The following is a 230,686-nucleotide window of genomic DNA, read 5'->3' as shown; positions in this document are numbered from 1 at the left end:
CCGGCAAGATCGCGCTTGCCGCAACGAGCGCCAAAAGCGCGATATTCCGCCCAATCGGATACTTGTTCATCCAGCTGATAGAGCCAAAGCAAGTGCAGCTTATCGATTCATCGTGAAATAGAAACTTCTTTTTCCAAAGCAATCCCGCCGAAAATGCGCATAACAATCCGGCCGCGACGCTTCCCGTCCAAAGCGGACTTAGATCAAGAATAAATAAAACGCATAATCCGAGCTCCGTAATAAGTATCGCAAAGCCGACAAACGGAATAGCCCGTCCGGGAATAATCCGGTACGATGCAATGGAAAGTTTAAAATCGGGGAAAGTATGGCCGGATTTGCTTGTAAAAGCGATCGCAAAAATAGCGGCGAGCGACATATCAACGATGTAAGCGGAGGCTATAAGCCATATATCCATCGTCACAGCTACTCTTCCAATGCGAATAATGCAAGCTGGCCAGCCGAAAAAACGGTCGTCTCTTTCTCAATGATGCCGTTTTTGAGCCTTACAGCCATAGGGGTTTTGACTAGACCGTATTTTTTGCGGGCATCGTCGCGGTTTATCGTCAGCACAGGAAACGGGAATTGGAAGTGGCTTGCCATTACCGCATTTTCTTCGGGTGTTCCGTTGCACAGCATCATAAATTGGCCTGCAAACGTACTGGCAAAAGCGGATAATTCCGGGATCAGCGTAATACAGCTTGCGCAAGTGAGCGACAGATAGCAGATCACGGTTGTTTCCGCCAATTGCAAGTCAGCCTCAAGAGGATGGATCAAATAGGCGTCTGCACGATACTTGTATTCCTCCGGGTCGGCCATTTGATCGGCTACCGCCAGTGTGCGTTCATCAAATAAATCACGAAACGACTTTTTGCTCATGGTATGATTCCTCCATCTCCAAACGCTGTTCTCTCCACATCTCATAATATCTTCCTTTAGCTTGTAGCAGCCCTTCATGCGAACCGGACTCGGTAATAACGCCTTCATTCATGACAACAACTTGCTTGCACATCGTAGCCAGAGCCAGATTATGCGTCACAATAAGCGTCGTCAATTTCCCTCGTTCATTTAAAATTTGGCGCATTAGAGCCATTTCGGAAACGGGATCGACCTCTGATGTCGCCTCGTCCAGCAGCAAAAACGGCTTTTCTCTATACAAAGCTCTTGCTATGGCGATTCGCTGCCACTGTCCGCCGGACAATTGCCGCGCCCCCAACAATTGGTTGCCTAATACCGTTTCCAGATGATCGCGATATTCGTCCGGCACAAGCATTGGGTAACGTCTAATCAATTGATCTACCTTCGATTTGACTTCTGCGGTTGCCGTTTCCATTGCAATATTTTCATAGATGGAGAAAGGGTATTTCATATAATCTTGATTGACGACGGCGACTTGCCGGAAAAAGGGCTCTCGGGCTGTACTGCTCATGTCTTGCTGATCCATAAAAAATGTGCCGGGCCCGACATCGTGCAGCGCAAATATCATTTTCGCCAAAGTAGATTTGCCTGAGCCGTTTTGTCCAACGATGGCTATCGTATCGCCTTGCTTGACGGAAATATGGATGGCTTTCAATACGGTGAAATCAGGTGTCGCCGGATAAGAGAAATAAAAGTTTTGCAAAGAAATCGTCGCGATAGGCCGATCGCTCATCGCTCGAAGCTGTTCGGGTCGCTCATTATAGGTCGCGTGAAACAACTCGATTCGTTTCGTTATGAGAGGCAATTGTTTAAAAATCCTTCCACCGAACGCAAACATGAGCATGCTGCCTTGAATGACCGCTACAGCTGCGGTAATAGCTGCGTAATCGCCAAGCGTAATGGTTCCAGCACTTATGGAGCGTATTAAAATAAGCTGCACGGCAAAAAAACCAAGCGGTTGAAACAAGATGCTGATCGTCTTCCAAAACGCTTCCTTATCCCGCATCTGGTTCGTCCCTCGGATAACCGCTTTCGCCGCATCCATCCATTTGACAAGAAGGAAGCTTTTGTTGCGATAGATCAGCGACTCTTTAATCGCCTGCGGCTCAACCAGCAATTGACCGGATAGCCTCGATTGCACTTGATGCTGGGACACGATCTCATAATAATGCTCCATTCGAATGGATTGAATAATTTCGTGGGCAAGCGACGGGACGGAAAACAAAACGATCAGTGCAAAAGCAAGCCAGCTATGCTGAACGATTAAATACCCGTATATGGCCAACATCACGAGATGCTGCGCGATTTGGATAACGGAATTCATCATATGTTCGATATTAAACAGACTGTTGCGAATTATGTTGACGTCATTGGTAAAGGACGGAGTTTCCGAAGCGGTAATCGTATTTGGATTAATGCTGTTGTACAAATAATGCTCCAACTGATATGTGATCTTTAAAGAAAGACGACCGCCGACCAGTCTCGACAACTCGCCGATAACGAGCTCGCCCATTTTAACGACTGCGAGCGTTGCTGCAACCATCCCAATATCCTTCCAAATGAGGTCGGACATAAAACTATCGAATAGCCGCTTATTAAACGTAAAGCTTAGCCATCCCAGTACAGGCTGAAGGGCCAGCAACAGGATGGTGACAGCTACAAGCAGCTTGGATTCTCGAATCATAAGCAAGAGCCAAAACTTGAACATGGCTAACCCTCGACTTCGTGAAAAATACAAAAGGGTTCCGCTACGTCTTGATAGTGCCGGGGCTCGCTGCAAGGAAACATCGTTATGACCTGTCCTTCGGCATTGATTCCATAGGCCCAAGGATAGCCGTGCAAATTTAATTGCCGGAACACAAATTCGTCCGTCACGCGATAAATAGGCAGCTTCTCGGGAAACATGGATCTTGCTTTTTGATAGGCGGCTTCGTTTGCTTCAAGCAAAACAGTCACTCGATAGGAGGGATGCGATTCCAAAAAGATGTCCAGCGCTTCCATAGCAGGCAGACAAAAGCTGCATGTTGTGCTTAAGCTGACGAGAATGGTGTAAGGATCAAGGGGATCATAAAGAGAGGTCCCATGCCCTGGGATGATCAGATTTTCGATATAATCGCCGATATTGATCGGTTCTTTTCGGAATGGCTGAACAGCGGCAGGAATAAAGTCGGGTGTTCTCGTATTCAAGTCGGGCAACCTCCTTATGGGAGCGGGAATGCAAGTTGGCTCTTGCATTCCCGCCTTTTTGTTGTATGCGCTTACAACACTAGCTTATTTGCAGCAAAAATAGGCTCCGCAATAGCCACCTATAGAGACACAGCTTGCTATGCAGGGGGCTGTTGTTTATTCTGAAACGTTCCATATTATTATCCGTTTTTTCCGCGAGAAACTTAGTTTAAATACGCTTGTCCATCAATTGTGATTTAGCAGCAAACCGTTGGATTGATGCATTGGTAACCGTTTGCACAGACTAGCGTAACTTGTCTTCTGAATATGCTGCTGCCGCAAGGATTGGCTCCGCAATATCCGCCAATAATTTGACAATGCATCGGGCAAGGGGACATCTTTTTTCACCTCCTCTGTAGTCATAAATAGAGCATATCGTAAAAAGCAGTCCCTCATAAGTACCATAAAATATAGTACCCTCGAATGAAGGTTTTTTTGATCGATTAACCGCTTTCATTATGGACAGGACATCATGAGCCAAGCATAACTATCTATAAAAGATCAAATTTTTCTATGAAAAATTACGAATAAACCCACTAGTATTTCCAATATTTTGGTTTATAATCAAGGTGAAGTAAAAGCCGACTAAGCGCATAGGATAAGTGATAAATCTTTCTTCTCCTTGTGTTCACTCTTGCGCTCACTCCATTACCCGCTCTCGCTCTCAAATCGGCGAGGACTACACTTTGGCTAACAAGGCCGTCTAATCAAGCTGATTGCTCACCCCAAGTTGCTTTTCTCCCCCAACTGCGTACATCCTGATTAACTCACATAGAAAACAATCTGGATTTGTGGAAGGAGAGTGGATGTTCGACATTTTTCGGTGAAGCACCATGGTTGACTAGAAAAAAATTGGGTGGGAGATGATCGTATGAAAAAAGTGTTCAAACTTGTCGTGTTGGGTGCTATGTTGACGGCCGCAGCTGTTCCGGCAGCTTGGGCAGCGCCAAATGTATCGAATCCATCTGGAGATGTATTATTGCAAACGAAGGCTCCGCTAATCATTTCCCAGAAGTGGATTGCGCCTTCGAGCTTGACGAATGAGGATAAAGTATGGGCCTATTTGGAAGACAAAAAAGGCGTGCTCGGTCTAAGCGGCGATGTAAGCCAAGATTTAAAAATTGTAAAAGACGTCACGGATGCCGAAACGGGAACAAGGCATGTCAAGCTGAAGCAGTATGTGCAGGGGGTTCCAGTTTTCGGCGCGGATCAAACCTTGCATTTTGACAAACAAGGCAATGTAAGCTCGTATATTGGGAGCACATTTCCAGACAACGACGGGCAATCACTGGTTGGACTTATTCCGAGCATCAGCGCAGAGCAAGCGATTTCGATAGCGAATGAGGACGTAGAAAAGGAAATTGGCAAGCTGGGAAGCCAGCAACGCGAGCAGACAGCCGAGCTTAGCATTTATCCGTCTTCGGAGCAACAATTGCTTGTCTATATTACGGAGGTCAATGTGCTTGAACCTTCGCCAAAGCGCGTACGTTATTTTATAAATGCTGAAAATGGGGCGATCGTGGGCAAACTTAATTTGCTCCAGCATGCGGTTGGTACGGGCGTGGGCACTCTTGGAGATACTAAAACATTTAATACTACGCCAAGCGGCTCGCAGTTTGTGCTACAGGATACTACGCGCGGAAATGGAATCTTTACGTATACGGCCAATCAGTTGCGAGTTCTTCCAGGCACGTTGGTGGCAGACGCCGATAATGTATGGAACGATCCGGCTGCTGTCGATGCCCATGCGTATGCAGGCCAAGTGTACGATTATTTTAAAAACACGTTTGGACTTAACAGCCTAGATGGCAACGGACTCGCTATTCGATCGACTGTCCATTACGGCTTAAACTATAATAATGCGTTCTGGAATGGCGTACAAATTGCATACGGGGATGGGGACGGCTCTTTGTTCCGCGCTTTCTCGGCTGATTTGGATGTCATTGGCCACGAGTTGACCCACGCGGTTACAGAGTATTCGGCGGGATTGATTTACCAAGGTGAATCGGGTGCGCTTAATGAGTCGGTATCCGACATTTTTGGCAATACGATTCAAGGAACGAACTGGCTGCTTGGCGATGATATTTACACGCCAAATACACCGGGCGACGCGCTAAGATCGCTGTCAAACCCAACCGCTTACAATCAGCCGGATCACTACAACAATAGATACACTGGTACTGCCGATAATGGCGGAGTGCATATTAACAGCGGCATTAACAATAAGGCCTTTTACCTTCTGGCGCAAGGCGGGACGCATTCCGGCATTTCTGTAACTGGAATCGGCCGCACCGATGCAGCCAAAATTTTATACAGAACGCTTACGCTGTACTTGACTCCATCCTCCAACTTTGCGGCTATTCGTGCAGCATCTATCCAAGCGGCTACTGACTTGTTCGGCGCGAATTCTGTACAAGTGAACTCCGTTGCGACTTCCTATGCGGCTGTAGGGGTAGGCAGTGTACCAAATCCAGATACTCAAGCACCGACTGCGCCAACCGGACTTGCAGCTTCGGCAGTAACGAACACAAGCGTGGCGCTTGCATGGAATGCAGCTACGGATAATGTAGGCGTTACGGGTTACGAGGTATACAGAGGGTCCGTATTGGCGGCATCTACTACTTCTACTTCGGCAACGATAAGCGGATTGACTGCTGGAACAGCCTATAATTTCACTGTAAAAGCCAAGGATGGCGCGGGCAACGTATCGCCGGCAAGCAGCGCACTTGCGGTGACAACAACAGGCTCCAATCCAGTTGATACTGTGCCGCCAAGTTCCCCTACAGGACTTGCAACAACGGCAGTTACATCAACAAGCGTAACGCTTCAATGGAATGCCTCGACGGACAACGTCGGCGTAACAGGTTACAATGTATACCGGAATAACGTTTTGACAACGACCGTAACGGGTACCTCAGTTACCATTAGCGGCTTAACCGGAGGAACGACTTACAGCTTTACGGTAGCCGCAAAGGATGCGGCAGGCAATGTATCGCCGGCAAGCAGCGCTCTATCGGTGCAAACGCCAGCAACCATTCAGGCATGGGCGCCGTTTGTATCCTATCAGGTAAATCAACTAGTGACTTACAATGGCCAAACGTATAAAGCGCGTCAGGCTCATACTTCTTTGCCGGGCTGGGTGCCGCCGAGTGCTCCTGCTTTGTGGAGCGTGGTCAACTAACATTCAAGAGTTGTAAATAACAAGTAACAAACTCAAATTACACACAGGTTTTTGAGGGAGGCGCTGTTCGCGAATCTGCTGAGATTCGCGGGACCAGCGCCTTCTTTCGTATTCATACAGAAAAAATAATGGATGAGATTGAAGATGATACTAGGACTCTTCTTAATGGAATAATCAAGAAAGACAGGGAACCGATTTGACAATAGTTTAGTTAATAAACTAAACTAATAGAGCGTACCAAATACAGTTTAATGAGGAGGAGTCAAGATGATTAAAGCAACCGTGATTTGCGAAAACACAGTATTCGGTAACCTAAGAGCAATTGCCGAGCATGGCTGGGCCGTCTATATCGAGACGGATCATGGGCATTTTTTATTTGATACGGGTCAGGGGAAAGGCTTGACGAACAACATGAATAGACTAGGAAAAAATTGGTCGGATGTGTCGGGTATTTTATTAAGCCATCATCATTGCGATCATACGGGAGGGCTGCTGTCAGCGCTTCAAGCGATGCAGCAAACCGATGTTCCCGTATACACTCACCCGCAATTGTTTAAAAAAAGCTATCTTATTCGATCCGGTTATAGCTATATCGGAATTCCTCATCCAGAGGAAACGCTGCTTGAAGCAGGAGCTAAGTTTATGTATAACCGGGATTTTGTTGAAATTGTTCCTAACCTGTTTTTAACCGGAGAAGTGCCAAGAACCAATAATTATGAAATCGGGGATACGGATATCGTTTTGGAAACCGAGGGCGGTTATGTCATTGACCCGGTTGAAGATGATCAATCGGTCATCATTCGAACGGATAAAGGGCTTTTTATTATATTGGGCTGCTCTCATGCCGGGATTATTAATATCATTAACTATTCCGTGGAAAAGACCGGTGAACATCGTGTTCATACCGTTATCGGAGGCACCCACTTATGGGCGGTCAGCGAGGAACAGAAGGAGAAAACGATTCAAGCTTTGCTGGAAATGAACATTGAACGGATCGGTGTTTCCCATTGTACCGGCTTTGAAGTCAGCGCTAGATTGGCGCAAGCATTTGGAAGCCGTTTTTTCCATTGTAACGTGGGAACTGTAGTAAGCGACTAATCGATAATCGTCCTAGCCCTTGACAATGCGGCAGGGGTAATCTAACTTGAAACTAATGGAAGTTAATTGAATGTAGGGGTTAGATTTATTTTGGACAATAACCATCATGTAATTGGTCAGCTTATTCACAGACTTCGCCGGATGGAGAGGGAACCTCGCACGTTTGGCGAAGCGGGGGAGCTTAAGCCATCGGAAATGCATACAATTGAAGCGATTGGATATGGAAACGGTATTCTTATGAGCGAGCTTGCTCAGAAGTTAAGTATAACGAAGGGCGCAGCGACACAAATTGTATCCCGTCTTGAAAGAGAGGGATTCGTACGTCGGTCCGCTCATCCACTGGATTCAAGGGCCGTCATAGTTGAGCTCGCTGAAAGAGGGAAAGTAGCTTTTATATCCCATGAGAATATGCAAATGGAATTTATAAATGCACTCCGCGAAGAGCTTGGAGAAGACGGGTATCGCATTTTTGAAAAAGGTTTGGCCAAATTTATTGAGTTTTTATAACATATCGACGCAGGTAGACCGGTTTTCTTATGGGAAGGATGTGTCCTAAAGTTGAACACGGAAAAGACGACTATTCGACTGTCGGCGATTAAGCAATCCCAAGTGAAAACTTGGGCTGCATACGGCGCGGGCATATGGGCGTTTTTGTTTGCTGCAATGTGTTTTTATTGGGCTGGCGGAGGAACTTTAGGGTTGGGAACGCTTGGGGACGGAATGAAAGAGCTGGCTCACGCTAGAGCGTCTGCTTTTGTTACTGCTTTATGGGTTACCGCCTTCCTAAAATTACTGCTGGCGTTGTTAGTGCTTTCGCTTGTTCAGCCAAGGACTCGGTTCATACCGAGGTGGATACTGTTAATCTTTACTTTTGTTGCAGGTGTGGGATTGAGCTGGTATGGTGGGGCTGGCCTAATCAAGGTGGCGCTCATGGAAGCGGGTGCGACGAATATTCCAGCTGCGATTGGTCCGCAGGCCGTTCGGTGGTATCTCTGGTTTTGGCAGCCTTTATGGCTGGCTGGAGGCATTTTGTTTTTTACTGCAACTTGGCATGGCTATCGTGCGAGTCGATACCGAAATAAAAGGTAGGCCCCCAATCCCGATCTCATTTTGCTGTTTATCGATCTTCGGCTTATGCGTATGTGCTGAGCGCTCCAGCGGTTTCTGGCACAACTAAATGTCCGAAAGGTCAACGACGGATGAGCCAGCAAATGTAGAGCCAAAAAGCCTTCAAATCCACCGCTACAGTGGGTTTGAAGGCTTCCTTTTTTTTCTTGAAATCACATTACACGAGGGGCGACCTTAAGGAATAACCTTCCAAACGGTAGCTCCGGAAGTGCCTGGCGTTTCGCCTTGCGTCCACCATTTAGCCTCGTAGTTGACGCCATTATGCGTTACTTTGTTTCCAGCGACATAGACGGCTGTTGAGCTCCATGCCGGATAAGTGGTAGGAGTATTTGGCGTGGTGACGGTAAGTACATTGCTTGCTGCCGATACATTGCCCGCATGATCAAGCGCTTTTACCGTGAAGGAATACGAAGTATTTGCCGTTAAGCCCGCAACAGTGTATTGAACGGCTGGTGACGTCACAGTTGCGACATACGTGCCGCCGTTGAAGATTTGATACTCCTTGACTCCGACATTATCGGTCGACGCATTCCACATCAGCGGGACGGATGTCGGGGTGGCCGTACCCATCACATGGAGGCTGGATGGTGCGGTAGGCGCCACGGTGTCCGGGCCGGTTGTGTTTTGCGTGGTGAAGGTGACGGTATTGCTCGCACTGGATACGTTGCCTGCGGCGTCGAACGCCTTAACCGTCAAGTTGTACGTCGTGTTGGCCGTCAGATTCGTCAAATTAGCGGAAAGAGCTCCTGTTGTAGAGGCGATCTGGTTGGAACCGTTGAACACTCGGTAGCCCGAAACGCCAACATTGTCGGTGGAAGCTCCCCATGAAACCGTTGCCGTTGTCGTACCGACATTGGAGGAAGTGGCGCTGGACGGAGCGGTAGGAGCAACGTTATCGGTAGGACCGCCGAAATTAACGTCAATGACATTGTAGAACGCATTGTTTGTATCGTAAATTTCCCATACAGCCAAAATGACCTGGTATCCTGTGCGGCTAGGAATGTTGCAAGTGTCGGAATAAGATCCGCCTGGCTGAGATCCGCCTGAGCTTACGCTGCAAAATGGAGTAAGGTCGAAGGAAGCACGGGACAGTGGAGCATTAGGATCCCAGTTTTGTTTCGTAATGTAATATTTCCAGCTAGTAGTGGCATGAGGAACCTTAATGTACCAGTTGAATGTATAAGAGCCGGGGCTGATGTTTACCTTCGTCCAACGGGTAGCCGATTGTTGATCGAGCTGTGTGAACCATGTATTGGCGCTGGCAATTTTTCCATCTGGAGGTCCAGCTGCGGGGAATCCTTTTGCCCCTTCTAAACTGTACGGCTCATATATAATTTGTCCGCAATTCGTATTTTGACCGTTTGCGCATAACGCCGCCCGGCTGTTCAGAACGTTGCCGTGAGCGGAAGCTTTTTGAATAAACAACGTATTTGTCAAACCGAACACAAACGTAAAAATGATACCGATTACAAGAAATAGCTTTAGCTGTTTAGAAGTAGACAAACGTAAAGTAGACATTAATGATCCCTCCATCGTCATCGTTTTTTCAATCAGCTTGCTTCAAACCGATAATGCGACTTGAAATACCGATTCATCCAGAACGACAATTAAACACCATGTTTACGTGAAGATGACCACCACCCTTCATTTGTTAAGGTCGCAGCTTCACCATGTTGAACTTGACGAGAAAGAATATGAGACCATGAAATGTTTTAGTACTAAAGGATTCAATTCGAGGTGTGCCCAAAATGACTCTTTGTCCACAATTGTTTTTGCGTATAGGAGAGGGAATATTTCTAATAGAATTATAGCAGAAAGTGGGTCTGATAACTGAGTTTGGAACCTTCAAAATACCCTTCTTTTTCCCCTAAAAGCATAAATGGCCCTAGGGAATATAGGATAATACATAGGTGCCAGTCGGTTGATTTCAGCGTCGCTTTGCATCTGTTTGCAATAACTAGCTATTCGCGATTAGGTTGCCATTTCCTTCCTTTGTTTAGAAAAAAAAGCAACCGCTTCAATAACGGCTGCTTTTATGTATGATTCATCCTACATATTGAGCGTTTGACGACTTAAGGCTGCTGAGGGAGATCGTCAAAATCCAATGGCTCACCCCAAGGGATATCATCGGGCTGCAAAGGAGCATCGTCAGGCAGCCGAGGGAGAGCGTCGGACTGAGATGGGTCGTACCAAGGGATATCATCGGGTTGCAAGTGTGCATCGTTAGGCAACCAAGGGATATCGTCAGACTGCAAGGGTTCATGCCAAGGGGCTTCTGTTATGAGACCGAACGTTTTAAGGAGATCATATACTGAAAAAACAAGAAACAGGAGCACATTAATAATGATCGCCCATCGAATAAGCTGCCTCAAAGCTTTCGGAATTTGATTCAATCGCTTTGGATTTAAAAAGCCATTCACGGCATCATAGTGCTTAATGACATCATTAAAGCCTTCTCTGTGGGAATAAGCATCCGTATAGCTGTCTGACTGAGTGGTGTGAATCGTTTTATCCTCGAAAGGATTGTATTTAGGTTCCATTTTAAACCTCCCAAAAAATGATTCATTAAGAAAACGTTCTCAGTAGGCATTTAGTAGCAGTGAATGCAAAGAAGATTTTAAAAGAGTCGTTCATTCCAATAGTACGGATTTATTTCAAATTTCGATATTAATTTACAATTAATTTTCTATTATTGTAATATAACTATTAAATCGCATATTTTGAAGGCGGTGAAGTGCTCTATAAAATAGATTCGAATGGTCGAAAATAGTCCATAGATTGTGTTCGAATTCCTCTAGGAGTACATATAGGGCTATAGATATACATATCAGCATTAATAGATAACCGGGAGGGGTTTCGTTTGATCGAGATTACAGAAGCATACGTTGATTCGCTGGCGCTTAATGCTTCAGCCATCAAAAATGCGCAAGGACTTGTTAAAAAACGCAATTTCGTGGAGTTGCACCATTCAGAGGATCAGTCCTTGTTATTTGGCGAATGCTCTGGCAGCGGGCAGTCCAATTACAAGTGTTCGGCCGATTTTATTCGTCCGGAGAAGCCCGTACTGCGCTGTACATGCCCAAGCCGCCAGCTTCCTTGCAAGCATGCGCTAGGTTTATTGTACGCTTACGTGAGCGGAGCTGCTTTTTCAATGGGAGCAGTTCCCGACGATCTTGCAGCAAAGCGGGATAAAGCGGAGAAACGGGAAGAGAAAAAGGCGCAGCAACCTTCCGAGGACGCGGAGCCGAAGCCGAGAAAAACAAATAAGGCGGCATTAAAGAAAAAAATCGCCACTCAATTAGAAGGGCTCGATCAGTTGGAGAAGCTGGTTCTCTCGCTTGTTCGCAGCGGGTTAGGCACAGTTGACCGAAAAACGGTTAATGCCATTAAAGATCATGTGAAGCAGCTTGGCAATTATTATTTAACAGGAGCGCAGACGGAATTGCGACGTTTGGTGAATCTGCTTTCTCATAGAGTCGATCAGGAAAGCGTTTATACAGATGCCGTTCAGCAGCTAACGCTTATCCGCGCATTCATTAAAAAAGGACGCGACTACTTGACGGCAAAGCTTGACGATACGGAGCTGGCTCTGGATCATGAGTCCACCATCGAGGAATGGCTTGGTCATGCATGGCAGCTCGCTGAGCTGAAAGAATACGGGCTGATGACAGAAGATGCCGAACTGATTCAGCTTGCATTTCTAAGCTATGATAATGAGGCGCGGCAGGAATATGTAGACCTTGGCTTTTGGCTAGAAACGAAGGCCGGGGAAGTTCATCGCACGGTGCAGTACCGTCCGTACAAAGCTGCAAAGTTTATAAAAGAGGACGACAGCTTTTTCGACGTCGCTCAAATTAAGGAGCTTTACCGTTATCCGGGTGAGATGAACCGTAGAGTTCGTTGGGAAGAAATGATTCCGCGTCCTCTCTCGGCGGATGACCTAGGTGCGGTTCAAACGGCAGCGCAACGCTCCTTTCTAGATGCGGTGAAGCTGGTAAAAAATCAGTTGAAAAACCCGCTTGGCGATCGCCATCCGGTCATGCTGCTTCATGTGGCCGAAGTTCGCCAGACGGAGAATAGAAGCTTTGCAATTACCGATGCGTCTGGGCAACATCTAGCGCTTGCCGATATTAAATCGTTCGGTCACCCGACAGTCGAGCTGCTGCCAAGTGTAACGCCGGAGGGGTTAGTTGATATGACGATGCTCGTTATGTTTGAGCATGATCTTGATAGCGGCCGACTTCTTATACAGCCGCTCACAATTATTAAGGGCGCGGACATCATCCGCCTCATGTATTAGGAGGAATTGGGATGAGTACAGCATTGCTGCAAGAGCTTCATCAGGAAGTAAGGCGGCTTTTTATAGCAGGAAGCGATCTGGCAGCCGATGATTTCCGGCTGAAGAGGCTGCTGCCGCAATTCCAGCAGTTAGGCGAGCGGGCGCCGATTTTTAAGCGGCTTGGAGAAGGGATCGAATCCGTCATTGATCCTTCGGTACAAGGAACCAGTACGGCTGCGGAGAGACTGCTCGATATCGGGCTGCTGCTAGGATCTGTGTTGCGCACATTAGGAACCGTAACCCCGGAGGGGGAGCTGTCAGCTATAGTAGGTTTTTCGAATACATTGACGACAAAACATTCGTACCGCAAGCTGGCAGCGGTCCGAGAGGCAATGACAACAACAGGCGGGGGTCGCTATGAAATTATAGTGGATGCCTATAATGAAGGAATGTTTCAGGACCTACGTTTGCTGAATCATGCTATTTCCGCGCTGAGCGATCCGTATGCGGAGATTGCGGAATTTGCCGAGGCTTATATTTTACCTTCCTATGGGGAGCAAATAGTTTCGCATTTGACTGGGTCTTTTAATCTATTGGGGGGCAAGGCAGAAACGAGAAAATTGCGGGTACTGGGGAAAGTTGGAGGAGACGCCGCGCTGAAATTAATTGTTCAGGCGTCCGAGAATGGTACCGAAGAAATAAGGGCAGCTGCCATCCGGCTGTTTGGGTCCTATCCGAAATACGAGTCCGATTTGCTTGCCTGGACTAAGGATAAGAAAAAAATCATTCGTGAAGCAGCCTACCATGCTTTGGCGGAAGCGGGAACTCCGGCTGCAGTGGAGCGGCTGTACGAGGCTTTCTCCGGCAAGGATATTGACATTGCTTCGGAAGCTGCAAGGAAATGCCAATCAGCTGAGTTTGATCGAAAGCTGATTCAGCTTTTGGTTCGCGAGCTGGAGCAAATTGCCCAAGAGCTAGAAGCTGAAGAGAAAAAAGCAAAACATTGGGGAGAATCGGCAAGGATTCGAATGCAGTGCTACCTCCGCGCTCTGGACGGAAGGCAAAGCGCTGAAATGGAAGACATGTATGCCTATGTCGTTGGGAAATATGATCGGTTTTCCTCGGTCGGTTGGTCGGAACTGTTCGATCATGCGGCTGATTATTTGGAGAAGACTGGTTCAAGGGCGGCATTGGGGCTGCTTTATCAATTGGAACAATGCAACGTGACTTATTTGCCAAATGGATTCCGTGCTTCGTTCCGTATTTTATCACCTGAGGAACTATTTGAACGTTATTCGGTTATGAATGAAGACAAGCCAAAATCTAAGGTCAAGGCAACTGCTACACGCAGATATCAGATTATAACGGCGATAAGAGAACTTGTTCTTTCTTCGGAACAACGAAAGTACCCTGCGCCATGGCGCGATCGTGCAGAGCCGGTCACTGAGATTGCCAATATTCTGCTTCCTCAAGATCGGATAAGAACGGAGTGGGATGAGCGTTGGTTGAATTGGCTCATTGAAAAAAACGAACCGTTGCTTGTAAGTGTATTTGCTAAACCAGACCATAAAGCTTGTACGGAAGCCATATTGAAAGGGTTTAAAGAAACTTTGAATTTGCTGGGCTCGTCTTCAGACGATCTTGATGTAATGCTAAGTGGACTGGAACGGGCGGAAGTCCCTCCTGCTGCTAGATGGGAAGTGCTCGTAACCGTTCTGGAAGATTTGCGGAACTCCGGCTGTTATAGAATTGATGAGTTTATTATGGATCGCATTTACACAATCCCAGCGTTTTACAAAGATCGTATTGCAGTGATAGTGCCACTATACACTTACACGGCGAGAGAACAGCTTCAATACGTGCTGGATCAAATGGAGGAGATGAGCAAATGAGCAAGAGCCAAGAGCAAGACCAATTGAGGCTACCATCGGAGACGCTTTATGCAGAGGAGATAGCAGCACTGCGGGCAGCGGACAAAGGAAAAATTCCGGCCGGCTGGCAAATGTCTCCTCAGTCTGTACTGACGTTTATAACGGGAGGTATGGCAGGGAAAACCGTAATTTCGCCTAAATATATCGGCAACAAAAGGCTCGTCGAGATGGCGATAGCCACTTTGGTGACGGATCGTGCTTTGCTGCTCATTGGAGAACCAGGTACGGCTAAATCTTGGCTGTCGGAAAATTTGACGGCAGCGATCTATGGCGACTCTGGGCTAGTTGTGCAAGGGACGGCTGGAACAAGCGAAGAGCATGTGCGCTATTCCTGGAATTATGCCATGCTGCTCGCCAATGGACCAAGTCAGGAAGCTTTGGTGCAAAGTCCGGTCATGAGAGCGATGGAAGCGGGAGGAGTAGCGCGGTTTGAGGAAATTTCACGCTGCGCCTCGGAAGTTCAAGATGCGTTAATTTCGATCTTGTCCGAAAAGACGGTTTCAGTACCGGAACTTGGAAAGGAAATAAGCGCGCGCAAAGGCTTCTCTATTATTGCAACGGCTAATACGAGGGATCGGGGAGTAAACGAAATGTCGGCCGCTTTGAAGCGGAGGTTTAATATTATCGTGCTGCCAACGCCATCTGATATCGAGACCGAGATTGAAATTGTGAAGAAGCGAGTAGCGGAAATCGCAACAGCTTACGACTTGCAGGCTGCGGTTCCGAGTGAAGAGGCCATGCGCAGAGTGGTAACTATCTTTCGCGAGCTGCGAAGCGGCATGACACTAGACAAAAAAGAGAAGCTGAAATCTCCGGCGGGTGTGATTTCGACGGCGGAGGCCATTTCTCTGCTCACGAACAGCATGGCGCTTGCAGCCAGCTTCGGCAACGGCGAACTGTCAGATGAGGACTTAGCTGCCGGCCTTCAAGGGGCAATTGTGAAGGACGACGAAAAAGATAAGCTCGTTTGGAAGGAGTACCTTGACAATGTGATGAAAAAACGCGGCGCTGAATGGCGCGGTCTCTATACGGCTTGCCGGGAGATGAACGAGTGAGTGCGCCTGCGGTAGAAGCTGTACATATTTTCGGTGTGAGGCATTTGTCTCCCGGTGGAGCAAAGCATTTGCTCGACTTTCTGGATCATATTCAGCCGACAGCTGTATTGATTGAGGGACCTTCCGACGCTACGTCGGAAATCCGTCATTTGACGAACAAAGCGACTAAGCCGCCTGTTGCTTTGTTGGCTTTTACAGATGAGCTGCCTGTTCGAACGGTATTATGGCCGCTAGCCGTTTATTCGCCGGAGCTTCAGGCGATGAAATGGGCAGAGACGAATGGCGCGGCTTCAGCTTTCATCGATTTGCCATCCTCAGCGGTGCTTGCTTTTCAAGGGGGACGGCATAAGCCCTATGCAGGTGAAGAAGGGGCAAACGAAACCGAACCTGCTCATGAGCAGACCAAAGAGGATGGACGAGATGAAAGCTCGATCTATAGCAAAATTGCAGAGCTTGCCGGAGAGCATGACTATGATATGTACTGGGAGCGCCATTTTGAACAAAACTTGAATGCGGGTACATATGACGCAGCGATTAAGGCGTTTTCCATTCATATAAGAGAACTGTCAGAAGAGAAGGAGAAGCTTTCGGATCGAACGGAATACGCTTATAACGCCGTTAGAGAAGCATATATGCGTCGCAATATTATGAAGATGATCGATGCTGGTCATAAGCCGGATCGTATTGTCGTTGTATGCGGCGCATATCATGCGGCTGCTCTCGCCGATTTGAGCGAAGCGATGACGGATGAGGAATTGGCCGCGCTTCCGGCGCGCAGCACCAAACTGACGCTCATGCCTTATTCGTATTTTAAGCTGTCCGCGATGTCCGGTTATGGAGCCGGCAACAACGCGCCTCATTACTATGAAATGATGTGGGAGCGCATGATGGACGGTACGCTGGAAGATTTGCCCCATCATTATGTAACAAACGTTGCTCGCGCGCTGCGCGAGTCAGGCACTCATCGCTCCACAGCCGAAGTTATTGAGGCGGTGCGACTTGCAGAATCACTAGCTGCTTTGCATGGCGGAAGCGCGCCTACGCTGCGCGATTTGCGTGACGCATCGCAAACGCTGCTTGGTCGAGGAGAATTGACTGTTGTGGCAGAAGCTTTGGCCCGTACCGATGTAGGAACGGCTATCGGCATGCTCGCGGACGGCGTGAGCCAAACCCCCATCCAAGCAGATTTGCAACGGTTGTTTAAGCAATTAAAGCTGGAAAAGTATCGAACCGCGATTGCGACTGATTTGGATCTTGACTTGCGCGAAAATAGGCGGGTTAAGACGGAAGAGGCCGCATTTTTGGATCTTCATCGTTCCACTTTATTTCATCGGCTTAAGTTTCTTGGCATTGCCCTAGCGAAAAATAGGTCGAGCGGTCAGGAGAATGCAACATGGGCTGAACATTGGATCATTCAATGGTCCCCGGAAGTGGAAATTCAAGTTGTAGAAACAACGCTGCTAGGAGAGACGGTTGAGCTTGCTGCCGCTTATTTGCTGAAGCAGCGGCTGGAGGAATGCGTCGTAATTGCCGATGCCTCGAAGCTCATTCGTATCGCTTGCGAATGCGGAATGTTGTCGCAGCTGGAATCGGCTTGTCAAACATTGCAGAGGCTTGCAGCCGATAGTCGCGACGTCGTCCAAATCGCTGCCGCGGCACGAGAGCTTTCAATGATTATTAGCTATGGAGATATTAGACGGTTCGATACCGCTCCGCTTTTGCCACTGCTGGAGCAATTGTATACGCGGGGCTGCCTGTTCCTTCTGGATGCCAGCGGCTGCAACGATGAAGCGGCCCACGCGATGGTAGCTGCGATAAATGAGCTAAACGCCATCACGCTTGAGCATAGCGATCAAGTGGATGAGCGATTATGGCTTTTAGAGCTTAGCCGCTTGGCAGAGAGAGACGACCGCAATCCGCGATTATCCGGTTTTGCTTGTGCTATCCTGTTGGAACGAGGCGAAATTTCGATGCAGCAATGTGCAGAGGAAGTATCTCGCCGGCTTTCTCCTGGTATTTCGGCCGACATTGGCGCAGGCTGGTTCGAAGGGCTGTCGATGCGCAACAGGTACGCCTTGTTGTCTCGCTTAAGTCTGTGGGAGCAGCTGAATGAATATATTTTGTCTTTGGAAAATGAACAATTTTCACGCGCTCTTGTCTTCCTGCGGCGGGCCTTCAGCACATTTGCTCCCAAAGAGAAAACGATGATTGCCGAGCTGCTCGGCGAGCTATGGGGCATACATGCCGAGCAAGCGGAAGAACTGCTAGGCGGAGAGTTGAAGGAGGACGAAGCAAAAATGATAGATCAATTAAATGAGTTTGACTTTGAGGATTTTTAATATGAGTGCAGTTGAAGATCAGAAGGCCATATCGCGTTGGCGGCTCATCCTTGGCAAGTCTGCGGAGAAACAGCTGGAAGGCTATTGCGGGGGTGGGGGAATTGAGTTAAGTGAAGATGAACGAATTATGGATCAAGCGCTAGCCGCCATATATGATGAAACGAGTGATGGCATAGAAAGCGGCGGAAACAGTGGGGCCGGCAAGTCGGCGCCGAAGCTGTCAAAATGGCTGGGGGATGTGCGCAGCTTGTTCCCGGACGATGTTGTTTCTATCATTCAGCAGGATGCGATGGAACGTAAAGGCTGGAAGCAGCTTTTGTTTGAGCCGGAGGTGCTGTCGCAAGTCAAGCCGGATATTGCACTGGTCGGCACGCTGTTGTCCTTGAAGGGGAAAATTCCGGAGAAAACGAAAGACACGGCTAGAATGCTCGTGCAGGCTGTTGTTGACGATCTTGTGAAGCTGATGGAAAACAATATTCGCCGAGCGGTGACCGGAGCTCTCAACCGCAGGCAGCACTCGCCGCTGCCGTCCGTGGCCGGAATCGATTGGAAACGAACGATCCAGCGTAATCTGAAGCATTACAATGCCGAGAGACGCCAGATCATTCCGGAAAAATTTTATTTCTTTGACCGATCCCAGCGAAGCAAGGAATGGACCGTTATTGTCGATATCGATCAGAGCGGATCAATGGCGGATTCTATCATTTGGGCATCCGTTATCGGCTCGATTTTCGCCAGCATTCCAGCGCTGGATACACGGGTAGTTGCTTTTGATACAGAGGTCGTGGATTTGACGGAGCAATGCGGGAACGATCCTGTTGATATGCTGTTCGGCATCCAACTCGGTGGCGGTACCGATATTAACAAATCGGTTGCTTATTGCGAGCAATTTATAAAAGAACCGAAAAAGACGTTGTTTATTATCATCTCTGACCTTGAAGAATACGGCAATCGAGGGGCATTGATTAGAAGGATGCGCGAGCTGAGGGAATCCGGGGTTAGCACGCTATGTTTGCTTGCCTTGTCCGATGAGGGAAAGCCTTCTTATGACGAAGAAATGGCAAAATCATTGTCGCGTGATGGAACGCCTAGTTTTGCCTGTACGCCGGCCATGCTGCCTATGCTGGTTGAAGGGGCCTTAAAAGGGCATGATTTGTCCGCGCTCGCTAAGCGAGCTTCTAGCTGATAACCCTCTTTGTTTCGTGTTCTATATGTTGATGAATCTCTAGTGAAAGTGCGATGTTGAGCAGACATCGCACTTTTTTTATTTGATCACGAAAGGATCGAATCGAAACTTTGTTAAAAGTTTTTTTCGATAATCCAAACTTTTTTTTAAAGACCGTTCGAACATATGTATAGGAACGCAATCATTCAGGCGAGTATGAAACTATAGCACTTTAAAACATTCAAATATAGCTAGTGAATATTGGAGCCGGAAAGAAATAATGGTAGAATATTGTCGTGACTTCATAAACGAATGAAGGAGACTTTTTCGTGACCATTGGACTTCCATATATGCGTATGCTGTAAGCTCTAAAAAATGATGATTTGAAAGTTGTACAATCGCTAGTTAGTTTAGGTTTTGACTTGACTACTGTCATCTTTGCAGGCCACGGTTGATAGATGCATAGCAATATGTTCTTGACCGTGGTGCTGATATTAATGCGATTAGTCATGTCAAAACGAGTGCTCTCTGGCATACTGCATGCAACATTGATCGTATCCTTGATTGGGAATACCATGATGAGGATGATAGTGATAGTGATAGTGATAGTGATAGTGATAGTGAAGTTAGAAGTGAAGACTACTGAAAAGCACGGCCGGGAGGAGATTCATAAGCTGATTGATGGCAAGAAAAATAGAAGGGGCTGGTTTCTCCACAACTTCACACATGTAGTTTAGGATACCGAGAACCAAAACATAAACAGTCATGCCTAACATTTACTAAAGGAGTTCTTCATTGAAAAAACTACATTGGATGGCCTGGATCACCCTGTTTGCATCCTATAAAAATTTATTATTGTATTTGCTATCATTCATGTGTTGCTTGATTACGATAGAACATATGCAATTAGATATCAAACGACCGAACATGAGCAGTATGACAACCGCTGAGGTAATTAAGGCAAATGAAGCTTTTGCTCATAAAGGATCATACATTATGAAATATGAATTTTCATACACAGTAAATGGAGAGCATTATGTAGGGGGATCTGAAGAAAGAAGGGCGTCAAGCGATTTGCCTAGTTATATAGCGGGGGAAACCGTACAAATAGTATACAATCCACGTTATCCGCATGTTTCTGAAATAGTCGGCACAACGAACAAAACGCACTATCTTCCTGTTTCCATCGGAATAACCTTCCTTTTTATTATTATGCTAGCCTTTTCGATTTGGAGAGGTACGGATTGTGCACGAACATTGCGTACAGGGAATTTCTCTCAAGGATATGTCTATCGCACTAATAATCATTACAATGCGTCGCATACCATTGGAAGACAATCTTTCTATAGGATGTTCTTATACGGTTACAAATTAAAAGAAAGTAAAAGTGCAAAAATCATTTATAATCCTCTAAAACCGAGTTCCTTTTATATCCTGTCTCGATTACCCGTTAAGTACATCAAACCATCAAATACGTGGCAGCCTTCTGTCTATTCCTTTATTCTCCGAATTTTAATTACAGCATTTATACTTCTGTTATCTTATTCATCAACTCTATGAACTGCAAATGATTGCAAAAGGTACCTTGCAGGGTACCTTTATTTAATGGCCACGACTGTCCAATCATGGTTCACAGAGGCTCTCAACCTAACGAGCGAGCATGATGGTCTTTTACATTCTGAATGAAAGATTGCAATTCCTTTATAAACAGCTTTGCGGCTTGACCCATAAATTTATCCGAGCGATAGATAATGCAGATATCTTGACTCGGCGTCGGCTTTAGCAAAGTGACGGCAGAAATATTCTCATCTTTAATATAATCAAGCAGCATTTTCGGGAGAATAGTCGCTCCTATTCCTTGATTGACCAGTGACAGCAGCGTCGATAGAGTGGAGGTTACAATCGGGTTGTCAATGACAATGCCTTGCTCCTGGCAACAAGCTTGAACCACTTTGGCGATCTGATGGTCAGAACCGAACATGACCATTTTTAGATACTGAAGCTGCTCGAATGGAATGGCTTTGGACTTGGCAAGAGGATGATCCGAACGGATAGCCAAACAAAACTCCTCATGAAACAAAGGGATAACAGCAATTCGTTCATCCGTCTTGGTTGGCACGGTTGTCACTCCGAGGTCTCTTGTCCCGCTAAGAACTTGTTCATATACATCTACGGTTTCTGTCACATTTATTGAAAGTTTAGGATAGGCCTTATGAAGATCAATAAGTAGAGCATCAAACAGTAATTCTCCGTCCCCTGGCAAAATGCCGATATCAAGCCGTCCCCCATCTATCGTTTTGAGATCCGCAATCGCCTTTTTGGCGTAATCGACATGTTCAAATATAAGTTCACTTTGTTTAAGCAATACCTTTCCCGCATCGGTTAAAGTAATCCGTTTGCCGATCCGATTAAAGAGCGGGAGGCCAAGCTCGTTCTCCAGAAATTTAATTTGCTGACTCAAATTGGATTGAGTGGTGCAGAGGTTTTCTGCCGCCCTAGAGAAATGCATCTCCTTACAAATCGCAGCAAAATATTCAAGCTGTCTAAGCTCCATAATCTGATGCTCCTCTCGAAACCGTTGTTCACCGCCATTATATCGCTGAAAGTTCATAACCAGCAATTACTAATTATTGATTAGTAAAACCGATCAATTGCATCGGAATCTCGTGATTGTTGAGTGGAAGCAGTGAAGGTAAGCTAAAGGTGTGGAAGAAACAACCCCATTATGAGGAGGAGTCAACAATGACACAAGCCATTTTAAATACGGCCCAGGTGCTTCGGCAAATTGTAATCGGTACGCTCGGACAAATATCGGAAACGGGGATGGACACCCAGCCGGAAGGCTTCAATAACACGATCCGGTGGAATGTTGGACATATCGTTTATTGGATGGATAAATATAGTACGCTAAGTTTCAACTCGCCACCTCAACTGCCAGAGCTTTACGAAGCCTACTTTAATTCGGGAACGAAACCTTCGAATTGGGTAGAGGCGCCACCTTCTAAGGAAGAGCTAATGGAGCAGTTGTCGGCTCAGTTCGCCAGACTGTCCCCATTGACTCCGGAATTGCTTAATACAAAGCTTCAGTCCCCATTTGAGCTTGGTCCATTTAAATTCCATACATCGGGAGAGCTATTTAACTTCGCTTTGATGCATGAAGCGATTCATTTAGGAGTCATATCGAGCCAGCTTAAGCTCGTTTAAGCAGCATTCAGAGGACAGCAGCCAAAGAGGCTGCTGTCCTCATTTTTTAGCTGCAGGTTAATTATTCCAATAGAAATGCCAGCTTCGAGCAAAATGGAGGAAGCGGGGTGTTCGGCTAACGGACTCCGCAAAATAGATAACTCGATACCGTTTTTATGGAAATCTATTAGCAGTCCATTCACACTGCAGCTGAAAATAGATGAGATAACCAGCACAAAACGTAGCCTTCGCAATAAGCTATAGCAAGGACTTCTATGAAAACAATGCATTTTCATTCTTTTGACGCCGTTGCTCCACGGCGTCCTATTTTCAATTACTTCATTTTAAAAAGGAGGAAACTACTAATGTCGCAAGCTAATATTCCCAATATTACTCCGGGGATCACTGTAACTCGTGATGATGCGATCAACCTGTTATTGGCCTCTATTGCACTTGAAGAGCTAGGACTGAGCCATGTTATCAACGCAGAAGCGGAGAAAATACAGTATGTGCTCGGCACCCTACCAGGTTTAAGCAGTCCTGCCACGATCAGTGACATACTGGCGATTAATGAGAGTGTCAGAGATACGCTGAATGTGACGACAAAAAAAGATATTGTATTGAGTTCTATGCTCACATGTGTGCTTGATTCGGAAGTGACCATCGGAGCTACTGGGGCTACAGGAGCAACGGGAGCTACCGGACCAGGAGGTACAGGAGCGACCGGAGCAACAGGAAGCACGGGAACAACTGGAGGAACAGGTGCAACTGGCGACATAGGAGCGACCGGAGCCGCCGGAAGCACAGGAGCGACAGGGGACACAGGAGCCACTGGAGCGATAGGAGCCACAGGCGCTGTAGGTGACCCAGGAAGTACTGGGGCAACTGGGGACATAGGGGCTATAGGTGAAACAGGAGCAACTGGACTGACTGGAGCAATTGGTGATATCGGGGCTATAGGAGACCCAGGAAGCACAGGAGTCACAGGCAATACCGGCGCGACCGGAGCAGTTGGGGCTACAGGAGCAACGGGGGCAACGGGAGCAACCGGAGCAGACGGGGCTACAGGAGCTACGGGTAGTACCGGACCAACTGGGAGTATAGGAGCAGCCGGAGCAGATGGAGCTACCGGTGCAACGGGTTCGACTGGCGCGACCGGAGCTTTGGGGGCTACGGGAGTAACAGGTCCAACGGGGCCTTGTCCGATTTGCCCTCCTGGTCCAACGGGGCCAACAGGGGCCACCGGATTTGGTGCGACTGGAGCAACGGGAGCCACCGGTGCAACCGGAGCAACCGGACTGACGGGAAGTGTTGGGGCTACTGGTGCAACCGGGGCTACTGGCGACACGATTACGAGTGCCAATGCAAACTTCATTACGACCATTAGTCAAATCGTGGCGGATGGTTCGCCTATTCTTCTGCAATCGAACAACGCCGTCAACGGTACTCTCATTTCAAACACGCCCGGTACCGGGACGATTAATCTTGCCGCAAACCATACGTATTTTGTGTTCTATGCTGCTCAAGCGGTCGTTGCAGGCACTACTGCGTCCACAGTGCTGAATTTGGACGGCATAGATGTTCCGGGAACGGAGTCGATATATGTGACAACTGTAGGGACTCCTGTACAGTTGCAAAACCAAACCATTATTCAAACGGGAGGCACGCCTTCAGTTCTGCAGCTCTTAAACACATCGGGCGCCGCGACCGTGTTCAACGATACTTCGATTTCCATTTATACTCTTCAATAAATGAAGGAAAGGAGAGCTGCCCAGTGTCACAAGCGAATTTGCCTAATGTAACACCCGTAATCACATTGACTCAAGATCAGGCCATCTCATTGCTGCTCGCTTCGATTGCGATCGAGGAGCTGGGACTTAGTCATATTCTCAATGCAGAAGGAGAGAAAATTCAATATTTGGTCGGTACCCTGCCGGGCTTAACGCCCCTAGCTACAATAAGTGATCTGCTGTTAATTAACAACAGCGTTCAGAACACGATTACTGCGTTAGCCAGACAGGCTCTCTTATTGGAATCTAAGTTAGACAACATCTTGCAACTTGATGTGTCTAGAGGAGCAACTGGCCCGACAGGGGCAACCGGCGCGTCAGGCACTACAGGGCCGACTGGATCGACTGGGTCTACCGGACCGACAGGGGCGACGGGAGCAACTGGTGCTGTTGGAGCAACAGGAGCAACCGGGGCAATAGGTGCTGCCGGTGCTATTGGTGCTACCGGTACAACAGGCGGGACAGGCGCGACAGGCCAAACGGGTACGACTGGGGCAACAGGACTGACAGGAGCGACGGGAGCAACCGGTGCTACTGGAGCAACTGGCGCAACGGGAGCAACCGGGGCAACAGGTGTTACTGGCGCGACTGGGGTTGCCGGCACTACAGGGGCAACGGGCGCGACAGGTGCTACGGGTGAAACAGGAGCAACCGGAGACACAGGCGCGACTGGTTCTACTGGCGATCCGGGCGTGACAGGGGCAACCGGCGCAACTGGCGCAACTGGATCGACTGGAGATACAGGAGTAACGGGAGCAACCGGCGCAACTGGTTCAACGGGTGCCACCGGTGCCGATGGAGCGGTTGGACCCCTCGGTACTTGTCCAATCAATTGCCCGCCTGGCCCGACAGGACCAACAGGTTTACCGGGACCGACGGGGGCCACAGGGGCGACAGGAGCTACAGGTGTAACGGGAGCAACCGGATCTACAGGGGCAACGGGCGCAACAGGAGCAACGGGAGCTACAGCTCTGGCAACGGCTAACTTCTTGAGTTCCTTCTCTACAGGACTAAGCTTAGGCGGAGGAACTTTCTTGCCGTTTAATACTGTTCGATTGCAGCAGGGCTCGCTTATATCTCTAACTCCGGGCGATATTAACATTTTTGTACAACCAGGCCACACCTACTACGTTGCATTTACCAGTGAACTTGAAACGGCAACGGCTGGCAGCTCCGACTTACAGCTCTTGTTTAATGGAGCGGCGCAAGTGATCGATTATATGGCTGGTCCTGCAGGAGATACGGCTACTCTGGGAGGAAGCATGATTGTGGATGCCACAGGAGCTACAACTTCGACCATTAACGTCATTCTGGGGGTAGGTTCTACTGGCACTGCAACAAGTGTTAATGTTAGTGTCATCGCCTTGAATTAACCGAATAAATTCAACTTCTAAGCGATTGGAGTGAAAATGATGTCACAAGCCAACATTCCTAATATTACACCTACGATAACCATTGCATTAGATGACGCTTTAAATTTGTTATTAGTGTCTGTTGCCCTTGAGGAGTTGGGGTTAAGCCATATTGTGAATGCCGAGGCTGAAAAGCTTCAATATACGCTGGGGACACTTCCAGGATTAACTCCGCCCGCTACTGTAAGCGACCTGCTTAATATTAACAGCAGTATAAGGAATACGATCGCACAATCTTTGAAATATGAAATGCTGTTATCCGATAAATTAACCGCTGTTTTAAACACGCCATTGAAAGGGCCGACTGGGCCGACGGGACCTACCGGGGCCACTGGCCCGATTGGGACAACCGGGGCCACTGGAGCAACCGGCCCGACTGGTTCGACTGGAGCAGCTGGGGCAACAGGATTGACCGGAGCAACTGGCCCGACCGGGGCAACCGGTTCGACTGGAGCAACTGGCCCAACCGGAGCAACCGGCCCAACCGGAGCAACGGGAGCAACGGGAGCAACTGGGGCGACCGGGGCAACTGGGGCGACCGGAGCAACTGGGGCGACCGGGGCAACAGGACTCACCGGTCCAACTGGCATTACTGGGGCAACCGGAGCGACTGGAGCAACTGGCACAACCGGGGCCACTGGCTCGACAGGCGCTACCGGAGCAACGGGGGCAACAGGAGCAACCGGGATTACTGGCAGCGCCGGGGCTGTTGGTGCAACTGGTGCGACCGGTGATACAGGGCCTACAGGAGCTTTGGGTGATCCGGGCAACACGGGTATAACAGGCAGCACTGGAGATACAGGGGCAACTGGGGCAACAGGACCTACAGGAGATTGTGAATGTGTGACCGGACCAACAGGCCCGACCGGAGCTAGCGAAACCGGGGCGACTGGGGCAACAGGAGCAACAGGCGCGACTGGCGCAACAGGCGCGACGGGGGATACAGGCCCGACCGGAGCAACGGGAGCAACAGGTATACAGGAAACGGAAAATAATGCGTTTGTCAATAACTTGGTTGCGCCTTCTGCAATCATTGCTCCAGGCGATCCTATTCCGTTCCCTACAAACGTGACGCTTAATGGCACTGCGATTTCTCATACGGCAGGTTCAACTGATTTTATTCTCGCACCCGATCAAACTTATTATATAGATTATCGCTTGAAAGCGGAGTTGTCTGTTGCCGGAACGTTGCTTGGGAATGTTGCTCTGCAATTAAACGGAACTACAATTCCAGGCTCGGATACGATCATGCAATCGTTGCCCGGCGGCTCTCAAGCGATAACCGCCCTTATTTCAACCACGATTATTAATACACCAAGCGGAGGACCAAGCACACTAACGGTTATAAATAACGGGGCCATTCCTCAATCGTATATCGATTACGGCATTAGTATCATTAAACTTGGATAGCGAGCAGACGGAAAGGAGGAGAAATGAAATTATGAGTAGCAGCGCAGATTTTGCTTGTTCGGGGGGATGCGGAGCCATCCCCGTCAATGGATCGCCGGCTATTTTATCGACTGTCGTTCAAAACGGTTCTTCCATTCAATTGCAGGGAACGTCTAATGTCTTACTCGCTCCGAATACAGCCTATTTGGCAGAATATAACGCTCAATTTTCTACTCCAACCGTAGGCTTTGTGTTATCTTCGCAATTAACGCTCAACGGAACGCTCATACCTGGATCGCAAACGTTATCCTTCCCATCAACCATTCCCCCAGGTTTGAATGCTCCCGTTTCAAGCGTCTCGGGCGGAGTCGTATTTAATACGCCGTCTTCGCCAAATCCTAGTGTTTTGCTACTAAACGGTTTCCCGCCTTCAGGTGTGTCGGGAGCCAACTTTAGCAGCGTCAACCTGCGAATTGTCGAACTGGGGCCTGCAAACGATGGAACTTCCGTAACCGGCAATAATGCTGGCATTTATGGATACGGATATGTTGATGTTGGTTTTGATGAGCCTTTGCCTTTTCTAGAAGCGGAAACGGTTAACGGTACTGGCATTACGTTTTCTCCAAGCTCGCCAACGATCATTACATTGTTGCCCAATGCGACCTACTTTGCTTCCTACAATTTTATCGCTTGCCCTTTAGTTGTGGGGTCGGCTGTGCGTGTTATTTTATCGCTGAATAACAACTTTTTGGAGCAAAGCCTATCACTCGCACCAGCGCTTACGGATCTCACAACCGTCTTTACAAGCGCCGCAGGTTCAGCCGTCTTTAATACAGGGTCAGACCCGGGTCAAGTTTTGGAACTCATTAATAATACGAATGTGACGACCACCAAGTTTGTTTCAGCGAATATAAACATTATGCAAATCGGATAAACCGCTCATGTTTGCCGGTCCACTTCAGCGTCTCCTGCGAACAGGGAGCGTGAGGGTGGACTTTTTTCTTTTTTGACAGATATATAAGGAAGTGGCGTTTCGTGCGTTCTGAATAGATCATAAATGGTGCTTATGTCTCATATGAATCATTACTGAAACAATAAGAACGAGCGTTTTGTCGATCGGCCAGTCGAGGGGGAACTTAAGTCTTAATTCCTGAGGTTCGTTGCGGAGAAAAAGGGGACAACACCATACTAAAGCAGGGGCGGGCGTTACATGTTACACTCAAAAGCTCGGTTAAGCGGCACAGCTTTCTCCCGAATGGAGGGTGCAATATTAAATTTAATCATTGGTAACTTAGCCAGGCGCCATGCTGCCAATGAGCTGGAATGCATCGCTATTGAGGCTAACGTACATAAGCTGCTGCGGCTTATTCATGATTATCGACTATACTTTGATCGCAAGGAACAGCTGCTAAAGATTGAGCGGACCTTTGAGTCTAAGGGGCAAGCCGTTCCTACGGATATTATGAACTCCACAATAATCATTAAAGGGAAGCTGAAGGAAAAACCGTTCTCCAATGAACGGCTTTCCCATCAAGCATTGTTTTGTTTAGAGGATATTGTGACCTATCATAGTGGAAAAATGGCTCGTTCTGTTGTCGATGCCGCTTCTCCAGCACCTCCATTGCCGGATTACCCATTAAAGGATCATTCAAAAGGATTGAAAAAAGTCGTTTCCGTCAAGGTTTCATCCAAAACGAATCGTGTAATCGCAGCATCTCATTCAGCAAGTCCGCCAATTTCTAAAAAGAAGATTACGGCGAAATCCGCTCAAACGAATGCCAATACCGGATTTGTAAAAATAGGGAGCACGGTTTACAGGCTGGATTAAAACACTCTCGTATAAAAGCTCGGACGTCTCATCCTTATGAGGCGTTCGAGCTTTTATATTTTATAGGATTTTAATGGAGGGGGTCCTGCCCGGATCGTCCTGAAAACGGAACCATTTCTATTTTATATATGGAAATATAATGAAGTCTATTGTATAATTCATCAAGAAATGTTACTTAAGTCGTAGTTTTATAGAATCATTTTCCTGCCACTCTATGAAAACATTGTTGTTTTATGTTGATAGAGGCTCGCCTATTTTGTAGAGGGCAATAGGGTTGTTTTCGCGATAGGGGTCATGTGTCTCTTAACAACTCTTTGCTTTTACATAACCGCTCGTTGAGGCCATGCTCAATTGCGGTCACACATTTTATATTACACATAAGGGAGACGAGACAATGAAGTTTCGCAAAGTAATCGCATTCATGCTGGCTTTGGCCTTGTTTGTAGGTCTTTTGCCTGTATCCCCCGCTTCTGCTTCCAGCACGAAAGACAAACCGCCATTCGGTACGGTGTATCAAGATTTGGCCCCTATTTATAATGTGCCGGCAAACAAAGTATTTACGTTCAAACTAAAACTCAATACAAAAGATATTTGGTCTGAGAACAGAGTGACTGAATTAATTAAAGTTTTCGCGGATCGTGAAGCTACTGATCAATTGTTGGCTGAAGTCACCTACGATAAAAAAACAAATACCGTTACGATCCGTCCGGATAAAAGCAGCTGGGGAATGTACCCAAGACCAGGCGTAGACTCCGCAACTGCGCGAACATGGGGTGGACTGCAAAAATATTATATTGTCATCGCACTGGATGTAAAATCGGCGAAGCTGACACAACTGAAAACGCCAAAAAGATTGATGTTTACCATTGGCTCCCCGGTACCGGCTCCGAGTATTCAATATAAAGCGAATGAAGATGGAAATCTAACGTTGCGCTGGGAACCGATCAAAGGCGCAAGCGGTTATAAGATTTACTCCGGTAGTCGGTACAAAATGGAAGCCTTCGGCAAATCTTCAACGTCAGAGTTTGTCCTGACCAAAGAAGAATTCAAAGAAACGACCATGAACACATATGTTTCTAGCTCGTACGAGTATGCGGTGACGGCTATTGTCAACGGGAAAGAGTCTCGTCTAAGCAATATTATTGACGGAGAAGAACTCGAGCCGCTCGCTATTTACAATGTACATCACGATGCAAAAACGATTTTTGGATTAGGTGATTTAGAATCCTATTTGGATCTTCCAAGAACGATTCCTGTTCAAACTCGTAAATATTTGGGTAACGGCAAATATGTAACGAAAGATCATCCCGTTGTGTGGAATCTTAGAGATCCCATTGACAAGCTGGAAGGGGATGACGGCTCTTATGGTTTTTACACCTATGAAGGAAAAATTTTAGGCACAACATTCAGAACAGTTGTTCACACCGATAGAAAAACAACAGAGGAAGAGATTGCTGCATTCGAGTCCAGCGGAAGCACGCCTAACGTTGGCGCAGATGACAACAGCGATAAAATCAAAATTGATACCATTCCGGATAAGCCAGCAAATCCTTCAACGCCGACAGATATTACAAAATCGGTAGAAACAACTCCGCAACCTAAACCGCCGGCTGTCGGAGCTTTGGAAAAAGCGATTGCCGACGGACTTATGGCACGGAACACATCTATTAATTTGAGCGCATATCCAGAGGCTGGAGATTCTAGCGTTCTTAAAGACACCTTGCTAAAAGTCATTACGCAGTATCCTTTAATTTTGGATGAAAAAGAGTTCGCATTCGACTATTCCAAAAAGTCGCTGATTATTAAATATTCAAGCGCTTCGAAAGATTCGATTGTGAAGCAACAGAACGAGATTAAAGCAAAAGTCAAATCGGTAGTCGCTTCCATTATTAAGCCAGGCATGACGATCGAGCAGAAGGAAAAAGCGATTCATGATTGGATTACCGAAAATGGACGTTATCAGGATGAGGTTTTGCAGGAATATTTGGACGGCGTGGATACAGCGAAAATTTCGGCTAAATACGCAGCAGCTTTCAACCCTTACGGCATTCTAATTAATGGCGTCGGGGTTTGCCAAAGCTACGCGGAAGCATTTAAATTGCTGGCCGATGCGGCAGGCGTTCAATCCGTCGTGATGACAGGCAAACTTGGATCCGTTCCTCATGCATGGAATATGGTACAAGCGGATGGCAAGTCGTGGTTCCACGTCGATGTGACGAACAATGACGGCGAAAACGCGATTCCATATGCAGTCTATAATTCGCCGGACACATTTTTGGCTAAAGATTATACGTTTGGAAACGAGTTTGCACTAGACAAAGATATTCCGAAGTTCGCCAGCACGAGCAATAAATACGATTATTACGTCAAACAAGGGCTTTTTGCGAACAATGAGACCGAATTAATCGCATTGCTGAAACAAGGCTTTACTTCGAACCAATCATTCTACATTAAAGTTAACCCGTCATTAAGCGACGATGTTATTTATACGAGATTGAAAGAGGCTTTCGAGCAATACGCTAGCGAAGGCACCGAGGGCATCAAATATGGAAAAATGTTTAGCATTCTTGGCGTATTTTATGAATAATAAATCGTAATTGAAGGTTTGGTTCAAAAAGGGAGTGGCGGTTGCAGGGATTATCCTTGCACCGCCACTTTTGATTTTGATTCAAGACTTTGTAGTCATTTGTGATATGCTAACATCGAAACCAGGATATGAACGGAGGTGGCTGACATTGAACCATTTGCTGCTAGCTGACGATGATCCCAGTATTAGAGCGCTCGTCCGCTACGTGATGACTCGAGAAGGATTTAGCGTGCATGAAGCGAGAGATGGGGCAGAAGCGATTAAGATGATGGAACATTCGCAGATAGATTTAGCGATCATTGATGTAATGATGCCGCATATCGACGGGTTTGAGCTATGTGGACATATTCGTCAAAATTACGACATTCCCATCATTATGCTTACAGCGAAAGATCAACTGGCAGATAAAGAACAAGGCTATTTGAGCGGGACGGATGACTATGTTTCCAAACCGTTCGAACCGGAGGAGCTGCTGTTCCGGGTTAAGGCGTTATTTCGCCGTTATAATCGGGTATCGAACGACCTTATCCGGCTGCATCGCATTACCATTGATCGTAAAAACGTTGAAGTTTCCGACGGCCAATCCTTTTTTTTGCTGCCGCGAAAGGAGTTTGCGCTGTTGGCCCAACTAGCCCAATATCCGGGTCGCCTTTTCTCCCGGGATGAATTGATTCGTCTCGTATGGGGAGCGGATTTTGATGGTGACGACAGGACGGTTGATGTGCACATTAAACGGCTTCGCCAGCGATTTGCCGATTACGCCGACGATTTTTCCATTCAAACGATACGCGGCATGGGCTACAAAATGGTGGTGAGGGAGGCATGAAATCCCTTTATTATCGGGTGTTTCTAATGACGCTAGCCGTTATTGTCGCCAGTAGCGTGATTGGATTCCTTGCTTCAAATATTTATTACCATATAAAGCTGAAACCTTTTAACGATGAGAAGCTTGTTTCCATTGCGGAACAAATGAAGGGATTTATAGAGTCAGAGCCATCAGCCATGGATCGTTATCTTCAAAATGCAGCCGCGCTAGGGTATGAAATTTATATAACGGATGGGGAGAGGGAGTCTCAGTTCTACGGTAGAAGCTTCCGCAAGAAGGATCTGGATGAGCGGGACATCAGACTAGTGCTGGACGGAAACGTCTATCACGGTGTAGCGCAATTTCCGAACAAACCTTTTATTTCCGGATTTTTCGATAATCGCTTAAGCAATACGGTAGGCGTGCCTGTCCAATCGTCGATGAAAAGGTATGCCTTGTTTATGCGTCCGGACGTGCTGCTGCAATTCGGCGAGCTTCGGACTTTCTTTGCTCTGATTGGACTGCTTACTATCATCGTTAGCATTCTCCTCTTTTTAATTAGCACCCGGTACATCGTCAAGCCGATTGCGAAGTTAACCGAAGCGACCAAGCGACTTGCTCAGGGCAATTACAATGTTCGGTTAACTGCGGGAAGGCGTGACGAAATCGGCCAGCTCGCCGAACATTTTATGACAATGAGCCGGGAACTGGAGAGGGTTGATCTGTCGCGCCAACAATTTGTATCGAATGTCTCGCATGAAATTCAATCGCCGCTAACCTCGATACAAGGCTTTGCCAAAGTATTGGCGCAGAGTGATTTGCCGAAAGAGGAACGAGAACAATATGCCTTTATTGTCGAAGCGGAAAGCCGCCATCTGTCTATGCTTAGTAAACAACTTTTGACGCTATCAATATTGGAACAAGGAGAAGAGGCGCTGAACAAAAGGAGGTTCTCCTTGCGGAGCCATATACGCCAAGCTGCAGATATGCTCCAATGGCAGCTGGAGGAGAAGGAACTGCTGCTTAAGCTGTCCATTCCGGAATCTGTCTCGATTTATGGAGATGAAGTGCTGTTGTTGCAGGTGTGGACAAATTTGCTGGGCAATGCGGTCAACCATATTCCGGCAGGCCGAAAAATTGAAGTTCGCGCAACGCAAGGACAGTCCTGCACGCGCATCGTTGTTTCGGATACGGGAGAAGGGATTTCTTCCGAACATCTGCCCTTTTTGTTCGACCGATTCTATCGTGCCGACCCCGCCCGCGAGCGTGCTTCCGGGCGAACTGGACTCGGGCTTGCCATTGTAAAAAGGATTGTACTGCTCCATAAGGGGGATATTCAGGTAAGCAGCAAATTAGGAGCCGGCACTCAGTTTATCGTAACGATTCCCGATTTGTAATGATTTGTTCATCTGTTGTTCATTTTCGCTTCCTAAACTATTGGAATCAAAGGAGGGAAGCAAAATGTATTTGGCCATTCGAGAAATGAGGTTTGCCAAAGTCCGTTATTCGTTAATTGGCATAATCATGTTGCTGGTCGCCTTTCTTGTCCTGTTTGTTACAGGGCTTGCGCAAGGGTTGGCCTATGACAATGCGGCATCGATTCAGAATATGGACGCTTCACATTTTATAATGGAGAAGGATTCGAATCACCGCTTTACCCGCTCACAGATCGATGAGCAAGTGACGGTGCAAGCGGGCTTAATAGCAGGTGCAGAAAATGTCCAGCCTCTTGGAGTGCACATGACAACCGTCACCGCGGAAGGAAACTCCGGCAAAATGGATGTCACTTATCTCGGGATCAAAGCGGACGGCTGGATCATGCCTTCGGTAACAGAAGGAGAAGCACTTTCATTAGAAGGCAGAGGACAAGTGGTCGTTGATTCCAAAATGAAGGAATTGGGGATCGGTGTAGGTTCTGTTATTGTCGATCAAACTACAGGCTTGAACTGGACGGTGGGCGGATTTGTCAGCCATGAGTCGTTCAGCCATTCGCCGGTAGTGTTTTTGAACGAAAACGATTGGAGGCATCTTCAAGAGTCAGCCGTGCGCCCAGATGAAAACGGAACGGAAGGCGGATTGATTTACAATGCGATTGCCGTCAAGTCGAGCAATGAAGAGGCGAAGCAGCTTGCAGCAGCATTGCCGGATGCCGAAATCATAACGAAATCGGATGCCGTATCGGCCATTCCCGGATACAAAGAGGAGCAAGGTTCGCTGCTCATGATGATTGTATTTTTATATATCATATCTTCTTTTGTATTGGCGGTGTTTTTCTACGTTATAACGATCCAGAAGACCAGTCAGTTTGGTATTTTAAAAGCAATCGGCACACCTGCCTCGCATCTGGCACGCAGTGTTGCTTTGCAAGTGATGCTTATAGCGATAAGCAGCCTTTTGGTCAGCGTGATGGTAGTCCAGGCGGTTGAAGCGCTGCTGCCTAGCGGAATGCCGTTCCGGCTTCCTGTATCTGCACTTCTACTTACAAGCGCGGCTTTTATTGCAATGTCACTGGCCGGGTCCTTGCTGTCGGTTTGGAAAGTAGCCAAAATAGACGCCTTGGATGCCATTGGGAGGACAGCGACATGAGACACAAAATGATGCTTGAAAACATTACGCATACCTTCGAGGATGGCGGCATTCAGCGAAAGATACTGGATACATTAAACCTTGAAGTGCGGGAAGGGGAGCTCATAGCCGTTATGGGCCCCTCTGGCTCAGGAAAAAGCACGTTCTTATCAATAGCCGGAGCACTGCTTGAGCCGACAAGCGGCGATGTTTGGTTAGATGGCGAACGGGTAACCGGTAAAAGCAAGCAAGAGTTGTCCAATGTCCGGCTTCATAAGTTAGGGTTTATTTTTCAGCAGGCCAATTTAATTCCTTATCTGAAGGTAGAAGAGCAGCTCATGCTTGTCGCTAAGCTAGGCGGAATGGACAAGAGGAAAGCGATCGGACGCTCGCGGGAGCTGCTGAATAGGCTTGGCCTGAACCACCGCAGCAGCGGTTATCCCGATAAGCTGTCGGGGGGCGAACGCCAACGCGTCGCCATTGCTAGAGCTCTTATGAACGATCCGGCTTTGCTTTTGGCGGATGAACCGACAGCAAGTTTAGACGCTGCAAAAGGAATGGAAGTTGTGCGCCTTCTTGCCGCAGAAGTGAAAGAGCTAGGGAAAAGCGCTATCATGGTCACACATGACGACCGCGTTTTGCCATGGTGCGACCGTGTCCTCTATTTGGATGAAGGCCATTTAATCGAAAAAAGAATAAGTTGAAGCATAAGAAATAAGATCCCAAACTTTCAGCATGGAAAGATACGGGATCTTTTTTTGTTTAATCCATCTATTCATGAATTGCGACATAGCTTAGCCCGACCAAGGACCAGCAAAAAAAGCGACGGAGGTCGGAAGTACAACTAGCAGAGGTTCGTTTATTTTGAAAAAGGAAGGAGTTTATTTCTTAAATATGGGATTGGAGGAAACGGAATTGAATGAATTGCAACAAGCAATGAATGAACGGGTAGAATCAGGGTCTGATAACCCCGCCTTAACGGCTGTTATCCATGAATATGCTAACTATCATGCTGTGCTCGTCATTGTTGGCGCATTGATGGTGATCCTTTTTTCATGGCTTAGCATAAGGTTTTGGAGAACATTCAAACAAACGCCTAGGATGGGGAGATCGAAGTGGAGTTTTGAAAAAAAGGTATATTTTAGCTTTGGACTACTCAGTTCTATTCTCGCTTTACTTATGGTTTTGATTGCTTTTGCAAATGCTACAAACACATTTAATCCTCAACATGGATTTTCTTTGTTTGTCGATTCGTTTGGGACATCTAAGGGGGAGCCGCATAAAGAGGAATTGCGAGATGCCTTTATTGAATGGATCAGATCAGGCAATGCCAATACCCCGCTTATTTTCAAACAACCTATAGAGGAGCGTATAAAGTTCCACACAACAAAAGCTATGATATGTGGAGTTTTACTAATTCCATTAGTGGTGCTTAGCAAAAGGATCTGGAACACATTAATCAATCGGACAAAAGCAGTTGGCCCAAAATGGAAGGGAAAGGACTACAGCTATTTTATAATTGGAAATGTCACGGTCGTATTTTCGTTGTTATTGATAATAATTGTTGCAGCAAACCTACAAGGAGCATTTGCGCCTTTGGCCGCATTTTTAGTCGGCTTAATATAACCCGTTCTATGTAATTGTTTTCTATGTAAGTGTCCGCAACTTTTCAGTTGCTCGTATTGACATGCAACTGAAAAGTTGCGTATAATCGAGAAATGAACGGGGATAAAGACGCCATTTTTAAAGCGCTTGGAGATTCGACTCGGCGGCTTATTATAGATGAACTTGCCGAGCGTAACGAGCAAACGTTGTATGAGTTAACGGTACGTCTCATTACGAAACATAATCTTTCTATTACACGACAGGCAATAGCTAAACATCTTTCTGTTTTGGAAGAGGCCGGGCTTGCGACATCGGAAAAAAAAGGGAAATATCGAATCGTTATATTCAATAATGAACCGCTTAAACATTTGCTGAAAGGATGGGTAGAGTAAATAGCAAGCAGTATGCAAATTGTTCATGATCGCAATATTTAAGGGGGCAAATCAGGATGAATATTATAGTTAGCAGTCTTTTTGTACAAGATCAAGAAAAAGCGTTGAAGTTTTATACGGAAACACTTGGCTTTGTTAAAAAGCATGACGTACCCGTGGGAGCTTATAGATGGATAACGGTTGTTTCACCAAACAATGAGGACGGTACCCAGTTATTGCTCGAACCAGATGAGCATCCAGCGGCCAAAGATTATCAAAAAAGGATATTTGCCGATGGAATTCCAGCAACTATGTTTGGCGTTGAGGATATTGAAAAAGAATATGCGAGGTTATTGGAAAACGGTGTGACGTTCACTATGGCGCCAACAAAAATGGGGGAGAACACAATCGCTGTATTTGACGATACATGCGGAAATCTTATTCAACTCCTACAGAAGTAACGTTGCATTGATATAAACATAAGTTGACGTTTGCATTTCTTTCAGAAGAAGAGGCGCCTTAACGGGGCCTCTTTTATTTTGTGCTTGGAGTATATATTTTGCGAAGCACTATGTTCTTTACTGCGTTATTTTACAAATTATATAATTAATTTAGTTCATATTGAGTTCAAATAGGGGTCTTACAATATAGCTAATCAAATGGAAAGGTGGAGAGAGAAAATGCCTAAAGTGCTAGTTGTCGACGATGATTCACACATTCGTGAACTGGTACGGCTCTATCTTGAGGATGAAGGAATTGAAGTGGTACAGAAGGGGAACGGAGCGGAAGCGCTGGAATATGCCGAAAACCATTCATTGGATTTGGTTGTCCTAGATATTATGATGCCGGGAATGAACGGCTGGAGCTTATGTGCGAGACTCCGCGAGCTGGGGGACATACCGATACTTATGATTACTGCCAAAGGTGAGCCCGCCGATCGGATCAAAGGCTTTAAGCTCGGGACCGACGATTATCTTACGAAGCCATTCGACCCCATGGAGCTTACACTGCGGGTTAAGGCGCTGCTTAAACGTTATCGGATTGCCTGTTCCCAATCGCTCCAGCTCGGTCAACTACAGTTGGATCGCAAAAGTTATCAGGTGAGGGTAAAGAACGGCCAGGAGCTCACACTGCCGATGAAAGAATTTCATTTGCTCTACAAACTCGGGAGCTATCCGGGGCAGTTGTTCACTCGGGATCATTTGATTAGGGAAATTTGGGGGATGGATTATGAAGGAGACGAGCGAACTGTGGACGTTCACATCAAGAGGCTGCGAGACCGCTTTGCCGAACATGAGTCGGACTTTCGTATTGTAACGCTGCGCGGTCTCGGATATCGCTTGGAGGTGTACCGCGATTAAATCTCTCTATACTCGCATCGTGCTCCTATTTATCGGTGTCATCGTTGTCAGCCTCGTCATGGCTTCCGTTATTTCTACTGTATTGTTTCAAAAAACATTTAAACATAAGCTGGAGAACAGCTTGTTGTCGAACGGCAAGCAAATCATTGAAACCTACCACTCATCCGCCGGAACGGAATTGATTCCGTTTATGAACAATGTTGCCAACATTTCGATTTATGCGATTCAATTGTTTGACGCATCCGGCAAGCCATTGCTTGAAGAAAGGTCAGAGCTTGTCGTTCCCGATCCCGAAAAAATTCACCATGTGTTAGGTGGCAGCGTGGCCAAAGAGCTGGAAAACAAAGGGCGATCTCCGATGATCGGCCTTCCATTTACAGTTAACGGAAAATCTTATGGCTTATTTGTCATGCTGAAAAGTAATGAAATGTGGATTCAATCGAACAAAGAGGTAAGTACGGAGCTATTGACCGTCTTGCTGATCGGAAGCTTGCTCGTTCTGGTCGCTGCGCGTTACTTGATTAAGCCGCTGCTTCGTCTAAGAGATGCTGCCGGGCGACTTGCACAAGGCCGCTTTGACGTACAGCTTGAGACGAAACGCAAGGATGAGATAGGACAGCTTAACGCGAGCTTTAACGGGATGGCGCAGGAACTGGCTAAGCTGGATAAGATGCGCCGACAATTTGTGGCAAACGTATCGCATGAGATTCAATCGCCGTTGACCTCAATCACCGGTTTCGCCAAGGCGCTCAAGCAGAAACCGATGAGCGAGGAAAGCCGGATGTTTTATTTGACGATTATTGAAGAAGAAAGCGAACGTTTGTCCAGAATGAGCCAAAATTTGCTGCGTCTTTCTTCTTTACAGCATGAACGGCCCTCTGTTCAATCGACGTCGTTTCGACTTGACGAGCAGCTCCGTAAAGTGGTCATTGCTCTCGAACCGCAATGGGCGGCTAAAGAAATCTCGATTGACCTGGACCTGGAGCCAGTAACGGTTCATGGAGACGAGGATCAGCTTAGCCAAGTATGGACGAATTTGCTCGATAACGGCGTTAAATTTACGGATAACGGTGGAAGGGTGTGCATTCGCGCTTTTGTGGAGAATGGGCTTGCCGTCGTTTGCCTAACGGACAACGGTATTGGAATACCGGAGGATCAAAGGGACATTATTTTCAAACCGTTTCATAAAGTGGACAAAGCTCGTGACCGCACTGTCAGCGGCAGCGGTTTAGGTTTATCTATCGTTAAACAGATCATGGATTTGCATGGAGGGGAAATCTGGGTAGATGAAGAACTGGGCGGAGGATCGGTTTTCACAATAAAACTGCCCCTTAAAAGTTGTAGTTTAACATAGGAGCAATTAGTTTCGTCGCAATCTGGGGCTTCTTAGCCTCAGATTCTTTTTTTGTAACTCTCCGTTCATGTTCAATTCAAATAAGACGAGTATAGTGTCCCTAAATGAATGGAAGGGAGAAATCTTATTATGAAATAATCAGCTTTACGCTTGGGCCGAAGGAAAGGACATTACATTAATAAGTGGGAGGAAGAGTATGCGTCAATTTTTTAAGAAATGGATGAAACGAGCGGTTATCGGCATGATTATCTTTGTCATCGCGCTAGTTTCAATCGGCAGCATTTATGAACAATCTGCTCGCAGTCAGGCTGTTAAGGATTTCCCGGCACCGGGTCGACTTGTAGATATAGGGGGACGTAAAATTCATCTAAATTGTGAGGGTCAAGGCGCACCGACCGTTGTGCTTGAAGCGGGGGCAGACACAAGCGGATCAGCGTTATGGGAACCCGTTCAGGAAGAGGTAGCCCGTTTTACTCGGGTTTGCTCCTATGATCGGGCAGGCATTATGTGGAGCGATCCCGCAGAGGGACGGCAGAACAGCATAGCTATCGCGGAAGACATTCATAAGGCTCTTCGCGCGGCTAATGAAGGGCCGCCCTATATTTTGGTCGGTGCTTCCATGGGTGGCCCTTATGCAATGACATTCACCAAATATTACGGAAAAGAAGTCGCTGGATTAGTATTGGTCGACGCTTCTCATCCCGAGCAGACCTCGCGACTTGCTAAAGCGACCGGTGTGCCGGAAGCGAATCCGATTCCGTTTGCCTTTCGTGTTCTCGCTTCCTTCGCTTGGAGCGGTTTGCCGAGACTCGTGCTCCCCGATGCCGAAGTTCCGGAGTTGCAGCCGGAAACCGCAAAAGCGATTACGGCCTACCAACCGACATCGCTCAAAGCCGCTTTTGCGGAAGCTGCCTTATTCGAAGATTCGCTTCAAGAGGCCGGTACATTTCGCAACCTTGGGGATTTGCCGCTTGTCGTGCTTTCCAGAGGAAAACCTTGGAGCGCATTCAGTGAAATCGAGCAGAAAGCAAGCGGACTCACTCGCGAACAATTCAATCGTATGGAAGCAGCCTGGGCCAGCATGCAGGCGGAGCAAGCTAGTTGGTCCACCAACAGCACACAGCAAGTCCTTACAGATTCTAGCCATGTGATGCAGCTAGAGCGTCCGGATGCGGTCATTGCTGCTATTAAGGACATTGTAGAGAAGGCAACTCGTGCAAAATAGTTCCGGGTTCTTTAAATGATTAGCTGCATTAAATATTAATATGGTTTAAATCATTTCCTGGAGAAAGCGATACTCCTTTCAGTTGGCTTTAGGCATATTTAGGGACAAGCAAAGTGAAGTACAGAAAACCGCGAAATTCGCGGTTTTTTCTATTTGATTTACATCATCGTGCCATTGTAATGCAGAAAACGGGCGTAAGACGGCAGCGCTCAAGTAATCGAAAGGGGAAATGGAAATGATGAAGAGATGACGTCATTCGTTAAAATAGTGTTGACACGACACCAAATGGTGTCGTAATATCAAAGTGTCACCAAACGGTGTCCAATTTAAAGAGGTTCAATAGATATTGCTGCCACCCAAAGCTTTTTATATGTAAATGTAGTAAGGGAGATGGGGAAATGGGATTTTTTCAAGATATGTTCTCAATATTTAAGAAAAGGGAGCTATTATTTCTAGAAAGTCGCAAAGAATCGGAGGGCGTATATTCTTTTTTATTTGAAAAGGAGAAGGATTTGAATTGGAATGCAGGGCAGTACGGCTTGATTAGCATTACGCATAAGAAAATAAAAAATGGTACAAAACCATTTAGTTTGGCATCTGCTCCTTCAGAAAATGTGGTTAAAATAACAACGCGTATTGGCGAAAATCCGAGTGATTTTAAAAAAGCGCTGGCTGAATTAAAACCGGGAATGAAAGTTAAAATAAGTGGGCCTGTAGGATCATTTTACAAGCAAGATAATAGTCCATCGTTATGGATTGCAGGTGGAATAGGGGTTACGCCATTTCGGTCGATTCTTAAACAATTAGAGGCTGAAGGGAGCGGGTCCGAGAAACCGATACATTTGCTCTATCTCGATAGCAAGCAGTCCTTTATTTATAAAGATGAGCTTGAAGATTTGGCTAGCCGTACATCCCTCAGTTTAACTTATCTTGAATCAAGGGATGATCTGAACCAAGAGATTGATAAGTTTAACGCTAAGTATAAAAATAACGGCAAATACTTGATTGCAGGTCCTAAATCGCTGGTGGATTCGATTGCTGCCTATTTACAAGAGCACCAAGTTTCAAAACAGAATATTAAAAAGGATGCCTTTTTCGGCTATTAGTAAAATATGGACGTGAATCACCAAACGCGAGATGTATTTGCTGCGATTGCCGATCCAACCAGGCGTCAGCTCATTCAGCTGTTAGCGGAGGAAGAAGAGCTGCCGCTTCACGAGTTAACGTCACAATTTCCGATGGGTCGAACGGCGGTTTCCAAACATTTGACCATTTTAAAAGAAGCAGGGCTCATACTTGACCGGAAAGTCGGCAGAGAAACGCGATTTAAGCTGAGCGCCGCTCCATTGCGGGAAGTTCAAGATTGGGTGTCTTATTATAGCAAGTACTGGAGCATGAATATGATGCGCTTGAACCAACTATTTGAGGAGGAAGAACAATGAGTTTAATTTTATCATTGGATTATGAGTACAAAACATCAATTGAAAAAGCTTGGTTGGCCCTAACCGATTCCAATAAGCTAGCAAAGTGGATTACGGCAAACGATTTCGAGCCTGTTGTGGGACATCGATTCCAGTTTCGTCATCAACCGTCCGAATATTGGGATGGAGTTGTGGACGGCGAAGTGCTTATCGTAGAACCGCCAACCCGCTTGTCCTATTCTTGGGCCACTGGAGATGAGCGGCATACGGTAACTTGGACCTTGCAAGATTTAGGAGACGGAAAGGTTAACCTTCATCTTGAACAAACTGGGTTCACAAATGTTCATGGACTCGAAGGTGCGAGATATGGCTGGGGTGCTTGGTTTGATCATTTTGAAGCAGTGTTGGAACAATAAAGCATCCGTTTTTAAATAAGAGGAGTTTAGAGCTTGTGACAACAACCATTTATGTAACCACATGTTATATAAATGGATTTTCAAGCTTTGTGAAGAGGTGCCTTTTAAGGTATCTCTTTTTTGTTTGTATTGAATTACGAAACATGGTTGGCTAATCCAAGGTGAAATGGAGCTGGATCTCCGTTATGGTAAATAACTATTAATAAAGAAGGTTTTGGCTATTGGAAGTAGAATTATGTAATTCGGAATCGTGAATGAAATAGTGAGTACGAATAGGAAAGGGGGGATGTAAAGTCATTTCGACAACTATGTTGTCGTACCTATCTCTTAAAAACCAAAGGAGGGTATTCATTTGTTCAAGCAATCTTTAAAAAAGCTACTTATGCTCATTGCTATGTCCGCCTTGCTGATCAGCCTAATTCCCGCGTGGGGAAATAACTTGGCTTCGGCGGCGCCGCCGCCAATGATCTATGGCCAGCCAGAAGCCTATCTATGTGACTATATGGAATGCGCGATGGGCGGACTCCCTTACCAAAACCCGCCTGCGGGAGAAAGTTATCGTTTAAACGGCGGACAGTTACAATTTAGTGTTGATGTTCCCGTGACTCAAAATTATAGAGTGACCATTAACAGTACATTCAGCGGTTCAGATGCCACGATTAGAGTAAAGAATATGTATTTTTATGGCCACGGGTCTGAAGTATTGTATCACTCCGTGAAACAGCTGAGTAATTCTCTTACGTTGGAAATGACATTAAAAGCTGGTCCCGGAACTAATTATATTAGTATATCTCACCCTGGAACTAACAGTTCAATATCGATTGGCAGTAAAATTAGTGTTCAAGCCATGCCGAAAGTAAGTTACGCTGCTCACTGGGATCGAATCGGATGGGTTAGTTCATATATTGAAGGGGATATAGCCGTTGCATCGCCTACAAAACTTGAATATTTGCAAGCGGTTACATTCTCTTTGGATACGGGACTAAATATTCCTCCGGGTGCTCAATTGCAATATCGTGCTCACGTTGGAGGGCTTGGATGGCTAGATTGGGTGCCTACGGGTCGGATTGCCGGAACGACCGGGCAGCATCGTCGGTTGGAGGCTATCGAAATGAGATTGATTAATGCTCCAAACCATCAGATCCGTTACCGGGTTTTTGACCGAAATTTAACGCCTCAAGCATGGAAAGTAAACGGAGAGATGGCTGGAACGACGGGGCAGCATCTGCCGCTTTATGGCATTGAGGCGGAAATTGAGATATTGCCGAACCTCGCTATATTGCAGAATCCGCAAAGCGGCAAAAATTTAGATGTTTATGGAGCAGGAACAGCAGATGGAACACGGTTGCAAATTTGGCATATTGGTGATCTTAAACATCAAAAGTTTAAGTTTGTAGATAATGGTGACGGATATTTCCGCATCGTTGATTTGAACAGCGGCAAGCCGCTTGATATTAAAGACGTATCCACGGCTAACGGGGCCTTTGTCCATATTTGGACCTCTTACAACACGAATTCGCAGTTATGGAAAGTGATCAAAAACAATGATGGAACTCACAAGTTCATTAACAAGCTAAACGGTAAAGCGTTGGATGTAAGCGGCGGCAATACTGCAGCCGGAACGCCTGTGCATATGTGGGATGACAACGGAAGCGGTGCGCAAAAGTGGAGAATATCCCCTGTTCTTAAGTAGAAGATAACTTAAAGAGATCGCTCCTGGTGAAATGGCGGCAGATTCGCTGGCCATCCACTGAAGGAGCGATTTTTTTGTTTAAATATTAATCCGTTCCTCTAATGACTACAATCGTCTTTTCGCTGCAACTCGAAGCGATCGCCGGGCTTCAACACTTTACCCTTGATTTTACGGGATTTTAAAAGCTCTACATAAGCTTCCTCATCCTGTCGAATGACTTCAAAAGTATCGTAGTGCAGAGGCACAACTAGTTTCGCTTGCAGCCACTCGGCTGCGAGCGCTGCGTCTTCGGGTCCCATCGTATAGTGATCTCCAATCGGAAGGAAAGCAACGTCAATCTGATTACGCTCGCCAATCAGCTTCATGTCGAGAAATAAATTTGTATCTCCTGCGTGGTAGATCGTATATCCGTTCCATCGAATAACAAAGCCAGCCGGCATTCCGGCGTAAATAATTTGTTGCTTTTTGTGATCGATAATACCCGAACTATGGAAAGCTTGGACCATTTGCACTTCAGCATAACCGATTGATATGCGGCCGCCGATATTCATGTCGTTTGTTTTGGCACCTTGCCAGCTCATATAGGAAGCTAACTCAGGGATGGCCACAATGGTGGCATCATTGCTGCGGGCGATTTGCGCGGCATCCAGAATATGATCGCCATGAGCATGCGTCAGCAACACATGCTGTACGCGAATGTCTTCAGGCTTAGTGACGGCAAGTGGGTTTTGAGAAAGAAACGGATCGATAATAAGCGAATGTTCGCCGTCCGTTAGCTGGATGCAGGAATGTCCATGGAATTGAATCGTTAACATACAGCACCTCTTCACATGAAATGTAGTATTTTCCATTTTTATTATAACGGAGTTGGCAGAATGCATCAAAATAAAACTGAATAAAGGGCAAGAAAGGACATGCATAACCGAGTTTGTATTGGCCTAGTGGCTATATGAATCTTACATTGTCTAATATATACAGCTTCGATATACTAACCTTATTGATATTAGGAAAGCTGAGGAAGTAAAGGAGAGGCAAACATGACGAAACCAACGGAGTTTTCGGAATCAGGACAACCGATCTATCGCTATAACGATAAGGAGAAGGAATGGCAACCGCCAGAATATGGGGAAGAAGGATGGGTTGCGAAGATCGAAGAACATGTAAGCGAATATATCGGAGAAGTTGATTCCGTTTTCCACGAAATCATTTCGGATACCGTTCATCTTGACGTTCACCTTATTAAGCCAACTCCCGAACGAAATTATTTTACTTTATTTACAACGGGCATGAGCTTTAAGCCGATGAATACGCCGGAAGGAGTGGAAGGCCATGAATATGCGGAATTGATAATCTGCTTGCCGCCGGATTGGCCAATGGAGGAGGATGATCTGGAAAATCAGAATCACTATTGGCCAATCAGATGGTTAAAAATGTTAGCGCGTTTCCCACATGACTACGACACTTGGCTAGGCTGGGGCCATACAATGCCAAATGGCGATCCGGCTGAACCGTTATCGGAGCAAACGGACATGAGCGGAATCATTTTACTGCCTCCGGTTGATGTTCACGAAGATTTTCTTTCTCTAGAAATGGGGGATGGGCGGACCATAAGCTTTTATGCCATCGTTCCGCTCTATTCAGAAGAGATGGACTTTAAGTTGAAAAACGGAAGCGAACCGCTAATCGATAAGTTCGATAAATACGGGATTAATGAAATTATCAACCTCAATCGGCGCAATACATGTAAATCTCGCTTAAAGTTTTGGAAGTAATCCAAAGTTGTTAAAATAAAATAATGATTCAGGTCTTGCAGGTGGGAGTTTAAGCTCCCACCTGCTTTCTTTTGTAACAAGAAAGGGGAGGAAGATAAGGTCTTTTATATTTACAGACATAATGTATCTGTTATATACTTAATTCTCAACTTGACCTGAAATAACCTCACTCAAGAAGGAGGAATAGAAATGATTTATGATTGTGCAATTATTGGTGGAGGTCCAGCGGGACTGAATGCGGCATTAGTGCTAGGTAGAGCTAGAAGAAGTGTAGTGCTGTTTGATCATAATAAGCCTCGAAATGCTGTTACACACGCCTCCCATGGTTTTCTTACACGCGATGGGGTAACGCCAGCCGAGTTTAGACGAGTGGCTTATGAGGAGGTGCTGCATTATCCATCGGTAGAGCATCATCCCAAAGAGGTAACGAATATTCGCAAAATTCATGAAGGGTTCCAAATTACGGTTGGGACAAATGAACCGATTCAAACCCGAAAGCTGCTTATTGCTACGGGCTTGCAAGAAACATTGCCGGATATTGCCGGTATTAAGGACTTGTATGGCAAAAGTCTCTTTTATTGTCCTTATTGTGACGGCTGGGAACTTAGGGATCGCGCTTTATTCGTATTGGCGAGTCATGCCCACGCGTTCCATCTTGCAAAATTGCTCTACAATTGGAGCCATAATCTTGTCATCTGTACCGATGGCCCTGGCGTACTGACGGATGAGCAAAAGGAGAGGCTCACTTCTCGCAATATTGTAGTTTCGGAGAAAAAGGTTGCAGCTTTTTACGGAAATGAAGGAAGGCTGCGGCAAGTGGAGTTTACAGATGGCACGCGGATGGATCGAACAGGCGGATTCATTGCACCTCAGTGGGTTCCACGAGCAATCTTTCAACAAGAGCTTGGTTATGCTGTAAATGAAGTAGGCGGAATGATTGCCGATGGAATGGGAAAAACGAACGTAGCCGGTCTTTTTGCGGCAGGGGAAGTAACATCCGGCAGTCCCTCGCAGCTCATTGTGGCGGCAGCCGCCGGCAGTTTAGCTGCGACAAGTATAAACCTTGAATTAACGGAAGAGGATTTCAGCTTCTAGGCTAAAAAAGAATCTGGTTTGCAAAGCTCATGCGGCCCCGACAACTTGACGATCACTCCGCATAATAGATATTATATACTTCTAAAGTCTTTTATGAGGTTTGGTGATTTGGAATGAAATATTCGAAGGCTACGGATTATGCTCTGCATACGATGCTTTTTCTTGCAGCGGCCGCTCCAAATAAACTCGTCGGTGTTCAAATGCTGGCAGAGCGTCAGGAAGTATCTCCAACTTATCTCTCGAAAATATTAACTAAGCTGGCCAAGGCAGGAATGATCGAATCGGTTTCGGGCGCTAATGGAGGATATAAGTTGAAACGGGGCTGGGAAGCCATCTCATTTCTAGATATTATTCAGGCCATAGAAGGTACTGCCTCTATGTTTGACTGCAGCTTTGATCATGGGACGGAATGTCCGATACAGCGTGTAATTCTCTCAGCGGAACTAAAGATGGAACAACACTTGAAAAACCAGACCATCGCGGAGCTGGCTCAAAAACATAACGTGCAACTATAAAAAATTTGAGGTCATTTCTGAACTAAAAACAAAAGTCATGCGAAGGGAGTCGTCGCATGGCTTTTATTTAATTAAGTTCAGTACGTTTCGTACAATGAAGTTTGTGAAAAGAATACAAGTCTCAGAACTCTATTATAAATTCGATTAAACTTGTGAGATGGACAAAAAAACGAGCCCAATTTCATTTATCCATTGAGGAGACATCAGTATTTTCGTATAGTACTATATAGATAATGATAATCATTATCTATACTAGAATCGAACAGACTGATGGAGGGCAACAGAATGAAGAAGGCAAAAAAATGGTGGACGATCCTTATGGCAACTGTGCTTGTGACGGGCGCGCTGTCCGGTTGCGGGGGACAAAATGATAACGCAGCAGCTCAAGTGGAAGAGGCAAATCAAGGGAGCAAGGGATCGCCATCTGAAAGCGCGAAGCCGGAGAGCGGGGCTTCTGAACAAGCGGCAACCCAATTGTTTGAAGACTGGAACGGTCATAAGGTTGAGGTGCCGACACAGCCGAAGCGTGTGATCTTCCATGGGGAGACAACAGGAGACCTAGCTGTGCTTGGCGTTAGTCCAGTCGGCATTATGCAAAGCTCAATTGAGGGCACTTTGAGTCAGGATAAGTTCCGCGATGCTCAAGATGTTGGTTTCCCTTTTAATGTGGAGAAGGCTCTGGAGTTAAATCCGGATCTTATTATATTCGGCAATGCGGATGAAAACCAATATGAACAAATTTCCAAGGTCGCTCCGACGGTTACATTCGATACGTTCGGTTCACTTGACGAGCGCTTGACTAAGCTGGGACAGCTTCTAGGGAAGCAAGAGGAAGCCAAGTTATGGCTGGAGCGTTATCACGAGAAGGAAAATGCGATGTGGAAGGAGATTAGGGATGGTGGAATCGGAGAAGCAGAGACGGCTACCGTATTCACCATGTACCCTGGCAATCGATTGTATGCGATGGCCAATACGGGATTGTCCCAAATCTTGTACTCCGAAGGGGGAATGAAGCCGACGCCTTTGGTCCAGGAAGCTCTGGATGCAGGCCAAGGCTTCGTAGAAATCAGCTTAGAGAAGCTTTCCGAATATGCAGGCGACCATATTTTCCTGCTTACTCCCGTTCAAGCGGAAGCTGTGGGCGATTTGGAACAATTGGAAAAAAGCCAAGTGTGGGGCGGACTGGAGGCCATCAAAAACGGCAACGTGTATACGTTCGGATTGCTGGAAGCCTATAGTGACGCCCTATCACGGGAAGGGCTGATTCAGCAATTGCCGAAAGCGCTGCTGAAATCCGAATAAATAGGAAAAACAAAGCCGCTTATCGTTAGTTGATAAGCGGCTTTCGATCGTCTACAATGATAACAATTTTGTTGTGATTGATTGTCGGGAGGGCGTCAAATGGATCATTTTGGGATGGAAGGGGAGACGCTTCACTCCTTGCTGTTTCATCTATTAGAGGCTCGGTTGTGGCGGATTCAAGAAGACTGCGTGACAGAAGAACAAATCACTCTTTCCTATACGCTGCTTCTAGTCGCAGCTGGAGATTGCAGCTTGTACGCGGACGATGTTTTGATCCCTGCGTTGGAGCAGAACTGTTACATTTTGCCGCCAGGGCAGAAGTGGTATATTAGCAATTATTCTGGCAAACCGGTTCAAATCTATTTGATGAAGTTCAAAATTTTGAATGCGGAAACCGAAAGAGCTTTCCATGAACCGTTACACGAAATTCATCATAATTGGAGACTATTTCCGTATATGCGCGCGGTCAAGCTGGCCCAGCAATTGACAATGCCAGAGGGAGAGAAAAGCGAAGCTGTTTATGGGCAAGGCGTGGACAACGGATTGAAGTGGCTCAATCGCCATATGTTGTTTATGGAGTTAATCGGTATGCTGCTGCAGCATAATTCCAAAGAAACAGGTGCGGGCGGATCGTTGCCGTCAGCCGAGCAATCTATCGCGTTAATGGAGGAGCATTATATGCTTCCGCTCAGTATCAAACATTTGGCCGAGCAAGCCGGCACTCAACTTGGGCAATATACGTCGATGGTCAAGCAGTTGACGGGATTCACCCCGCTGGAGTACTTGAATCAGCTTCGAATCAAACATGCGAAAATGCTTCTTCTGACGACTGGAGACCCGCTGCGTCAAATTGCCCGCAAGGTTGGTTTCGAGGACGAATATTATTTTAGCCGTCTTTTTCGCAAGCATACAGGAATCGCGCCGAGACAGTATGCGGAATCCATGAGCGGCAGCAAGCTGGTAGTCGATGATGCCGGCCATGAGGTGCGAATACCTCTTCGTCCTCGCCGCATCCTGTATTTCGGTGAAGTGCTTGGGGATTTGCTGGCGCTTGGCGTCAGGCCGGTCGGAAGTAACTTATACGAAATGGGAAATTCTTGGCTAGCGGAAGAAGAAAACGGCTTGATGGGAATCGAGGATATCGGAATCCCGTTCCGCTTAGGAACAGCAAGAACATTAGAGCCCGATTTGATCATTCTTTCAAATATGGATGAGCGCATTTACGGAGATATTAGTGCCATTGCTCCTTCCCTTGTCTACAATTCTCATGATCCGCTTTTGCAAAGATTGCACAGATTGGGAGAATGGTTGGATAAGAAGAAGGAAGCCGACACATTTATGGATCATTATTTGAAGCGTCTTGAACAGGCGGGCTCTTTTTGGAAGCAACGAATTCAAGGTGGCGAAAAAGCATCCGTATTTATTTGTCATCGCGGTCACAAATGGTTCGTCATGGGAAGGCTTGGCCTATCCGAATTGCTGCATAGCCTGGACGAGAAATCGCTTACTAATCAAACCCGGAAGCTCATTTCTGATGGCGAGGCCTATTTGATGATAGATAGGGAGGATATCGCAGAATATGCGGGAGATATCGTAATTATCCCCCTTCCAGTGAATGCATCTTCACGTGAGACAACAGAGCAAATGATTCAAAGCGATCTATGGAAAAGTATTCCGGCTGTGCGCAACGGACGCGCGTTTGTAGTGGACGAAAGCAAATGGAATCTGTACGACGCCATTTCGCGCATTCGTCAATTAGAGCACTTGCAGTCGCTCATCGGTTGCATGTAAAGAAAAAGGAAAGCTTAGAACAGCAGAGCGGCAGATGATTTGAGAATCATCTGCCGCTCTTATTATGTGAACTTGCTTTGAATTAATAAAATGCAGTAGTCGCACTTCCAAGATATCGACGGTCAGGGGTAAGATGACCTCCAATTGCTTGTGCTCGGTATAAGGCTCCATCATAAACCATAGGAGTATAGCAGAAGCGTTGACCTTTGTTAACGACTCCGTTTCCTCCAGAATGTTGACAGGCGTACGCTTTACCATCGTGCTCCCTTATAACCATAACGTTCGCTTCCCAGTTATATGTAGCTATGCTATCCAAAATAATTCTCGCCCATGCCGTTTTGCATTTCGGGCTGTATCTTAATTCGACTGTTCCTGAACCGTCAGTCAATCTTTTAGATGCTTTCACTACTCCATCCAGCGAACAACCGGTATTTCTCGGATGTGCTCCATCCAAGTTCAAATCTTCAGCTGTTGCAAAAGAGGGGAAAGTAGACAATGCAACTAAAACATTTATTCCATGGTTGTCATCATACACCTCCTTTAATTTCCAATTTTATTCATTTAAACCTCGTGATACCATATGCTGCATGTCGAAATAAGCTGATTTTTGAAACGAACAAAACTTCCTGATTAAGTTTTTTTATTCTCCATATAGGATTATAGTACCAAACTACCTATACGAAGAAGGCACTCTAAAAAGTAAGCGTTGTCAATTAAAGAGAAATAATAAATTTTTTAAAAATATTTAAAAATGATTCCTCTTATCCGATATAGTAGTAGTGACAATAATATACATCTAACGCGATCTGCTGATTCAATAGTCTTACATAAATGGTTCGATAGCAGGCTGTTTAATCGGAAAAAGAGATGGTAGATAGGGTTGTTATTGCTATTTGCATGATCATATGATCATAGACTAATAGATAAAATGGTAAAAAAGTTGCGTAACATGCGTACTTTTTACCATGCACAATGAAAACGAGTTGTCCCTTTAAAGGGGGTGGTACATATAGGGACTGGTTCTGCCAAGCAAGAAACTTACATCATGAATACATATTAAGGAGGAAAAACATGCGTACTACTATGAAAAAATGGTCAATCTTGTTAGTGTCAACAGTGATGTGCTTTTCCATTTATGGGGCATCTGCTGGTGCAGCTAATCGTCCAACGACGATGGCGCCGAACGGAATCGTTACAACACCACATTATTTAGCTTCTGCTGCAGCTCTTGAGGTGCTTGAAGAGGGTGGTAATGCGGTTGATGCAGCGATTGCTGCACAGGCGACACTTGCGGTTGTATATCCTCAATACACAGGTATTGGCGGAGATGCATTCTGGCTTGTTTACAACGCAAAGACGAAAGAGCTTAAAGCGTTGAATGCAAGCGGTCGTTCCGGTGAGAAGACAACAATTGACTTTTACAAAAATAAGGGCTACGACAAAATTCCTTCTCGCGGCTACTTGGCAGCCAACACAGTTCCTGGCACAGTTTCAGGCTGGGGCGAAGCTTACAAATATGCAGAAAAAACGATGAAATTGTCCATGGATTGGGATGACTTGATGGAGCGCGCAATCCATTATGCGGAAAAAGGATATCCTGTAACGCCTAACCAAGAAAGATGGACCATTTCTGCTATCGATCCGACGGATAAAGAGTTAAAAGATTTGGGACGTTTTAAAACGTTCAGCGAAGTGTTTTTGAAAAAGGACGGTACGCCTTACAAAACAGGCGAAATGATGGTGCAAAAGGATTTGGCAAATACGTTGAAACGTATTGCTAAAAACGGCGCTAGTGAATTTTATAAAGGGGAGACAGGCAAAAAGATCGCTGCAGACATCCAAGCAAACGGCGGCTCCCTGACTCATAAAGATTTCATCGACCACAAAGCGGACTGGGTAAAACCAATCTCGGTCGACTATCGTGGCTACAAAGCTTACAACGTTCCACCGAACTCTCAAGGTATGGCTTCCCTGTCGATCTTGAACATTTTGAACAACTTTGACCTGAAAAAAATGGGCGAGGGTACAGCTGACTACTACCATGTAATGGTTGAAGCTACAAAGCAAGCTTTTGCCGATCGTGACAAATGGTTGACTGACCCAGACTTCGTTAAGATTCCAGTTGATGAGCTGTTGTCTAAAGAGCACGGCAAAAAGCTCGCTGCACGCATCGATATGAACAAAGCAGCTGAGAACGTGAAGCCGCTTGATCCAAAAGGCGACACAGTATGGCTCGGCATCGTTGATAAAGACGGCAACGCTGTATCGGTTATCCAAAGTCATTACTTTGACTGGGGTGCAGGCGTAGTTGCAAAAGGTACAGGCGTTCTATTGCAAAACCGTGGCAGCTTCTTCTCCTTGGATCCAAACCACATTAATGACTTGGAGCCTAAGAAGCGCACATTCCATACGCTCAACCCGGCTATGTTGATGAAAAACGGCAAGCCGTATATGCTTTACGGTACTCAAGGCGGAGAGGGACAACCTCAAACACAAGCAGCACTCGTTACTCGTTTTGTCGACTTTGGCATGACAGTTCAAGATGCAATTGAAGCACCAAGATGGCTGCATGGCCGTAACTGGGGTGAGTCTGTCAACGGATTAAGAATGGAAGGACGTGTCCCGCAATCCGTTATGGATGAATTGATACGTCGTGGCCATCCTGTGAAAAAGATTGACGACTACACGGACCAAGTAGGTCAATCCGGTATGGTTGTCATCGATCCGGTTTCAAACGTTAAGTTTGCTGGAGCTGACCCGCGTGGTGAAGGCGCGGCATTGGGCTACTAAACTTTTTAAGGCATAATTAATTCCAAATACGTATGAAGAGGTTGTCAAAAAAGCAGTTATGATTAATTGCTTTGGCGACCTCTTCACCATGCTCGAATTCGTCTAACGCGACAAGGAAAGAAGGCAGTGATCGATTTAACGCCATAAATCTGTTTACCAAATGGAGGTATGAAGTAATGAAGGAACCTGTCAAACCAAATAAGAAGGTTGCATCGGCAGCTGCTTTAGTGGGCAAGGCGTTTAAAGGTAAGCTTAAAAATCGATTAATAGCTTGGTTTCTTGTCGTCTCCCTTATTCCCCTTGTCCTTACCTCAATATTCGTATATAGCACAGCTTCAACTAAATTGATTGAGAAACAAAGTGATGCTTACGTTTCGCTTGTGAAAAGCCGGGCTGAAATGATGGATCAATATTTTAAAGAACGTATGAGCGAAATGCGGGTTCTCGCATCTACAACTGATATTCGTACAGAAGATACGACAGCTAAGATGACGTTCATTCAAAGTTTAAAAGAGAACGCTCCTCACTATGACGGCAACACGTTTATCGGTATGGATGGCCTTGTGAAAGCAGATACCTTTGAAAAGAGTGTCGGCATTGATTTAGGAATGCGGCCTTTCTTCCAAAACGCAATGCAAGGGAAAGAATCCTATACAGACGTTATTTTAGCGAAAACGACAGGCCAACGCTCCATCATTGTAGCCGTACCTGTCAAGCAAGCGGATGGAAAAGTGACGGGTGCCTTGACTGGACTTGTCAATTTTGAAAATTTCACCAATGAAATCTTTAAAACTCTGTACATTGATAATGGGGTAGGGTATCCGATCGTCGTAGACAATCTTGGGAAGATTCAACTCCACAAAAATAAAGAATTAATTGGAAAGACGGCCGAAGAAGCGAAATTGACGGCAGGACTAGTGAATATTTTGGGTCAAAAGAAGACGGAAGCAACGTCTTTTAACTACTCCGATGCTGGGAAAAAATATATGGTTGCGTATGCTCCAGTTCCAACCGCAGGCTATAACATTTACATGCACATTCCAGAAAGCACGATCACATCGGCGGTTTCTTCTATTAAATGGACGGTGTTCATTATCGTAGTTGCCGTATCTTTGATCGTTATCCTTCTTGCCTACTTTATCGCGCAGCAGATTACACGTCCGATCGTTGCGGTTGCAGAAGCAGCGGAACGTGTATCTAACGGCGATTTGAATCAAGAGGAACTAGCTGTGAAGTCGAGTGATGAAGTCGGCAAGCTGACAAGTGCTGTCAATACGATGATTCGTACGCTGCGTCAGTTTATTCAACAAGTAAGTCGCACAGCTGAAAATGTAGCGATATCGGCAGAGGAACTGTCTGCGAATGCGGAGCATACGAGCAAGGCGACGGAACACATTGCCATGTCGATTCAAGAAGTGGCAGATGGTTCGGAGCAGCAAGTACATAACGTAGAGGAAAGCGTTCGTTCCATTCATCAAGTCGCTGAAGGAGTTCAGCAAATATCAAACAACGCTCAAAGTGTTGCTCATTCTGCTTTGAACGCTTCGGAAAGCGCAGATATGGGTCACCGTAAACTACAATCGGTTATGCAGCAAATGCAATCGATACAAAATACCGTTAATACGATCAATAGTACCGTGAAGCAGCTTGGACAACGTTCGGCAGCTATCGATAATATCGTGCAAGTTATCTCCGGTATTGCGGCGCAAACGAACTTGCTGGCGCTTAATGCTGCAATTGAGGCGGCACGTGCCGGTGAGCATGGACGCGGCTTTGCAGTCGTAGCAGGCGAGGTGCGCAAACTATCCGAGCAATCGGCTCAATCAACGGAACAGATTGCTGAATTGCTTGCTTCTATTCAGAACGAGACGGGGATAGCGATTGTATCGATAGAAGAGGGTACGCGCGAGGTGGCGATTGGTATGGATGTCGTGAACCAAGCGGGTGCAGCGTTTACGGAAATACTTGAATCGGTTCAGCAAGTTGCTGCGCAAATTCAAGAAGTAACTTCTTATTCGATCCAGATGAACAGCAACACGGAAAATGCGGTTGAGCAAGTGAATGTCATTACCGAAATTGCAGGGCGCTCAGCAGAAGGTACACAAAATGTATCGGCTGCAACAGAGGAGCAGCTAGCGGCAATGGAGCAGGTTAGCGCTTCGGCAAACTCGCTCGCACAGATGGCAGAGGATTTGCAATCGTATTTGCGACAATTTAAAGTGTAAAAAGGCAGGGGGCGATCAGCCCCCTTTTGCGTACTTGAAGTTTTTGCGTCATTTCATGAAAACCCCCTCCAACGAGCATGGAGGGGGTTTGGCATTTTTACATACTTAATTAATAGAATGCAAGGTTAATGGATGCAACATAAGTCCAAGCATTTGGAGTGACATAGAGCGTGTATGTATCGTAAGGAAGATTGTTTAAGCTGCCGCTGGACGGTCCGCCAATCGAAGAAGAAAACACGGTAACGCCAGCGCTGTTTTTCACATGATATTGATACCACAAAACGGGTCCGTACTCTGGAGGAGCGTCGGTACGGGCATCAATGTGAATCGCTAATCTCCCTTGGCCTGTAATGGATTTTGAATACGCTGATGCAGAAGCGGACGACACAGGTATAATGGCAAAAACTAAAGCTAAGAGCAACATAAAAGGCACTAATTTTTTCTTCATCGTCACACAACCCTTTTCTTATAAATTTTTAAAACGCTGCAAAACCTCCTTAAATCCCCCTCTCATCACTGGAAATCATATACACTAAGTTTGTGCAAGAACAAGATATCATTTTAATTCTACGGATGAAAATAGTACCAAGCTATCATTTAGTCATATAATAGTTTCGATCTCCTTTTGACAAAAGTAGAGTTGAATCGTTTTAATTATGCTATTTTCAACTAATAGTAAGGCTTTTCTGTTAAAATCGACCCTCTTTTTATAGATAAATAGGCTTACTCACAGTTTAAGGAGCTTGTTACATAAGGAGGGATGCGTCGCATTTGCTTATGGCTTCTTTTTAAACGGTTTGCCATAAGGCTGAATAAATAATGAAAGGTACCCTAAGCAGGGTGCCTTTTTTTGTGCTGCTGGCGAAGCTGTACAAATACAAGTTCCGATTTCTTAAGCTTTGATCACTCATCTTGTATTTTATCGATGGAGGATTGAGGCAACGGATAAATTCGAACACACGGCCTAAAGAAAAAAATGCACAAAATAGAAATTATATAACTTATATCCTAATAGTATACAAATTTCCATAAATGAATGTATGATCTCGTTGTATCTAAATATTACCAATCAGGAGGGGTTTTATGAAAGCGTGTTCATTCATTCTTGTGGTGGTCCTCTTTTTTACCTCAATCTTTATTGCTCCCGATTTTGCCTCTGCCAAGCAATTACCGATCTCTCAGAACAACATCACACAATTAGTTATTACTTCTTCAATCAACAAACTTACCGTTCGGGGCAATGCTAATGCAACATCTATAAATGCACAATTAACAACTGTAAATAATTTGAATAACATGGACTTTAGCTTAACTCAAGATTTGGATATCGCCTATTTAACAATAAATTCAAAGCCTGAAAACAATGAAGTCATCGATTTATTCGTTACTGTACCGCCAACTTTAGAGATCGAAATTATGGATGAAAAAAGCATTCTTGAATTACATGATCTTTCTGGAGATGTATCGATTACGGACAATGAAAATGACATTTTTATCAAAAATATAAGCGATCTGTCCATCACAGACAAATCAGGCGATATAAAAGTGAATAATATCGACCTCTTGGATACTCCAAGTTTCAATCAAGCCTTAGAGATAGAAGACGGCTCGGGCCGTATCGACTTAACCAACATTAATACTTCCGTAGAAATTCTCGATAGATCGGGCCCTATTTTTGTAAACGGAGTCCGCGGCAGTGTGGAGGTTTTCGATGATGCCGGCCATATCCATATTAAAAATGTTAAACAAAAGGTTCTGATTAACGATGGCTCCGGTGATATAAATGTAGAAAAAGTCGGCGGTTTGATTCTTGAAGAAACGGGATCTGGAAACGTCACCTACGATAAAGAGCTTCCTGTTCCTTCTACTCCTACCTCCCAAATGTATGAAGGCATTTATATCCAAAAAGACGGCAGTGAAAAAACGGCATTCCCTTCGCCATCACCAATTGATGTAGAGCCGAATTCAAGCGTAGTCATTTCAATTTCAAACTTTAGAAACTCAACTTTCGATGATGTTCATTTTGACACAGACTCAAGCTCACTTATTCCTAGTTTAATTGGCAATGTAGGGGAAGGGGCATCCGTTACTATTAATATTGATAATAGCGCCAATATAGAGCTTTTGAATACTCTTATTGTGGGAGAAAAAAACTACGATGATAACGGGAATATAACTGAAGATTTATCGTCTATAGAGCCAGCTTTAATTAAAGACCTAATTATAGGGACGATTGCTTCTAATAGTAAAGTGAATGTAAATATCCATAATTCAGCAAATGTTACGTTGGCCAACCCAAATTCTTTATTGCATATTGGTGGTGGGAGCTTGATTGAAAGCGTTATAAACGTACCTGATTCAGGTTCCACTACAATTAGCTCTAAAGAAATTAATGTTAACATTACTGAAAGCGCTAACATTAAATCGGTATCGGGTGCAGTTAACGGGATGCTTAGAATATATAAAGGACAATTAATTAATGAAATTGTAGATGGAAGAGTCATATCGAATAGTAAAATAAACATCACGTTCAATAAATCATGTAACGTATCATCCATATCTACTACCATTATAGACGGTGAATTAATTGATGAAGCCATCGACTCTGAAGACATTAAGACAAGTAAAATCGAAGTGAAATTTGTAGAAAGCGCAAATGTGAATACACTAACGACGTTAAAAGTGGAAGATGGTGAATTAATCGACGAATCCATCGACTCCGAAGACATTGAATCAAGTGAAATTGAAGTGGAATTTGTGGATACGGGGAATGTTAATACGCTTACCAAGGTAAGTGTAGATGATGGTGAACTTATTGATGAAATGTTAGATATGGAAAATCTTTCTGCTTCAACGATAGATGTCAGTATATTAAGGACTGCAAATGTGAATAGTCCCGTACTAACTATTTATGAAGGAGAATTAGTGGATGAAATTTTAGATGGGGAAGGGTATTACACTTCAACTGTTCGAATCGATTTCAATGCTTCTTCAAATTTTTATGGAAAACAGTTAGTTATTGAAGAAGGCGAATTGATTGACGAGGCCATGGATAGTGAAATTTCTAAATCTTCTATTATAAAAATAAGTCTGAATAACACTGGAAACGTAGATAGTGAACTTTTAAAAATTACCGAAGGTGAACTGATTGATGAAACGGTAGATATTGAAGATGATTTTACCCATACCATTATGGATCTTACAATCACTTCATCCGCTAAAGTAACTGGAAAAAAACTTGAAATTATTGGCGGTGAGTTAGTTGATGAGGTTGTCGATGCGGCTAATGGAATCGGAAGCAGCGTGAATATTGTTATAAACGATACGGGAAACTTCTCCAAAAAGGGGGCTGGGTTGAGCGAGGTTCTAATTACAGATGGCGAATTGATGGATGAGATTTTGGATGTAAGTGATTCGATTTCTTTATCAAATGGAAGCATAAGAATTGAATCAACAGGAAATATAATGACTGATCGAGCTATTCTAAAAGACGCCCAGCTCATGGATGAAATAGTTGATGCATCTTATGTCAGGGGTAGTGCGCTTTTTGTAAGCGCTACCAACTCGGCTAACGCTAAAACACCTTCGCTAACTCTTCTAGAGGATAGTATTTTATTGCCGCCAATTGATATTGACACCATGGAACATTCAAATGTGATTTATAATGTAATAAATTCTGGAGTTCAAATCTCCCAATAAGGACCCTTAACCCGAAAAAACGGTCTGCTTCCGCAAGGCCGGTTTTTCAATTTATTTGAATGGTATTGCCGTCCCGTACTACTTTGCGCCATTTGTGCTAATGTCGTTTCAACAGCAATTTGGAAGCTTTAGCTAATTGGCATACTTATTTAGAAATTCAGTTGCAGCATGGCGTGAGATTTGCGAACCTAAGCTGCCAGGAGCTGCATCAAAAAAGTGATCGTTGTAGGGAATGGTTACAAATACATGAGGAACGTTATTTGATTTTAACAATTCGGCGAAAGCGACTTGACCGCTGTAGGGCAGTAGATGATCGTTTTTTCCAACGAGCAGCAATGTCGGCGGTGTGTCCTTTTGGATATGCTCTCCAATATTGATAGCATCATAGGCTTCCGGTTTTTCTAAAGGTGAGCCGCCAATATATGCGCCAAGAAATGTTTCGCCATCCATTCCAAAAAAATGAGTCCCCTCATTCCATAACGTGGTCATGTCCTGAGCGGGATACACAGCTATGACTGCTTTTGGAGTGTACAGTTTTCCGGGTTCATAGGCTTTCAAGGTGCCATCGTTTATTCCATACGCGACCTGCAAGGCTAGGCTCCCGCCCGCCGATGAGCCGGCAATTAGCAATTTATCCATATCGACTCCATATTGGCTTGCATGTTGGCCGATCCACACAATTGCAGTGGCAATATCCGGTGCGGCTTTGTCCCATGTAACATAGCCAGGGGTGGCTAAGCGATAATCCACATCAAAAACGACGTACCCTCGGTCTACATAAAATTTCGTCCAGGATGGGGATTGATTGCGTGTGCCCGAAACAAAGCCGCCACCGTGAATCAAAACGATCGGAGTGCGCTTATTTAAGGCCGACCCACTAGGCAACGAAATATCCATAAACAACTCCTTGCCGTCTACTGTTGAATAAAGAATAGATTTACTGGAATCCGGTTTTCCCATATCCACACGGATTTTCAGATTGTCTGCCCAAGATATTTGAACATGTTGTTGATGGGCAACTTCTAGTATTTTCAGTACCGGAATGCTGAAGCCAATGAAACAGATGATTGCACCAATCATGGCCAATAAACCTTGCCGCTTTCCCCCAAGCTTCATAGTCCAAATTGAGAGCAAACCAAGCACGACAGCTGCTATAACCAATTGCAACGAAAACAGGGACATAGAGATTGTACCTAACTCGCCAATATAAGGTATGCTTGGGATATGCACTCCTGCAAGAAGCAGGAGAAGAAGAAATAGAAATACAAAATTAAATCCGGATAAAATGTTTGTTTTCCAATCCATAGAGGCTCTCCTTTCAAAATCGTAATTCTTAATTTTATATATTAACGTGTATACAAAACGTAACAAGAGTTAGATACCTTGATAAAGTTAGATAGTCTACAGTTTTAGGGGGAGTGTAGCGAAATGTTAAAAAGAAAAGAGGATTTAAGGTCGCAACGAACGAAAACACATTTAACTAAAGCTCTGTTATCGTTGATAAATGACAATCAGCACAAATTTGAAGCCATAACGGTAAACATGATTTGTGAAGTCGCTATGGTTCACAGAACGACATTTTATAAGTATTTTGAGGATAAGTACCACTTGCTCCACTTTTGCGTGGAATCGATGCAGCATAAGTTTGAACAATATACACCCAAAGAACATTTGGTCAAGCCATTTCATTGTATGGTTGGTGCTTGGGACTATAAGCTTTCTTTGACAATCCTTGAATGTCTCGAAACTTCGCCATATTTTAAGAGTTCTTTTGGCAATCGGATGAAGGATACATTGTACAATGACTTATGTTCGATGGAGCAAAATGGAATAACTATCCCCATGCCAAAGGAAGTTTTGCTCGAAATCGTGGGCAATGCGATATTGGGTCTTGCTAAATGGTGGATCCAAAATGATTTTGAAATCACGTCTGAAGAAATGGACGGTTATTATAACGTAGTCATTAACACGTCCATATTTGAAATCGATTGTTAACGGAGAACTTCCGTTCAATAAAACAGCGGCAGTTTAGGACTTTATTTTGTGGTCCTTGACTGCCGCTGTTTCCATTTCAAAAAAATTTAAAAAAACGCTTTGACAAATAAGCTACTTCGTATTACTATATAGTTGTAGTAAGTAATACTAAATACCAGTAATACTGAATACCAGTGATACAGAATAGCAGGGGTGATGCTGTTGGAAAACTTAACGGAAATGCTCAAAGGGGCGCTTGAGGGCTGCGTTCTTGAAATTATAAGCCGCAAAGAAACGTACGGCTACGAAATTACGCGGCAGCTGAACGCCCTCGGCTTTACAGATGTTGTGGATGGAACGGTGTACACCATCCTGATCCGGCTCGAAAAAAACAGGTTGGTGGAGATTGCCAAGAAACCGTCTGACATAGGGCCGCCGCGAAAGTTTTTTGCACTTAGCGATGCGGGGCGTGAGGAACTGGGCAGGTTTTGGGGAAAGTGGAATTTTGTCTCGTTAAAAATTAACCAATTAAAGGAGGAGCAATAACTATGCTTGATTCGATTATTAAATTGATAATTGGCGACTTGGAAGAAAAACAGGGCTATAAGCGATTGATGAAGCGGATTGATGCTTTGCCGAAGGATTATCAGTTTGCATTTCGCAAAATTCAACATTATATGTTTAGCGTTGGTTCCCCTGTCGGTGATACGACGCTCTTTACAGACTTGACGATGTTTGCGAATTTAGTAGATTTATTTGAAGCAAGCGCGGCAGAAGGCAGAGAGGTTCTTGAGGTGATAGGCAGCGATGTCGGCAAGTTTAGCGATGAGTTTATGCGGGCTTCGGTCACTACTTCAGAAACGCTGCGAGAAAAACTTAACCGAGAAGTTTCGGAAAGATTTAATAAGGAGGGGCAATAACGATGCTGGAACTCATCAAAAAAGTGATCGGGGTTAAAAAAGAGTATAAGGAGCAATTGGCAAGGGCAGAAGCGCTGCCTGAAGACTATCGGTTCGTATTTGAAAAAATTCATGGATATATGTGGAATTTTGCGGGTGGAGACGGCTCTGACATGTTGAAGGCTCAGCACCAATTGATAGAGTTGTTTGAAGCCAGCGCGGCGGACGGCAAGCATGTTCTCGATGTGACGGGCGAAAATGTTGTCGGGTTTTGCGACGAGTTTTTGCGCGATACGAAGAAGTGGACCGATAACTTCAGCAATAAATTAAACCGCGACATGATGAACAAACTCGGAATGGGGAGCGATTCTATATGAAAGATATCGTAATTCAAGTAAAGGGTTTAAGAAAATCCTTCAAGACCATGGAAGTTCTTAAGGGAGTAGATTTCGAGGTGCGGCGCGGCGAAATTTTTGCCCTGCTCGGCTCAAACGGCGCAGGCAAAACAACGACGGTCAATATCCTCTCGACGCTTCTAAAGCCTGACGGCGGCGGAGCAAACGTTGGCGGCTTTGACGTCATGCGTCAGCCGGACAAAGTACGTGGAAAGATCAGCCTAACTGGACAGTTTGCTGCCGTGGACGGCATGCTCACCGGGCGCGAAAACCTTATGCTAATCGCTAAGTTGAGGCATATCCACAATCCTATAGAAACCGCCGACAGTCTACTTGAACGTTTCGGGTTGAAAGACGCGGCGAATAAAAGGGCAGCCTCCTACTCCGGCGGAATGACGCGCAGACTAGACATCGCGATGAGCTTAATCGGGGCGCCCGCCGTTATTTTCCTCGACGAGCCTACGACGGGGCTTGATCCGGAAGCGCGGCTTGAGGTTTGGAAAACGGTCAAAGGACTTGCCGATAGCGGCACAACGATTCTGCTAACGACGCAATATTTAGAAGAAGCGGAACAGCTCGCCGACCAAATCGCCATCCTGCACGGCGGGAAAATAATTGCAAACGGGACACTCGCAGAGCTTAAAAACCAGTTCCCGCCTGCCAAAGTGGAATATATTGAAAAGCAGCCGACACTAGAGGAAATCTTCCTTGCGATTATCGGCAAAAAGGAGAGAAACTAAATGAAAAGCAACACAGGCGTTTTGTTCGGGCGTTTAATGCGTCATATCCTTCGCAGTCCAGACACGATTATTACGGTCGCGATCACACCGATTGCAATTATGCTAATGTTTGTTTATGTATTCGGCGGCTCAGTAAAAGCGGGTATTGCCGAAAGTATGAATATTGCTGTGAGTGAAGTGAGTTATGTGAATTACCTGCTGCCAGGCATATTGCTAATTGCCGTTGCGTCAGGTATAGCCTACACCGCAGTGCGGGTATTTGATGATATGCAAAAGGGGCTTTTCGCAAGGTTTCATTCCATGCCAATCAGTCGTTCATCCGTGCTGTGGGGGCATGTTCTGACTTCTCTTGTGTCGAACACCATTACGATCGTTTTAATATTCGGCGTCGCGCTCATTATGGGTTTTCGCTCCAGTGCGGGACTATTGGAGTGGCTTGCAGTAGCGGGAATACTGGCGTTGTTTACGCTGGCGCTGACTTGGCTTGCGGTTCTGCCTGGCCTAACGGCCAAAACGATGGAGGGAGCGACAGCGTTCTCATACCCTTTGATTTTCTTGCCTATGATCAGTTCTGCCTTTGCTCCAACCGAAACAATGCCCAAAGTCGTTCGTGCATTCGCGGAAAATCAGCCCGTAACTTCAATTGTCGATACGGTACGCTCTCTGCTGAGCTCCGAGCCTGTCGGTAACGACATCTGGATTGCTCTCGCTTGGTGTTTAGGATTGCTCATCGTTGCCTACCTGTTTGCGATGCGCGCATACAATCGGAAAGCAGCTTAAACTTTCCGCTATTTTGTCCCAAATGCAAACAGGAAACGATCATCAATGTAAAACAACTAAATATTTCAGTAATCAAAGAGCCAGACGCTAAAACGCAGAGCCGATAACCGTGATGTAATTACAGTTGCCGGCTCTTTTTTTTCAATAATTAGAATGAAGGAGAGAGAGGTAAACATATGAAAACGACGAGGCATAGCAATAAAGGCTTTTCCGAAACAGGGCTTCGCCGAATGCGCGACGTACTGGCACGGCATGTAGAGTCCGGGAAAATTCCTGGGCTCGTCGCTCTGGTCAGCCGCGGCGGCCAGACGCATGTCGAAGCAATCGGGACGATGCGTCATGACGGTGGCGCACCGATGAGCCGCGACACGATTTTCCGGATGGCGTCAACGTCCAAGCCAGTCACAATGGCGGCGGTAATGATCCTGCTCGATGAGTGCCGACTGCGGTTGGATGACCCGGTAGATCCATGGCTGCCCGAACTAGCCAACCGGCAGGTGTTGAAACGGCCCGACGGCCCGCTGGATGAGACTTTGCCGGCTAGGCGTCCGATCACCGTTCGGGACCTGCTGACCTCAACGTTTGGGCTTGGAGTGGATTTCGATTTGCTAGACTCCCCGATCAGAGCCGCGACTTATGAGAAAACCGATTATAGCATTGCATCCGGGCCAGCACCCGGTCCGGATGAATGGATGCGCCGGCTAGGCGAGCTGCCGCTGTCGTACCAGCCCGGGGAACGTTGGCAGTATGACCTCAGCAACGAAGTGCTTTGCGTACTCGTCGCCAGAGTAACGGGCCAGCCGTTGGATACGTTTCTGCGTGAACGCATCCTCGATCCGCTCGGGATGAAGGACACTGGTTACTATGTGCCAGCCAGCAAGATCGACCGGTTGCCGCCCCTCTATGGTCCCGATCCGCAGACAGGGGAGTTCATCGTGTGGGACGAAGCGGCAGGCGGACGAACTAGTCAACCTCCCGTGTTCCAGGGCTGTATGCTGGTTTCTACCGTCGACGACTATTGCGCCTACTTCCAGATGCTGCTGAATTACGGGATGCACGGGAGCGAACGGATCTTGTCCCGTCCCGCCGTCGAGCTGATGACTACCAATTGCCTCACGCCTGAGCAACAAGCTGCCCGGGACGCCATGTATAGGAACATCGCCCACTTGTCGTCCGGCCTCGGGTTGCACGGCGGCTGGGGTTTCGGGATGGCGGTGCGCACTTATCACAGCAACTACGCTCCCATCGGGCAGTTCGGCTGGGACGGCGGAACCGGCACCACCGTCTACGCAGACAAGGCAAATCAGCTCACCGGAATTCTGCTCACGCAGGTAGGGATGTCCACAGCTGATTCGACCCGGGCTATCCACGATTTCTGGACCACGGTCTACCAGGCAATAGAGGACTGATATGAAGCCTCGCCTGTAAAAACATTCACACAGTGCCCTTACTATGATAAGATTAAATGGTAATTACTGGCCCCGCCCAGCCAATCGGCCAAGCGGGGTTTTTGACTTTACAAGTCTTGTTCCTGAGATAGATATGTAAGCAGTGCGACTATATTGGGCACTTTTCCTTCCAATATCCAAGTGTTTTCCGATTCACAAGATAGCGGGAGGTTGCTCGAAGAGCTGGCGATTGTGATAAGAGACAGATTTTAAAAATTGACGAAGCCTTGCAAGCTAGTATGGCTCTAAACCTTAGGGATAGGAGAGTGAATGCGTTGCGTGATACTTGTGTTCCGAGTGGTGTGCCGCTAAAAGACACTGGCTTCGGATATACGTTGTCCATAGTAAGCGGCAAATATAAAAAGATCATTTTGTATTGGCTATCGGAAAATAAAGTAATGAGGTTTAACGAACTAAAACGATGTATCGGTTCGATCACCTTTAAAACACTCAGCGTCATGCTAAAAGAGCTGGAGGCGGATGGGATCATTATACGCGAAGAATTTCCGCAAGTTCCTCCAAAGGTGGAGTACTCATTATCTCAACGTGGCTTATCTCTCATGCCGCTTCTAAATATGATGTGCGAGTGGGGAGAACAAAATATGCCGCCAAAAGAGATCGTAGAGCAATAGGAATAGCAATGAGGAATGTGCAAGAAGCATCTCCCTTAAAGGAGGAGATACTTCTATTTGTTTGCGTATCATAATTAATGCGTTAAGGGCATCTACATATTATCGATAAAATGCAAATAGTTTTGAACGCTCTTTATCACTTGGTTATCAGATTTTTCGTTTTCCGACCCTGGCACATTTTCTCCTGCTTTGTCTTCATTCCCATAAACAGCGAAGATCGAACGATAGTTTGCTTTACAGTATAGAAAAGTCGTCTCGAAAGACACCAACATTTGTTCTAACGTGTATCGGTATCGCCCATGTTCGCTATAGTTTTCTTTTTTGATTCCTGCGGAGACGCCGAGTGCGACTTTGCGGTTTTTTAATTTGTCGCCTGCGGAGCCATAAGCCCAGCCATATGACAATACCTCGTCAAACCATTTTTTAAGGAGGGGAGGACAATTAAACCAATATATAGGGAACTGAAAAACGAGGTTGCCATGCGATTCTACTAACGTTTGTTCTTTTTCTACGTCAATATTTCCATCGGGGTAAACTTTATGCAATTCGTGAACCGTATATTTTTCCGGATATTTTTGCAATTCCTCTACCCACCGTTTGTTTGTTACAGACGTTTCCAAGCTTGGGTGCGCCACGATAATAAGCGTTTTTGTCATATGAATGTTCCTCCTTCTTAATTATTTTGAGTATAAAAGAAACATTCCAATGATGTAAGTACGCACTTTCATTACAGGTACTGTTGTAAAAGTAAGTGTCAGCACCACTCTAATTGTGCGGGAGAATGTGTGCGGATATGACTGGACAAGGATAAAGATAACATAAATATAATTATGTAACTTTTTCGGGAATTAGGGTAGTCTTTTTTTGAAACAGCGCTTCAGATACTTATTTCACGACATTGTTTACGTTTCGCTGGATTTGCTGCCGTTTGTGATTTGGGCGGAACATACCTTCGAAGATTTTTGAAATACGCTGAAAGTCTTTTTTATATACAATATCGTGAATATTCATTCAACGATCTCTTACCCGCGAGAGCAAGAAGAGAACATCTTGGCCGGAGCTTTGAGGAATATAATAGAGCAACACATTCTTTCAGAAAAAAAGAGATATTTCTGGTCGATCAACACATAAAAGATAACAACTATACTTTGATATTATTGGATAAAATGAGATTCTTCCGCTCCAGAAGGCCATTCCCTCGATCTAATTTTTGATGAGATTTATCTCTGCATGAAGAGTGGGAATTGATACTAGAACCAGCACCACGAGAGCAATTGGCGAAGTGATAAAAATGAATAAAAATGCAACTGGCTGTTAAAGACCTTTATGAACACCGAGCGTCCAATCAATATAAAGACCATTTGAATGATTGCTTATAAGGAGATCAGCAAAGTCTTCACAGTGACAAAAATCGCAAGCAAATAAATTTCCAAAAAGTTCTTGACATATGGAAATACCTGAGTTTATGATTAGGGACATCAAAACAAACTAACCGAGTGAGGAGGGAAAACGATATGTGGAAAATTAACGGCATTGATCAGCATTTTAACAATCAGCCGAAAGGGTGCGAGTATGATGAGCAACCTTTATTTGAACATATCGCGATCCCAAACTCCCCTAATATGCGGTAGTTTCTTGAGGTGCAATGTATCGCCCTCATTAACACGCAAAGGGTTGTCTGGATCGTGCAACATACGATCAGGCAACCTTTTTTTGTTTGAAAACACAAAAACATTTTAGAAAAAAAGGTTTGACAGGAAAAAATAGAATGTGATACGATGCGAAACATGAAACTAAAGGAAGGAGGAAGCTAAGATGAAAATTGACGAGATTAAGTTGTATCCAGAGGATCATAAACAGCATCAGTTACCCGAGTTTTATCCGAATCCGAACGGACAATGCTTCGAATTCATCCAACTTCAAATCAGTGCCCTTTACGCAAAGCTATGTCGGAAATATTGGTTTCGCCAAGAGATTTGTCTGCAGTATTGTTGCAGCTAAACGGCTTGGTCGTGAACTTAATACTATCCACGCGTAAAGGCTACTCTCAAAGTGGCCTTTCTTCATGCCCAGTGAAGAAAGGAACGTTGATGGTGCCTTTTTATTTCGCCTACAAAACAGAACGTATGTTCTGTGAATGCATTTGTGGTGAAGAAGGCTAAACGCAAAGATTATTAAAGCCTTTAACACAACGGCTTAAATCTCATTAAGCATGGCGGCATGGTGAAGCGGAAAACACACTGCTCTTTCACAGCAGGATACGCCAGTTCGAATCTGGCTGTCGTCACCAATAATATTAAGGATGGGACGATATCAAATAGTCTGCCGATTATTCGTCGGACAACAGGTGGCGGTTCAAGTCCGCTCCTATCCACCATCGGGGTATAGCTCAGTTTGGTAGAGCACGTATTTTGGGCATACGAGGCCGCAGGTTCGAGTCCTGCTGCTCCGATTAACATTTTTGCAGTCGGAAAAGCCGAGTTTTTAGCGGTTCAAACCCGCTTCTGACCGTTATGGAGATCGTGGTGAAATGGATAACACGTCGGGTTGTGGCCCCGATACGAGCCAGTTCGATTCTGGTCGATCTCCCCAAATTATTGCCCCTTAGCCAAGCGGAAAGGCACCGGTCTTTGACTCCGTGATCCCTGGTTCGAATCCAGGAGGGGTAGCCATGCGGTTGTGATGGAATGGCAGACATGCGGGACTTAAACCCCCGCGAGCGAAAGCTCATGTGAGTTCAAGTCTCACCAACCGCACTACTATTTGAGAGGATAGCAAAGAGACTAAATGCAGCCGGCTGTAACCCGGCTCCCTTCGGGGTTCGGCGGTTCAAATCCGTCTCCTCTCACCATATCGGGATGTAGTTCAGTTTGGTAGAACGCTAGTTTTGGGAACTAGTCGTCGTCGGTTCAAATCCGGCCATCCGGACCAAAACTTTTACGGCGTGGTGGTGAAATTGGTTTAACACACCGGTCTTTCAAGCCGGGATTTGCGGGTTCAAGCCCCGTCCACGTCACCATAATGATTCCATAGTTCAGTTGGCTAGAACGCTGCATGGTCAGTGCAGAAGTCAGGGGTTCGAGTCCCCTTGGGACCGTCATATGTTTGCGTAGCTCAGACAGGTAGAGCACCGGCCTGATAAGCTGGAGGTCAATGGTTCAATTCCATTCGTAAACATCAAACTTTATAGGGATATAGCCAAGCGGTAAGGCATCCGACTGTTCATCGGCGAGCACAGGTTCGAATCCTGTTTCCCCTACCAACAGAGTGCTATTCGTAGAATAGCTATCCTACATAAAAAGGAGATGCGGTTCATCGCCAGACGCTCCGCACCTCCGCAATTGCTTTCCCGATCATTAATGCTTTGATTATGTGAATAGAAAGGAAGAGGACCCGTTGAGGTACAGGTGATTATGATGAAAAGGAATCCGAGAATACCATTGATTCACAACATGGAATTCATGAACACAACCGAAAGCAGGATGGAGATTGACACCGTCTTCTCTCGCATCGAGGGCTTCTTAAAGCAAGAGCCGCATGCAAATTACAATCTGATTATTGGTACGGATGGGCACGTCCACCGTGGGTTTACCAAAATGATCACGGGTATCATTATTCGTCGTGAGAATAGAGGAGCTTGGGCATGCTACCGCCAAGTTATCATTCCTCGCGAGATTACATCGGTACGCGATAAACTATCCACTGAAACCAGCCTTAGCGAAGAAATTGCATGTTATTTTGATGAACAGAAGCGGGGCCAATTAGAAGATATTCTTCTACCTTATGTGTACCATGGAGCTGCTCTCGATCATTTCATTCATATCGATGCCGGACGAGATAAGTCGGTCAGTAAAACGGCGCTTTATGTATCTGAAATGGTGGATCGAGTTGAATCTCTCGGTTGGCTTCCTGTCATAAAACCTGATTCCTACGGAGCATCTTCCTACGCGGATCGCTTTTCAAAAAGCAACAAAATTCCTTTGATCTTTTAAACAAGGAAAAGGGGCTTACTTCATCAGTAAGCTTCTTTATACATAATATGCGATTGAGAATGTCCTTTTTTTGTGCAGTAATGTAGAGGGATTAGAGGGAATGGTTTCGTTTTCAATGCTTATAGGGATGCATCTTGGCTCTATAAAAGACTCGTTGTTATCGTTTTTAGGGAGGGGGTGTGTAAATGTTTCAAACATTTATATGTGCTGGATAAGCCTTATCCGAAATAACTGGAGAATCGAAGTTCTTGATTCTAACTTCTAAATGATGTATATTTATTTTATATTGACATTACAGTAGGTCAAAAAAGGAGAAGCCATGTCGCCACGTACCAAGGAACAGAATGATGCGATCCGAGAAATGCGGATGAACCAAATTATGCAAGCGGCAGCGGAAGTATATTTGGAGAAGGGCATTCAATTGGAAATACGCGATGTTGCGGTCAAGGCAGAGCTCGGTTACGGAACCGTGTATCATTATTACAAAAATAAGCTCATGCTTTTGGAAGATTTACTGTGGGATGCCCTGAATCGAACGGAGTCGGCAGTGCTGCCTGCATGGACCGGGGACGGGTCTAGCTTATTTAAAGCAGAGTCGTTTTCCAAGTTGCTCTTGGGGAAATGTATCGACGATTCTTCCGTCTTTATTTTGCTAAAAACGGTTGCGGATAACTTTCATCAATTCCCGGGAAACCGGTTTATTAAATTGTTTGACGATTTTCAGAGACGAATCTATTTGCCGTTTGTAGATTTAGTTCGTGGAGGATTCGATTCCAAATCACCAGAGAAAACAGCTAATCTCATATTTGGTTCGCTTGTTGGCTGCATAGCACTGAACATCCACCATAATATGCGGAATGAGTTGGATGCGGAAGGGATCGTCCGTATGATTTTTGCGGGCATACAGTCAAAGGAGAGATAAATGGAATGGTCATCCTGAAATCGAAAACTGAAATCGAAGAGATGAGAAAAGCTGGCCAAATTGTCGCTGCTTTTCACCATGCAATCGCAGGAATGATCCAGCCAGGTGTAACGACGCTTGATATCGAGTCGTTCGCGGTCCGGTTTCTGAAGGAACATGGCGCCAAGGCTTATACGATAGGCTATAACGGATATCCATTTGCTACATGTGCGTCTATCAACGACGTCATTGCACATGGTTTTCCGAATCGGAAGCCGCTCAAGGAAGGCGACATCGTCAAAATTGACATTGTCGCGGAAGCGGATGGCTGGATTGGGGATTCCGCTTGGTGTTATGCGGTCGGCGAGGTGTCTGAAGAAGCTCGTAATTTGATGCGGGTAACGAAAGAATGCTTATATCTTGGTATCGAAAAATCTGTCGTTGGAAACCGGATTGGAGATGTGATGCATGCGGTTCAAACCCATGCCGAACGAAACGGATTCTCGGTGGTTCGCGATCTGCTCGGCCATGGGGTAGGGAGGGAGATGCATGAGGAGCCTAGTTATGCCCACATTGGGAATCCGGGCAAAGGGTTCCGATTGAAGGAAGGAATGGTTTTTACAATCGAGCCGATGCTAAATGCCGGAAAAGCGTTCATGACGATTGACGGCGACGGCTGGACTGCCAGAACTGCTGACGGATCGCTTTCCGCACAGTACGAGCATACGGTCGCCATTACTGCAGACGGCCCGATTATATTGACCGCACAATAATTTTATCCAATAAACAGCGACAGCCAAGGACAAGGAAACTATGTTTTTGGCAGCCGCTGTTTCTTTTTTGGACTCCTTCTAAATTATTTGAAGTTTTTTTGTTGCGAGGTTCTCTGCATTATTTTGCTATAATTAGCATTAGTAAATTCAGGACAATAGTTGTAAGGAGGGATGAAGATAGTGGTCATTTCTGAAAATGAGCCTTATGCGCTAATCTTGATTGAGGCAATCCGCACCGGCGATGTCCAAAGATTGCAGAAGCTGCTCACCGACAATCCAGGACTAGCTGTGACCAGACTTATAGGAAGCGATAAAGGCAACGGTTACGTGTCGCGTACGCTGCTGCATGTAGCTGCCGACTGGCCCGGCCATTTTCCAAATGGTGCAGCTACGGTGGCCGCATTGGTCAAAGCTGGCGCTGAAGTGAACGCTCGAATTGCTGGCCCTCATGTCGAGACACCTCTTCATTGGGCTGCGAGCAACGATGATATTGAGGTGCTAGACGCACTTCTTGAAGCTGGCGCTGATATTGAGGCGCCCGGTGCGGTCATCGCCGGTGGAACACCGCTGGACGACGCAGTCGCGTTTGGGCAGTGGGGAGCTGCACATCGGCTGGTTGAGCGCGGCGCAAGTTTTTCTCTTTGGCATGCGGCCGCGCTTGGACTGTTGGATGATATGGAAGCCCACTTTAACGGGACCACACTTTCAAGGAGATATCCGTGGGGAGCCGAGTACAATCCACTCCCGAATGAAGTTGTCGTCGCCTTCTGGTGCGCTTGCCATGGCGGACAGCGGCAATCAGCCGAATATTTGCTCGAACGAGGGGCTGAACTGAACTGGATTTCCGTGTGGGACGGCCTAACCCCATTGGAAGCAGCACAACGAAGCGCTGCAGGAGATTTGGTTCAATGGCTGCAAAACCGGGGAGCTAAATCCGCCAAAGAACTGCATCCTTAAAACATTAACATTTGAAGGTTCTCTCCAATTAGCTATACAGAAAGAGAAACGCTTTTAATGGTATCTGCCGCAACAAAAGAATGGAAAATATGAGAGAATTCAGGTGAAAAATTGAACTTAGCTATCATTAAACGATCTTTAATAGTAGTAGCAGTAATTTTCGTTTGGTTTATTGTTCATACAGCTTTTGTAATTATTGATGGATTGAATGATGAGTTGAAACCTGTTGACGTAGCTGTAGTGTTGGGAAATAAAGTGGAATTTAATGGACAGCCATCGAAACGGTTGAAAGCAAGGTTAGATAAGTCCGTAGAGCTTTATAATGAAGGCTATTTCTCTTTTATCATTGTCAGTGGTGGAATTGGAAAGGAAGGTTTCGATGAGGCAAAGGTGATGAAATCTTATTTAATAGATAAGGGGGTGCGAGAAGAACATATAAAAGAGGATAATAATGGTTATAACTCCTACATGACCGCCCAAAATTCAAGTAAAATTATGAATGAACTGAATTTAAAATCGGTTATGGTTATTACTCAATATTTTCATGTTTCAAGGACAAAATTAGCATTTAAAAAAATGGATATTCATGAAGTGTATTCAGCTCATGCTAGAATCTTTGAGGGTAGAGATTTTTACTCCATCATACGAGAATTCCCAGCCTATTATAAATACCTCATTAAGTTTTGATATTAATTTTATAATAATTATAGAAATATTCGATCCGGTGGTATACGAGTGGAAGGAAGGAGAAAAAAATGGATTTGGAAAAAATCAGAAAAACGTTGACATGCCCGGATTGCTCAGGAAGCGAGATCAAGATTGGACATAGCCTTAACGAGGGGGGAATCTATTCACGGACAACGATGACAAGACCGGAGCGTGCGGAATATCGGCTTCTTAGCGAACGAATTCTTTTCGTTTGCGGGCAATGCGGCTGGATTGTGCGGGAATATGCTGAAAACCCCGGAAATTTTAAATAAAACTTGAACTTGAAAATAAACTATCTTCTATTAGTTTTATTTGCCTTTCCCTTTCATTTGTTGAAGCATCTAAGGATCCAGTAGTTAAAGTATTTACTACTTTTATTGCATAATCGCTACTAACCATAGCGTGTCCTCTCATATGCCCAGTTGCAATTGCTTGAGCAAATGAACGTGCAGAATACTTACTGACGTTAGATTTAGACTCTTTAGCTAATTCATTTACAGTAAATCCAACTTTTCGCAAATCATAAGCTCTTATACTTCCCTCTATTCGTTTTTCCAAAGTTTCTATTCCTAAATTTATGCGTGGGTCATCTTTTAAATGGTTATCGAGATAATCTAAATATGGAGTGGCTACTTTTAAAGCCCATTGTGAAAGTAATTTCTGTGGCAGTCTTTCTAGTTCTTCTTCGATTTTATTTCTTAATTCAGTGTTATCATATATCTTTATTTTAGGTTTGCTGTACGAAAATTTTGTCTGTTCTTTTATTTTCTGCTCATGTTTATTCCATGCATATTCATCTATATTCATTTCATTTGCTCCTTTTTTCAATTTGTAAGCCAAGTATTTTGCCTGTAAGCTTAATCAATCGTTACATGTATAATACTTTATTTTCATAATTTGTTAAAATATAAATTTAGAAAAGTTAGATATAATAAGGGTTCCACATATTAGTCATGTATAATATGTGGAACCCTTTATGTTTAACTAACGTGTCCCGTTATTTCCTGTGAACATATATCAAGTTCATCAGTGATAACAAAATTCATATCAAATAGTTTTCATATCGTTATGGCTTCAAACGGAAAGAATAGCTTTTTACGTTTGGTTAACAAAGATTCCCTTTGAAATAAGAGATAGAACATGACTCGCCATTTCTTCGGAAGAAATGAATTTATTCCCTTTACTCCATTCTACCGCCGCTCCGAAAATAGTCTAGCTAACAGTCAATGCAATGATGTCGATTGGAATCTGTCGATTAATTTCTGTGGCAGGCACTTCAGTAAGCCATTTCTTTAGTATAGCAGTAAGTTCATTTTGAATAGTCTTCTCAAATAATACTCGAACGTTATCTAATGAATGACAAAAACGACGTGCCTCATAGTACTCTAAAACAGATTGAATTAAAATCTTTAGACTTTCTTCTCCCAGTGGGCATTTTTCACAAAGCAATGGTCCAAATGATGATGAAACCTCTCTCGGATGAGCAATTCTAACAATGAGTACTTATCGGGAAAGTGGGACCAAGCGGGTATTTGAAGTGACCGGCGGCGCGGGACTGGACGTGGTATTCGACGGTGTCGGTGGAGAGATCGGACGGGCCGCGTTCGGGGTGACTGCCCGTGTCGGTCGTTTCTCGGCCGCGGTTTACATCTGCCCGATCCACAATTTCTTGTATTGTGATATGCTCGAATTTTTTCGCTGACATTATTTCTTCGAACGACTGCCTTAATAACCTATGAGAACGTTTAATACGGCGGTCCAATTTTATGAACGCGTTATCCATCAATATTTGTCCCCCCTCGTAGGTAATAATCAACATTTTGTCTACAATGTTGAATAACGAACAAAAACAGTTTTTTACGTATACCTATTTCTCTCATTTTATCATAACATTTTTCTCAGAGACCTGGTCTCCTTGATCATGTATTTGTAATCGAATTTTAATTGAGAATGAATGAGATCGGTGGGGTAGCTTTATGTCAACAAAAAAAACATTATACCAGCTCATATTTTGGTGGATCACATCGACGAACGGAAGGGAGAGAGCGGTATGCGAGTAGTCCGGGCAATCGGTTTCGGAGGCCCCGAGGTGCTGGTTCCAGGCGAAGCGCCGGATCCCGCGACGGGGCAGGGCCAGGTCGTGGTCGATGTGGAGGTGGCGGGTATGACGTTCGTCGAGACGCAGATCCGGCGTGGTACTGACAGATGGCATGAACGACCTCAGTTACCGTTACCTCCACCTCCCTCTGGTGCGACTCCGCAGAATCGATGAGCGTGTGCTCGCCGCTGGAGGCGCCGAGCATCGGTATCGAACAACTCTTTGATTTCGGTCCTAATATAGAGAGGTGGGCGGAGCAAATTATGTCTCTGGCAGCAAAGGGAATCGTTCGGCCGATCATCGGACAGACTTTCCCGTTGGAGCGTGCCGCCGACGCGCACACCTCGATCGAAAACCGTACTGCCATAGGGAAGACTCTGCTCATAATCTAACAGACTTCCTCGACTCGATAGTTCCGATTAGGTCATCACAGGCTCGGTCCGACTGGAATACAGCACATCGTTATCTCATTCAAAATCGAACTTTTGAAAACCCACACAATTCAGCGGTCGATCTTCATCACTCTTACGAGATGAGGTCCTGATCGTGAACAGATTCAGATACTTGGCATAGCCGAAACGGAGGTACGGAGCAAGCGGGAGAGCACGAATTTCGTGCTCTTTTTTTACTGCTAAATGACGGTCGCAATCTTCAGAAATTTCCCACTTGAAAAAAGTTGGAAAATTATTGTTGACAATATAGGATAGGGGGGTATAGTATATTAACAAATAAGAAGGAGGAAACAATGATGAGTAATAAGGGGATTCAAGCACAGTCAGCTTCACAAGGGGATCCGAAACGTTGGATGGCGCTCGCTTTATTATGCTTAGCCAATTTTATGGTGATCATGGATACATCCATTATTGGTGTTGCTTTGCCAGCGATTAAAGAAGAGCTTGGCTACACGCAGGCAAGCTTGCAATGGGTTTTTAATGCTTATGTCATTTTCTTTGGCGGGTTGTTGTTATTAGGGGGAAGATTATCCGATCTATTTGGTCAACGGCGAATATTCATGTGGGGCTTTGCCATTCTTACATTAGCTTCATTACTTGCAGGGTTGGCTTGGAACGAGGAGTCGCTAAATGTTGGCCGCGCTCTGCAAGGACTCGGTTCTGCATTAATTGCGCCTTCCGCATTGACGATTGTTATGATGCTTTTCAGCGGTAATCCCAAAGAATTAGGTAAAGCATTGGGCTTTTGGGGGGCATCAGCTGCTGCAGGCGGATCAGCGGGCGTGTTTTTAGGCGGAGTCATTACCGAATGGCTTAGTTGGCAGTGGACTTTTCTCATTAATGTTCCTGTCGGCATTATTGCGTTGCTCTTATCGCCGGGGCTCTTGGCTAAAGGGGTTCGGAGGAAGGGCAGTATCGATGTGGTTGGCTCCATCTTCGTAACAGGTGCCTTGGTGCTAGTCGTATATGGCATTGTAACTGCAGAGCACAACGGATGGGGAGCACCGTCCACAATGTGGACGCTTATCTCGAGTGCTGTATTGTTTATCCTGTTCCTGATCATTCAAGCTGTTAAGAAGGAGCCGCTTGTTCCGCTGAAAATATTTAAGGCGCCGAATTTGGCTGCTGGTAACATTGCGCTAATTATGCTATCTGGTGGATGGATTCCTCTATGGTATTTCCTAAATCTCTACATGCAGCAAGTGTTAAAGTTTTCCGCTTTTGCTGGTGGGGTCGGTTTGTTGCCGATGACGATCCTAATTGCCATCTTCATGATCCTGATTACCGGTAAGTTAATAGGTAAGTTTGGGATGAAGGCTAACTTGGTTATTGGCTTGCTTGCGCTTGGCGGTTCAATGTTCCTGTTCGCTGGAAATACGCCGGTTGATGGAAGCTTTATCGCAAACGTGCTTCCAGCATCTTTGCTTGGTGCGCTTGGCATGTCGCTTGCTTATATTCCGGCCACAATGTCCGCTATGTCAGGGGCAAAACCTGAAGAAGCTGGGCTTGCATCGGGTCTCGCCAATACGAGCTATCAGATTGGATCGGCAATTAGCCTAGCCATCATGGTTGCGATTGCGGGCTCCACAACTGCGTCCCAAACTGGTGTTGACCAGGTCGTGGCGCTAAATGAAGGCTTTCAACAAGCGTTTCTGTGGTCCGGCATTGTCGCTCTTTCGGGCGCAATTCTAGCGCTGCTGTTTATCCGTTCGCCTAAACAAGGTGAAGCAAGCAACACGGCAGCGATGTAATATTCGTTGTCTAAGTGAAATCATAGAGGTGAATGATCTTGGGAGATAAGACGAAACTGGCGGTATCGCCAGCCATCCAAGTCGGGGGAAGTTTATTTACGCCGGAGCAGCTTGTTAAAATCGGCTCTCTTGTTGGCGCGGATGTCAAAATCGAAATGACACCTTTCAAGCAACTTTACGTGGAAATTCCTCTTGATAAACGAGAGGACGTCCATGATGAGCTGCTGCGCGCCGGATTGGAAGTGCACCCCGCCGGGTTTGCGACCAAAAGTCTGATCGCCTGCAACTTCTGTAAAGGTGCGGAAGAAGCTGGTCTAGAGACGGCGCGCAAAATAAATCGGGCGATTGCTGGAATAGAGACACCCACGCCGTTGAAAATTGGTTATGCGGGCTGCGCGCTTGGTACGAGTGAGCCGCTGCTTAAAGATATCGGTGTCGTCAAAATGCGAGACACATTCGATGTTTACGTCGGAGGGGAACCTAAAGGAATTAAGGCCTCGTTGGGGCGAATGCTGCTATCCGGAGTAGCGGAGGAACGACTTGTTCCTGTCTTATCTACAATTATTGATATCTACAAGAAACAGGCGAAAGAGAGAGAGAAATTCAGCAAGTTCGTTGATCGAGTTACGATAGAACAGTTGAAGCAACTTGTCGTATAAAGAGTTTTACCGTTACACCGCTTGGCGCAAATGATAGGACATGTACGGTGTAACGGTAAAAGAACATGTGTATTTAAAAAACCGCGTAGATCGCGGTTTTTTGTTTTCTGAATACCAGTTGTTGTCCCATTTAAACAACCTAGTTACTATTCGTTAACTTTACCCAATTAAGATTGTCATCGTATTCGAGTTTAAATCCAAACGCTTCCGTAACAAATCGTATGGGGACCATCGTATAACCGTCCCTAATATACGGCGCAACATCGATCTTTCGCGGTTTTCCATTCTCAATCAGTTCATTGGAATCAATTGTAAGAATGATTTCCTTGCTGAGATGTTTCAGCGTCACTTTCCTCGTCTTACTGTTCCAAGACCAATCGACACCTGTCCACTCTAATAAACTACGCAGAGGGGTCATAATTCTGTTGTTATAATATTCTGGACGGACTGCGAAAGGCTGAACCATTCCATTAATGAATATTTTAGGCGGAGAGTAATCTTCCATATGGTCTACTTTGTTGCCTGCTGCTGTCTTGAACCGTTCCAAAAATTGTAGAGACGGCTGGTCAAGCGGCAGTGAGTTGCCGATGTCTAAATACTGAAGATTATTCAAGTTTTTGAGCGGTGTCAAGTCCGCTACGTTTGAATTTGAAATGTTCAGTGAGAATATTCTAAGGTCTTGTATAGGTTCTACTGACTGTATAGGATTATGATTAACATATAGGACAGAAAGAGATTTCATATGGCTGATAGGCGACAAGTCGCTAACAAGATTTCCCGTGACGTCCAGTAAATTCAGTCTGTCCATGGCTTGCACAGCTGTAAGATCTTCAATGTAATTATCATATAGATACAAACGGTACATTTGATCAAGATCATGCAAAGGTTCGATATCGAAAATCAAATTCGCGGATAGGTTGAGAGTTTGCAATGACTTGATTGTTGCTAATGGAGATAAATCTGAAATTAGATTTTGACTTAAATCCAAATCTCTTAGTTTTTTAAGCTCTTTCAAAGGACTTAAATCGGAAATCTGATTATTGATAAACGTAATAGATTGAAGTTGATCCAACTTAGCGATCGGACTTAGATCACGGACATCACTGTTTACAATAGATAACTTTTGGAGGTTAATGGCATGCTCCAGCCCTTTCAGGCTCGTAATTTGAAGCGAGTGGGCAGTAATGTCCTTAAGCGAGGCCATATCAATCGCGGTCAATTTTCCGGAAGGCTTATTAAGCTTATTCCGAATGATCGTTTCTAGATTTTTATTTTCAAACTGTACAATCAATGGTTCGGCGTGCAGCAGGGGGTGGGGAGTAATTAGAAGGGAAATGATAATAAATGCCATCATCCATGCGCAAAGCTTTTTTGTAAAGGAGTTCTCATTCAAAAAAGTCATAAATATCCACCTTTCAATAATTAACTTAATTAGACAGACGTTGAAAAAGATAAAAAGTTACTATGAATGGTGAAATAGAAGAGGCTTTATAAGTACACATTGGGTAACCATCGCTCACAATTTAAACGCGGTCTCTTTAAGAGAACCACGTTTTTAGTACTTTGGATCATGGAGATTGAAGCGAGGGGAGTTTGGAAAAGCGTAGGGGAAATAGAAGAAGTAAAATTTGTTTATAATCAAATTTACTATGGATTTCTTGCAAAGCGATATGTCACACTATGGAAGTAAAATGGTATTTCAATTTTTTCCGCGAAAGGAGATGTTTTCAATGACTGCTTACATGGTAATGGTGGTATTACCTTAACCGAATAACGGCATAGTAAATTCCAATCTTTGATTATAGTTTGGAATGAGTGCAACCGGGAATATCACCTGTGTTTTTTATTATGCCGTAAACAGTAACCTTTCGTGAATACTGCTGTTAGCGGGATACGATGAAAGTCGTATCCCTTTTTGATTAAAAGCCAACTTTTGGCTTTTCGCCGCGAAACAGCAGCTTCTTAGGAGGCTGCTTGTTCGCGGTATTTTTATGCCCAAAAACAACTTTACATTTTAGGAGAGGGTCGGTTCAATGATTGATTTGAAACAATACGGCTATATTGAAGCCGAATCGCCGCCAGTCGGCTTCATACCCGGAAGGGTTACTGAACTCCAGCGAGATCAATATACCGTTATGACGGAACAAGGAGAAGTGACGGCTGTACTGAAGGGTGCATTTTACCACACTGTGGGGGCTCGGGATGATTTTCCGTGCGTTGGCGATTTTGTATTACTACAATACAACGAAAACGGGGCCTCGCGCATTGCCAAATTGCTGCCGCGCCGCTCGAAATTTTCCCGCGCCGACTATTCGGGACACGCATCAGCGTTTGCCAAAACCATACTGGAGCAAGTCGTAGCAACAAACTTTGATTACGTATTTATCGTGTCGTCGCTAAACTGGGATTTCAAGGTTGGCCGTATTATGCGTTACTTGACACAGACACGGCAAAGCGGCGGCCAGCCTGTCGTCATTTTAACAAAAGCCGACTTGGCCCCGGATTTCAGCGCATCATTAGCTGAGGTTCAGAAAATCGCTCCTGATGTACCGGTCCATGCTGTTTCCAGTCATACCGGGATTGGTTTAGACGAGCTCAGCCAATATTTGCAACCAGAAAAAACCGTGGTATTTCTCGGGATGTCCGGCGTTGGAAAATCTTCGCTGTTAAACGCATTGATGGATCAAGAAGTGGCGGCTGTCAAGGCTATCCGTGAGACGGACAGTCGGGGCCGGCACACCACAACGCATCGCCAGCTGTTCATGCTCCCTTCCGGTGCGATGGTTATTGATACGCCGGGTATGCGTGAACTTGGACTGTTTGGTGCGGATGATGGCATCAGCGCGGGATTTAATGATGTAGAGGAATTGTTCACACATTGTCGATTTAATGACTGCCGCCATGGGACGGAGCCGGGCTGCTCAGTTGTTGCCGCTCTTGCCGATGGATCATTGGCGCAAGAACGTTGGGAGCGTTATCAGGCGCAGAAGCGGGAAAACAAGTTTGTAGAACATAAGTCGGCGTATCTCATAGATAAACGGGCATGGCAAAAGTCAATTGCCATGAGGCATAAGGATAAAAAAGGAGGATACAAGAAATGAACAACCATGATGAAAGATATATAAAGCCCGAAATACTAGCGCTAGTTTTGAGTAAAATGCTCGATATGACGATTATCCGCGCCGATTATCAACTCAAAGAGCTGCAAGGCGGGACAGTAGGAGATGTTCAGCTTGTAACAGGTATGGCCGAAACTTCCGCTGGTGAAAGTATGCCGTATAAGGTAGTTTGGAAAACACAGAAAAAATTTGAACGTTACGGTGATCCCGATTCATGGCGTAGGGAATACGACCTCTATGTTTCGGATATAAAAAAGGTTTTCAACGATTCATTCCGGTTACCGGAGTGTTATCACGCCGAAATAGATGACGATGAAATCCAACTGTGGATTGAATGTATTGATGGTTTGTCGGGTTTACATCTGACCTCGGAAATGTATGAACGGATAGCGGAGGAATTAGGCCGATTCCAAGGCAAACTGTATATTGAACGACCAGACGTATTGCACAAGCTTTCAAATTTAAGCAAGGTAGAATTTACGAAAAGCTACTATTTGCGGTACCGGTCATGGAATGTTTTGTATGATTACATCCGCTCCGATGACTGCGACATTCCGAAACATCTGTGTAAAATGCTCATAGACATGGATAACCAAGCGGATGAAATATTTAGTCGCATTGAAAAACTACCTATCGTGCTTTGCCACAGAGATTTTTGGGTGGCAAATATATTCTATTCTGATAGTAAAATCGTACTTATCGATTGGGATACCGCTGGATGGGGCTACATGGGCGAGGACATCGCGAGTTTAATAGCGGATGAAGCGGACGTCTGTCATATGATTGAATACTACCAAAAATGCATTCCAGCGTATTACAAAGGTTTTTCGGAATATGCAGATGTATCTCCTATTTCCGATAATTGTATCTATGAACTCATTCTTGTTATGTTCGGATATAGGCTTGTAGAGTGGTACAAATTCGCTGAATCGCCTGAAGATAAATCGATGCACCTCAATACTTTGCAAAAAATCCATGAGATGAGAAATTTATAGATGATGAGAGGGCTGGAAAAGTGAGCGATACAATGAACAAGTTGATGCTGGATTTGCAAAGAATCGAGAAGGATGAATATCAGTTACGCAAAGGCGAGCAGCACCAAGATTTCTTGCCTTTGTTACTTCAACACATTGGCGACCCTCAGCCACAATTACGGGATAACCTCATTTATCCTATGTTTTATATGTGGATTAAGGAAGAAAATAGATTCAGTGATGAGGAGTTGCGCAGCCTCTTAACTGTTCTGACCGATGAGAACCATTTGTTCTATCAAATTGGCAGAGAGGAAGATCAGTCCGTTTTTACAAGGACGTTTTCTGCTTTGCCTATCGCTCTGCTTGTGGAACGGCATAGACAGAATCCATTTTTAAGCGAAGCGGAAATTGAGCAATTAATGCGCGTAATGCTCCGTTATTATAAAGAGGAGAAGGATCTGCGAGGTTATCTTTCAGTAGGAGGCTGGGCTCACAGCGCATCGCACGGTGCTGATGTTTTTGTCGAGTTAGTGCAGTGCGAGGAGAGCTGCGTCCTGATGCTTTGTGAGGTTCTTGTCGCTATTTCAGGCATGCTTCATAATGGCAGACACATTTTTAGCGATGAGGATGACGAGCGGTTGGTTAACATCGTGGATACGATAATTAACAAAGAGTTACTTCCACATCAAGAAATCGCTGATTGGATTAGCAATTTGGCTCTATGCTGCAATTTGCCGAGAAGTCGCGGTCAGGTGATTGCACGCGTAAACAGCAAAAATTTTGTGCGCAGTCTCTATTTCAGAAGGGGACATGATAGCCGGCGAAATGAGCTTAATGCTGTCATGCTTAGTACTGAGGCTAGATTGAATAGGTTTTCTATCCGTTAAAGGAGTGGATCACCACTTAATAAACTAACCCTCTTGGAAAAATATATCTTTTCATACTCCTCCTTCATTCAACATTGAATTTGAATAACATCATTATAAAAACCAACCTTATTTCGGAATTTCGTCCGTAATACGGTTGGTTTTTATTTTTCCACACACGATTTCAAGGTTAGTAACAACTTTTTTGCATTTTCATCAAACTTTAGCGACATCCAACTATTATATTGAGTTAGAGAAAAACTTAAGACATAAGGCTCTTACGCAGACAAGGAATGAATCAACATGAGTGGGAAAATCTATCAACAAAAAAACGCTACATGCCGGGAATAGACGGGTTGAGAGCCATTTCTGTTCTAGCTGTAGTTGCTTATCACTTCAATATGGAGTGGGCTCAAGGTGGGCTGCTGGGGGTAGGGGTATTTTTTGTTCTTTCAGGCTACCTTATTACCGACCATATCCTAACGGAGTGGAAGGAGAAAAAAGAGATATCTATTTTGAAATTTTGGATTAGGAGAATTCGTAGACTGTTACCTGCCATGGTTTGGATGCTCTTTGTAGTAGCACTATTGTTGCTTATTACAGACCCCGCCAGATTACTGGCATTGAAGGGGGATTTCCTCTCTTCCATATTTTACGTCAATAATTGGTATCTCATTTATAATGAAGTTTCATATTTTGAGAGTTTCGGTCCTGCTTCTCCAATTGGACATCTGTGGTCACTTTCCATTGAGGAACAGTTTTATATCGTTTGGCCGATCGTATTGCTGGTTAGCATGAAGCTGGCTCCACGACGAGGACAACTTATCGTGCTCATTTTTACTTTGGCCTTTTTATCCGCTATATCAATGGCAGTCATGTATGTGCCGGGGACGGATCCAAGCAGAGTATATTATGGAACGGATACACGAGCATTTGGCATTCTATTTGGAACGATCTTAGCAATCGTCTGGCCGAGCTGGAGGATGAACGATAAGGTTTCACTTACTGCCAGAACCATACTTGATTTCCTCGGTACGGTGGCCATCTTCATCTTAATTGTGTTGATCTATCGTACTAATGAATATGACGATTTACTATATCAATTCGGTTTTGTTATTTTGTCTTTGGTTACTGTAGTGGTCATTGCAGTATTAGTGCACCCTGCAAGTCGACTTGGGAAAATTATAGGATGCCGGCCCCTCATCTGGATTGGAAAAAGATCGTACAGTCTCTATTTATGGCATTATCCCGTTATTATTTTGACTAGACCAGAGGCCAATAGTAATGAAGCAGGATTTATACAAGTTCTGTTGCAACTGATAGTGATTGTAATTCTATCTTCATTTTCATACAAGTATGTGGAAGAGCCGATTCGTCGGGGAAATTTCTGGACTCGCTAATATGTATTTTATAAGAAAGGATGAATGGAAATGAGACAAAGAAAGAAACAAAGAAAACTATGGATGGTATTGGGGGGCGCACTCTTTTTCTTCGCTTTGGGATATCTAGGTCTCAACGCACAGTCTTCTCAAATGCCAGAACAAGTAGAATTAGGCGACCAACAAGCGAAGTCACATCAGCATGATTCAAAAAATGCTCAGCCACAACAAAACAATAAATTGGATTCTAAAGAGTCTCAAAGCATGGAACTAGAGTCACTCGATGGGGAAGGAATCACTGTCATCGGAGATTCCGTCATTATCGGAGTCGAACCATATTTAAAGGAACATCTTCCCAAAATCACAGTTGACGGAAAGGTCAGCAAACAAATGTCTCAAGCCGAAAATGTCATCGCAGAATTGGAGAAGCTCGGTAAAGTAGGTGACACAATCATCATTCAACTAGGTACAAACGGCAGTTTTAATAAAAAACAACTGTACAACTTGTTAGAATCACTTTCCGACAAACAGGTTTTTGTAGTTAACGTTAGAGTTCCAAAAGGATGGCAAGATACGGTCAATGAGAATATCAAGGATGTCGTCAGCGAATTTGATAATGCTAAAGTTGTAGACTGGTACACAGCTAGCGAAGGGAAAAAAGAATATTTCTATAATGACGGGGTGCACTTAAATTCGGAAGGCGCCCAATATTATGCTTCCCTTCTAATAGAAGCTTTAAAAGAAGAGTAAGCTTTTACAGCCTAGAAAGGAAGAACAAAATGTCGCTTAAAAAGAAAAGAATATTAATTTTTATTTCTGTAATTCTGATTATTGTTGGATCTTATGTTCTTTATTATGTCTTCTCTATTTATAGAGGATTGGATAATTTGAATAAATCTCCAGAAAACTCTCCATTTCATGAGGTTAGGGCTATTGATGAGAAGATCGTTGATCCTCCTAAGTGGACGGGAACGGAACCTGTTAATATATTATTGATGGGTGTAGATGCCCGCGGAACAAAAAAAGGGGAGATTCCTAGGTCTGACAGTATGATGGTTGTTTCGTTGGATCCAGCGAGTGCGCGTATCCATGTGTTTTCCATTCTTCGTGACACCTATACGGATATTCCAGGACATGGTCAAAATCGGATTAATACTGCCATCACACACGGACCCGAAACAGCCATGAGTGCCGTAAGTGATTTGCTGGGAATTCCGGTCCATTTTTACGTATACACAGACTTTCAAGGTTTTATAAAACTCGTGGATGCTGTGGGCGGACTCGATTTTCATGTTGAAAAGGATATGAACTATGAGAGTAAAGCGGATAAGCATGAATATGATATTAATCTGAAAGAAGGTAAGCAGCATTTAGATGGGGAAGAAGCGCTGCAATATGTTCGTTTTCGTCAAGATGCCGCGTCAGATTTCTCTCGAACGAAACGACAGCGGGAATTCATAAATGCGCTTGTCGTAAAATTAAAAAACACGACATCCATAATGAAATTACCTTCCATTCTTGAGGAAATCGCTCCTTATGTAGATACTAATTTATCGGTTAACGATATGTGGAAACTGGCTACGGTAGGATATGAAAGCAAGCTAGAGGGGAGTGAGCAAATCCCTCCAATGAATTTGCTGAAGGGGACAAGGGTAGGTCAAGCATCGGTACTGGCCGTAACAAGTCATGCTGAATTAAAAGAATATGTTCGAGATCAGATTGAACCGGATGAGTCCGTTTCAGTAGATAATGAGGACTCCATGCAACACTGATTAATACTTAATGACATTAATAGAGATGACCCCTGATGAATACAGGAGTCATCTTTTTAACTGTATTGTTTAAGCATATTAATAAGTATCTACAAAACTACAAATAGTGTCACAGTTCATCAATACTGCGCAGCCAATTTAGTTGTGGAAGGAGTAGTTATTTCCTGTAAAGCGCTTTAAAAGATGAGCTTTCTTTAATATTGAGCTAAAAGGGGGATAGTAATAAAATAGGAGTATTGATAAAATATCCAATGTTCTTAATCATCAAAGAGAAGAGTGGATTTATGAGAATAGGATTTTTTGATTCCGGCATAGGTGGAATCACGGTACTTCATCAAGCATTGAAGATATTGCCAAACGAAGATTATCTTTTTTACGCAGATACTGCCAATGCTCCCTACGGAGAGAAAACAGAAGAAGAAGTAAGAGAATTCATCGTAAATGCTGTGGATTTTATAGCTAATCAGAAGGTTAAGGCTTTGGTTATTGCCTGTAATACAGCCACGAGTCTTGTTATTGAGGAACTTCGAAGTCAATATGACTTTCCAATACTAGGTATCGAGCCGGCTATAAAGCCTGCCATTGAACAGTTGAAAGGAAGAAAGAAAAAGGTTTTAGTCGTAGCGACAAGTCTAACTTTAAAGGGGAAGAAATACAATGATTTGGTTCATCGAATCGATCAGAGGGAGATTGTAGACAGTCTACCGCTTCCAGGACTTGTTCGGTTTGCGGAAAGCTTTGAATTTGATGAAAATAAAATTATACCTTATTTAGAAAAAGAATTGTCTTCTTATGATTTAGATCAGTACGGCACGGTGGTGCTCGGCTGTACACATTTTCCTTATTTTGAGGGTGCGTTAAAAACGTTTTTTCCGAAAGATGTGCATTTTATTTCTGGAAGTATTGGAACGGCAAAAAATTTGAAGCGAATACTGGAATTAAAACCTCCGACTATAGAAGGTACGGGCAACATCATTTTTTATAGAGCTGGTGTAGAGGTTGTTGATCCATTCCTGTTATCTAAGTACCACAACCTGTTTAAAGTATTAGATGAAATTTAAAAATAAAGCTCGACGAACCAAGTTAATATTCAGGTTCATCGAGCTTTATTTTGTTGAAGAAACTGAAATGGAACGTTTCAGTTGGAACATGGCTTTACTTGTAGAGGTTCTAGTGTACAAATAAACTAACATTATATATACTATAGGGGGGTATGGTAAGTTTCATTCAAAATAAGGAGGTGAGTCCATTTCTGTGATATCAGAAAGTCTTATTAAAATGGGCAAAATCGATCACTATTGCCTATAAGACGAAAAATGAAGTTATATATAGAAAGGGATGAAATTGATGAGTTTAGAACAATTAAATGTACAAGTAAAAAGAGACCTTTCGTATCTTGCATTTGGAGGAGAGGATTGGGTAAGCCAAGTCCATCATCGTGAGGGGCATGTCTACGATACAGTGATTATAGGAGGCGGCCAATGTGGCTTGGGTGCGGCCTTTGGGCTTTTGCGAGAACGAATATCTAATATCCTCATCATCGACGAAAACGTTGAAGGATACGAAGGGCCATGGGTCACTTTCGCTCGTATGATGACATTGCGCACGTCTAAACATTTGACATCCATTGATCTGGGAGTTCCTTCTCTCACTTTTCGCTCCTGGTGGGAAGCCCAATTTGGACCGCATAGTTGGGAGGAAATCGATAAGATTCCACGGAACGATTGGATGAACTATTTGCGTTGGTATCGAAAGGTTCTTCAATTACCCCTTGTTAATGAGGTAAAGGCGACGCTTATTGAGCGGGCAGGGGAAGGGATTTATCGACTGCACATTGAAGGCGCTGGAGCATCGTCTCACTCATTACTTGCCCGTAAGGTTATATTAGCAACTGGTATTCAAGGCGGCGGAGAGTGGCATATACCGTCTATCATTTCCGAAACCTTACCTCGCCACCTCTATGCACACACCTCGGAAAACATTGACTTTGGTGCTCTTAAAGACAAGAAGGTGGCCGTTTTGGGCGGTGGAGCTTCAGCTTTTGACAATGCCAATTTTGCATTAACCGAGGGTGCCGGATCAGCTCAAGTGTTTGTACGCCGTACAGAAATGCCACGTATTAACGCGATTCGACAAATGGCGGCGTCAGGTCTAATCGAACGGTTTCATGTTTTATCTGATGCCGATAAATATTCCGTTATGATCCATTACTTCAATCATCAACCTCCTACAAACGACACATTTGAACGTGCAGCTGCACACCCCGGATTTAAGCTGCACATAGGTGCGCCATGGCTTGCCGTACAATATGAAGCTGAAAAGGCTGTTGTCACTACTCCACAAGGTAAATTCACCTTTGATTTCCTCATTATTTCCACAGGCGCAGTAACCGATCATTCTTTACGTCCAGAGCTCAAGCTTTTTGAACGACATATTGCCCGTTGGGACGACTATTATAAAGCGCCTTCTGAAATCGCGAGCCCTAAACTTGATGCGTATCCTTACCTTGGCCCTGACTTTACGTTCACATGCCGGGATAACAACAATCCAAAACTTCTTTACGGGCTTTTTGCTTTTAACTATTCGGCTTTAGTTAGCTGCGGTATTTCAGCCTCTTCGCTTCCAGGAATGAAAAACGGGATACCTAGACTAGCTTCAGCCGTGGCAGAACAGCTGTTCTCGGATAATCGTGAGGAGATTCTGAAAACCTTTTATTCTTATAATGAAGCTGAATTTGTTGGGGAATGGCCAAAGAGGGGTTCTTGAGAAAAATCGTTTCTTGAGTAAAATCGCTTTTTCCGGATGGATGATCCAGCTAATGAGAGGAGGATAGAAAATTGGAGAAGGTATTTACAAAATCGACGGTTGCATTACTATTACTGGTCTTTATTTGGGGTGGAAGTTGGCCGATTTATAAAATGGCTGTGCCTTACACGCCCCCGTTATTATTTGCAGGTATGCGTGCATTGATTGGCGGTCTTATACTTGCATTGCTCTTATATAAAATGAGAGACAGGATCAAATGGCGCGAAAATTGGTTAAAATATTGTATTTCATCATTTTTTAATACGATTCTCTTTTTTGGGATACAGTCCATAGGGCTCAATTATTTGCCGGGAGGACTATTTTCAGTGCTAGTCTATTTCCAGCCAGTTCTACTTGGATTGTTTGCTTGGATTTGGCTTGGAGAGCGTATGTCGCTGTTAAAAATAATCGGTTTATTTACCGGATTTTTAGGAATTGTAGTGGTCAGTGTAGACGGATTAACCGTTCATGTATCGATCATTGGTGTTGTGTTAGGGTTGCTACTAGCAGTTAGCTGGGCACTTGGTGTGGTTTATGTGAAGAGGGTGGGCAACGAAATAGATGCTTTCTGGATGGTATCTTTGCAGTTTATTATTGGCGGAGTTATTCTAATAGGCACAGGATCCATGGTTGAAAGCTGGTCAGCTATTGAATGGAATGGTAAGTATCTGTTTGGACTCGGATACGGCGCCACTTTTGGCATTCCACTGGCATTTATCATTTACTATAAACTTATTAATGCAGGGGAGGCGAGTAAAGTCGGTACATTCACGTTTCTTGTACCGATCATTGCAGTATTCAACAGCACAGTGTTTTTAGACGAACCGGTAACTTATCGCCTTGTCGCAGGGCTGTTATTTGTTGGTGCAAGTATTTATTTGGTGAATTATCGTGGAAACAAGGGGAGGGCATCATTATTAAATAAATCGCAATCAAAACTTAATTTGAAAGAGTAACGAGTATATCTACACCTTATTTCTCTATTTTACTAAAAAATAGTTTATATGACATTAATCATGTTGTTATACTGTTGAGTAGTGGATCTCTATTGTCCGTTCGACTGGATCGAACGGTCTTTTCTTTTTTCCGAAGGTCAATTATTGCGAATCCATATCACCTTGTTGGGAGCCATCTACTATGAAAAAAATTCTAGTCGTTGAAGATGATAGAGAAATCAACCAGCTCATCGTTCGGTATTTGGAGAAAGAAGGTTTCGAGCTCTATCCTGCTTATGACGGAAACGAAGCGTTCTCTTGCCTGACTCACCATGAATACCAACTCGCTATTGTGGACTTGATGCTTCCGCATGCAGACGGGCATGATGTGCTGCGGAAGATTCGAGCTAAGGGAACGATTCCCGTTATTATTTTATCAGCCAAGGATCGAGAAATGGATAAAATTCTGGCTCTTGAACTCGGCGCCGACGACTACATGACGAAACCGTTCACGATTGGCGAGCTTGTTGCCAGAGCGAAGGCGCAGCTTCGCCGCTATACGGAATTTCAATTGGACGCTGTCGGTATTGAAGCCGAGACGATCAAGCATGCAGACCTGGTACTGAATCTGAACACAGGTGAGGCGGTTGTCGACGGTCGGATCAAGACATTGACCGCCAAAGAGTTTGCCATCCTTAAACTGTTCTTAACCCATCCCGGCCGTGTATTCACGAAGTCTCAAATTTACGAAAGGGTATGGAGAGAGGAAAGTTTGTCCGACGAGAACACGATTATGGTTCATATTAACCGGCTTCGGTCAAAAATCGAGAAAGACCCATCCACCCCCGCCTATATTCAAACGGTGTGGGGATTCGGTTATAAGCTCGGTGAGAGGTGATATATATGTGGCTTCAGATTGTCGTTATTATGCTGCTTCTTTCCGTTTCAGCATTTCATCTTCAATACTTTCGTTTGCTTCGCGAGATCAAGAGGCTCGCCCGCACAACGGAAGAAATTCGTTCAGGCAATCTCAATCTACGTTATCGTCTTCTTGCGTCGCGCAAGCCAGTCGAAAAATTGAGCGGTGAATTGAACCGGTTGCTTGATCATTTTCAAACAACGTTCGAGCGCACCCGATTTCTGGAGGAGGAGCGCAAGCGGATGATTGCCAGTATTTCGCACGATTTGCGCACTCCGCTGACATCTTTGCTTGGATATATGGAAGTTTTGCAAAGTGATCCGTCGCTGACGGCCACAGAACGAAGTGACTTTATCCGAATAGCTGCCGACAAAGGAAATGTTCTGAGTGAGCGGTTACAGGAATTTTTCGAACTGGCGAATTCGGAATCCGATGATTCGCAGGCCGAGCTTCACTCGGTAAATTTAACCCAAGTCGTGCAAGAGGTTCTAGTCGGATTTTATCCGGCTTTTCAAAATGCAGAGATTACGCCGGTTGTTGAAATTTCATGTTCCCCCCGATACGTAATGGCGGAACCGTCTTGCCTGCGCCGCGTTCTGGAGAACCTGATGACGAATGCTTTCCGCTATGGTTCGGGAGGCGGAGAGATCGGCATCGTCTTTCGGGATGAGACGGATTGGGTATGGGTAGACCTATGGGATCGCGGCGCAGGCATAACGTCGCAAGACTTGCCGCGCGTATTCGAGCGCTTCTATACGGGAGAGGCTTCGAGAAACGCTTCCATTCGCGGTACAGGCTTGGGGCTGACCATCACAAAAAACTTGATTGAAAAACAAGGCGGCCGAATCTCTGTTTCCAGCGTGCCAGGCGAGAAAACTACGTTTTCATTTAGCCTGAAGAAGGCATAAAAGTTAAGAACTTCGTTAGAAATACGAGAACGGTTTGTTAGATCGCGTCTGTATAATTGGCTTCTAAAGGAGGAAGCCAAATGAGAATTTTTGAAATCACATTAGTTGTCATGAATTTGTTTACCCTGTTCGCAGGATTGCGCAAACATTGGTCCAAGGCTAGTCTGGTCGCGCTCGCAGGCACAAACCTGGCTGTATTCGGTCTTCATACCGCAGTCGAGGGTATACGCTACCAGATGATTTTTGCTTATGGAATTGTTGTTCTGTTTACGATTTACGTCGCAATGAGATTATCGTTCAAGCCCAAGGAAACCAAAACTTTCGCCAAAATTGTGAAAGGAGCGGCAATTGGCTTGTCCGTCTTGTTCCTGGCTCTGACGACTCTTATGGCGTATGCGCTCCCCGTATTTTCTCTTCCTAAACTAACTGGGGACTATAATGTCGGCGTTCAGTATGTTTACCTGACGGATGACAAGCGCAGCGAACCGTTCTTGAAAGGATCGACGGACAAGAGGGAATTGGCGGTTAAAATATACTATCCTGCGACGAAGGATAAATCGAAGCCGCGCACCGCCTATTTTCATAATTCTCCCGAACTCATCGAGGCATTCACCAGAGGTTACCGCATGCCGGAGTTTCTATTCAGCCATTTGCGGCTGGTTCGGACACATGCTCAAGAAGGAGTGGCGCTGTCCGGAAATGAAGCGAACTACCCAATCGTTTTATTCTCCCATGGCGGTGGCACGACTATAGAAGTTCATGCTTCGCAATGCGAGGACTTGGCGAGTCGCGGTTACATCGTTGTTGCGGTCAACCATACCTACATAGCGTCTGCGACCGAGCTTCCGGACGAGGTCGTTACGGATCGGGATGCTACCACCAGCTTCGATGAAGGCGACCCTCTGGCGACAATCACGCAGATCATGGCCGACGATGTCAGCTTCGTCATCGATAAGCTCATGGAGCTGACTACAGGGGAGTCGGTCTCCATCTTCGAAGGCAAGCTTGACATGGAGCGAATTGGTGTTGTCGGTCATTCCTTGGGCGGCGCCTCGGCCTACAACTTGGCTATCAATGATAGCAGAATCAAGGCCGCAGTTAATTTAGACGGCGCCGTCTATCTAGTTCCGGATCAGACAAAGCCGGCAGCACCGTTCCTCATGCTGGCGAATGACGAGTTTAGTACCGATCTAATTACGAATCGCAAGCCCCCAATGAAGAAATGGGACGATATGACCGCCGAAGAACAGAATGCCGTTGCCTCGGCATACGGAGGCAAAGAAGGTTATATGGACATCTACAGGCAACAGGAACAGGCGATCGTCGGTCTCGCCGAAACGTTACAAGCTTCCGACGGCTTGTATACGATCGAAGGCAGCGCGCATATGAAATTTACGGACATTGGACTTTTTATAGGAAAAGGGTTCCATAAATTTATCGGAATTAACGGGGAAACCGCCTCCGAAAGGTGCCTGGCTATTACGAAGGCGGTTACTGCAACCTTTCTTAATAAGCACCTGAAAAGAGAAACGAAGGATTCTCTTGAATCATTACTCGAACATTATCCGCAACTTCAGAAAGTCAATTTGACGGAAGGGGAGGCACAGAAGTGAACGACATATTGCGAACTCATCGCCTGACCAAACGCTATGACGACAAAACAGTCGTTAACGATGTGAACATGAGCATTCAGTCCGGCGATATATACGGTTTTCTTGGGCAGAACGGTGCGGGAAAAACGACGACGCTGCGAATGCTGATGGGTTTGATTCATCCGTCGGCAGGGGAAGTCGAGCTGTTCGGGGTCGCACTGCACGGTAACAAAGGCAGAGCGATGGAGCGAATAGGCTCCATCATTGAATATCCGGGATTTTATCTGAATTTGAGCGCGGCGGATAACTTGGAAATCCATCGTCGTCTGATGGGCATGGGCAACAAGGAACGAATAGACGACGTTCTGGCGACGGTCGGGCTGATGGACGCCAAACATCAAAAAGTAAAGAGCTATTCTCTCGGCATGAAGCAGAGGCTCGGCATCGCACGAGCTTTGCTTCATCAGCCCGAATTGCTTGTCCTGGACGAGCCGACCAACGGGCTCGACCCGGGCGGAATCAAAGAGATGCGACAGCTTTTCCTAGAGCTTGCCGCTAAGCGCGGCATTACGTTTCTCATATCCAGCCATTTGTTGAGCGAGATCGAACAGTTGGCGTCAAAAATCGGCATCATCCATAATGGACAATTGCTTGAAGAAATTGATCGGGAGACGTTGCGAAAGAAAAGCAGAAACTACCTGGAGATCAAGGTAACAGACGATCGGAAAGCTGCGTTCATCCTGGAGCAGAAGTTGGGAACCATTGATTATGCCATATCGGGTCCCGGTGCCCTTCGCGTATATAACCATCTGGAGCATCCGGAACTGATCAGCTCGATGCTGGCAGAGCATGGAGTCGGCGTCAAAGAATTCGTGTTGTCGGGAGACAGCCTAGAGGACTATTTTCTGAAAATCACAGGGGGTGAACGGTTTGTTTAACGTTTTCCAAGCGGAACTGATTAAGCTGAAAAGCACAAAGGTGCATTGGCTCGTTATTTTCGGAGCTTTGCCGGCTAACCTGGTCACCTTGTACGCGTTTATGCCGAGGGTGCTGCCCGATGGCATGAACGTGGGGATAGACTTGCAGGACATGTTCTACCGGCAAGGGATGACGATTACGATTCTGTCGCCGTTCCTGTTCGCTCTTATGACCGGATATATTTTCTCGCGCGAATATCATGAACGCACGATCAACCAGTTGTTCTCTTACCCGATCTCCCGAGTGAGCATTCTGATTGCCAAACTGGCAGCCGTATTTTCGCTGATCGTTGCTACCTCGGCTCTGTCTTGCGTCACAGTAACCGCCACCGGCATCGTCTCTTTTTTCACGCAATCCGTCGATTGGGCAGTCGTTTGGGCAGGTATTCGAATGAACCTGTTAGCTTGCTTGCTAGCTTTCGGTACTGTACCCGTAGCGGCCGCACTCAGCATGGTCGGCAAAAGCGTCATCCCGTCGACGGTGCTCGGAGCACTCACCGGCATCGTCACCCTTATCGGCGAATTGGGACATGGGATGAGAGTCATTCTTTTTCCGTGGCTCATGCCTTATTGGCCGGTTCGGGAGCTGGGGCGAGGTTTGGCGGAAAGCGGCCCAAATCCATATGTGGTTCAAGGATCGGTGATCCTCGGCGCAACGTTCATTGTTTCACTTCTTTTCTGCATCGTCTATTACGAGAAGGCGGATATCCATAGCGGTTTTTGAAACTTCAGCCGGTCAAAAAAGATTGACACGCCGGATATCATCATGTAAGATTATGGAATTGAAAAAGGAGGTGGGAGCTATGAATAAAAACCTCATAGATGTTGTACCGCAACTAGCCCCCCTTATGAACAGATGATGATTTAGGATTCGCTCTGCGCGTCCTTTCGATTTCTGACCATGGGCTGATTGCCCGTGGTCTTTTTTATGTTTAAAATTCAGCATTTTATTAGGAGGAAAAGGGATGTTGAAATTATTCGAGTATAATTGGCAAGTTCGACAAGACTGGTTCGCTTGGTGCCAAGACGTTTCCGAAGAAGACCTGCTCAAGAAGCGGACAGGCGGGATCGGAGGCATTTTGCACACATTGTATCATGTTGTAAATGTGGAATCCGGCTGGATATCTGATCTGCAAGGGAAGTCGGAGTACTCAGAGCCGTTCGAATCCTATGCCAGCCTGCAGAAGGTAATGGACTTATCCGCCAAGTGTCACGAGAAAGTTCGTCCATTTGTCATGTCGTGGACCCATGAAATGGAATTCAATGACTTATTGGAAGTAACGCCAAAGGGAGAGACGGAAATCTTCAAATATGGGGAAATTATGCGGCATGTCATCGCTCATGAAATCCACCATATGGGTCAATTGTCCGTTTGGTCGAGGGAAGTGGGCAAAGTTCCCGTGACGGCTAATTTAATTCGTCGGGGATTATTTTAACAGAATGGCAGCGGGACAGATAAAGCCATGGCCTTATTAACGGCCATGGCTTTTTTGTAGGCCCAGAACGGGCATCATCGTTAATTCTTATTCGCTTGGTTGACAAGCCAATCCGCAAGTTCTTCCGTTTGGGCAAGAACAGCAATCGGATCGTAATACCAAGAGCGTTCCTCTTTCCACACATAAATGTTCCCGTTTTTCACAGCAGGGAGGGTACTCCAGAACGGTTCCGTTTTAAAGTCATCTACAACAAGGGTGTTGGAAGTAATGATGAGATAATCTCCAGCATATTTGCTGAGCAATTCAGCAGAGATTTCAGCCCATTGCTTTTCCATAATTTCATCTTTGATTTCAGCAGGAGGAATTCTTCCTAGCGCTTGATAGACAGGTTGACCTCCGCGTCCAAAGTTATCGCCGTATACCCATGTTGTCTTTTCGCTTGTTTCCATAATGGAGAAGGACGCGTCAGCAGGGATAACGGCATCTACTTTAGCCTTGGCTGCTGCAATGCGCTGATCATATTTTTCTAACCAAGCTTTGGCTTCAGCTTCCTTGCCTAGCAACTCACCGAAGTAGGACAATTCTTCATGAGCATTTTTTAAATCCCCGTATGGAATTACGACAGTCGGCGCAATTTTGCTTAGCTGTGCGTAATTTTCCCCATTACCGGTAATGATCAAATCTGGATTTAACTTAAGGATTTGCTCCACGGAAGGTTTACCGTAAACACCAGTATCTGCAACACCTTGCAGCGCTTCCTTGAAATAATAGTTCTCTATTGTCAAGCCAGGTGCGCCAATAGGAATCACATTTAGAGCTATTAAACTGCCCAGATATTCTTCTGCCACAATTTTTTTCGGATGAACGGGTACTTCAATATCTCCATTAACCGTTGTGATCGTTTTAACTTCATTAGAATCGGAAGGAGCCTCTTTTTCTTTTTCCGATTGTGTTACAGATTCCTTATTACCAGTAGTGGTGCCGTTCTTATTGGAATTAGTGGTTCCACAAGCGGCGGTAATGATGGATAACAGCAAAATAGTACAAATAAGGGCGAGCAAACTGCGTTTAGTGTAATGTTGATGCAAAAGCAATGGAATATCCTCCTTAGTTGTAACGATAATCATTCTCAAGTAAAACTTTAATTGAAATATCCGCATATGACTATAGCTTTTAATGATATTCCATTATGCAAATTTATGATGCTCCGACACTACTCTCATTAGTGTGCTAAGCTGCTCTTGAGATGAGAGAGGATCATATCCGCAGAACAGTTCTGGATCATTTAACACATAAACTTGATTACGCCGGACGGCTTCGAGCTTAAGCCAATTCGCTGAACGGAATAGTTTTTGAAGGCGATGTCGACCTTCCGAGTGAGAGGGAAGCGCCGTAATAAAAATATGATCAGCAGGATAAGAGGATATGGATTCAAGTTCGACTTCAACATAGCCGCGTGACAATAAATTTTGATCAAGCATGTTGGCTGGCGCACGAAAGCCCAGATCATCGTAGAGAATTTGGCATCCTCTCCCATAGCTCGGGCTGCAACAATAGGCTGTACTCGCACCAATCTCCCATACAATCGCAGTCCCGCGATACCCAAGCTTACTATCAAGTTGATCGTTCATAATCGTTACTCGTTTATCATAATGTGCTAACCATTCTTCCGCTTTCTGCCTTTTGTTTACGATATCTGCGATCATGCGGAACTGCTCACGCCAATTCATAGTCATAAAAGGAAGCTCTATAACAGGAGCCAATGGTAAAAAACGATGATTTTCCTCCGAATTGTTATAGCTGATAATAATATCGGGATTAACATCTGCAATTGTAGAGTAGTAAGTAGCAGGCGAGTGCCCGTAAGGATTCCATTTTTGGACCGTTTTACCCGTTATTTTTTTGAAATTTCGTTCTAGCCATGTCGTATACACTCCAAGCTCGGGCGTTATGTCCAAAGCAATGAGTGATGCTGTGTGATTCAGATTCAATGTTGCGATACGCTTATGTTTTTGTTGATAGGCGGTGGGGGATAGTCCAACGGATTCTTTAAATTTACGGCTTAAATATAAACCTTCCTTGTAACCTACTTCTTGCGCAAGCTTATTTAAATTAGGCGATCCTGTTAAAATACGGCGTTGAGCGCTTCTGATTCGAAGCAGCGTCAGATGGGCATTAAATGTACGCCCCATATTTTTGCGAAACATCCGGGAAAAATGTTCAGGGCTTATATTGGCTAGTCGAGCCATTAGCTCTCTCGATAAATCTTCGTTGTAACGAGTCTCCATAATCTGCAATATTTTTTGAAGCCAAAAGCTGGATGGCAGGTGTCTATCGGCGATTTCTTTTGACAGCTCTGCAAGAAGATCGGTAAAAAGCTGCTGTAGTCGAAAAGACGTGGAAGATTGGGGTTCCCCCCATTGTTTTTCTAATTCGCTTGCCAGCCTGATGATGCTAGTTGGACAACGATGAAGAGGAACAGGGTGCTCCAATCCAGTCGGATTGGACCCGTCTAAAGCTAATCCTTGATATTCAATCCATAATCCTTGAAGAGCTGTAAGTGAATGAAGCCGAAGATTGAGCTGTGGAATGCTGCTACAAAGAAATACGCTGCCACGAGAAATCTCATATTCATGATCATTCACATAAAGCGTGCCCTTACCGCCCCAAATAATGAGTATCCGGGAAAAGGGCGTTTCTGCGCCTTCTCTGCCATGCTTTAAAAATCTCAAGTTAGTTATGGAAATTGGCATAAAGAAGGGATGAGCGCTAGACATTAAATTCTCTCCTTAATATTGATAATCATTATCAATTAATTAATCTGATATGTATTATAGCAAAACAAATCCGAAATGACGATATGCAGGTTATTTGTTTAACAATTTTAGGTTTATGAGGAACCAAGCAAGGTTTAACTCCCTTATAAAGACATGTCAATGAGGGGGGCTCGGTTTAATAGCTATCTATACGGCTCTCGGGGTACTATGTTCTACGGTACTTATCTTCATGCCATTGTTACGTTATGCTTGATTTGTAAGCCTTTTCAAGTGTGCTTAAAGCTAGTTATTTACTGAAAGGAGACGAAGGTCTTGTTAGGATGCTGAACAGCTGCTGTTCGCGATACAACGATTCCTCCAGATGGGAACGACGCTGGTTAGATAAGCGTTTTTGGGCATTATTGCAAAATTCCCGACTCCAAGGATGTTCATGGCATTCAAAATTCTATTAAAGGAATGGTGATATTTAATAAAAAGATCGATGAAAAAACTGGCCTTGGTGCTGATGGCGACGATGATGCTTTTGTTTTCGTTCAGCGCTACAACATCTGCGTGGGTCAATAGCACTGGAGAGGTATATTCGGGACAATTATGGCTCCAAAGTGCAAGAATGGCGGCTTACGGTAATATTACGATCCCGTCACAATATGCTGACTCTTATGGCCAAGCAGAAGTAACTATTTTAGTTTGGAAGCAATATGCCGATGGTACTTGGTACAATATTCAAGGGAGAAATATCAGTGTCACTGCTAATGGTCAGAGCCAACTCGTTGGTTCGAATGATTTGCGATATGACCAGAGACAAATGAATCTCCAATCAGGAGTATATAAAGTGACTTTATCGGTCCTCCGGACAGCCCGTGGAGCAATTTAACCGCTTACGCTTGGTGACACCCGTACCGCCCACTGCGCGCGGTGCAGCTTTGAGCATTTGATAGCCATCATAAAATCACGCAATTGCTACATTATGACGCGGCTTCTCTTTATGAGAGCCGCGTTTTAAGCTTGGATAAAAATAACCAGAAGAATCTCTAGTAGCGTCCTCAAGCTGAAACACGAGTAAATCTCAAATTAATAAGTGTATGAGAAAATGATATGATAATATTAGAACAAATGCTTCTTCCATGACATTGAGGTTTCTGGAACCACTAAGCAGTTTTTATTCAGCGATTTTTTATGCAAACTAATCAATTTTTCCGTGAAGAGGTGGCGTATGGAAAACGTAATGCTGCGTGATGTTTCCGCCGAGGACCTTGTCATCTTTTATGAGCAGCAGTTAGATGCGGATGCCAATCGAATGGCCGCATTTACGGTTAAGGAACCGGCCGATAGAGCTGCTTTTGACGAAAGATGGGAACGGGTTTTAAATGACGATACAATGATGAAAAAGACCGTTTTGTATAATGGAGAAGTCGCAGGATATGTAGCAAGCTTTGAGATGTTCGGCGAGCAAACGGTAGGCTACTGGATTGGACGAAAGTATTGGGGAAAAGGGATTGCAACCTTGGGACTTTCGCAATTTTTGGTTGATTGCCAACAGAGACGCCCCCTTTACGCTCGCGCGGCTAAGGACAACAAGCCTTCTATTCGTGTATTGGAAAAATGCGGATTCAACATAATAGGGGAGGATAAGGGATTCTCTGAAGCACGGGCTGTTGAAGTTGAAGAATTCATTTTGAAGTTAGAATAAGGGAAAAGATGTGTTGGAAAGCAACTATATTTTAGGCCTTAACGAGAAACCTCCTTTATCGGGTTCTAAGACGATTCGTTGTTCTTAAAAAATGAGTCAAGTAGAGTGGTACCGCGCTTGTTAAAAACCTATCGCCTCTTGTAGGCAGTAGGTTTTTTTATTTAGATTTTTATGATAGGAACGATGATAAAGCGCGTGCTATTGGAATTATTTTAGATAAGTTAGGTAGAGTATTAAAAAACTCAGAAAGTGCTGAGCATATATAGCTTTTTACAAAAGAGATGTTTTTCCGCATTTTCATATTCAAAGAGGCAGACGGAACAGTTAATTCAAGTAGATGGCTATCCATATCGCTAACTAGGTACCATGTTTTATGGTACTTATCTCCTGCCATTGTTTACGCTATGATCGATTTGTAACCTTCTTAGAGTTCGGCTGAATAGTCTCATTCTTTAATGAAAAGATGTGAAGAAAAATCCCAGAATGTCAAAATGCTCTACGGCTGATGTTTGCGACACCACGATCGTTCAGATAGGAACGGCGCTGGTAAACTCAGCGGTTTTGAGCAATACTGCAAAATTCCGGACACCAAGGATGTTCTTGCTATTCACATTTTATTTAAGGAATGGTGATTCTTAATGAAGAAATCGATGAACAAACTGACTTTCGTGTTGATGGCCACGATGATGCTTATGTTCTCGTTCAGCGCCACGACCTCTGCGTCCGGCAACAGCATTCAAGAATTATATTTGGGACAATTATGGTTAAACGGTGCGGAAATGGCCGTTAGCGGTAATGTTGCGATTCCATCATCGCAAGCGTACGGACCTAATGGCACGGCAGAAATAGCCGTATTACTTTGGAAACAAAATTCTGATGGCAATTGGTATGTTATTCAAGGAGAGAATAGGCTGATCACTGCGAATGGTCAAAGCCAAGCTTTTAGTCTGTCAGATTTGCGATATGACCCGAGACAACCCAATCTCTGGTCAGGAGTTTATAAAGTATCTTTTATCGCTCCTCCAGGAAGCACATGGAGTAATTTAAATGCTTGGACTTGGTATAATTAATTATCATTTGGCATACAGAGTAGAATCAAACGGTGTGTGACATTCGCTCTTATTAAAATGCGGTTCCTCTAATAGAGGGCCGCGTTTTTTGATTTATCCATGTCGCATGAATCCAAGAATGTGTACTGGTTCCCGATGTCTAACAAAATCACAAATCAAGCTCAAATCACTAAGGCTTTGAATGGAACCGGATTTGCTAAAACTGAAAAAAATGCATGCAAATCGCTCCTACGATTCACATGCATTTTTTTCTACTCGAAACTTCATAATAGAGTGACATGGATTTTTTTCTCTGTTTTTCTTCTAAGTAGTTTGCGAAAAACTCGGAAAATAGCGTATTTTCCAAATGGAATCGCTTTTCGATTCTTTCATACCAAATTACTAAAAATAAGATAATTACCCTATATATACAAGGTTTCTTTTGTATAATAAGAGTAGCTGAAGCAAAGGGGGATGATAACATCTAACCAGCTGCTTGCCTATATGAAAAGGGAGAGTGATGTAGTCACTAGGTAGTGACATTCAAGATCAAACATATCCAAATTAGGGAGGTTATTGATGGTGATCAAAAATAGGATTTATAAGCTTTTAGTGGTAACACTCATGGGTGCTCTATTCTTCAGTATGATTCCTGGGGGGCTTGGTAACAAAGCTTCAGGGCACCCATACAGTACTCTTTTAAGAACTTACTATGCAAATGAAGCACAATTGCTTCCGTGTCCATCGACGGATTGTCCAAGTACAGGCACACCACAAATTGCTCCGAACGGAAGTGTTTTGTTAAATGGTGGAAAGATTAGATTTGCCGTTGAAGATATTCCGCTGTATCAGAACTATGACATCAAAATAAGTTATAGCATCTCAAATTACACAGATACTCCAATTTTATTGAAGAACATTTATGATCATAATGGAAGCTCCGAAGTAACTTACTCCTCCGTTGTAAACTTGCCGTACAATGATTCGCCACAAAGTATCGTTGTCCCTTTAAAATCGGAACCTGGAATGAATTATATTGAGATCTCAAGCCAAGCAGTGGGGCTGGGTAACCATCTGTCTATCAATTCGATTAGTGTTCTTACATTACCCCGACTAAGTTATATTGCACACTTCGATAATACAGGATGGGTGGGCCCCTTTTACGATGGTGATACGGCCTATTCTGGCTCTAATTATTTGCAAGCGATTACATTCCAGGTAGAGGATACTTTCATTCTACCTCCCGGGACTCAACTCCAGTATCGCGCTTATGTTCAAGGGATCGGTTGGCAATCGTGGGTATCGGAGGGTGAGATGGCGGGAACGGTCGGACAGCACCGTCGTCTAGAAGCTTTAGAGATGCGTTTGCTTAATGCGCCGAATCATCAAATTCGCTACCGCTCATTCGTTCAGGTGGATGGCCACCAAGACTGGAAGCAAAACGGAGAAACATCTGGAACGACGGGTCAAAACAAAAAAATCTATAACTTTCAGGCAGGCTTTGACGTTATACCAAACGTTGCTAAGATTATAAATAAGAATAGTAATAAAGCGATGGATGCGGAAGGGTATGGGACAGCTGATGGTACAAGGATTCACATTTGGAACTACCACGGAGGCAATAATCAACAATGGCAGTTCATAGATAATGGAGACGGATATTATCGGATAGTCGGCGTAGGAAGCGGTAAAGCGGTGGAGGTTGCGAATGGAGGTACTGCTGATGGTAATATCGTGCTCCTGTGGCCTTATTGGGGTCACAATCATCAGTTATGGAAAATTGTAAGGACAAACGACGGGTATTATAAATTCATTAACAAGCATAGCGGAAAAGCACTGGATGTTACTCAGAGCGGCACCGCCAATGGAACCAAAATACAGCAGTGGCAGGACAACGGATCTGATGCTCAGAAATGGCAAATAGGGAAGCTTAATTAGCGCATAATTTCCAAAAGGATAACCAAGGGCGGACTGGAATAACTTGCGCCGTCCTTGGTTTTTGGATTTTATGTCAGCGCTGCTGGTAGCGTCTTTTTTATGTCACCCCCCCTTTTTTTAAAACGAGTCAAGGCTAGATAAGGATTTATTTTACGTTAACCCCCAATTCTATACTTTAAAATTTTATATGAATATACTGTAAATGTTGTATAAAAATGGGTATTATAAGCGTACTAACGAGGGAAGGAGTGGGGATTGATATACTAGTTAATTCTCTATATTAAAAATTGGGAGGGCTTTCAATTGAAGAAGATTTTAGCTGCTTTATTAGTATTCACATTTTTAGTGGCTTTAATAAATAACGGTAGTACGGTAAGTGCATATCCGGGAGGACTACTTCAAGGTAAAGTGATTAACGGTGGATCAAATGCGAATCAGATCAATTCTACTCATACGCAGTGGACAGATGGAAATGAAAGCACAGCTTACTTACTAGATTCTAGTACACGTAAAATGGGTTGGTATGCTTTTTCGCAACTAGTAACAATAAATAGTATAAAACTAAGATCAGATGACAATTTGGAAATCATTTTTTATGATCAATCAAACTCCCCAATCTTTACACACAACTATATTCGCGCTACTACAGGTTTTTTGACAGTTACAATCGACTTAACAACTCCAGTAAGCAATGTTGCGAAAGTATCTTTTAGAAATAGTCGAACTTCAGGAAATATGACGCTTGTTGAGTTTGATGTGTTTGGTCATTTAACTCCTGACACGACGGCTCCCGGTGTACCTACTGGTTTGCAGGGCATTCCAGGGAACGCCGAGGCCGATCTAAATTGGACGGCGAATACTGCGCCTGACTTGGCTAGCTACAACATTTATAAGGACAATGTATTTCTTGCAACAGTTACGGCACCAGCAACAACATACAAAGCTGTAGCGCTTACTAATGGCGCAGCCTACTCGTTCACGGTTACGGCAGTTGATGGAAGCGGCAATGAATCAGCGAAGAGCAGTGCGGTTCAAGTTATACCGCAAGCACCTGATACGACGGCTCCTGCTATTCCTGCTGGTTTGCAAGGTATCCCGGGTAACACTGAGGTTAATCTTAGTTGGACGGCGAACATAGAGTCGGATGTGACTAGCTATAAAATATACAAGGACAATGTATATGTTGCAACTGTTGCTGCACCAATAACAACGTACAAAGCCGTAGGGCTTACTAATGGTGTAACTTACTCGTTTACGGTTACAGCAGTTGATGGGAATAGTAATGAGTCGGCAAAGAGCAGTGCGGTTCAAGTTACACCGGAAGAGCCATACGTCGGACGCGGTATTTTGACAATTACGTTAATCAACGGAATGGAGAAGGAATATGACTTGTCCATGACCGACATCAATAACTTTATCGAGTGGTATGATCTAAAAGCTGCAGGAACTGGCTCAGAAAGGTACAAGTTTGTAAAGACATGGAACAACGGGCCGTTCAAATCACGTGTGGAATATGTACTATTTGGAAAAATTTTAACGTTTGAAGTAGATGAATATGATATAGCAACGCCTTAATAAATAGTGTGCAAAGGTATCCTTAAAAGGATGCCTTTTTATTGTGACAAGACAAAAACATGTTTTCATAAATAGCTGATTGTAAGTTGAACTGCATAATAATAGAAGGAGGTAGCGGGAGAGACGGAAATCTTCAAATATGGGGAAATTATGCGGCATGTCATCGCTCATGAAATCCACCATATGGGTCAATTGTCTGTTTGGTCGAGGGAAGTGAGCGAAGTTCCCGTGACGGCGAATCTCATTCGCCGAGGATTATTTTAACCGACTACAGAGGCAGCAACTCACGATCCGCCCAGTATGAAGAAGTGCAAATGAGAAAATAAATCATGGGCAGCAGAGTAAAAAACAAAAACCGCTTAACATTAAGACTAAGCGGTTTAGAGAAAATAAGTGCATATGTTACTTGTTTCAGAAGGTTTTTATCATTTAATAATGACGTTTTTAATAATAAGCAGTAGTTGCAGTTCCAATAAAGGCGCCGGAAGAGTTAAAGTGACCGCCAGATGCAACTGCTCTATATCCAGGTCCATCATAAACCATGGGAGTATAGCAAGAGCGCTGACCACTGTTAACTACACCGTTTCCTCCTGGATCTTGACAAGCATACGTTTTACTATCGTGTTCTCTTTGAATGACTGCATTCGCTGCCCAGTTATACGTAGCTGCACTATCCATAGTTATTCTCGCCCATGCTGTTTTGCAGCTCGGGCTATACCTTAATTCAACCGTTCCTTTTCCATTAGACAATCTTTTGGACGCTTTTACAACCGCATCTGCTGAACAGCCGGAAGTAATTGGACTAGCCCCATCGTAGGGTAAAGCAAATGCAGCAGAAGGGAAGAGAGACAATGCAACAGTTAGAGAAGCAATAACAAGCCAAACTTTTTTGAATTTCATCATAAACCTCCTAAATTTTAATATACTTCTTGCTGGACTATGTCCTTTTGCAAGATAAACCAACTTTCTTTCTGATGCCTCACCTCCATCTGTTATTTAATACATATATTACCATCGTGTAAATGTCGAAGTAACCTGAATCTTGTAGTATTAAAATTTTCTCATTCAAGCAAGAGGATTTATAGGGTTATTTTGTAGGGAGTCTATTCATCATTCAAACTTACCGGCTTTAAAGAGGATCAGTGAGAGATAGTGGGGGTACTTAGTGGCAAGCTGAGACACGTCAAAAAGGAACCTTTAAACAGGTTCCTTTTTACATGACTTTCTGTTCTATTGATTAGCCAATTCATCTATGCGGAAACGCTAAATGAATAGCATTTATTCAACAACTATAAAACAATCATATAGCACTTTTCCGTCCTGCACGCGTTTTTCTGCATTTATCCGAATAGGTATGGTTATAAATTCGGTTCCACTTATAGATTTAATATCAATCTTCATATTTTCAACTTTTCCATTCATTAAAATGAGTGTATGAAAATGCAAATGGAAAAACAATGAACCAGAAGGAGGCAGAAAAATGTCAAATCGACATCCTATTAATCCCTTACTATCATAATCAGATCCCACTAGATTCTGAAAGGCATCATTAGCATAAACGATTCTATACTCTTCATTTAAAACCATATATCCATTGTCAACATCGCTTAATTGTTTATCCAAATATAAAAGCCACCTTTCTAGGCCAATCAGTGAGCGTCAAGATACTCATTTATGAACTGCACAGTTTCTATAGGGTTGCTCATATGTGGACAATGGCCCAGTACCTCTATAATTTGAAAAGTACTATTTGGAATATGTAAATGAACGTAAGCGCCTACTTCAAGTGGAGCTATTACATCTTGACTGCATTGTAAAATAAGAGAGGGAACAGTCACCATTGGCAAATCCTTGCGATTATCCGAAAAGAAAGTGGTCTTTGCAAACTGCTGCGCGATTTCGGGATCCATGGAACAGAAACTTTCCTCCAGTTCTTGAACAAGCGAGGGACTTTCAACATTGCCCATGACTAGCGGCGCAAGGTATTTGCTCCAATCGATATGATTTTTGGCCATTAAATGGAGCAGTCCTTCAAGGTCTTTATATTCAAAACCACCAATGTAATCTGGAATTTCATTAATGTAACGGGGTGAAGGACCGATTAACACTAAATTTTTGAAAAAATCCGGTCTTGCGATCGAAGCAAGTATTCCAATTGTGGCGCCAACAGAATGTCCAACGAAGATGGCTTCTCTTAAATCGATTTCTTCGCAAATGTCGAGTAAATCTTGTGCATACCCTTCTAATTGGCTATATCTAGCAGGATCGTAATAATCAATATCAGATTTGCCGCAACCAACAAAATCAAAAAGCACCACGCGATAGTCATTTTCAAAAGTCGGAGCAACAAAACGCCACATATTTTGATCACATCCAAATCCATGTGCGAAAATCATATATTGACTGCCATTTCCTGAAATTTTTACGTTATGACGTTGAAGTATATTTTTATTCATGCAACATCTCCTAATTCGGGTTTATTTCCAAGCTTATGATAGCGATAAAACATTATTTTTACAACTCTCCATTCTACATAATTGCTGAAACTGTGAAACGCGTAAAAAAGCCCACAGAATATGAAATCAGAGAAGGTAAAGTGAACGGCCTCGATTGTAGTAGTAAATGATGTGGAAATATTAGAGCAAACGAATTGATTTTCTAGTGGAGAGGTGGCGGCGTTTATGGGAAACGTAATGCTTCGCGATGTCTGTTTTTGACGCAAGATGGGAACGGGTTTTGAATAACAATACAATGTTAAAAAAGACCGTTTTTTATAATAAAGAAGTCGCAGGATATATAGCAAGCTTTGAGATGTTCGGCGAGCAAACGGTAGGCTACTGGATTGGACGAAAGTATTGGGAAAATGGGATTGCAACCTCGGGACTTTCGCAGTTTTTGCTTGTTTGCCAACAGATTCGGCCCTTTACGCTCGCGCGGCTAAGGACAATAAGGCTTCCATTCGCGTATTGGAAAAATGCGGTTTCCGCATTGTAGGGGAGGATAAGGGCTTTTCGGAAGCGCGGGCTGTTGAGGTTGAAGAATTTATTTTGAAATTAGAATAAAGCAATATAAGAGGACAGTAATAAAAATGAATCTTTCGTCAGTGTTCACCTTTAAGGTTAATTGGCGGTTAACAGAGAGGTTATTGAAAAAAGCAAGCACACGGCAGTTGTCTATACCCATGTACAGATACCTTCATAGAATAGGATGCCAGCGTATTTTTGAAATACGAACGGTCATTTTCCTCATGAGGAGTTGGGTATGTGAAATCAAAGACGAAACTGACTGGCCAAGTTATTTTTAAAGGAGACCCGGGATATGCGGCAGCGCGTAAAAATTGGGATCCGCATACCGACCGATTTCCGAAAGTATTTGTTTTTGCCCGGAATACTAAGGATGTATCTAACGCCATCAAATGGGCTCGAGAGAACAAGATCCCTATCCGGCCAAGAAGTGGCAGACATGCTTTGGAGAACAATCTTTCACAGGTTAACGGTGGAATCGTCATTGATGTAAGTAAATTGAATCAAATCAAATTGGATAAAAAAAGCGGAACTGCAGTTGTTGGAACGGGGAATAGAGTCGGCAGAATTGTCAGCACATTGGCTCAGCAAGGGTATCTGGCCCCTTTTGGAGACAGCCGATCGGTCGGAATTGGAGGGATTACAGTTGGCGGCGGAATCGGCCCCTTGCAGCGAACAACAGGCCTCATTTGCGATAATTTGCTTGAACTCGAAATGGTAGATGCAAAGGGGAAAATTATTCATGCCAGCAAAAACCGAAATTCGGATCTCCTTTGGGCATCCCGTGGAGGCGGAGGCGGAAACTTTGGCGTATACACGAAATACAAGTTTAAAGTTCGGCGCGCTCCGGCAAGGGCTACAGTATTTCGGATCACTTGGCCATGGAATCAGTTCGAAAAGCTGACCAAGGTATGGCAAAGATGGGCTCCTTCCACAAGTACGAAATTAGGCAGCGAATTGTCCATCGGCCCCAAAAAAGGCGGTAATGTAAGCATGCTTGGCATGTACCTTGGCTCCAAAAAGGAAGCTCTTCGCTTGTTGGCCCCTATACTCAAGGCAGGAACACCAACGAAAAAAACCATTCGTTCACTTCCTTATCCCAAAGTTGTGGATTTTATGCTCGATCCCGATCCTGTGCTTCCTCAAAAGTTTAGCAATCAGTTTTCCAGTGGATTTGGAAGACGCCCGTTCAATCATAAAGCGATTAAAGCAATGCGCGAGTTTTTAGAAAAAGCCGAGAGGGGCACTCCAGCCGGTTTCTACTTCCTGAATTGGGGAGGTGCAGTGAGCCGAGTTGCGCCTACAGCTACTGCATTTTACTGGCGTAATGCGAAATTTTATGTGGAGTGGAATAGTTCTTGGATTAAGCCATCCCATGCCGCTAGAAATATCGCTTTAGTCCGTCAAACACGCCGAAAGCTGCAGTCGAATATTGTAGGCTCCTATATAAACGTACCTGATCAAGGGATCAAAAATCCAGGGGCGGTATACTATGGAAAGAACTACGCGAGATTGCGGAAAGTAAAAGCTAAGTATGACCCTCGGAACGTATTCAGGAACCCGCAAAGTATTCCACCGGCTTAACTTGATATCTTAGAGCATAGCTTGTGTTCGTTTACACTAAAAATAAGGCGCAAAAAGAATAGGGAATGCCCATGGGTATTCCCTTTACATATGCATTAAAAATTTGGTGATGGTGGGGCTGAATGAAAGGATGTTGGAATTGCAATGCCAAGGCGAAACTGTGAAGAGGACTCCTTACTGAGTTCTCTCATGTTTGGATGTGTATAAATCGTTGTCAAGCAAATAGAAAAAATAGCGCCTGGTCATAACAAACAAACGCAGTCCTCTTAAATAGTTATTCTGCAAACGAATGGATTAACTCAATTTCAATTTGGCTAAGTCATGTTGTAATACGTTGTTCCCTTCCTGTGGGTCAAATGAAATATCGCTAAGTCCAAAAACATTTGTAACAACATCTTTATCTTTCGGATGGAATATTCTTACTTCATAAGCAAATGTCGTAGGAGGAATCTGAAATGATCTAAATGTTCTGTATTGAGTAGGTGGTATTGTTTGAGTTGTAGGATCAACCAACGGTAATAATACAGGCGAACCGGACGACCAGTCAAACATTTGAACGGTTACTGTTCGGAAATCATCAGGATCAGCATTCAGCGCCTCAACAGTAAGAAATTGCGTACTTGAGTGCCTTCGTAACACACCAGTTGATAAAATATTTTGATTGTGGCTCAATGAAATCCCTCCTTTCATTTTCAATTCAGACAAGTATCGTCCATACACTAATATATGACTATAAAAAAAAAATGATATGGACAAATGGGAGAAACAATATAAATAGGTAATTTGCAATACATGTTTACTAAATCGTAGATTTTCACTTCGATTGGAAAACAGAATTGTCATATTGATGATTATTTAAGTAACTGATACATTAGTTTAATCATTAAGGGGAGGGAAGCTACTGCCTTTCATTTTTCTCGCTTTTCGTAACTAACCGCCTTAATAAGATTTCTAGAGGTCCATTCCAATTCTTTTTTTCAAGTATAGAGGCCACTAGGATAGAAAATACCCAAATACCTACAGCTATCACAGCAGCAGCACCGTTGCCCACATGTCCTCCCAAATCCAACGCTACTGGTGATAAAAATAGAACAAGCAAGGTCTCGTTCCAAACATAGAAGGTTAACGAGCGCTTTCCTAAAGCTATGAACGAAAGGGACAAGCGCCCCGACTTTTTTAATTTTGCCCCAATGATCCCAAAAATCGCCGTATAAGCTAATCCTCCAACGATTCCCGTTATCATGTGTAAACCGCTTGCTAAACCGGCTGTGAAATAACTAGGATGCCATACGTTCCCAATCAAGGATAAAGGCACCGCTCCTAGTAAGGAAATAGCTAATCCAGGAATGGCTATGAAGTAAAGTGATTTCAACGGTTGCTCCGGTTTTGTAAGCACTTGATATCTAGCCATCCACATGCCGAGCAAAACGGATGGAAGAATAGGGAGCATAAAATGAATCATGACAGGAATAAAAGGAAACGTAATCAGCTTTGTAATCATGGAATTAAGGTAGGTGTCTGTGGACGAAATACTTGTAGCAAAACCATAATCTCCATTGGCTTGCAAGAAGAAGCCCCACAATGTTGGCGTCAAAATGATAAAGAATAAGGTGACAATGATAAAGGTTCGAATCAGAGTTTTGATTTCACGTGATAATAGCCAACTGACTAGAAGTCCAGCTACCCCATAGGCCACAAGTATATCTTGACCGCCGATGAAAATCAGTAATATAGCTCCAAATCCAATCAAATACAAGGAACGCCGTCTTATTGTCTTTGCTGCTTCCTTATCGCTTTTTCCTTTTGCGACTTGGTTTCTAAATGCCAGAACCAAACCGTAACCTAATAAAACGGCAAACATCGCTCTAGCTCTGTTATCAATGATGAACATGCCGAATAGATTCACGATATGATCGAAGGAGTTACCGCTTTCCACCCTATGCATGATCCCAGGCTCAGCCATGTACAAATAGAGCGGAGCATGTGCGAGTACGATGAGCAGCAGAGTAGCGCCTCTAGCCAGATCTAATGAAACGGCACGTCGTTTCATTCCTGCTGTTTCATGGTTTACTGGAACGGACATATGAATCATCCTCCTTTATAAGCTCATTGGAATACTGTTCAATAATGCGCCCTTGGTGTTCACATTGAATTGCTGATCCCAGGACTCTTCGGTTATCTGCTTCAACAGGTTGATTTCCGCGATGCCATGGTTGGCGAATATATAATCGATGCGACCAGTTTCTCCTTGACGAGAGCGCCCAGAGCATCGATTTTGGACAAATTCGCAGCATTTGAACATACGGCATGCGCCGCTTCGGACTTGAGAGAACACTTCACCTCATCGATTTTTTTCTCATTGCGGCCGGCGAACACGACTTGGGCCCACCTTCCATTAGAGCCTTAACAATTGCGAATTTCATATCGTGGGTACCACTTTAACGACAGCTTCTTTCCTGCAAACTTAGTCATGAGAATTCCTCCTCGGGGTGAGTTGGTTGCTGCTTTCGAATCTAACCTTAGAGTAAACCGTCCCCAATGATTAGTACGCACTTTATTGTGCGATGATTACCAAATGGTGATATTAGAATTCATTGGTGCCTGCGGAACTAACAAGTGCGTACTTTTGTAATTTCTAAATGTAGTAAGTTCCAAATACAAGTTGAAATTCGGTACTTTGAACTTGAAAAAAGGCGATAAAGTTGTTAACGGAGGTGTGGAAACAACATGCATTAAGATGAATTTCAATTTATGGGTACAGGGTAAATGGCAGGGCAGTAGAATGAGATGAATTTGAGGGCTGGGTGAATTCAAAGATCAAATTAAAGATCAAATCAAAGATCAAATAAGGGGGTATTGAAGGATGTGTAATTAGTCGCTCCATTTAGATGTGCCTTCTTCTTTAAGGGAGCCGCGTTAGGGGATCGGACCACGGATCGTTCGGGGATGTTTGTATCATATTCAGGAATCCGCAAATGCGGTGAAATGAAACCAGTATTTACGAAGTTTTATATGGGTGGTGACACATATAAAAAAGGACAGTTCTTAAACTGTCCTTTTTTCCGCTGGAGCTATAAAAGAAGGTTCTTTCAGAGGTGTGGATCAACTATCATTTATTCCTTTTCTGTGCTAGTAAAATACCGATTACCGCACAAAGTTGTAATGAAATAACAAAAGCAACCGCAAGGATATCTTGTTCATCGGTGCTGGCACCTATCACGTTAGCAATGATCATGTACAAGGCCATAGATACTATTAAAGTTGCAAAAGCTAATAGGATTGATTTCATGGAGTCTCCTTATAAATTAAGTTTTCTTTACCAGCTAAAAGTGATGACGTAGTCTAATGTTTCTGTATTTAATCTTGGTTCAACGGCTAGCCCAGCAGGATAGACAGCAACACCTACATTGCCAGTTACAGTTTTGTGACCATAACGGAAAAGAACATTCGAGGTTCCGGAGTTTGTGGCTGTTGTATAAACATACTGGCTAATATAACCTCTATGGTTAGAGTAGGTGCCTACAAGGTTGTAAGGAGCAGCAACTCCTTGTCCGATATCATGATTCGAAGGTGTGGTTGTAGACGTACAAGCCCATCCGAACTGTCCATTAATACCGCAATATTCACTATAATGCCCTTGAATATTTCGAACGCGGAGACTCTTCCCGCGGCTGTGCAAACACGCTGGAGCTTAACAACGAGATTAATGCCATCATAATGACAACACTGATGATCCTTTTCACAATAATACCTCCGCATAAGTTAATTTTACATTTAAACTGGGATTTCTAAATTACCCGAGGATATGAGAGTAGAAATCGCAGAAAATGTACACTAGAACCTTTGCGTTGCATCGTGGTGTGGATTGCATCTCTTTAGTTTAAAAATATCATTGCATGAATTTACTGGCAATAGATACAATAATATCTTTTTCGATATAGATTTTTCGTTTCTAGATACTACTGCAGCCGTAGGTGCGTTCCCGAACCTGCAGCACAACAGGTGGCCTCATGGTGCTAGGCGCAGTAGATGGTACGGGCTGTCAAATGAAGTGAGGGGAGTCACCTATGCTAGGTATAAAAAAACTCGAACTGTAGACTAACTATAAATCATACTTAAGGTTGTTTTGGGACACGCCATTCTCCAAGTAACATAAAGATAAATTAAGTTACAATTCAATGGGAGGGAAAAGGGGGAATCACGATGAAATATCGTCTATTTTATATGGATCATCTGCGAACATTTCTTACGATTTTGGTTGTGTTCCATCATGCAGCGACGACATATGCTGTACCGGGTTCGTGGTATTTTTTTGATACGCTGCAAAAGCCTGATGCGAGTTTTGTGCCGATGCTGTTGTTTGTCTTTATCAACCAAGCGTTCTTTATGGGACTTTTCTTCTTTATCGGGGGATATTTCATACCCTCATCTTTTGATCGCAAAGGACCAAAATCTTTTCTCAAAGACCGGCTAATGCGCTTGGGAATTCCGTTGATCGTTTATATCTTTCTCATCAGTCCAGTTATTTTATATACCACTACGCTCCACTACAGCGCAAACGCTAGTAAAGTAATGTCATTTTGGGAGTTTTATCGGACGCAGATCCTTAGCTTTGCAATTACAGAGCCTGGTCCACTTTGGTTTTTGCTTGCCCTGCTTGTGTTTAATGCAGTTTATACGCTTGTAAGTATGATAAGGAAAAATAGTGAACTGAAGAAGAGAATCCCTTTTCCATCGGTGAAAGTGCTTTTGCTTACTGCGACGCTCATCGGGCTTGTAACCTTCGGAATTCGGCAAATATTTCCGATTGGTACGCTGATATTTGGTTTGAATTTTGGTTATTTTCCTGCGTATATCGTATTCTTTATTACGGGGATCATCGCGTACCGCAATGAGTGGTTAACGAGTATCCCAAGTCGAACTGTGAAAATGATGGGCATCATCGCACTCATTTTCCTGCCGATACTTCCGATCGCCGCTCTCATCCTCAATCCGACATTGAGTACCGGAGGGGGACTAAACATAAATGCCTTCATTTATGCCATGTGGGAGCCCTTTGTCGGATTTGGCATCTCGCTATTATTGTTGGCAGTGTACCGTAAATACCGCAATCAAACGAACGGATTTCAACGTATTGTGGATGCTGCCTCGTATACGGTTTATATCATCCATTCACTCGTGTTGATCGCTTATAGCATATGGTTGCACAGCGTTCAAATGCCTCCGTTTATTGAGTTTCTGATATTAGGTGGGTTAGGGACGATCACGAGTTATTTGATTGCTATACTGATTCGAAAAATCCCTTACGCTAAGAAGATACTATAACCATTTTTAACAGTCAGAGTTCCTTAAATGGAGGGGCTCAGTTTCTTTTAATCTATCGCGCAGTTAATGTTCTCTTTTGAAGTATGATCTCAATGGGGGAAATGATACCTCAAAGAAGAGCAGCTCAACTTTTCGACTGCCGACATTGCGGGCCTTGACGATCATTAAATAACTTTGTGTAAATTGAAGAAATATACACCGACCCCATGTCCAACCATTCTCATATGCATGGACTGTATACGTTTTTAAGGAAGATTGTGAAGGCTTCCGTAGGTATACGACTCATTAGTTGATTTGCAGCGCTATTTACTACGGAAATAGGATAAAAGGAAGTACCATAATACTCAGGAGTAGCTTCGTTCACCGCATCGATATCAATGTACAAATTAAGTTTTCCTATGCGGAGGTCTATCAAAAGATTTGAGGGAATGTCTATTACCTTATTCGGTAAAAGGGCAGGTTAGTTCAATATTGTTGATTTTCAAGAGTACCTTATCTATTATGATTTAATGTTATTATATTGATGAATTGGAGAGATTTTATTGCGCACAAATAAAGATATGCTAAATTTATTTGAAGGAATTGTTATGAATGATAATCGAATCAGATTGTCAGTACTTGAAGGTTCACGAACTAATCCAAACATTCCAAGAGATGATTTTCAAGATTATGACCTTACTTTTTTTGTCACTGATATAGAAGAATATAAAAAGGACGATAATTGGCTAAACATTTTTGGAATACGTGTTTTTATGCAAAAGCCAGAAGATATGGAGCTTTTCCCTGCTGAATATGAAAATTGGTTTACATATTTAATGTATTTCGAAGATGGAAGTAAGATTGATTTAAGTTTAATACCTTTAGAAGATATTGAACAATATTTTACTGAATCAGACGGATTGGTTGAAGTTTTGATTGACAAAGATGAACGGATTACTGAAAATGTAGTGCCAACTGATAAAAAATATTGGATTAAAAAGCCGAATGAACAAGAGTTTAATGATTGTTGTAATGAGTTTTGGAGTGTTGCGACATATGTGGCAAAAGGGTTATATAGAGATGAACTTTTATTTGCTTTAGACCATTTCAATCAAATTCTTCGTCCTGAACTTCTACGTATGATGTCTTGGGAGGTTGGACAAAGAAATGGGTTTGATTTTAGTGTAGGAAAAAATTACAAATTTATTAATCGATACATCTCAAATGAAGATTATGAAAAATTAATTCAAACTTTTTCACTTGCTGGCAATATAAAAACGTGGGAATCCTTTGAATTATGCTGTGATATGTTCCGAGTATATTCACAAAAAGTAGCTGTTTCATTTAATTACCCATATCCTGACTATGATGAAAAAATAACGGGATTCATTTACAATGCCTACAAAGAATTAAGTGGAAAATAGAGTGGATTTTCAAAAAAGGTAACGATAGTTAAACATAAAGAGTTCCACATATTAGACATGTCTAATATGTGGAACTCTTTATTATATATGACTTTCTTAAAGTTAGCTCTCGATATTTTCTCAGTGCTTAGACTCAGATAGGACTCATTTTTTAAGCATTGCATGCTACCCGCGCATGTTCTTTAATTTATAATTGAAAATGGTATATACTAAGGAGGCCGTTGCCCAAGCGAAGGCGGAGAGCGTCCTTCTTATTAAACTAACGTGCAAGCTGGTTATTAGCGAGGAAGAGTAGAATGAGAAGTAAGTGTGTTAGCTAAAAAGGATTGAAGAAAGTGTGAATGCTATGATAATTTATTATGAAATTGACATAAGTAAAAGAATTGAAATGGTATTTTTAAAAAATGGCAGTAGTCTAGAACTTTATTTTGTACGTTGAAGGCAAACCTATTGTATAAGAATCCCTTTAGATTGGGGGATTCTTTTTTTTATGCGCTTCTATTGTAGAAACTTAAAAATTGATTTCGACAAAAACTTCAATCATTTAACAAAAGAAGTGGAAATTCCTCAAAGAGAGTGGTTTTTCATCAAAGGATTTAACAAAAGAATAACAGAAATAGTAAAAGGATGACTAACACCGTCATCCATAGATGAACGAAGTCATATTAGGGGAGAAAATCAGGTTGCAAGGCCTTCTGAAGTGGACGACTTTTCTAAGAAATGCTGCGGACATGCCAGGTTTCGATACTCATTTTGATAATAAATGGAGAGATTAATGCGTGATTAAACAATTACCTGTCAAGAAACCGTTTATTTCGGCTTATAAGCATCATGCGTTGCCTTTATCTATTCTAAGCGGCTGCGGAGAGAACGAGTCTTGGATTTACAATCATTTTTTGCAGCTATTCATAAGGTTTGATATGGATGAGAATGTGCATTGGCTTGATTTTTATACCTTTGACGAGATTCCAAACCGATCAAATACGATTCCTTGGCTAGGATATACTCAATCGATTCATATTGACTATCTAAAGAATCCCATTCAAGAGTTTCTAGTGGATGCTATTAATAAGGACAGCTATATTTACGCCATACATGACGATTACTATATGCCGCATTCATTTTCCTATAATAACGGACACTTTAAAAACAACCTGCTCATAACCGGGTATGACCTCGATAAAAAATGCTTTTACGTATACGATTATGCCAATACGACAAGAGGCCAGCTCGAAGTTATAGAAGTACCGTTCCAATTGATGGAGAAGTCCCTCGCTTCAGAATATACATGGAACGTATTAACGCTATTCACTTATAAATCAAGTTTTCGTCATGAATTGCAGCTGGAGCTTGCTTTCAAATTACTGCAAGATTATGTCACCTCATCGAATTCCTCTCAAAGTTTGTTGATTTTAAGAGAGCCGCTGGAAAAAAGAGCTTTTGGAATGTCTGTTTATGAACATATAAAGCACTTTTTACTGAGCCACAGCGACTCGTTAACTACGATCCATCTTCCTTTCTACATTTTCCATGAGCACAAAACAAGCGTTGGTAAACTAATGGATGATCTGATAAATACGTACAACCATCCTGTTATTCGCGGGCTGAAAACGGAATACGAGACAGTAATCAAAGAAGCCGGATTTATGAAGACGATTATTCTTAAATATATGCTTAAACCGGATTTCGATATAGCGCAGATCATCATTCCGCTCTTGGATTCCATGAAAGGAGTAGAGGAGAGGGTTCTAACCGCTCTATGTGAAGAAATTCGAAAAATTCTTTAATGGGAAAGAAAGGGGAAATGAGATCATGAACAAACGACGTATAGGGAACAGAGGATGGCGAATATGACTCCTCTCGCTTTCTTGTTTCCAGGGCAAGGCGCTCAATCGGTAGGAATGGGGAAAAAGTTATACGACACCTATCCGACTGCAAGACGGATTTTTGAAGAAGCGAGCGACGCTTTGCATATGGATATGTGTAAGCTTTGCTTCGAAGACAAGGATAAGCGGTTGTCGCACACGGAATTCACCCAGCCCGCGATACTAACGGTTAGTTATGCGGCATTCACTGTTTTTATGCAGGAAGTTGGCAAGGAGCCGACGTATCTTGCCGGCCACAGCTTGGGTGAGATTACGGCTTTAACCGCGGCGCAATCCTTTTCATTTTTCGATGCGGTGCGGTTGGTTCGGGCTCGTGGACAATTTATGCAGGAAGCGGCAGCCCTTGGCAATGGAATGATGACGGCCGTCGGAAATCTGGACATTCCGATCATCGAGGAAGTGTGCAAACGTGTATCAACTTCGGAGGAATTGGCTGTCCTAGCTGCCGTTAATTCGCCGATGCAAGCCGTGATCTCCGGACATCGGCCAGCCGTTCTGAAGGTTGAAGAAGAGTTAGCGTCCAGAGGGGCGCGTCTGCTGCGTCTGCCTGTAAGCGCTCCGTTTCATAGTCCGCTAATGATTCCCGCCGCCGAGAAATTCGCCGAACAATTAAAGCAAATAACGTGCAAACCGCTCCGATGGCCGGTTCTTGCCAATATAGACGGCATGCCGTATAAGGACGAATCGCAAATTATCCGGAATTTAACGATGCAAATGAGTGTTCCGGTACGTTGGTCAGCCTGTATGCACTATTTGCAAAGCCGTCATATCTCAACGGCTATTGATATGGGGCCGCAGACCATCATTGGAAAGCTAGCCGCACAAAATATTCCCGATCTTCTCGTACATTTTGTCGAAAAAGGCTTCAACGCTCTCACCCCGTTAGCGAAAGTGCCTCCAACAGAACTAGATGAGACCGTAAAACACTTTTTATCTCGTTGTATGGCGATGGCGGTAAGCACCAAAAACGCCAACTGGAACGACGAGGAGTATGAAATAGGCGTTGTTCAGCCGTATGAAAGAATTGGTGATCTTCTGGAACGGATAACTAGCGAGGTTACAGTGCCGGCAGTAGAACAGATGAGCGATGTGCTGGCTATGCTCAAGACGATCTTTGTGACCAAAAAAGTTTCCAGTGATGAGCAGCTGGAACGTATAAACCAAATTATGGAGGAAACAGGAACGCATGACCTTATTCCGTTAACGATTCGTTAGCGATATGCTGCCAGGAATTGAAATCCAGAAGGAGTGAACAAGGGTTGGACGAACTATTGAAATCCATATTGGAGCATACCTCCACCGGCAAGCTTGACAAGGGTGTCGCAGCGCAATTTATCGGGCAATTAAAAGCTATGCAAACGGAGAAGCAGTCGGACCGAAAAGACATTGCGATCATTGGGATAGCTATGCAGATGCCGTTAGCGGAGGATGCTGATCAATTTTGGGAGCTATTGAAAACCGAAACCGATTTTGTTCGTCCTTTTCCTGATCAACGTCAGCGGGATTATTGGAACTACAAAGTCGCTTTGAATCAGGACGAAGGGATGGACATTCGATTCAAAGAAGGCGCGTATTTGGAAGAAGTCGATAAATTTGATTACAAATTTTTTCGTATGTCCCCGGCAGAAGCCAATATGACTGATCCGAACCACCGGCTATTTTTGCAAACCGCCTGGAAGGCCATAGAGGATGCGGGATACGGCGGAAACCGGTTATCCGGCACAAAGACCGGCGTTTATGTGGGGTATTCCCCGCCTGAAATCCCCTACAGCAGAATAGTAGAGCAAAGCAATCCCGAGGATTTGCATTTGTCATTCGTAGGAAATATTCAGGCCATGATCGCCAGTAGAATTTCGTATCTTTTAGACTTCAAAGGCCCGACCCTTACTGTGGACACAGCCTGCTCTTCTTCATTAGTCGCTGTACATTTGGCGTGTAAGGCGATTCAAACCGGCGACTGCGATCAAGCTCTTGCAGGAAGCATAAATCTATATTGGGGACTTCCGGAGAGGGATGTCAAAATAGGCATTGAATCTTCTGACGGTCGAACGAAGGCATTTGATGACAGCTCTGATGGTACGGGTGAGGGAGAAGGCTCAATTGTGGTCGTTCTGAAGTCGCTGAATCAAGCGCTTGCGGATGGCGATCCCATTTATGCCGTCATTAAAGGCAGTGCAATTAACCAGGATGGACGTTCAATCGGGATCACCGCTCCAAATGCTGCAGCTCAATCGGATGTCATTACAGGCGCATGGAAGGATGCCGACGTTGATCCGCAAACGATCACATATATCGAAGCGCACGGTACGGGAACCAAGCTGGGAGATCCTATTGAAATCGAGGGGATTAGCAGTGCGTTTGAGCGTTTTACGGGCAGAAGGCAATTTTGCGCACTTGGCGCTCTCAAGTCAAACATCGGTCACCTGAATAGTGCGGCCGGGCTTGCGGGACTTGTTAAAGCGGCATTGGCGCTCAAAAATAAACAGCTTCCGCCCAACGTTCATTTTCAGCGTCCGAATCGGGAAATTTCGTTTGATCGATCACCCGTCTATGTCCTCGATCGATTGACGGATTGGAAGACGGAAGGTGCTCCTCGCAGATGCGGGGTTAGTTCATTCGGACTTAGCGGCACTAACTGCCATGTAGTGATGGAAGAAGCGCCTGTAAGGCAGCGAAAATCCGAGCAAGAAGAGACTACGACAGAGATATTCACTCTTTCGGCCAAGAGCTTGCAGTCCTTAAAGGAATCGATCTCGCATTTTCGCCGTTATATTTCGAAGAACTGGGGGGAAATAACGAGCCTGCGTGACATTTGTTATACGCAAAATACGGGGAGAGGCCATTACAATTATCGCCTGGCGTTCGTGATTACAAGCTTGAAAGATTGGCAAGAGAAAATCGATTGGCTGTCCACGTCTGATTGGGAACGGATACAACGTTCGGATATTTATTATTGCGAACAGAGGGCCAAAGCTGCGAAACAAAATCCGTCCGATGGGATCGGATGGTATGAAGAGGACATACGCCAGCTTTCTTTAACGGAATTATGCCGTTTATATGTTTCCGGCGCGAAGGTGAATTTTGCACAATTGTATCCAGCCGAAAGCTGCATGAAGGTTAACCTGCCGGCCTATTCCTTTGAAAGAACTCGCTGCTGGGTTTCTTTGCCCGAGGTGCCTCGGCATGACAATCTAAGCAAGGATGAGAATCAAGGCAGAAAGACACCTAAAGACAACCAGCCTTTTGCGGTTAAGCTCCAAGGAGACATTGCCGCTTGCACGCAAACCGAACAAAAGCTTGCCCAAATATGGGGCGAGGTGTTCGGAATTGCAATGATAGATAGAGATGACGACTTCTTTGAATTAGGGGGAGACTCCTTAATTGCGGGACTTATGTTATCTAGGGTGCAGAAGGGATTTGCAGTTGATCTGCTATTGAATCAAGTTTTTGCAAACCCAACGCTCCAAATGCTCGCAAGAGAAATTGATCATTCGGACAAAATGTCGTTTACCGATATTCGTCCCGCAACGAATCAATCCTACTATCCGACGACACCTGCGCAACAAAGAATGTATATTTTGGAGAAAAAATCGCGAGAGCTTACTTCGTATAATATGCCAGCGGTGCATATGATCAACGGAAGACTCGACTACTCGCGTTTTGCCGAAGCGATGCGGCAGTTGGTGCAGCGTCATGAAGCGTTCCGAACATCGTTCCAGTGGGTGGAAGGGGAGCTGTTGCAGCATATACAGCCTGAAATGCCAATAGAGCTCGTATTCGGCAGCGTGACGGAAGCCCAATTACGGGATAAAATGCGTGCCTTCGTCAAACCGTTCGATTTAAGCAAAGCCCCGTTATTGCGCGTCGAATTGCTGGAGATGTCGGAGGATAAGCATATCCTCCTCATGGACATGCACCATATTATTTCGGACGGATTTTCCTTACGCATCTTCTTTGGAGAATTGCATCGGCTGTATGCCGGCGACACTCTTTCTCCTCTCCGTATTCAATATAAAGATTATGCCGTCTGGCTGAAGGAACAATCAGGCACGTTATATTTACAAAAACAGGCGAAGTATTGGGAAACGATCATGGCTGGCGAATTACCCGTCTTACAAATGCCTCTCGACTTTGTGCGGCCTTCGAAGCAAACCTTTGCAGGAAATACCATCCACTTTACGATTTCGGGCGAAATAACCGAAAAGCTCAAGCAGTTCGTCAAAAATTACGATGCAACGCTGAATTCCGTCTTATTTGCCGTCTATTCGGCGCTGCTCCGCATAAACACCGGTCAGAACGACCTTATCATCGGTACGATTGTTGCCGGCAGGCTGCAAGTGGAATTGGAGAGTGTCATCGGGATGTTCGCCAATTTCCTTCCAATCCGTCTGAAAGTGAGAGAGGGAAGTACGTTGGCCGAGCATGTCAAGGACGTGCAGCGAACGCTCATCGATGCTTACGATCATCAAATGCATCCGTTCGATGAACTGGTTGAAAAGCTGGGAGCCAATAAAGATGCAAGTAGAAATCCGCTCTACGATACGCTCTTCCTGTTCCATAACGAAGCGGGTTCCGACAATGATGCCGGGGATAACCAGTTAGATATACAAGATTATCCATGGAATGACAAGGTTGCTACAGTGGATTTCAAGCTGGACGTACACCTAGAAGAGGATCATTTGGCATGCAATCTGCAGTATAATACCGCCTTATTTAAGCTGGAATCCATGGAGCGGTTTGCAGAGCGCTTTGAGCAGCTCGTTGCCTACTTATTGGAGCAACCGAATGAAGTGGATTGGGCTACTCCTTTCAAGCTCGATCAGACGATGAAGCAAGAACACTCTTTAGATGAAGTGAATTGCGTTGCCGTAGCGGCTACGTTTACCGCAGAATCGCTGAAGCCTTATATCGAATGGTGGCTGGATCATTTTCAATTGGATATTGGGGTCGAGATTGGTCCGTATAATCAACTATTTCAGCAGCTATTGGATCCTGCCAGCCTACTATCCGCGAACCTTGGAGTAAACGTTCTTCTCCTCCGGATGGAGGACTGGATACGTGACGACATGACGACGGACATGCAAAAATGCAGCAAACTAGAGCAAACCTACCGCGAATGGCTGGATATTTTCAAAAATAGAGGGATGAACGCGATTTGGTTTGTAGGCGTTTTCCCTGTCTCCACACATCTCGGCTTGGGCGAAGATGTCATTCGTTGTATTGAGAGCCTGAATAGGCGATGGCTGGATGAAATCGAGCCAATGGACGGTGTGACCGCCGTCAACTTGCTTGAGGCATCTTCTCTGTACCAGGTGAAGGATGTTTTCGATGTGCATAAAGACGTAAAGGGTCATCTGCCATTTACAGTGGAATATGAGGCCGTAATTGGGACATTGATTGCCCGAACGTTAATGGCCTGGAAACGGCAGCCCTTTAAAGTTATCGCGCTCGATTGCGACAATACGTTATGGCAAGGCGTTTGTGCTGAGGACGGAGCGCTCGGTGTCCGTGTGGAAGAACCTTACAGAGAGCTTCAAAGGTTTGTCATTCAGAAGCAGCAGGAAGGCATGTTGATTGTGCTGTGCAGCAAAAATAACGAAAGAGACGTGTGGGACACGTTTGAGAACAATGAGGGGATGCTGCTCAAGAAGACACATATTGCGGCTTGGCGGATGAATTGGCAATCGAAATCGGACAATCTTAAAGAGCTTGCCAAAGAGCTGAACGTCGGTCTGGATAGCATCCTGTTTATGGATGACAATCCTGTTGAATGTGCGGAAGTTATGAATCGTTGTCCGGATGTTTTTACCGTACAGATTCCTGACAATCGTGGGGCGCTTCCCCTGTTTGTCAAGCATATTTGGGCATTGGACCGGATGAGGATTACGGATGAGGATCGCAACCGTACGGCGATGTATCAAGCGGAGAACAAGCGGCGGGAATCACAGAATTCAGAAGCCTCACTTGCTGACTTTTTACAAAATCTAAAGCTGGAAGTAAGCATAAGGCCCATGGCATCCTTAGAACTGCATCGAACGGTTCAATTAACGCAAAGAACGAACCAGTTCAACTCCAGCACCATCCGCAGGTCAGAGCAAGAGGTACAGGCATGGGTGTCCCAGCCCGAGCATAGTTGCTGGGTGGTCGAGGCTCGGGATCGGTTTGGGGATTACGGCTTATCGGGCTGCTTATTCTTGTACGTGAAAAATGAGGCGCTGTGGATTGATGCGTTCATGCTCAGTTGCCGAATTCTAGGAAAAGGAATTGAGGATGGGGTTTTAGCCGCTATCAAGTCCTTGTGCAAAGAGCGGCAATTAAGCAAGGTGATGTTACGCTTCGTACCCACGGAGAAGAATGATCCGTTCTGGCAGTTTCTGCAGAGAAGCGGATGGGGTGAAGATGGAGACCACTATTCGATTCAGGTTGAATTATTGCAAGGTACGCTCCAGCATCTGAAGATCAAATTCAATGAAGCGTTGGAAGACATCGACCCTCATGACGCCAATATGCCAAGCGATGAGCGGTCCGCCAAGATTCCGACCTTCGAAAAACTCGCTGCAAAGTCGGATATACCGGAGAACCTGGCCGCCTATGATTGGGAGATTGAACTCGTCAATGAGACGCAGCTGCAACACAGAAACCACTATACTCCACTTGAAGCCTATACAGGGGAACGATTGCTTGCACTTCTGAAAGCAGTAGAGAGGAGAAAAGAAATGGCTCAGCAGTTTGTAGCTCCGGGGACCGAGCTGGAGTCAGCGGTGGCGAAGGTTTGGAGCAAGGTGCTTAGCCTGTCTCCCATCGGCGTTCATGATGACTTTTTCCAATTGGGCGGGACATCGCTCAAAGCCGTATATCTCGATGTAGAGATGGAACAAGCGGGCTTCCCTTCTGAAAATTTGCTCGTTTTCGATTTCAGAACCGTGCATCAAATGGCAAGTCATTTTGAAAAAAATCAGCAAATTCCCATGAGCGATCCGCAACTTGAAATGCAAGATCAAATGCAAGATCAAATGCAACCGCAACTCCCATCCTTACTACAATTGGAGGAACCTATGAATCTAGTGCGATTTGACCACAAGTTTCTAAGCTGCTATAAGGGACAATTGATCAGCTATTTGCAATGCAAAGGCGTACCCATCGAGTTATTGCTTTTTAACTCCTTTGAAAGTACGGAGGAAATCGTAAGACAATTGTTCGAAGAGAAAATTGTTATGAAATGGGCATACAGCACCTCGTATTTAAAAGAGGAAGAGGAGTTTCCGGACATCGGTCTTCAAATGATATACAAGGAGTTCAACAGCTTCGAGGAAATGGAAGACGAAATTTTAGCTTTAATCCGATGGGGCAAGTGGCTGGTCGTATCCGTAGATCACTACTATTTGCCTCATTCCACAGAGATGAATAAGCGCCTGAAGCCTGATCCGAATGATGGCCATACCGTTATTGTGACAGGTTATGATCCAAGCACAGGTCAAGTGACTTTGCTCGATGACGGTCACACCAATTATATTACGTACCGTTACCCTCTAAATACGATCCGGCATGCAAACAATCAACTGAATGATGAGAAAAAATATTTATTATATTTCGACTTTACAGCCAAAGCGCCGGATAAAGACAACTTAAAACAGAAGTATCGGCAGTGGATCGAATCGTTTAAGGACGATTTGGCATTTTATGATTCACTGGGAGATCATATTATCGCAAATAAAAACAACATGGCCGAATTGAGAAGATTCATCGATGCGCTGCACATTATTTCCGGATCGAGAACTATTTTTTCTAAATATCTACAGTTCATTGAGTATGATACGGCAATAATAGATCAATTGCAGATGTGTAGCCAAATGGCGGACAATTTGGTCAGACATATCGTTAAGTTTACAATGTCTCAGGATATAGAGACAGAGCAATTCCAAATCGAAAGCGATGGGCTCAAGCAACTGGAGAAGGGGATCATTGCTCAGTTAAAAGCGGACTCCGAATTAAAGAAATCCGGTTATTTCAACCAAAATCTCGTCAATATAAATGGCTAGTGGAGGTGTATTAGATGATAAATAACGAAATGGATACATTTATTCAAGAGTTTTCAATTTTTTGTGAGAAAAAATTCAATATTAAGGCTCCAGAGCAGATCGATGTTCATACCCCCATCGAGCAGATTTTTGAATTTGATTCTCTTGTTTTGACTATGTTTGTCATTAACTTGGAAGAGCATTTCAACATACGCGTGCCGGTTGAGGAAATCAATAGATTGGGAATTCATAGCGTGTCTAGTTTGACGCACTATATCGAAAATCGAAAAGCTGCCGTCAATGGGTAAGCGGTTAGCACAGGGGGGACATGATGGAGGCATTGGGCGCTACTTCAGGGGCTGATCCGCGAGAGAAAACCATCCATCAGTTGTTCGAGGAGCAGGTAAAGCAGGCACCGGACAACATAGCGATTGTATTCAAGGAACAGCAACTCACGTACCGTGAACTAAACGAGCAGGCGAATCGGTTGGCAAGAACGTTAAGGGCAAAAGGAGTAGGTGCGGAGCAAATTGTGGCCATTATGGCGGATCGCTCAATTGAGATGGTCGTTGGAATGCTTGCGATTCTGAAGGCCGGCGGCGCGTACATGCCAATCGACCGCATGTATCCAGCGGAGCGAACCCAGTACATGCTCAAGGATAGCGAAGCGGTATTGCTCCTAACTTATGGAGTAGAAGCGCAGCTGGCAGGGGGGACAGTGGAAATACTGGATTTGGGAGATAAGCGTTCTTATGCTGCTGACGATTCCAATATGAGCAATGTTAACTTCCCAAATAGCCCCATGTACGTGATTTATACATCGGGAACGACAGGACGACCCAAAGGGATCTTGATGCCGCATCTAAGCATCGTCAATTTGCTTGCTTTTCAAAAACAGAAGACGACGATTAATACGCGTCGTACGTTATCTTTAGCTTCCGTTGGTTTTGATGTATTCACCCAGGAAACCTTTTCAACGTTGTTATTCGGAGGAACGCTTTTTGTTGTCGAAGAAAGTGTCAAGCATGATCCTTGGCAGTTAATTCAGTTTATCGAGAGTCATGAGATTTCTACCGTGTTTTTACCTACGGCCTATCTGAAGCATATGATTTCCAATTCAGACTACTCGGATAAACTACTCCAGCATACGGAGCATCTCGTTGTTGCCGGTGAGAAGCTTGAACTAAACAAGGAATTTATTGACAATAGCTTGCAAAGGAAGGCCCAAATCCACAATCATTACGGACCTTCAGAGACGCATGTCGTTACGACTTTTACGATGGGAAGCAACGACAGCTTGGCGTTAATACCGCCTATCGGTAAGCCGATCTCGAATACTTGGGTGTATATCGTGGACGAAAGCAACAATCTGCAGCCGACCGGCGCGTCAGGGGAACTGTGCATAAGCGGAAACGGATTGGCGCTAGGGTATTTGAACCGATCGGAATTAACGGCAGAGAAGTTTGTGGAGAACCCTTTTGTGCCGGGACAGAGGATGTACAAGACGGGAGATTTGGCGAGATGGCTGCCCGACGGAAACCTTGAGTATTTGGGCCGGATTGACCAACAGGTGAAAATCCGTGGCTATCGCGTGGAGTTAGGAGAAATCGAAGCGCAACTATTGCAGATCGCATCGGTTCAACAAGCGGTAGTCATTACGTTAGTAGACGAGGCCGAGCAGAGCCAATTGTGCGCTTATGTCGTCGCGGATCATACGCTTGCGGTAACTGAAGTAAAGACAGCATTATCGTCGCAGCTGCCGGCGTATATGCTTCCGACGTATTTGGTGCAATTGGAGAGGATGCCGTTAACACTCAACGGTAAGGTGGATCGTAAAGCACTGCCAGCTCCCGAAAAAAGTCTAGCAACAGGGGCGACCTATGTAGCTCCGCGCAATGAGGCAGAAGCGGAACTGATCCGCATATGGCAACAGGTGCTTGGAGTCCAGCCGATAGGGGTGAAGGAAGACTTCTTCAATATCGGGGGACACTCGCTGCGAGCCATGCTTTTAGTGACGAGGATTCACAAAGCGATGGGGATCCGTGTGACATTAAGGGACATTTTCCAGCATCCGTCGGTGGAAGAGTTGGCGAAATACATCGGTAGGCAAAAAGAGCAATCGTACCAGCCAATCCGTCTGTTAAAGAAGCAGAAGGAGTATCCAGCATCGTGGGCACAAAAACGACTGATGGTATTGAGTCATCTTGACGGAGTCGACACAGGATACAATATGCCGGAGGCGAGGCTGCTTAAAGGCGTATTGGACGTAAACCGACTGGAGCGGGCAATAAAATCGTTGATCAAACGGCATGAAATTTTGCGGACATCGTTAACGTTCGTCGAGGGAGAAGCGGTGCAGATTGTCCATGACGAACTTGAAGTGCACCTGGAGCGAATGGATGCGAGCGGGGAGGAATTGGAAGGGCTCATACAAGGCTTTGTGCGCTCATTTGATTTTGGAGTGCCTCCGTTATTCAGGGTAGGTTTGATTCGTATGGAGGAAGAGCGGCATGTATTGCTATGGGATATGCATCATGCGATAGGTGACGGGTTTTCGATAGGCATATGGTTGAGGGATCTTGAACATCTGTATCGGGGCGAAGAGCCCCAGCCTCTGCGGGTGCATTATAAAGATTATGCGGTGTGGCAGCAGGAGCGGCAGGGAAGCGAGGAAGCAGCCCGGGAAGAACGATACTGGCTGGAGCAATTTGCGGGAGAGATTCCTGTGCTGCAATTGCCTGCGGATTATCCGCGTCCGGCGATGCAGAGCTTTATTGGGGAGCATGTACGCTTCACGGTGGATCGTGAAACGATGAGCAAGCTGCGGAGGGTGGCGGAATCATCGAACAGCACGCTGTATATGGTGCTGCTATCCGCATACAATGTGCTGCTGTGGAAGTACAGCGGCCAAGAAGACATTGTGGTCGGTACGCCGGTAGCAGGGAGAATGCATGCGGACCTGGAACCGTTAATCGGCATGTTTGTGAACACGCTCGCGATAAGGAATTACCCGCAGGGAAACCAGACGTTTCTTGGTCTTCTGGAGCAGGTGAAGGAAAATGTGCTGCAAGCGTTTGACCATCAGGGGTATCCATTTGGGGAATTGGTGGAGAAGGGACTCGGAAGAAGGGATATAAGCCGCAATCCTCTCTTTGACACGATGTTCGTGCTGCAAAACTTGGAGACGGAGCCATTCAACCTCGAAGGATTGGAAACGTCGCTCTATCCAATCGAGCAGCCCGTCGCAAAGTTCGATTTGACGTTAGAGGCCAAGCTGCTGGAGGATGGTGGTCTGGCCATAAGCTTCGAATACGCGGTGAAGCTGTTCAAGCGCGAGACGATCGAACGAATGAGGAAGCACTTGCAACGAATATTCCAGGAAGTAGGCGAGTGCTCGGAGGTTCCGTTAAGTGCAATTGAGATGCTGGATGAGGAAGAAGCGTGGCAGCTGACGGAGAGATTCAACGATACTTATGAAGCTTATTCACGAGAGAAAACCATCCATCAGTTGTTTGAGGAGCGGGTAGAGCAGGCACCGGACAATATAGCGATTGTATTCGAGGAACAGCAGCTCACTTATCGGGAACTAAACGAGCGGGCGAATCGGTTGGCCAGAACGTTACGTGAGAAAGGAGTAACTTGGGATCAACGCGTAGGGCTTATGGTCGAACGTTCCTTGGAAATGATTGTGGGGGTACTGGCGATTATGAAAGCAGGGGGCGCATACGTCCCAATCGATCCCCTGCTTCCGACGGAAAGAATCCAGTACATGTTGGAGGACTCGGGAGCGAACGTACTGCTGTTGCAAGGGCATTTGCGGGAACGCACTTTTTTTCCGGGAGAACTCGTCGTGCTCGATAATGAGCAGGCCTATCATGCGGATGGTACGAATCAGGAGTCCGTTTCTGGAGCGAAAAATTTAATCTATGTCATCTATACGTCAGGGTCAACCGGTCAGCCCAAGGGAGTTCTGGTTGAGCATCGATCCGTTGTCAATATTTTAAGCCAGCTGGAAAAAGAATATCCGATGTTGCCGTCAGACGCTTTTCTGCTAAAGACCTCGTATACGTTCGATGTTTCTGTAGCGGAGCTGTTCGGTTGGTTTATAGGAAAAGGGAAGCTTGTCATTTTACCGCCAGGTGAAGAGAAAGATCCGTTATCCATCATACAGCGAGTGGAAGCACAACACATTACACATCTCAATTTTGTGCCTTCCATGCTGGGTATATTTTTAAACAGTTTGGAGGAAAGCCATTTTGCTAAGCTGCGAACTTTAAAATATATTTTCGCAGCTGGAGAGGCGCTTACCGATAAGGTAGTGGAGAAATACAGACAGCTACCCCTTAAAGCGAGATTGGAGAACATATACGGACCGACGGAAGCGACCATCTATGCGACGAGTTATACCACAACGACTACCGGAGTAGGCGAGACGGCGAATGTACCCATTGGGAAACCGCTTGGAAATGTTCAGACTTGGATCGTTGATCGACTTAATCGCATGCAACCGATTGGTGTGCCGGGGGAACTTTGCATTAGCGGGGACGGTTTGGCACGAGGTTATTTGAACCGGCCGGAATTGACGGCAGAGAAATTTATTCGGAATCCGTTTAAGCCGGAAGGGCGGATGTATCGTACAGGGGATTTAGCGAAATGGCGGCCGGATGGAAACATTGAGTATTTGGGCCGGATCGACCATCAAGTGAAGATTCGAGGTTACCGGATTGAGTTAGGGGAAATTGAGGCTCGACTGGTAGAGCATAAGGACGTGCAAGAGGCGATTATTGTTGCGATAGAACAGCATGCTGAGCCGAAGCTTTGTGCGTATTACGTCGAGCCTGACATAGACGGGAAAGAGGCGCTAAGCGCAAAAGAATTGCAGCACTATTTGGCGTCCAAACTTCCATCGTATATGATTCCGTCCTACTTTGTGCGATTGGAGCAGATGCCGTTGACACTAAACGGCAAAGTGGATCGCAAAGCGCTGCCTAAGCCGGAAATAACCAAGAAATCGAATTCGCATGTTGTCGTACCTCGTAATGAAGTCGAAGAGCAAATTGCAGGGATATGGTCTGATCTTCTTGGAGTCATTCCGGGCGAGTTGGATATAGACGACAATTTTTTTGAAATAGGCGGAAACTCGCTGCTTCTTATTAAAATGCAGACATCCATCAACAAACATTATTCCGGAGTGATTAAAGTTTCCGACTTGTTTAAGTATCCATCTATTTCTGCGCTTTCTGCTTTTCTAACAGATAAGCTTCAGCCTAAAGCTGCACCGGCAAAGAGCTCCCTGGTCAGCAATCCACAGCTTGATGTCTTGAATATTTTGACGTTAATGGAGACAGGCGATCTGGAGTTGGAAGAAGCTATGGCTTTACTTAAAAAAGGGTAACACGAAGGAACAATAGACTAAGAATAGAGGAAGGAGCTTAATTGTGATTATTGCTATAGCCGCAAACAGTGAGTACATCGTTTATTTGCATACCATGCTGAAATCTTTGTTCGTCAACCTAAGCCAGCCAAATGACGTAACGGTTGTTGTTTTAGAGACAGACATTCCGGTCTCAGCGAGATCTGATATAAATGAACTCGCTAATGTTTTTGGAGCAACCGTTACATTCATTAAAATAAACAACAATGAATTTAACGGGTTTAAATTAAATACGGATCTGTCACACATCAGCCGTGAGACATTTTATAGAATTGCTTTACCGGAACTCCTTCCAGACCGCGATAAAGTCATATATATGGACTGTGATATTATCGTATTAGATGATTTGAGAAAAGTATGGAATATCGATCTCTCCGAATACCACCTAGCAGCCGTTGAGGATTTCAACAATGCGTGGGCAAAAAGAAAAGGAAGAGTGCCCGAGGAAACGAAATACTTCAACGCAGGTTTTTTAGTTATAAACTTAAAGGAATGGCGTAAAAATAATGTTTCTTCTCAACTTCGAGAAATTTTGTTAGATTCGCAGCTTTCATTGAGATATATGGATCAAGACGCACTTAATTTGGTACTGAATAATAAATATCTTGAATTAGATCGTGCTTGGAATTATCAACTCGCTTTTTGGAAACACGGTATGCCGATCCAACATCCTTCACTCCTCCATTTTGCTGGCCCAGAGAAGCCATGGAATTCGGTCACCGAGTATAATGAAGTGTATCAATATTATCTGAACCTGGAGGTTAAGCAATTAGTTTGATAAATACTCAATGATTCGGTACGGCAGAGCAGCTAGTTGTATAAGGGCACCCCTTTAGAGGTTATTGGAAAACACGCTCGTGTTTAGCCGGATGAGGGGAGAGGAAAGGAATTTAGGGCGGGTATAGAGAATTGATTTGTATATAAATCTGAACTGGCTGATATGGTATTAGACTAGAATAATGCATCGCAATCAACAATGAAGTTAGGATAAAAGATGTTTTTGAGCAATTCAACGAATAAATATATATCTAAAAACGGACACTTTCATTGGTGTCCGTTTTATTTGTATTAATCAAAAGAATCGTGTGAATTAATGTCATAGTCATAAACTTTTTGGTAGAAGATATGGATGTTGTCGAGGAAAAAAACATATATGAATTATCGATTGTGTAAGGTAACTATAGAAATTAGTCAGCGCAAAACAAATCAAAAACTTCCATTAAAAATAACATTTGTTATAATATGATTATGTTAAATGACCAATAGGAGGAGTCTGTATGATATTAGAAAAAGTTATAAATAGAATTGTAATACAAAGTGAATATAAGGATTTTGTTGATAAGTATATCGATAATATACTTACCGAATTTAAAGGTAAAATTCATAGCATTTATATGTGTGGCTCGATTCCAAAAGGAACTGCTAAACCTTTTAAGTCAGATGCAGACTTTACTATTGTATGTGTTAATCCCAAAGATGTTGATTACGAAAGATTGTCAAATATTAAAGACAGGCTTTTGAAAGAATATCCAGTATTAACTAAGATTGATACGATAGTTTGCTCGATTGACGATGTATTAAGTAAACCGAATGAGTGGGGTTTTTGGATTAAGATAATTTGTGTTTGCATATATGGTCATGACATTGGTGAAAAAGTACCACCGCTAATTATTTCTCCAGAGTTTATTTTAGACTTAAATACAGAGACCAAGGAGGAAGTAGATCGTATACATAGTTTACTTTCTAATGCTAGTGATAACACAATGAAAACTAGATATATTAAAGGTTATTCCAAGAGATTAATTCGTGCATTATACTCTTTGGTTTTAGAAGATACAGGTGTATGGCAAGATGACATTATTATGATGAAAAATGCAATATTAAACTATTGCGAGATTGACCCCGCTTTAGTTGATTATCTGTATGCTTGTTACTTGGATAGTAATGTACATGTTGAAGAGTTTCTGGGAATTGCAGATGAAGTATATAGCTATTTTGAGAACGCCTTAAATACAATGGCTGCTTCCAGAACTTCCTTCGACTAACACCGTTTTCACGCAGCGGCTCTGCCTTGGTTGGAAGAAGTTAATGCAGGGAATATAATATCTATTGTATTCATGAACTGATAAAAATAAAAGGATACTAAAAAAGATGTGCTCGTAGCATTTCTTTTTTTTGTCCGATACAGAATGTGTTAAACAGAAATTAGAGGATAGGGACATAGTTATGTTTTTACTAACTTATATAAATGCAAGATGACAAGAACATATATCCATTAGAAACCGCGTTTAACGTGGTTTTTTTGTTTTAAGGATACAAGTTCTTGTCCCTATGAAAGGACAAGAACTTGTATCCTTAGCCGAAAGGAAACGAACATATACCGATACCCTATGATGGAGGAGAGGAATCAACTTGATAGATATCCATACCGCTAACTAGGTACTATGTTTTATGGTACTTATCTTCTGCCATTGTTTACGCTATGCTCAATTTGCAACCTTTTTAATTGGGCTGAACAGGTTGATATCTAATGAAAGGGGGAAGGGTCCCAGACTTGCCAGAATGCTGAACAATTGCTGTATGAGAGGACGATTTTACCTCCAGAAGGAACAGCGAGTTTAGATCAGATGTTTTGGACATATTGAAAAATTTATGACTCCATGGATATTGCTAACAATCAAAATTCAATTAAAGGAATGGTGATATTTAATGAAAAAATCGATGAAAAAACTAGGTTTGGTGCTGATGGCTACGATGATGCTCCTGTTCTCGTTCAGCGCGACGACTTCTGCGTCCGGCAGAAGCACATCAGAAGTGTATTTGGGATATTTATCGCTAAATAGTGCGATAATGGCGGTTTCTGGTAATGTTACAGTCCCGTCATCGTATGCAGTTCCTGGCTGGAGTGGTTATACTTCAGATATTAATGTAGTCGTTTGGAAGCAAGATCCCAATGGTAATTGGTATAGTGTACAAGGGAAACACGTCGCTGTTCTTGCAAATGGTCAGAGCCAACCCTTTGGTGTGAGTGATGCGCGATATGATCAGAGACAAATGAATCTCCAATCAGGAGTATACAAGGTCACTGTTGACGGTCCTCCGGGCACTACATTTAGTAATTTAAACGCTTGGACATATAACTACTAAGATCAATGCTGAGCTACGCGGTTTCAACTTTACAGAAAAGTACATAAATCACTCCTCAACAGCGAATTTATTTTGTCTGCTAATCTTCATTCAAAGGGACGGATCAACGTACTCCAGCAGTTTAACAGATGTCTTTTATTCGAAAAGGAGCTACAACAACGATAATAGTAACCTCAAAAAGATACGTATGGAACTTTTTGAGGTTATTAATTGTCTATCTCCTTTCAACGATTAAGCGTCTGCTTATTGGTCAAGGTACACTTTTCGGAAATGTCTGACGATGAGATACGGTTCCGTATTGGCTCATTTGACAAGACACGCTGGATGTAGACAACGAGTTATTAATTCATAAAACTGTGGAGGGAATTGTAATCATGAAAAAACCAGGTAAAGTCATGTTGCTGGTCATTACGTTAGTGGCCAGCTTGTTAGTAAACGGGACTTTCCCAATCCATTCGAATGCAGCCAATTCGATCGGTTCTATTGATTCTTTCAGTGGTTTGTCAAATGAACCAATAAAGGAAAATTTCAAGGTGGATGCCATCTTGATCGGAAGCCAGAATAAGAATCAACAGACGAGCGTGCAGATTAGGGTAGATGTCATCTCCTTGGCTGAACGGAAAGAAGCTGTGAAATTATCCTACCATCTAAGCAGGCTTTCGGACGACGGAACGGCAATGTTGGATACGGCAAGCGAGGTTTTGTTCACCAAGAAGCTGCAAGCAGCTAAAAAAGAACAACAAATCATCACCTTGCCCTCGTTGAAAGACGGGCAATATGACTTTAAAATTAAAGCCTCCTCCCTTGAACAGAATGGCGATGTGGCGGCCAATACGAAATCGCTTCTGTTCACTTTAGCAGAGGCAGACGTAAAGGAGGGCTGGGTTAAACCCGCGGCCACATCGCTTCAGGCTCCCCCCGTCGACGTAGAGGATATATCTGTGGCAGGCAAGCTCAAATCTAAAGAAGTAAAGACAAGTAGCGCGACTGGCAAGATCACTTTCTCCGGAAGATTTACTATGGATATGCCCGGTGCTCCTAACTCTGGTCTTAAGAATACAGGTATAGTCCTCAGCTATCTTAGACCTAATGCTCCTGAAACGGATTGGCAGCCTTTTCTATATTATGAAGGTGATTTCGCTACAAGCGGCGGTACTTCGTCACAAGCCGGCTATTGGTCAATCACAGTTACACCTCCTGCTGAACCCGTCGCTATGTATAAAATCGAAGCTTACAGTTATTCGAACTATCTTCCTGGTTATTTGGGTTATATAAGTGTGGCAAAGGTTAATGAAAGTGACTCTAGAGCAAACTATAGGTTTTCAGTACCTATTCCTGCTACGCCATCCGGTGGAAATATCGGAACAGTCAAAGTTCCTTCAGGAACCCATGTCGCTAATGCCTTTTCCATTTTACAAGATGCCATACAAACGAGACAATTAATGGAAGATGCAGGAAAACCCCCTACTGTGATAATCATTAATTACAGCATTGATAATCTAGAGGGCTCAAGATTCATACATGCGACTCCTACCCGTTCCGCCAATATCTACTTAAACAAAAATGCGGTGGGGACCTCTACCATTGCTCATGAAATAGCCCATATGGCTATGTATCAGTTGAGAAATAATTCTATGCCTGGTACTGGTTGTCCTAATCCGCATTACGTTAACCAAATAACCAATAATATATGTGCATTTGTGGAGGGATGGGCTGACTTTGTAGCCTTGGCTTCAAAGAATAGTCCAATTTATTATTACGAGAATGGCAGCAGCAAAAACTTGGAACCCACTATCCTCGTTTATAACAATGGGGTTCAGGCTAGCCTGAGTCAGGCACTAAATGTACAAGGAAACGTGACAGGTGCTTTATGGGATGCATACGATTCTGCCTACGATAGCACAACCGATTATAGTTTTACGCATCCTGTTACTTCCCATGATAACGTGAGCTTCCCTTTCTCAAATATTTATAGTGCTATGTGGAAGAAAGGGGTGAGGATTACTATAGGGAATTGGGCCACTGCATGGCGTGAGTTAGGATATAGCATGACTGTTGGGCGAAGTTTGAGAAATAACTTTATTAGTGATATTTTCTAATATTTATAGGAGTATGAAATAAGCAGTCCAATCTCAATAGAGGGCGGGCTGCTTTTGTTTTGCAAGTTTGCCGAAAAAGAAATTTGTTTTAAACTTGAGATATAAGATTTGTATGTGGCTCTAAGAAGATAGTAACAACTACATCAGGTTTAGGAGTTCAACGATGTTATACATTATATAAGAGGACAAGAACATATAGCCATTAAAAACCGCGAATAACGCGGTTTTTTTGTTTTAAGGATACAAGTTCTTGTGACTTCCCAGGAAAAAGAACATATACTCATGAGAATGAATTTAGATGAGTTATTGCCTCGATCTAAATCTGTTGAAAAAGAAGAAGGTGTATAGAACATTTTATTGGCAATGGATACAAGAACGGAATCACATAAAGGGTTAAAGCTTGTTTGTATACATATGTACAAAATACGAGTTTTGTGTAAAAGTAAAAGCGGAATTGTCCGGAACGGGATCTAAATTCAATACTTTGCCCAAATCCTTACATTTTCCGTTGTTCATCATAAGTGTTCTAGACATTGGATTTCGTTTATTAAACTCTTCTCCTTTAAATTGTTTTTGCTGTTCTTTTAAAGATTGTTCCCCACCAACCCATAAAGTTTTCTTCAAAGATTATAAATTCGATCGTTATAGTTGCTAAAACTTTGGCTATCTAGATTAGGCATCTTAAAATTTACAGTTTCCTTTAATGTTTACATAATTATTATTTTGTATACTTTAGTTTTGCATTTCTTAATTCAGCTATTCATTACTTAGGCTGTTGCTCCAATTTAACTATCTATCATAATTACGATTAATCTCACATGACAACTAACATTCCACTTCATCATTTTGCAGATCAGGTCAGGTTCAGCACCCTCCCATCATTGTTCAGCAGTGAATATAAAAACATAATGTGATACCGTTCAATTGAAAGCCATGAAACAAAAATACCGCCCTGTTTCCTGAAAGAAACAGAACGGCTAGTGTGTTCATCTAGATAATTTAAACGCAGGTGTAATCTCCTGAAAATGAATAATGATGTCTGACCAGTTAGTAAGGCTCGTGGGTCGCCGTCGCCAGTGCGCAAGTACTCATTAAGTTGCAACCCTAAAGTCCAGTCCGTCCCCAGAAAGAGCGAACGGAAGCCAAGACGCTCGACCAAGAATCTTAAAAGTCGGTTCTTAATGAGGTATATCTGGCGAGCGCTGCGGGCACCACGAGTTGACTCCCCGATCCCGATAACAGTATTGCTAATCATATTCGTCAAAGGCTCCAAATCAGTAAAAGGTGCGTGAAAATCAATTGTGGTGATAGAATGAGCATTACTCCTGATCCACTGGGTCACCGCTTCCCGTGTCGAATGTACATTGGCTCGTACTTCTCCCATATTTAATCATCATCTCGTACTTGGCCAAAAGAGATTTTGTTTGGTAAATCAGTGCCATTTAATTGTTCATAAGCTTTTTCGATGTCAGGGACATACTCTTTAGTAAGCAATAATCCTTTTAATACATTAGAAATGACAATTACCTCATCTTGATTGAATGTCGGCAGCTCAATAATTAAATGATGAATGCGCCTTTTAAACTTCATTTCCAGGACAGTGGTCACCATGTTCATTTCCTCTTCAGAAAGCTTCTCCCAATTACTTGTTATTGTTATGATGATCTCTTCATTCATGTCGCACCCCATTCCGCTCAACTGTTTTTTGTAAAAAGATAGCCCGGCAACCGGCGGATTAATTCGCACAGAACAACCGGGCCTTATTAATTTTATCTTTTATCAAAAGCCATACGAATGGCCAGTCCACCCAGCACACTTGCCATAATCCAGCGTTGAATCTTAAGCCATGTAGGCCGCGTGCCGAACCATGCTGCAACTTTGCTCGCAGCAAGTATGATCAGCAGGTTCACCATAAAGCTGACGCTAATTTGAGTCACGCCCAATATGGCGCTTTGCTGTAGAACAGAACCATTTGAAGTGTTAATAAACTGCGGCAATAGCGACACATATAGTACGGCTGCTTTTGGATTTAACAAATTGGTCATAAACCCCATAAGAAACAGCTTTCTCGGTGATTCAACGGTGAGTCCTTGAGCTGTCCAGATAGAACCGCCCCCTGGTTTAATGGCTTTCCAAGCGAGCCAAAGCAAGTAGATCGCTCCTGCCCATTTAATAGCTTCATAAATATAGGGGACATTCTCAAACAGCATGGAGAGGCCAAGCATCGTTGCGCAAATATAGACGACAAATCCTAAAACGACTCCGAGCAGAGAAATGACTCCTGCTGCGCGTCCTTGCGTGATCGAGCGGGAAATTAAATAAACCATGTTTGGTCCAGGCGTACAAACCATTCCTAATGATACAAGTGCAAATGCTAGCAAAGTTCCCGAGCTGATCATACTTCCCCACCTTTCCAATACGCAAATTAAACTTATTATACATGTTTTGGATGGACTTGGGGAGGATTGATTCTATAATTAATTTTTCATAGAAGAGCAGCCTCGGCGACTTTGTTTACTCGCCCTTTATTCGTCGCATTTCCTCGACAATAAGACCTTTTTCACTGACCTTCACCGAATAAACAACTGGCGCTGAAGGAATGTCAAACCCAAGATGGGAATGAGGAATTTCCGTAAGCAACGTACCGATAGGCTGTCCCTCCAGATTGCGGACTACATTCCAGAACATTCTTGATCGATTGTCCTCCGTCCCCCATTTCTCTAAGGAATTGCGGAAAATCAATCGTTTGCCGATGACAAAATCATGTTCTTTCAACTCTTCCATCGTGTTGAAGCCAGCTTCTTCTAACTGATCAAATATTGGCGGCATAATCCGATCCAAATAAAGTCCGTATGCCGCATCTTCGATTTCCGCAAAAGCAGCCGCAAGCTCATCGTACATAACCTCGTACAGTGACTTCCACTCAGTCTCAAGATACCGGTTGGCCTCTTGGCTCAGTTCTTCAATCGTCATGTCGTTGCGGAAAACCGGGGAGTTTTTTATCGTCATCTTTTTTTCCTCCTTTTTGGAACCTCAACCCAATTATAAAACATTAAAGCAAATTGGAAGGTTTAACGATATTTAAGGAGGAAAACGAAGCAGATTTGTAGAAAAGCTGACAAAGAGCTTTAACTTATGAGCAGAAGAATGATTAGGGGGAATACGACTTGCAGAAGATGAGTCCCAAAAAGCTGGCGGAAAAGTACGGGCTAAGCGCAAGCACTTTGCGCAATTACGAAGATAAAGGGCTGCTTCCTCCTGCAGAACGGTCCCCAAGCGGCTATCGAATGTATTCGGATCGGCATGAAGCTTTTCTAGCCTGTATTCAAGCTATGGCTCCTGCTTTTGGAATGGAATTGACGGTGGGTGCTCTTCGTTCTTTCCGCCAAGGGCAGCTTCACGAAGCGTTGTGGGCAATTCGGGGGAATGAAGTTCGTTTATATCGAGAAAAAGAAAGCCTGGATCAATTAATCCAGATGATCCACCGATATGAATTGGATAATAAGGCTGCAACCGATAAAAAACGGTTTACGATCAAGGAAGCTTCGGAATGGGCTAACGTTTCCAAGTCGGCGATCCGTTACTGGGAGCAAGAAGGTTATATAACGGCGGAGCGAGATGCGGAAAGTCGCTTTCGGCGATACAGCCAATCTCAGCTGCTCAAAATCAGCTTGATCCAAACGCTGCAATGCTCCGTATATTCAGAGGAAACCGTTAAGCTTAAGCAACGGATTGCTGAAGCTGAACATACGGATTTGCAGTCGCTTGCACACATAGCCGAAAGCATTCGTATATATTTGGATAGAATGGTTGAGCTGCAAATGCGTGCGATCGTATGTTTTTACTCATTAATCCAATGGACTAACCGCAAATCCGAAGCGCTGGATTAACATTGCTGAAGCGAAAATTAAATACTATGAGCGTTTGGTCACCATTCGCATCAAAGTATCGGTATCGGGAAGCAGATACTGGCTACCCTCATCCAAATCAATTAACATCAATCCGTTTATCGCTGTTAAATAAGCGGCAACCAATTTCCTCGTATCTCCTTCTACGAGCTCGCCAGTCCTCTGCCCTTCGGCGAACAGCGGCTGCAGTCGATCAACAAACGCAGATAAAGAATATTGGCCGGTCAACATGCTTTTTGCTTCTTCGGGTACTTCATCGGCTGTATATGCATGATGGACAAGTCTAAAGTAATTTCTATCGCTCTCGTTGTAAGTGGCGTCCGTGAAAGCGCGTATTTTATCGGTTGCCGATCCCGGCATTTGCTCAAGCTCCGTCATGGCGGTCATTGCGCCTTCCATCGCTTCTCGGATTAGATCGATAAACAAGGCTTCTTTCGACGAAAAGTACAAATAAAGCAGTCCTTTGCTCACGCCGGCTTCTTGCGCCACCATGCTCATTTTTGTACCGACGATGCCTCTTCTTGCAAAAACTTTAAACCCGGCTCTCATAATTTGTTCTCTACGTTCGTCTCGTATGGCATGCAACTGCTCTTCCTTATATCTGGCCAACAAGCTCACCCTTTTGTTTAAAAGTTAATAAGTTTGGGCGAAGGACGGAATATGCCGTTCCAGAAACTTCTCTAGCTGCTCACGGCCCGCCTCGCCGGTATACTCCGCCAATAAGTGCAGCCCCTCTTCCGTAGTTGCTTCTTTCAGGATAGAAAGGATTGTTTCTGCATTTAAAATCTCTTTTGGTGCAAGAAGAAGCGAAGTCATAATCATATAGGTTTCAAACATTTCGACGTTTTGTTTTCCAATAGCTTGAGTCAAATATTCCTCGAAAAAGCGATGAGCAAACTTGAAACCTTCCATGGAGTAGCCGCCTGAATACTCAACACCTGGCCACTGCAAATCGGATGAGGCGCTAAGCCACCATGCCGGTTCTATCGCCGCTTGCATTTTTTTAAGAACATCTCGCTCGAAATGGACTGGCGTGCCGTTCAGCCGATCTTGCAAGCATAGCTCCAGCATTTCCGCTTCGATCGCGGCTACCGTCATGCCTTGCCCGTAAACGGGATCGAAATTGCATAGAGCATCCCCCATAACAAGCAATCCAGACGGCCAATTGGGCATTTGATCAAACCGCTGCCTTACGCATTCCGCAACCCGGAATCCTCTAGGCGAAGCTACGGGTTCCATTTGCTTTAGCAGCTCGGCAATGACAGGGTCCAGCAGCGTCTCCGCTTCCCCAATATAATCTTTGCTTTGTACAGATGGATACGATTGACCGCCAGCTCGAAAAATTAATACTTCCGCCAAATTGTTTTCAATGGGGCTGAATACACCCGTTCCAATACCTTTTGCGGGGTGTCCCTCTACAAGAATGGTACTCCATTTGTCTTTCAAATGATCGGGCACATTAAAATGGCAGGTGCTATAGCCAAGCGATACTTTGAGACGTTCTGGCTCCGGAACCTCATACCCAAGTTGGGAGAGCCATTTGTCTAGCTTAGAGTAACGTCCGGTTGCGTCTACAACTAGGTCCGCTTGAATCGTTTGCGCCTGTCTGTTTTCGTGAGATCCGCGCTCTTTCAGCTGAACTCCTGTAATTTGATGTTGGCCGTTTTCTCCGATGACGCTCTCCAGCTTGCTTACTTCACTGCCGGAAATGATCTTTACATTTGAGAGATGGCGAACCCGATTGCGAATGACCCATTCAAACATGGCCCGGCTGCAGCCAAAATCTCTCTCATCGGGAATTTCAATGCTGCCATAGCGGTAAATGAGCCGGATGGCTTTACCTTCACGCAAATAGGCTCCTTCCGCCAGCAATTCATCGGTATATCCGGGAAATAGACGTTCGAAGATCATTTTACCACGAAGCAGCACTCTGTGGGGATGATAAGCTTGCGGAGTACCGGGACGATTGACGGGACCGCTCGGCAGCTCATCTTTTTCTACGATGATAACTTCCTCGTAATGATTGGAAAGAACTTTTGCAGCCAGCAGTCCGGCCATACTCCCTCCCATGATCAACGCTCTTGTTCCGTTTTTGTTTAAGAATTGATTGTTCAAATGAATGCACTCCTTTTTGAATTAAATGACTGACCAAGTCGGTCATTTATAATATAGAAGAACCCGCCCCGCGCTGTCAACCATTTATTTCCTGAATTTGCTTCCACCGTGAATTTTTAAAAATGAGTATTCAAGCCCTAATGTTGATGGTAGTATTTATATGGATATTTTCAATTATTTAGGGAGGAAATTCATTCATGGATAAGTCACCATTTGTTGCACAATCGTTTGAAACCGGTACTGAGGCTGGGAAAAAGTCCGTTATGGAACGTATTTGGCAGTATAAAATGCATTATTTAATTGTTTTGCCCGCATTATTCCTTATTTTTGGATTAAAAATTATTCCATTCCTGCAAGGCATTTTTATGTCGTTTACGGACTACAATATTTTTCATGGTTGGTTTCAAAGTGAATGGGTTGGCCTCGACAACTATAAGGCTCTGTTTGAAAACGAAGGATTTCAAGACGCGTTAGTCAATACAATTACATATAAGCTCTCTTATTTGGTTTTAAGTGGAGTGCTGGCGTTAGTCGTCGCGTTGGCGCTTAGCGGGATTAGGTCGGGTGTCGTCAGAAGTATAGTGACAACAGGACTGCTTATCCCTTATGTCATTCCAACTGTCCTATTCGGCTATTTGGCATTGTCGCTTTTTGGCCCTGAAACAACAATCGGAGTGGCAGCAAATTCGGGTCGGCTCCTTATGCTCATGACCGAAGTTGTGAAAACATGCGGCATTCCTATTGTGGTTGCACTAGCAGCAATTGCGGCCAAGCACGCGGATGACAAGTCTGGAAACCTCATTAACGAAGAAAGTTTTTGGAAAATGAATGTACTGCCAGCTATTCGCGCTATTTCCGCTTTAACGCTCGTACAGCTCTCCATTGTAGCTTCGACCGATCGCGAACTGGCTTATCTGTTTTTAAATCCGATTAATGCCATGCATATTGAAACGATAGATACCTTTATTTTCAGGATCGGGTTTTCAAATATGCGATACAGTCTAGCTTCTGCCGCTTCGACCATTCAGTTCCTTATACAATTCGTTCTTGTTGTTGCCGCCTACTTTATTGTGAGAGGTTCTTTTATCAAAAGCTTGTTTAGCCGTACGTTTTCCGAAACAGGCAATATCAACCGCGGCTCCAAAGGGATCGGTTACCTAGTGGGATTCATTAGTACGGGACTTGTTCTATGGTTGCTTTATTATTCTTTTATCGCACCTTTCTTTGCTTCCTCCGACAACAGCATGCCGTTAAGTGAAGTGTTACCTTTTTCCAAACTTATTGGCTTTATCATTTTGTTTATCTTTGCCGCCGTCTTCCATTTGGTCATCACTGTTACTCTCGCCTACCCGTTGACCGTTAAGTTGCTTCCGGGAAGGACGATTTATCGGCTATTTCTTCTATTTGTTATGACGATGAGTTCTGTTGCCATTGTTGATTTTTTATTAGTTATCTCTTTGGAAATGATCGGCACATATTTCCCTTACCCGCTTATGGGTTTAATAAATATCGTTTCGGTTTTTGCGCTGAAAAGCATCTTTAACAGCAAGTACGGTCATTTGAAGGAGCAAGCAGAACGCGAAAATAGGAGCGAGACAGCTACCTTTTTCACTTTGTTTATTCCGGGCATATGGAAACCGCTTCTTGCGCTAGGCGCATTGCAGTTTATTCTACTGTGGAATGCCTTTTTGCCTTCCGTTATTTACTCGCCCAATCCCGAAACGATGACTCCGGCAGGTATTTTATATCAATTAAGCCGTATGTCGAGTTCCCCTGAAGCATTTATCTCTGATTCATTCGTCATGCAGGTAGGAGCTATTGTCAGCTTGCCGGCGCTTATTCTATTTCTAGCCTTGCGGAAATGGATGACTTCGGAGGTATTGACTGCTGGTTTGTTCAAACGTTAGTTGCTCAAAGAAGACATTCAGGCTCCATTAGCCGGGATGTCTTCTTTGTATCTCTCCTCCTCTTTTCTTTCTTTTTGAAAAAAGGACTTAAGTCCCTTTTTGAGCATAGCCTTCTTTAGGTAAAATGCATGATAAATGGAAGCTAAAGCGTCGTACTACAGCTTAAAGGTTTTCAGCATCGAAGAAATGCAAGCGCTTCCATAGAAATCATCTATCTCAAAGAATAGAGGGATTAACATGTGGATTTCGCATCAAATCAAGCCTTTCAACGAATTTTGGATGAATTGTGCGCTCAATCAGGCCTACTCGATCGCAACTTCTTTGGAACCTAGCTACAAGTACGGTGCGTACCTCAATAACTATTACTACCATCACTGGTTTGGCGGCGACGAATTCCAGTATTTCTACCATACGATGCAAACCGATTTTTTTGACGAGAGAAAAGGAACGGTCGTTGAAAATTTTCCCTTATGCTCCATTATTAAAGAGCTCAAACCCTTTTATTTCAAAGATCCGGACCATTGCAAGGAAGAGATCGTGTCCATGCTGCGCGAAGGAAAACGTTTCAGCTTGAATGTGGATTTGTATTACTGGATTCCTGGGAGCGTCGCGTACAAAAGTTATCATTGGAATCACTATTCTTTATTTACCGGCTACAATGAGGAAACCGACGAGTTCCGCGTGCTGGAGGATGATTTGAACGGTTATGAAGAACATACGGTACCGCTAGCAAGGTTTGAAAAAGCATTTTTCTCTTCCAACTCCATGATCGATTCCGAAAAAAAGCAGCCGCACGGCTACGAATATATTTTTCATTCGACAATCCCTCCCTACCGACTTGAAATGGATGATGTACAAAGAAACGCCGCACGGCTGGCGAAGGAACTGCGCGCCCTTGTCATTTTTCCGGAATGGAACATTACCATCGGCAAAAGCGAGCTGCAATATTACACTACGTACAGTCTGATTGGCATTCATATTATTATCAACCGCCATCACGCCAACGAACGGCTAGTGGAAAGTCTTAGACTTTTCGATTATATAAGCGATCGAGAGCAAGCCGAGCTATTGGAGCAAATACGGGCGGTAAAAGCGGGTTGGAGCGGCATTCGAGATTTATTTTATACAGCACCACGCAAGGGTCAATTCGATCAAGCGGAAAGCTGTGCAGCCATTTATTCGCTTTGGAACTTAGAAGCGGATTTCTGGGCGGCGATTGCTTCTTTGCGCCAGATTCAAATCGAAGCCAGCTAACAATAACTAATCAAGTTAATGATTAATCACGCTAATTAAATGCAAAAAAGCCGTTCGGCTCCTTTATAAAAGGAAGTCGAACGGCTTTTTTCGTTAAGAGGTAACTAAAGCAATCAGCTTACGACAACCGTTACTGTACTGCTGCTTGTCGTGCCGTATTTGTTTGTGACTTCGACCTTATAAACATATGTTCCGGCCGCCTTATTGGTAAAAGCATAACTTGCTGTTTGCGATTGCGGCGAATTGTCCGTTAAAGCTGCGTGATGAATGACAACATTGTTTTCAATCAGCTTCCAGGACGAGCCATTATTCCCCCACCAGATCGTCCATTTTACGGAATAATTTTTGGACTGATTTTGGTTGGTATGCGACAGAGCAGGAGCAGCTGGCGCTCCAGTGGCGGGCGATACAACCGGTTTCGCTTGCACAACTGCTGACGGGCCGCTCTCTCCAGTGACGCCGCTTGCCGTAACAACATAATAATAGGTTGTGCCATTCGTTAATCCAGTGTTTAAAAAGGACGTTCCCGTCACTTGGCTGGCAACAGTGGTGAATGGTCCTCCGCTCGCAGTCCCACGCTTGACGGTATAGCTGGTTGCTCCTGCCGAAGCGGTCCATGAAACGAATACGCTCGTATCGCCCGGAGAAGCGGTCACTCCCGTTGGCGCGGCAGTGGGTGATGCGGGAGTCGCCAATGCGACTGGAGAATGACCGCTTTCGCCTGCGCTGTTGCTCGCGGTTACAACATAATGGTACGTTGTGCCATTCGTTAAACCGGTATCGTTATACGAGGTTGCCGTTATTCCGCTTGTTACTGTGGAGAACGGCCCTGCTGCTGCCAGTCCTCGTTTTACCGTATAGCTTGCGGCTCTAGCGGCAGCTGGCCAAGCCAGTTGAACCGAAGCATTGCCTGCCGTGGCGGTTAGCCCGGCTGGAGCGGCTGGAGCTTCAATCGGCGTTGCTTGGACAGAGGCGGAATTTGCGCTCTCTCCTGCCGCATTTTTGGCTGCAACTACATAATAATAGGTTGATCCGTTCGTTACCCCCGTGTCGTTAAAGGAGGTTGAGGTTAGACCTGAGGCAATTGCTGTGAATGGCCCAGAACTAGCGGTTCCTCGCTTGACGGTATAGCTAGAAGCTCCAGAAGAGGCCGACCATGACAGCTGTACGCTAGTATTTCCGGCAGTGGCAGCAAGCTGGGAAGGTACTGGAGGAATCGTCGTATTAGCGCCGCTTAGCACGCCATTATCCAAATTGGAGCGGGTGCTTCCAGAAGCATTGCTCGCGATAACTCGATAATAATATCTTCCACCGCTTATCCCTGTGGAATCTCCATAGGTTGTGCCGGTTACGCCGGTAGCGATAACCGAAAACGTTCCATTATGCGCAGTAGACCGCTCAATGGTGTAGCTCGTAGCATGGGAAGAGGTCCAGTTCAGTCGTAGTAGCCCGGATTCCGGCGTCACTGTTAATGCAACCGGGCTAGGCTCCGGCAAATGCGGATTGACGGTAACGGCCTCCGATCGGCGTGTGCTGCTGTTGCTTGCATGAGTAGCTATAATCTCATAGGTGTAAAGAGTGCCGTTCGTAACATTGGAGTCGGTAAACGAAGTTCCCGTCACGCCAGTCTGAATCGTTTGACCGTTTCGAATAATCGTATAGTTGCCCGCCCCGGATGAAGCGGACCATGTTAGCTGAGCTCCTCCGCTTACCGGTTTGACGGATAAGGCAAATGGTCCCGGTAAATTTGAGTTTGGCGTAACCGTCACCCAGTTGGAATACGTTTTTATCTCGGTAGGGAACTGGTATTCATTTACAACAATTTGATATTGATACTCTACTCCATTCGTGACGGCAGTGTCGATATAGCTGTCCATAAAGGAAGGTCTTGTAATGACTAAGCTCGTAACTCCGTTCAGCTTGCGATAGATCGCATAGTGAGGATAATCCGATACGACTCCCTTTGCTTTAGTCCAGCTTAGCTCTACTTTTCCGTTTGCGGGAGTCGCCTTGATCCAAATGTTTGACGGTACCCAGACAATCGCTTCCGGTGAGTAGCCGCTTTTGCCTCCACCGGATTGTGCCGAAACGACAAAATAATAACTTTTCTTCGGATTGGCGGGAAGCGTATACGTATGTTCTGTCGTTGTGAGTCCGCTGGCTATCGTGGTGTATGGACCGCCTGTTGTTTCCGATACTTTAACCTCGTAACTGGTCGCTTCGTAAACGGGGTCCCATTTCAAAAGCGCCTGGTTGTTGTTTTGGAGGTTAACGGTAGGCTGGGCAGGTGCAGCAGGGCTGTTTGGATTAAAGCCTTTGGTAAGGGTTAATGTAAAAGGCGTCGTTTTGGCCGACTCGCCAAATTCGTTAGCGGCCGTAATGACGAACCGGTGCGTGCCTACTCCAAGGGTCGAGAGTCCAGTACCGCGCACCGCCCCGTTCGGCAAACTATAGCCTAGCTCATGCGCAGTGCCAAGCTCCGCCGGCTCCACACTGCCGTTGCTGTTGGAATCGCTCCAAGGATAAGCTTTCACTCGCGCATTCGGCAAGCTGACCGCTCCCGGGGCGCCTTGCAAATAAAAATTGTCGGTAGGGTTAAATTTGCTGGAATCGACCGTTGGCGCCACGCTTCCCGTTGCAACGTCATTCCCTGAAACAACGAGCGCATAAGGCTGCGGCCCGCTTGGAACATTGTAGCCCGCTATTTGAACGCTATACGTTCCTTCGGCAGGAGCTTCAATGTATACATTTTCCACATTGTTTACCCGGTCAAAGGTTGCGCAAGAGCTGCTTGCCGTATTATTTAAGAAGCAGTTGCCTTTAAAAGCGGTGCCGTCCGGAGCGACGACTTGAAGATCCAAATCGTTAACCAAGTTTTTGCCGACGAATACAGCACTTGGCGCATCCGTCCAAACTAAGCTCACTTTTAAACGCTGGCCGCTTTTGGCATAAAACTGAAAGTTAGAACTTCCGCCCGTAGCAACGACCTTCTGGGCATCGTCAAGGAACACGTTTTTTCGGCCGCCGCTAGGGAACAGCGAATTTTGCAAATCGACTCGTCCCCATCCCGTTTCACGACTCATCCAGCCGTAGCCGATGTCCTGCGCCCCATTAATGAGAGTAGCTTTCAGCAATGCGGATGACGGGACAATCGCTTTCTGCTCGGTGTAATATTGTCTAACTAGAGCAGTTGATCCTGCCACAATGGGCGTAGCCATAGATGTGCCGCTATTGTAGCCATAGTTGGCATCGAGTTCCGGCTTATATTTGCCTTGAGGCGCAAGTGAAGACCGCGTGGACAGAACAAGTGTTCCCGGAGCTACGACATCCGGCTTGACTCTGCCGTCTACAGTGCTGCCGCGAGCGGAAAATTCGGCAACAAGTGAAGGATTGTTGGCAGGCCACGGCCCCGTTACATCGGGGCGGTTGTTTTGCGTGGCGCCAACTGTAATCGCGTTTTTGGCGAGACCGGGGTCCGAAACGGTATTGGGATCCGGCCCAGCGTTGCCTGCGGCAAACAAAACAGAAAATTGCTTGTTGGCAAACGTATATTGATCCGTTTCCATTGCCAGCTCGCTGTAGTAATTGCCGCCTCCCCATGAATTGGAGTGGATCGTTGCTCCATGAGAAGCTGCTGTGGCAAGCGCATCGTCGAACGGGAACGGAATTTGAAGGCCGCTTCCGCTATCTACTCCCACTGACTGAAATACAAGTTTGGCCGATGGCGCTATGCCTTTGTTCACACCGGCCGACTGTGCGCCTGTGCCAACAATGGAGCCGGCAACATGAGTGCCATGTCCGCTTAGATCGGACCACTCCGGTCTAGCGTACGCAATCGGGGTAACTTGGAGCCGATCGCGCAGGTCAGGATGCAGGGTAGCGGCCACGCCCGTATCGAGCCCGGAATCCATAACTCCGACAATTTGCCCTTGCCCCGTTAAACCGTTCGCCCAAGCTCCACCCGGTGTGCTTGCTTTTACAATTTCAGCGGCTTTGGCGTTAAATGTAGTAATAGGGCTAATCTCTTCTATAAAAATGACATGTTCATCAAGGCTGATCGCCTCGATTTCCGCTTTTGACAACGTCGCTTCTAAAAAAGAGTCTCGCAACGCCTTAAGGCTTGCGCTGCTTATTTTTCCCGCGACCACGGATTCTTTGCCTTTGACTACAGTGATGCGAGTCTCTATTTGTGGTTTATTGGATAGGTCGGGAGAAATCTTCCATTCTGGAAGATATGGAACAACACGATTGACCCCCTCAATACTAGTTATTCGTTCAGCTTGTTTGACTGTCATGCTGACTAGATAGGCGAAGTCTGGAACGTAGCTCTCTACAGATGCCCCTTCGGCAGCCAATGCTTGTTTAGTTGAATCGTCGATAGGTCCGTTAAATTGAACGACAAACAACTTGGGAGCCGTATCGTTTTCATCGCCAAGAGGAAGCAAGAACGAGCTAGGATCACTGGCAGATCCGATCGTTCCCGTTTTGAAATAAAGCTGCGGTCCATCGGGTGGTGAAACTGCTCCGCCGTTTGCTTGCTCATTAGTTGCCAAAGCGGTTGGAATTGCACCGGCAAACAACACACTGGCCGCAACCCATAAGGATAATAATCGTTTCAACATGAAGGCTCACTCTCCCCTGATTCTATCTTTTTGTTTACTGCTCCCAGTCTAGCAAATGCTATTCTGAGACTCCTCCTCTCTAATTTTTATATCTCGCATTTCCTAATATACTATTTTTTGGATATTTAACAAGATGAGTAGAGAACGAAAAATGGCTCTTTTTTGCTCAAAAGCAATCGTTGTCCTTAGGCCAGAGCAGAGAGTCCTATCCGAATGCAGCAAAAAAGCCGCATAACGATGCGGCCTGACTAACGAAGTAATCATTTTTGAGTTTATCATTTTAATAGAGTTAGTTCCGCAAAAAGAATGTCTTTCATTTTGGCATCATATTTTCCTCAGGCAGTACAATACGGATAGTTGTACCTTTACCTACGGTGCTTTCGGTTTCAATAAGGCCGTTGTGCCGCTCGATGATTCTTTTTACAATAGATAAGCCAAGCCCGCTGCCCCCCTGCTCCCGGTTGCGCGAACGGTCGGCCTTGTAAAATCGCTCGAAAATGCGGGACAAATGCTCCTCCGGAATACCGGCCCCGCTGTCGCGAACATAAATATGCCACTTTTCACCGACGCGTGCTGCGCCCATTTCAATTTCACCGCCCGACGGAGTAAATTTAATGCTGTTGGTCAGTAAATTCACCCATACCTGCTGCATCAGCTCTTCATCCGCATAAGCCGTTATTTCCGGCAGTTCTGCGCGAAGCGACAGCCCTTTGCCCATCCATTGCGGCTCCAAAGCAAGTGCGGCGGTGCGAAGTCCCCTATCGAGCCGATAAGGCTTAAGATCGAGCGGATAGCTTTCACTATCGAGCGAAGCAAGCTTCAGCAAGTTATCGCTAAGAGCGGAAAGCCGTTTGCTCTCCGTTTCGATAATGGTTAAATACCGGTCGCGAGCAGCTTCGTCCAATGTGCCGGTCCGCAGCACTTTCGCAAATCCCCCGATTGAAGTTAAGGGAGATTGAATCTCGTGTGATACATCGGATACAAATTGCTGGCGCAGCAGCTCCATTTGCTTCAAATCGTGAGCCATGGCATGGAAATTGTGCGCAAGCTCCGAAAACGGCTCATTTTTCCCAATATGATCTAAGTTAACATCAAAATCTCCTTTAGCAATCCGGCGCATCGCCCCATTCACCTCATCGATGAGCGGGAAAGAGCGCGGATTCATCCAATGGCCAATCGCATAAGCTCCCAAAAAGAAGATAAAGGAGCCTGTCATGCCAACAGCCATAACGAACCAATAACGCGGCGCATCGGGAGCCCATTTTTGAAACAAAAACGACATACCGACATAGGCAAGCGACAGAGAGGCGATCCAGCAAAGGAGCAAAGCGGCAAAGATAATGATCCATCTAAGCTGACCGTTCCATCTATCCATGAGGGACTCCCTTCTCCAACCGGTAGCCGAGCCCTCGAATCGTTTGAAGTCGAACGGGAATGTTCCACTCCGCAAATTTATCGCGAAGACGGTTTACATGCACATCGAGCGTACGTTCATTTCCGTCAAAATCGATTCCCCAAATGCCCTGAATGAGCGATTCGCGCAGCACGGTTCTCCCGATATTTTCAGCAAGCTTGAATAACACCTCAAACTCTTTGGGAGGGAGCGCGACTGTACGCGACTCCATCTCCACCTCTAGGCTTTGCTTTCTTAGCGTAAAGCCCGCGACGCTTAGCACCGGCATCGCTGTTAGACGGTACCTTTTCAGGAGCGCCTTGATGCGGGCGAGCAGCTCGTCGGGATCAAACGGCTTGACGAGATAATCGTCCGCCCCCGCGTCAAATCCTTTTAGCTTGTGAACCGTCTCTCCTTTTGCCGTCAGCATAAGCACCGGTATATCGCGCAATGTCCGGATTTCGGCGCATAATGCGAGGCCGTCCGTTCCCGGAAGCATGATGTCCAATATGGCCAAATCGACGTTGCCGGTCTCGATTTCGTTCATTCCTTCGCGGGCATCCGCCGCTTCTTTTACCGTAAAACCGGCCCTCTTCAGAACGACCGCGACCAACTCCCGAATAAACGGGTCGTCGTCCACTACAAGCAATGTTGGCATTTTCATCCCCATGTCTCCCGCTTTCTTGCCGGATTTCCTTTCCAATATGGTTCTATTATATCACTTCTGACGAAATGGCCGCCGAATCGACGCGCAGCTGCTGATCCGCAAATTTTCGATACAGCTCATGACTTTGATAAAGCTCGTCATGTGTTCCGCTTCCCGTTACAGAGCCTTTTTCCAAAAAGACAATCCGGTGCGCATCCACAACGGTTGCCAGGCGATGTGCAATGACAATCGTTGTTCGGCCTGCCATAAGATTGCGAAGCGCTTGCTGAACAAGCTCTTCCGATTGGCTGTCCAAGTTGGACGTTGCTTCGTCCAGCATCAAAATTTGAGGATCGCGCAGCAGCGCTCTTGCGATTGCAATTCTTTGGCGTTGCCCGCCGGACAGCTTAATTCCTCTTTCGCCTACTTCGGTATTGTAGCCTTGCGGGAGCTCGCGGATAAATGCGTCCGCATAGGCCATTTTCGCCGCATGCTGAAGCTCTTGCTCGGAAACTTCCCGCTCTAGCCCGTAAGTAATATTGTCGCGAATCGTTCCGGCGAGAATCGGACTTTCTTGCGATACGTAGCCGATTTGCCGCCGCCATGCCTGAAGCGGATAGTGCCCGATGTCCCGCCCCCCGAACAAAATCGCTCCTTCCGACGGCTTATAAAATCGCTCAAGCAGCGCAAACAGCGTCGTTTTGCCGCCCCCGCTTGGACCCACGATAGCGGTTGTTTTACCTGGTTCTATGACTAAATCCACCTCTTTTAAAATAGGCTGATCAGCCTTGTAGGCAAACGATAGGCCGTTTAGCAAAATCGGGCTTGAAGAAGGCAGACTCTCCGTGCCTCCTTCCTCCTCTTCTTCTGATGCCAATATAGCCATCAGGCTTTCCGTCGCGCCTAGCGCTTTTTGGTATTGGGTAAAAAACTGGGAGATCATCATCACCGGAAACACGATCTGAAACAAATAAAGAATAAAAGCGACGAGCTCTCCTGCCGTCATAACGCCAGCAGCGATTTGCGCTCCGCCGAACCCGATAATGCCGACCAATATGAGCAAAATGACAAGCGAAACGGCAGGAGACATAATCGCCTGAATCCGCGCTTCTTTTATGCCGTAACGGAAAAGGCTGGCGATGCCCGATCCTCCCTTTTTGTATTCCGCTTGCTCAGCCCCTGAAGCTTTGACAAGCCTAATGTCGGAGACTACGCGGCTTAAAGTGGATGTAAAGGAAGCTGTCTCGTCCTGCATCCCTTTGGATATCGTGTACATCGCTTTGCCAAGCGGGATAAGCAACAAAGCGGAGGTCAAAAACACCCCGATGATCACAAGCGTCATTTGCCAGCTCATGTACAGCATTAGCGCTAATGAGCCTACTAATGAAACGAGCCCTGTCACCATATTGGAAAAATGCTCGGCCACCAGTCCTCGTACAACCGCCGTATCGTTCGTCACCCGGCTGATGACGTCCCCGGAAGCGTGCTGGTCAAAATATCCGATGCGCAGCTTCAATATTTTGCGCCATAGCATATCTCGAATCGAGGCGACCACTTTGTTGCCGCTGTAGCTGAACATAAAGACGGATAAGCTTTGCGAAGCGGCTTGAACGATAACGGCCGCTGCCATAAGCGCCGCTTGCCCGGCTCCCCATTTTTCAATTGAAAATCCGTTTACCAAATCCTTTGTCAACATCGGCACCGCCAAATAAGCAAGCGTTGCTAGCAAACTGAGCAGCAAAGCCGTTCCGAGCAGAAGTTTAGGAGGTTTTGCGCTCTTAATCAGCCCGAGCAATGCTCTCCAATTTCCTGGCGTCCCTGTTTTGTTGTTGTTCCTATAGGTTTCGTCCATCGTTTAAGCCTTCTTTCTCTCTCAAATTTGTCTTGAAGCCGCTCTCCCCGGCAATCTCAATATAACGCGTCAATTTAAACGGAATTTAAACGAACATTATTTGCTTAATCGTGATCAATGGGACCGAAGATGATATGATAAAAAAGTAGTTGGCACCGTCTGTCACCAGGAGGAATCCTTATGGAAGATAAAGATTGGACGTTACTCGAAGTTTTGTTCGAAGAAAAAAACATTACAAGAGCGGCTGAGCGGCTGTACACTTCTCAACCCGCCCTTACTTATCGCTTGCAGCAAATCGAAAAAGAATTTGGCGTTACGCTGATGTACCGGGGGCGCCGGGGAGTGGAATTTACAGAGCAAGGAGAATATTTGGTCCAATATGCCAAAGAAATGCAGGTTCGGCTTAAAAGCATGAAAGAGCTGCTTTGGAATCTCGGGGGTACGGTGCAGGGCACGCTTCGTATCGGAACGGCGAGAGCCATTGCTCTGTATAGACTTCCCGCTTGGTTGAAAGCGTTTACCGAGCAATACCCGCTAGTCGATTTTACAGTCCAAACGGGTTTAAATCCTGAAATTATCGCTTCGGTTCATAAGCAGGACGTGCATATCGGAATTGTACGCGGAGATCATCATTGGCCGGAGGAAAAGATTGTACTGGAGCAAGAAAATATTTGCATTTTGGCGAATCGGGAAATCGATTTGGACGACCTCCCTTCACTGCCTAGAATTCTTTATCAGACGGACCCCGCTTTAATTATGACGATCGACACTTGGTGGAAAGAACGGTACGGGAAGCCGCCTACTATTTTTATGTCGGTCGATAATATGGAAATTGCGAAACGGATGATTATGAACGGTCTCGGTTATGCCATCGTACCGAACATTTTAATAGAAGAAGGAGATGAGCTATACAGCCAGCGGTTGATAGACCGAAGCGGCAAGCCTGTTTTGTGGACGACATGGATGTTTTATCGAAAAGCGTTTTTGGAGTTGTCTGCGGTCCGTTCGTTCGTCCGCTTTTTGAATCAGGAGTCGAAGCGAAACGGTCAGCCGGGGATAGATATTTAATTTTTTTATCGTAAACCATCCAGTTTATCTATTTTTCTAATCGAACGGCCAAAGCTATAATGAACACCATGACAGATGGGAGATGACTATCATGGTGTTCCGCATCATTATTCTCTGTATATTTAGCTTTCAAATTGTATTGAACATGACCAGGCCCATTATTACGCTTTACAGTTCTGACTTAGGTGCATCAACGCTTGAAATCGGATATTTGACCGCAGCTTACGCGATCTTGCCGCTGCTGTTTTCCATTCATGCCGGAAGGTTCGCCGATAAGGTAGGAGACCGCATTCCGGTGCTGACCGGATTTATCGGCTGTATGATCGGGATGATTTTTCCGCTCCTGTTCGGCACCATTTGGTCCATCTACGTCTCGCAAGTCATTATAGGTATATCCCACGTGCTCATCGTCATTTCGCTGCAAAGCGTCATGGGTCTTTCCGCAACCCCGGAAAAAAGAGACTATTATTTCAGCATGTTTTCGACTGCCGTATCGGCCGGGGCCGTTGTAGGCCCGGTGGCTGGAGGTTATTTAGCGGAACATCTCTCTTACGAATCCGTTTTTGCAGTATCGCTTGCTGTCTGCGTCGCCGCTTTTTTTGTCGCACTACAGCTGCGGTCGCCTATTCGGGCAAAAGGAAAAACCGATTCCAACCTGCTTTCTTCTGTCAAAATGTTAAAAGTTCCGGTGCTGCGCAAAGCGATGATTTCGAGCGCTCTCGCCTTGTACAGCCGCGATATTTTCGTCGCCTATTTTCCGTTGTACGGTAAAGAACTGGACTTCTCTACCTCCACAATCGGCTGGATCATAACGATTCAAGGCATTACGATGGTAGCGGTACGCTTATTGTTAACGAGGTTAACAACCGCATTTGGACGCGATTATGTACTGATGGCTTCCATTTTTATTGCTGGCCTTTCCTTCTTTTTGGTTCCGTTCACGGAAAAGGTATGGTTGCTCGCCATTTGGAGCGCTTGCATGGGCGCGGGTCTTGGCTGCAGCCAGCCGCTTTCGATGACAACGACGTACAACGCATCGCCAAAGTCGAAAACCGGCGAAGTACTTGGTCTTCGTCTTACGATCAACCGGGCTTCACAGCTTGCTGCGCCGCTTTTTTTCGGCATTGTCGGTTCAACGACGGGGTTGCTGTCCGTGTTTCTATTAAGCGGAGCTTTTCTAGTCGGCGGCACTTGGGTCATTAAGCCGGGACGGAATGATGGCCGTCCGGAGGAGGAAACGAGTTGATTCGAAGGGAATCATACCCGCTAACGGGTATTATTGATATGCATGTCCATTCCGCACCGGATGTCAGGCAGCGCTCGCATAACGATTTTGAACTCGCAGAGGATGCCGTTCGAATTGGCGCCAAAGCGGTCGTCATCAAGTCCCATCTGGTACCGACGATGGACCGGGCTTATTTAGTGCAAAAAGTATTCCCGGACGTCTCCGTTTTTGGAAGCGTTACCCTAAACTATTCGGTTGGCGGAATCAATCCGTATGCAGTCAAAGCCGCCTTGCAGCTCGGGGCTAAGACGGTATGGCTTCCAACGCTCGATGCCGCCAATCATCGTATGCAAACAGGCGGATGCGGAGGTATTGAACTGTTTCAGGACGGCAAAACAACGGCCGCTTTAATTGACATCTTCCGTTTGGTGTCGGAGTTTGACGCTATATTAGCGACAGGCCATCTCTCCCCTCTCGAAATATTTAAAGTGGCCGACGAGGCCAAAAAATATGGTGTGCAAAAGCTCGTCGTCACTCATCCCGAGTTTAGTCTCATACGGCTTACCTATTCGCAACAGCGCGATTTAACCGAAAACTATGGCGTTTATTTGGAACGAACATACGCTCAGCCCATCGGCGGCGGCAAATATACATCCAACCTGCTCGAAAATGTAAAAGCGATTGAGGCCGTTGGCCCAGAATCCACAATTGTGGCGACGGACAGCGGCCAGATCGAGAATCCGCCATGGCGCGATACGATCCGGGACTATGTCGATTATTTGCTGCACAGCGGCCTCTCCCCTGAGGCTGTTGATCGTATGACGAAAATAAATCCTGCCCGTTTGCTGAATCTAAAATAAAACAAAAAGCGAAGTCGTTTTATAGGCTTCGCTTTTTATATGGGTATAAGGTTTACATAATTATAATTATGTAATGTCTATTCGTCAATCATCCGTTTTTGCTCTTTTTTATTATCCATTGAGAATTCCTTAATATAAATGAGTTCCATCCATGCTTCTAAAGTTTCTTTTATTTCAAAACGGTCTCTAGATCGTTTTTCTTTTAATGTATCCCAGTTCTCATTCACTGCGACAAGAACGAACTCTCCATCTGTGCTCGAATCCGGGTACCAGCCTAAATCGAGAAGCAACGTTTCTTTTCTCTGCTTGGGTACAAGCCAACTGCCCTCTTCAAGCTTCATTTGGTGAATTTGTAATAAATCTTGAGTAAAATAGTGCCAATTGGCAATAAAATCATCTTTTTCAGGTTCTGGCTCAACATCATAAAACCTGTTATAACATACTGCAAAGCCGGTAGGAAAACGCAGTTCCATTAGATTCATTTAATTGATTATCTCCCCTATTTAGCCCGCTGCGGCTTATCCAGCCAAATGTCTTTAAAGTCGATCCAGCCAAGCGAATTTACTCCGACCCCTTTTATGCTAGGGTTGTAATACATGTTTAGCTTTTTATGCAAAAGGAACAGAACATGCTTCTCATCCCGCAGCATCCGCTCTACTTCCATCAGCTCTTTCCATCTATCTGCACCATCCTTGCAGGCGAGTGCCAGCTCAACCCTTTCTTTGATGCATGTCAAAAGCTCAGGGTCCAGATGCTCGCGCAAAAAGTTGCCCGTCTGCTCAAAACATTCAATCATGCACACCTCGTCTTCGGCGAACACGACGCAATAGAGTAGGCAGTCCACTTCCTTCAGCACTTTTTTGTCCCGAATGCTTCTCCAGCTTTCCACTTGAACTTCGACGACAACGCCGTAACGATGGAGTTCATTTTTTAGCCATTGTGCATCCGTTTCATGAATGCCGTAGGTGCCAATTTTAATGGTTTCGCCCCTATAGCCGCACTTGGCAAGCAAAGACAATGCCATGTCGACATCCCAATGCTCCGCCCGTTTATACGATTCTTCACAGGGGTAAAAGCCGCTTGCGGGATACATCCGGTCTTCCCCCAATTCTCGAATCATCCGGCTTCTATCGATGAGCAAATCGATCGCTCTGCGAAAATCCACTGAATGCTGAGGCCCGTCTTTTCCTCTGTTCCAGGTGAGCATACTGCATCCATTGCATACATATTCGACTTTTTGCCAATGCTGCTCCATCGGGGCGTTTTTTAAGTCATGGTCTACAAGGAGCTGTTCCCAGCTTTTTGAATAAGCGACGGTATCCTCCGGCATGGTCACGATGACAACCCCGTCCAGATGGGCGCGGCCTTTAAAATAATGCGGATTGGCCTCCATCGTGAAACGGTCGGGGGTCCATTCCAAGAAGCGGAACGGTCCCGTTCCGACGGGATGCAGCCAGAAGTGCTCATCCTGCGCAACCAAGTCATGCGGCACAATCGAAAGTCCCGGTGCGCACAGGAATCGCGGGAGCAGCCAGTTCGGCGAGCTCAACTTGATCGTGACCGTCCGGGGACCTTTTGACACCACCGTGTCTACAGTTCTAACAAACCAGCCAGAGGCCGTACATCCCCGCAATCTTTCCAACGAAAAGACAACATCCTCCGCGACAAGCTCTCTTCCGTGATGAAAAAAAACGCCTTTCCGAAGGTAGAACGTCCATTCCGTTCCGTCGGCGTTATGCTCCCAGGCATGAGCAAGCGAAGGACCAATTTTGCCTGTGTCTCTATCCGATTGAAGAAGACAGTCAAATAACTGCTTGATCATATGGGCGCTAAATGCGTAATACAAGTCTTTTGGATCCAGGGTCAGGATCGGCCGATAAACGGGAAGCCGCAGCAAATCCGCTTCCAGATCGTTTACAAGCTCGGTGCGGCAGCCGAAATGGCTATTCATCCATTCTACAAATTGATGGCGGACGGAAGTACCCTCCCCGAATCGATCAATCCATTCAAAGGCTTGCTGGTACTCTCCCTTTGCCGCAAGGCTTTGAGCCGTATCGAGCAGCAATTTTTCTTTGGCCGCAAGGAACGTGATACGGGAATGATGTCCCCTGCCGCGTCCGGCCTGCCAATGGATTAAGCCATCTTCCTCCAGTTTGCGCACAATAAGCTTTACATTCCGCTGCGTGCAAAACCAAACATCGGCGAGACCGTCAAGCGTCACGTCAATCGGCTTGCCAGGCCCCGCTTCTCCTGCAATTTTTGTATACATCATTAAGTACCGTTCTTCGCTATGCAACCTCTCTCGCCTCCTGCATCATAACGCTTTTGGATAAAAGGGGAAATGAATGATTCAGATTATACTCTTTTTAGTCCCCTTTTTACAGAGCATAATGAACGTAAGACAAAGAAACGGAGATGATCATCATGCTAACGAATGAATACGTGCAGCATCAGCAATGGAGGGATCGTGAAGCGGAATGGAATCGCAAGGCGGAAAGAGGAGATTTCGCGCATCCTGAGCGGAAGCCAAAACCATCGGCTTTCCGGAAATGGGCTTCGGCTCATAAGCCGGGCTCGAAAAAGGCCGAAATATCCGCCAACCATTGTCAGACGAAGCGAGGCGCACTAAACTAAACAGAATGATGATAAGCAGCTTATATAAAGGAGCATTCACCATGACTGAACGGTTAGAAATTGTACAATTGAATCAGCTAACAAAAGAACAACTCGCGCAGCTTGCATCTTTGCTGATCGGAGTTGTGGAAGACGGCGCCTCCATCGGATTTCTTCCTCCTCTGACCGAACATGAGGCTATTGCATATTGGAGCGGCGTATTGGAGCCTGATCATGTGCTTTGGATTGCAGTTCTGGGAGAGGAGATCGTCGGAAGCGTCCAGCTTCAGCTTGCGGCAAAGCGCAACGCTTCCCACCGAGCGGAAATTGCCAAGCTGATCGTAGCACCGGTTCATCGAAGAAAAGGGATTGCCCGTTTGCTCATGCAGGCAGCCCATGAACGGGCGAAGCAAGAACGCCGCAGCCTCATTGTCCTCGACACAAGAGAAGGCGATCCTTCTAATTTCTTATATTCATCGCTAGGCTATCAAACGGTTGGCCGAATTCCCCGATTTGCGCAGTCCGCAAGCGGACAATTAGAGGCTACCGTCATTTATTACCTCGAACTATAATTCCATTCTGCAAGGCGCCCATCGTCCATTTCAAAAAAAAAAAACGGAGCGCGCCTGCTGAAGGCAGCGCTCCGTTTAATCGTTTTAGCCAAAAAAATAGCTGATATAAATCATCAGGAGCAGTCCAATAATGAACGAATAAGTCGCTGGCCGCTCGTAGCCGTGCCCGTGCGTCTCCGGGATCAATTCTTTGTAGACGATAAACAGCATGGCTCCGGATGCAAAAGCAAGTCCATAGCCGATTAACGATTCGACATAGCTGGCGGCGAAATAACCGACAACAGCTGAAAGCATCTCCATTAAACCGGTAGCTGCCACAATTAGAATCAACTTCAGCTTGCTTACTTTCGATTGGGTCAGAAAAATCGCGAGCACGAGTCCTTCCGGCATATTTTGTGCGCCAATGGCAATGGCGACCATCGGGCCGAGACCTTCGTTTGCGCTGGCATAGCTGAAACCGGTACTTAAGCCTTCCGGTATGTTGTGAATAAAAAGCGCAAAAATAACGAGCAGCGATTTGGAATCGAACGAGCTAATGCCCCGTTTTTGCTCAACGTCGATATGAGGGATGTTTTTTTCCAAAAGATCAAGGACGACGACTCCAATGATAAAACCTATCGTCAGCGGAATGAGTCCGGATTCCTTTAATGCTTGCGGCATTAAGCCGAATGTGGAAGCGGATACCATAATCCCCGCCGTAAAAGCAATAAGAATGTCCTTCCATTTCTCGGACAGAGAACGGACAAACAATAACGGCAAGGCGCCAAGCACCGTTGCCATAGCCGAAATAAAACTGCCGAGCAGTGCAGCGGTCATCCCTTTTCGCCCCTCATCGTTGTAATTGTTTCAAAAAGCATATATCCCTTACTTGAATAAATTTCCCCATATAAGTGATAGGCTTATTTTGTTGCATGCGTTCGATAGCGTCGTGAAGCGGAAGCCAGACCGGCTGAATTGCCGTAGAGTGCTGTTCTTCCGGTTGTTGTGATTGAGAATGCCTCTTTTTGGCTCTTCCTATGTATCCGTATGAAAATTGAAGCAGCTCATGTTCATCTCGATATTCTATAATAAGCCCTGCTTCATGCGTTAATTCCACATCCGCACCAATATCTTCGAGCGTCGCTCTTTTTAATGCCGCTTCCATCGTCTCGCCTTCCAGCACTTCTCCGCCGGGAAGCTTGTAGTAATCTTGGTTTCGCCTTTGCAGAAGCGCCACCTCACCGTTTTCGTTAAAAACGACGGCTCTTACCGCCCTGCGGAACCAAAAGGGCTTGCCGCTTCTTTGCGTGTTGCTATTGCCCCCGTTAATGTCCAGATCGGATTCATATATTTCTTTAATCAGTTCCATGCTGAAAGTTCCCTTCTAGTTGAGTAAAATGGTTTGTCATATTCAGCTTTCCCGATTATACAATGTCTTGGATTACAGGGAAAGTAAAAAGGGTCTTCCGATAGGTATTATTTCATAAAAAATATTAACATTTCGACATTATTCGACAGCATTTTCTAAAAGTCTGTCGTATGATTTGAAAGTTGCATATACATACTCGGAAGGGGAAGCATTCATCTTGTTTAAAAAACTTAGTAAAATCGCAATTGCTTTTGCAATTGCCTTCGGTACCTTTACTTGGTATTCCGGAGACACTACGCATGCACAAGTTTCTTCGCCGCTTGATAAGGGGCTCGAAACAGAAATTCGCGAGGAGCTTGGTCTCAAAGCCAACGAGCCCGTAACGTCGGACGAAGTTCATATTTTGAGGGGACTAGTTATCGAAGACGCTAAAACGGTGCGTAGCCTAACTGGGTTAGAAGAGGCATTTTTCTTGAACTATTTGTTTATTGGCGGAAGCAACAGCAGCTTGGATATTTCTCCACTGCTTGAAATCGATTTGGGCGTACTCGCCATCAATACCAAAGCTTTGAATCAGGGAGGACAAAGAATTATCTCCGAACTGAAAAAAGCGGGAGTATTGATTGTCGATTTGTCGGAATCCGAGCAATATACGGCTCCGATTAAGGTTTTTGTTGACGGTGAGCAGCTTGAACTGACGCCGGTTGTCGTTAATGGAACAACGATGGTTCCGTTCAGACCGCTATTCGAACATTTCGGCCTTAGCATCGGCTGGGATAATAAGACGCGTACCGTCACTGGAACAAAAGAAAAACTTAAAATCTCAATGGTCATCAATAACAAAACAGCAAACGTGAGCGGTCAAAAAGTGAGTCTTCCAGTCGCTCCGACCATTAAAAACGGCACGACGCTCGTCCCTCTCCGTTTTATTGGCGAAGCGACAGGCAAAAGAGTCATTTGGGACGGTCATGTGCGCACCATCCATATTGACTCCACGATCACCTCAATCAATTTTGAAGTTTTGTATGCTCACGCTACTGAGTATACAGGAGGTCAGCAGAACGGACTTCCTCATGGACAAGGCAAGCTGCATTACAAAGGAAAACTGTTCTATGAAGGCCAGTTTGTAAATGGAGTTATTGAAGGACAAGGGAAAATGTACGATTTGACCGATTCCAACTCTTATTATGAAGGAACGTTCGTCAACAATCGTTTCCATGGCAATGGCAAGCTGTTTTATAACAATGGCGGCTACTACGAAGGCCCGTTTGTTAACGGAATGAGAGAAGGCAATGGCAAGCTTGTTGCCGAAGACGGAACGTTGATTTACACAGGCTCATTTAGCCTTGACACTATGCATGGAGAAGGCACGTACAACATGGGCAGCAAGTTCCAGTACGTAGGTTCCTTCAAATACGGCTTGTATCATGGATATGGCAAGTTTTATTTTAACGGGCAATTGCAATATGAAGGAGAATGGTACGAAAACTATCGTTATCATGGCGACAGCTCCATTGGAAGCATGAAATACACGGGTTATTTTAACGATGATCAGCCTCATGGCTACGGTACACTTTACCACGAGGACGGATCATTGGCTTATCGCGGAGAAGTGCGCTGGTATGAATTGACTGGTATTGGAATCATCTATTTGGAAGATGGCGATCGTTATATCGGAGAAGTTTACAACGCGTTGCCTGACGGCTTTGGTTTTATTAAATTGGGTGACAATAAAACAGTTGTCCAAATCGGTTACTATGTCGATGGGGAGTATTATGGCGAAGAGCCTCCTCCACAAACGGAAGATTCCACCATTAAGGAACTTCTCCGCTATTCGGATGCAGGGTATATTAACGGGTTTATGCAAAATGAATTCGGCCTGAAAGAGAACGAATCCATGTATTTTATTCATTTGTCATTTGAAGAAGATGTTGAATTGTTCAACAGCCTATCCAAAGCAGGCAAAGCAAAATTGATCAACAGCTACATTCAGCGTCACTGGATAGATGTCATTCTGGCAGAGAAGGTTTACGCTTATGTCATGTATGATGGCATCATTTACGCTGAAGCAACGCTCACTCCAGATATGGCCGATAGTGCCGTTTCGGTAAGCGAATTCCCGCAAGGTAAAGAAGAGTTGAAAAAACCGTAATGGATTAAAAATCCCCTTTCGTTATCCTACATGGATTTTCGAAAGGGGATTTTTTTAAGCTTGTAAAGACTTGCTGTAAGCAACTACTTGTTCATAAGACAACTTTCCGCCAAAAATATCGAGCGCGCTGCCGATCGTCAAGTCAAGCTTCCCGCTGGAAATGTTGAGAAACTGCTCCATATCCTCTAAGGAACGGGCTCCTCCGGCATAAGTCGTTGGAATTTGAACCCACTCTGCCAAATCTCGTACCAGCTTTTGCTGAATGCCGCTTTGCTTCCCTTCTACGTCCACGGCGTGAATGAGAAACTCGTCGCAGTACCCTTCCAACAATCGAATATTCGTTTCATTAACCTCACAGTCGCTGAACAGCTTCCATTGATTTGTGACGACAAACCATTTCCCGTCTTTCTCCTTACAGCTTAGATCGATGACTAGTTTGTTTTTTCCCGTTTCCGATACGATCCGGTTCAAATGATTTTCGTTTAGCTGACCGTCTCGGAAAATATACGAAGTGACAATGACATGAGTGGCGCCATGCTCCAAATAAGAAGCCGCATTATCGGCCGTTATGCCGCCGCCAATTTGCAGGCCGTTCGGGTATTGCTTCAATGCCTGCACCGCTGCTTCTTCATTACCCGGTCCGAGCATAATGACATGCCCTCCCGTTAATTCGTCTTGGCGGAAACGTTCGGCGTAATAAGCGGAGTCATAAGAGGATACAAAATTTTCGATAATGGCATCGTTAAGCGTTTCTCCGACAATCTGTTTCACTTTCCCGTCATGCAGATCAATACAAGGTCTAAATTTCACCGCGATTCCTCTATTCCTGTAAAATAAAATGGCATCTGCTTCCTATCATTCTTTCACCATTTTGCCATACAGGGGGCAGGTTCGCAATAATAGATCGCGAATCTAGCAAAGTTTCAAATAGTCGGCTAATGCCTCTCTCCAATGACGGAATTCAGCAAAGCCATTGTTTCTTGCAGCAGCATGGTTCAAAACAGAGTAACGGGGTCTTAGCACAGGACGAACGAATTGCTGAGTGGTGCAAGGAACAAGCGCGGCATCAATCTCGCTTAGCTCAAAAATCGCTTTTGCAAATTCATGCCATGAACAAGATCCGGAATTGCTGGCGTGATAAAGGCCGTAATTATTCGATTGAACGAGACGGACCAAAAATTCGGCCAAATCCGCGGCATAAGTCGGCGAGCCGAATTGATCGTCTACAACGGAAATCGTTTTATTTTGCCTAGCCAAATCTAGCATAGTACGTACAAAATGATTGCCGTATCCTCCATAAAGCCAAGAGGTTCGAACAATGAAGAAGTTGGAGCAAATGGACTCTACGTACAGCTCCCCTGCCCTTTTGGATTTGCCATATTGGTTTAATGGGTTGGGCTGGTCCCCTTCTGTGTACGGCTTCCCGCTGCGTCCATCAAAGACGTAATCTGTGCTGATATAGCACAACTTGCTGCCGACCTCCTGAGCTGCCGCAGCCATATTCCGTGTCCCGTAACCGTTTATTTGAAACGCCAGTTCCTGCTCGCTTTCCGCTTGATCCACAGCCGTATAGGCAGCGCAATGAATAATGGCAGCGGGCAGATGGAACTTTGCGGCTCCTCTGCATTCGTCTCCGTTTGTCACGTCGAGTTCGTTCCGGCCGAGGGCGACGACGTCAATGGAGTATTTTCCAAGCGTATGAACAAGGACTTTCCCCAGTTGCCCGTTTGCTCCGGTAATCATTATTTTCAACTGTCATCCCCCCTCCCATTAACCGATTCCCGAATTCAAGCCAATCCCGAGAGGATCATGACACTGCTCTCCAGCAGCTCATCATGCTCGGCATTCTCCGTATGATCGTTTGTGGAAGTAAAGGGATAAGAGCGATGGAATAGCCTTATTTGGCGTAAAGGATGTTCAGTGCCTTCATGACCGCAGTCCGTAGCAACAGCTTTAATTTGTGGAGGAATCGTTCGTTTTAGAGCTCGTAATTGCCTTCGTGTCCTATCGGATACAGATTCCCCCGCTTCCAGAAGGAGAAGGTACGGCTCTCTGGCAGCTTCAATCGCCTGCTTCCATTGTGCGGTGCTGTCGGTTACATTTTGCACATTCAAGCATTGCACATGAGCAGAGGACAACAACAGATCGGTAAATTGTCCCTCCAAATCGACCACGATGACTTCATCGGCAAGTCCGCTAATGGAATGAAGCGATTCCAACAGCTGTTTTTCGTTTGCAGCTTTGATGCAGCAAGTCAAGCGGATGTCTTTTTTGTACAATAGCGAAAAAATATCCGTTCCCCACTTCTCCAGTGCGCGGTACCGATTTTGATACAGGAGCAGCGAAGTTTTGTCGACGCGAACTTCCTTCATCGTCGCATGCCCGACATGGTGAACAAAGCTGGCATTGGCAATGACCAACCGGTATCCGGCAAATGCAGCTCGAAGACATAGATCGTCATCTTCAAAATTGCCGAGGCCAAAAAGCTCGTCGAACCCCCCAATCTCATCGAGCACACTTCGCCTCACGAGCAGACAAAACCCGATCAGCCTGCGCACTTCCGTAATCGTCCCTTCGAAAGTGCTGCCATGCTCGATAGCAAACGAGTCGAGATCCAGCAAGTCCGTATAGGGTACTTTTATGACTTGATGTCCACTGGCATAATTGGTAAACGGCCCGCACATTCCCACATCGGGGCTAGACTGCAGCGCTTGCAGCATATGGCCGAGCCATCCCGGCGTAACAACCGTGTCGTTGTTCAAAAATAAGACGGCTTCTCCAGTCGCGGCTTCCAAGCCTTGATTGCAGGCGACGGCAAAACCTCTATTTTCTGCGTTGTTAATGAGACGTACATCCGGCTGCAGCTCCAAATAAGCTTTTGTCATATCGGTGGATGCGTTGTCTACAAAAATGAGCTCATACTCTTCCGGCGTATGCTTTCGAATGCTCTCCAAACAAAGTACCGTATGATGAAATTGATTATGGGTTAAGATGACAATGCTTGTTTTCATGGAATGATCCCCGCTACCTTTGCCTTTGTAAACTCAAACCTGTCGCCCAACGACTCTTTGAAATAGGCCCGGTTAAACAACATGCTAGGATGATCCGGAAGAAATCCAAGCGCAATTTCATTATGGTAGCAAGCCTTCTCTTTATCATTTAATTGATCGTAGCAGACGGCGAGCTTCAAATGCGGCACCCAAGTCCAAGTCGAGGCTTGTGTCATCGTCAGTTGATCCGACGGAATTTCAAGCTGTGTCGCCAGCTCAAACCAAAAAACGGCTTGATGCAGTCGATGGCGGTCAAGCCATATTTCCCCGATTTGACAGCAAATATCGGAATGGGGCTTATCAAAATCAAACGAACGGAGCAGTACGGGCAGCCGTTCTTCCTCACGGTTCAGCTTCACCAAGCACTGCTCTATTTTTAAGCAGGCTTGAACGTTATCCTCGGACCAGCCTTCGCCTGTATCCAAAAACCTTTCATAATAAAGCAGAGCTTCTTCGTATCGGCTGTGATCCTTCAACTCATTGGCGAAATAGTACAAATCTCTGGGAGAAAACGTTTCCCCTGCCGCGAGACGGTTTTCATATATGTTCAAATTGCGGTCTGTATGTTGCTTCTCTTTTTTATGATAGATGCCAATATCGCTATGATAAAGTTGGCCGGCAACCGCCAAATATTCATGCACTGGACCGATCCATTGAAAACCGGCGTCTCTGCGAACTAAGCGATTGCGCCGCATCGTAAACAGCGGTTCGCCAGACTCCGTCGTAGTCAAAATGTACGGCATGGTCACGCTTTGAACTTCAACGGACAATTCCGATTTTAATTGGTTAAAGGCGGCATGAGCTTTGTCGTCCAGCACATCATCGGCATCCAGCCACAAAATATACTCCTTTGTCGCCTTGCTGAATGCAAAATTTCTCGCTGCCGCAAAATCGTCAATCCATACAAAATCATAAATACGGGCATTATAAGCAGTCGCTATCTCTTTAGTCCGATCGACAGATCCCGTATCTACAATAACGATTTCGTCCACTAATGCTTTGACGCTGTCCAAACAACGCGGCAAACTATCCTCTTCATTTCTTACGATCATGCACAAGCTAATAGCGATTTTATTTTGTTCAAGCTGAAGCAGACGTGACAAGGCCGCTGCCGCTTCCGGATGCGCTGCATCTTGCTCAAGGCAACTGCGGTAAGCTTCTTTTGCAGCCTCATGGTGTTTCAGCCCCTCATGGCAAAGTCCGATGAAATAATGGGCATGAAAGCTGCCCGCCCCGCGCAGCGTCAAATGTTGCAGATTCTCTTCTCCCAATTCAAGGCAATGCTGAAACGTTTCAAGGGCAAGCGAATATTTTTGTTTATGGTATAAAATAATGCCTTTATAATAATGAAGATCCACATAATCGGGATAAAGCTGGATCGCCCGCTCAATCGAAGGCCATCCGCCGTCATAGGCTCCATTGGAGATAACGGCATCATACTTCAGTTTGTAGCATAGGGACGGCGGCAATTTTCCAAGATCAATAAATGATTTGATGGCTATGTTAACTAAATGGTATGCCCTCTCATACTGACCTAGACGGTAATATTCGCTTGCCAAATGATAATCGACCCATGGACTGTAGTCTTCCTTTTTCCTCTCGTTCTCCAGCAGCAGCTGATTTCGTTCAGCTTTGTTGCGGCTTTGCACATAATCATCCATATACCCGTAATGATGAACTTTAACCGGCAGCGTATGAAGGTTAAAGGATGTGCCGAGTATTTCCTCCACATTGAGCTGCTCATGGATAGCCCCATTAAACCTGAATCCGATATGATTGCGGAATACTCGATGATGGCGCACCAAATAAGACCGGCTTTCGCTGGCCGGTTCTTCTCCGATATAATTAATGAGCTCGACAACCGCAATATCCGTATCCCGTTCGGTTAATATTTGGCGCAGCAAAGGAGCGGTTTCACGATCGAGCACTTCATCCGCATCGAGCCACAATATCCAATTGCCCGTAGCGTACTGCAAACCAAAGTTTCGAGCCTCCGCAAAGTTTTCGTTCCATTCCATCGTTAGCACGGTCGCTCCATAGGATTGACAGATCGAGACGGTGTCGTCCGTTGAACCGGTATCTACGACGATAATTTCATCTACGACTCGTTTAGCGCTCTCCAAACATGCAGCGATTCCTTTTGCTTCGTTTTTAACGATCATGCATAACGAGATGCGCTCGCTCGCAGGAGTAAGTGACATGCCGTTCATCCTTCCTTGTTATAATGTTGGACAAAACGTCTACGGTATTTTTCATAAGAGAGGGCATCGAAGTCATCGCCGTTGTAATGAATGCACCAGGGACTTCGAGTAACGGGAACTGCAACGCCATAGCCTGCTTGCCTCATTTCAAAGGAATGAGAAGTATCGTAAAAGTGAAACCCGTCGAATAAATCCTCTCTCCAAGGGATATCGATTTTTGTGGCCATAAACAAGCCGTCAATCGCTTCTACAGCAACCAAATCATCACTCTCATGCCATCCCTTTGGGAAACGAAGAAGGCTGAAGGTGTCGCGGCGATGCTCGATCACTTGGCCAACCAGCCCCTCCCCTTCCCACCATACTCCGCTTTCCGGCATCTTTACGCATCCGGCAAGTCCAATCATGCCAACGCTTGGATGCCGCTCAAACAGTTCAATCATTTCAAGCAGCACGTTTGAATAAATCAAAAAAGTGTCTTGATGAAGGTAAACTTTATAGGCAGCTTCAAGTTCTATCGATTTGTTATAGCCGCTAGCCATTCCATTGGCGTTTTCAATCTCGCAAATCTCGACCGAATACCCTGATGGAACGGCTAAACTGGCAATTTGCCTTTTGGCTTGCTTACGCAGCGAAGAATCATTGACGCACATAATAAATATAATTTTGCGCACTGTCATTCAAGCAGCCGTTCCTTTCTATCCGCCATAAAGATGAAGTATGTATATGCGAACACCGCAAGCTTCATTCGTTGCGGCTTTGTGCTGAGTCGCTTGGCTCCGCAATAAAACAAATAGGCTGCCCGCTTGGCAACCTATCAGAAGGTTTTGTTCGACTCAAAACGTTCAAGGCGGGCGGGGTATCGTGCTTGTTAACGCAAAATGTTTAAGGAGAAGAGGATGAGCCTAAGCTGCCGACGATATTTTCAAGCTTGAATTGAAGCAGCATCTCTTTCTTAATGACATCTTGCAATGTCCTTTGGACGCTTTGGTTTATTTCCAGCAGATCAGCTATCGATGCAGGAGGGCTAAGCGGCACCGTTCCCGGCAATGTTCCGAGCACATACTGAATTTTCTCCGCCTCGGCGTTGACGATATGGGCAAGCGCCAATTCTTCAAGAGCAATGGACGCAAGCAACAGATTTACCGTTTCTTCAAACGTGATCGTAATTGTAGGAGTAATATTAGGGATGTTGGCTTGAGACATGTACGGATCACCTCAACCTTTTAGTCTTAGATTTTGTCTGTTTCATAAAGCACAAATTGTTAAGTATTGTCACAGTCGAACCCCCCGCCGCACTCTATCTATGTGTATGCTGCAAGGCTCATCCAACTGAACCTCCTCTTTTTTTTATATTTGTATAAAAAAAGAACCCTCCAAGGGCGCATAAACGCTGGAGAGTTCCTCATTACAGTTGGTGTTTACGCCAGTCGGATAATGGTAAGAGATACGCCTACCGCTCCGTCTGATGCTGTTGTTGTATCGGAAGCCCGATCGTTATAAATTTGAAGCACGTTGGTCACAGCCGTCGTCGACAAAATGTAATGCCCGGAAAGCTGTTCCTCCACGCCTACCCCGCCGCCGTTGCCCACATGACTGCCAAAAAGAGGGACGCCGTTTAATCGAAGCGCATAACCAATTCCTTCGGATGGCATTTGGAAGCCTTCAAAATAGCTCAAGATTAAATAAGTCTGATTAGGCGATAAAATAATGTTCGGCGACCCGGCGGGATGCGAAATATCCGATCCGCCGTTGCTGGCAATATCAAGCTCAAAGGTGTACGCATCTCCCGGCTCAGCCGTTTGTTGAATAATGGTTGCCACTTGAATATTGCTGGAGGCAAACGCGACGCCTGTAGCTCCAGTTGCGCCTGTCGAACCTGTAGTGCCTGTGGCACCGGTTGCTCCAGTCGCTCCAGTACCAGTTGCTCCAGTGGCGCCAGTAGCACCAGTCGCTCCCGTTGGGCCTGTCGATCCGGCGCCGCCCGCTCCCGTTGCACCTGTAGCTCCAGTTGCTCCAGTAGCACCGGTTGTTCCCGTAGCACCGGTTGCTCCAGTCGCTCCAGTACCAGCCGGTCCAGTTGCGCCAGTAGCGCCGGTGGCACCTGTCGCTCCCGTTGGTCCCGCCCCTGTGCCGCCGGGTACAAAGTTTAATATCGTATCCAGTTTACTGTTTAACAGCATTTCTTTTTTTATGGATTCTTGCAAAACCGATTTTACGCTGTCGTCAATGGCAAGCAAGTCGCTAATCGTGGCAGGGACGGATAAACCTGGAATCGTGCCGACGACATATTGAATTTTTTCCGCTTCCGCATTGATAATATGGCTAAGGCCCAGTTCTTCCAAAGCAATAGATGATAACAATAGGTTTAGAGCATCGTCCAATGTGACGGAGATATTCGGTGTAATATTGGGGATATTCGCTTGCGACATTCCCATCTCTCCTTTTTCTGTTTCATTTACCTTGCTGTCAAGTCTGAACACCATGACGTATGCTGCTTAAATAAACGCAGTGGTCCACAATATATTTAATGGAAGCCTCGCCCTTGTTTTTCAAATCAGGAAGCTTAAAGATCGATCTTCCCGGCTTGGAGTTGGCTTCGAACATCCAAATGTCGCCAGATTCGTCAATGCCGATATCGAATCCGATTTCTCCGATGATATGCGGGTGCTGCTTCTCAATTTCCTTGGCAAGCTCGATGGCTGCATGCTCAGCTTTTTGTAATATATGGAGGGTCGAGGAACCGAACGTCGGTTTCATCGCTTTCTCTGGAAGCATGATGACACCTCCATTGCGCTGATGGGTCGTAATGCTGCCTGCGCCCGCCTTTTTTGCGCCTATTCCTGCAATAACCCATTTCTCCCCCCCATCCTTTTGCAGATGAAAGCGGAAATCGACCGGGCATTGCTTTATCCGAATTAACGAAATGCCTTGCTGAACAAAATACGCTCGAATTCGGCTGCCTTCCCTTTTGCGAAGAAAAGACATAAGTCCGTCGAGTGTGGGGAACGACATCCTTCGATTGTTTCCATGTGTGCGGAATTGCAACGTATAAGTACGTCCGTAGGAGAGCGAAATTTTATAAATGCCAATTCCCATACTGCCCGCGTTCGGTTTGAAATAAAGGGTAGAGTGGCGCGTCATCATGTCTCGAACTTGGCTTGTCGTAGGATTGGATACATATTCGGGGATATACGATTTCATCTTAGAATTTATGGAGAAGAGATTGTAAATATCGGTTTTATTAAAATAGCTCCAATTAAACATCGGAATTTGTTTATCCATAAAAAGCAGCCTCAGCTTCAACAGATCGGACGACTGCTCCAGCTTCCGGTCCAAGAGGCGGTTGTACACAACATCGGGCAAAGGAGTTTGTTTCCGAACCCAGTGTTTATTTTCAAATACATAAGCCAACACTTTTTCTTCGGAAAACCTTAGATCGCTGGGAGAAAAGACGATAAAGCGGCCCCGGTTGGAGCCTTCCGCAATTAGTTTCCTAATAAATCCAGTGCGCGTGCCAAAAGGACGAGCCGAAGCAGGCGCAACCGTGTCGGTCAAAATGCCGATAAGAGGAAGTGGCGGCGGCTCTTTACGAGTCGGCGGCTGTTCATTCTGTTCATCCCGCAACTCTTCTGTATCTGTCTGAGGGAATGTCGCGGATTCTTTTGTTCTAAACTGTTCAAAAATACTTTCGGATAGGCGACTTAAATAGTCGGCGTGCAATTGCCCATCATGAGGGAGCGGCGGAAACTTCAAAAGCATACCTCCTAACTCATAGCTGCATCCAAGAGAAATGGAAGGTACATTATACGTTGTATTTGCCTCTTCGGTCACCGGTAAGCGTTTATCCCGAAAAAGACATAAGTGCCCCGCTGCTGGACAGGAGGCACCATCGTTAGCAATCTTTGTATCGTATCCTTACACAGGTATAGGAGATGAATAATCGTAATAATAGACTAGACCGTCCATTACCGAAGCGCGCAGCTTCATGCTGTGGCTTAGATCCGTCAAATATGATCGCACGATGGAGTGGGCCAACGTCAGGTGGCCGGCGGTGCTTTTGAGCTGATATTCCTGCATCACTTTTTGGACAATAGCTTCCAACGTCATAGGCTGGCTGCGAATTAGATTTAATAGATAATGTGACGTTTCATCGATTAAATGAAGATGCTGTTGAACTAATGAGCCCACATGATGATGTTTTCCCCCATGGCACAAAATATAAGCGGTGTGTTTGGAGTCTTCGATTTTTTCAAGAGATTGTTTGGCTCCGCGTATATCGGTATAATACAACAGTTTCTGCTTGCTTAACGTTTTATGGCCAAAGAGCGCATCCCCGCAATAGAACACCCCATCCGGCGTAATGACTCCGATGCTGCCTGGAAAATGTCCCGGCAATGCAACTATCGAAAACGTCGCGTCTTCTATTGTGCAATCGTGGTCTCTGTAAGCCAAAATATCAGTGACACAATCTTCGAAATGCTCTTGAGCGGGGTCGGCAGCCTCGTTCGGCAGGCATGGAATATGACCCGAAATCCAGTTTTCCAACGCTCGTTTTTCAATAAATTGTTTGGTCCAGGAAGAAGCGTATATGTTCAGATCGGCATAAAGGCTTTTAAAATACGGCAAGCCGCCAAGCTGTGACGCATGGCCATGAGTCACAATAATGGAGGCGATTCGGTACCCTTTTTTCTGAACGGCTGCTTCGATTGCTTTTGCCGTTTTTTCAGTCGATCCGCTATCAATAAGAACAGCTGATCGGTTATGCTCATTAAAATAAACGCCTATTGAAATTTGCAGATCAGCCAAATAGCTATTTCCGCTTATGCGCTCCAGTTTTAGCTCTGCCATGATTGGATTCTCCTTTGATGAAGACTCCCTCTTTTACCATAACAAACCCGGTTAAAGGAGGTAAATTAATTAAGCCGGTTTGTTTTTTCTTCCTTACGCGAGCGATGTTTTCGAAACTTCCAGATTGTACAGTATGTCTGCTGAAGCCTTCTTCCTCCTGCTCGCTCGCGAGGACCAAGCTTTCCGTTTGCTCCGATTCCTCTTCTTCTTTCTGCCACGCATCCATTTGGCTCGAATGCGCTGTGCTTAATGCTGGTTTCTCTATTGGCTGCTGCGGCTCATATGCATTTTTTATCGCATTCAAGCGCCTTAATATCACATCCATATGTATCGGATTGCCAAGCGGATGCTCTCGAAGCCCTTCCTTGATTGAATGGACGGATTGCTGCAATTCGAGCATGATTTCATTACGCTGCCCATCCTGCTCCGTATCCAGATCCTCATCCCGCTTCATTCCGCGTTCCGCTTGAAAACGCTGGAGATCCAGCACAATCGTTAACATAGAATAAATTAAATGCTCGAATACGGCTCGCTCCTTTTCGTTGCAACCCGTTCGTTTGACAAGGATTCCTCTAATCAGGAGCAAAAGCGAGTTTTCCATCCGACAAAAAGAATGGATCAAAACTTTTGCAGGGGTCGGTCGCATACAAAACGCCTCTTTTTATCGGAATTTAGTAATCAAATCCGTCGTCGCCGCTATGCGATTCTTGTTCATGAAGCTCTTCCGGTTCGGCTGGAATAGAAATGTCTTTTATAAAGGATAAGGAGTCTATTTTTTTCAGCAACAGCCATTCCGCCATCAACAAAGTGTCGAGAAGCTGAATGACCGTATGATTGAACTGAATAATTTCCGCTGAAGAGGGGCCTGTAGGAAAATCAAGATTTTTACCGACGAAGGCTTGAGCTTTATCTGCTTCGGTTAATATCAATTTGGACAACGCTTCTTCTTCGAGGGCGATAGCCTTGATCAGATGGGCGACGGCCCGGTGGTTTGGACTTGTATCTTCGTAAAAGAGCTCTTTTTTGATAACCACAGTGTTCCCCCTTCCATCTTTGCTGGAATCATTCTTCTATTTTATTCATCCGAATGATCGCCCTCGCCGTACTCCTGCAGCGAAATGACATCTTCCAGCTTAAACTGCAACAGCATCTGGTTTTTAATAATATTCCGCAGCATTCTCTCAACGCTGTGATTTATTCTAAGCGCGTCTTCCAAATTGACACAATGATCTTTCAGCATGGCTTGAATTTTTTCGCCCTCCGCATTGATGATATGGGATAGACCGATTTCCTCCAGAGCGATGGAGGTAAGCAGCAAATTGATGACCTCTTTGCGCTTTAACAAAATTTCTGGCTTTATATCGGGAATATTGGGCATAGACATCCGATTCATCTCCCTTTGCACGGTTGGTTGGTTGACCATTAGCCGACGCTTACTACACTCGACATCATTTTATGTTTGACCTGTAGTGATTATGATTGCAGCGATAAGAGATGCGGTGGCCTAAAAGCTGAAAACCGCCAACGAATGAGGCTTCGCTGGCGGTTTTCAGTTGCTATATTTTTTTCTGGTCTTATCGGTTTATTCTCCATAACTGCAACAAACCAATCACTATAATAGTAGGAAAAGCTATTTGTGGGCGGAGATTTCTCCGGTAATCGTTAGCCACAATTGCCGCTGCTTTTCCAACAATGCCGTCTCGCGATGCGCACTGAGCAAAAAATCCAGCTCGTTTAATAAAGCTTCCGGACAAAACGGCAACGAGCGCAATTGCTTCTCTATCTTTTTGTCGCCAGCAAAATAAACTTCGTTTACGGCAAATAAAACTTGCACAACCGAATGGAAAGTTTGTTGAGAGATGCCCGCCGCATAAACGGTATCGCAACGATTAATAGCGCTTATATAGTGAAAATTGTTAAGCCAAAACGTGGATTTGGGCCAAAAGGAATTCCAAATCGCACTCTTCAGCTTAGAAGGATAAACGGCTGCCCGCTTTTTCCAGTCGGCAATAATGCCATAAGGATCTTCTATCGGGCGGATAAAGCAGACTTCAGACAAGCAAATGTAATGGTAATAGCCGCTAATCGTCCAAAAGGTGGGCTCTACGTTAATGCGCCCTTCCAAACTTTCCGTAATGGATTGCTCATATTTTTCAAGCGGCTTAATGCTTGTTTCCACTTTGACGCCATCGCAATAAAAATCGACGGAGCCTCCCCAAATCGTACTGTCTATTGTCTCGTCCAAATAAATAGCGCTCTGTGGGTCCGCTAATCCATTCAGCAATGCCTTTCGCTCTGTTAACGGGATGACACCCTCTGCATAGACGTAAAAGTCGAGGTCGGAATGGACATCGGAGTACCCTTTTGCCACTGAGCCGCCTAGTGCGATCGCATAGTTCCCAACTACCATTTTTTGAATGACGGGCACAATGAGTTCGATCATTTTTTCTAAGTTGAAAGCATGCGCGTTCATTGATTAACCTCACTAGTTATTAATGTCGTTTAATGTTAGGAACTCTTTTCAGAGCCCCCTTATCGTATAAGTAATCATCGTAAAGCGACTCGAATTCGACATTTGAAATACGGACAACCGTTTTCCCGTCTCTTGCGGCGAGCGTTACCCGATCTCCTTGGTTTCTCCTTATTTTATCAAGCAATGCTTCGCTTAACTCTAGCCCCCCTTTGTTTGCTCTTAGAAAAAAGATGTCCGGCTGTGATTGATGTGCCCCTTCAAATACAAGAACCATTTCCTCCAGCCCGTCTTTGTCCAAATCCTCTACGACCATTGCCCCCCAGCTGTCAAAATATAAAAATTGATTCCGTTCGTTATCATACAAAATGTAGCGGTATAAGCCCGGGCTGTTCGCCCATTTGGCCACTCTTCCAAGAAGCAAATAACGGTCCATTCCCGCTATCGATTGCTGAATGACGCTAATCTCCTCATATCCATTAAAAAACGGGTCGATTGCGGATTCTGAAACTTCAGGTATGTCATAACTTTTGTTTCCCGCTTCCAGTATGCCTTGCACCCGGCTTGTTGTCCCGTCAAATTCCGGAGTAGATACGTATAAATACAAGGTTGCAGCATGATCTCCGATATATCCGAAATTAAGTGTTTGTTCGAGCTTCCAATGGCTGGCCGGCACTCTTTCCGGCAATTGCGAAAGCTCAATCGGCACAAAGCTCAACGAAATTTCTTGCGGCAATGCCGGGAGCAGCGGCAGCGGAGTCGAGGCGATTGGCGTAGCACTCGCACTTACCGTTTCCGAAGGCTTTGGCTTATCAGCAAGATGGGAACAGCCCGCAACAAGTAAACAGCATAACAGTCCGACCATGATTTGAGATGATAACATGAAACCACCCCTTTTTAGTTAACATAAAAAAAGTTATGTTGATTACTTATTCAGTTCGCTGCTAACCTCCCCTTTTCTAATTCAGTAATGCTCTTCTATGATTATTTGAATATATGAAAACCAAACATATGTTTGCCCGAACAAAAAAATAACCCGGTATTGGCCGGGTGGGCGTTTATGTACGAATGTAACTAGCCTAGTTGGATCGCAATACAGTCCTTGCCACGATTATACATCTTATGGCAGATACAAGAAAGCCCTAATATCGAATTTTGCTGAATTTAGGAAATGCTACCTAATCACCCTTCTTTTTAGCAACTATTTGCTACTAATTTACTAGGTTAAGTGTTTTTAATGAAAACGTGAAAGGTATTCATACTTCAGCATTGACAAAATATAAATTATGTGTTATGATAAAATATTTACTATTTACCATAGTTTTGATCTCTGATAATATAACTCTTACCTCATTTTCTGTGGGGAAAATGGTAATGCGGAGGTTCAAACGTTGAGCGCAGAAAAAAACATCAATATTTATTCCTTGCCCGTATCGGCACCTATGATGAACAAAATGGTAGTCGTATACCCTACTTTGTTATGGGATGACCAAAACGTTGTGCTCATTGACACCGCCTATCCCGGCCAGCTTCCTTTGCTGCGTGAGGCAATTGTTCGTGCAGGAGTAAACCCGGACAACATTGACCGACTTATTCTGACCCATCAGGATTTAGATCACATTGGATGTGCCGCTTCTCTAATCGAAAGTTGTCCGAACCGTATAACGGTCCTCGCTCATGAAGAGGAGGTTTTGTATATCGAAGGGGAAAAGAGACTGCTTAAATTGACGAATGAAGCGATTGATAACGCCGTACATTCTTTGCCCCTAGACGTTGCGCCCGAATGGAAGGCCGCCTTTCGCCGTACGCTTGAACATCCGCCACGCGCAAAGGTGGACGAAGTTGTACGTTCTGTTGAAGAGCTGCCTTATTGCGGCGGAATAACCGTCATCCCGTCTCCGGGGCATACGCCTGGCCATATTAGTTTATACCATAAACAAACGAAAACGCTTATTGCGGGCGACGCTTTGCGAATAGAAAACGGCCTGCTCGATTTGCCCGATCCCGAAACATGCAGCGATTTCGAGCTGGCCAAAACAGCTCTTCAAACCTTTCAAGAACTCCCTATCGAACGAATATTATGCCACCATGGCGGAGAGTTCGTGGGAGAGGCTCATGCTGCAATAAATGAGCTCAAGTCAACATATTTGGGATAAGATGTTCGAAAATAAGCTTTCTGCTCCAAATTGCGTCATTCCGTTTTGTTATCGTTTTCCGTACGACAATCGTTAGCTCTAGACTTGGAATATTCATTAAATACTGCCCTCCATGCCCGAATGCAAAATAACCATCGGCGCAGCCGTTATGCTCTTTTGGCGTGATCCACCAATGGTAGCCGTAGCCTCCATAAATGGGCGGTTCGTAGTGAAGCAGGCCGCGATGTTGCATAGAGGAGGAGCGTCTAATCCATTCCTGCGAAAGCAACTGGGCTCCCTTCCAATGTCCGTTTCGCATATATAGCGCGCCAAATTTTGCGAGGTCATGCCCGTATAAAGAGAGGCCGGTCCCTCCTTCGCTTATTCCGTTGCGTTCCGACCATGTTGCGGCTTGAAATTGCAGCGGCTCAAACAACGTTTCTTTAGCAAAATAAAGCGCCGATTTGCCCGTCGCAGCCGTAAGGATGGCCGACAACAAATGCGATCCTCCGGAATTGTATGTAAAAGCTCCTCCCGAAGTATGGGCGACAGGAGGTTCCAAGGCAAAGGTTACAGGGTCCGCCGCTGCCCGCAGCGCTTTGTAAGGCTTATCGAAATCCGGCCACAAGAAGCCCGGTGTCATGGTCAGCAGCTGCTCAATCGTAATTACAGATGCGGCTTCGGATGCATTTGGAAAAAATTCGCCGAGCTTTTGATCGACGCCGCTAAGAAAGCCACGTTCAATGGCAATTCCGATAAGTGCGGACAAAACGCTTTTGGTGCAGGAATACAACGGCCCGATCCGATCTTCGCCGCTTTCGTGCCATTCGTCCATGAGCTCTCCTTTATGGAGTACAATAACGGACTTTATTTTCCAATCCTTCATCAACTGATACAGTGAATCCATGTTTGCGTCGCCCACTCCAGTCCATACCTTTCATCTCGTTGCGCTTTTTACGAAACATATGCCGGCTTGGCTGCTGCCGCCATTTTTCTTTGATCGATGCAATAGCGGACACATTTTTTAAAAATATCGTTTTGGCGGTGCAGCTCGTTTTGCTCAAAAAATGCGTCGTCCCGAAACAGCTCAATCAATATTTGCTTTGCGGCATCCATTGCCTCATACTCATCTGCGAGCATATTTAAACATATCGTATAGGTTAACGATTCGCAAGTTTTCAGTTCAGTCACCTTGTATTGGAAATGTGTCATTTCCATTCCGTCCCTTCGTTTCTCACATAGCTGCTTCCCATTATATCGCCGCGGCCAAAAGAAATAGTTACGAAATGGTTAAATCTGAAACTTTTTGAACGCCTTCTCCGTAAAAATGGTAGGCATGCAATTCGATTTGTGTTACCCTATCGTATGTCGGCTTGTTCGATTGCATAGATTTGGAAGAATAGGAAGCGTGTCGGAGATATGGCATATGAATTATTGTTATCGATTATAGAACAGGTTGGTTACTATGCTTTGTTTCTTGTTCTTTGCCTTGGTCTGATCGGACTGCCCATCCCGAACGAAGCCGTCGTCATGACGGGCGGAGCATTAGCAGCCGCAGGAGCGCTGGCGCCTGTTCCTGCATTTATTATGACTTGCTTAGGCATTTGCTCAGCAATGACCTTCGGATACAGCATTGGACGATTTTCGGGCGCAAAGTTTTCAAATTGGTTTCGCAGCAAAAAAAATATAGGCCGGTTTCTTATCCGCTCGGAAGAACTTAGCGTCAAATATGGCGGATATGCAATCAGCATCAGCTTATGTCTGCCGTTTTTGCGTCATGCCACGCCTTATGTCATGGGACTTAACCGGATGAAATATGGCAGATTCGCATTATTCGCTTACCCATCGGCCTTTGTTTGGACATTAATTTATTTTATCCTTGGCAGTTTTGTCGGAGATCGGGTTCAGGAATGGTCAGATAACATTTACAACTATGGCATTTGGGTGTTGGTCGGACTAGTGATTCTGGCCGCAGCTTACATTACCTATCGCATCATGAAAAAGAAAAAACAGCCATCTTCGATGGACCAGCAAATGTAATTGTAAATAATGATTTAGATGCAGCAAAGCCCGTGCGGGAAGTCTTCTTCCCTGCACGGGCTTTTATTGTCGAAAAATAAAAGGATTAGCTTGGCAGCTTGTCCTTTGCCGCTTGCACAAGTCTTTCAAATAGCTCGTCGTTTTCTTCCAGCTCATCCTCTACTTCCAAAAGCTGCTCTTCCTTGCCGGATTCATGCAGGAAAAACAAGCCGTAGCCCCAATCGTTGCCCCTTTTGCTCTGAAGCGCCATTTCGTATAAGTTTTGATGGCCCTCTACACTGAAGTGGACCTTTCCCACGTATCCGCTTTCCTTTGAATGCGTCATACTGGCTTCTATAATGTTGATAGTTAGCATTTGCATGCACGTCCTTCCGATCTGTCATGGCGATTATGCCCATTTCCTTTTGTAGGATAGCATAGCGGCGGAACGCGCGCAACCGCATGCGCTTGGCGAACGCCTAATCCTTCGATTGCATACAGTATATGGCGATAGCTGCTAGAGAGGCTGTCCGAGTAAGTTGGGAGGATGATCGCGTATGGCCATTCCATTAGCTCCCGTTCACTGGGTTTATTTGTTTTTTGTAGTTGCCATTATTGGTTTTATGCTGATGCGCAGAGATACAACCCTTGTTTGTATTGCAGGCATTTTAGGAATCGGATGGTTTGCCACCGCATCTGTAGAAGGTTCCGTCAGCGGAATTTTCGACAGCTTTATTTATGCCATTAAAGAATTAATAAGCACGATTCTTATCATTTCCATCATTGTCGCTATGAGCCGAATTCTTATACGGACAGGTGTCAATGAAGTGATGATCGCACCTTTAACTCGATTTATGAGAACGCCTTCATTGGCTTTTTGGGGAATTGGCCTCATTATGATGACGACGTCCTTTTTCTTCTGGCCTTCCCCTGCGGTCGCGCTTGTAGGCGCCGTCTTGCTGCCGGTTGCGCTGCGGGTCGGGTTGCCCGCATTAGGAGCCGCCGTCGCCATGAACTTGTTTGGTCATGGCATTGCGCTGTCTGGCGATTATATTATTCAAGGCGCACCGAATTTAACTGCAGCTGCGGCCGGTCTATCCGTAGGCGAAGTGATGGAGGCTAGCATTCCGCTTGTCATTGTGATGGGGGCCGTCACAACCGTGTCCGCTTTTTGGATGATGAAACGAGATCAAAAAAGCGGTAAATGGCGGGATGGCTTGATCGAGTCTAGCGGGCAATCCCCCATTACACAGCAACAGTCCGCAAACGAAGAAATCGAGACGATTTCCAAGCGAGCGAAGAAGGCATTGGCTATCCTCATCCCTCTTCTTTATGCCGCCGATATAGTGGTCATGTTTGCGTTTCGATTGCAAGGCGGTGACGCTACGGCTCTCATTGGCGGAACGTCTATTTTGATTATGCTGACGGTTACGATGATGGCTCATAGGGGAAAAGGTCTGGAAAAAACAACGGATTATTTAATTGAAGGATTTTTGTTCGGCTTTCGCGTATTTGGTCCCGTCATCCCGATAGCCGCCTTCTTTTATTTAGGGGACTCTGGATTTTTCGCTATGTTTGGCGAGCGATTGCCTGAAGCTTCACACGGCATTGTAAACGATTTAGGGGTAGCTCTGGCGCATGAGGTGCCGCTGAACGGCACGGTGGGAGCAGTTACGCTTACCGTTGTTGGTGCCGTAACGGGTCTTGACGGCTCCGGTTTCTCCGGCATTTCGCTTGCGGGATCGATCGCCCAACTGTTTGGCCATGCTCTTGGAACCGGCATAGCCACCTTGACGGCATTAGGCCAAGTGGCAGCCATTTGGGTTGGCGGCGGAACGATTATTCCTTGGGCTTTAATTCCGGCAGCCGCCATTTGCGGAGTCAGTCCGTTCGAGCTGGCGAGACGCAATGTAAAGCCGGTTCTAATTGGTCTGGCAGTGACGACGATAGTTGCTATTTTCTTAATTTAAATAATGCGGTTTTGCCGCCTTTTATTTTGACGAGGACAATGAAAGAGAGCGCAATAACAATTAAGACGGTTACGATCCAGGCAATGACAGCAGATCCTCCGCTTACGGTGGATGGCTGGGCGGGAGGAACCGTGCCTGCTCCCAGAATGGCCAAATCCTGACCTGCCGAGCTAATGAGGGTCGTTCTGCTGCATAGGCTTACCTCTAATGAATCCCCCGTTTTCCGGGCATAAACGAGATAACGGTCGCCCTCTTTAAATTGATAGCCGCAGCTCGCGCTATGCAGAGCCGATTTCACCGCAATCGTGGAGGCGACTTTGCCTTTCCATACTTGATGTACATTAAACGTCCATGTCGCTTTATCCGCCGTTGACTTGTTAAAGAGCTTGCCCGGTTTTTTGTAGCCGGCGACCGTTCCTTCAAATACCGCATCGTGATTAAGCTTTTCTTCTTGAACATCGGTTGGAATTGCGCAGTCGCAGGCGTAAACCGGCTTTGGCGACCATAGGAACATACCGGCGAGTACGATTAGCGCAAGCCAGCCTCCAATCCATCTAGAACGATTCATCTCCGGTTCCCCTCCATTTCGATACCTTAGTACATTCTTTAATGAGACGACTGCTCAACGTAAAAGGTTACAACTAAAAAACCCGTTTTCCCCAAAAGTTTGGCGGAAACGGGTTTTTGTATCCTTTAACCTAATTACGAAAATTTATAATAAAGCTGATCTAGCATAGAAATAAAAGGGGTTTCAATCTAATGATAAACGCCGCTCTCGCCGCTAGCTGGTTTGAGGGGTATTTTTCCATTCATACGGTTCGAATAATCAAAATATACACCTTTACTGATATTGGAGAAAATATAAACTATAGTTAGATACGTATAAGTAGTATAATGATACGTATTCGCTTTAATGAGGTCATGCATAAAAGGGGAGATGCTTTTAAGCGTAAAACAGAGATGTGCAATCGATCATTTAGAACAGCATGTGTTGCAAAGTAAGGAAAATACAACAAGTTGCTGACAGAAGTGATGTCCGGTTGGATATTCTATTTAATTAAATTAGAGGAGATGGTGTTTAATGAAGGCTCGTAAATTATTGATGTTATTTGTTGTTGTTGCCATGTTGCTCGCATTGCCGTTAAGCGCAAGTGCCAGTGAAGTAGAAACGATTCAAGGACAAGGAACTCTTGTTCTTGCTGGTACTTTCGGCGGTGCTGGAAACCCAGTATTATATATCAATGTATATAGTGTCGTTAACGGCGTAGAGACGCTTGTAAGAGGTGCAGTTCAATCGGGACAATTGTACGCATATACTGATTTTGCTTTCACGTTTTACAACCTGCCACAAGGCACATATAAGATTACTTCCTATGCCGGTCCTAACGCAGGTGCTGTTTTCAATACGATTGCGTTTATTTAATACCTAATCGAAGATGACGATATTCAATTAGTAGCAGAAGCCCCTCGAATCGGCTGATGAATGGTGACCCTCTTGTGGAACACCGTTCAATCGGACGATCGAGGGCTTCTTTACATTTGAGCTGCTAATTTTTCATAACAGGAATCCATACTTCACAACGATAATCTTCTGCATCTGTATCCCATCAGGTTTAAGCCTCCGCTTGCCGGGCAGGCTCCGCTTTTGCCGCTTTGCTTGGCCAAAAAGCTCTTTGTCCTAATATGGCGGTAATAGCCGGAACCAGAAACGGCCTAACGACAAAAGTATCCAGCAACACGCCGATGGCTGTTATAAGTCCAAACTGGACAAGCACTTGAATCGGCAGCGTGGCCAAAACCGCGAAGGTTGCAGCCAGGATTAAACCCGCCGACGTAATGACGCCTCCCGTTTCGCTGACTCCTTCTTTAATGGCTTGCAGAAGCGGCATCGTTTTACGTTTTTGCCAGATGCTTGAGATCATAAAGATGTTGTAGTCTTCGCCAAGCGCAATTAAAAATACAAAAGCGTAAAGCGGAATCGCGCCTTGAATGGCGTCGAAGCCCATTACATAATGGAGCACGAGCCAGCCAAGTCCCAACGCCGCTATGTAGGATAGCAGCACAGTACCAATCAAATAAATGGTCGCAATAATTGATCTTAGATAGATGAGCAGCAGCACAACGATTAATCCAATGACAAGCGGAATGATAACCCGTTGATCCCGCTCCGTTACTTTCTTCGCATCATATTGAGCCGCCGTCTGCCCTCCAACCCATACGCGCTCCTCCGTTTGCTCGCCGCCAGAGCCTCCAAGTGACTCCGTCGCGGCTCCCCTAAGCAACGGAATTAACTCCATTGCTTCAGGGGAATAAGGATTGATGGAAAAAACGACGGTATAAGCTGAAACCGCAGAGTCGATCCCGCTTCCCTCCGGCTTGCTCACCGTATGTACATTCGGTACTTGCGCCAGCTTTTGCGCGATCGTGTCGTTCGTGCCTCCATCCCGAATAAGAACGGTTGCCGGGGCGAGCTGACCGGGGACAAAAGCGTCCGCAATCGCATCGAAACCTTCACGGGAAGGCATGTTTTCAGGAAAGGTGGACAACAAATCATACGTATACTTAATCCCCGCAGCGGAGGAAGCAAGCAAGCTTAGCGCCAGCGTGCATGAGATCGCAACGGTCCACGGTTTCCGGACGACAAGCGCGCCCACCTTCCTGCCAATCCGATTTTCTTCTCTTCTCGTACGAGGCAGCCTCCCTTTTTTCGCCGCCAGCTCCTTCTCCATCTCTTGCGTACGCGGAATAAAAGGAAAAAAGGATGCCCTTCCGAAGATGGCCATAAGCGCTGGCACCAAAGTCAAGCTGGCAATCATCATAACAAGGATAGCTAAACTAAAAGGCACGGCAAACCGGTCATAAGCGCCATAATGTGCCACTAGCAAAGCGAACAATGAAAGAACGACCGTAAATCCGCTCATCGCAATAGCTCCGGATGAACCGGCAAATGCCGATTTTAAAGCGGCTGCCCGGCTTTTCTCTCGCAACAGCTCTTGCCGGAACCGGGATATAAAAAATAAGCAATAATCGGTACCTGCTCCAAACAGCAGAACAGTCATAATGGCGATGGCCTGAGAATCTATCGTAATCCATTCTTCCCTGGCCATCCAGCCGAGCAAAGGGCTTGTAACGGCATAAGCAAAGCCGACTCCGACTAGCGGGACAAGAGCCAAAATAGGCGATCTGTAGATGAGGAGCAAAAGCACAAGCACTAACAGGACGGTTGCCAGCATGAGAACAAAATCCGCGTTTTTAAACAAATCCGTTGCATCTGTCGAAATGCCTGCGGGACCGCTAACCCTTGCGCTAAGCTCGGACGAAGCCAACGCGGCTTCGAATGGATCGGAGCCCGCTTTACTCCTCACTGTTTCTTTGACCGACTCCAGATTTTGTTTCAAAAGCTCCGTTTCAATGCCTTCTTCAAACAAAATGGGCTGCACGAGAGTCGAGCCGTCTTCGGATGCAAGAGCAGCTATTGCGGCAAGAGGCATTTCATGAAGCGGAATACTTTCCCTTTGTAAAGGAAGTGGAGAATCCGCCAATTGATCGGATAGCTCCTGCATAACAATAAAATCCGACTCCGACAACCCAGCTTCGCGATGCCAGACTAATAATGCCGGCAAACCGCTCGCTTTCGGAAAATAGTGCTGAATCATTTGTTCCGCTTGAACGGACGGGCTATCCTCCGGCAAATTGGGAGCGTTGTTTTTCTCCTGCCCTGAAGCGGACGGCAGCGTCATCGTTAAAATGACCGTAGCAGCAATCCAGAGCGCCAGAGTGATCCAGCGACCCCTCGGTCCGGTAAAAGCGAGGCTTAATTTTTGCAGCATCAATACTTCCTCCATTTCCTATTGCCCATCATTTCGATTACAATACAAATAGGCGCTTATTAATTATATATACCCGAAGGTTAATTATTCAATCGTTCGGTTTGACCATTTTTTGAACGGAGAGTGCTTATTTTTGAATCCACAATTGCCCAAACGCAAACCAGGCCGGCCTAAAGCATCGGGAACCCCTCAGACTATGGGACATATATTGCGGACCGCCTCCTTTCTTTTTATGGAGCATGGTTTCGAAAAAGTATCGCTGGAGGGCGTCGCTCATGCTTGCGGCGTGACCAAGGCCAGCGTCTACTATTACTTTCCGAACAAGGCCGTGCTGTTTACCGAAGCCATATCGTTTGTGCTAAACATCGCTCGTAAACAAACTGCGTCCCTGCTCGGTGAAGCTGGTCCCCTTCAAACAAGGCTGCTTCTAGTCGCTCAGCGGCATATGCAAAATGCGCATGTCGATTTTGAAACGATGATGCGCGAGGCGGCGACAGGCTTGTCGGAGGAGCAAATCAACCGAATTCGCGAGGCGGAACAAGCGATTCATGCGGTACTGACCGATGTTTTCCGCCTTGCTATGGAGAAGGGAGAAATTTCGACTTGCGATCCGTTCCTACTCTCTCATGTTTTTATAGCGATGTTATCGGTTCGAAATCGTAGACATATTGTGAACGATTCCAAATCCATGGAACAAACCGCTGAAGATATCGTACAATTGCTTTGGAAGGGTCTTTCTCCACGAACACCGTAGAGCGGGTCCTTCACTATTTTTGGAGGTAGCATTATGTTGAAAACGCCAATTGGCAGACTCAGATTTATCGGTTTTTACGAAGGTCTATCCTTCCTCGTGCTTTTGCTAATCGCTATGCCGCTTAAGTATTGGGCGGACATTCCGCAGGCGGTAGCGGTAGTAGGCGCCCTGCACGGACTTTTATTCATCCTATACATTTTGGCGGCTGTCCATGTGTGGATTGCGAAGCGCTGGTCGCTGCTTAAGTTTCTAGCCGTATGCGCCGCATCGGTCCTCCCTTTTGGCCCTTTCATTTTGGACAAGAAGCTGCTTCGCGGGGAACAATAGAAATTTTCTTTCCATTGGACAAAAAAAAGGCATTCGCCATTCCTATCCAGGATGCTGCGAATGCCTTTTTCGTTTAAAGAGAGCCGTTGTCCGCTGCGAGAGGCTAAGCATGCCCATATTCGCTCACCTCGCTTTCCTCGCCATCGGTGTAGATTTCGATTTTCCGGATCCGATGCTCGTCCCTTTCTCTAATGATAAAAGTGGCGTTGTCATAATGCCATCTCTTCCCTTCCGCTAGACCCGGCTGCATCTGAAGCAGCCATCCTCCAATCGTATCCGCCGCATCGCTTGCCAAATGAAGTCCGGCCGCCGCATTCACCTCGCTAATAAGCGTTTTGCCGTCCACCAAATAACGCTCTTGCTCCAGCCTCTCGATATCCCGCATTTCGTCAGCGTCGAATTCATCGCGAATTTCGCCGACGATTTCCTCAATGATATCTTCAAGGGTGAGCAATCCCGAAGTACCGCCGTATTCATCAAGAAGAACGACCAAATGAATTCGTTCCTGCTGCATCATGACGAGCAGTTGATTGATCGGCATCCCATCGGGCACATTCAAAACTGGCTGCATTAGTTTACGAACATCGGTTGCCCCGCCGCCGAAATGATCCAGACAAAGATGCTTCGTATTGACGACGCCGATAATGTTGTCTTTATCTCCTTTGGCTACGGGATACCTTGTATATTGTTCATTTTGAATAATCGCGATATTTTGTTCCCTTGTCAGGTTCGTATAAAGACAAACCATATCGGTGCGCGGAACCATAATTTCGCGAGCCAGCCGTTCGTCAAACTCGAAAATGCGATTCACATATCCGAACTCGCTTTTATTAATTTTGCCGCTTTCGTAGCTCTCCGACAAAATCATCCGAATTTCCTCTTCGGAATGCGCCTCATGCTCGCTTGTCGGGTTAAAGCCAAGCAGCCGAACCAGTTTGTTCGCCGAGCCGTTGAGCAGCCAAATAAAGGGATACATCACCTTGTAAAATACGATGATAAGCGGGGTTGTCGCTTGGCTCACCTTCTCCGGCATCAAAATGGCAACCGTTTTGGGAGCCAGTTCCCCCAGAACGACATGCAAATAGGTGACCAAAAGAAAAGCGATCAGAAAAGCAATCACGGAGCCAATATCGCCTTGTATGCCGTATTTTTGGAATAAGGGATGAAGCAGCTGCTCGACGGTCGGTTCTCCAAGCCAGCCAAGCCCAAGCGCCGTAATCGTAATGCCGAGCTGGCATGCGGAAAGGTAGCCGTCCAGATGTTTGGTTACTCGTTGAATGGAAACGGCGTTTTTGTAGCCTTCGTCCACCATTTGCTGAACTCGGCTTGCTCTCATTCGAATGATCGCAAATTCCGTTGCAACGAAGAAGGCCGTAAATAACAATAGCAGCGCAAATAAAATAAGCTTGATGGCCATTTCAAATCCTCCCATGCGCTATAAAGCCAAATAGAGCCGAGCATGAGCTCGACCCTATACAGCCTAACCTTTATTTGGAAAGCTCATACTTGCCCTCCATTACCAGGGAGGTTTGTCATCCTCTTCGCCTTGCTGGCCCGCCTCCGGCTGTGAATAAGCCGAAGTTTCCTCTTGCGGCGGCTTGCTGAAACCGATAAGCGGAAGGATGTCGGCCAAATCGTTTGGCTGGAGCAGCTCGACAGGAGACATGCCTTTATCGAACTGGAATTGATCTCCCTCCACAACGACTACATACTTTCCGTTATGTTTCGCAAAATGGATGCTGCCGCCGAAGTCGGACAACAGCCCTTTTATCGTTACCGAGTCCAGCTTGAACGAAAACGGCAAATCCGGTTTTTGCTCTACAAGCGCAGCCGAAGCCGAAGCCACTTGCTCCTGCGACCACCATTCCTGAAGCTCTCGCTTTTCGCTCGCGGCCCACACCTCTACGGCGTTTTCCTCTTCGCTGCGCTCCGTTCCAACCTCATCCTGCCATTTGTCGGCGATATATTGATGCACCATTTCCACCACTTGGTCGCCAATTACTTGCGGAAGCGGCTTTTCGTAAGAAACGTATTTGAGAAAATCCTCAAAGTAGCGGGCATGGGATGCTTGATGAATTTTCAGCTCCCAATGCTCCAGCATGCCCTCTTGCTCCATATGCGGGTATTGAATCGATTTAATGCTCCGCGCGCTAATAGCCATCTCGACATGGGAAATCAAATTGCGTTCATCCGATATTCTCGCAATTTTCGGCTCGAAATCACATTTCAGCAAAAACAGAAAAGGTTCATTAAAAAACGTGTTCAGCGTAGAAAGAGCGACGATAAACGCTCCTCCCCGAACCGCGCTTGTATCCATATAAATACGGACCAGCTCATCCGCGATGCCGAGAAACCGTTCCTTCGAATCGGCTTCTCTTAGCCTCTGAAACAAATTATAGTTTTGGTTGCTGCCCAGCTCGTAGCCAGGCTCGACCATAAACCGGCCGATTTTGGTCGGCGCACCCGCCGTATTCGGATTTCTCTCCACTTTCCGCTTTACAATTCTGACGAACTCATCGTCCAAAAACTTTTTAATTTCGCTGTCCGCATAGTCGTCGCCGTCAAGCGTTTGGTAATGCTTGAACCTTCTTCCGGAGGAAGCGGCCGATTGTTCGCCATCCGTCTGGATAACGAAAAACGATAAATAATGCATTCTAAAATCCACGGCTCAATGTCCTCCAATTTGATAGAATTCATCCCATTAGAATAGCATATCTCCGCCTGCGTTACGATTGTTTTTCCCAACTGGCAAGCAGCGGAGTGAGCGGCCCTCGGTAGAACAGCTTGAGCTTGTGGAGCGCGCGCGTACACCCTACATACAACAGCTTGGCATCGACGTTCTCGTATGCTTCCTCTCCCGCATCGGCGATTAGCACGGCATCAAACTCCAGCCCCTTCGACAAGTAGACCGGAACAACGGTCAGCCCTCCGCCGTAAGTCGGCTGTTTCCCTTGCACAAGCGAAACGTCCATGCCTTGATCGGCAAGGTAGCGATAAATCGTTTCGCATTCCCGTGCAGTTCGTCCAATGACGGAAATCGTATCATAGACGCCGCCCGCCTTCCATTCGGTTACAGTTTGGCTGATCGATGTAAGCCAGTCCGAATCCGGCACAGAATTTGCCGTGACGGGATCGCCGCTTCTAAAGACGGGAACAGCAGGTTTAACTTCGCCCGTCATGCCGCCCAAAATACAATTGGCAAAATCGATAATTTCTGTCGTCGAACGGTAGCTTCGATTTAATTCGAAAAATCCGGTATCTCCATCCTCAAACAAACCCATCAGCTCTCTCCAAGACTGTATGCCCGCATAACCATGAATCCCTTGCTGGAGATCGCCTAGAATAGTCATGGATGAGGTACGCTGACACAGCCGCAAAGCTTCCAGTTGAAACGGAGAATAGTCTTGCGCCTCGTCAATGACGATATGGTCAAACGGAGCCGACCGAAGCCCAAACAGCTTGAGATGCAAATAAGCCAAGGGAGCAAGGTCCTCCGCCGCTGCAATGCCTTGAGCTAGCCGATCAGAAGTCGCTTTGGCGACCGCCTTGGGCACATCCGGTAAAGCCGTTTTCCCTTTGAACAGAGACGCATACAGTTGAACGGCCGAATAAGAAGGAATCTTTTTGACAAAAGAGTTCAGCTTCGCCATCGCGGACGTACGCTTCTTTTTGTCCGCCACTCCGCGATGCTTCAGCTCCGACTCCAGCCATCGCCTAATTCGGCTGGCTAACCGGTCTCGCTTGACCATGACGGTTTCATCGCCATAATCGGTATCATACCAGCCCTGCATCATTTCTGGCGTAAGGCGGAAACCTTCCAGCGGCTCAAAGGATGTTTGCGGCATAATGGTTTGCTTCAACTGATCCAATCGATGATCAATCGCTTCTTTAAACGACAAGCTGCCTTTCCAGCGGCCTGAAGCGTTCCTCACTTCTTCCTCCGTACGATGCTGCTCAAACCAATACGACATCGTCTCTGACGGGTCCGCAAGCTGCACCGTATGCTCCAGCAACTCCAGCGCCCAGTCTCCAAATGTCGTTTGCCCGATATCGCCAACACCGAGCTCAGGCAGAACGCCCGAGATATAATCGAGAAACATACGGTTCGGCGCAAAAATAATCATTCGCTCCGCGCGGATGTGCCCCTCATATTGATACAGAAGGAAAGCTAGGCGATGCAGCGCAACCGTCGTTTTTCCGCTTCCCGCAACCCCTTGTATAAACAGCGCTTTGTTCCGTTCGGCACGGATGATCCGGTCCTGCTCGCCTTGAATGGTGGAGACGATATCGCGCAGCTTGTTGTCTTTGTTTTCTCCGAGCCGGTATAGAAGAAACTCGTCCGATACAGCTCCTTCCTCCTGACCGCGAACATAGCTGTCCACGAGTCTCACAATTTCCCGTTGGCGAATCATAAAATTTCGTTTTAGATGGACATAACCCGCTATTTCGCCGTCAGGCGATTCATAGGCAGCGGGCGCCTCCCCGCCGGTAAAGGAATAAAACATGCTCGCTGCCGGAGCGCGCCAATCGATGACAAGCAGCTCATTTCCTCCGCCGTTTTTGGCAACGCCGGCTTTCCCGATATACATCGGCTTTGGCTCAAGCTCCTTTACCACTTCTTTGCCTTGCTCAAACTCCTGAAAATCGAGCCTTCCAAAATACGGCTCCTTGCGGGCGATTTCCAGCCTGCTTTTTCTTTCTTCCCGTTGCAAATCCAGCATTTGTTCAGTAAAGTCGTTCCCCGTATAACGAGGGCCAATTTGCCCCAACTGATTCTCAATATCCAAAAGAGTGTCATTCAATCTATCCTGCTCTTGCTTTTGTATCTCATTTGCGTCCATTTGCTTCTCCCCCTAACTATAAAGAGCCGAACCGCGGCAGCGGCTCAGCTTCTATTTGATCGGCTAATCATTTGTATACTATTCAATTATTTACCACATTTTGCATGATGAGTACAATGGCAAGCACGTTTACAGCCGCAAGACATGGCATTCCTATCGTAAAAGATCGATGCTTCGTTTTATGGCGCCAAACCTTCATCCCGCACCAGGCTCCAATTGCGCCTCCAAGCAGCGCCACAATAAAAAAACGTTTTTCCGGGATTCGCTTTGCCCGCTGCTTGGCGCGTTTTTTATCCCCGTGCATCAATAAAAATCCGTAAACATTAACGAGCATCATATATCCAGCTAAAAAGTAGACAATGGTCGAGCTCCCGTCCATCGCACTTCGCCTCCTAACTTAAGACTGCGGCTTTGGCCGGACCCGATTGGTCGCGACCGCCTCATATGGATTGTCGGGCCAATAATGTTTTGGATAGCGGCCTTTCAAATCCTTTTTGACCTCGAAATAAGCCGTTTCCCAAAAGCTGGCCAAATCTCGTGTCACCTGAACGGGGCGCTGCGAAGGCGACAACAAATGCAAAGTGACAGGCAAGCGCCCGTTCGCGAGCTTCGGCGTTTCCTTTAAGCCGAACAGCTCTTGCAGTCTAACGGCAAGCACAGGCGATACGGGATCGCTGTAATCAACGGGAAGACGAGAGCCGCTTGGCACCGTAATATGGGTAGGCACCTCATCCTCCAACACTTGCGATTGCTTCCAGCTCATTTCGCCGCCAATGATTTGTGCCCATGGAAGCTTTTGAAACTCCGCCATATTTTTAACTCCGTACAAATGAGGTTTCAGCCAATGCTCCAAGCGATTCAACAGTCCCTCTTCGGTTACGTCCGGCCAGTCTGGATCGCCGCTTAAAGCCATTAACCTCATACGGAGCAACAACGTTTGTGCGGATTTGGAAAGAGGGATCATCCGGAAACCTGTTTCCCTTATGGTCTTTAGCCACACTTCCGCTACAGCCTCCGGATCCGTCCCCTCCTGCGGCTTATCGGAAAGCGTCAGCGCTCCAAGCTTCAGCCTGCGCCTGGCGCGAACCGACTGTGTTCCGGCATCCCATTCCACAGAATCTTCCGTTTGAATCTGACTTGCCAGCTGTCGTTCCAACTCAGCCGGAGCGATTTCCGCCCCCGACCGGATCGTTGCTTCCTTACCGCTGTCGTCCAGCTCACATACAACCAAATACGGGAACCGAGAAAGCGGTTGAAGCTCTGGCAGCACCGCCCCTCTGCCGCCGGAGAGCACATAACGTCCATCCGCTCTTCGTTGTGCGATTCTGTCGGGGTACGCAGTGGCGAGCAGCGAACCGAGCGCCTGCTGTTTCTGGGAGGCAGAACTTTGCCTCTCATCGCCCCCGCCCGATCCCTTCATCCCCTCATGGAGCATCCGTTCCCACTGAGCGGCTTGTTTTTGGATACGGGATATCGATTCGACATGGCCGGGAGAACCTTTATGCAGTACACTAAGCCGCAATGAAAGATCGACGTTTTTTTCGCCGGGCAATAAATCCCTCTCGCTAAGCAAAGCGGCAAGTTCGCAAGCAAGGCGCGATTGACTGGTCTTGGCTGCCGCGAGCAGCATGGCGCCTAATCGCGGGTGAAGTCCGAGTCTTGCTATTTGGATGCCGTCAGCCGTTGGACGGCCTTGCTCGTCCAGCGCCTTTAGCAGCCGCAGCAGCGCATTCGCTTGTGCAATGGAGGACGGCGGCGGAGGCGTGAGCCATTCCAGTTCCTCCGGATCGCGAACGCCCCACACGGCAAGCTCCAGAGCAAGCGCGGAGAGATCGGCTTCCAGCACTTCCGGCTTGCCTTGATCGGGTAAATAAGCCTGCTCTTCCTCCGTCCATATCCGGTAGCAAACGCCGGGAGCAAGCCGTCCGGCCCGCCCTCGGCGTTGATCTGCGGACGCCTTGGAAACGGGAACCGTTTCAAGCCGGCTAAGGCCGGTTCTTGGTGAAAACCGGAGTGTGCGCGCGAGGCCGCCGTCCACCACGATTTTGACACCTTCCACCGTTAAGCTAGATTCCGCTACTGAAGTTGCGAGGACGACTTTTCGCTCATGAGCGGCACATTTCGCCACAGCTGAAGACTGCTCTTCGAGCGTCATGCCGCCGTGCAATTCCCGTACCTTTATCCCCCCCGGCAACCCCTTTTCATGCAGCCAGCGCACCGTTCTTTTTATTTCCGGCACTCCAGGCAAAAAGACGAGCATGTCACCCGTCTCTTCTCGCAGCGCTTGCAGCACCGTTTCGCCAACCTGCGGCTCGATGGGACCTGACGATTTAGCCGCGCGATATCGGGTTTCCACGGGGTAAGCGCGACCAGTGCTTTGAAACACAGGAGCATCGCCGAGCAAGCGGGCAACAGGCTCCGCATCAAGCGTTGCCGACATTACGACCATTCGCAAATCTTCTCGCAGCAGCGATTGCGTTTGCAAACAAAGTGCAAGGCCTAAGTCGCCATGCAGATGCCTCTCGTGAAATTCATCAAACAAGACGGCACCAACGCCTTCTAGCGCGGGATCGCTTTGAAGCATGCGTGTAAGCACGCCTTCGGTCACCACTTCAATGACCGTTTTGGAGCTCACTTTGGAATCGAGCCGAACCCGGTAGCCTACCCTCTCGCCTGCTTTCTCTCCCAGCAGCGAGGCCATATACCCGGCAGCAGAGCGGGCGGCCAGCCTTCTCGGCTCAAGCATGATGATCCTTTTTCCGGCGAGCCAGCTTTGCTCCATGATGGAAAGCGGGACTCGCGTCGTTTTGCCTGCCCCCGGCTCCGCAACAAGAACCGCATTGCCGCCCCGCTCTAAGGCTCGCAGCAAATCCGGCAGCACCTCGTCAATCGGCATCCTCTCCAATGTGGCTTCCTCCTTCATCCTCAGGTTGCTCCCGCATGCAGCGCCTGAATCGTCCCTTTGTTTATTTTGCAATTCGTATCATTTGCACAACCGGGCGTCCGTCTCCAGCTAGCGTCATTTCTTTGCTTAACATTTGGGAAGAGCCGTCTCCATCGAGAAACACGCCGTCCACCAACTGACCTCCGCCGACTCCTTCCAAAATAGCACTGCGGAAAGTGTCGAGCGATCCCGGAGTTTCGCTAACAACCAAATACAAGTTGCCGAATTTATCATATACCGCTCCGGAGCGCAGTCTAATGTCATCCGGAAAGGGCGCGTTCTCAAGCGCAGCTTGCTCGGCCCAGCCGTCTTCGTTGCCAAGCCCCATGCTGATACCGCCTTGAGCCCAGAAACGGGTATGATCCTTTGTCTTAAGCTCTGAAGCTTTCGAGATGACCTGTACGCTTAGAGCATCCGCCTCTCCGTCCCAAACGAGCGTTCCTCTTGCGTATTTCACATTTTCGCCGCCGCTGCCATATCGACTCATTGGCCCATTTAGCGCCCTGCCGTTTACGACGGCCATGCTGACCAACGTTTCGCCGTAAAAGAAACCTCCATTAATGCCAACTTTCTCGGTCAACGTCACATTATCAAAAACGGTTTCCAGTTTAACATAAGCGGGTTTCGTCATGAGCCAATGAATGTTCATGCCGCTTTCGGCCTTGTAAGTTTCATATTTATATTCTTTAATTGCGTGAAGCGACGCTGCCGATCCGCGGCTGCTGAGCGAGGCGGCGAGCAGGTAGAGCAAAAGGCCCGCCACTGCCAACACGGCAACCAGTACCGCCACAATGACTTTTATTTGTTTCTTGCTTAGTTTGTTTTCGTCTGTTTTCGAATCTGCAATCGATTCGCTTGACATGGACAACCCTCACTCTCGCCATTTTAGTAAGCCATTTATTTTAACGCTTAAAGCATCCCTTTGTCTAGATTCTGCTTGAAGATAAGAACGGTTCCGAATAAGCGATCGCCCCAAACAAAAGGCTGGCCCGAGAGCTTGTATAAACTCCGCGAGTCAGCCTTATGGTCTGGCTATTTATTGCGCCCGCTCATCTAGCGGGTAGAAAATGAGGTTAATAGGGAAAGCCGAGCCAGCCGGAGGACTAAATTCAATGTCCAAGCTTTCCTCTTTGCCCGTCGTTTTGGCCAAAATAACCATGCCGTCAAACGCAGTCAATACGCCTGAATTCGGCACTTTCACCATTTCGCCGTTGATCATAAACGGTCCTTTGAACGGTCCGCCTTTTGCCAAAATCATAACGGCCATCTTTCTTGGCTTGTCGGAATGGATTTTGTAAACGGTGCCGTAGTTGCCGCTCAGCACAGCTTCCGTTCCGCGCTGCGGGTCATATCCTTGTTGAAAAGGGTCTACTTTGCCGTCGCCCAAAATGAGCTTCATCGGCTTTTGCAGTCCTTTTTCTGACAAGTCTACCTTCCAGTCGAAACCGGCAATTTGGAACGTTCCGCGCACATGTCCGTCAAATGCAAGCTTTGGCATTTCCAGCATATCTGTCGATACGGAATCGGCAGCCGCGAACGTGAATTGCACCTCGCCGTCCGTTTCCACGTCGTACATCAGATTAACCCCTTGACCAGGGTAAAAGTCAGGGAACTGTTTATACACAAATGTACCGCCCGGTGGAATAGTCATTGTTTCTTCTGCCGCATCACGCATAAAGTAGTCCACCATCGCTTCGCTGCCGATCAAATGAGCGTAAATAGAAGGATAAACCTCGCCTTTGTTAGTTGTGCGAATGGTGACCGGCTTATCGGTGTTGTTTGTCGCCAGAATGGCGAAGCTGACTTTTTCAGTGGTGCCGTTCAAATGGTCGGCATACAGTCGTCCCTTGCCGTTAATCGTGTCTTGATACAAAATGCCAAGCTCTTTAAACGTCTCCGGGCTGTCGCTCACAAGAAGAGTTCGTGACTTGTCCTCCGTTACCGTCTTTGCAACATCAGGCAAATTAAGATAATGTGCGTACAGCGTCTTCCAATCGGTGTTAATGTAGCCCCCTACCGGCTTGGTGTAGATCGGATGCTCCTGCTCGGTCAAATATACATCTTCGCTTACGACGACATTGCGGGTATACGGCTTGCTTTTATGGCCGTTTTTATCTTTGACAACAAGCGTCACCGGATAAGTACCCGGTTTAAAAAAGACGTCTTGTTTACCTGTCCACTCCATCTGAACGCCTTCTGCATCGGGATCGTAGCTTAAGTTGATATATTTAATTGGCTCGCCAATCCGGTATGTGGATTTCCCTAAAGAAAATTTCGCAACAGGAACCGAATTTCCGAGATCGGGGTTGAAATTGCCCTCCGGCTTCGTGACATGAAGCACGTCCACTCTGCGAAGCTCGGCGTTATATGTATAAGTAGCGCCCATATAATCGGACAGCCATGAAAGCTTAATGAGCAGCCTTCCTTTAGAAAGCATGGCCACCTGATCGAATGGTTGCGCATAACCGTCTATCCAAGCTTGTTTGTTAACCGTATCGAGCAATATTTCATGAGAAGGCGTTTCCATCAAAATCGTTCTTGTTTTCTCTTGCCATTCCACTTTCATTCCGAATGTATCGCCTAAAAATTTTGCGGGCACATAAGTGCGGCCATTTTTAATAACAGCCGGGGAATCAAGCGTCACCTTATCGCCGTTCAGAAAAGCCTCGTTGTTATCGATATAGAAAACAACATAATTGGTTGCTGATGTAATAGGGGCATCGAGTGCCGATACCGAAGCTACTGGCGCCGTCATCATCGTTAAGGCGAGCAAAAGCGCAGCCGCTTTTTTTCTTCCGCTTTGTCTTGGTTGCAACATGCAGATTACCACTCCTCAATCTCTCTAAAGTAATAGGACTTCTTAGCAGTCGTTTCTGCCAAGCCCACACGTATAGACGTTTAGGAAGTAGAAAAGTTGCATGCTAGTTTCCATTTGCAGGCGCGAATCCTTTTAATCGGTTTTGCAAAGCTTCTCTCCAATCCCGGCCAAGCGCCGATGATTGCAAGACGGCAGCCGCCCTTTCAGGCCAGCCTTCTTCCCTGTCAAAGCTGGCTTCGTATGCATGAAGAACGGAAATACAGGAAGTTTCCCTCTGCTCCAGCTTGAACGATTGGCCTGCTTCAATAATGCCGGATTCTAATACGCGAAAATAATAGCCTATAAATCTTTGTTCTCTAAACCATAAAGGAAGCTTCGTTTCGCCGAAACGAACCGAAAGTTTGTAACAAGGCTGTCTTGGCTCGCTAATTTGCAGCATGGCCGTCCCTAGCGAATAGACATCGCCTATATAAGCCTCGTTTTCCAAACCGGATTCTACCGTTAAATTTTCGCCGAAAGCTCCATAAGCCAGTTGTCTATCCAATCGCCCTTCCCAAAAAGGATAATGCTCCAAACAATAGGCATGCAGTGCTTTGTCAAATCCGCCATTAAGCGTCTGCTCTGCCTGACGGTCTTCCCGCAGTCCATTTTCATCTACAAATGCAGGCCCGAACAAAGGGGTTTTGTCTATGGCCGATACGATCGTTTTGCCGCGGTAGGAATATGGCTTCGGTAATCCTGCGTTAATACTGATCAGTTTCATGCTTGCTGCCGGCCCCCTTTATTCCAAGGTTGCCCAATTTAGTCTCAATTAGACTTCATGCTGCGTAGCTGCCGCCTCTAGAACGGTTTTATAAACGGCTTCTCCGATGGCGCAGCCAATTGTAGTTGCCGCCCCCGCGTATGCATGTACGGCGTCCCCAAGCTTTCTTTGGGTTGCCCCAATCGCGAGCGCATCCGTCGTTGTCCCCGTGGCGATTCCACCATTCGCTTCTTCTTTAATCTCTAGCCACTGCAATGCAGCGGCCTTCGCTTCCGTGGCCGTTATAAACGCGTTTGCAAGCGCTGAATCTGTCATTGCACCGTCAATCGCTACGATGGTATTAATCGTTCCAGCATGATAAGCCGAATAGGTTTGCCTTGGCAGTCCGGCGCGGGCAGCGTTTCTTGTGCCTGCCGTCGTACAGCAGAACAATCGAAAACCTTCTCCCTCGATTTCAATAACGGAAGCATGGGTGAGCTTGGCTGCCGTCATAAAACCGACCGTTGAATCGGGGGCGAAGCCCCAACCTTCCAGTCGTTCTTTTAATTCCTGAATAGGGCGGTTACCGTCATAATGAAGAGGAACCTTCCAGTTGACGAAAGCCCGTGTCTGTGAAAATCCCCCCGGCCATATCGCGCTGCTAAGTGTATGCAGCTCCTCACCCAGCGTCAGCTCGATGCGATCTTCCAGCATTCGAAGCTTCAAATCAGGCCAAAAGGTAGAGACATAATCCGATCCCTTACGAAACGGCTGCGTCATTTCTCGCTCTCCTCTGTCATTCCCATCACCTGATAGAGGAACGGAATATCCAAATGTTTTCTAGCAGCCTCGGCCAATCGGTCGAAAGCAGCTTCCCTGCGCTCTTGGAAGTTGATTATATCGTGGATAGGAGAAAGGCCTTTTTCGATGCGAATATCGTTCAGCCAGTTCCGTCTAAAAGCATCATTGTGCAAAATGCCATGGATAAACGTGCCCCAAATACGCCCGTCTGCCGTACATGCCCCCTCAGCGAAGTGATTTGCCCCCTTGCCTGGCATCGCTTCATTCCAACGTTTTTCACGGATCAAAAACGGCCTTTTCATCTCGCCTGACCGTGTATGCAACATCCCCATATGAATCTCGTAGCCCTCAATAGCGAAGACGGGAGAGTCGTCATGAAGCTTTCCTTCTCCTTCAACACGAACCGTCCGCTTCTGCCGCGCAAAGGTGACTTCAAATGGAAATACGCCAATGCCATGAATGGATGAAACAGCCGATTCTACTCCATGCGGGTCGGACAGTTTTTCGCCAAACATTTCGTAACCGCCACATAGGCCGACAGCTCTGCCGCCTTTTTGAAGATGCGCTTCGAGCAAGCTGGAAAGCCCTTGTTCTCTAATCCAGATTAAATCTTCTATCGTATTTTTGCTGCCGGGCAAAATCACGACGTCGGGATTGCCCCAATTGCGGGGTGAATCCACGAAGCGGAGGCGGACATCGCTTTCATGCCGCAAAGGATCGACATCGGTGAAGTTGGAGATGCGAGGAAGCTGAATGACCGCGATATCCAGCTCCGGCTGCTCGGAAGAGGCGCTTGCCGCTGGCGTCTCTCCCAGTGTACGCATCGAAAGAGAGTCTTCGTCTTCCAATTCCAAGCCGGGCAAAAAAGGCATGACGCCGATGACCGGTTTGCCCGTCCGGTTTTGAAGCCAATCAAGCCCCGGCTGCAGAAGCGAGACATCCCCTCTAAACTTGTTGATGACAAACCCGCAAATACGGTCCCGTTCGTGAGGCTCCAGCAATTCCAATGTGCCGACAATCGAAGCGAACACGCCTCCTCTGTCGATATCCGCCACAAGGATAACGGGAGCATCCGCCCAAGCCGCCATGCGCATATTGACGATATCCCGATCTTTCAAGTTGATTTCCGCCGGACTGCCGGCCCCTTCGAGCACAACAATTTCGTATTCATCGCGCAGTCTGCCTAAAGCTTGCCGCACAATTTCGCCCGCTTTGGGCAAATAGGATTCTCGATACGCTCTAGCCTCCCATTCTCCGAGAGGGCGGCCATGCACGACGACTTGAGAGGACATCTCTTTTGTCGGCTTTAATAAAATCGGATTCATATCCGTCGATGCCAAAATGCCGCATGCATCGGCTTGCATGCCTTGCGCCCGCCCGATTTCTTTCCCGTCCCAAGTGACATAGGAGTTCAGCGACATATTTTGCGATTTGAATGGAGCTGTACGGTAGCCGTCTTGCGCAAATATTCGGCATAATGCGGCAGCAAGCAAGCTTTTGCCCGCGTCGGAGGCCGTGCCTTGCACCATGATTGTGCGGCCCGTCTCCAACTGTCCATTAGCCCGGCTTAAATGATCGTTCATAGCTAACGCCCCCTTTTCTCCAGCAAACAAGCTTGCAAGCTTGAAATGAATTGACGGTTCTGTTCTTCAAGCTTGACGGCCACTCTGATATACCTTTCATTCAGCCCGGCAAACAATGAGGCGTTGCGAATGAGAAAGCCTCTTCGTCCCATTGCTTCCTGAAGCTCTCCAGCGGAAAAACCCATCGCATCCTGCATTTGCAGGAGCAAATAATTAGCGGAGCTTTCATATACGTTAAATCCAAGCGATGATAACGAGTTTGCCAGCTTCGGCCGTTCTTGATGAAGCCATGTCAGCGACTTTTCCTCGAATTCCCGATCATCAAGCACGGCTTCGCCAATTTGCTGCGCAAGCGAATTGACGCTCCACGGCACTTGAAGCCGGCTTAGCTCCGAAATCGAATCGGGATGAGCGGCAATAAACCCGAGACGTATGCCGGGAATGGCGTAAAACTTCGTCATTGAACGAATGACAAGCAGCCTTTTGTGAGCGGATGCCTCCTGAATCAAACTGTAACGTTCCGCTTCGGCAACAAAATCGATAAAGGCTTCGTCCAGCACGACAAACGCTCCCGCCTCCAGCAGCCTCCTAATTTGATCCGGATGAACAAGCCTCCCCGTCGGATTGTTGGGAGAGCCTAAAATATATAGCGCGGAGCCGCCGTATTTCATTGCCTCGTTCATCCACTCTTCGTCTATTTGAAAGCCGCTGGACGCCTTTAACGGAACTTCGAGCAGCTCCGCCCCAATCTTTCGAACGGCATCCCCATATTCGGAAAAACAAGGGGCCGCCGTAACAACACGAGTGGGTTTCAACCATCTGACGGCAAGATCAATTAACTCCGCTCCTCCATTGCCGGCTAGCAGACTGCTTGAATCGACAGAGTAACGTTCCGCCAGCTTCCGCCGCAGACCGCGGGCAATCGGGTCGGGATAACGCTCAATATGGTCTGCATAATGGATCAGCGTTTCGCGTACGGCGGGAGGCGGACCAAGCGGATTCATATTGGAGCTGTAGTCCAAAAAGTCCGACTTCATGAAACCGTAAGTTTCCTCCGCCGTTTGCAAATCTCCGCCATGTCCGAATCGTTCCAGCATAAGTATTCAACTCCTATGTAGGCATATCTTTAACCAGTTGTTTGTTGCCAAATGACAATGGCTAGCAGCAATGCCGTTTCGACTGCTTCATTCATAGCCCCATACGTATCGCCCGTTAGTCCGCCCAGCTTTTTATTCAGCCAGCTTGCCATCGCCCATCCGCATAGGAAAGTAATCGCAAGTGCTGAAAAGAGCAACAGTATGGATATTTTATAATTAATGCCGCTAATCATTAGCGAAGTGAAAGAAAATACGGCAGCTACAAATAGCGAATGAATGACCGACATTTTATTAACACCATTAAACAAACGTCCGATTCCTTCATTTGGCCTTGCCGGCTTCCACCCTCCGATTGCCGCAGCCATCCATGCCCGGCCCAAGCAAGCGCAGCCGATTAGAAGTGCCCCTAACGGAATATCGTTTCTTCCGCTGTTTTTCAAAAGCTCGGCCAGCAGTGATGCCTTCAAAAGCAGCAAAAGAACAGCCGCAAGCACGCCCATGGCGCCCACTCTGCTGTCCTTCATAATATCGAGCATTTTGTCCCGGTCCCTATGGCTCAGCACGCCGTCTGCCGTATCCATCCAGCCGTCCAGATGAAGCCCGCCGCTAAGCGCAACCCACAACGCAAGCAGCAGAACGGCAGCCGGCCATGGGGGCAAAATAAGGCCAAACGCCCAAGCGGCGGCGCTAAGACAAAAGCCGATCAGCAGTCCAGCGAACGGAAAATAAATAATGCTTCGAGTCAGCACCGGCTTTTCAAAAGGGACGTTCACCGGAACCGGAAATCTCGTTAAAAATTGTATAGCTGCCAAACAAGCTTGCCCATGCAGCTTCACTCGATTAAAAACCATGCCGCTATCACTCCCGAAAATATCAATACGCTGACGCCATACAAAAGCCTAACCGTCTGCAAAATATCGTTAGCTTCAATGGCCCGTATCGGCCAGCCCATCCGCGCCCGTTCGCTCTCTACGCCAAAATAGCGGTTAATCCCGCCAAGCTCGATGCCAAGCGCGCCTGCCGCCGCCGATTCCGGAATACCGCTATTCGGGCTGGGATGCCGCTTGGCAAACACGCCGATAGCTCTCCAACTGCTGCGTGCATTCATCCCAGGCAACATCGAAGCGACGATCACTTGCAGCACTCCCGTTATTCTTGCGGGAATATAATTGAGGGCATCGTCCAATCTGGCGGAAAACCAGCCAAAGTGGATATATTTTTCATTTCGATAGCCGACCATGGAATCCAGCGTATTTACCGAGCGGTACAGCATAGCGAGAGGTGCGCCGCCAACTAAGGCAAACAAAATAGGAGAAATGAACGCATCCACCGTATTTTCCGCGACCGTCTCCACGCAAGCTCTCGCCGCTTCCTTCTCCGTTAACGAATCCGTGTCTCTGCCTACGATATAGCCGACATATTTGCGGGCTTCGTTCAAATTCCCTTGAACAAGCGGTATGTATACTAGCATCGCGGCCTCTTTCAGCCCTTTGACGGCGATGGTCGTCGAAATAAACCATGCCGATACGGCATAACCGAGCCAAACATGAATCGAATCGGCTGCCCAAACGACGATCCACATGACCGAAGTACTTCCGAATATGGTTAGAAAAGCTAGACAGAAGCCCAGCCATTTTGTTTTAAGGCTCGTAACGGTCGATTTTCCCGCGTGCAGCTTGCCTTCCAGCCAACCGATCCATCTCCCGATCCAAATGACGGGATGAGTCGGCCATTTCGGATCGCCAATGATCCAGTCTATGGCAATCGCTGCGGCAACAAGGAGAAGCAGCTCTTGAAAGCTATAAATCATGTAAGCTCCTCCCAGCGGAAAGCGAGCGCCTTCACATCGACGGGAATACCCGCCGTCACCAAAAACACCTTGTCGCACACGGCTGCGACAGCTTGATTGAGCCGGCCCGCCTCATCCCTGAATGCTCGTGCAAGCGCATTTACAGGGACGATTCCATCGCCTACCTCGTTTGTTACGATTAAAAGCGGATAAGGATATTGTTGAATCGCAAGCACAAGCTCCCGGGCTTTTGCCGCAAGCTTTTGCTCTGCGTGATTGTCGTTTTCATAATAAAACATCCAATTGGTCAGCCATAACGTTAAGCAATCCAGCAACACAACAGGCGGCTTTTGTGTGGGCTCGGCCAAGAGCTTTGCCCGGATTCCTTCCCCATAAGCTTGTAAAACAGCAGCCGCCTCCAGCGGCTCTTCCTTCGTTTCCCAGATAAAACCGGATGCCTCGCGGTCGTGTTTATGCTTGCTTATGCGGTCATCCATTTCATTATCGAATGCTTGGCAGGTCGCCACATACATCCCGTGAGCAGCCAAGCGAGCGGCATATTGCTCGGCGAATCTGCTTTTGCCGGATCTAGCCCCGCCCGTAATCAATATGGCCATACGTATCCTCCCGCTTATTCTTTGGATATTCCGGCGCTTTCAAATGTCGCCATCTCTTGCATGAGCCGCAGCGTCGCGTCTATAAAATGGAAGCATAAAACGGCGCCCGTTCCTTCGCCCAACCTCATATCCAGCCGGATGAACGGTTCGAGTCCGATCGCCTGAAGCAGTTTAAGATGGCCTTGCTCCTGAGAAAGATGGGACGCAAACATATAGGGCTTTACTTTATCGGATAGCCGGGCCGCAATGAGCGCGGCAGCGGAAGAAATGTAACCGTCAATAACGACTGGGCACCGATTGGCCGCTGCGCCGATTAGAATGCCAACAAGACCGGCAATTTCCGCTCCGCCAACTTTGGCCAGCACATCAAGCGGGTCCAGCGGATCGGGTTCGTTCGTGCTGATCGCTTTTTTAACAATTTCAACTTTATGTTTGAACACTTCATCGTTAATGCCAGTACCGCGGCCCACCGCCTCTTCGGGAGGCAAACCGGCCAGTACGGAAGCGATCGCTGCGCTGGCCGTTGTATTCCCGATTCCCATCTCTCCGGTCGCAAACAATCGGTATCCTTTTTTAATCTGGTCTTCGACAACGGATACGCCAACCAAAACGGCCTGGAGTGCTTCCGCTTTCGTCATCGCCGGTCCTTTGGCCATATTTTTTGTGCCCCAGACGACTTTGCGGCTCAGAAGCGACTCATGCCGCAGTTCGGCAGCAACTCCGATATCGACGCAAACGACTTCTGCTCCCGCTTGCCGCGCAAGGGCGTTAACAGCCGCCCCGCCATTTAAAAAGTTGTGTACCATTTGCGGCGTTACCGCTTGAGGGAATGCACTTACCCCTTCCTCGCATACCCCATGGTCGCCCGCCATCACAATGACCGCTCGTTTGGACAAATCTGGCCACAGCTCTCCAGTCGCTCCCGCTAATTGCCGCGCGATGGCTTCAAGCTTCCCAAGACTTCCGGGAGGCTTCGTCAATCCGTCGGAATGACGCTCGGCGCGAAGCGCAGCATCGGCGTCAAATAACGGGATTCGATTCAAGACGGCTTCCAGTTGGTTGATTTCTTGTAATTCCTCATTACCATGATTCATTTCTCTGTTCCTCCTGAATAGGTGTCGTACCCTCTTCTATTCGGCGCCAATGCCGGAATGAAGCAAAATTTGAGGCTTTCCTGATTCCGGATGTTTTACAATGGTCGATTTGGCGCCATAGATGGACTGAATTAGCTCGGCCTGCAACACTTGCTCCGGCGTTCCGGACGCCCCTATTTTGCCATCTTGAATTGCAATTAGCTCATCGCAATAAAGCGACGCCAAATTTAGGTCATGGAGCACCGCAATAACAAGCAGTCCACTTTCCTTCTGCCATGAACGAACGGCGTCAAGCAGCTCGATTTGAAAGCCGATGTCGAGATACGTCGTCGGCTCATCGAGCAGCAGCACTTCCGGCTGCTGCGCCATCAGCTTGGCCAGTGCGACTCGCTGCCGCTCTCCTCCGCTAAGCTGATGAATGCGCCGCTCCTGCAAATGACGAACTCCCGCTATAAGCATCGCTTCCTCCACGATTTTTTCCGCATCCCCGGAATCATGCCCCAGCCAGTTTTGATGCGGATATCGGCCCATCGAGACGATTTCCCGAGCGGTAAAGCCGACGGGCGGAATGCCGCCTTGCTGAAGCACCGCGAGCTTTTGAGCAACGGCTTTCCGCGGAATTTGAGAAATGGGATTTCCTGCGAGCCGTACTTCACCCGAGTTTGGAGTATCGGTTCCCGACAGCAGATGGAGCAAGGTCGTTTTTCCGGCGCCGTTAGGTCCTATAATTCCATAAAAACGATTGCTGCGGAAAGAAACCGAAACATTTTGCAAAATGGTAGTCTTCCCCCGGACCGCCGAAACGTTTTTGGCTTCGAGCTCCATTACCCCTCTCCCCCTTCCGCCTTCATTTTGCGATGCAGCAAATAGGCAAACACCGGTGCGCCGATCAAAGCCGTAACGACGCCAAGCGGCAGCTCCTTCGGACTGAGCACGTTGCGGGCGAGAGTATCGGCCCAAAGCATAAAAGTAGCTCCTCCTATAGCAGAGAGGGGAATTACGATTCGGTAATCCGGTCCGGCAATAAGACGGATGACATGCGGAACGACTAGACCTACAAAACCGATGACGCCGGAGACGGATACGGCAGCAGCCGTCAAAAGCGTCGAAACGATCATCACGATCAGCTTCGTTCGTTCCACTTGGACGCCCATATGGGCTGCGTGCCTCTCTCCAAGCGCAAACAGATTTAGAGCTTGTCCATAATAAAGCAGCACGGGCAAAGCGACCCCGAGAAATGGCAGCAGGATGTACACATGCTCCCAGCTGCGCATGGCCAGCGAGCCCATAATCCAGAACAAAATTTGGTTGACCACTCCTTGCGACATCGAAACCATTAGCGAAACAAATGCACCCAAAAACGACTGGATAATGACGCCGGACAAAATGACAGTTTCAATTCGCATCGTTCCTTGCGAGCGGGAAAGCCAAATGACAGCAAACAGCGTAACGATACCCGTCAAAAAAGCTACGATTGGCAGCGTCCATAGCCCTAAAGCAAGTTGAAGCCCGAACAAAATAATAAATGCGGCTCCGACCGAACTGCCGGAGGCGACGCCAAGCGTATAAGGTTCAGCCAGCGGATTGCGCAGCACGCCTTGAAAGCCGGCGCCTGCCAGCGCCAGACAGCTCCCCACTAGCACTGCAAGCAGCACCCGCGATAGCCGAACCTGCGTAACTACCGCAATTTCACCGCTTGTCCACTGAAGGGGCCGATCCGACAGCCATGGCAGCTGATGCAGCAGAATGCCCCACACATCGGCAAACGACAAGCCGGCCGATCCAATCGACAAGCTTGCAATCATAGAAACAGCAAGAAGGAGCAAAGCTGCTCCTCCATACGTGATTCGTTTTAAATTTGGCATTATTTCATAAGCTCTGGATGGATGGCTTTCGCCAGCTCAAGCAATCCATCCGCCAGCCGCGGTCCTACGCGAACTAGAGGGTCGTTAGTAACGGCAACCATTTGTTTGTTTTTCACCGCATCAATCGTATCCCAACCCGGACGCGCCTCGATGGCTGCGACAATGGAGCTTTTCTCCTCTCCAAAATCAGGATAAATAATGAGCTGAGGATTTTGCGTGACGACTTCCTCTGCATTTACTTCATACCAGCCCGCTTGCGCAGCAGCAATATTTTGGCCGCCGGCGATGGTGAGCAGCTCGTCTAGAAATTCGCCCGAGCCTACCGTCCAGCCAGGAGAAAACTCCAAGTACACTTTCTTTTTCTCAGCGTCTTTAACGGCAGTTGCCACTTTTTCCTTCACATCGCGCATATGATCGGCCACTTTGCCCGCGCCTTCTTGCATATTCATAATTTTACCGATTTCTTCAACTTTGGCAATGACCGCGTCATAGGTTTTTGGATCCGTCGCGTATACGTTCAGTCCTAGCTCGCGCAGCTTGGTAATGGCATCCACATTCATGGACGACGAAGCTAAAATGAGATCGGGATTAAGCGCGGATACCGCTTCAATGTTCGTTGTCATATCTCCGATTTTTTTAACGGAAGCCGCTTCAGGCGGATAGTTGCTCCAATCGTCGACGCCGACGACTTGAGCCCCCGCTCCAATTGCGTAAATCGTTTCTGTCTCGCTCGGCACAAGCGTGACGATAGCTTGAGGCGCTTTTTCAAACGTAAGTTCCGTGCCTGTAGCATCGGTTGTTTTGTATGGATAAACGGTTTGCCCCGGCTGTTCCGTTGGCTCTGCGGAAGGTGCAGCCGACTCTGCTGCCGAACCTTGTTCCGTTTGTTCCTTGTTCGTACCCTCTTCCGGTTTACCCGTATTAACGCCGCAGGCAGCAAGCGTCACCATCATCATAATGAGAAGGATAGACATGATGGACTTCATTTTGAGCAGTTGCATAGCTTTCATCTTCATTTTCACTCCCGGTTAAGTTAGATAGTCTTTTGTTCAATTAACATGCGGCACCAAAAAAGGCGCCTCCGGCAACTGTGCCGGAGGCGCCCATAAACACGCCGTAATAAACGGCGAAGAAGCCCTTCCAACACCTCCCTAAATCCACGTAGGTTAAAGCGTTAGCAAACAGGCAGATTTTCTGACTTGGAATTGCGCAAGCGGCGTTATCGCGGGCGGGTATGCCCAATGAAAAAGCTGCTTAGACGCTGGCTGCGCGCATATGCTAAAACATACGCTGCTCTCCTTACAGTGGCGGGTCCGTGCCGGATTGGAACCGGCTTCCCTTTTAAGCTACTGCGATCTTGCGGTATCGGCAAAACGATTGCTGCCAATTGCACATGACCCCAGCGGCACCTGTTTACGTTCATATGAAATAATCAGTAGTAACTATACACTCCAGCCCGGTATTTGTCCAACAATTTCATCACTTGACGGAGGGATTGCAATGAATCATAATGACAGCCAATTCGAAAATGACGCCAAAGGGACGCTGTCCCGGCGCTCTCCCTTCTTTTTCGTATTGTTTATTGTCGGCCTTTGCTTCCTTATTGTTGCGGTGTGGTTTTTGCTTTTTAATGAAAAAGCGTCGTCCGCGGATCCCGCTGTGACTGAGCATCTCGTCGAGGATGGAAAAATGATTTGGTCGATTAGCGAATACCCGGCGCTTGTCCTTCAAAACAATACGTTTACCGTCACTCTATTCGACAAGCATGGGGTTCCCGTGAAGGGGGCGCAAATGAAAATAAGATTGGATATGATCGGGATGGCTTGCGGTCATTACGATTTTGAGCTGGCCGAAACAGCCGCGGGGGTGTATGTAGGAGAAGGAGTTCCGCTTATGGCCGGTTTATGGAAAGCGTCCCTGAACTTAAAAAACGACGGCCGCGAGCAGCAGATCGTACGTACGTTAAAAGCGGTTCACTAATATTGAATAGTTTAAGCGACAGAAGACGCTGAATGGCTCCATAACGTGAGTAACATGAAATTACCAGAGCCAAGGAGATACCGTTGGAATGATGCCGTTTGCCGCTAACCCTTTCAAAATGGATAAAAGACCTACGGCAATCGCTGCCGCAGTACCTGCCTTGCGCATAAATTTTCTCCATTTCTTTCCTGCGTATGCAGCAATGGAGGCCGATGCCGCCAACGCGGGAAATGTGGCAAGACCGAATAAGGCCATAACGGCGGCCCCTCCACCGAGCGTACCCGTTGCCGCAGCGTTTATCCCCATCGCGTAAGTAAGCCCGCACGGCAGAAAACCAAAGGCAAATCCAGTGGCGAGCACATGCGCCGATTGTTTGCTCGGGAGCGGCGTTTCTTCTAGCGCAAGCTTTTGATGAAGCTTGCCGGAGAGCCTGCTCAAAAAAGGGATTTGTACTTTGCGCCACAGCCACAAAAGAACAAAGCAGCCTCCGGCAATGGAGGCGAGTCCCTGTATGCCCGCCAGCTTGCCGGCCACATCCACAAATGAGCCTACCGCTCCCATAGCAGCTCCCATCAACGCATAGGAGACTATTCGGCCTGTATTATAAAATAAAATGGACCGTCTGGCCGACACGCCGGATTGCAAAGAAACGGTCGATACGATACCGCCGCACATGCCGATGCAGTGCGGGGCGCTGAACAAGCCCGACAGAAATATAAAGAGGACACTGTTCCAAGCGATCGTCATGGCTGAGCCTTCTCTCCTGAATGGTCCAGCCTTGTCTTTAGCCTCAGCGCATTTGTTACGACAGATACGGAACTGAGCGCCATCGCCGTTCCCGCCATCCAAGGTTTGAGCAAACCGATAGCGGCGAACGGTATAATTGCCATGTTATAGAAAAAAGCGAATGCTAAATTTTGCCGTATATTGCGGATCGTCAGTCTGCTTAGCTTAATGGCTTCCGGAATGGCCGACAATCGCGAAAACAGCAGCGTAACATGTCCTGCATTTAAGGCGCCGTACGTCCCATTTCCCATAGCAATGCCAATATCTGAAGCTGCCAGCGCCGGAGCATCGTTCCACCCGTCTCCCGCCATGGCGACTGTCCCGCCCCCTCGTTTCAGCTCATGAACGAGCGTCAGCTTGGATTCCGGCATCATGGAAGAATGAACATCCGCTGTTTTGATTCCGAGCGCTCTTGCCACAGCAAAAGCCGGAGCGGAATGATCGCCCGTTGCGATAACAGGCGTTACCTTTAGTCGGCGCATTTCCGCTGCCATCGCTTTTGCTTCCGGCTTAACGGCATCTCCAAAGCCGATTAGGCCAACGCAATTTCCTCGGATGACGGCATATAAGACTGTTTCCCCATATTTTTCTCGTTCTGCCGCAGCATTTAAAACCTCCTTGGAGAGATGGCAACCCATCCGCTCCACGTAGAGCTTATTTCCGACAGCCGCATGCTCTCCTCTCACGCATCCTTCGGCTCCTCCGGACGGCGTATAGGCTAAACGTTCAGACGCCGGCAATACAAGGCCGAACTTTCCAGCTTCCGCCTGGAGCGCATGGGCCAAAGGATGATCCGATTCCTTTTCCAAAGCGGCAACCGTACCAAGCAAATAAGAGCGGCTTATCCCAAATGCGGCCATAAAGTTCACTTTGGGCTTTCCTTCCGTCAACGTTCCCGTTTTATCCAAAACTATCGTTTTAACGGCAGCCAGCTTTTCTACCGCACTCGCTTCTTTGGCAACAATGCCCCGTTTGGCAAGCTTGCCCGATGCAATGACAAGTGAAATAGGAGCAGCCAGTCCTAATGCGCAAGGACATGCCGCGAGCAATACGGCAATGGCGCAGACGGCCGCTTTGCTCCAATTTCCGGGGTCGGCCCATAGCCCCCATCCGAGAAAAGTGGCGGCGGCCGCCATTAACATAGCCGGGACAAACCAGCCGGCAACCGCGTCCACTTGCCTCTGAATAGATGATTTCGACTTCTGTCCCTGTATAACAAGCTCTTGTATTCGGCTTAACATCGTATCGTGCCCAGCTGCATGCGTCACAATTTTCAGCTTGCTGTATACGTTTCGCGTTCCCGCCCAAACGGTATCCCCCGGCAGCTTGCTGACCGGAACGCTCTCCCCTGTAACAAGCGCCTCGTCGATCATCGATTCGCCGCTCAAAATGGTGCCGTCCACCGGAATCAACTCATGCGACTCCACATGGACAATATCGCCCTGCCGAACGAATTCCGTCCGAATCTGAGACAATTGTCCGCCACGTTCCACCGTTGCGCTCTGGACGCGAAGCTGCTCGAACCCGTAGGATTCGTTTTGCGCTTTGAGAGAAGCGGAGGTTTCGATGTATTTTCCAAGAAGAATCGCTGTAATGACAACCGCCGAGGTTTCAAAATACAGGGGCGAGCCGTGATCGTAGCTTTGGGTGGCCAAAACCGCCCCATCGCGAAAGACGACATAGTGGCTATATAAGTAAGCGGATGTGGTGCCGATGGCAACCAGCACATCCATATTGGCGCTTTTTTGCCGAATGGCGTAGTAGGCTCCAAAATAAAACGGCATCCCCAAAACAAATTGAATGACCGTTGCAAATGCAAGTTGTATGAAGGGCTGAAACAGCCAGCTTGGCAATGTATCGGCTAAGGGAGCGAACCATGCCAAATGTTCCGTCATCCCGGCAAGCAGCGGCAAGGTTAACAAAATAGAAGCTAGCAAGCGCAGGCGCAGATGCCGTTTCTCCCGCAGCAGCCCTTCTTTTGCCGTCTCATTGGTCATGGCGGAAAATCCGAGCTGCCCGACCTTGTCGGCAAGCTGCGCTTGCGTAACCGCTCCTTCATAAATTTGAACCCAAGCCGTGCGCAGCGGGAAGCTGACCGCGACCTCGGATACCCCTTCCATTTTTCCAATCGTTTTTTCAATCCGGGCCGCGCATGCTGCGCAGCTCATTCCTTGTATCGTAAAATCCAGCTCCAAAATACCGCCGCTCATCCACTTCTACCTCCGATCCCCGCAAAGCTTCTTTTCACCGGGCATGTACCGCCGCTGTATACTATATGACCGTAAATCGCACAGCATGATGGTTGTTGATGAAAAGATGAAGGTTCAGAGTCCTTAACATAGAAAAACCCGCACGTTTTCACGTACGGGTCTTCATCATTTAATCTCTTTCATAGATGGAGCCGATTCGGCTCGCAAAAAGTTCCGTGTACACCTTTTCAGCGTAAGCGTCCGTCATTCCTGCGATATAATCGGCTACGAGACGCTCCCAAGGCCATTCGTGTTTATGCTTTTCATAGCTTTCAACCCAGTCTGGAGGCAAGATGAGCCTTCCGGTTTCATACTGCTCCAAGCTGTCCCATAGCCGCTGCAACATATTTTCGCTTCGCTTTTGCAGCCTTTGTACGCGAAAATCTTTAATTAGCGTCACCCAAGCGAGTTTTTTCAAAATTTCCATTGTCCGCAGCAGTTCAAAATCTTCCGCACCGTCTTTGACAAAGGTAACTCGCTTCCAGCCTTTTTTGGGATCGTCTATAATGCCGACGCCGCTGGCAAATTTGCTTACCCATCTTGCTTTCATTTCGCGCCGTGTTCTCGACGTTTCCCTGTCATTTTGCACATAGATCGTTTTCCACTGTTTATAGTAGTCCTCTAGTACGCTGCGAACCATTTCTTTCAGATTGGTTTGCTCCCACTGAACGGCGGCCATGCTCGCAGGGTCGTCGATAATTTCTTGCGCAACGGCATCTACAAGCCGGTCATCTTCAAAAAAGTCTTCCGTCACAATAATTTTGCCGGCACGAATGCCGTCCTCGATATCGTGGGTGGAATAAGCAATGTCATCGCATAAATCCATTAATTGAGCTTCCAAAGTGCTGCATCCTTCCGGCATGCCCCACAAATCGCGCAAATATTGGATGCCAATCCACTCCATCGGATAAACGCCCTTCATTCGCGAAGGCTCGTTCATGCAATAAGGATATTTGTTAATCGCCAGCAGCGTCGCCGCCGAAAGATCAAGCCCGCGCTCGCTTTCGGCTCTCTTCTCAAGGAACATGAGAATGCGGAAGTTTTGAGCATTTCCTTCATAGGGCACGCCGTATCGCTCTCTCAGAATACGATCCAGAACCTCTTCGCCTTTGTGACCGAAAGGAGGATGGCCTAAATCATGAGCCAAGGAAGCGCATTCGACGACTTCCGGCACCAGCATTAAACCGGGATGCTCGTTGCCCGCCAAAAAAGGGTATGTTTTGCCCAAGCGGCGAGCCACTTCCCTAGCGATTTGGGATACTTCGAGCGAATGAGTCAGCCTTGTCCGATAATAATCGCCCGACCCTGCGGCGAATACTTGCGATTTTCCTTGTAGCCTTCTAAAAGCCGGCGATTGAATAAGCCTGGCATAATCTTTTTCATATTCATCGCGATCTTCGCTGGAATGTGTGTTTTCCGTATCGTACAGTCTTAGCTTTCTGATGTTCATCTAATCGAGTTCCCTCCTGGCACAAATCATCCGAACTCCTCTATTAGAATCCTTTTTCCCGTTTCAAGTCAATATCATTCTTCAAGAGGAATAGGGATTAACGGCCGGAATTTAGCCAGCGGGACAATTGCAGCTCCATGTCGGATTGCAGCCTCAAGCGATCCTCTCCTTGCAGAAACGCCGCCTCTACACCGTTTTTGACGATTTGAACAAGCTCCTTCTCCGTAAAATGCAATTCTTCCTGCAGGATTCGATATTCTTCCGAAATAGTGGTGCCGGACACGGTCAAATTATCGGTATTTACCGTTACAACAACGCCCAGCTCAAAATATTCGCGCAGCGGGTACATCGCCCAGCTTTCGGAAGCTTTTGTTTGCAAATTGCTGACGGGACAAAGCTCAAGCGGAATCCGCTTTTGTAAAATCAGTTCCACAAGTTCCGGATCTTCCTTCATTCGGACACCATGGCCGATCCGGGAGGCGCCCAGCTTTTGCACAGCGGAGCGAACGCTTTCGGCTCCGGCGGCTTCACCTGCATGAATGGTAATCGGAATCCCTCGCTCACGGGCTAATTCAAATACGGATTGGTACAGGTCGGCGGGGTAAGCGGCTTCCGATCCGGCCAAATCGACGGCGACGACACCTCTGCCTAAAAAAGAAGCGGCCGCTTCAACCGTTTCGCGGTTCAGCTCTTCGGAATGTCCGCGCAAGCAAATGGCAATGCAGCGGGCCACAATGCCGAATTCCGCTTCGCCTCTTTGCAGCCCCAGCACAGCATGATGGATAACTTCCTCTACCGAAAGCCCTTGCTGCCGATGGAGCTGGGGAGCGAAACGTACTTCGATGTAACGGCAATTTTGCTCCGCTGCCTGCTGGACCAACTCATAGGCCACTCTCTCCAGAGAGTATGGAGTATGAAGAAACTGCCCGACAAATTGAAATTTGCTTAAATAGTCCGATAAACTGAGGCATTCTCCCTCCACTTTCATATAAGGAAGCAAGGCATCCGCGTCTGAAGCCGGTAAAGCAATCCCGCTTTTTTCTGCTAAATCAATAACCGTATCCGGCAGCACGCTGCCATCCAAATGAACATGCAAGTCTACCTTTGGCAACGACAATATCCGATCATTCATCGATGTGTTCCTCCCATATCTACTAGCCGCGTTTATCGTGCCAGAGGATAAATTTTTTAAAATCTACTATATAACGTTGAGAGGCCCGGTGTAAATACGAATGATTTCCAAATGGCCATGCTTTTTTTACATTGTCGGCTAGTCTTTACAAGACTAAACTTCGGAATCTAAACTTACATGCTTAAAGCAGCAAGACAAAACAAAAGGTTCCCTAAAGCAACGCTTCAAGAAAACCTTTATTCGGGGAATAGGAGATCCGGGAAGTTACGGCCTGTCTTTCACATTTTCGTTAAAAAACTGGAGCAGCCCCTTATTTAATTTATTCAACATGGAATGTCCTCCGTCCCCAAAAAGAGGAGAATAAAGAATCGTGTCCGAGAAGCTTAAATGATGGGCATGTTGAAATACCCATTGCTGGCCTTTATTTTTTAACATGCCTTTGACCCTTTTATCCAGTTCGCCGGCAGCTTCCAAATAAGCTTCTTTGGATTGAAAGCCATAGGACTCAAAATCGCCCGCTCCCTCTATAAACCGCTGTGTATCGCTTGTAATAATGTACAAAAAAGGATTGGGTAGCCCATTCGTTAACTCCTTGCCGTAAGGAAAACCGTCCATATTGACTCCGGCGAGCAAATCGGGTCTCTCGGCCATGGCTTGCGCCGCTGCAGCTCCGCCAAACGAATGGCCCAGCATGCCGACCCGGTTTAAATCAAGCTTGCCCGTCAGCGAACCTAAACCTCCGTTGTCCCCTTCGTTTTGCCTCTTAAGTTGCTCTAGAACAAATAAAATGTCATCCACCCAAACTTGCATATGTTGTCCGTCCGATTCCCAATCGATTTCATCGCTGAATTGCACCTTTCCTACCGCTTGTACACCATCCGGAAAAAGAGCGGGAATGATGGAAAAGTACGGATGCTCCAGCGCTATGACGATATAGCCGTTGCTGGCCAAATTTTCTGCGAAGCTGGTATACATAAATGCAGAAGCCTCGTACGCTGGCGAGAGCAAAATAACGGGATAAGCCGATTGTTCCCGCGTAATAGGAGCTTCCGTAAACGAATGAGTTTGGACCTCTTTAAAACTGCTAAGGAGCGAACGCACGAGCAGCGGTTTCCCCTGTTCAATTAGCCGAATTTCATCTGCCGTAAAAGCGTATGGCGCCGTTTCCTCCCCGTCGGTCACATCGGCCGGGTACCACGCTTTGGCGAGCACTTGTCTCTTGTCCGCAGGATCAGTCGTATACTGCTCCTCCCGTTCTCCATCCGTCCAGCCAAGCTCGGTTACGCCAATCGAATAAGGGCCGGTTGGCGTTGGAAGCTGCACCGCAGGGAAAAGATACAGCGGCAAAAAAACGGATATTGCAAGTCCAACGAGCCCAGCCGTTCCCGCAAAAATGCGTAAACAACGTCTTCTCTTTTCATTGCCCCATTTTGTATTGCTTGTCCACCTTCCGATGGCAAAGCCGATCGCAATGAGGGTCAACATCCCGTATACCATCACACTTTTAATCCGGAAACCATCAACCGTCAAGTGAATGATAAATAAAAGCAGACAGCCCGATATCGCGGCAGCCGTTCTTATGGCGGTACTCCAGAGATTAAATAGACAGCCTGCCAGCAGCAAGGCTAGTGCAAGCGCCAATCCCATTTCCAGCAGCTTCATCATGTCCCCTCCCTTATAAAAGGGTATCACCTCAAGCTAAACTTTAGCTAAACGGGGGCTTAAAGGTAAAGAAAAAAGCGCGGAATGCATCCGCGCCGTTACTTGCTCTATTACAGCTTGTCTTCATTATTCGCCTGTTTCAACATTGCCGGACCAAGCCAGCATTCCGCCCGCTACGTTGACCACGTCAAACCCTTGCAGCGTCAAAAACTCGCATACTCTACCGCTTCTGCCGCCGCTTCTGCAAATAAAAACGACTTCGCCTTCTACCAAATGAACTTCGTCTGCGCGGGCTTGAAATTCGGAAAGCGGAATGCTTCTAGCCTCTTTAATATGGCCGTCTATCCATTCATCAGGTTCCCGCACATCAATCAAATTAAGCTTAACGCCTTGCTCCAGCTGTTCTTGCAGCTCGGCGGCTGTCATTTCGCGATACATGGCTTCATCACCCTTCTACTGCGTTTCAATTAAATCTATTCGAATGAATTGTATCGTTTTGCATGAAAAATGTCTACGACAAGGCTTGTTATCTCCGAATTTTGTTTTTGGCGGCGAGCAGCCGGTTGACAGTCGAATGGTCGTCGTCTGGTTTTGGGCCTTCATCGTTCGGCTTTGTTTCCGCCGGAGTTATCGGCCAATCGTGAGCCGTTTTTTTCGAGTCCGTTATCGGTAGCTGCTTAGAGCTTAATAAAGGTTCTCTTTGAACGGAAGCCGGACTGGCTAATGTCTCTTTCCTCTCTTGCTTTTCCTTGTTATTCGAATAAAATCTGCTCTTCTCCTCTGTTCGCTTCTTTAGTTTAGACAATGTTGTCATAGAGGAAGCCGTTGCAGCACCGACGTTCCGTTCATGACGGTGCCGCGATGACATCGCTTTTCCAAGCCGTGCCATCATCGATTGCCATGGCAATGAAACACGCCGCAAAGCAATGTCGAGCAGCCAAAGCAGCAGAATGGCGATAAGCCATTCTCTTGTCCAATCGTAAGGCTCCTTCCATTTGGACGGCTCAAAATGATAGCCTTCCGCTGGGGAGACAGCCGACAGCTCGCGTCCGCCCGTTAAGGCCGCAACCCGTTTTAGCGTCTCTGCGCCTGAGCCATCCCCGATCCGATATTCCGGCGAATACGGAATGACATACCCTGCTGTAAATTCGCCGCCGGACTGCCCGTTTTTGCTTGTTTCGATTCCCGTCAAATAGGCTCCGGGGTTCATCGGGCCAAGCTCGGCTTCATAACGGCCGGGCGCGACCGGCAGCAATTGTTTCCGTACCGTTTCTCCATCCGCATTTTGAATAACAGCTTCAAGCCCTTGCGCGGCGCCGCCATCGTCGCTCGTTGATTCCACAATCAACTTGCCGTCCGGCCCGTTCATCGATGTCGAAATTCGGTAAGGCGAGCTGTCAAACTGAGGGAACGTCCATTTGACCCACTCTGTGAAGATGGCCGGAAATTCGTTCCAGCCTGTCCAGCCCGGCGCCCATTTTCCAGTGAAGTCGCTCGTCCACGCCACGGATCGGCCTGAACCGTACGTCCACCTAGCGAGCAATGGATCGCCATCCGGCGACCAAAGCGCCGTTTCCGCCATTTCTTTCGGAGTGGTCGCAATATAGGCTTGAAGCTGCGGCAACCCATTTTCCCATAGTGAATTCCAGTCGCCCGCAGCTCCGATAGACGGCGTAATCGTTCCATCCACGATATAGGTGCGCGACATCAGCACCGTTTCACGGCTAAATATGGCGGGCAGCGTACTTTGATCCTTTGTAAAGTAGTATCGGCCATTCCCGTTTTTGGCGAGCGACTCCAGAAGCGCCGTATCCGAGCCGTCCCCAACCGCAACGGTGGATAACGTCATGTTGTTTTCTACCATTGCATCAGTAATCGTTGCGTAGTTCATAGAGGTGGAGGACTGCCCGTCCGTCAGCAAAATCATATGTTTTCGCTGCGCTTCAAAATCGAGCAAGCCACGATATCCCGCATCCAAAGCGGTATAAATTTCGGTTCCGCCGCTTGGCTGAATGCTTTGAATTTGCCGAATGATGCTCTCCCTCTCCGACAGCTTGGTCGGCTCTACTACCCACTGCGGTGCAGAGTCAAAAGCGACGACTCCAACGGTGTCGGCATCCCGAAGCAGCTCTACAGTGCGAATTGCCGCCTCTTTCGCAAGCTCCAGCTTCCCGTCCGACATGCTGCCTGAACGGTCAATGACAAGAACAAGCCCTAAAGACGGGATTTGTTTTTTTCCCTTCAGATCCATATAAACGGGGAGCGCATCCTCAACCGGCGTTTGAAAGTAGCCGCCTAGTCCAAAACTTTCGTCCCCGCCCAGCATCATCAGCCCCACTCCATAATCGCCGACCGCCTTTGACAGCCATTCCATCGGTTTTTCGGCAATGCGAGTCGCGGGTACGTTGTTTAAAATAATGCTGTCATAAGCTGCATACTCCGCAAGCTCTAAAGAAAGCTGCTCCGGACTAATCGTTAGATGCCGGATAAGCGAAGAAGCAAGAGCCGACTCGATGTTGCCCGAGGTGCCGGGAGTTCCTTCAACGACCAGCACAGACGGTGGACCGCTAACCCGGCTGAACGCATGGGCGGCATTGTTCGCAGGCTCGCCGTCTCCAGGGAGGAACAGTTCCGCACGAAACCGATGAAATCCGGAATCTAGAGCAACGCTTTGCAAGGCGAAGCGATTTTCCCCTTTTTCAAGCCGAATGCTCGACGTGCTAATTTCACGATTGTCTTCAAAAAGCGTTAATTCGGCATCTCCTGCAAACGTGCTTTGAATGCGCAGCTCAAAGCTGAACGTTTCTCCTTGCTTAAGTACGCTGGGCACGATTAATTCATCGATAGCAGCGTCCTTTTCCAATTCGGAGGACATGTCGACAACGTCGACGGCAATTCCCGCATCCTTCAACAGTTTGGCTTGACGCATGACATCGCCTGCATTTTGGGCCCCGTCAGACAGCAGCACAATTCTTCCGTCTCTTCCGGCAAGCATGGCCGCTGCAAGCTGCAATCCTTTGGACAAATCGGTGTAACGGTCGTTCAGACCCGTTTTGAATTCATACCGCTCCTGATTAAGAAGCGATTCTGAAGTAAGCGGACGGTCGGCTGCCGCATGCAATCCGGTCGAGACGATTGCTCCTTGGTCCTCCGTAGATTTGCTCTTCCAGGCATCCGCAATCCACTTGCCGATTTCGTCCCGGCTTTTCATGCTCGCCGAACGATCAGCGACAAAAACGAGATTGCGCTCTTCAACCGTTCGATAAGGCGCAAGTCCTGCTGCAATTATAATTAAGAGGAACGTAATCAGAGCGCGGGTCGCAATGACTGCCGCTTTCCGTTTTCCCTTCAGCCTGGGAGTTCCTTTGACCATCCATCCGATATAGAACAGCCATGGCACGAGCAGCAGAAGCAGCCACGGTGAATCAGCTTGAACGCCCACGTCGGTACACCTCCCACTCCAGCGCCATGACGACTATCAGCAAAACAGCCGCCCATAGCTGCAAGGATGCATGCTGCGTTTTAGGCCTATCAGTTATATCCCGGGCCTGTTCGCTATTGCCCGATTCGGCGGAGGCGGCCGTTTTTAGACGCAAATCCGCTTGCCCTTCCCCCATAAAAGCCCATTCTCCCGCATAAGCAGCTACGGCCAAATAGCGGCCAGGAAGAGAATTGCCATCGACATCCCATTCATGCAATCGGTAAAGTCCCGGAACGGCAGGAGCTTCCGAGGCGCCTTGGTATGAGGGATCAAGAGCTAGTGGCCCCAAACCAGAGCCCTGCTGCTTGTTCCCCTCAGCCGATAAATGTTCCACTGCCTCCCATTCCGCTTTTGCCGTTTCCGGCCAAAACGGGATGGGGAAAGGCTCGCCCGCTGTAACCGTTCCAAGCTGTTCAATAGAACCGCCGTTCATCCACTGGGCGGATTGCAAAATTAATATCGGAAATTCCGGCCTGAGCGGAAGATCCGTATCTTGAAGCTTAAACGTATAACGAAGCTTGGGCCTGCCGTTTTCTTCTCCCGCATAAATGGCTGGAATGTCGCCATAGGTCAAAATCGCTTCTCCCCAGCTTGAGTCGTTCAGGTCAACAGGGGACATTTTGCCAATATGCGTATCATGAAATGAAAGGTAAGAAGTAACGGAATGCTCTTTCTTCTTAACTTCAGTATGTTTGGGCGCAACCGAATCGAGACCGCCGCGTCCCGGATGATCAATGATCCATAGCGGCTTCTTATCCAGAAGCGCCTTCCAATCCGGGTCTTCCAGCTGAAGCTCGGATATGCCGTCCAGCAATATCCAGTCGATTTCTTCAGCCATTTCCTTGGCGGGCGGCGCGCCGCCTGGACTTGTTTTGACCGGCTGCACCCAGGAAAGAATAAGCGCTTTTTCCAAAAACATATTCCCTTCAGTCACAAGTAGAGCTTTGCGTGCTTGTTGTATGGAGGGGAAAGCGTAAGCCGCATTATCGGCAAGGTATCCGTCTCCTTCAGACACAATGAGGGCTTTATAAAATAGGGCCGGAGCAAGTCCGCTTGCCTCCGCGCTGCCCCATTCGCCAGTGTTAACCGTTAATTGCAGCTCGTCCAAAAGCTGAAGGCTGCTCGCATCGTCGCCACCCATAATCTTCACCCGATACTCTTTTTCGGTTCCGGAATCATTTCTGACCGTAACGGAAATGGACTGAAGCGCGGGATCGCTAACGTCCGCCCTCACCCCGAAGCTTTGAATAGAGCTATTGCCGGGAGGAGCCGCTCCCCCCATCTTAACGAGTTCGAGCGGAGCTTGAAGTATAAGGGAACTCGCATCCTGAGCGTCCTCCCACCGCCCATCCGTAAACAGCACCGTATACCCGGCGCCATCGCCTTGATGAAGCGAATCGGCGAGCGATAAAGCGGATGTATTGTCGGTCGCCCCGTAGTAAGGCGTCAATTCATCCAGCAGGGCGCTGAGCTTGTCGCGATCCGCCAGTTTGGCCGCCAACGTTTCGGGGCTTGAGCCGGAAGCGACAATGGAAACGGGCTGAGCCTTTGGCTTGGCGTTAATCCACTCTTTAGCCGCAGCAACTGCGGACTGGAACGTCGTTTTTTGCCCGTTGTCAGACTGGTTGGACGTCGGAACAAAAGCCATGCTGCCCGATCGGTCTATGACGAGCACGGCATGGCTCTGCGAACCCGGCGGTTTCGTCACTACGGGTTCCATAAGCGCAAGAACAAGAAGCAGCGCCGCAAAAAGCTGCAAAAGCAAAAGCCAGCGGCTTCGAAGGCGCTGCCACGGCTTATTGGCTTCCTGCTCTTCAAGCAGCCTCCTCCAAAGCAGGTGGCTCGATACTTCTGTGTCTCTGTAAGTTTTTTTAAGAATATACATAAGCGCAATAGCCGGCAGCGCAAGGGCGAACCAGGCGGACGCCATCGATAAAAATTGCATTTGACTTCCTCCTCTCTGCCGTTCAAAGCCGGCAGCCGAGAGCGATGTTCGGATTAGATTTGGAGAAAATATCCGTTATGGCGCTTATCGGTTCAATGCGCCAGGGAGAAGACATAATGCCTGCAACGCATCAGACAACGGCTTTCCCGTATCTACAAAAGCATAAACGGCGCCTTGCTCCGCGCAAATATTATGAAGCTTATCCTTATACTGCTGCACCGATTCCCTGTATTGCTTAAGCAGTCTATCGGATACGGCCACTTCTTTACCTGTGCCGAGTTCACTGTCGATTAGCTTCAGCTCCCCGGTAAGCTGTGGACTAATTTCCTCCGGCGAAAGCAGTTGCACGAACACGACGGATTGCCCCGCCGCACGCAGCGCCAGCAAAGCTTCCTCTATGCCTTGCTCAAACATAGCATCTGTAAACAGCCATGCTGCGCCAGAACGCCTTGGCAGCGCCCCGGGCTGCCGGAAAGGGATCGAGAGATCGGAAACTGCTCCATGTTCATAAGGTGGGTGAGACGTCTCTGATTGATTTGCAGTTTCTTCATCCAGCAAATCAGCCATATGCCGAAACAGCTTTAGGGATGAAGCTCTGCCGTAAAGGGCTGGCGTCACACTACGGACGCGTTCCGATTGAAAGGTAGAGACCGCTACTCGATCATCCCCGTGTAACGATGCATAGCCGATTAAAGAAGCAAGCTTTACCGCGTACTCAAATTTGCTTGACGATGCTCCGCCGGAAAAAAACATCGATTTTGAAGCATCCACGTACAACTGAGCGTGCAGCTCCTGTTCATCCCAATATTGTCTGACATAAGCTCTTCCTGTCCGGCCATATACATTCCAATCGATTTTTCTAATATCGTCGCCAAGCGCATAGGGACGATAGTCCGCAAACTCTTGGGAACCACCAAGCGTCTGCGACCTTCGTTTGCCAGCCAGCGTTCCTCTAATCCGCTTTCCCCCGGCTAGCCGCATTCTCTCAACAGCAGCCAAAATCGAGAGATCGGGAAAAAGCCGGCTTATCGGGTTCCCCCCTTCAGGGGTAGCAGTCCCTTGCCCGTCCGCGGTTGCTCTAGATTGCGGAAAGCCTCCGTTCATCGGCTAGCCTCTATGGAATGAATAATAGATTCCGTCAACCGGTCCGTGGACAGCCCCACTGCTTGAGCCTCGTAGGACAAGACGATTCGATGGCGAAGGACCGGCAGCGCAACCGTGCGCAAGTCGCTCCATGACACATGCATTCGCCCGTCGCATATTGCCCGTACTTTGCTAACGTTGACCAGCGCCTGAAGTGCCCTTGGACCTGCGCCAAAGCGGGAAAACCGTTTTACATCGTCTGGAGCGTCCGCTTCATGCGGATGGGTTGCCAATACAAGACGTACGGCCAGATCAAGCATATCTTCCGCCACGATGATTTCTTTCGCCAGCCGCTGCAAACCGATCAAGTCTTCCCCGCTCATGACCTTGCCGCTTTTGGGCTGATGCAGCGCTGTCGTTCTTTTGACAATTTCCTTTAGGTCCTCTTTCGTCGGATAGTCGACTCCAATTTTGAGCAGAAACCGGTCAAGCTGAGCTTCCGGGAGCGGATAGGTTCCTTCTTGTTCAATCGGATTTTGGGTAGCGAGTACAAAAAACGGCTTCGGCAGCCGATGCGTTTCCCCACCCGCCGTAACCGTACCTTCCTGCATCGCCTCCAAAAGAGCGCTTTGCGTTTTCGGCGTTGCCCGGTTAATTTCATCTGCAAGCACTAAATTTCCGAAAATGGGCCCGGGTTGAAACCGCTGCGAGGCCGAGCCATGCGAGCTGAAATCCATTAATGTCGTGCCCGTTATATCGGACGGCATCAAATCGGGGGTAAATTGGATGCGGGAAAATTGCAGGTCGACGGTGTCCGCCAGCGTGCGCACAAGCATCGTTTTTCCAAGTCCCGGTATCCCCTCCAGCAGAGCATGTCCTCCTGCTATAAGACACCATACCAGTTGCTCCACAACTTCCCGCTGCCCGACGATGACCTTTGCCATTTCTACTTTTAGGGCAGCCGCCTTTTCCGCTGCCGCCAATAGCTGCTCTTTGCTTTCTATCATCCTTATGCTCCTTCCGCCGGCCCCGGCAAACCGGATACTGGCGCCTCTATCGGTTCGGTTGTATTTCGTCGAAGTATTGCTTCACTTTTTCCTGCATGCCCGCCGGCAAAGGAGACCTGTCTAACGTTTCCTTCGCTTCCGCCGCATATTCGCTGTACACTTCCTCATAAGGACGAGTAGCTCCGTCAATCATTGGCGACTGCCCGCCCGTTTCCGTCTGTCCGCCTGTTGCAGGGCCGCCGTCTTGATAGACGCTGCCCTCTCCGGCCATACTCCGCGGAGTAGTCACTAGTGTGCGGCTGCCTGCTCCTGTTCCAGCGCCGGAACCTCCCTGTCCGCCGCCGTTCCCGTTTCCGCTACCCGAGCCTGAACCGGAACCGGAACCATTACCGCTGCCCGCGCCGTTTCCTTTTCCAGACGCTTGGCCTCCAGCGCCTGAGCCGCTTTGGCCGCCGGAGCCCGGATTTGAGCCGGAAGAATTCCCGTTTCCGTTGCCTGAACTGCCTCCTGAGCCGGAAGACTCGCTGCCGCTTCCGGCATTGTTCCCGCCCGGCGCGCTCGGCTGGCCGGCGGAACCGCCTTCGGGCCCGGAGCTTCCGCCTCCGGCCGCACCGCCAGGCGCAGCTCCCGCCCATTCCGGCGGGATCGCGCCCCCTTGCCCGGCCAGCGCAGATGCTAGCTGCTGGCCGCTTGAGGCAAGCTGGCCCGACATCGACCGGGCCAGCGCCTCCAGCTCGCCCTGCGACATTTCGCGGGCGAGAGCCTCTTGCAGCGCGGCAAGGCCGTCGCTGCCAGCTTGCGGGGCGGCTTCGCCCGCCGCCCCTTCGCCTTCGGCGTCGCGCGCTTGCCGCGCCGCCTCTTCAAGCGCCGCAGCGAGCTTCTCTGCGGCGCCGTTCTTCCGCGGCTGTTCCTGCGCCAGCCGCTCAAGGGCAGCCGCCATCGCTTCGCGTTCCGCTGGCGACAGCTTCTTAAGCTCCGATCGAAGCTCGTCGATCGCTTCTCCCATTTTCGCTTGGTCGCGCTCAAGCAGCGCCTCCGCGAGCTTGCCGAGACTTTGCTCCTCGCTCATTCCACGCGCCATCTCCTCCAGCCGCACTGCCGCCAGCTTCGCTTCGTTTGCGGTTTGCTCCAGCTTTCTCATCGTTTCTGCAAGCTCCTCCAGCGCTTTGGCAGAGTCGATTCCTTTTTCACTTAGCTCTTGCCTCAGCTCTTCCAGCGGTTTAAGCAATTGCTCTTCCGCTCCCGGAGGAAGCTCCAGCTTCTCCAGCTCGCGTCTCAGTTCCTCAGCTTGCTTCTCCAACTGCTCTATGGCCGTTTTCGATTGCGCCAAAGCTTCAGCCCGGTCCCGCTGCGGATTCGGGATGAGCAGCAAAGCGCAAATGACAAGCCATACGGCAGAAGCGCCAAGCACGGAGCTGCGCCAGCTCCTCCAAGCCGGCCATGGAAGCTTTTCTGCAAGCTTTTCCACATACTGCTCCGCCGATCTTGTTGCTTCTTCGCGCTGCAGCTTGACGATTAAAGGCTCTTCTTCCCGATCTTCATATTTTTCAAGACCGTCAATTGCCGTTATAACGGCATCGTTGGTGCCGCCTTTATCCATTTCCCTGGCAGCATCCTTGGGAGTAACGATCGTAACAAATCCCCTTGCCACCCCTCCCGTAAAGCCCATCGCCACAAAAAGCGCAAAAGCTTGATTGACATAAACAATAGGCCAAATAAAGCCGGCCAGCAGCATGATCGCTCCCGCAATGCTTCCTATGAGCAAACCTAGCAAAGCAAACCGCACAAACTGAAACAGCATAAGCCGTTTTATTACGGGGTAAAGCAATTTAGTCAACGGATCTCTCGACATCCAATCAGCCTCCCTCTCCGTTAGGAACACGTCTTATTTGCGTTTAAGCCTCGGGCGAAGATTCCGGATAGCGAGCCAAAGCGCTAGTAGGGACAATACCAAATAGATCAGCATAAACTCAAGCCATAACGGCATTAGGGCGCTGCTACCGCTGTGAGTGCTGCTGCGGCTATACCCGAAAATCTCGTTCGTTATAGAAGGGTCCAAAATGCTATACAGCGCAGCAGCAGGGTTAAACGCTACAATATGGCCCATCCAAGCATTCGAATTACCGTATGACTGGGAATTGTATGCGGTCATCATAACAAAATACAAAATGGCCGTCCCGACAAACATAAACAAAGCTACTCCATACGTTGAAATGACGGAAATCATCGTCTTTTTCAGCAAAGTGGAAAACATAACGCCGAAAGAACCAAGAACTAGCATCATAAACAAATAAAACAAAAACACGAGCAGCAACTGCTTTGGCGACACCCCGCCGTATAAAAAAATCATGCTGTAGATTGGAATTGTGCTTAAAACAATCAAAGTCATAAAGCTAAGCGATGACAATAGCTTGCTTATAATAATGGTAGAGGAGCTTTGCTGCGTCGTCAGCAGCAAATTTAGCGTCTGCTTCTCCCGTTCGCCGCTAATGACCCCAGCGGTTAACCCTGGAGCCATAAAAGCGATCAGCCCCAATTGCGCCATGCTTAAAAAGGTAAAGAGCACTCTACTATGCTCTGGATTAAAAGATGTGTTACTGCCTGACAATTCCTGAGTTAAATAAATGGCGCTTAATCCCAAAAGGCCAATGGCCAGCAAATAAAAAAACAAAGTCCACATGGAGCGCGACGACCGCATTCGCAGCCGAATCTCCTTATTCAGCACCGGATTAATCCAAACGGTTTTCCAATCTCCGCCTAACTTCGCAAGCTTCCCGCTTTTCATTCGGCCTCCGCACCCCCTCTCGTAATTTCCAAAAATACATCTTCCAAATTGGTCTGTGCTTCGCTAAAAGATACAATTCGAAAACCCGCGCCCATTAAATCATGCAAAAGCTCGGCCTGCTCTTCGTCTTGTCCGCCAAAATGAATATGCAGGCCCCCCTCCTCCCGATGAAGCCGATTGACAAATGGCCGTTCGCGCAGGAATGCTTCCGCTTCGTCTAAACGGTCAAGCAATCGGACATGAAGAAATCTTTTGACCCTTAGCCGGTTTTGAATATCCGTGACGTTGCCGACCGCCACCATTTGTCCATGCTCAATGACGCCGATTTCATCGACCATTTCCGCCAGCTCCGGCAAAATATGCGATGAAATAATAATCGTTTTGCCCATCAATTTCAGCTCTTTTAAAATTTCCCGCATTTCAATCCGCGCCCGCGGATCGAGACCGGAAGCCGGTTCATCCAAAATAAGTAAGTCGGGATCGTGGACGAGGCAGCGGGCAAGACATAATCTTTGCTTCATTCCCCGCGACAGCGTGTCGACATAAGCATCCACCTTGTCGCTTAAATTGACAAGCTCCAGCAGCTGCGGAATCAACGCCTCGCGCTCATGTTTGGGAATACCGTAGCTCGCCCCATAGAAATGCAAATATTCGTTCGTTTTGAATTGATCGTATACGCCGAAGAAATCGGGCATATAGCCGATTTTTTTTCGAACTTCATGCGGGTGCTCTGTTACATCGTAACCATCTACTTTAGCATAGCCTGCACTAGGCGCAAGAAGGGTGGCCAATATGGACATCGTCGTTGATTTCCCGGCGCCGTTAGGCCCAACAAACCCAAACACCGTTCCCTTCTGAATCGTCAAATCGATTCCCTTCAAAGCATGAAACTGCCCGAAGGACTTGGCAAGTCCGCGGATTTCAATCATGGGACGGATTTCTGTTTCTACTTCGTTCATGGCTGCTCCTCCCCTTCAAGCAAAACATTCGGATAAGACGTTTCGCCTTCCGTAGTCGCATCTAATTTAAAACGGATCTTTTCATCCTTCATTAAAAAGTCTTTAGCAGCGCCGGGCTTATCCGGAATGCTAACCCAATCTCCCGTTGCCGCATTCCATATGGTCCAGCTTGGTCCAGTACTTCCTTTTGGTTTATTTAAAAGAAATTGTACATCAATGGTGTCGTACTTGACCCCGTTATTTTTTGGAGCGGAATACTCCACAATCATCTCGCCGGTGCTGACCTGCATAATTCCGTTTCCATAATCGGATATAGACTGTATTGTGTTCGAAACTGTAACGGGTCGCATGACGTTAGGCGGCACCAAAATACGGCCTCCGACTTGTCCGATCGTACCCAGCTTGTATACCCACATTTTTAAATTATCCGCTTTCACTTTTTTGCCGTTTACCGTATATTGCGGTTCATGATCGATGCTATAGCCTACAATCATTGGAGTTGGCAAGACTAAGGAGGCATTGCTCTGGTTTACATAAGCGTTCGTTATTTCTCGTTCTCTGCTTGCTGTATCTCTTTTGCCTGCATAAAATTGATGCGGGAAAATTAATGAGCCGTATTCCCGGTTGTTCGACAGAGCAGATCCGTACATATAGATGTTTGCCAGTTGCCCGCTTTCCCCTTTTTTGATTGTGCCGATCGGTTTAACTTGACCATTTATAAGCAAAGAAACATTAGTTAGATCGTCATTTGTTTTATTCGTGACAATAAGCGTAAGTTTGCCGTCCTTCTGCTCGTAACCAATAGACAACGATCCGTATTGTTCGGTACTCGCGAGTCTTCTTTCCATCCACAGCTTTCGAGTTGACCAATAAGGTACTGAGTGCCATTCGGCCCCCGATGTGCCGCTTTGGCTTACCAATCGGTGGTTGCCGTTTAAATTCAGAGAACCCATTCCATTGCTATCCGCAAACATCTTTAAGGGACGCTGATCCGGAAATTCAGCTTTTACGGTGCCGCCTGTCGGACTGAATATTCCTGTTCCACCCGAAACGATCACTTTGCCGTCGTCTGCAAACTCAACAATTTCAATCGTATGCTGAGCAGGCTGACGCTTATCTCCCGCCCCAAAATAAAAGATAACGATTCCCATAGCAATAGAGAGCGATGGAATCATCCACCATGCCCATTCTCTACGGTCCGTTTTCGCCAAAACAACGTAAAGGACAGGTGCAGCGACAATCATATAAATGCCGAACAAGACGACAAGCAGCCAAAAGTTCGGTGGTTTTATCGAAGGAAATTGGTCTAGTGCTTGATCCATTGACCATAAAATATTCCCGTAATTGCCCGGATAAACAGCGCCTAAATTCATAGTGGGAATCAACGATTTTTGCAGCACATTTGCCCATAAAGGGGCGTTGCCTCCCCACGTATTCATAGGCGCAAGCGAAGGATCGAAAGCAGCATAGATGACTGTTCCTAGTCCAACGCTTCTGTTTACGACGACCGGAACGCCAGACTCGCTAATTTCAACCG

191 protein-coding genes, 11 tRNA genes, 2 pseudogenes and 1 riboswitch (2 of these 205 only partly in view) are annotated in these 230,686 nt (G+C 46.2%); of the genes and pseudogenes, 117 read left to right on the top strand and 87 right to left on the bottom strand.

Annotation, left to right across the window (positions count from 1 at the left end):
• The 4 genes in view from ACFQZE_RS04830 to ACFQZE_RS04815 are tightly spaced (at most 8 nt apart) and all read right to left on the bottom strand, a layout consistent with a single transcriptional unit that may run on beyond the window.
• Window positions 1–415: the beginning of a MauE/DoxX family redox-associated membrane protein gene (locus tag ACFQZE_RS04830; RefSeq protein ID WP_379354203.1), read on the bottom strand. Its footprint begins 455 nt before the window's first position; only the first 415 of its 870 coding nucleotides appear in the window; its start codon is at window positions 413–415; the stop codon falls past the left edge of the window.
• Between the two features lie 8 nt (window positions 416–423).
• Window positions 424–876 carry a hypothetical protein gene (locus ACFQZE_RS04825; protein WP_379354201.1) on the bottom strand — a complete coding sequence of 151 codons (453 nt, stop codon included), beginning with the start codon at window positions 874–876 and terminating at the stop codon, window positions 424–426.
• Window positions 854–2,623 (bottom strand): ATP-binding cassette domain-containing protein, encoded by a 1,770-nt coding sequence (locus ACFQZE_RS04820; RefSeq protein WP_379354199.1) that lies wholly within the window; start codon window positions 2,621–2,623, stop codon window positions 854–856. The genes ACFQZE_RS04825 and ACFQZE_RS04820 overlap by 23 nt, the downstream gene beginning before the upstream one ends.
• 2 nt (window positions 2,624–2,625) lie before the next feature.
• Window positions 2,626–3,102 (bottom strand): hypothetical protein, encoded by a 477-nt coding sequence (locus ACFQZE_RS04815; protein ID WP_379354197.1) that lies wholly within the window; start codon window positions 3,100–3,102, stop codon window positions 2,626–2,628.
• Between the two features lie 910 nt (window positions 3,103–4,012).
• Here ACFQZE_RS04815 and ACFQZE_RS04810 point away from each other — a divergent pair.
• From ACFQZE_RS04810 to ACFQZE_RS04795, 4 genes are all read left to right on the top strand, one after another.
• Window positions 4,013–6,322 (top strand): M4 family metallopeptidase, encoded by a 2,310-nt coding sequence (locus ACFQZE_RS04810; protein ID WP_379354195.1) that lies wholly within the window; start codon window positions 4,013–4,015, stop codon window positions 6,320–6,322.
• Between the two features lie 267 nt (window positions 6,323–6,589).
• Window positions 6,590–7,420 (top strand): MBL fold metallo-hydrolase, encoded by an 831-nt coding sequence (locus ACFQZE_RS04805; protein ID WP_379354193.1) that lies wholly within the window; start codon window positions 6,590–6,592, stop codon window positions 7,418–7,420.
• Between the two features lie 90 nt (window positions 7,421–7,510).
• Window positions 7,511–7,927 carry a MarR family winged helix-turn-helix transcriptional regulator gene (locus tag ACFQZE_RS04800; protein ID WP_379354191.1) on the top strand — a complete coding sequence of 139 codons (417 nt, stop codon included), beginning with the start codon at window positions 7,511–7,513 and terminating at the stop codon, window positions 7,925–7,927.
• Between the two features lie 51 nt (window positions 7,928–7,978).
• Window positions 7,979–8,509 carry a DUF3995 domain-containing protein gene (locus ACFQZE_RS04795; protein ID WP_379354189.1) on the top strand — a complete coding sequence of 177 codons (531 nt, stop codon included), beginning with the start codon at window positions 7,979–7,981 and terminating at the stop codon, window positions 8,507–8,509.
• Between the two features lie 213 nt (window positions 8,510–8,722).
• Here ACFQZE_RS04795 and ACFQZE_RS04790 read toward each other — a convergent pair whose 3' ends face one another.
• On the bottom strand, window positions 8,723–10,066 hold the full coding sequence (locus ACFQZE_RS04790) for a lytic polysaccharide monooxygenase (RefSeq protein WP_379354187.1): 1,344 nt from the start codon (window positions 10,064–10,066) through the stop codon (window positions 8,723–8,725).
• Between the two features lie 554 nt (window positions 10,067–10,620).
• On the bottom strand, window positions 10,621–11,088 hold the full coding sequence (locus ACFQZE_RS04785) for a hypothetical protein (protein ID WP_379354185.1): 468 nt from the start codon (window positions 11,086–11,088) through the stop codon (window positions 10,621–10,623).
• A gap of 320 nt (window positions 11,089–11,408) precedes the next feature.
• Between ACFQZE_RS04785 and ACFQZE_RS04780 the strand changes: the two genes are divergently transcribed.
• The 6 genes from ACFQZE_RS04780 (at window position 11,409) to ACFQZE_RS04755 (ending at window position 20,877) form a co-directional block, all read left to right on the top strand.
• A complete protein-coding gene (locus ACFQZE_RS04780) occupies window positions 11,409–12,848 on the top strand; it encodes an SWIM zinc finger family protein (protein ID WP_379354183.1) in 1,440 nt (479 codons plus the stop codon).
• Between the two features lie 11 nt (window positions 12,849–12,859).
• The gene (locus ACFQZE_RS04775) at window positions 12,860–14,719 is read left to right on the top strand and encodes a HEAT repeat domain-containing protein (RefSeq protein WP_379354181.1); all 1,860 of its coding nucleotides are present in this window, start codon (window positions 12,860–12,862) and stop codon (window positions 14,717–14,719) included.
• Entirely contained in the window at window positions 14,716–15,813 is a 1,098-nt protein-coding gene (locus ACFQZE_RS04770; protein WP_379354179.1) for an ATP-binding protein, read from the top strand. The genes ACFQZE_RS04775 and ACFQZE_RS04770 overlap by 4 nt, the downstream gene beginning before the upstream one ends.
• Entirely contained in the window at window positions 15,810–18,152 is a 2,343-nt protein-coding gene (locus ACFQZE_RS04765; RefSeq protein WP_379354177.1) for a DUF5682 family protein, read from the top strand. Before ACFQZE_RS04770 ends, ACFQZE_RS04765 begins: the two co-directional genes overlap by 4 nt.
• Before the next feature lies 1 nt (window position 18,153).
• Window positions 18,154–19,338: a VWA domain-containing protein gene (locus ACFQZE_RS04760; protein ID WP_379354175.1), complete on the top strand. Its 1,185-nt coding sequence runs from the start codon at window positions 18,154–18,156 to the stop codon at window positions 19,336–19,338.
• Window positions 19,339–20,112: 774 nt separating this feature from the next.
• Entirely contained in the window at window positions 20,113–20,877 is a 765-nt protein-coding gene (locus tag ACFQZE_RS04755; protein ID WP_379354173.1) for a DUF3592 domain-containing protein, read from the top strand.
• An 82-nt stretch (window positions 20,878–20,959) separates the two neighbouring features.
• Here ACFQZE_RS04755 and ACFQZE_RS04750 read toward each other — a convergent pair whose 3' ends face one another.
• Window positions 20,960–21,871, bottom strand: coding sequence for a LysR family transcriptional regulator (locus ACFQZE_RS04750; protein ID WP_379354171.1), 912 nt, complete (start codon window positions 21,869–21,871; stop codon window positions 20,960–20,962).
• Window positions 21,872–22,059: 188 nt separating this feature from the next.
• On the opposite strand from ACFQZE_RS04750, the gene ACFQZE_RS04745 reads away from it, so the two are divergent.
• The 21 genes and pseudogenes from ACFQZE_RS04745 to ACFQZE_RS04645 all read left to right on the top strand — a co-directional run bounded on the left by ACFQZE_RS04745 (window position 22,060) and on the right by ACFQZE_RS04645 (window position 44,322).
• Window positions 22,060–22,521, top strand: a complete 462-nt coding sequence (locus ACFQZE_RS04745; protein WP_379354169.1) for a DinB family protein — start codon at window positions 22,060–22,062, stop codon at window positions 22,519–22,521.
• 344 nt (window positions 22,522–22,865) lie between these two features.
• Window positions 22,866–24,251 carry an alpha-helical endospore appendage domain-containing protein gene (locus ACFQZE_RS04740; protein ID WP_379354167.1) on the top strand — a complete coding sequence of 462 codons (1,386 nt, stop codon included), beginning with the start codon at window positions 22,866–22,868 and terminating at the stop codon, window positions 24,249–24,251.
• A gap of 23 nt (window positions 24,252–24,274) precedes the next feature.
• Window positions 24,275–25,273, top strand: a pseudogene (locus ACFQZE_RS04735) (alpha-helical endospore appendage domain-containing protein); the annotation flags it as partial.
• A gap of 429 nt (window positions 25,274–25,702) precedes the next feature.
• Window positions 25,703–27,112, top strand: coding sequence for an alpha-helical endospore appendage domain-containing protein (locus ACFQZE_RS04730; protein WP_379354162.1), 1,410 nt, complete (start codon window positions 25,703–25,705; stop codon window positions 27,110–27,112).
• A 31-nt stretch (window positions 27,113–27,143) separates the two neighbouring features.
• Window positions 27,144–28,025: a hypothetical protein gene (locus ACFQZE_RS04725; protein WP_379354160.1), complete on the top strand. Its 882-nt coding sequence runs from the start codon at window positions 27,144–27,146 to the stop codon at window positions 28,023–28,025.
• A 276-nt stretch (window positions 28,026–28,301) separates the two neighbouring features.
• Window positions 28,302–28,919: a hypothetical protein gene (locus tag ACFQZE_RS04720; protein WP_379354158.1), complete on the top strand. Its 618-nt coding sequence runs from the start codon at window positions 28,302–28,304 to the stop codon at window positions 28,917–28,919.
• A 394-nt stretch (window positions 28,920–29,313) separates the two neighbouring features.
• Window positions 29,314–31,506 carry a transglutaminase domain-containing protein gene (locus ACFQZE_RS04715; RefSeq protein ID WP_379354156.1) on the top strand — a complete coding sequence of 731 codons (2,193 nt, stop codon included), beginning with the start codon at window positions 29,314–29,316 and terminating at the stop codon, window positions 31,504–31,506.
• A gap of 142 nt (window positions 31,507–31,648) precedes the next feature.
• Window positions 31,649–32,332, top strand: a complete 684-nt coding sequence (locus tag ACFQZE_RS04710) for a response regulator transcription factor (protein WP_379355510.1) — start codon at window positions 31,649–31,651, stop codon at window positions 32,330–32,332.
• Window positions 32,329–33,708 carry a sensor histidine kinase gene (locus tag ACFQZE_RS04705; protein WP_379354154.1) on the top strand — a complete coding sequence of 460 codons (1,380 nt, stop codon included), beginning with the start codon at window positions 32,329–32,331 and terminating at the stop codon, window positions 33,706–33,708. Before ACFQZE_RS04710 ends, ACFQZE_RS04705 begins: the two co-directional genes overlap by 4 nt.
• A 64-nt stretch (window positions 33,709–33,772) precedes the next feature.
• Window positions 33,773–34,897 carry an ABC transporter permease gene (locus tag ACFQZE_RS04700; RefSeq protein WP_379354152.1) on the top strand — a complete coding sequence of 375 codons (1,125 nt, stop codon included), beginning with the start codon at window positions 33,773–33,775 and terminating at the stop codon, window positions 34,895–34,897.
• Window positions 34,894–35,580, top strand: a complete 687-nt coding sequence (locus ACFQZE_RS04695; protein WP_379354150.1) for an ABC transporter ATP-binding protein — start codon at window positions 34,894–34,896, stop codon at window positions 35,578–35,580. Before ACFQZE_RS04700 ends, ACFQZE_RS04695 begins: the two co-directional genes overlap by 4 nt.
• Window positions 35,581–35,740: 160 nt before the next feature.
• Window positions 35,741–36,502, top strand: a complete 762-nt coding sequence (locus ACFQZE_RS04690; protein ID WP_379354148.1) for a hypothetical protein — start codon at window positions 35,741–35,743, stop codon at window positions 36,500–36,502.
• Between the two features lie 92 nt (window positions 36,503–36,594).
• Window positions 36,595–36,873, top strand: coding sequence for an ArsR/SmtB family transcription factor (locus ACFQZE_RS04685; RefSeq protein ID WP_379354146.1), 279 nt, complete (start codon window positions 36,595–36,597; stop codon window positions 36,871–36,873).
• A 56-nt stretch (window positions 36,874–36,929) separates the two neighbouring features.
• Entirely contained in the window at window positions 36,930–37,313 is a 384-nt protein-coding gene (locus ACFQZE_RS04680) for a VOC family protein (protein WP_379354144.1), read from the top strand.
• A gap of 219 nt (window positions 37,314–37,532) precedes the next feature.
• The gene (locus ACFQZE_RS04675) at window positions 37,533–38,213 is read left to right on the top strand and encodes a response regulator transcription factor (RefSeq protein ID WP_379354142.1); all 681 of its coding nucleotides are present in this window, start codon (window positions 37,533–37,535) and stop codon (window positions 38,211–38,213) included.
• A 124-nt stretch (window positions 38,214–38,337) separates the two neighbouring features.
• The gene (locus tag ACFQZE_RS04670; RefSeq protein WP_379354140.1) at window positions 38,338–39,567 is read left to right on the top strand and encodes a sensor histidine kinase; all 1,230 of its coding nucleotides are present in this window, start codon (window positions 38,338–38,340) and stop codon (window positions 39,565–39,567) included.
• Between the two features lie 196 nt (window positions 39,568–39,763).
• A complete protein-coding gene (locus ACFQZE_RS04665) occupies window positions 39,764–40,792 on the top strand; it encodes an alpha/beta fold hydrolase (RefSeq protein ID WP_379354138.1) in 1,029 nt (342 codons plus the stop codon).
• Between the two features lie 398 nt (window positions 40,793–41,190).
• Entirely contained in the window at window positions 41,191–41,898 is a 708-nt protein-coding gene (locus ACFQZE_RS04660) for an FAD-dependent oxidoreductase (protein ID WP_379354136.1), read from the top strand.
• A gap of 6 nt (window positions 41,899–41,904) precedes the next feature.
• The gene (locus ACFQZE_RS04655; RefSeq protein ID WP_379354134.1) at window positions 41,905–42,234 is read left to right on the top strand and encodes an ArsR/SmtB family transcription factor; all 330 of its coding nucleotides are present in this window, start codon (window positions 41,905–41,907) and stop codon (window positions 42,232–42,234) included.
• Window positions 42,231–42,629 carry an SRPBCC family protein gene (locus ACFQZE_RS04650; protein WP_379354132.1) on the top strand — a complete coding sequence of 133 codons (399 nt, stop codon included), beginning with the start codon at window positions 42,231–42,233 and terminating at the stop codon, window positions 42,627–42,629. The genes ACFQZE_RS04655 and ACFQZE_RS04650 overlap by 4 nt, the downstream gene beginning before the upstream one ends.
• A 352-nt stretch (window positions 42,630–42,981) precedes the next feature.
• Complete coding sequence (locus tag ACFQZE_RS04645) at window positions 42,982–44,322, top strand: RICIN domain-containing protein (protein ID WP_379354130.1); 1,341 nt, start codon at window positions 42,982–42,984, stop codon at window positions 44,320–44,322.
• 98 nt (window positions 44,323–44,420) lie between these two features.
• On the opposite strand, the gene ACFQZE_RS04640 is transcribed toward ACFQZE_RS04645, so the two are convergent.
• Window positions 44,421–45,137, bottom strand: a complete 717-nt coding sequence (locus ACFQZE_RS04640) for a metal-dependent hydrolase (protein WP_379354127.1) — start codon at window positions 45,135–45,137, stop codon at window positions 44,421–44,423.
• A 222-nt stretch (window positions 45,138–45,359) separates the two neighbouring features.
• Here ACFQZE_RS04640 and ACFQZE_RS04635 point away from each other — a divergent pair, with 222 nt between their 5' ends.
• From ACFQZE_RS04635 to ACFQZE_RS04615, 5 genes are all read left to right on the top strand, one after another.
• Window positions 45,360–46,094 carry a suppressor of fused domain protein gene (locus ACFQZE_RS04635; RefSeq protein ID WP_379354125.1) on the top strand — a complete coding sequence of 245 codons (735 nt, stop codon included), beginning with the start codon at window positions 45,360–45,362 and terminating at the stop codon, window positions 46,092–46,094.
• Between the two features lie 189 nt (window positions 46,095–46,283).
• Window positions 46,284–47,189, top strand: coding sequence for an NAD(P)/FAD-dependent oxidoreductase (locus tag ACFQZE_RS04630; RefSeq protein WP_379354123.1), 906 nt, complete (start codon window positions 46,284–46,286; stop codon window positions 47,187–47,189).
• Window positions 47,190–47,302: 113 nt separating this feature from the next.
• Window positions 47,303–47,704 (top strand): Rrf2 family transcriptional regulator, encoded by a 402-nt coding sequence (locus ACFQZE_RS04625; protein ID WP_379354120.1) that lies wholly within the window; start codon window positions 47,303–47,305, stop codon window positions 47,702–47,704.
• A 285-nt stretch (window positions 47,705–47,989) separates the two neighbouring features.
• On the top strand, window positions 47,990–49,006 hold the full coding sequence (locus ACFQZE_RS04620; protein ID WP_379354118.1) for an ABC transporter substrate-binding protein: 1,017 nt from the start codon (window positions 47,990–47,992) through the stop codon (window positions 49,004–49,006).
• Between the two features lie 99 nt (window positions 49,007–49,105).
• Window positions 49,106–50,797, top strand: a complete 1,692-nt coding sequence (locus tag ACFQZE_RS04615) for a helix-turn-helix domain-containing protein (protein ID WP_379354116.1) — start codon at window positions 49,106–49,108, stop codon at window positions 50,795–50,797.
• Between the two features lie 82 nt (window positions 50,798–50,879).
• On the opposite strand, the gene ACFQZE_RS04610 is transcribed toward ACFQZE_RS04615, so the two are convergent.
• The gene (locus ACFQZE_RS04610) at window positions 50,880–51,332 is read right to left on the bottom strand and encodes a DUF2690 domain-containing protein (protein WP_379354114.1); all 453 of its coding nucleotides are present in this window, start codon (window positions 51,330–51,332) and stop codon (window positions 50,880–50,882) included.
• A 536-nt stretch (window positions 51,333–51,868) separates the two neighbouring features.
• Here ACFQZE_RS04610 and ggt point away from each other — a divergent pair.
• Both ggt and ACFQZE_RS04600 read left to right on the top strand, forming a co-directional pair.
• Window positions 51,869–53,587, top strand: a complete 1,719-nt coding sequence (ggt, locus tag ACFQZE_RS04605; protein ID WP_379354112.1) for a gamma-glutamyltransferase — start codon at window positions 51,869–51,871, stop codon at window positions 53,585–53,587.
• Window positions 53,588–53,763: 176 nt separating this feature from the next.
• The gene (locus ACFQZE_RS04600; protein ID WP_379354110.1) at window positions 53,764–55,812 is read left to right on the top strand and encodes a methyl-accepting chemotaxis protein; all 2,049 of its coding nucleotides are present in this window, start codon (window positions 53,764–53,766) and stop codon (window positions 55,810–55,812) included.
• Between the two features lie 109 nt (window positions 55,813–55,921).
• Here ACFQZE_RS04600 and ACFQZE_RS04595 read toward each other — a convergent pair whose 3' ends face one another.
• Window positions 55,922–56,260 carry a hypothetical protein gene (locus ACFQZE_RS04595; RefSeq protein WP_379354108.1) on the bottom strand — a complete coding sequence of 113 codons (339 nt, stop codon included), beginning with the start codon at window positions 56,258–56,260 and terminating at the stop codon, window positions 55,922–55,924.
• A 635-nt stretch (window positions 56,261–56,895) separates the two neighbouring features.
• On the opposite strand from ACFQZE_RS04595, the gene ACFQZE_RS04590 reads away from it, so the two are divergent.
• On the top strand, window positions 56,896–59,511 hold the full coding sequence (locus tag ACFQZE_RS04590; RefSeq protein WP_379354106.1) for a DUF4097 family beta strand repeat-containing protein: 2,616 nt from the start codon (window positions 56,896–56,898) through the stop codon (window positions 59,509–59,511).
• A gap of 132 nt (window positions 59,512–59,643) precedes the next feature.
• Here the strand turns inward: ACFQZE_RS04590 and ACFQZE_RS04585 are convergent, their stop codons facing one another.
• Window positions 59,644–60,816, bottom strand: coding sequence for an alpha/beta hydrolase (locus tag ACFQZE_RS04585; protein WP_379354104.1), 1,173 nt, complete (start codon window positions 60,814–60,816; stop codon window positions 59,644–59,646).
• 123 nt (window positions 60,817–60,939) lie between these two features.
• On the opposite strand from ACFQZE_RS04585, the gene ACFQZE_RS04580 reads away from it, so the two are divergent.
• The 9 genes from ACFQZE_RS04580 (at window position 60,940) to ACFQZE_RS04540 (ending at window position 66,379) form a co-directional block, all read left to right on the top strand.
• A complete protein-coding gene (locus ACFQZE_RS04580; RefSeq protein ID WP_379354102.1) occupies window positions 60,940–61,506 on the top strand; it encodes a TetR/AcrR family transcriptional regulator in 567 nt (188 codons plus the stop codon).
• Between the two features lie 219 nt (window positions 61,507–61,725).
• A complete protein-coding gene (locus ACFQZE_RS04575) occupies window positions 61,726–62,031 on the top strand; it encodes a PadR family transcriptional regulator (RefSeq protein ID WP_379355508.1) in 306 nt (101 codons plus the stop codon).
• A 2-nt stretch (window positions 62,032–62,033) separates the two neighbouring features.
• Window positions 62,034–62,405, top strand: a complete 372-nt coding sequence (locus ACFQZE_RS04570; RefSeq protein WP_379354100.1) for a DUF1048 domain-containing protein — start codon at window positions 62,034–62,036, stop codon at window positions 62,403–62,405.
• Window positions 62,406–62,407: 2 nt separating this feature from the next.
• Window positions 62,408–62,761 (top strand): DUF1048 domain-containing protein, encoded by a 354-nt coding sequence (locus ACFQZE_RS04565; RefSeq protein ID WP_379354098.1) that lies wholly within the window; start codon window positions 62,408–62,410, stop codon window positions 62,759–62,761.
• Window positions 62,758–63,519, top strand: a complete 762-nt coding sequence (locus tag ACFQZE_RS04560) for an ABC transporter ATP-binding protein (RefSeq protein WP_379354096.1) — start codon at window positions 62,758–62,760, stop codon at window positions 63,517–63,519. The genes ACFQZE_RS04565 and ACFQZE_RS04560 overlap by 4 nt, the downstream gene beginning before the upstream one ends.
• Window positions 63,520–64,299, top strand: coding sequence for an ABC transporter permease (locus tag ACFQZE_RS04555; protein WP_379354093.1), 780 nt, complete (start codon window positions 63,520–63,522; stop codon window positions 64,297–64,299). It begins immediately after the preceding gene.
• Entirely contained in the window at window positions 64,233–64,406 is a 174-nt protein-coding gene (locus tag ACFQZE_RS04550; protein WP_446785845.1) for a cysteine-rich KTR domain-containing protein, read from the top strand. The genes ACFQZE_RS04555 and ACFQZE_RS04550 overlap by 67 nt, the downstream gene beginning before the upstream one ends.
• Window positions 64,407–64,475: 69 nt before the next feature.
• Window positions 64,476–65,708, top strand: a complete 1,233-nt coding sequence (locus ACFQZE_RS04545; RefSeq protein ID WP_379354091.1) for a serine hydrolase domain-containing protein — start codon at window positions 64,476–64,478, stop codon at window positions 65,706–65,708.
• 314 nt (window positions 65,709–66,022) lie between these two features.
• Complete coding sequence (locus tag ACFQZE_RS04540) at window positions 66,023–66,379, top strand: winged helix-turn-helix transcriptional regulator (RefSeq protein ID WP_379354089.1); 357 nt, start codon at window positions 66,023–66,025, stop codon at window positions 66,377–66,379.
• Between the two features lie 92 nt (window positions 66,380–66,471).
• On the opposite strand, the gene ACFQZE_RS04535 is transcribed toward ACFQZE_RS04540, so the two are convergent.
• Window positions 66,472–67,035: an NAD(P)H-dependent oxidoreductase gene (locus tag ACFQZE_RS04535; RefSeq protein WP_379354087.1), complete on the bottom strand. Its 564-nt coding sequence runs from the start codon at window positions 67,033–67,035 to the stop codon at window positions 66,472–66,474.
• Between the two features lie 1,558 nt (window positions 67,036–68,593).
• Between ACFQZE_RS04535 and ACFQZE_RS04530 the strand changes: the two genes are divergently transcribed.
• From ACFQZE_RS04530 to ACFQZE_RS04450, 17 genes are all read left to right on the top strand, one after another.
• Window positions 68,594–68,669: transfer RNA gene (locus tag ACFQZE_RS04530), tRNA-Glu, on the top strand.
• Between the two features lie 88 nt (window positions 68,670–68,757).
• A tRNA-Pro gene (locus ACFQZE_RS04525) sits at window positions 68,758–68,831 on the top strand.
• A gap of 64 nt (window positions 68,832–68,895) precedes the next feature.
• Window positions 68,896–68,971: transfer RNA gene (locus ACFQZE_RS04520), tRNA-His, on the top strand.
• 6 nt (window positions 68,972–68,977) lie between these two features.
• A tRNA-Gln gene (locus ACFQZE_RS04515) sits at window positions 68,978–69,051 on the top strand.
• 1 nt (window position 69,052) lies between these two features.
• A tRNA-Leu gene (locus tag ACFQZE_RS04510) sits at window positions 69,053–69,135 on the top strand.
• Window positions 69,136–69,144: 9 nt separating this feature from the next.
• Window positions 69,145–69,230: transfer RNA gene (locus ACFQZE_RS04505), tRNA-Tyr, on the top strand.
• Between the two features lie 3 nt (window positions 69,231–69,233).
• Window positions 69,234–69,310, top strand: a tRNA-Pro gene (locus tag ACFQZE_RS04500).
• A gap of 10 nt (window positions 69,311–69,320) precedes the next feature.
• Window positions 69,321–69,398 (top strand) — tRNA-Glu (locus ACFQZE_RS04495).
• Between the two features lie 4 nt (window positions 69,399–69,402).
• Window positions 69,403–69,476, top strand: a tRNA-Asp gene (locus tag ACFQZE_RS04490).
• A gap of 6 nt (window positions 69,477–69,482) precedes the next feature.
• Window positions 69,483–69,556: transfer RNA gene (locus tag ACFQZE_RS04485), tRNA-Ile, on the top strand.
• Between the two features lie 11 nt (window positions 69,557–69,567).
• Window positions 69,568–69,641: transfer RNA gene (locus ACFQZE_RS04480), tRNA-Asn, on the top strand.
• A gap of 178 nt (window positions 69,642–69,819) precedes the next feature.
• A complete protein-coding gene (locus ACFQZE_RS04475; RefSeq protein ID WP_379354085.1) occupies window positions 69,820–70,371 on the top strand; it encodes a ribonuclease H-like YkuK family protein in 552 nt (183 codons plus the stop codon).
• A gap of 319 nt (window positions 70,372–70,690) precedes the next feature.
• Complete coding sequence (locus ACFQZE_RS04470; protein ID WP_379354083.1) at window positions 70,691–71,293, top strand: TetR/AcrR family transcriptional regulator; 603 nt, start codon at window positions 70,691–70,693, stop codon at window positions 71,291–71,293.
• Between the two features lie 5 nt (window positions 71,294–71,298).
• Window positions 71,299–72,045 carry a type I methionyl aminopeptidase gene (gene map / locus ACFQZE_RS04465; RefSeq protein ID WP_379354080.1) on the top strand — a complete coding sequence of 249 codons (747 nt, stop codon included), beginning with the start codon at window positions 71,299–71,301 and terminating at the stop codon, window positions 72,043–72,045.
• 171 nt (window positions 72,046–72,216) lie between these two features.
• Window positions 72,217–73,002, top strand: coding sequence for an ankyrin repeat domain-containing protein (locus ACFQZE_RS04460; RefSeq protein WP_379354078.1), 786 nt, complete (start codon window positions 72,217–72,219; stop codon window positions 73,000–73,002).
• A 111-nt stretch (window positions 73,003–73,113) separates the two neighbouring features.
• Window positions 73,114–73,689 (top strand): YdcF family protein, encoded by a 576-nt coding sequence (locus ACFQZE_RS04455; RefSeq protein WP_379354075.1) that lies wholly within the window; start codon window positions 73,114–73,116, stop codon window positions 73,687–73,689.
• 68 nt (window positions 73,690–73,757) lie between these two features.
• Complete coding sequence (locus tag ACFQZE_RS04450; RefSeq protein ID WP_379354073.1) at window positions 73,758–73,982, top strand: hypothetical protein; 225 nt, start codon at window positions 73,758–73,760, stop codon at window positions 73,980–73,982.
• Here the strand turns inward: ACFQZE_RS04450 and ACFQZE_RS04445 are convergent.
• A complete protein-coding gene (locus tag ACFQZE_RS04445; protein WP_379354071.1) occupies window positions 73,975–74,517 on the bottom strand; it encodes a putative immunity protein in 543 nt (180 codons plus the stop codon). The genes ACFQZE_RS04450 and ACFQZE_RS04445 overlap by 8 nt on opposite strands.
• A 1,461-nt stretch (window positions 74,518–75,978) precedes the next feature.
• Between ACFQZE_RS04445 and ACFQZE_RS04440 the strand changes: the two genes are divergently transcribed.
• The 3 genes from ACFQZE_RS04440 (at window position 75,979) to ACFQZE_RS04430 (ending at window position 78,670) form a co-directional block, all read left to right on the top strand.
• The gene (locus tag ACFQZE_RS04440; protein ID WP_379354069.1) at window positions 75,979–76,200 is read left to right on the top strand and encodes a zinc-binding dehydrogenase; all 222 of its coding nucleotides are present in this window, start codon (window positions 75,979–75,981) and stop codon (window positions 76,198–76,200) included.
• A 353-nt stretch (window positions 76,201–76,553) separates the two neighbouring features.
• A complete protein-coding gene (locus ACFQZE_RS04435; protein ID WP_379354067.1) occupies window positions 76,554–78,011 on the top strand; it encodes an MFS transporter in 1,458 nt (485 codons plus the stop codon).
• A 38-nt stretch (window positions 78,012–78,049) separates the two neighbouring features.
• Entirely contained in the window at window positions 78,050–78,670 is a 621-nt protein-coding gene (locus ACFQZE_RS04430; RefSeq protein ID WP_379354064.1) for a nitrite reductase, read from the top strand.
• A 139-nt stretch (window positions 78,671–78,809) separates the two neighbouring features.
• On the opposite strand, the gene ACFQZE_RS04425 is transcribed toward ACFQZE_RS04430, so the two are convergent.
• Entirely contained in the window at window positions 78,810–80,072 is a 1,263-nt protein-coding gene (locus ACFQZE_RS04425; protein ID WP_379354062.1) for a stalk domain-containing protein, read from the bottom strand.
• Between the two features lie 631 nt (window positions 80,073–80,703).
• Between ACFQZE_RS04425 and rsgA the strand changes: the two genes are divergently transcribed.
• From rsgA to ACFQZE_RS04350, 15 genes are all read left to right on the top strand, one after another.
• Complete coding sequence (gene rsgA / locus ACFQZE_RS04420) at window positions 80,704–81,771, top strand: ribosome small subunit-dependent GTPase A (RefSeq protein WP_379354060.1); 1,068 nt, start codon at window positions 80,704–80,706, stop codon at window positions 81,769–81,771.
• Window positions 81,768–82,784 carry an aminoglycoside phosphotransferase family protein gene (locus ACFQZE_RS04415; protein ID WP_379354058.1) on the top strand — a complete coding sequence of 339 codons (1,017 nt, stop codon included), beginning with the start codon at window positions 81,768–81,770 and terminating at the stop codon, window positions 82,782–82,784. The genes rsgA and ACFQZE_RS04415 overlap by 4 nt, the downstream gene beginning before the upstream one ends.
• Before the next feature lie 20 nt (window positions 82,785–82,804).
• Window positions 82,805–83,650, top strand: a complete 846-nt coding sequence (locus tag ACFQZE_RS04410; protein ID WP_379354056.1) for a DUF2785 domain-containing protein — start codon at window positions 82,805–82,807, stop codon at window positions 83,648–83,650.
• A 272-nt stretch (window positions 83,651–83,922) separates the two neighbouring features.
• Window positions 83,923–85,029 (top strand): acyltransferase family protein, encoded by a 1,107-nt coding sequence (locus tag ACFQZE_RS04405; protein WP_379354054.1) that lies wholly within the window; start codon window positions 83,923–83,925, stop codon window positions 85,027–85,029.
• Between the two features lie 30 nt (window positions 85,030–85,059).
• The gene (locus ACFQZE_RS04400) at window positions 85,060–85,758 is read left to right on the top strand and encodes a hypothetical protein (RefSeq protein WP_379354052.1); all 699 of its coding nucleotides are present in this window, start codon (window positions 85,060–85,062) and stop codon (window positions 85,756–85,758) included.
• Window positions 85,759–85,787: 29 nt separating this feature from the next.
• Window positions 85,788–86,780 (top strand): LCP family protein, encoded by a 993-nt coding sequence (locus ACFQZE_RS04395; protein WP_379354050.1) that lies wholly within the window; start codon window positions 85,788–85,790, stop codon window positions 86,778–86,780.
• A 284-nt stretch (window positions 86,781–87,064) separates the two neighbouring features.
• On the top strand, window positions 87,065–87,841 hold the full coding sequence (gene murI, locus ACFQZE_RS04390) for a glutamate racemase (protein WP_379354048.1): 777 nt from the start codon (window positions 87,065–87,067) through the stop codon (window positions 87,839–87,841).
• Between the two features lie 286 nt (window positions 87,842–88,127).
• On the top strand, window positions 88,128–89,546 hold the full coding sequence (locus ACFQZE_RS04385; RefSeq protein WP_379354046.1) for an NAD(P)-binding domain-containing protein: 1,419 nt from the start codon (window positions 88,128–88,130) through the stop codon (window positions 89,544–89,546).
• A 71-nt stretch (window positions 89,547–89,617) separates the two neighbouring features.
• On the top strand, window positions 89,618–90,541 hold the full coding sequence (locus ACFQZE_RS04380; RefSeq protein ID WP_379354044.1) for a DMT family transporter: 924 nt from the start codon (window positions 89,618–89,620) through the stop codon (window positions 90,539–90,541).
• A gap of 181 nt (window positions 90,542–90,722) precedes the next feature.
• Entirely contained in the window at window positions 90,723–91,418 is a 696-nt protein-coding gene (locus ACFQZE_RS04375; protein WP_379354042.1) for a response regulator transcription factor, read from the top strand.
• A gap of 5 nt (window positions 91,419–91,423) precedes the next feature.
• Window positions 91,424–92,347: a sensor histidine kinase gene (locus ACFQZE_RS04370; RefSeq protein ID WP_379354040.1), complete on the top strand. Its 924-nt coding sequence runs from the start codon at window positions 91,424–91,426 to the stop codon at window positions 92,345–92,347.
• An 80-nt stretch (window positions 92,348–92,427) separates the two neighbouring features.
• Window positions 92,428–93,960 carry an alpha/beta hydrolase family protein gene (locus ACFQZE_RS04365; protein WP_379354038.1) on the top strand — a complete coding sequence of 511 codons (1,533 nt, stop codon included), beginning with the start codon at window positions 92,428–92,430 and terminating at the stop codon, window positions 93,958–93,960.
• On the top strand, window positions 93,957–94,877 hold the full coding sequence (locus ACFQZE_RS04360; RefSeq protein ID WP_379354036.1) for an ABC transporter ATP-binding protein: 921 nt from the start codon (window positions 93,957–93,959) through the stop codon (window positions 94,875–94,877). Before ACFQZE_RS04365 ends, ACFQZE_RS04360 begins: the two co-directional genes overlap by 4 nt.
• On the top strand, window positions 94,870–95,640 hold the full coding sequence (locus ACFQZE_RS04355) for an ABC transporter permease (RefSeq protein WP_379354034.1): 771 nt from the start codon (window positions 94,870–94,872) through the stop codon (window positions 95,638–95,640). The genes ACFQZE_RS04360 and ACFQZE_RS04355 overlap by 8 nt, the downstream gene beginning before the upstream one ends.
• Window positions 95,641–95,881: 241 nt before the next feature.
• Window positions 95,882–96,352 (top strand): DinB family protein, encoded by a 471-nt coding sequence (locus ACFQZE_RS04350; RefSeq protein WP_379354032.1) that lies wholly within the window; start codon window positions 95,882–95,884, stop codon window positions 96,350–96,352.
• 80 nt (window positions 96,353–96,432) lie between these two features.
• On the opposite strand, the gene ACFQZE_RS04345 is transcribed toward ACFQZE_RS04350, so the two are convergent.
• Window positions 96,433–97,446 carry an ABC transporter substrate-binding protein gene (locus tag ACFQZE_RS04345; protein ID WP_379354030.1) on the bottom strand — a complete coding sequence of 338 codons (1,014 nt, stop codon included), beginning with the start codon at window positions 97,444–97,446 and terminating at the stop codon, window positions 96,433–96,435.
• Window positions 97,447–97,539: 93 nt separating this feature from the next.
• Window positions 97,540–99,129: a helix-turn-helix domain-containing protein gene (locus ACFQZE_RS04340; RefSeq protein ID WP_379354027.1), complete on the bottom strand. Its 1,590-nt coding sequence runs from the start codon at window positions 99,127–99,129 to the stop codon at window positions 97,540–97,542.
• Between the two features lie 481 nt (window positions 99,130–99,610).
• On the opposite strand from ACFQZE_RS04340, the gene ACFQZE_RS04335 reads away from it, so the two are divergent.
• The 6 genes and pseudogenes from ACFQZE_RS04335 to ACFQZE_RS04310 all read left to right on the top strand — a co-directional run.
• On the top strand, window positions 99,611–100,003 hold the full coding sequence (locus ACFQZE_RS04335; protein ID WP_379354025.1) for a hypothetical protein: 393 nt from the start codon (window positions 99,611–99,613) through the stop codon (window positions 100,001–100,003).
• Window positions 100,004–100,342: 339 nt separating this feature from the next.
• On the top strand, window positions 100,343–100,819 hold the full coding sequence (locus ACFQZE_RS04330) for a GNAT family N-acetyltransferase (protein WP_379354023.1): 477 nt from the start codon (window positions 100,343–100,345) through the stop codon (window positions 100,817–100,819).
• A gap of 638 nt (window positions 100,820–101,457) precedes the next feature.
• Window positions 101,458–101,889 carry a hypothetical protein gene (locus ACFQZE_RS04325; RefSeq protein ID WP_379354021.1) on the top strand — a complete coding sequence of 144 codons (432 nt, stop codon included), beginning with the start codon at window positions 101,458–101,460 and terminating at the stop codon, window positions 101,887–101,889.
• A gap of 558 nt (window positions 101,890–102,447) precedes the next feature.
• On the top strand, window positions 102,448–103,806 hold the full coding sequence (locus ACFQZE_RS04320; protein WP_379354019.1) for an RICIN domain-containing protein: 1,359 nt from the start codon (window positions 102,448–102,450) through the stop codon (window positions 103,804–103,806).
• A 303-nt stretch (window positions 103,807–104,109) separates the two neighbouring features.
• Entirely contained in the window at window positions 104,110–105,381 is a 1,272-nt protein-coding gene (locus ACFQZE_RS04315; RefSeq protein WP_379354017.1) for a fibronectin type III domain-containing protein, read from the top strand.
• 126 nt (window positions 105,382–105,507) lie between these two features.
• A pseudogene (locus ACFQZE_RS04310) lies at window positions 105,508–105,645 on the top strand (DinB family protein); the annotation flags it as partial.
• A 180-nt stretch (window positions 105,646–105,825) separates the two neighbouring features.
• Here the strand turns inward: ACFQZE_RS04310 and ACFQZE_RS04305 are convergent.
• The 3 genes from ACFQZE_RS04305 to ACFQZE_RS04295 form a co-directional block, all read right to left on the bottom strand.
• The gene (locus tag ACFQZE_RS04305) at window positions 105,826–106,284 is read right to left on the bottom strand and encodes a DUF2690 domain-containing protein (protein WP_379354015.1); all 459 of its coding nucleotides are present in this window, start codon (window positions 106,282–106,284) and stop codon (window positions 105,826–105,828) included.
• A gap of 375 nt (window positions 106,285–106,659) precedes the next feature.
• The gene (locus ACFQZE_RS04300) at window positions 106,660–107,004 is read right to left on the bottom strand and encodes a PAS domain-containing protein (protein ID WP_379354013.1); all 345 of its coding nucleotides are present in this window, start codon (window positions 107,002–107,004) and stop codon (window positions 106,660–106,662) included.
• A 26-nt stretch (window positions 107,005–107,030) separates the two neighbouring features.
• Window positions 107,031–107,837, bottom strand: a complete 807-nt coding sequence (locus ACFQZE_RS04295) for an alpha/beta fold hydrolase (RefSeq protein WP_379354011.1) — start codon at window positions 107,835–107,837, stop codon at window positions 107,031–107,033.
• 807 nt (window positions 107,838–108,644) lie between these two features.
• On the opposite strand from ACFQZE_RS04295, the gene ACFQZE_RS04290 reads away from it, so the two are divergent.
• Window positions 108,645–109,988, top strand: a complete 1,344-nt coding sequence (locus tag ACFQZE_RS04290; protein WP_379354009.1) for an FAD-binding oxidoreductase — start codon at window positions 108,645–108,647, stop codon at window positions 109,986–109,988.
• Between the two features lie 294 nt (window positions 109,989–110,282).
• Here ACFQZE_RS04290 and ACFQZE_RS04285 read toward each other — a convergent pair whose 3' ends face one another.
• The 3 genes from ACFQZE_RS04285 to ACFQZE_RS04275 all read right to left on the bottom strand — a co-directional run bounded on the left by ACFQZE_RS04285 (window position 110,283) and on the right by ACFQZE_RS04275 (window position 113,277).
• Complete coding sequence (locus ACFQZE_RS04285) at window positions 110,283–110,678, bottom strand: hypothetical protein (RefSeq protein ID WP_379355504.1); 396 nt, start codon at window positions 110,676–110,678, stop codon at window positions 110,283–110,285.
• Between the two features lie 208 nt (window positions 110,679–110,886).
• Window positions 110,887–112,071, bottom strand: a complete 1,185-nt coding sequence (locus ACFQZE_RS04280) for a DUF418 domain-containing protein (RefSeq protein WP_379354007.1) — start codon at window positions 112,069–112,071, stop codon at window positions 110,887–110,889.
• Window positions 112,072–113,097: 1,026 nt separating this feature from the next.
• Window positions 113,098–113,277, bottom strand: a complete 180-nt coding sequence (locus tag ACFQZE_RS04275; protein WP_379354005.1) for a hypothetical protein — start codon at window positions 113,275–113,277, stop codon at window positions 113,098–113,100.
• A gap of 914 nt (window positions 113,278–114,191) precedes the next feature.
• Here ACFQZE_RS04275 and ACFQZE_RS04270 point away from each other — a divergent pair.
• The 11 genes from ACFQZE_RS04270 (at window position 114,192) to ACFQZE_RS04220 (ending at window position 137,300) form a co-directional block, all read left to right on the top strand.
• Window positions 114,192–115,313, top strand: coding sequence for an acyltransferase family protein (locus ACFQZE_RS04270; RefSeq protein WP_379354003.1), 1,122 nt, complete (start codon window positions 114,192–114,194; stop codon window positions 115,311–115,313).
• Window positions 115,314–115,855: 542 nt separating this feature from the next.
• Window positions 115,856–116,716, top strand: a complete 861-nt coding sequence (ant(6), locus tag ACFQZE_RS04265) for an aminoglycoside 6-adenylyltransferase (RefSeq protein WP_379354001.1) — start codon at window positions 115,856–115,858, stop codon at window positions 116,714–116,716.
• Between the two features lie 779 nt (window positions 116,717–117,495).
• Window positions 117,496–118,503 carry a hypothetical protein gene (locus tag ACFQZE_RS04260; RefSeq protein ID WP_379353999.1) on the top strand — a complete coding sequence of 336 codons (1,008 nt, stop codon included), beginning with the start codon at window positions 117,496–117,498 and terminating at the stop codon, window positions 118,501–118,503.
• A 54-nt stretch (window positions 118,504–118,557) separates the two neighbouring features.
• Entirely contained in the window at window positions 118,558–119,817 is a 1,260-nt protein-coding gene (fabD, locus tag ACFQZE_RS04255; protein ID WP_379353997.1) for an ACP S-malonyltransferase, read from the top strand.
• A 44-nt stretch (window positions 119,818–119,861) separates the two neighbouring features.
• Window positions 119,862–126,641, top strand: coding sequence for an HAD-IIIC family phosphatase (locus ACFQZE_RS04250; protein WP_379353995.1), 6,780 nt, complete (start codon window positions 119,862–119,864; stop codon window positions 126,639–126,641).
• Between the two features lie 14 nt (window positions 126,642–126,655).
• Window positions 126,656–126,928 carry an acyl carrier protein gene (locus ACFQZE_RS04245; protein WP_379353993.1) on the top strand — a complete coding sequence of 91 codons (273 nt, stop codon included), beginning with the start codon at window positions 126,656–126,658 and terminating at the stop codon, window positions 126,926–126,928.
• A gap of 20 nt (window positions 126,929–126,948) precedes the next feature.
• Window positions 126,949–132,015 (top strand): amino acid adenylation domain-containing protein, encoded by a 5,067-nt coding sequence (locus ACFQZE_RS04240; RefSeq protein ID WP_379353991.1) that lies wholly within the window; start codon window positions 126,949–126,951, stop codon window positions 132,013–132,015.
• A 43-nt stretch (window positions 132,016–132,058) separates the two neighbouring features.
• Window positions 132,059–132,832 carry a glycosyltransferase family 8 protein gene (locus ACFQZE_RS04235; protein ID WP_379353989.1) on the top strand — a complete coding sequence of 258 codons (774 nt, stop codon included), beginning with the start codon at window positions 132,059–132,061 and terminating at the stop codon, window positions 132,830–132,832.
• 499 nt (window positions 132,833–133,331) lie between these two features.
• On the top strand, window positions 133,332–134,099 hold the full coding sequence (locus ACFQZE_RS04230) for a nucleotidyltransferase domain-containing protein (RefSeq protein WP_379353987.1): 768 nt from the start codon (window positions 133,332–133,334) through the stop codon (window positions 134,097–134,099).
• 664 nt (window positions 134,100–134,763) lie between these two features.
• Window positions 134,764–135,201, top strand: coding sequence for a hypothetical protein (locus ACFQZE_RS04225; protein ID WP_379353985.1), 438 nt, complete (start codon window positions 134,764–134,766; stop codon window positions 135,199–135,201).
• 374 nt (window positions 135,202–135,575) lie between these two features.
• Window positions 135,576–137,300, top strand: coding sequence for a hypothetical protein (locus ACFQZE_RS04220; RefSeq protein ID WP_379353983.1), 1,725 nt, complete (start codon window positions 135,576–135,578; stop codon window positions 137,298–137,300).
• A gap of 853 nt (window positions 137,301–138,153) precedes the next feature.
• On the opposite strand, the gene ACFQZE_RS04215 is transcribed toward ACFQZE_RS04220, so the two are convergent.
• From ACFQZE_RS04215 to ACFQZE_RS04200, 4 genes are all read right to left on the bottom strand, one after another.
• Window positions 138,154–138,684, bottom strand: a complete 531-nt coding sequence (locus ACFQZE_RS04215; RefSeq protein ID WP_379353981.1) for a hypothetical protein — start codon at window positions 138,682–138,684, stop codon at window positions 138,154–138,156.
• Window positions 138,685–138,686: 2 nt separating this feature from the next.
• Entirely contained in the window at window positions 138,687–138,977 is a 291-nt protein-coding gene (locus ACFQZE_RS04210) for a hypothetical protein (protein ID WP_379353979.1), read from the bottom strand.
• A gap of 92 nt (window positions 138,978–139,069) precedes the next feature.
• A complete protein-coding gene (locus ACFQZE_RS04205) occupies window positions 139,070–139,699 on the bottom strand; it encodes a LysE family translocator (protein WP_379353977.1) in 630 nt (209 codons plus the stop codon).
• Window positions 139,700–139,814: 115 nt separating this feature from the next.
• Window positions 139,815–140,309, bottom strand: coding sequence for a DUF6022 family protein (locus ACFQZE_RS04200; RefSeq protein WP_379353975.1), 495 nt, complete (start codon window positions 140,307–140,309; stop codon window positions 139,815–139,817).
• 167 nt (window positions 140,310–140,476) lie between these two features.
• Here ACFQZE_RS04200 and ACFQZE_RS04195 point away from each other — a divergent pair, with 167 nt between their 5' ends.
• Window positions 140,477–141,190 (top strand): MerR family transcriptional regulator, encoded by a 714-nt coding sequence (locus ACFQZE_RS04195; protein WP_379355501.1) that lies wholly within the window; start codon window positions 140,477–140,479, stop codon window positions 141,188–141,190.
• A 24-nt stretch (window positions 141,191–141,214) separates the two neighbouring features.
• Here the strand turns inward: ACFQZE_RS04195 and ACFQZE_RS04190 are convergent, their stop codons facing one another.
• Window positions 141,215–141,817: a TetR/AcrR family transcriptional regulator gene (locus ACFQZE_RS04190; protein WP_379353973.1), complete on the bottom strand. Its 603-nt coding sequence runs from the start codon at window positions 141,815–141,817 to the stop codon at window positions 141,215–141,217.
• A 24-nt stretch (window positions 141,818–141,841) separates the two neighbouring features.
• Window positions 141,842–143,323, bottom strand: a complete 1,482-nt coding sequence (locus tag ACFQZE_RS04185; RefSeq protein ID WP_379353971.1) for an NAD(P)/FAD-dependent oxidoreductase — start codon at window positions 143,321–143,323, stop codon at window positions 141,842–141,844.
• Between the two features lie 197 nt (window positions 143,324–143,520).
• Here ACFQZE_RS04185 and ACFQZE_RS04180 point away from each other — a divergent pair, with 197 nt between their 5' ends.
• Both ACFQZE_RS04180 and ACFQZE_RS04175 read left to right on the top strand, forming a co-directional pair.
• Window positions 143,521–145,230: a hypothetical protein gene (locus ACFQZE_RS04180; RefSeq protein ID WP_379353969.1), complete on the top strand. Its 1,710-nt coding sequence runs from the start codon at window positions 143,521–143,523 to the stop codon at window positions 145,228–145,230.
• Window positions 145,231–145,467: 237 nt separating this feature from the next.
• Window positions 145,468–146,484 carry a hypothetical protein gene (locus ACFQZE_RS04175; RefSeq protein WP_379353967.1) on the top strand — a complete coding sequence of 339 codons (1,017 nt, stop codon included), beginning with the start codon at window positions 145,468–145,470 and terminating at the stop codon, window positions 146,482–146,484.
• 113 nt (window positions 146,485–146,597) lie between these two features.
• Here ACFQZE_RS04175 and ACFQZE_RS04170 read toward each other — a convergent pair whose 3' ends face one another.
• The 4 genes from ACFQZE_RS04170 to ACFQZE_RS04155 all read right to left on the bottom strand — a co-directional run bounded on the left by ACFQZE_RS04170 (window position 146,598) and on the right by ACFQZE_RS04155 (window position 154,997).
• Window positions 146,598–151,106 (bottom strand): S8 family serine peptidase, encoded by a 4,509-nt coding sequence (locus tag ACFQZE_RS04170; protein ID WP_379353965.1) that lies wholly within the window; start codon window positions 151,104–151,106, stop codon window positions 146,598–146,600.
• 313 nt (window positions 151,107–151,419) lie between these two features.
• A complete protein-coding gene (locus ACFQZE_RS04165; RefSeq protein ID WP_379353963.1) occupies window positions 151,420–152,481 on the bottom strand; it encodes a sensor histidine kinase in 1,062 nt (353 codons plus the stop codon).
• Window positions 152,474–153,157, bottom strand: coding sequence for a response regulator transcription factor (locus ACFQZE_RS04160; RefSeq protein ID WP_379355499.1), 684 nt, complete (start codon window positions 153,155–153,157; stop codon window positions 152,474–152,476). The genes ACFQZE_RS04165 and ACFQZE_RS04160 overlap by 8 nt, the downstream gene beginning before the upstream one ends.
• Before the next feature lie 55 nt (window positions 153,158–153,212).
• A complete protein-coding gene (locus ACFQZE_RS04155; RefSeq protein ID WP_379353961.1) occupies window positions 153,213–154,997 on the bottom strand; it encodes an ABC transporter ATP-binding protein in 1,785 nt (594 codons plus the stop codon).
• A gap of 180 nt (window positions 154,998–155,177) precedes the next feature.
• Here ACFQZE_RS04155 and ACFQZE_RS04150 point away from each other — a divergent pair, with 180 nt between their 5' ends.
• The 3 genes from ACFQZE_RS04150 to ACFQZE_RS04140 all read left to right on the top strand — a co-directional run bounded on the left by ACFQZE_RS04150 (window position 155,178) and on the right by ACFQZE_RS04140 (window position 158,150).
• The gene (locus ACFQZE_RS04150) at window positions 155,178–156,065 is read left to right on the top strand and encodes a LysR family transcriptional regulator (RefSeq protein WP_379353959.1); all 888 of its coding nucleotides are present in this window, start codon (window positions 155,178–155,180) and stop codon (window positions 156,063–156,065) included.
• A 91-nt stretch (window positions 156,066–156,156) separates the two neighbouring features.
• Window positions 156,157–157,311 carry an MFS transporter gene (locus ACFQZE_RS04145; protein ID WP_379353957.1) on the top strand — a complete coding sequence of 385 codons (1,155 nt, stop codon included), beginning with the start codon at window positions 156,157–156,159 and terminating at the stop codon, window positions 157,309–157,311.
• On the top strand, window positions 157,308–158,150 hold the full coding sequence (locus tag ACFQZE_RS04140) for a DUF6282 family protein (RefSeq protein ID WP_379353955.1): 843 nt from the start codon (window positions 157,308–157,310) through the stop codon (window positions 158,148–158,150). The genes ACFQZE_RS04145 and ACFQZE_RS04140 overlap by 4 nt, the downstream gene beginning before the upstream one ends.
• Window positions 158,151–158,227: 77 nt before the next feature.
• Here ACFQZE_RS04140 and ACFQZE_RS04135 read toward each other — a convergent pair whose 3' ends face one another.
• Together ACFQZE_RS04135 and ACFQZE_RS04130 are read right to left on the bottom strand one after the other, a co-directional pair.
• Complete coding sequence (locus ACFQZE_RS04135) at window positions 158,228–158,632, bottom strand: hypothetical protein (RefSeq protein ID WP_379353953.1); 405 nt, start codon at window positions 158,630–158,632, stop codon at window positions 158,228–158,230.
• Between the two features lie 17 nt (window positions 158,633–158,649).
• Window positions 158,650–160,446: an SgrR family transcriptional regulator gene (locus ACFQZE_RS04130; protein WP_379353951.1), complete on the bottom strand. Its 1,797-nt coding sequence runs from the start codon at window positions 160,444–160,446 to the stop codon at window positions 158,650–158,652.
• Window positions 160,447–160,574: 128 nt separating this feature from the next.
• On the opposite strand from ACFQZE_RS04130, the gene ACFQZE_RS04125 reads away from it, so the two are divergent.
• Both ACFQZE_RS04125 and ACFQZE_RS04120 read left to right on the top strand, forming a co-directional pair.
• Window positions 160,575–160,784, top strand: a complete 210-nt coding sequence (locus tag ACFQZE_RS04125) for a hypothetical protein (RefSeq protein ID WP_379353949.1) — start codon at window positions 160,575–160,577, stop codon at window positions 160,782–160,784.
• A 41-nt stretch (window positions 160,785–160,825) separates the two neighbouring features.
• Entirely contained in the window at window positions 160,826–161,335 is a 510-nt protein-coding gene (locus ACFQZE_RS04120) for a GNAT family N-acetyltransferase (RefSeq protein ID WP_379353947.1), read from the top strand.
• Between the two features lie 84 nt (window positions 161,336–161,419).
• Here ACFQZE_RS04120 and ACFQZE_RS04115 read toward each other — a convergent pair whose 3' ends face one another.
• Window positions 161,420–162,151: a ZIP family metal transporter gene (locus ACFQZE_RS04115; RefSeq protein ID WP_379353945.1), complete on the bottom strand. Its 732-nt coding sequence runs from the start codon at window positions 162,149–162,151 to the stop codon at window positions 161,420–161,422.
• A gap of 13 nt (window positions 162,152–162,164) precedes the next feature.
• Window positions 162,165–162,683 carry an NUDIX hydrolase gene (locus ACFQZE_RS04110; RefSeq protein ID WP_379353943.1) on the bottom strand — a complete coding sequence of 173 codons (519 nt, stop codon included), beginning with the start codon at window positions 162,681–162,683 and terminating at the stop codon, window positions 162,165–162,167.
• 217 nt (window positions 162,684–162,900) lie between these two features.
• On the opposite strand from ACFQZE_RS04110, the gene ACFQZE_RS04105 reads away from it, so the two are divergent.
• Window positions 162,901–164,835, top strand: a complete 1,935-nt coding sequence (locus tag ACFQZE_RS04105) for a stalk domain-containing protein (protein ID WP_379353941.1) — start codon at window positions 162,901–162,903, stop codon at window positions 164,833–164,835.
• A 54-nt stretch (window positions 164,836–164,889) separates the two neighbouring features.
• Here the strand turns inward: ACFQZE_RS04105 and hisA are convergent, their stop codons facing one another.
• The 14 genes from hisA to ACFQZE_RS04035 form a co-directional block, all read right to left on the bottom strand.
• Window positions 164,890–165,645: a phosphoribosylformimino-5-aminoimidazole carboxamide ribotide isomerase gene (gene hisA / locus ACFQZE_RS04100; protein ID WP_379353939.1), complete on the bottom strand. Its 756-nt coding sequence runs from the start codon at window positions 165,643–165,645 to the stop codon at window positions 164,890–164,892.
• A gap of 102 nt (window positions 165,646–165,747) precedes the next feature.
• A complete protein-coding gene (rfbD, locus tag ACFQZE_RS04095) occupies window positions 165,748–166,587 on the bottom strand; it encodes a dTDP-4-dehydrorhamnose reductase (RefSeq protein ID WP_379353937.1) in 840 nt (279 codons plus the stop codon).
• 35 nt (window positions 166,588–166,622) lie between these two features.
• Window positions 166,623–167,846, bottom strand: coding sequence for a glycosyltransferase family 2 protein (locus ACFQZE_RS04090; RefSeq protein WP_379353935.1), 1,224 nt, complete (start codon window positions 167,844–167,846; stop codon window positions 166,623–166,625).
• On the bottom strand, window positions 167,843–170,086 hold the full coding sequence (locus tag ACFQZE_RS04085; protein WP_379353933.1) for a glycosyltransferase: 2,244 nt from the start codon (window positions 170,084–170,086) through the stop codon (window positions 167,843–167,845). Before ACFQZE_RS04085 ends, ACFQZE_RS04090 begins: the two co-directional genes overlap by 4 nt.
• A gap of 5 nt (window positions 170,087–170,091) precedes the next feature.
• Window positions 170,092–170,763, bottom strand: coding sequence for a glycosyltransferase family protein (locus tag ACFQZE_RS04080; protein WP_379353930.1), 672 nt, complete (start codon window positions 170,761–170,763; stop codon window positions 170,092–170,094).
• Between the two features lie 205 nt (window positions 170,764–170,968).
• A complete protein-coding gene (locus ACFQZE_RS04075; protein WP_379353928.1) occupies window positions 170,969–171,289 on the bottom strand; it encodes an alpha-helical endospore appendage domain-containing protein in 321 nt (106 codons plus the stop codon).
• A gap of 215 nt (window positions 171,290–171,504) precedes the next feature.
• The gene (locus ACFQZE_RS04070) at window positions 171,505–172,515 is read right to left on the bottom strand and encodes an alpha-helical endospore appendage domain-containing protein (protein ID WP_379353926.1); all 1,011 of its coding nucleotides are present in this window, start codon (window positions 172,513–172,515) and stop codon (window positions 171,505–171,507) included.
• Between the two features lie 37 nt (window positions 172,516–172,552).
• Window positions 172,553–173,839, bottom strand: a complete 1,287-nt coding sequence (locus ACFQZE_RS04065; RefSeq protein WP_379353924.1) for a YheC/YheD family endospore coat-associated protein — start codon at window positions 173,837–173,839, stop codon at window positions 172,553–172,555.
• A 162-nt stretch (window positions 173,840–174,001) separates the two neighbouring features.
• Window positions 174,002–174,934 carry an MBL fold metallo-hydrolase gene (locus ACFQZE_RS04060; RefSeq protein ID WP_379353922.1) on the bottom strand — a complete coding sequence of 311 codons (933 nt, stop codon included), beginning with the start codon at window positions 174,932–174,934 and terminating at the stop codon, window positions 174,002–174,004.
• Window positions 174,897–175,580 carry a hypothetical protein gene (locus ACFQZE_RS04055; RefSeq protein ID WP_379353920.1) on the bottom strand — a complete coding sequence of 228 codons (684 nt, stop codon included), beginning with the start codon at window positions 175,578–175,580 and terminating at the stop codon, window positions 174,897–174,899. Before ACFQZE_RS04055 ends, ACFQZE_RS04060 begins: the two co-directional genes overlap by 38 nt.
• Window positions 175,581–175,605: 25 nt before the next feature.
• On the bottom strand, window positions 175,606–175,968 hold the full coding sequence (locus ACFQZE_RS04050; RefSeq protein ID WP_379353918.1) for an alpha-helical endospore appendage domain-containing protein: 363 nt from the start codon (window positions 175,966–175,968) through the stop codon (window positions 175,606–175,608).
• 41 nt (window positions 175,969–176,009) lie between these two features.
• A complete protein-coding gene (locus tag ACFQZE_RS04045) occupies window positions 176,010–176,318 on the bottom strand; it encodes an alpha-helical endospore appendage domain-containing protein (protein WP_379353916.1) in 309 nt (102 codons plus the stop codon).
• A gap of 246 nt (window positions 176,319–176,564) precedes the next feature.
• Window positions 176,565–177,407, bottom strand: coding sequence for a nucleotidyltransferase domain-containing protein (locus tag ACFQZE_RS04040; protein ID WP_379353914.1), 843 nt, complete (start codon window positions 177,405–177,407; stop codon window positions 176,565–176,567).
• A 19-nt stretch (window positions 177,408–177,426) separates the two neighbouring features.
• The gene (locus ACFQZE_RS04035) at window positions 177,427–178,287 is read right to left on the bottom strand and encodes a hypothetical protein (protein ID WP_379353912.1); all 861 of its coding nucleotides are present in this window, start codon (window positions 178,285–178,287) and stop codon (window positions 177,427–177,429) included.
• A gap of 508 nt (window positions 178,288–178,795) precedes the next feature.
• Between ACFQZE_RS04035 and ACFQZE_RS04030 the strand changes: the two genes are divergently transcribed.
• Window positions 178,796–179,560, top strand: coding sequence for an MBL fold metallo-hydrolase (locus ACFQZE_RS04030; protein ID WP_379353910.1), 765 nt, complete (start codon window positions 178,796–178,798; stop codon window positions 179,558–179,560).
• On the opposite strand, the gene ACFQZE_RS04025 is transcribed toward ACFQZE_RS04030, so the two are convergent.
• Both ACFQZE_RS04025 and ACFQZE_RS04020 read right to left on the bottom strand, forming a co-directional pair.
• Complete coding sequence (locus ACFQZE_RS04025; RefSeq protein ID WP_379353908.1) at window positions 179,538–180,446, bottom strand: serine hydrolase domain-containing protein; 909 nt, start codon at window positions 180,444–180,446, stop codon at window positions 179,538–179,540. The two genes, ACFQZE_RS04030 and ACFQZE_RS04025, sit on opposite strands and share 23 nt — an antisense overlap.
• 47 nt (window positions 180,447–180,493) lie before the next feature.
• Window positions 180,494–180,751, bottom strand: coding sequence for a hypothetical protein (locus tag ACFQZE_RS04020; protein ID WP_379353906.1), 258 nt, complete (start codon window positions 180,749–180,751; stop codon window positions 180,494–180,496).
• A 207-nt stretch (window positions 180,752–180,958) separates the two neighbouring features.
• Between ACFQZE_RS04020 and ACFQZE_RS04015 the strand changes: the two genes are divergently transcribed.
• Window positions 180,959–181,579, top strand: a complete 621-nt coding sequence (locus tag ACFQZE_RS04015) for a DedA family protein (RefSeq protein ID WP_379353904.1) — start codon at window positions 180,959–180,961, stop codon at window positions 181,577–181,579.
• An 85-nt stretch (window positions 181,580–181,664) separates the two neighbouring features.
• Here the strand turns inward: ACFQZE_RS04015 and ACFQZE_RS04010 are convergent, their stop codons facing one another.
• Window positions 181,665–181,940 (bottom strand): hypothetical protein, encoded by a 276-nt coding sequence (locus tag ACFQZE_RS04010; protein ID WP_379353902.1) that lies wholly within the window; start codon window positions 181,938–181,940, stop codon window positions 181,665–181,667.
• Window positions 181,941–182,115: 175 nt separating this feature from the next.
• Between ACFQZE_RS04010 and ACFQZE_RS04005 the strand changes: the two genes are divergently transcribed.
• A complete protein-coding gene (locus tag ACFQZE_RS04005) occupies window positions 182,116–183,528 on the top strand; it encodes a hypothetical protein (RefSeq protein ID WP_379353900.1) in 1,413 nt (470 codons plus the stop codon).
• Here the strand turns inward: ACFQZE_RS04005 and ACFQZE_RS04000 are convergent.
• Window positions 183,512–184,096 (bottom strand): hypothetical protein, encoded by a 585-nt coding sequence (locus ACFQZE_RS04000; RefSeq protein WP_379353898.1) that lies wholly within the window; start codon window positions 184,094–184,096, stop codon window positions 183,512–183,514. The genes ACFQZE_RS04005 and ACFQZE_RS04000 overlap by 17 nt on opposite strands.
• Window positions 184,097–184,609: 513 nt before the next feature.
• On the opposite strand from ACFQZE_RS04000, the gene ACFQZE_RS03995 reads away from it, so the two are divergent.
• Complete coding sequence (locus tag ACFQZE_RS03995; RefSeq protein WP_379353896.1) at window positions 184,610–184,951, top strand: hypothetical protein; 342 nt, start codon at window positions 184,610–184,612, stop codon at window positions 184,949–184,951.
• A 190-nt stretch (window positions 184,952–185,141) separates the two neighbouring features.
• Here the strand turns inward: ACFQZE_RS03995 and ACFQZE_RS03990 are convergent, their stop codons facing one another.
• Window positions 185,142–187,358, bottom strand: a complete 2,217-nt coding sequence (locus ACFQZE_RS03990) for an MMPL family transporter (RefSeq protein ID WP_379353894.1) — start codon at window positions 187,356–187,358, stop codon at window positions 185,142–185,144.
• 196 nt (window positions 187,359–187,554) lie between these two features.
• Here ACFQZE_RS03990 and ACFQZE_RS03985 point away from each other — a divergent pair, with 196 nt between their 5' ends.
• Both ACFQZE_RS03985 and ACFQZE_RS03980 read left to right on the top strand, forming a co-directional pair.
• On the top strand, window positions 187,555–188,112 hold the full coding sequence (locus ACFQZE_RS03985; protein WP_379353892.1) for a TetR/AcrR family transcriptional regulator: 558 nt from the start codon (window positions 187,555–187,557) through the stop codon (window positions 188,110–188,112).
• Between the two features lie 33 nt (window positions 188,113–188,145).
• Complete coding sequence (locus tag ACFQZE_RS03980) at window positions 188,146–188,439, top strand: DUF3817 domain-containing protein (RefSeq protein WP_379353890.1); 294 nt, start codon at window positions 188,146–188,148, stop codon at window positions 188,437–188,439.
• Window positions 188,440–188,542: 103 nt separating this feature from the next.
• Here ACFQZE_RS03980 and ACFQZE_RS03975 read toward each other — a convergent pair whose 3' ends face one another.
• The 18 genes from ACFQZE_RS03975 to ACFQZE_RS03890 all read right to left on the bottom strand — a co-directional run bounded on the left by ACFQZE_RS03975 (window position 188,543) and on the right by ACFQZE_RS03890 (window position 209,640).
• Window positions 188,543–189,856, bottom strand: coding sequence for a hemolysin family protein (locus ACFQZE_RS03975; RefSeq protein WP_379353888.1), 1,314 nt, complete (start codon window positions 189,854–189,856; stop codon window positions 188,543–188,545).
• A 99-nt stretch (window positions 189,857–189,955) separates the two neighbouring features.
• Window positions 189,956–191,104 carry a DUF3900 domain-containing protein gene (locus ACFQZE_RS03970; RefSeq protein ID WP_379353886.1) on the bottom strand — a complete coding sequence of 383 codons (1,149 nt, stop codon included), beginning with the start codon at window positions 191,102–191,104 and terminating at the stop codon, window positions 189,956–189,958.
• 61 nt (window positions 191,105–191,165) lie between these two features.
• Window positions 191,166–193,280 (bottom strand): HelD family protein, encoded by a 2,115-nt coding sequence (locus ACFQZE_RS03965; protein WP_379353884.1) that lies wholly within the window; start codon window positions 193,278–193,280, stop codon window positions 191,166–191,168.
• Between the two features lie 82 nt (window positions 193,281–193,362).
• On the bottom strand, window positions 193,363–193,659 hold the full coding sequence (locus tag ACFQZE_RS03960; protein ID WP_379353882.1) for a DUF1294 domain-containing protein: 297 nt from the start codon (window positions 193,657–193,659) through the stop codon (window positions 193,363–193,365).
• Window positions 193,660–193,677: 18 nt separating this feature from the next.
• Entirely contained in the window at window positions 193,678–196,203 is a 2,526-nt protein-coding gene (hrpB, locus tag ACFQZE_RS03955; protein WP_379353880.1) for an ATP-dependent helicase HrpB, read from the bottom strand.
• Window positions 196,204–196,246: 43 nt separating this feature from the next.
• Window positions 196,247–197,086 carry a hypothetical protein gene (locus ACFQZE_RS03950; RefSeq protein ID WP_379353877.1) on the bottom strand — a complete coding sequence of 280 codons (840 nt, stop codon included), beginning with the start codon at window positions 197,084–197,086 and terminating at the stop codon, window positions 196,247–196,249.
• 174 nt (window positions 197,087–197,260) lie between these two features.
• Window positions 197,261–199,042 (bottom strand): copper amine oxidase N-terminal domain-containing protein, encoded by a 1,782-nt coding sequence (locus ACFQZE_RS03945; protein ID WP_379353875.1) that lies wholly within the window; start codon window positions 199,040–199,042, stop codon window positions 197,261–197,263.
• Window positions 199,043–199,145: 103 nt separating this feature from the next.
• Window positions 199,146–199,805, bottom strand: coding sequence for an MOSC domain-containing protein (locus tag ACFQZE_RS03940; RefSeq protein ID WP_379353873.1), 660 nt, complete (start codon window positions 199,803–199,805; stop codon window positions 199,146–199,148).
• Between the two features lie 48 nt (window positions 199,806–199,853).
• Complete coding sequence (locus ACFQZE_RS03935; RefSeq protein WP_379353871.1) at window positions 199,854–200,564, bottom strand: adenosylcobinamide amidohydrolase; 711 nt, start codon at window positions 200,562–200,564, stop codon at window positions 199,854–199,856.
• On the bottom strand, window positions 200,561–202,168 hold the full coding sequence (locus ACFQZE_RS03930; RefSeq protein WP_379353869.1) for a cobyric acid synthase: 1,608 nt from the start codon (window positions 202,166–202,168) through the stop codon (window positions 200,561–200,563). The genes ACFQZE_RS03935 and ACFQZE_RS03930 overlap by 4 nt, the downstream gene beginning before the upstream one ends.
• 2 nt (window positions 202,169–202,170) lie before the next feature.
• A complete protein-coding gene (gene cobD / locus ACFQZE_RS03925; RefSeq protein WP_379353867.1) occupies window positions 202,171–203,265 on the bottom strand; it encodes a threonine-phosphate decarboxylase CobD in 1,095 nt (364 codons plus the stop codon).
• A 29-nt stretch (window positions 203,266–203,294) separates the two neighbouring features.
• Complete coding sequence (cobS, locus tag ACFQZE_RS03920; RefSeq protein ID WP_379353864.1) at window positions 203,295–204,116, bottom strand: adenosylcobinamide-GDP ribazoletransferase; 822 nt, start codon at window positions 204,114–204,116, stop codon at window positions 203,295–203,297.
• Window positions 204,098–205,075: an adenosylcobinamide-phosphate synthase CbiB gene (gene cbiB / locus ACFQZE_RS03915; protein WP_379353862.1), complete on the bottom strand. Its 978-nt coding sequence runs from the start codon at window positions 205,073–205,075 to the stop codon at window positions 204,098–204,100. The genes cobS and cbiB overlap by 19 nt, the downstream gene beginning before the upstream one ends.
• The gene (gene cobU, locus ACFQZE_RS03910) at window positions 205,072–205,671 is read right to left on the bottom strand and encodes a bifunctional adenosylcobinamide kinase/adenosylcobinamide-phosphate guanylyltransferase (protein ID WP_379353860.1); all 600 of its coding nucleotides are present in this window, start codon (window positions 205,669–205,671) and stop codon (window positions 205,072–205,074) included. Before cobU ends, cbiB begins: the two co-directional genes overlap by 4 nt.
• 14 nt (window positions 205,672–205,685) lie before the next feature.
• The gene (gene cobT / locus ACFQZE_RS03905; protein WP_379353857.1) at window positions 205,686–206,765 is read right to left on the bottom strand and encodes a nicotinate-nucleotide--dimethylbenzimidazole phosphoribosyltransferase; all 1,080 of its coding nucleotides are present in this window, start codon (window positions 206,763–206,765) and stop codon (window positions 205,686–205,688) included.
• Between the two features lie 36 nt (window positions 206,766–206,801).
• Window positions 206,802–207,590 (bottom strand): heme ABC transporter ATP-binding protein, encoded by a 789-nt coding sequence (locus tag ACFQZE_RS03900; RefSeq protein WP_379353855.1) that lies wholly within the window; start codon window positions 207,588–207,590, stop codon window positions 206,802–206,804.
• The gene (locus ACFQZE_RS03895; RefSeq protein WP_379353853.1) at window positions 207,590–208,630 is read right to left on the bottom strand and encodes a FecCD family ABC transporter permease; all 1,041 of its coding nucleotides are present in this window, start codon (window positions 208,628–208,630) and stop codon (window positions 207,590–207,592) included. Before ACFQZE_RS03895 ends, ACFQZE_RS03900 begins: the two co-directional genes overlap by 1 nt.
• Complete coding sequence (locus tag ACFQZE_RS03890; protein WP_379353851.1) at window positions 208,630–209,640, bottom strand: ABC transporter substrate-binding protein; 1,011 nt, start codon at window positions 209,638–209,640, stop codon at window positions 208,630–208,632. The genes ACFQZE_RS03895 and ACFQZE_RS03890 overlap by 1 nt, the downstream gene beginning before the upstream one ends.
• Window positions 209,641–209,800: 160 nt before the next feature.
• Window positions 209,801–210,019, bottom strand: a riboswitch (cobalamin riboswitch).
• Between the two features lie 111 nt (window positions 210,020–210,130).
• Between ACFQZE_RS03890 and ACFQZE_RS03885 the strand changes: the two genes are divergently transcribed.
• Entirely contained in the window at window positions 210,131–210,610 is a 480-nt protein-coding gene (locus ACFQZE_RS03885) for a hypothetical protein (protein ID WP_379353849.1), read from the top strand.
• A gap of 60 nt (window positions 210,611–210,670) precedes the next feature.
• Here the strand turns inward: ACFQZE_RS03885 and ACFQZE_RS03880 are convergent, their stop codons facing one another.
• From ACFQZE_RS03880 to ACFQZE_RS03815, 14 genes are all read right to left on the bottom strand, one after another.
• Window positions 210,671–211,357, bottom strand: a complete 687-nt coding sequence (locus ACFQZE_RS03880; protein WP_379353847.1) for a sulfite exporter TauE/SafE family protein — start codon at window positions 211,355–211,357, stop codon at window positions 210,671–210,673.
• A complete protein-coding gene (locus ACFQZE_RS03875) occupies window positions 211,354–213,606 on the bottom strand; it encodes a heavy metal translocating P-type ATPase (RefSeq protein ID WP_379353845.1) in 2,253 nt (750 codons plus the stop codon). The genes ACFQZE_RS03880 and ACFQZE_RS03875 overlap by 4 nt, the downstream gene beginning before the upstream one ends.
• 169 nt (window positions 213,607–213,775) lie before the next feature.
• Window positions 213,776–215,095, bottom strand: a complete 1,320-nt coding sequence (locus ACFQZE_RS03870) for a deoxyguanosinetriphosphate triphosphohydrolase family protein (RefSeq protein ID WP_379353843.1) — start codon at window positions 215,093–215,095, stop codon at window positions 213,776–213,778.
• A 97-nt stretch (window positions 215,096–215,192) separates the two neighbouring features.
• A complete protein-coding gene (add, locus tag ACFQZE_RS03865) occupies window positions 215,193–216,227 on the bottom strand; it encodes an adenosine deaminase (RefSeq protein ID WP_379353841.1) in 1,035 nt (344 codons plus the stop codon).
• A 264-nt stretch (window positions 216,228–216,491) separates the two neighbouring features.
• The gene (locus ACFQZE_RS03860) at window positions 216,492–217,892 is read right to left on the bottom strand and encodes an alpha/beta hydrolase family protein (RefSeq protein ID WP_379353838.1); all 1,401 of its coding nucleotides are present in this window, start codon (window positions 217,890–217,892) and stop codon (window positions 216,492–216,494) included.
• A gap of 123 nt (window positions 217,893–218,015) precedes the next feature.
• The gene (locus tag ACFQZE_RS03855) at window positions 218,016–218,327 is read right to left on the bottom strand and encodes a rhodanese-like domain-containing protein (RefSeq protein ID WP_379353836.1); all 312 of its coding nucleotides are present in this window, start codon (window positions 218,325–218,327) and stop codon (window positions 218,016–218,018) included.
• 88 nt (window positions 218,328–218,415) lie between these two features.
• The gene (locus ACFQZE_RS03850) at window positions 218,416–221,331 is read right to left on the bottom strand and encodes a VWA domain-containing protein (protein ID WP_379353834.1); all 2,916 of its coding nucleotides are present in this window, start codon (window positions 221,329–221,331) and stop codon (window positions 218,416–218,418) included.
• Window positions 221,315–223,315 carry a BatA domain-containing protein gene (locus ACFQZE_RS03845; RefSeq protein ID WP_379353832.1) on the bottom strand — a complete coding sequence of 667 codons (2,001 nt, stop codon included), beginning with the start codon at window positions 223,313–223,315 and terminating at the stop codon, window positions 221,315–221,317. Before ACFQZE_RS03845 ends, ACFQZE_RS03850 begins: the two co-directional genes overlap by 17 nt.
• An 84-nt stretch (window positions 223,316–223,399) precedes the next feature.
• Window positions 223,400–224,419: a DUF58 domain-containing protein gene (locus ACFQZE_RS03840; RefSeq protein WP_379353829.1), complete on the bottom strand. Its 1,020-nt coding sequence runs from the start codon at window positions 224,417–224,419 to the stop codon at window positions 223,400–223,402.
• Complete coding sequence (locus ACFQZE_RS03835) at window positions 224,416–225,405, bottom strand: AAA family ATPase (RefSeq protein ID WP_379353827.1); 990 nt, start codon at window positions 225,403–225,405, stop codon at window positions 224,416–224,418. The genes ACFQZE_RS03840 and ACFQZE_RS03835 overlap by 4 nt, the downstream gene beginning before the upstream one ends.
• 46 nt (window positions 225,406–225,451) lie before the next feature.
• The gene (locus ACFQZE_RS03830) at window positions 225,452–227,257 is read right to left on the bottom strand and encodes a coiled-coil domain-containing protein (RefSeq protein WP_379353825.1); all 1,806 of its coding nucleotides are present in this window, start codon (window positions 227,255–227,257) and stop codon (window positions 225,452–225,454) included.
• A 33-nt stretch (window positions 227,258–227,290) separates the two neighbouring features.
• Window positions 227,291–228,190 carry an ABC transporter permease gene (locus tag ACFQZE_RS03825; protein WP_379353823.1) on the bottom strand — a complete coding sequence of 300 codons (900 nt, stop codon included), beginning with the start codon at window positions 228,188–228,190 and terminating at the stop codon, window positions 227,291–227,293.
• Window positions 228,187–229,119, bottom strand: a complete 933-nt coding sequence (locus tag ACFQZE_RS03820; RefSeq protein ID WP_379355497.1) for an ABC transporter ATP-binding protein — start codon at window positions 229,117–229,119, stop codon at window positions 228,187–228,189. The genes ACFQZE_RS03825 and ACFQZE_RS03820 overlap by 4 nt, the downstream gene beginning before the upstream one ends.
• A 26-nt stretch (window positions 229,120–229,145) precedes the next feature.
• Window positions 229,146–230,686: the 3' portion of a DUF4350 domain-containing protein gene (locus ACFQZE_RS03815; RefSeq protein ID WP_379353821.1), read on the bottom strand. 859 nt of this gene lie beyond the right edge of the window; the window shows 1,541 of its 2,400 coding nt (coding positions 860–2,400); the start codon falls outside the window, past its right edge; its stop codon occupies window positions 229,146–229,148.

The sequence above is a fragment of the Paenibacillus sp. GCM10027627 genome, assembly GCF_042675505.1.
In the GTDB taxonomy this organism is placed as follows: Bacteria; Bacillota; Bacilli; order Paenibacillales; family Paenibacillaceae; genus Pristimantibacillus.
Note: the sequence above shows the minus strand (reverse complement) of the source record. Positions and strands in the feature narration are given on the sequence as shown.

Excerpts from the sequence above, each read along its gene's own strand:
- ACFQZE_RS04195 (WP_379355501.1), top strand. The coding sequence starts at position 140,477 with ATGAGTCCCAAAAAGCTGGCGGAAAAGTACGGGCTAAGCGCAAGCACT.
- ACFQZE_RS03880 (WP_379353847.1), bottom strand. The coding sequence starts at position 211,357 with ATGACGATCGCTTGGAACAGTGTCCTCTTTATATTTCTGTCGGGCTTG.
- ACFQZE_RS04590 (WP_379354106.1), top strand. The coding sequence starts at position 56,896 with ATGAAAGCGTGTTCATTCATTCTTGTGGTGGTCCTCTTTTTTACCTCA.
- ACFQZE_RS04085 (WP_379353933.1), bottom strand. The coding sequence starts at position 170,086 with ATGTCACTTACTCCTGCGAGCGAGCGCATCTCGTTATGCATGATCGTT.
- ACFQZE_RS03895 (WP_379353853.1), bottom strand. The coding sequence starts at position 208,630 with ATGCCAAATTTAAAACGAATCACGTATGGAGGAGCAGCTTTGCTCCTT.
- ACFQZE_RS04145 (WP_379353957.1), top strand. The coding sequence starts at position 156,157 with ATGGTGTTCCGCATCATTATTCTCTGTATATTTAGCTTTCAAATTGTA.
- ACFQZE_RS04135 (WP_379353953.1), bottom strand. The coding sequence starts at position 158,632 with ATGAATCTAATGGAACTGCGTTTTCCTACCGGCTTTGCAGTATGTTAT.
- ACFQZE_RS03845 (WP_379353832.1), bottom strand. The coding sequence starts at position 223,315 with ATGCAATTTTTATCGATGGCGTCCGCCTGGTTCGCCCTTGCGCTGCCG.
- hrpB (WP_379353880.1), bottom strand. The coding sequence starts at position 196,203 with ATGAAGGAGGAAGCCACATTGGAGAGGATGCCGATTGACGAGGTGCTG.
- ACFQZE_RS04385 (WP_379354046.1), top strand. The coding sequence starts at position 88,128 with ATGAGTTTAGAACAATTAAATGTACAAGTAAAAAGAGACCTTTCGTAT.
- ACFQZE_RS04440 (WP_379354069.1), top strand. The coding sequence starts at position 75,979 with ATGAGCGTGTGCTCGCCGCTGGAGGCGCCGAGCATCGGTATCGAACAA.
- ACFQZE_RS04400 (WP_379354052.1), top strand. The coding sequence starts at position 85,060 with ATGAGACAAAGAAAGAAACAAAGAAAACTATGGATGGTATTGGGGGGC.
- ACFQZE_RS04705 (WP_379354154.1), top strand. The coding sequence starts at position 32,329 with ATGAAATCCCTTTATTATCGGGTGTTTCTAATGACGCTAGCCGTTATT.
- ACFQZE_RS03930 (WP_379353869.1), bottom strand. The coding sequence starts at position 202,168 with ATGAACGATCATTTAAGCCGGGCTAATGGACAGTTGGAGACGGGCCGC.
- ACFQZE_RS04080 (WP_379353930.1), bottom strand. The coding sequence starts at position 170,763 with ATGACAGTGCGCAAAATTATATTTATTATGTGCGTCAATGATTCTTCG.
- ACFQZE_RS03945 (WP_379353875.1), bottom strand. The coding sequence starts at position 199,042 with ATGTTGCAACCAAGACAAAGCGGAAGAAAAAAAGCGGCTGCGCTTTTG.
- ACFQZE_RS04375 (WP_379354042.1), top strand. The coding sequence starts at position 90,723 with ATGAAAAAAATTCTAGTCGTTGAAGATGATAGAGAAATCAACCAGCTC.
- ACFQZE_RS04330 (WP_379354023.1), top strand. The coding sequence starts at position 100,343 with ATGGAAAACGTAATGCTGCGTGATGTTTCCGCCGAGGACCTTGTCATC.
- ACFQZE_RS04170 (WP_379353965.1), bottom strand. The coding sequence starts at position 151,106 with ATGTTGAAACGATTATTATCCTTATGGGTTGCGGCCAGTGTGTTGTTT.
- ACFQZE_RS04025 (WP_379353908.1), bottom strand. The coding sequence starts at position 180,446 with ATGGATTCACTGTATCAGTTGATGAAGGATTGGAAAATAAAGTCCGTT.
- ACFQZE_RS03855 (WP_379353836.1), bottom strand. The coding sequence starts at position 218,327 with ATGTATCGCGAAATGACAGCCGCCGAGCTGCAAGAACAGCTGGAGCAA.
- ACFQZE_RS04365 (WP_379354038.1), top strand. The coding sequence starts at position 92,428 with ATGAGAATTTTTGAAATCACATTAGTTGTCATGAATTTGTTTACCCTG.
- ACFQZE_RS04000 (WP_379353898.1), bottom strand. The coding sequence starts at position 184,096 with ATGAATCGTTCTAGATGGATTGGAGGCTGGCTTGCGCTAATCGTACTC.
- ACFQZE_RS04270 (WP_379354003.1), top strand. The coding sequence starts at position 114,192 with ATGAAATATCGTCTATTTTATATGGATCATCTGCGAACATTTCTTACG.
- ACFQZE_RS04405 (WP_379354054.1), top strand. The coding sequence starts at position 83,923 with ATGAATCAACATGAGTGGGAAAATCTATCAACAAAAAAACGCTACATG.
- ACFQZE_RS03965 (WP_379353884.1), bottom strand. The coding sequence starts at position 193,280 with ATGGACGCAAATGAGATACAAAAGCAAGAGCAGGATAGATTGAATGAC.
- ACFQZE_RS04460 (WP_379354078.1), top strand. The coding sequence starts at position 72,217 with ATGAAGATAGTGGTCATTTCTGAAAATGAGCCTTATGCGCTAATCTTG.
- ACFQZE_RS04395 (WP_379354050.1), top strand. The coding sequence starts at position 85,788 with ATGTCGCTTAAAAAGAAAAGAATATTAATTTTTATTTCTGTAATTCTG.
- ACFQZE_RS04450 (WP_379354073.1), top strand. The coding sequence starts at position 73,758 with ATGGATTTGGAAAAAATCAGAAAAACGTTGACATGCCCGGATTGCTCA.
- ACFQZE_RS04325 (WP_379354021.1), top strand. The coding sequence starts at position 101,458 with ATGAAGAAATCGATGAACAAACTGACTTTCGTGTTGATGGCCACGATG.
- ACFQZE_RS04745 (WP_379354169.1), top strand. The coding sequence starts at position 22,060 with ATGACACAAGCCATTTTAAATACGGCCCAGGTGCTTCGGCAAATTGTA.
- ACFQZE_RS04205 (WP_379353977.1), bottom strand. The coding sequence starts at position 139,699 with ATGATCAGCTCGGGAACTTTGCTAGCATTTGCACTTGTATCATTAGGA.
- ACFQZE_RS04695 (WP_379354150.1), top strand. The coding sequence starts at position 34,894 with ATGAGACACAAAATGATGCTTGAAAACATTACGCATACCTTCGAGGAT.
- ACFQZE_RS03825 (WP_379353823.1), bottom strand. The coding sequence starts at position 228,190 with ATGAAAAGCGGGAAGCTTGCGAAGTTAGGCGGAGATTGGAAAACCGTT.
- ACFQZE_RS04620 (WP_379354118.1), top strand. The coding sequence starts at position 47,990 with ATGAAGAAGGCAAAAAAATGGTGGACGATCCTTATGGCAACTGTGCTT.
- ACFQZE_RS04675 (WP_379354142.1), top strand. The coding sequence starts at position 37,533 with ATGCCTAAAGTGCTAGTTGTCGACGATGATTCACACATTCGTGAACTG.
- add (WP_379353841.1), bottom strand. The coding sequence starts at position 216,227 with ATGAATGATCGGATATTGTCGTTGCCAAAGGTAGACTTGCATGTTCAT.
- ACFQZE_RS04210 (WP_379353979.1), bottom strand. The coding sequence starts at position 138,977 with ATGAATGAAGAGATCATCATAACAATAACAAGTAATTGGGAGAAGCTT.
- ACFQZE_RS04160 (WP_379355499.1), bottom strand. The coding sequence starts at position 153,157 with ATGCCAACATTGCTTGTAGTGGACGACGACCCGTTTATTCGGGAGTTG.
- ACFQZE_RS04650 (WP_379354132.1), top strand. The coding sequence starts at position 42,231 with ATGAGTTTAATTTTATCATTGGATTATGAGTACAAAACATCAATTGAA.
- ACFQZE_RS04810 (WP_379354195.1), top strand. The coding sequence starts at position 4,013 with ATGAAAAAAGTGTTCAAACTTGTCGTGTTGGGTGCTATGTTGACGGCC.
- ACFQZE_RS04010 (WP_379353902.1), bottom strand. The coding sequence starts at position 181,940 with ATGCAAATGCTAACTATCAACATTATAGAAGCCAGTATGACGCATTCA.
- ACFQZE_RS04595 (WP_379354108.1), bottom strand. The coding sequence starts at position 56,260 with ATGAAGAAAAAATTAGTGCCTTTTATGTTGCTCTTAGCTTTAGTTTTT.
- ACFQZE_RS04165 (WP_379353963.1), bottom strand. The coding sequence starts at position 152,481 with ATGGATAGATGGAACGGTCAGCTTAGATGGATCATTATCTTTGCCGCT.
- ACFQZE_RS04615 (WP_379354116.1), top strand. The coding sequence starts at position 49,106 with ATGGATCATTTTGGGATGGAAGGGGAGACGCTTCACTCCTTGCTGTTT.
- ACFQZE_RS04060 (WP_379353922.1), bottom strand. The coding sequence starts at position 174,934 with ATGGCAGAGCTAAAACTGGAGCGCATAAGCGGAAATAGCTATTTGGCT.
- ggt (WP_379354112.1), top strand. The coding sequence starts at position 51,869 with ATGCGTACTACTATGAAAAAATGGTCAATCTTGTTAGTGTCAACAGTG.
- map (WP_379354080.1), top strand. The coding sequence starts at position 71,299 with ATGGTCATCCTGAAATCGAAAACTGAAATCGAAGAGATGAGAAAAGCT.
- ACFQZE_RS04760 (WP_379354175.1), top strand. The coding sequence starts at position 18,154 with ATGAGTGCAGTTGAAGATCAGAAGGCCATATCGCGTTGGCGGCTCATC.
- ACFQZE_RS04150 (WP_379353959.1), top strand. The coding sequence starts at position 155,178 with ATGGAAGATAAAGATTGGACGTTACTCGAAGTTTTGTTCGAAGAAAAA.
- ACFQZE_RS03995 (WP_379353896.1), top strand. The coding sequence starts at position 184,610 with ATGAAGGCTCGTAAATTATTGATGTTATTTGTTGTTGTTGCCATGTTG.
- ACFQZE_RS03975 (WP_379353888.1), bottom strand. The coding sequence starts at position 189,856 with ATGGCCATCAAGCTTATTTTATTTGCGCTGCTATTGTTATTTACGGCC.
- ACFQZE_RS04640 (WP_379354127.1), bottom strand. The coding sequence starts at position 45,137 with ATGTTAACGATTCAATTCCATGGACATTCCTGCATCCAGCTAACGGAC.
- ACFQZE_RS04665 (WP_379354138.1), top strand. The coding sequence starts at position 39,764 with ATGCGTCAATTTTTTAAGAAATGGATGAAACGAGCGGTTATCGGCATG.
- ACFQZE_RS04750 (WP_379354171.1), bottom strand. The coding sequence starts at position 21,871 with ATGGAGCTTAGACAGCTTGAATATTTTGCTGCGATTTGTAAGGAGATG.
- ACFQZE_RS03935 (WP_379353871.1), bottom strand. The coding sequence starts at position 200,564 with ATGACGCAGCCGTTTCGTAAGGGATCGGATTATGTCTCTACCTTTTGG.
- ACFQZE_RS04200 (WP_379353975.1), bottom strand. The coding sequence starts at position 140,309 with ATGACGATAAAAAACTCCCCGGTTTTCCGCAACGACATGACGATTGAA.
- ACFQZE_RS04035 (WP_379353912.1), bottom strand. The coding sequence starts at position 178,287 with ATGTTATCATCTCAAATCATGGTCGGACTGTTATGCTGTTTACTTGTT.
- ACFQZE_RS04220 (WP_379353983.1), top strand. The coding sequence starts at position 135,576 with ATGAAAAAACCAGGTAAAGTCATGTTGCTGGTCATTACGTTAGTGGCC.
- ACFQZE_RS03875 (WP_379353845.1), bottom strand. The coding sequence starts at position 213,606 with ATGAGCGGCGGTATTTTGGAGCTGGATTTTACGATACAAGGAATGAGC.
- fabD (WP_379353997.1), top strand. The coding sequence starts at position 118,558 with ATGGCGAATATGACTCCTCTCGCTTTCTTGTTTCCAGGGCAAGGCGCT.
- ACFQZE_RS04470 (WP_379354083.1), top strand. The coding sequence starts at position 70,691 with ATGTCGCCACGTACCAAGGAACAGAATGATGCGATCCGAGAAATGCGG.
- ACFQZE_RS04215 (WP_379353981.1), bottom strand. The coding sequence starts at position 138,684 with ATGGGAGAAGTACGAGCCAATGTACATTCGACACGGGAAGCGGTGACC.
- ACFQZE_RS04570 (WP_379354100.1), top strand. The coding sequence starts at position 62,034 with ATGCTTGATTCGATTATTAAATTGATAATTGGCGACTTGGAAGAAAAA.
- cobD (WP_379353867.1), bottom strand. The coding sequence starts at position 203,265 with ATGCTGGAACGATTCGGACATGGCGGAGATTTGCAAACGGCGGAGGAA.
- ACFQZE_RS04725 (WP_379354160.1), top strand. The coding sequence starts at position 27,144 with ATGAGTAGCAGCGCAGATTTTGCTTGTTCGGGGGGATGCGGAGCCATC.
- ACFQZE_RS03980 (WP_379353890.1), top strand. The coding sequence starts at position 188,146 with ATGTTGAAAACGCCAATTGGCAGACTCAGATTTATCGGTTTTTACGAA.
- ACFQZE_RS03985 (WP_379353892.1), top strand. The coding sequence starts at position 187,555 with ATGGGACATATATTGCGGACCGCCTCCTTTCTTTTTATGGAGCATGGT.
- ACFQZE_RS04785 (WP_379354185.1), bottom strand. The coding sequence starts at position 11,088 with ATGGAACCTAAATACAATCCTTTCGAGGATAAAACGATTCACACCACT.
- ACFQZE_RS04280 (WP_379354007.1), bottom strand. The coding sequence starts at position 112,071 with ATGTCCGTTCCAGTAAACCATGAAACAGCAGGAATGAAACGACGTGCC.
- ACFQZE_RS04225 (WP_379353985.1), top strand. The coding sequence starts at position 134,764 with ATGAAAAAATCGATGAAAAAACTAGGTTTGGTGCTGATGGCTACGATG.
- ACFQZE_RS04585 (WP_379354104.1), bottom strand. The coding sequence starts at position 60,816 with ATGGATTGGAAAACAAACATTTTATCCGGATTTAATTTTGTATTTCTA.
- ACFQZE_RS04350 (WP_379354032.1), top strand. The coding sequence starts at position 95,882 with ATGTTGAAATTATTCGAGTATAATTGGCAAGTTCGACAAGACTGGTTC.
- ACFQZE_RS04685 (WP_379354146.1), top strand. The coding sequence starts at position 36,595 with ATGAACGGGGATAAAGACGCCATTTTTAAAGCGCTTGGAGATTCGACT.
- ACFQZE_RS04565 (WP_379354098.1), top strand. The coding sequence starts at position 62,408 with ATGCTGGAACTCATCAAAAAAGTGATCGGGGTTAAAAAAGAGTATAAG.
- ACFQZE_RS04340 (WP_379354027.1), bottom strand. The coding sequence starts at position 99,129 with ATGTCTAGCGCTCATCCCTTCTTTATGCCAATTTCCATAACTAACTTG.
- ACFQZE_RS04295 (WP_379354011.1), bottom strand. The coding sequence starts at position 107,837 with ATGAATAAAAATATACTTCAACGTCATAACGTAAAAATTTCAGGAAAT.
- ACFQZE_RS04555 (WP_379354093.1), top strand. The coding sequence starts at position 63,520 with ATGAAAAGCAACACAGGCGTTTTGTTCGGGCGTTTAATGCGTCATATC.
- ACFQZE_RS04015 (WP_379353904.1), top strand. The coding sequence starts at position 180,959 with ATGGCATATGAATTATTGTTATCGATTATAGAACAGGTTGGTTACTAT.
- ACFQZE_RS03885 (WP_379353849.1), top strand. The coding sequence starts at position 210,131 with ATGAATCATAATGACAGCCAATTCGAAAATGACGCCAAAGGGACGCTG.
- ACFQZE_RS04115 (WP_379353945.1), bottom strand. The coding sequence starts at position 162,151 with ATGACCGCTGCACTGCTCGGCAGTTTTATTTCGGCTATGGCAACGGTG.
- ACFQZE_RS04775 (WP_379354181.1), top strand. The coding sequence starts at position 12,860 with ATGAGTACAGCATTGCTGCAAGAGCTTCATCAGGAAGTAAGGCGGCTT.
- cobS (WP_379353864.1), bottom strand. The coding sequence starts at position 204,116 with ATGGTTTTTAATCGAGTGAAGCTGCATGGGCAAGCTTGTTTGGCAGCT.
- ACFQZE_RS04700 (WP_379354152.1), top strand. The coding sequence starts at position 33,773 with ATGTATTTGGCCATTCGAGAAATGAGGTTTGCCAAAGTCCGTTATTCG.
- ACFQZE_RS04285 (WP_379355504.1), bottom strand. The coding sequence starts at position 110,678 with ATGAAAGGAGGGATTTCATTGAGCCACAATCAAAATATTTTATCAACT.
- ACFQZE_RS04070 (WP_379353926.1), bottom strand. The coding sequence starts at position 172,515 with ATGTCGCAAGCGAATATCCCCAATATTACACCGAATATCTCCGTCACA.
- ACFQZE_RS04730 (WP_379354162.1), top strand. The coding sequence starts at position 25,703 with ATGTCACAAGCCAACATTCCTAATATTACACCTACGATAACCATTGCA.
- ACFQZE_RS04045 (WP_379353916.1), bottom strand. The coding sequence starts at position 176,318 with ATGTCTATGCCCAATATTCCCGATATAAAGCCAGAAATTTTGTTAAAG.
- ACFQZE_RS04580 (WP_379354102.1), top strand. The coding sequence starts at position 60,940 with ATGTTAAAAAGAAAAGAGGATTTAAGGTCGCAACGAACGAAAACACAT.
- ACFQZE_RS04660 (WP_379354136.1), top strand. The coding sequence starts at position 41,191 with ATGGGATTTTTTCAAGATATGTTCTCAATATTTAAGAAAAGGGAGCTA.
- ACFQZE_RS04825 (WP_379354201.1), bottom strand. The coding sequence starts at position 876 with ATGAGCAAAAAGTCGTTTCGTGATTTATTTGATGAACGCACACTGGCG.
- murI (WP_379354048.1), top strand. The coding sequence starts at position 87,065 with ATGAGAATAGGATTTTTTGATTCCGGCATAGGTGGAATCACGGTACTT.
- ACFQZE_RS04600 (WP_379354110.1), top strand. The coding sequence starts at position 53,764 with ATGAAGGAACCTGTCAAACCAAATAAGAAGGTTGCATCGGCAGCTGCT.
- ACFQZE_RS04055 (WP_379353920.1), bottom strand. The coding sequence starts at position 175,580 with ATGCGACCGACCCCTGCAAAAGTTTTGATCCATTCTTTTTGTCGGATG.
- ACFQZE_RS04630 (WP_379354123.1), top strand. The coding sequence starts at position 46,284 with ATGATTTATGATTGTGCAATTATTGGTGGAGGTCCAGCGGGACTGAAT.
- ACFQZE_RS04370 (WP_379354040.1), top strand. The coding sequence starts at position 91,424 with ATGTGGCTTCAGATTGTCGTTATTATGCTGCTTCTTTCCGTTTCAGCA.
- ACFQZE_RS04020 (WP_379353906.1), bottom strand. The coding sequence starts at position 180,751 with ATGACACATTTCCAATACAAGGTGACTGAACTGAAAACTTGCGAATCG.
- ACFQZE_RS04740 (WP_379354167.1), top strand. The coding sequence starts at position 22,866 with ATGTCGCAAGCTAATATTCCCAATATTACTCCGGGGATCACTGTAACT.
- ACFQZE_RS03890 (WP_379353851.1), bottom strand. The coding sequence starts at position 209,640 with ATGAAAGCTATGCAACTGCTCAAAATGAAGTCCATCATGTCTATCCTT.
- ACFQZE_RS04155 (WP_379353961.1), bottom strand. The coding sequence starts at position 154,997 with ATGGACGAAACCTATAGGAACAACAACAAAACAGGGACGCCAGGAAAT.
- ACFQZE_RS04075 (WP_379353928.1), bottom strand. The coding sequence starts at position 171,289 with ATGTCTCAAGCCAACATCCCTAATATTACTCCTACAATTACGATCACG.
- ACFQZE_RS04180 (WP_379353969.1), top strand. The coding sequence starts at position 143,521 with ATGGATAAGTCACCATTTGTTGCACAATCGTTTGAAACCGGTACTGAG.
- ACFQZE_RS04720 (WP_379354158.1), top strand. The coding sequence starts at position 28,302 with ATGTTACACTCAAAAGCTCGGTTAAGCGGCACAGCTTTCTCCCGAATG.
- ACFQZE_RS04575 (WP_379355508.1), top strand. The coding sequence starts at position 61,726 with ATGCTCAAAGGGGCGCTTGAGGGCTGCGTTCTTGAAATTATAAGCCGC.
- ACFQZE_RS04125 (WP_379353949.1), top strand. The coding sequence starts at position 160,575 with ATGCTAACGAATGAATACGTGCAGCATCAGCAATGGAGGGATCGTGAA.
- rsgA (WP_379354060.1), top strand. The coding sequence starts at position 80,704 with ATGATTGATTTGAAACAATACGGCTATATTGAAGCCGAATCGCCGCCA.
- ACFQZE_RS03990 (WP_379353894.1), bottom strand. The coding sequence starts at position 187,358 with ATGCTGCAAAAATTAAGCCTCGCTTTTACCGGACCGAGGGGTCGCTGG.
- ACFQZE_RS03900 (WP_379353855.1), bottom strand. The coding sequence starts at position 207,590 with ATGGAGCTCGAAGCCAAAAACGTTTCGGCGGTCCGGGGGAAGACTACC.
- ACFQZE_RS04625 (WP_379354120.1), top strand. The coding sequence starts at position 47,303 with ATGAAATATTCGAAGGCTACGGATTATGCTCTGCATACGATGCTTTTT.
- cbiB (WP_379353862.1), bottom strand. The coding sequence starts at position 205,075 with ATGATTTATAGCTTTCAAGAGCTGCTTCTCCTTGTTGCCGCAGCGATT.
- ACFQZE_RS04535 (WP_379354087.1), bottom strand. The coding sequence starts at position 67,035 with ATGACAAAAACGCTTATTATCGTGGCGCACCCAAGCTTGGAAACGTCT.
- ACFQZE_RS04230 (WP_379353987.1), top strand. The coding sequence starts at position 133,332 with ATGATATTAGAAAAAGTTATAAATAGAATTGTAATACAAAGTGAATAT.
- ACFQZE_RS03835 (WP_379353827.1), bottom strand. The coding sequence starts at position 225,405 with ATGATAGAAAGCAAAGAGCAGCTATTGGCGGCAGCGGAAAAGGCGGCT.
- ACFQZE_RS03950 (WP_379353877.1), bottom strand. The coding sequence starts at position 197,086 with ATGTCAAGCGAATCGATTGCAGATTCGAAAACAGACGAAAACAAACTA.
- ACFQZE_RS04110 (WP_379353943.1), bottom strand. The coding sequence starts at position 162,683 with ATGGAACTGATTAAAGAAATATATGAATCCGATCTGGACATTAACGGG.
- ACFQZE_RS04545 (WP_379354091.1), top strand. The coding sequence starts at position 64,476 with ATGAAAACGACGAGGCATAGCAATAAAGGCTTTTCCGAAACAGGGCTT.
- ACFQZE_RS04560 (WP_379354096.1), top strand. The coding sequence starts at position 62,758 with ATGAAAGATATCGTAATTCAAGTAAAGGGTTTAAGAAAATCCTTCAAG.
- ACFQZE_RS03960 (WP_379353882.1), bottom strand. The coding sequence starts at position 193,659 with ATGGACGGGAGCTCGACCATTGTCTACTTTTTAGCTGGATATATGATG.
- ACFQZE_RS04635 (WP_379354125.1), top strand. The coding sequence starts at position 45,360 with ATGACGAAACCAACGGAGTTTTCGGAATCAGGACAACCGATCTATCGC.
- ACFQZE_RS04655 (WP_379354134.1), top strand. The coding sequence starts at position 41,905 with ATGGACGTGAATCACCAAACGCGAGATGTATTTGCTGCGATTGCCGAT.
- ACFQZE_RS04335 (WP_379354025.1), top strand. The coding sequence starts at position 99,611 with ATGAAAAAACTGGCCTTGGTGCTGATGGCGACGATGATGCTTTTGTTT.
- ACFQZE_RS04790 (WP_379354187.1), bottom strand. The coding sequence starts at position 10,066 with ATGTCTACTTTACGTTTGTCTACTTCTAAACAGCTAAAGCTATTTCTT.
- ACFQZE_RS04435 (WP_379354067.1), top strand. The coding sequence starts at position 76,554 with ATGATGAGTAATAAGGGGATTCAAGCACAGTCAGCTTCACAAGGGGAT.
- ACFQZE_RS04415 (WP_379354058.1), top strand. The coding sequence starts at position 81,768 with ATGAACAACCATGATGAAAGATATATAAAGCCCGAAATACTAGCGCTA.
- ACFQZE_RS04005 (WP_379353900.1), top strand. The coding sequence starts at position 182,116 with ATGGCCATTCCATTAGCTCCCGTTCACTGGGTTTATTTGTTTTTTGTA.
- ACFQZE_RS04245 (WP_379353993.1), top strand. The coding sequence starts at position 126,656 with ATGATAAATAACGAAATGGATACATTTATTCAAGAGTTTTCAATTTTT.
- ACFQZE_RS04320 (WP_379354019.1), top strand. The coding sequence starts at position 102,448 with ATGGTGATCAAAAATAGGATTTATAAGCTTTTAGTGGTAACACTCATG.
- ACFQZE_RS03860 (WP_379353838.1), bottom strand. The coding sequence starts at position 217,892 with ATGATGAAGCTGCTGGAAATGGGATTGGCGCTTGCACTAGCCTTGCTG.
- ACFQZE_RS03940 (WP_379353873.1), bottom strand. The coding sequence starts at position 199,805 with ATGAAACTGATCAGTATTAACGCAGGATTACCGAAGCCATATTCCTAC.
- ACFQZE_RS04715 (WP_379354156.1), top strand. The coding sequence starts at position 29,314 with ATGAAGTTTCGCAAAGTAATCGCATTCATGCTGGCTTTGGCCTTGTTT.
- ACFQZE_RS04805 (WP_379354193.1), top strand. The coding sequence starts at position 6,590 with ATGATTAAAGCAACCGTGATTTGCGAAAACACAGTATTCGGTAACCTA.
- ACFQZE_RS04425 (WP_379354062.1), bottom strand. The coding sequence starts at position 80,072 with ATGACTTTTTTGAATGAGAACTCCTTTACAAAAAAGCTTTGCGCATGG.
- ACFQZE_RS04120 (WP_379353947.1), top strand. The coding sequence starts at position 160,826 with ATGACTGAACGGTTAGAAATTGTACAATTGAATCAGCTAACAAAAGAA.
- ACFQZE_RS04445 (WP_379354071.1), bottom strand. The coding sequence starts at position 74,517 with ATGAATATAGATGAATATGCATGGAATAAACATGAGCAGAAAATAAAA.
- ACFQZE_RS04275 (WP_379354005.1), bottom strand. The coding sequence starts at position 113,277 with ATGAAATCAATCCTATTAGCTTTTGCAACTTTAATAGTATCTATGGCC.
- ACFQZE_RS04240 (WP_379353991.1), top strand. The coding sequence starts at position 126,949 with ATGATGGAGGCATTGGGCGCTACTTCAGGGGCTGATCCGCGAGAGAAA.
- ACFQZE_RS03830 (WP_379353825.1), bottom strand. The coding sequence starts at position 227,257 with ATGTCGAGAGATCCGTTGACTAAATTGCTTTACCCCGTAATAAAACGG.
- ACFQZE_RS04305 (WP_379354015.1), bottom strand. The coding sequence starts at position 106,284 with ATGATGAAATTCAAAAAAGTTTGGCTTGTTATTGCTTCTCTAACTGTT.
- ACFQZE_RS04680 (WP_379354144.1), top strand. The coding sequence starts at position 36,930 with ATGAATATTATAGTTAGCAGTCTTTTTGTACAAGATCAAGAAAAAGCG.
- cobT (WP_379353857.1), bottom strand. The coding sequence starts at position 206,765 with ATGAATCATGGTAATGAGGAATTACAAGAAATCAACCAACTGGAAGCC.
- ACFQZE_RS03870 (WP_379353843.1), bottom strand. The coding sequence starts at position 215,095 with ATGAACATCAGAAAGCTAAGACTGTACGATACGGAAAACACACATTCC.
- ACFQZE_RS04770 (WP_379354179.1), top strand. The coding sequence starts at position 14,716 with ATGAGCAAGAGCCAAGAGCAAGACCAATTGAGGCTACCATCGGAGACG.
- ACFQZE_RS04090 (WP_379353935.1), bottom strand. The coding sequence starts at position 167,846 with ATGAAAACAAGCATTGTCATCTTAACCCATAATCAATTTCATCATACG.
- cobU (WP_379353860.1), bottom strand. The coding sequence starts at position 205,671 with ATGGCCATATTGATTACGGGCGGGGCTAGATCCGGCAAAAGCAGATTC.
- ACFQZE_RS03840 (WP_379353829.1), bottom strand. The coding sequence starts at position 224,419 with ATGAACGGAGGCTTTCCGCAATCTAGAGCAACCGCGGACGGGCAAGGG.
- ACFQZE_RS04040 (WP_379353914.1), bottom strand. The coding sequence starts at position 177,407 with ATGAACGCGCATGCTTTCAACTTAGAAAAAATGATCGAACTCATTGTG.
- ACFQZE_RS03820 (WP_379355497.1), bottom strand. The coding sequence starts at position 229,119 with ATGATTGAAATCCGCGGACTTGCCAAGTCCTTCGGGCAGTTTCATGCT.
- ACFQZE_RS04820 (WP_379354199.1), bottom strand. The coding sequence starts at position 2,623 with ATGTTCAAGTTTTGGCTCTTGCTTATGATTCGAGAATCCAAGCTGCTT.
- ACFQZE_RS04175 (WP_379353967.1), top strand. The coding sequence starts at position 145,468 with ATGTGGATTTCGCATCAAATCAAGCCTTTCAACGAATTTTGGATGAAT.